This window comes from Achromobacter xylosoxidans (assembly GCF_014490035.1).
GTDB lineage: Bacteria > Pseudomonadota > Gammaproteobacteria > Burkholderiales > Burkholderiaceae_B > Achromobacter > Achromobacter bronchisepticus_A.
The window spans coordinates 1,864,195-2,086,320 of record NZ_CP061008.1 but is presented as its reverse complement, the minus strand read 5'-3'; the positions used below and the strand labels follow the sequence as shown (position 1 = coordinate 2,086,320).

Genomic DNA, 222,126 nt, shown 5'->3' with positions numbered 1-222,126 from the left:
GTGCGAATCCCGCGCCCTGGATCGCCGCTTCCATCCATGCCAGCAAGGCGCCGCCAACGCCCTGCCCTTGCCTTGCGGGATGCACGTGCAAGGCCCAGATGAAGTCGTTCTCCCAATCCGCCATGCCTGCCAGCACGCCGTCGATTTCGCACACCATGAAAAGACTGCCCCTGGCGCTCACATACTGGGCCGTCTTGCCGCTGGCGCGGAACTGCTGGTCCCTTTCCGCCGTCATTTCCGGCATCCATGTGCTTTCGTAGGTGCGCATCAGCAGGTCTTCGAGCATGACTGCGTCCTCAGGCCGGGCCGGCCTGATCATGAATTTCTGTTGTTGGTCCGTCATGCGCGGCAGTGTAGCAATGCCCGCCGCGGCCGCCGGGCAAAGATGCGCGCGCTTATCGTCGCACGCGCTCGTATGCCTGGTTCATGCGATCCCGCGCCCCGGTTTCGTTGGCGTAGGCGCGATCATAGTTGTCCAGGCAATCCTGGGTGGGATTCGGCCACTTGATCGCGGCGATCGCGGCGGTGAGCTCGTCGCGGGCCCGTTGCCAGTCCTTGACGGCGGCATACCATTGCTTGGCAGTGTCCATAGTTGTCTCCCTATGTTCACTCGTCCATCGTAGTCCCGCGGCGGCTTTCCGCGGCAGCTATTACGGCTTACCCGCTATGGAGCCTTCGACGCCCCCTCGATCCTTTGTTTCAGTTTTCCCAAAATGGAATTCTGCTTTGCAACGAAACGGGGTGTCCATCCGAGCCAAAGCGGGAAATCCGGCGCGAAACGGGGCAATAATTGGGCCGCCCGCGGCGCGCGCACGGTCTTTCCATCTGCAGCCCGGGCGCCATTTTCAGGAAGAGAAGAATATGAAGATCCGTCTCGCTCTGGCCGCCTGCTGTGCAGTGATCGGCCTTGCCGGCTGCACCAACCTGCCCAAGCCGCAGAACTATTCCACGTCCCTGGGTGAAAACCAAAGCCGGCTGAAACAGGATCCCGACTGGAGCGCCGGCATGGTCTGGGTTCGCCCCGGCCCGCCCATCGGCAGCCAGTACCCGAAAAAAATCATCCTGGAGCCGGTGCAATACATCCAGGGCGACCGGCCGGACGAGCTGGACCTGAAGGCCGACAGCGCCATGCGCGAGCGTGTGCTGGCCTACCTGAATGAAGCGATACGGCGCGAGTTCGAGCAAGCCGGCTATCAATTGCTGACCCGGCCTGCGCCGCACGCGCTGCGCCTGAGCGCGGCCATCACCGGCACCTTCCGCAACGAGCGCGACCCCAGGATTACCGAGTACATCCCCATCGGTTTCGTGATCGGCCAGACCGTCAAGGCGGCCGGTTACCGCGATCAGTCCGCGCGCCTGCTGCTCGAAGCCGCGCTACGCGACGCCAACACCAACGAACTTCTGATCACCTCGCTGGGCACCGTCACGGGCGGCAATCTGCCCGCTGACCGCAAGCCCACCGTGGACGACGTGCGCAGCGCCATCGACGATTGGGCGCACCACGCGCGCGAACAGTTCGACCGCATCTGGCTTGAGGACAGGCCCGAAGCTGGCTAGACCGCGCATCAGCACAGGAAGGAGTGTCCTATCAGCTATCAGTGTTGATGGGCCCTGATCCATCAGGGCGGAACAGAACGGGCTAAAGCGGGTCGAATCCATCGCATTTTTCACCTGAAAATCACGATGTGATGAATATTGACGTCAACCCTCACTTACCCAGTGCCACGGCTAATGCTACTGTTCCGCCTGTGCAAGGAGTACATGCAATGGATCAGAAAACCAAGCCCTGGGCTTTTCCCAAGCCGCATCCGGAAAATACCCCGCGGGGCGAACGCAACAAACAGGAGTTCGACGCTCCTGCCCAAGACCCGAAACCCGCGCCCAAGCCACGCGCGAAGAAGGAGACGCCGGCCGCCAGCCGGGCTCGCACATGAGCCCGGCCGGGCGCCCCGACCCGCTCCTCGAATAAGCTTATCCCGCCTGCCCATGGCCCTGCGCCCGCATTCGCGATCGACGGCGCTCGTATCGCGGAATCCAGCATGGCCATGATCGCCGATCCGCCGCTGCGAGGCAGCGGCAAGATTACCGGAGTGTTCTTCGACCCAGCAGGGGAAATCGCGGCCGTGGCCTCCGAGTTCCCCCTGCTCGCGCACCCTCGCGCCCGCGCGGCCTATGGCGGCCAAACGCTGCGCTATCGCGTGGCGCTGTACCGCCGCGGCAGCCCCATCCCGTTCGCGGCGTTCGACGAGCTGCGCCATCCTGTCAACCATGTCGCGTTCCATCCCGACCAATCCGTGGTCGCGATCGGCTCCGGCCGTTATGACGGCGGCTATCTGTTCGAAGGCGACCTGCAGGTCTGGGACTGGCGCAACGGACTCTCCCGCCGGTTCTTTCACAACATCCCCGAAGTTGCGCATTGCGCCTTCGACCCCGCGGGCGACGGGATCGAGGCGTGGGTGCGGCCCTGGGACGAGGAATGGGAAGGCCTGCCCGACGATCCGCCCGACGCCGCGTTCAGCACGCTGTATGTCGTGCGCGCGCCCTACGGCGAAGCAACCTGGTCCGATGCCGGACCGCGCGAACTGGAACTGTCGAGCGACGCCATCGCGCCGGCAGCAGATTCCCCCGCGCCTGCGCCTGAATCCCGCCTCGCGCAATGGCTTGGGCTGCCGCAACTGGCGAGCCGCAACGCCATCCACGATCTTGCGTGGCTGGACGCCAAGCGCATCGCGGTGGCGCATGGCGGCTGCCTGCTGGAAATCCACGGCGTCGAAGACGGCTTGATCGCCGCATACACCGGCGCCGGCCATGGCGCCGAGATCATCCGGGCGGCAGGCATCCATGTACACGTCGTGGAGCCCTCGACGCGGCCCGACATGAAGTGGCGCCAGGATTCCCGGCTGTATACGCTGACGGACAAAGGGCTGGACCTCGTCGGCGAGTACGACGGCGAATACACGTTCTCGGCCTCGTCACAAGGCGTAATGCTGGGCCGCAGAAACCGCATCCCCGCTACCAGAGGCGCACGCGACCTGCTGCGCGACCTGGGCTCGGGCGCCGAACTGCGCGTGGACCTGGGCCATTACGACTGCTTCAATCACTACATCCGCATCAGCGGCGCACCGTCGCCGTTCTGTGTGCAGGGCACGCCTGCAAGCTCCCATGAGGCCAAACGCCTGTGCATGGTCATGCCCGACGGCCAGATCAAACCGCTCTGGCCGGTGCTCAAGGCCAATGGCAAGCCCGACAGCCATGCCATGGAGCTTAGCGGCTGCTATGTCGAAGACGCGCAAGGCGCGGGCCTGGTCATCAGCGGGCGGCACTACTCTCCCGCCGTCAGCGCCGCCTGCGCCGGCTTCATCTATCGCAAGCCGCTGGAACGTGACCGCGAACGCTGGCGGCATCCCACCACCGCCTCGGCCAGCGCGGTCGTCTTCATGCCCGGCCCCGGGCTGGTCGCCGCCGCGTTCCTGGACGGCGGGCTGCTATTGCTGGATGCCGCTTCGGGTGAGATCCAATTGCGCGCCCGGATGCGGCTGGAAGGCCTGCCTACGCTGGTCTTCGCCCTCGATGCCCACGAGGAAAAGCTGGCTCTGGGAACGGCCGATGGCCGGATCGCCATCATCACGGTCGGCGAACTGCTGGCGCGCGGCGCGGCGCAGGAATGGGTGGAAATCGGCTAAGCGTAATCCCCTAGGCCGGCGGCGCTAGACTGCCGCTATCCTCGCGGACGTGTATCTCCGCGACTCCCCATGACCCCTCGTCTGGATCTGTATACCCTGCAGGTGTTCCTGGCCGTGCTGGAAGAAGGCAGCATCGCCGCCGCCGCCGCGCGCGAACATATCGCGCCATCGGCGCTATCGAAGCGCCTGTCCGAACTCGAACGCGTGCTGGACGTGGCGCTGTTCCAGCGCCATGCGCGCGGCGTGGAACCGACCAGCGCCGCACGCGCATTGGCGCGGCGCGCACGCGCGCTACTGCATCAAACCCAGGACCTGGCCGCGGAAATCCGCGACTACTCCGCCGGCCTGCGCGGCCGGGTGCGCGTCGCGGCCAACCTGTCTTCGATCGCGCAGTTCCTGCCGATGGAACTGCGCCGCTTCCTGACCCAGCACCCCAACGTGCAGATCGACCTGGAAGAATCCGTCAGCGCCGGCGTCACCCGCGCGGTGATCGACAATGCCGCCGACATCGGCGTCTATACCCAATCCGACGACGAAAACGGACTGGACATATTTCCCTACCACCGCGACGTCATGGCGCTGGTGGCGCCATCGGGGCACCCCTTATCGCGGCGCCGGCGGGTCTCTTTCGCCGATACGCTGGATTACGACCACGTCGGCATGCACCGGGGCAGCGCCGCGAACTATCTGTTCACGCGCGAAGCCGCTTCCATGAACCGTTCCCTGCGGCTGCGCTTCCAGGTCACCTCCTACGACGCGCTGGTGTCCATGGTGCGCGCGGACCTGGGAGTCGGCATCGTGCCCACCGAGGCCCTGTCCGCCTATGTGTGCAACGAGCTCTGCATCATTCCGCTTACCGACGCCTGGGCGCAGCGCCAACTGAAGTTGTGCGTGCGCAGCAATGAATCGCTATCGGGTGCCGCCCGGCTGCTGCTGGATCATCTGATCGCCGAAGCCGCAAAGCAGCAATAGGACGCGCGGGCCGGCCCGGGCGCGACGCCTGGATCCCGAGCCATCGCGTTTCGCGATCCCCCGCCGAAGATTCACGATTTGTCCTGCCTGGGTCCATCGCAGAAGATGGAGGCCGACCACCCATATCCCGGACATCGCCGCGCAAAGCCCTCGCGGGCGCAGGATCCGGATGCCAGGAGACGACCAGCCATGAGCCTTCCAGACCGAGTCGAAATCGTGGAAGTGGGCATGCGCGACGGATTGCAGATCGAATCCGAGTTCGTGCCCACCGACACCAAAATCCAGATCCTGAACGCGCTGATCGACGCAGGCGTGCGGCACTTCGAAGCCACCTCCTTCGTTTCGCCCCGCGCCGTGCCGCAGATGCGCGACGCGCAGGAAGTCCTGCAGGGCGTGCGCAAACGTCCGGGCGTGGTGCTGGGCGCGCTGGCGCCCAACCGCAAGGGCGTCGAACGCGCGCTGCAGTCGCAGGCCGACGAGATCGTCGTGTTCCTGTCCGCCACGGAAAGCCACAACACCAAGAACCTGAACCGCCCTGTCGAACAGTCGCTGCGCGACATCGAGGACATCGCGCAGCTGTTGAAAGAACACCCCATCAAGCGCAAGGGCGCCATTGCCGTCGCTTTCGGCTGCCCCTTCGAAGGCGACGTGGACCTGGGCCGCATCCGGACCATCTTCGACCACTTCGCGCGCCAGGGCTTCGATGCCGTGACCTTGGGCGACACCACCGGCATGGCCACGCCCCGGCTGGTGCGTCACACGGTCGAGACGCTGCGGGCCGATCATCCCGGCATCAAGATCTCGCTGCACTTCCACAACACGCGCGGCATCGGCCTGGTGAATGTGGTGGAAGGTCTGCGCGCCGGCGTGACGTCCTACGAATCCTCGCTGGCAGGGTTGGGCGGCTGCCCGTTCGCGCCGGGCGCCACCGGCAACATCTGCACCGAAGACCTGGTCTACCTGCTGGACGAGATGGGCGTGGACAGCGGCATCGATCTGGGCGCGCTGATCAAGGTGGCCCAACGGCTGGAAGGCATCGTCGGCCGCGGCCTGCCCGGCCAGTTGATGAAGGCGGGGCCGCGCCTGCGCCTGCACGACTACGCCGTGGCCGCCGGCGCGATCGGCTGAGCCAAAACGGGATCTTCGGGATAGCCAGAACGATAACCACGCACCAATACGCCATGCCACTTACCGGAATCCGCATCCTGGACCTGACACGTATCATCTCCGGGCCGTACTGCACATCCATACTGGCCGACATGGGCGCCGAAGTGATCAAGATCGAGGCGCCCGGCGAGGGCGACCCGATCCGCCGCCAAGGCGTGATCCGGGACGGCCTGAGCTGGTATTTCGCCAACTACAACCGCAACAAGCGGTCGGTGACGCTGGACCTGTACAGCGCCGAAGGCAAGGACATCCTGCGCCAGCTGATACCCCACTGCGACGTCGTGATCGAGAACTACCGGCCCGGCATCATGGACAAGATGGGCTTCGGCGACGAGGCGCTGAAAGCGTTGCGGCCGGACATCATCCATTGCAGCATCAACGGCTTCGGCGCGTCCGGCCCCTATCGCGACCGCCCCGCGTTCGACTTCATCGCCCAGGCCATGAGCGGCTTCATGAGCCTGAACGGCGGCGAAGACGATCCGCCCATGCGCGCGGGGCCCCCCATCAGCGACCTGGCCGCAGGCCTGAACGGCGCGCTCGGCGTGGTGGCTGCGCTGCTGCGCCGCGAACGCACCGGCCGCGGCGACTCCATCAGCGTCAGCCTGCTGTCCAGCATGATCGGGCTGCTGAGCTTCCAGGCGTCGAACTACTTCGCCAGCGGCGAGCTGCCTCCCCGCACCGGCAACGACCACGGCATCGTCGCGCCCTATGGGCTGTTCGAGACCGCCGACGGCCAGGTCGCGATCGCGCCGTCCAACGATGCCATGTACGAAAAGCTCCTGGACGCGCTGGAGCTGCCCGAACTGCGCGCGCATCCGGAATTCCAGGCCAACGCCGACCGCATGCTGAACCGCGCATCCATCAAGTCCGCCATCGAAGCCCGCACCCGCCAGAAGGACAGCCACTACTGGATCGAACGCCTGAACCGGTACGGTGTGCCCTGCGGACAGGTGCTGAACCTGCAGGACGTGTTCGACGACCCCCAGGTCGCGGACCAGCAGATGGCCATGGACGTTGCGCATCCCGATGGCCAGCAGGTGCGCATGCTGGGCTTTCCGATCAAGTTCGCCGAGGCGCCCTGCCAGGTCCGCAGCCCCGCGCCCGAGCTGGGCGCGGACACCGAATCGGTCCTGGAGGAACTGGGCCTGTCGCACGACCGGATCCGGGAACTCCGCGCGAAAGGAACCGTCTAGCCAACCAGGGGCCTGAACCCGCCCGCCGCAACCGAACCCGCAGTACGCGTCAGCAGCATCCGCAGCAACCGACGTCTGGCGATCACGACCGGACGCGCCCACCAAGGAATGGAGACCACAATCATGCTACGTGCCCTAATGTTCTCGGCCTGCGCGCTCGCCGCCTGCGCCCCCGCCGCCGCGCAGCAGTACCCGAACCAGCCCATCCGGGTCATCGTGCCGTTCACGCCCGGCGGCGGAACCGACTTCCTGTCGCGCACCGTCGCCGCCAAGCTGTCCGATTCGGTCAAGTGGAACGTCGTCGCCGAGAACCGGCCGGGCGCCGGCGGCACCATAGGCATCACCACCGCCGCGCGCGCCAAGCCCGATGGCTACGAGATCGTCATGGGCCAGGTCGACAACCTGGCCGTGGCGCCTTCGCTCTACACGAAGCTGGCCTATGACCCGGTCAAGGACTTCGAACCCATCGGCATCGTCGGCGAAGCGCCGCTGGTGGTCGTCGCCAACAAGAACGGCCCGTACAAGTCCCTCAAGGACCTGATCGCCGCCGCCAAGAAGGCGCCCGGCACGATCAACTACGGCTCGCCGGGAGCCGGCACCATCACGCACCTGGCCGCCGAACTGCTGCAGCTGCAGGCGGGCATCAAACTCGTGCACGTGCCCTACAAGGGATCGGGTCCGGCCATGGCCGACCTGCTGGGCGGGCAGGTCCCGGTCATCTTCACGTCCATCCCCTCGGCCGCGCCGCAGATCAAGGCCGGCAGCGCCGTGCCGCTGGCCGTGACCTCGCTCAAGCGCAGCCCGGCCATGCCGGACGTGCCCACCATCGCGGAATCCGGCTATCCCGACTTCGACGTGCGCGTCTGGTATGGGCTGCTTGCTCCCGCCAACACGCCCAAGCCCATCATCCAGACGCTGAACACGGAACTGAACAAGATCCTCGCGCTGAAAGACGTCCAGGATGCGCTGGCCGCGCAAGGCGCGACCGCCATGCCGACCACCCCTGCCCAGTTCTCGCAGACCATCGCAGCGGACTACAAGAAGTGGCGGTCGGTCATCCAGTCCGCCAACGTGAAGCTCGAATAGCATCCGATCCAGGCCTTGCGGCTGCCATAAGTACCACTGACCGCCGCTGAATTTCAACGCACGCGCGGCTTTGAGAACAGCCTAGACCAAACGCATGCATCGTCTCATGCGTATGCACGACACTCCCCTCGGAAGCGTCGCGCATACGCTTGGATGATGGACCGCAGCAGCATTGACAGGGAAAGAGCCAGTCGAGACGATGACCTCAGCGCCACAGGTTTCACCATGGCGCAAGTGAAGGAGGCTCATCATGTCAATCTCATGCAGACGACTGGAGGATGTGATTGCGGTCTCGGCAGCAGGAGACCAGTACCGGATCGAGCGACATATCATTCAAGAACCCGCGACGGACGACAGTCCCGATCCGCACATAGTGCTGCAATGCCGCCTGTCCACCGGCGGCGCCGTGATCTGGGAGGGGAAAGACGTGTACAGGCTGAAGTCAGGCGAAATCCTCAGGCCAGTAAATCGGCGGAAGAAGAAGAGTCCATTTGAAGGGTAGCGAAGAAAAGCCCGCGGCTTGCGCCTGCGGGCTTTTGTTTGGGTGGCGGGCACCTGCCCGTCACAACCTCGCACTCAGGCCATGCTGAATACGCACATGGCCATGCTCAAGCCCGCGTGGTAATGACGAAAGCATTCCCAGCGGCCGGCGTACCGTAGTACGTGGCTCGCCACTGCCCCAACGCGGTGCTCTGTTCGCCCCACATCTGTCCGAGCGCTCCGGTGGTGGTCGTAATGTCGGCCTTGACCATTGCGGGTTGCTCCGCGCTGTCGCAGATCTTGTGAATCGTGAAGGACGGACCGGCAGTGAATCCAGAGCCCGCACAATTTATCTTCATGCGGACGGAGTGGCCGTAAGAAACAATTTCGGTAGCGCTTGCCGCGTCGCCCCAACCGGACAGCGACACAGCCACCACGTCGTTAAAGATTCCGGGATTCAGCATGCGAATCGAGTGGTTTCGGCCAACCAGTACTGATCCGTATTCCAGCTTCAGGTCCGTGCCCAACCAGTATGGGCAGCGGCTGTCGCCATCCGGGCCGACGATGTAATTTCCTTCCACCAAGACGCCGCCTACCTTGCCCAGCGTCTGGCCAAACAGAAAAATCGGGATGCGGTCGTATGTGCTGTTCCCACCGGCGTCGCCCGCGTTGTAGACCATGTTGCCGCGCAGAACGGTGTCATACACGCCGCCAGCGCCCACGTCCCAGCCCACGACCAGCGCATGCTTGCCCTGCCCCCTCAGGGTGTTTCCCATGATCTCGTTGCCGACCGTGCTTACAGCGTTGCCGCCCACCGTGCACCCAATCCCGAACGTGGCGCCGCCAACCAGGACGTTGTCCGTGATCCTGCAAAATTGACTCATCACGCCGATCAGATCGCCACACCCGATAGTCGCCAGTTCGTTCGTCAGCGCCGGCGAGCTACCTTCTGGATCTATCGTCAATTGCGTGTCGCTGATTCTCGCCATGATCCGGAATTCCCTGCCTCCGTCGATAACCAGCACTTCGCCTACTCGCACATTCGTGAACTTCGGCCCCGAAATCCACGTTACGGCGGCGCCAGTCAGGTTCACGCGCAGCCTGGCGTCGCGCCCGCCGATGATGGGGGAATAGATCGTATTGTTTGAAATGATGGTGTAGTCCGCGGCTCCGAGCAGTATCGCTCCCGCGCCCGGGCGAACGATCCTGTTCTGAAGAATCAGATGCCTCGCCTCCTGCCCCACGAATCCATACACGCCGATGGCATGCATGAACGTGTCCTCGATGTGATTGCCGACGACGCTCATGCGCGCTGCGCTGCATGTGATGCCGTATCCGCAGCTGCCAACAAGCACATTGTCACGGACCGTTGCGTCATCGGCCCCACGCACATGCACGAGAACCGCGTTGTAGTCTGCAGCATTGTTGCCGCGGTTGCCGTTGACCGTGCATCCGCGCAGCCCAGCGCCATGTGCGAAACCGAAATCGATCAGAATAAGCAGATTCAGGCCGTCCGGCTGCGTAATAACGGTCTTGCCGTCGCCAACCAGTTCCACGCCGGCGCGCATCCGGATAGACGAATTGATGACGTAGGTTCCGCCGGCGCACTGCACCTGACCGAGCCCGCTGTTGAAAGCCGCATCCAATGCGGCTTGAATAGCCGCACCGTCGATGGATTCGGCCAGTGAGGTGATGAAAGGATAGTCGACTTGGGCGGCCGACAACGTGGCGTAACGCTCCGCGAGCGTATGGAGCGTGCCATCCGCGATCGGGCCATGGTCCTGGACTTGAACAGAATGCCCAGCCATGTTGTCCGGTGCACTGGAAGTGCGAGGTTCTGGGAGAACGGCTGCATCATCATCGACATGATGCTTCAACGCGGCCGAATTCTCGGCCGAGCGTTTCAGTTGCTGTAGGGAAAGAGTTCTGATCGTCATGTGATATCTCCGGGAAATTTGCCGCTGCTGGGCTAGGGGGCATTCTCTGTTTGCATATCCGGTCTACATGGCTTTCTCTTGGATGGACAAAAAAAAGCCCGCGGAGTGCGGGCTATCTGTTGCAGCATGACCTGGCGGATCGCAGTCTCACGACGGGCCGAACCGGGACTTCTCCCAGCTCTGCGCCGTCACACGCTGCCGTGCCGCACACTCTCCGTACAACGCGACCAGCGCGATGTAGCTGCGCGCCAGATCGTCCCAGCTATCGCTCGTCACCTCGGGCACTGGCGGGCACGACTGCGCCAGGTTGGCTGGCAGAATTGGCCAGACGGCCGGCCTCGTTGATGTGCCGCAGCCGCTCAGCGTCAATGCGGCAGCCAGCAGGTAGAGGGCTCTGGACTTCGACACGGGTGTACCTCTCGATGATCTTGGGGCTGGCGCCGCGTAACGCAGCAAGCGCGCCTTCCAGGGATTCGGAGATCCCGCCCAGGCGCGTCGTCTGACGCTGGAACTCGGTGAGCTCGGCCAGCGTGTAGTCGGCATTGGCCTGGTCTATTCCGGCGCGATACTGAACGGCGCCATACCAGCGCACACACAGGAAGGCGGCGGCCACCAGGACGGCGCCGATCAGATACGGCGCCAACGCGCGCAGCGATGCGTTCATGCGCGTCCCTTCCAGCCGCGCGGGATCTGGAAGTGCGGGCCGTCCTTGAGCGTCTTCCAGTCGCCGCCCCATTCCACCGGAACACCGAGCTCGGCCGCGCAGGCTTTGACCACCTGCGCCAGGCCGGCGAAGGCCTGCCAGTTGCTCCAGGGAATCACCCCATCAATCAGCGGCGCCAGGTCAACGGCATGGCTCAGCCCGTCCTCCTGCGCCAAGTGGTAGCTGGCCATCGTCTGGCTGGCGCCACGGGCGACGTACTCGCGTTGCCGCTCAAGGGTACGAACGCCTTCCACCACAGTGAAGTCGACCGTCGTGCGTTGAATCGCCAGTTGGACGATCTCGGCCAGGTCGGGATGCACCCCGACCAGGCGGTCCAGGCTGCGTTGGGATAGTTGGAAAGTACTCACGGATGAAGTCTCCGCATGAATGAAACGATGCGCCTCATGCCCCTCTGCCGCGCACTCGGTCGATCACGGCCTGCCACAACGCGCCGATGGGAACGGTCTGCACAACCTCCCATCCTCGGGAGACGATGGCCATGCCGAACATGCCGGTCAGAAAACCGGCGAGGCCTTCTGGAATCTCCAGCAGCAGCGACAGATAGGGAGCCGCGTAGTACGCCACCAACGAGCCGCTGGCAGCCATGCTCAGCCGGGCTGGCCATGATCCTTGCAGATAGCGCATGGAAACCGCTGCGCCCAGAACGCCGGCGAGCTTTGCGGCAAGGGCGTCGAAATCTTGGATGTTCAATTTCGCCCCTCGTCGAAAAAAAAGACCCGCTGCGGCGGGTCTGTGGATTTGCGAGATGTCAGTTCGTCAACCCGCAAAATCAGGTACCAGGCGCAGGTGTTGACCTAGTCGGGCTGCTCCGGCCACTCGACCAGCAACGGATACCCTTCCTTACCCTCAAGGCGGTTCAACACTACGCGATAGGCCTTCCAGGCGTGCAACCGCTCCGCTTCCTCGGCCGTGGCCAGGCCGAGGTCGACCGCGTCCTGCAGAGGCGCGATCTGCTCGGTCGCCAAGCGCAAGAGTGCGCTCCTCTCTCCCTGGTTTCGCGCGGCAATAACAGCGTCGGGCAACGGTGGTTCGTCCACCCAGCATGGCGCGCCCGCCTCGCTTACGCGTCGAGTCTTCCCTGCCGGCGGCAACTCGAGCGCGAACTCCTGGAAGATCATTTGACCCACCGGCGTCAAATCTGATGGCAAAGTACCCGCCGCCTGGAAAAGGCGCTGCTCATCGGACAGGAAAAATGCATTCTGCGAGGCTGAGAAGAAGTAGGTGCGCGCCGGCGCCGTCGATGGGGAGGAAGACAGCGTCGATCCGGTTTCCCCGGAAACGTGGATTTTTTGATTGTTGTTCATGATGCTCCTCAATAGCCAATTGCGAGATAGCGCATTGACGCGGCGTTCGGGTAAGTCCCCGTCTTGTTCCGCAGCTCGGGGTGGAACTTGAATCGATCCAGGCCTCGATACTGGAACATGACAAAGTCGAGGCTTTCCGCACCAAACACGGCGGACTCAGTCCCAAAGACTGCAAACGCAACGTTTGGAAAAGGCGTGGGGAAATTGATGGTTCCGGAAGCGCCGTTGAAAGCCCCAGCCTTGAGAATCAGCCCTCCAGGCAGCTGCTGGTTCAATCCAACGAAGGACAGCACCTGACCGGGAGTGAAAGCATCGACCAATTTCTTCGGCGTCAGCAGCACTGAATCATCACTCATAGCCTGCGCCTGAGCAGTGGTCGCGATACCCGCGCCCGTTGCTACCCACCCGGCTCCACCGATATCCGGGTTGGAAGTGTTGTTATCCAGAAGGCTCAACCAATAGCCATTACCGGACGCTTGCCTAAGCCTGGCGCCCCTTGGGTATCCACCGATGGCAGTAGAGAATGCGGAATCGTACGCATACCCTCCTCCAGATTGCGTCCAACGCACAGCAGCGCTAAGAAAGTTGAAGATTCCATTGAAATCCGCACCGTGAGGCGGAACGCCGCCGGCGGCCAGAGGAGTCATCGTCAACGGAGGAAATCCGTCCGCGAAGGACGCCGCCCCCGGCGTCACGCCGATCTGCGACGCAACTGGAATAGTGTTCTTCGTCCCGCTTTCCGCAAACGGGACGGCCGATTTGATAGGTGCATTGCTAGCTTGCATTGATAAGCCCCGAAGAAGTGAAAAGTACGCCCGAGCCGAACGGCTGCATCAGCGCTTCGTTGAATCCGAACGTAGTAGAAAGATCGACCTGGAGGATGTTCGCCAGAACCGCGGCCGGCTTGGGTATCGCGCCTGATTGAGTCAGGATGGCGATTTCATGCGGCGCCAGCGCGAACTCGAACACGTAGCGGAATTCCATCCTCCCTGTGTCCGACACGTAGCAACGCCCGCGCCCCGCGAAGAGGTTCGACAGCAGCCGGTTCAAACTGGGCGAAGTGCAGTCCGAGATGTTGGCCAGCGCCTTGACCAGGATGAGCGTGCGATACGCGTCGTCGGCGAGCCGATACGTCTGCGTGGCTTGCTCGCCTGTGTAGAACGGCGCCTGGTTGAAGGGCTGCCAGTTCAGCGCCTCGTCAAATCCCAGATAGGCAACGTCTCCCGGCACCGTCAGCATCCGGCCGACGTCGACGATCCTGCCCCAGATGTCCAGCCCGAAACCCTGCGCGGTCTCGACGTTCCAGACAAAGTCATGGAAAGCGTCGAAATCGGCGTCGGGGTTGATGTAGTCGTCCATGTTGTTGATCAACTGGACGAGCGTGGGGCTGTTGGCGTACTGGCTGATGAGGGTCCGGGCCGCCAGCCCCGGCTTAGGCACGACGCTCATATCAATGTCACCGCAATATCGCTGGCCGTGATCGTGGGCCGGCGGTTGATCGGTACGGCCAGGCTGGCGCCCGACGGCGTGTCGGAGCCCAGCAGCAAGGACAGGATGGAGACCACCGGGCTCAGCACCGAAATGGGTGCGTAGAAGCGGCTGGCATAAATGGTCGATCCGATCCGCGCGCGCTGCCCGCCATCTCCGCCGTTGAAGGCGTCCATGATCGCCTGCTTGGTCAAAGCCACAATGTCCGACGGCAGCGCGGGGTTGTCCGCGAGCTGCACCGCGAAGCGCACGGGCAGCGCTGCCGGGGTTTCCCAGGTCACGACATACGACGGGTAGGGATAGGCATATCCCTCCTTGTCCTCCACGGTATAGGAGGTGTTGCCGTTGTAGTCGGAGCCATTGCTCTTCTTGCGCCAGATGGCATCTGCGATGTCCGCCGCCTCGCCGCCCGTCACCGCGACCCAGATGGAGTGCGGACGCAGGACGACGCCGCCGACCGTCTTCGGTACGGAGAGATCGTTCTCCGTCACGTAGGCGTCGATGACGCCCTCCACGTTCGCCACGTTGGCGTAGATCGCCGGGATCGAGCCGCGGGCGTTCAGCGCCACCGACTGCCGCCGGCGCTCCTCGAACTCGGCCCGGCTTTCCACATGGCTGCCCACCGTTGCGGCATCGGCGTTCGATACCGACTCCCAACCGGGAATGGCCTGATATATCTGGTTCAGTGCGCCTGGCGCGCAATCCACCGGCCCATCGACCGAGCAAGCGAATGGCAGGTCGACGCTTCCGCTGGCCGGTATCGTTCCCGCCTGGGTGCACAGATACAGATTGCCATCCACCGCCTGGGCGCGCGCGCCCACGGGTATCGTCACGCCCGCCAGGCCCGTGCAGGTTGCGATGACAGCGGTAGGCGTACCCGGCTTGCGGTCCAGGAAGTAGATCCGCCCGATGGCGTCCTGCATCCGCCCTTGCGCATAGGCCGGGTCGACCTGGTTCACGTAGGTCGCGAACTCGTTGTTCTTGTCGCCGATGATGGCGGTGGTGCTGGAGGCCAGCTGGCCCTGGGGCGTTTCCAGCGCGGGATTCAGCCCGCCACCGAAGGCCGCGTCCATGTCAGACAGGACGCCGGCGAGGATGGCGGATTCGTTGGGCAGCACCAGCCCTTCCGGCGTGAACTGCACGCGCGGCACTTTCGAGTTGTTCGGCATGGTTTCCTCAGAAGCTGACGGTTTGCGTCGTTCCGTCTTGCAGGGTGATTGCGACGTAGCCCGCCAGGGCGCGGTCGGTATAGGAGGTCAGCGTGCAGACCGCGTCGGCCACGTCCGGGACTGTCAGCGCGGCTCGCCGGACGTGCTCCCGCACCAACGCCAGCGGCGGTTGATGGCCCAGGAATTCTTCCCAATACGGAACGCCTGGGGCGGTGTTGTAGAACAGCTCCCCCTTGAACAGCTTGATGGCGCTGGCGACGTCTTGCGCCACGGCGTAGGGCTTGGTCGCCAGCGCGATGTTTCCCGCGGCATCAAGCACCAGGTCCCAAGCCGTCCGGTCTAGCAGCAACGTGTTCAATTGGGCGCTCCTGTGTTTGCCGGCCCGCTTTGCACGCCGGAATGCGTGTGGGTGCTGCCCACGTCCTTGCCGTTGTTGCGCAGCGTACCCAGCGTGTGCATGTCGCCCTGCCAGGTAGACGTGCCGCCGAAGGATCCGCCGCCTTGCTGCACCGTCCCGTTCAGCACGATCCGGGGCGAATTCAATGCGCACTGCGCGCTGGCGTTCAGTTCGATATTGGGTGCGGCCACCGTCACCTTGGAGGGCGACACGACGTTGATGCCGTCCGCCGTGAACTGCACGTACTGCACCGGGGTTCCATTCAACAGACCGCCGAAATACAGCCCGTCCGCCATGTCGTGGGAACGCCAGGAACCGGGGTTGTTCTGCGCCTTCGAGGTCTTCACCAGAGAGATGTCCCGATTCGCGAAAGCCGCCATCCCGATATCCCCGACCTTCGGGTCCAGGATGACGGCGTCCGCTCCGCCCTGAAGGCGAAAGTAGGGAAGACGATGCAGGACCCCATGCGGCACGGCATTGCCGGCGCCATCGAGCTGGTTGACGAGCGGCTGCACATCGACGAAACCCACCGGAGACAGTCCGCCTGCATTCGTCACCGACACCACCTTGACCAGCGTCGCCGTACTGACTCGATTCAGGGCCTGGCTGATCAGGAACTGCAAGGCCCCGAACTCGCTGTCGCCCTGGCCGGCTTGCGCCAGCCCTGCGTATCCGTATTGCTTAGCCATTGAGATTCCTTTTGCATACGGCCACCGACTGCCAGACGCCGCCAGGCACCTCTGCCTCCAGCTTGTGGGACAGACTCACAATGATCCACTCGCCATGCGCGGGTTCGACGGTGCTGATGACCTGCACTCTTTTTCCCAAGCCGAGGTGCGGGTTGTAGAGCGTCGTCAGTTGCAGTCCCTTGCTCGTAAAAGCCGGATATCCGATCAACCCCGTTTCCGGCGCCACGAGAATCGGATCGCCCTTTCGGTATCCGCCCTCCGGCCAGACTGACAAGATGCCGCGGTCTATCGTGAAATTGACCCGGGCGGCCTTCGCGCAACTGCGTAGTTGGTCCATGTCGGTTCCGGAAAAATAGGGGTCGGCCAACACATAGTCCTCCCCGCTTTTTTCGCCCTTGTATCCCATCGATTTGGCGATATCGCACATGATTTCCTGCGCCTTTTTCGCGCCGGGAAACGACCTGGCGGATGCGGGCTTTACCTGCTTGGCCCCAGCCACCTCGGTCTTGACTGTGAATACGCCCCCCGCGGCCGCTTTGCCCTCTGCCCCCATTCCGTAACCACCCCAGGCCTCGACGATGTCTCCTTCGTAGACCACGCAGGGAACACCCGAGTCTCCCGCTGCGTCGATCCGGACAAGATTCTTTCCCCGGCGCTCCGTCATCACGGGTCCTATCGTCGTCAGTTTGTTCATCAGGTCTTGATTCAGTCCGTGGATCTGCAGGGTCATTGGACTGTTTTCGAATACGGTATGGAGAGGAATATCCACCGTCATCCTGTAGCCGCTGAGCGTCACATCCGGCCCCTGCTCATCGCCGAACTCCCCCTTGCCCAGGCTGATGGTCACGTTCAGCCGGCGTTTGATGAAGCTCATGGTTCCAAAGGCTCCAGGTATGCCAGGACGAAACGCGAACCGAGATGCTGATGCTGCGGGTCGACGTGGCCCTGAGTGTCCACAAAAGCCAGATCGCCGACGAAGCCCAGGTAAGCTGACCGCACCAGCCGTACCCGGTCATGGCAAAGCACCGTGGTCACGATGGGCGCATTGTCGAGTTCAAGATCCAGATAAAGCCCGGTCGACTTCTGGTAGACGGCGATCTGGCAGTTCTGCCCGGACAGCACGACGCTGAGCGTTTGCGCCGGCACGGGTCTTAGGGGAATTCTCTTCATTGGATGGGCTCCAGATCCGCCACCTTGTTCTGGTCGCGCCGGGGATAGGCGTCAATCTCGAACGCCTGCACCTGGCCATTGCTCACTTCATACGCGCCGCTGGGGTCCTGCGTGGCCGGCGATAGTTGGACGGCCGTCTGCCGGACTTCCTGCAGCGTCAGATCGACGATCAGGAGGCTGGAGCCGTTCTTGTCTGCGCGGGTGTACGAATACTTCACCAGGTTGGCCGACGGATAGACGATCTCGGGCGTCACCACTGAGTACAGTTCCGTGCTGCCGACAATGCGCTCCAGCACGGACAACATGATGTTGCGCGACGCCGGATCACCGCCATGCGCCAGCTTGATGGTCGCCTCGAATGGCGCATCGACCTTGTTGAAGGACGAGAATCCGCCCTGCTCCGAGGGATAGCTGGATATCTGGCTGCCTTGATTGAAAGCAATGCTGAGGAACGTCTCGAAGACCAGCATCTGCCGCCCATCGACGCCATACAGCCCCCAGCGAGGAGGACCGAAGATCCTATCGGTCAGCGCCGCAAGTTCGAAGCTTGCCGGTTCGAAGACCGAAGGAAGCGTCGCCGCGCGGAAGACCGCGGGGACGCCCGGACCGCTCGGGACATCGGGAAAAGGAATAAACGGCATCAGAACATCCCCGTATTGCCTTGTTGGACGAGATTCTGGGAGCGCCCCACACGTCCCAAATCGCGGGCGACTCCCTCGCCATCCGTCGCTTGCGTCATAACCGTAATGGGGCCGTGGATATGAGTTTCGGACGTATTGCTGGTGGTTGCCGTGCTGCTCGGGATGGCGGCAGCGCTGGCTTGGGCTGCCGCGACCGTCGTAGCCGCAGCCGCGGCGCCTCGTTCCTGATCTTCGAGGAAAAGCGTCCCATAGATTGCCCCGGCAGCGGCGGCAAGCTTGCGCTCTTCGCTTGAGCTGGCCCCTTCGGACTTGTTCAATCCAAAGTGGCGGTACACGGCCACGCTGGCCTGGGCCGGGGTGGTAGCGGCGGCCAGATGTACTCCCGCCCTACGCCTGGTGCTCTCCAACTCGCTGGCGACGAAATCCAGCTGTTGTTCAACCGTGGACTCGCGCAGGTCCATGCCATATATGCGCTTGAACTCGGCCTGGCGTCGCGGATTCCATAGTCCGATGCCGGCGGAAGCGCCATCAGCGCCCACGGCCCTGGGGTCCAGGTTGCTTTGGGCCTGCAGGTTGGCCACCAGCCCCACGGCCGCCTCCCGGGTGTAGCCCTTCTTGGACTCGAAGTACCTGACCGCATCGAGAACCTCTTTACTCCTTAGCGCGGGATTGTCCCTTGCTGCCAGGAATTCGGCCTCGCCTACGTTCGTGTCCCTGCTATTGAACAACAATGCGATGCCTGCCGCGACAGGTCCTGCCGCTCTCAACGCCGCAGGACCCAAGCCTCTCAATGCACCCAGTCCACGCGCCGCACCGGCGCCACCAAGTGTTCCGAGAGCCGTAGCCACAGCCCCCAAGGCAGATGCCAGGCTCAGCAGCGAATTCGCCCAGGACAGAATCTTGAGCGTCCCCAACGCCAGCAGGACGTTTTGCCATCCTCCCACCGCCTGCGCCGCCGAATCGACTGCATCGACGAACTTCACGATGGCCTGCGCCGCTGCGTCGACCCACTCGACGATCTCGTCGCGGTTCTCAAGCAGATAATCGCCCCAGCCCTGGGCTAGCGAGATAAGCCGCTCGAACGCCGGCATGAGCGCCAGCAGCACCTTGACGCTCACCGATTCAAAGGTATCGCGCAGGTCCAGGTAGCGGTCACGCAGCTGCGCGGCCGCTTGCGCATCGTTGCCGGAGATGGCTGCACGTTTCTCCTGGACCTGAAGCATCCGTTCGAGCTCGTCGGGCCCGCGCTTGAACAGATTGAACAGGCCCTCGCTGATGCCCATGTCCTGGGCGGCCAGCGCGGCCTGAGCCCTGTCCTTCTGGTAAAGATCGGCAATGATCCTCGACCTGGCCAGCAGGTAGGTGTTCCCATCCTTGAGGTCGCCGACATTGCCGCCGTTGCGGAAGAACGCGGGTAGCGAGTCCGCGGCGGATCCGCGGTTGAATCTGGCTACCTCGCCCGAGGATTCCCTCAATTGGGCGGAAATGGCTTCCGCGGTTCCGCCAGCCCGCTCGGCCGCCATCTGCCAGGCAGACAGCCGCTCCGTGCTCATGCCCAGGTTCTCGGCCATTTGCCCCAGGCCGGCCGCGCCGGTGATGGTATCCGCCGCGAAACGCTTCGGATCGAAACCCGCAGTGACGAGCAAGGCATCGGTGATGGTGGCCATGCAATTACCTCGGTTCAGCTAGGACGCGCCTGTTGTGTGCGTCCACCGCAATCACCTCAAGCAGGTTGTACAGGTCTTCGGCGCCGTAGACCGTCTGCAGGTCGTGCAGCAGGCCCGGGTGCCGGGAAATCACCAAGCCAATACTCCGGGGAATATTGGCGTAGCGAATCAGGCGCGTGCCGCCGTTGTGGACTTGGAGCCCGAAGTCGATGGGACGGCGGCCGTAAAAAAATCCAGGTGCAAGCCCAGGACTTTCTTGCGCAGCGCGAACAGGGTCGCCACCTCCTCGACATCGCCAGACATGAGCTCGCGCGTCACACTTGGGCTGGGCTGGATCTGCACGCAATCCATCATCTTGTCCAGCAAGGGCTTGGCGCTGTCGAAAGGCAGCTTGGCGAGAGCCTTCATGCCCATGGCGGCCACGCCGGCCAGTCCTGCCTCGGCGATGTTGTCCGGAATTTCCACCCCGGCGTTCATCAACGAAAACAGCGCCCGGCCGGCCCATTCCTCGGCGTCGTAGGCAGAAAGCTCCGTCAGGATGAACACCTTGCCCTTGTCGCGCCCTTCCGCGCCGATGGTCAGGGTTATCTGCTTTCTGGCCATGTCACACCAGCGCCGGAGAGACGTTCTGCCAGGTGATCTGGAACGCCATGGGTTGGAGCATCGCCTTGGCATCCGGCGCCGGCGGAATCTGCGTCAGCACGCCGCGGGTCAGCGTGTACTTGCGGTCGATCGACGGGATGTTGAGGGTGCCGTTTGCATAGAACACTTCCCGGGCCGTTTCGCTGGCCGCCATCCAGATCTCGAAGATGCGCATGGACGGGGAGTCGGGCTGGATCATGATTGTCTGCACGCAGGGGACCGGCACGTAGCCGGCCGACATGCGGCCGTCCACGCCCATGGTTACCTGCGCGGGCTTGGCAGCGTCGAAGGTGAAGGCGCTGTCGGAAGCGTAGCCCTCGATTTTCTGCGGCACCGAAAAAACGCCGCCCACCGTAAGCATCAGAACCGAGTTGGCACTGGTCAAAGTCGCCATGTTGAATCCTTAAAGAATGGCCAGCGAGGCCAGGGTGATCTGCTGGACGGAACCGCCGTCCAGGTACCAGAACGTCATGGGCGGGGTGCCGCGAGCCTCTCGCACCTGCGGCGTCGCGTCCTTGATCTGCAGATACCAGCCGCGGGTCTGGAGCGTGTCGGAGATATCCACGCCGGCCTGGCTGTTGATCTGCGCCTTCTGCTGGCTCGACAGCGTCACGCCGGCGCGGATGGCGCCGAAGTTGACCGCGGCGTTGATCGGGTCCAGGCAGGCAGCGTCGATCAGCGTGTAGCCGTCGATGTTGTAGGGAATGGCGTTCACCTGGGTCAGCAAGCTCATCAGTGCCTGCTGGAACGCCGCGTTCAACCAGATCTGATTGACGTAGGTGTCGACCCATTTCCAGTTGCCGCTGATCTGGCCCGGGTACAGGAAGCGGAAGCGGTCGTTGCTGGTGGCGTAGTCGCCATAGAAGTTGTAGCCGTTGTCGATCAGCGTCTGAGCGGTCGTGGCGTCGGTCACCGAGAACGCCAGGCCCGACTGGCCTTTGAACGCCAGCGTGGCGCGGCCGTTGGTGCGTTCGAAGTCCAGCGACGCCACCGCGCCCAGGACAAAGGCGGCATGCAGGATGTCCTTGTAGACAGGCACGGAACCCGAGTACTCGTTGGCGCTTACGACCGCCGCCCAGTTGGACGTATTGCCCTGCTGCGTGGCGGTGACATCGGTGTCCCAACCGACGTAGGCATAGCGGTCGCCCTGGGCATTGGTCCACGCCGAAAACGCCACCTTGCCGGCCGTATCGGGCTCGAAGGTCGTCATGAACGCCGCCCAGTTCTGGGTCAGGTCGATAATCCGGCCCATGTCCACCGCCGGGACGCCGGCCGCGGCCCCATGCGACACCAGGGCGCCTGCGGCCTGCGTCAGCTTCAAGCCCGATGCGAGGGTGCCGCTGCCATAGGAGACCGTGCTGGCGGCGCCGTCGGTGGCCGAGGTGATCACGAAAGCGGCGCGCTGCGCGTCATAGCCGCAGGTCGCGCCCATGGCGGTGAACGCCGCTTCGATGATCGAGGCGGCGTTCGAGAAGCTCGTTGCCGTCGACAGGTCGATGCTGGAGGACGTCTTGGCCACGCCATCCACGCTGACCGTCAGGATGCCGGACAGCGCCTGCAGCTGGGCCAGCGTCACGGCGGCCATCGAGCCGCCACGCAAATAGGCCGAAACCGCTGCCGCCGGATATTGGGCATACAGCAGATTGCCCGGCTTGCGGGTCGAGTTGTCGAAGCCGTTGAAGTAGACGTCGGCCAGGGCGGCTTCGGTCGAGGTGGGACCGAAGAAGCGCTGGACGTCGCGCGCAGTCGCGAAGCTCTGGACGGTGCCGATGGGGACGGCAGTATCGTGGGTCAGGATCAGGCCGTTCAAATCGAGCGCCGATCCGCCGGCGGCGATCACGCCAGGCACGACCTGGACGATTTCACTGGCGGGAATGGACATAGGATTAAGCTCCCGTAGGGTAGGTGGTGTCGGCCTCGATGAGGCCCACGTGAAGGTGGTCCGCAAACTGCTGCGGCACGCTAATGGAAGGGTTGAACTGCAGGACGGCGTCGAACGACCACCGCTCGAAGGTCTGGCTTTCTCCGCTCTCGAAGGGCAATTGCTTGAGCTCGCCCGCGTATAGCGGTTGAGTTCTTCCCAGCTTTCCCAGGAACTCGCACCCGTACTGGCTGCGCAAGGCAATCGACAACGTGAGCGCCAGGTCCAGGGCCCGCGCCCCGTAGCCATCCACCCGGGCAGACCAGTGCGTGGCCTGGGTCATGATTCGTTTCCCCGCCGCAGGCGACGGATCGGCATAGGTCATGACCGGCACGGAAAGGCCCTGCGCCGCCAGCGGAGTAATGGCGACGCACTCGCGCGGTGGCGCGGGAACCCAGCCAGGCAAACCGCGGACAACGTCGCAGTCGACCAAGGTCTTGAAGAATGCGGCGAGGTCCTCTACCAGCTGGTTTTCAGTGATGCTGATCTGAACGCTCATGGAGTTGGATTCCTGCTGAAGAAGACAGGCGCCGAAACATCGCGCCCAAATGCAAAAGCCCCGGCACGTGGCCGGGGCTGTATTTCGGGGTTGCATTTGTCAGGGGCGCAATGCCCCGGACCAATTGTGATCGATTGCGTGACCGATGGGGCGAGGTCTTGTGACGGAATCGTCACACGCTGTGCAAAGAAGTTCGCCCCCTGCCCCGCCCATAAAAACCGAAGCCATGCGCCGAAAACAAAAAGCCCCGGCACGTGGCCAGGGCTGCATTTGCTTGGGGCGCAATGCCCCGGACAAATTGTGACCGATTGCGTGACCTATGGGGCGGGGTCTTGTGACGGAACCGTCACACGCCATGCATAGGTACGTCCGTGCCCGCCTTGCTGGGGCTCTTGAATCAGCACGCTGCCGGTATCCTGCAGCGCATCCATGGCGCGCTGGATGCCTCTTTGCAGGCGTGTCTTTTCAGGAGCAGACAGACACCGGCCGCGTGACACATGACGGACCAGCTCCATCAAACGGAATGAGCGGCCGGGATAGCAGGCCATCAGATCCATCACCTCGTGCGCGTACTTCACGCCAGCCTCCTTTCCACCAGGCCGCGAAAAAGGCCCAGGTACAACTTGTATTCGGTTTCGGTCAGGGCCACGCCGGTCGTATCGGCAATCCAGACCAGCGCCTTCGCGCGGCGCGCCCTGCCGTCCAGCTGGCCGAACATCACGTTCTTCTGCGGATATTCGGCAATGATGATCATGCGCTCATGCCAAGGCAGCGCGGCGTGCATCGCCTCGACCTCCATGGCGTGGTGATGGTTGATGGGCCGGTAGTCCTCCTCTTCGGAGAGATACACCTCCATGTTTCCCACCGTAGCGCCGGACCAGGTCCATCGGGCCCAGTTCCAGATCAGATCGTCACCCGTCAATTTACTCATCAGCCACCTCGCATTGTTTACCTGTCTTGCCGTTGGAACCGTTCTTCAGACGGCCCTCCGTATCCTGGCTTTCGCCCTTGGCGCGCTTGAGCATGTCGGCGATGCCCTTGCTCGGGTGGTCGCCGCGCGCGATGCGCGCCTCCCACTTTTCGATCCAGCTCCGGGGCGGACATCCACGGTCCCTCAGAACCTTCTGCGCGCCCATTTTCTTGAGCGCCGCCTCGGCCTCGGCGCGCGTGGCCAGCGTCTGGCCGGGCGCGGGCAGCGCTGGGCGAGGCAGCGGGATATCCGCCCACACGCCCTTCGCCAGTTCCTCGTTCAGCGTCTTCTCCCAGCGCGCCTTGATGGCCCCGTAGGTGCAGCCCAGCAGATCCACCGTGCTCACGCCCACCGCAGCCCAGTACACCGCCGGATGCGACCAGGCGCCGCGCTCGCCGCGCCTGCGCGCGGACAGGCCGCGCACGGCCTCGTGATACGCCACTTCAGGGACCATCCACGGGCAACATAGTTTGATGAACTGCGGCAGCGTCGGCGGCCATTCCTGAGTCAGGCAGGCGACCAGGCCGCGGCGCACCTGCACCTCGTCCAGGCCCGCCAGCTTCTGGTTCCATGAATCCTTCAACTCGCGGGCGGTCAGGCCCTGCCATTGCTGCGCGAACTTGGCGCCATACATCAGCAGCATTTCGTTCACCACCAACGCGCCCATGGTGGCGGAAGGGATGTCAGCGGGTTGCATCGATCGTCCCCATGAACCGCTCGCGCGGCCTGCCATCGTCGGCCAGTACTTCTCGCAGCTCCTCGGTCCAGTCGGCCAGGCGTTGCGCCCTGCCTGCCGGTTGTTGGCCAGCTGTAGCGGATGTCCGCGGCGGGAAGAGGCCCTGATACCCGCCCGCGATGCTGTTTGCGATCACGGCGCCTGGCCGATGCCCTGCGGCCAGATAGGCGGCAAGCTGTTGCAGCTGGCGCCTGGCGCCCTCCTGCGTCACCGGCTTTTTACGGGCCTTGCGGTCGGCGATCCAGCTGACCCAGTCCTCGCGGTCCAGCCAATCCGGCAGTTCGATCACGGAAGCATCGAATCCGCTTCCCCGCTTGCGGGAGGCGTGTTCTGTTGGTTCCTGGTTCTTGGTTCCTGGTTCTTGGTTAGCTTCCGATCCGCCTTCTGCCGGGCCATGGCCGGGTTGCTCGTCGAAACCCATGGGAAACCCACTGGGTTGTTCCGGATTGCACCCGCCCTGCCTGGGCCGGCCGCCTCGCCTGCCGTTGGCCTTGGCGGTCTCGGCCTTGACGTGATACGCGGCAATCTCCACGTCCGCCCGCTTGTTGTGCCAATGGCCATCGCGCAGGACGAAGAACTCGGCCAGCACCTGCGCGGCCGCCTCTCTTTCTTCTTCGCTACGGGCGCCCACCCACCGGAATACCTGCTGCAGGTTGTCCACGATGGGCTGCTCTTCGGCGTAGTACCGGCGCAGCAGGCGGCTGTAGATGGCATCTTCGAGCAGGCTCAGATGCGCCGTGGCCTGTGCGTAGTCACCGATGTTGTGGCTGTAGTAGTTCATGCGTGTTTTTGCATCCCCGCCAGTCTTACCTCGCTATCATTCTTAAATCTTAGAATGCTAAGATTCTAAATGCAAGCCAACTAAGATTGTTTTTGTTTAGCATCCTAAGATGACCTTTCAGAAGCGAATCACACAGGCGTTCAACGAGGAAGCGGCCCGCCGGGCGGACGCGGCCGAGCCACGCCTTACCAAGACAGACCTATGGAAGGCCGCCGGCGCCTCTTCCGGCGCCGCGACGCATTGGTTCAATGGGTCCAACGGCATGGACATGGCGACCTGCATCAAGGTCGCCCCGCTGCTGCGCGTGAACGCGCAATGGCTGTATGACGGCACCGCCCCGAAACTGCCTGCGCGCGATGGATCCCTGGCCGCAGCGGTGCTGGCGCCCCCTCCGTGGCCCTTCCCGGGCATCCCGGAAGAACAGGTGCGGGCATTGCCCCCGGATCAGCTGAACAAATTGCAGGGCGCGCTTGCGCTGGCGATCGCGCAATTGAAGCTGGGGATTGACGTATCCCCTGGGACTACCGCGCCGCAAATGCCGACGGTCCTGCGCAGCGACTCGCTGGTGGACACCTATTTGTCCCGGGACGAGTTCCCCATGCGCATCGATGACCTGCCCGCGGCGCCCTGGGAAGGTGGCAAGACCACGCGCCAGACAGAGCGCGAAGGCCGGGTCCGGATCAGCACCCAGACAGGCGTGGTCGCCAACGTAGGCGTGGGCGAACCGCCCGCGGCCAACGACAGGTTCGAGAAGGTCCCGGAACTGGCCGACGTGCGGCTGGCGGCGGGCGACCCCATCGAGAACCACGCCGAAGAGCAGACCGGCATGATCCAGTTCCGCAAGTCATTCCTCAGATCGGTAGGCGCGGACAACGGCCGGGGCCGAGTCGTCTACGCGAAGGGCGACAGCATGGAACCCGTCATCCGTGACGGCGCTGCCTTGCTGGTGGTCCCCAACGAAAGCCTGACGCTGCAGGACATCGCCGCCGGCGGCGTCTATGCCATCAACTACGACGGCAAGATGATCGTCAAGACGGTGGCCAGGGAACGGCTTACCGGACAATGGGTGGCGCGCTCGTTCAATTCCTTGCACGATGACATACCGCTGGAAAACGGGGCATCGGTGCGGGTGTTGGGGCGGGTTGTGTGGGCCGGAGCAAGGTTGCGGGATGATGAGGCGGGGCGGTGGCGGGTTGAGTGATGGGAAACTCGGGTCTCCCCTTGCGGCCGATCGAAAGAGCCACCGTCTTAGGGTCACTTCATTCCAGATGGCTGTTTCTTGGCCGCGTTTCGCTCCGCTCGCGGTGCGTCTGATTTATGAAGCAAGCCTGGCACGACAATGGCCGACAGCGTTAAAGCGGCGGCCAATGAAAAAAACACTCCGGTTTCGCGCAAGAAGGATCATTCATTCCGCCGCATCCGGACGAAAAAAGCCCGTAAAGGCGGGGAACACATTCAGCTTGTAACCCGAGCTAAAGCTCATAAAATCGGCAAGGCAGCACCCCTCGATTGTTCCTATGTACGCCTTTGGAGACAAAATGTTCCGGAGCCTTGCGAAGAAGCTGCTACTTTCCGTTCCCGACATTCGCCGCTTGATGAGGGAGCGGGACACAGCGCAATCTGAGCGTGACATAGCACGAGGCGAGATTGAGGAACTTCGTCTCCGAATGGCATCCGCCGACGATGAGCACCTTGGCCTTACAGAACGATTGGCTCATGTAAAGCCCGAGCATTCGAAGACAGTCTTTTCCCACTGGGGTGAAGACAGTATCGAACAATTCATCTTCCGAGATTTTGGTGCCGGACGATATCTTGACATAGGTTGCTACCACCCCGCTCTGTATTCAAATACCATGGCCCTCTATCAGCGCGGATGGACCGGAGTCAACGTCGACCCGAATCCATTCATGATCGAACAGTGTGGAAAATACAGGCCCAAAGACACAAGTATCAACAAGGCGGTGGGCGCCAAGAAGGGCCGCATGGAGTACTACAACTTCCACGATTGGGCCTCGAGTAATACCGCGAACAAAGACTTCGCCAAGGCTGTCGCCGCTGTCAGCGCGGTAGAGGTTCCCGCACCGACGTTGGTAGAGGTGCTGACCCTGGCGGACATCATCAACGAGTACTTCCATGGGAAGGCGCCAGATTTCCTCAACATTGACGTTGAAGAATTGGATATCGAGGTGCTCGAATCTGGCGATTGGGGCTCCCACAGGCCCTCAGTGGTAGCCGTCGAAGACATCAGCTTTGTTGCGGACCGGCCGGCTGATTCCGCTATCCACCGCTTTATGCGAGAGCGCGATTACATCCTCTTCTCGCGGTGTGTTTTCACCAGTCTTTACATCGAACGAACGTTCAACAACTCTGGCCCTAAGTTCCCCTGCTGATCCGTCCATATTGGATCACCGCCGGGGCTTTCGCGTTCTGGCCCCTGTCTTGCTCCATCGGCACGACCCACGCGTGCCTTGTACAGATGCCGGTTTCCAGGCCAACTGGCTCAAAGAGCATGGTGGCTTTCGTGACATCGGGAAGGGAACGGTTCACGACGCATGACCTTCGGGCCCTGCTAACTGGGCAATGGGCGGCCCGGTCGTTCAATCCCCTGCACGATGACATCCCGCTGGAGAACGGGGCATCGGTGCAAGTACCGGGGCGAGTAGTGTGGGTGGGTGCGCAGTTGCGGGATGATTAGGCGGAGCAGTGGCAGCCAGAGTGTAGTGGTCTAATTTTGGTAGACACCCAGATAGGTTGAACCTTGGAGGTGGGTCATGACCAAGGAGTGCAATGCACGCATTGAGCGGGATTTTCCGTACATATCCATGCCGCAGTCGAGCACCGTAGTGCCGCCGCCGTATCCAGACGCTGCCCACTACCGTCCTATACTGCGCAACCTGTCATGACAGCTTGTCCTGACTGGTCAGCGCACGCGCCACTGCGATCAGAGCGCTCATCCCTGCCATCCATGCAAGTGACGTCTCGAAATCGTTCCTGGCGTTCCCTTCATTGTGCCCCCTAGGGACGAAAAAGCCCGCTCGAGGCGGCCGTCGTCACACTAAAGTACTATTGCACTCTTTCAAAGATAGCCTGGTCGCCGTCTTTGGTACCGGCAAATTAGAAAATCAACCGTCCAAATGAAATACCTTCCGGAGATCGACGGGCTACGCGCCGTCTCTGTAATCGCGGTACTGCTTTACCACCTTGGAGTTACCTGGATTCCCGGGGGTTTTACCGGAGTCGACGTATTTTTCGTAATTTCCGGATTTCTAATTACGACCATTATCCGCGACGACATTCAACGCGGAACCTTCTCGTTCGCCAAGTTCTATGCCCGCCGCATTCGGCGGATCTTCCCCGCGCTCGTTGCCGTGTTACTGGCGACAGCTCTGATGGGCTACTTCGTGCTAGCTCCGGGAGACTATGCGAGCCAAGGTCGCAGTGCCATAGCAGCCGCGGCATCTGTATCCAATGTCTATTTCTATTTCAATACCGGCTATTTTGATAATTCGGCCGAGACGCTGCCACTCTTGCACACGTGGTCCCTCGGTGTCGAAGAGCAGTTCTACATCATTCTTCCGATATTCCTGATCCTTCTTTCTAAAACCCGACTGCAACAGTATCTCGGCCCGATCTTGCTAGCCGTGATGGGTGTGTCATTTGCCGCGAGCGCATGGCGTGTTGGAGTGGATCAGAAATCGGCGTTCTACCTTGTTCACTACCGTGCTTGGGAATTGGGCGCTGGTGCGATCCTGGCCTTTATCCCTTCATGGAGGGCCAAGGCACCGCAATGGCTCGCACAGCTGGCAACGCTGGTTGGACTAGGTCTGGTCGGATATTCAATCTTTTCCCCCCATCCAGTCCAATCCTTCCCAGGTATCGGTGCACTGCCTGCTACGGTTGGCGCTGCCCTGCTTTTGGCCTTCTCCGGCCGGAAGGGACTAGTAAATCGAACTCTTTCGCTTCCACCAATGGTGTTTATCGGGAAGATCTCTTACTCGCTCTACCTTTGGCACTGGCCCCTCATAGCCTATTGGCGCCATTACACTTCGTGGGCACCACTGTCTCAAGGTGAACAGATTTTGATTGGAGCAAGCGCGATCGCCGCCGGCTGGGCCTCGTGGCGATTTGTTGAAACGCCGTTCCGCCATGGAACGGCTACCAACTGGCGCTCGATCTGGGTGGGCATCGGGACCATGGCCGCGGCTACTGCCCCCGCCATCGCCATTGCACTTTCCGCAGGCATGCCAGGACGGCTGCCTCCCGAATACACAGCCCTTCAGAGCAAGGATGCTATGTGGCAGTGGGACTGCCCCGAAAACCTCTCCTTGCATGGAGAGTACCTATGTAGCGCCGGCGCCCCATGGAGCACGGCGAACGTTCAAGCGGTTGTAATCGGTGACAGCCATGCCCAGCACATGATGCCCTTGCTCCACGAAGCCGGAGTTAGATCGAATACAGCCATAGGCATGATCGGATCTTGCCCTCCTATCTTTAATCCAGAACCAGGAGGATTGCAGCATTTCGATCGCGCCTTTGTGAAACGATGCATCGAATCTCGTCAGCAACTATTCGACTTTTTACAAAAAAATCCAGACGTCAGTACGGTTGTTGTCGCAGGGCTGTGGCCGATGCTCGGATACTCTGTGTACAAAACCGACGAAGAGCTTTCTGAAGTAATGGCGGCGAGGAACACTGCTTCGCCCACCGCTCAAGGAAACGCCTTTTCGGCCGGATCCCATCACATTTCTCGCGAACTTCGAGCTCTAGCAGATGAACTTCGAAATGTTCGGCCGGGCGTTCGAATGATCGTGATTTCTGATATCCCCACGTTCCAGCGTGATCCACTGCCGTGTGTACTGACCCGGTCCAGTGCGCTACTCCGGCGCTCGTGCGACGAAAAAACTGAAATGGTGTCGACGGAATCCATGAAAGCGTTTCAGTTCCCCATGGCCGAAGTGCTGCGCAACGCTGCAAAGGAGTCCGGAGCCTTCGACGTGGTGGTACCAACGGACGCACTCTGCAAGTCCAACTACTGCGACGCATACGTGAACGATACGTATATTTATCGTGACGCCGATCACATTCGTAGAAACATGGGCCGTGAAATCAACGCGATCCTGGCTGCACGGATCGGTTTAAGCACAGCACTAGCGGAGAATGCCCGCGAGCTCTCGGCAAGCACCGGATCTAAAGCTGCCACGATCACAGCTGGAGGCAGCTAGCGCTAAGATCGGTACTCCTCGCGGCCCCCGCCCCGGGGTTGCCTGGGAAGAGAGCATACGCCCCTGTCCACGAGGAGCAAGTCGACCAGCCAGGACATCCTGCGGCGAAACCGGGCGCCATTTCGGCAATACAGCAGGAGCTGAACCGCCGAAGCGAAGTTCACCACCCCAATTAAGATGGCCACCAGATGCTGGTGGCCCATGCCGATCATCATTTTGGCAAATTGGCAATCCCCTCATTCCTAGCGATTGCCAGAAGTGGAACGCCACGCAGCCATGGTCAACCGCCGTTTGGGGGTGATCGCACCGAAGGGCTAAGGGGTTTCCCCCGCCAGCCGATGATCTGCTTTAGTGGGCGGATGACGCGCTCGGACGGCAACAAGAAGTCAACCTCAATGCCCGGCGCCTCGCGATTGAAATCGTCGATCACATTGAACGAATGCTTCGTCCATCGGCAAGCTGGTCATGCATGAAGTCCATTGACCATGCCTGGTTCCCGTTGGCCGGCACGGTCAGTGGCTCAGGCGTCTGCCGAATCAGCCGTTCGCTTAGCTTGAACCGCAGGTTCAGTTCGAGTTCGCAATTATCTTGCGCAGCCGAGCTATCTCGGCCTCCAGCTCCTTCATACGCGCCATCAGCGATACGTCTATGCCGCCGTGCGTGGAACGCCACTTGTGTAGGACGTAGCCGAGCTGATACCCAGCTCCCGGCACCGTTCAGGACCGGCAAGACCAGCCTCCACGCGCCTGATGACGTCAATGACCTGGCTGTCCCCAAATCTCGACTTCTTCATTCGGTAGAACCCCTCAACGAGAAAATTCTACTTGTGACTACGTCGCTTGTATGGGGAATTACCGGCACGCTGCCAACTCCAGGACCTGCTCACCCAGGATTCCCAAACCTGCGCCCACGCCGATCACCACGACCTGAGGCGCGTCCGGAAACGGGATGTAGATTAGCGGCGCTACCGTTCCCAAGGCACTCCCCAAAATCGTCCTGCCCAGCGCAACCCGCCACGACAGCCTCTCTTGGCTGGTTGGCGCGCGCCCGACTTCTCAACATCGTTCATTACGTCTCCTATAGACGAAAAAAGGCCCGTTCAAGGCGGGCAATAGGATTCAGGGCGCTATCGGCTAATATTCCGGCTCCTCGTCAATCTGCATTCAACATGCTCAATAGCATTCAGCTTCTTCGCGTCGCCGCCGCCCTTCTTGTATTCGGGGCGCACATGCCGCAGTGGGCTCTGCCGATGCAAGATCCACGTAGTTGCGGCCGCGATGCCGTTATGTGCGGCGCTATTGGGATCGATATCTTTTTCTGCATCAGCGGCTTCCTGATGTACGTCACCACAGCAAACAAGAACCATGGTGCTCGCACTGCAGTGTCATTCTTTGTCCGCAGGATTTTTCGCATCTGGCCGCTCTATATCGTGGCAACCGTGCTCTACATGAGCTACTGGCAAGTGCCAGTGCTCAACTATCTGCGCCCATTACTCTTTCTTCCCATACATCAGGAAGTCGGTTTTCGAGACCCCCCCATCTCGGCGGGATGGACGTTGAACTTCGAAATGTACTTCTATGTTCTAGCAGCCGCCGCTTTGATGTTTCCGTGGAAGGTGAAAGGAGCAGCTGTCCTAGTCGCCGTGTTGGGGATCACTTCTTTTTTCCTGGGAGACAAAACGTACTTCATGGGCTCGATCATCGTCGAGTTCGCATTTGGAGTCGTTCTGGGGGCCGTGTTTCTACATAAACAGACTTGGTTGGCGCTTCAGCAATTTCGAGTTCCTATGCTCATTGGCAGCATCCTCGTTTTTCTCTTAGCGGCTCATGGAACAGACTGGCCGAAGGACCCGGGGCTTGCAGTTCCACGAATGGAAATCCTCGTTTATACATTCGAAGCAACGTTACCAAGATTCATCGCCTGGGGGCTCCCAGCGCTGCTCTTAATGACTTCCGTCATGCTATTCGAAAGCAAGATTCCGAAGAGCGCCGCAAGCCTAGGCGATTACACGTACTCAATTTACCTCCTGTACCTTCCGATCGCGTCGTGGATTGAAATCTATTCGAAAACGCTAAGCTCGCAGACCTACGCTGCGGTGCAAAACCACGGGGGCTTTGCGGCGCTGCTCGTCGTGGCGCTATTCGCGTCATCGTTTATCTCGTATCACATAATTGAACGGCCGTTTCAATGGCTGGGTGGACTGTTGGCGAAAAGCATAGAACGCAGGCCAATAAAAAACGCAGCGACGCCCGCCTGTTGATCGCCATCAAGCCGCCCTCCGTGGGCCAAGCAAAATCCAGCGGGAACCCATCTGCCTGGTCGATCCGATTGACCTCAATGCGGTAGTTCTTTCAGGCAAGCAGTTGCTCCTCGTCGTCGAGCGTGGTCACGCCGACGTCAACCACATACTGCAAGGGAGCAATGCGATTTGACCTGCTCCTCGCGGTTAGTGCGAAATCGATGCAGAGTCCGTTCACAAAGGAACGGCAATGAAGAAGCGATTTACGGAAGAACAGATCATCGGGGTGCTGAAGGAGGCCGAGGCAGGGGCCAAGGTGGCCGAACTGTGCCGCAAGCACGGGATCTCAGAGGCCACTTCCTACAACTGGAAGGCGAAGTTCGGCGCTATGACCGTCTCGGACGCCCAGCGACTGAAGGAGCTGGAGCAAGAGAACAACAAGCTCAAGAAGCTGTTGGCGGAATCGATGCTGGACAAGGCTGCGCTTCAGGACCTTTTGAGCCGAAAGTAGCAAGCCCGCAGGCCAAACGCGAAACGGTCAGAACGTTGATGACCGAGTGCGGCATGGGTATCTCACCCAGGCCTGCAGGCTGGTAGGCATCTCCCGGTCGCTATTCGCTTATGAAAGTAAGCGTACGGGCGATGTGGCATTGACCGAGCGCATGAAGGAGATGGCAGCCCTCAAGCGACGCTACGGCTATCGGCGCATCCATATTCTGCTTCGCCGTGAAGGCTGGCAGACGAATCACAAGCGGGTCTGGCGGCTTCACAGCCAAGCCGGCTTGAGCGTTCGTAAGCGTCGCCGCAAGCGCATCGCTCCCGCAGAACGGGTAGTTCCTCCCGTCTTGACGGCGCCGAATCCGAGCCGGTCGATGGACTTCGTGTCCGACGGTCTGGCCTATGGCCGCAGGTTCCGGTGCTTGAACATCGTCGATGACTACACGCGCGAGTGTCTCGCCATCGAGGTCGATACATCACTGCCGGGATTGGGGGGGGCGCAGATGCTGCAACGGCTTGCGGAACTGCGTGGGCTGCCCAAATCCATCACCGTGCACAACGGCCCGGAGTTTGCCGGCAGGGCCTTGGACGCTTGGACCTATCAGGTCGGCGTGAAGCTGTCGTTCATCAGACCAGGCAAGCCCGTGGAGAATGCATACATCGAGAGCTTCAACGGAAAATTCCGCGATGAATGCCTGAATGAGCATTGGTTCATGTCGCTGCGCCAAGCCAAATCCTTGATCGAAGACTGGCCCCTCGAATACAACACCGAACGCCCGCATGGCGCGCTGCGATACTTAACGCCGGAGCAGTTTGCTCAGGCGCATCGGCAACAACAGTTTTTAACCCTGGACTCTATGTCGGTGCCGTACTAAGTCTGGGGGTAGGTCACAAGACGGTATCTTTTTTCGAGCCTACCAAGCCGCCCTTCCCCAAAAGCCGGCCTCGAGCGCTCCAGCCTAGAAACACCGCTTGCGCAAAAACAGAGAGGAGCACTATTCCGACTTGTGCAGCAAAACCAATGCGCCCCCATTGTCAACGGCGGCTTTCGCCGAAACGTCCGATAGCGTTACGACGAACGCCCCTCCCGCCTTGGAGGTCAACGTGCTGAACACATGCGGCGCTTGATCAATGAAGACCGCAAGGGCGGAAAACGTGAAGTCTTTACCCGTGTCATTCCTTACCTTGATGGTGAACTTCAAGTCCGTGGCGCCGATCGGAGAATTTTTTTGAGCGGCAACAATCTTGGCCTTGATTTTCTGAGGAACGCCGACCGACAGCAGCCCCTCCTCATTGGATCCCAAGTTGATGTGCGAATCCGACGCGAGCTTTCCGTCCCTGTCTTTGTCGAGAAAAATCGGCAATGAGAATCGTGCGAATGAATTGAACCCCTTCCGATAACACTCTGCGTACTTAGCATCGGAAAAAATGCCTGGAACGGCTTGCTGCACGTCCAGCAAGACCTCCGAGGGCTGGCGCGAATCCTCAAGACTTTCGCAGGCTGGAACCTCCACCAGTAGATTGCCTGCGAGTTGCTTGGTCGGCGAGGTAAGCAGGTCGGATAGGCTGACCTCAGTCTCGACCGTTGTCTTGCAGCCGGCGATCAAAGCCGTGGCAAAGGCCAACAAGGCGGCTTTTTTTACTCTCGACATTTTTTCTCCATATGCGATGTCGTCGCCCACTTGTGCGTGCAATTGGGGGCAAGCCTTCTCACTTTAACAATCCCCAACGATCTGTATCCGAATCGCTGCAGGTCAGTTGCCCGCCTCGAGCGGGCTTTTTTTGCGCCGGTAGCCGGTCACACTCAGTCGCCCCTGGGACACCTCGGCGGTAGGCATTAGCGCAAACAGCCAGTGTCGAGTCTGGCCCACTTCTTTCAGGATTCACATACTGATTAACAAGGAGAACGAACATAGCCAATGCCCCACATCGGGGCCGCGCGCGGGCGCGCCCAGTTCCACGTAGGTGGTGCGAAACAGCAACCGGGTACCACCGCCGCGGAGACCAACGCAAGCGAAGCACTGAAAGTGGAGACAGGCCGGATAGACGGCAGAGAAACGCCTGGTACTCGACCAGGCGGTTTCGGCCAGCGCTGCGAGTCAGCGCTTACCGAAGCTGGCGGCCGACTATCTGCATGCGTCCCAAAGGGCCTCGAAATCGGCAGCTGTAATCGATTGAGCTGTGAACTGCCGATCGATATTGATCTCTTCGACCGTCGGCACAGCCATCGTCCCAAGCGCTGTCCTCGGCGTCTCCTGAGAATCGGAAGCAGCATCAACGCTTCCGTCCTCAAAAAATTCCAGCTTCCGACGCTCGAAGCGGTCCGCGTCTAGCTCCGAAACCATCCGAATTGGGTCCTCCTTAGATCCGGATGACCAAACCACACTGATGTACTCCATCCAATGCTCCTCTGAGTTCATATTGCGTCACCTCGCTGGCGGGCTAGCCACTACGCCGGTTCCGGATGCTCTCCTGCGTCAAGGTCCGCTGATAGCCCCGGCTCATGCCCCGCGTTCGGGGTGGTGCCCTTCGTGCTCACAAAGCAATATCACGCGAAGCATCGGGAGGGCACTTTCGACGCCAACGCTCTCCTACGCTGCCCCGATATTGCAGCCGAGGCGAATCGTCTGGCGAAGTTATTGCCTCGGCGATCAGTAGTTGTTGTTCCTTCAGGCCGGCGGGAGCTTCTTCATAATTCAACTCCTTCGCGCTGACACTGGCCCAGACAAACAACGCGTCCTCGGCGATTTCGTATTCCTTTATGAGCTTTCCAGTCGGCCCGAGATAGCGCTTGTTGCCAATCTTTAGGCCCGTCGCGCCCGAGCGATTTGCTAGGCCCGCCAAGGTGTTCATGTCTTTTTCCCAAGCGGCAGCCACTCTCGGCGCGTACTTCAGCTCGATCGCACCGACTATACGTCGTGCATTGCAGACCAGAACATCAGGTAGCACAACGGAATTTCCATCTTCAGACTCCAAGCGCGGCTCCACAAATAGGCGCCACACCTTGTCCTTTTTATGAACCTCGAACTCCCTGAATAGGTAGGTACAAAACAGGGTCTGAAGAGCCGCTTCCGAGTTGATTTCCGCATACACATAGTGCTCAGAGATGCACGCGTTCCAAGCGTTGCGGATCATGCCTGCCAATCTTCTACGTTTCACCATGGGTTTCAGATGACTCATACAAAGCCGCAATGATAGAGGCATCTTCCTCCCACCAGTTTTCCCTCGTCTCATTGCTCAACCAATGGAGCAATGCCATGCTCGATTTCATCGTCCGCTTTTTCGAAGAGCTGCTGGATATCGCCAACTTCGGCAACGACATCAACAAATAGCGACGATCCTCTCCCACCGCCTAGTCGAGAGCGAAGTTTCCCGCGCAACGCTCGTAGTGCTGTCGCATGGCTTCTGCATCGGGGCGCTGCATCTCGCTATCAGGGAGCCGCATCATCTGACCGTGATACTCACCGTAGCTCGGGCGCGCCTGATCAGACACTTCCACCGTCCAACTGACTGGACACACCCGCAGCAATCCCAAATCAAAAAGCGAGTGAATATCGGCGCGGAGCAACACGCCATTCGTCACATGATTGGTGTGCTCACCTCGATACGGCTTGATGTGTGCGCCCTCCAGAATCTCCCTGACTGGGCACCCCGTCACCGCGCAGCGCTCGTTATATGCGGCAAAAAGATCTCGGCGAAACTTGGGCTGGCCCTGCCTACGGGCAATGCTCATCAAGACCTTCGTCCTTCCATCATTGTCATTCGTGGCATCGAATGCCTTGGCGCCTTCCAACTCGGCCTGAACTCGGACTATCTCTGGCGAATCGCTGACCCGGAAGGGACGCATATTCCCTTTAGAATCCGCAGCAAGCTCCCAAATGCCATGGACGGCAGGATCAGGATCATAGAGTTCGTAGACGATATCTTCGACGTCGTCACGCCTGTACAGCGCATCCATTGGATGCCAGCCATCGGTACGTCTTGCCGACCGATTTGCCGCCCATGCACTTCTCCCGAACTCGTTCACCGACAGCATCCGTAGGTCCGGGCCGACGTTTGCCCGGTTGAAGTCAGGTACTCGTTCGACCGTGTATGCCTCGACTTGCTTGGGGCTGGCACGCCCACCCAATTGTCGAACAGCTTCGAGCGTCCATCGCCAGCTTTGCTTGCCGTACTTGTAGTCCCGCTTTTTATCTCGTTGAAGGACGAAGGATCTTGGCCGCGTACCAAAATGCCGGATGTAGTGAAATGGCCCCAGATACCGAAAGCCAGCTCCGCCGTGCTCATGCTTACTCATGCGATGAAAGACGAGTAGTTCAAAGCCACTCGTTTCTTGGCGCATCAGTAGATGGTCTGCTCGCCCCTCCGTCTGCCCTTGCATCAGTAGCACATCACCATCCAGGTGGTCTGTGTATTGCACACGATCAGGGGTCTTCCCTTCGGTGACGAAGAGCCAGACGGATGCCCAGCCTTTCGGCCGGAAAATACCTGTATATATCGTCGAGTCCGAGACACTAAAAATTTCGCTCAGCTGGGTGTGTGTATAAACCGCCCCTTCGTCGAGCCGTTCTGATGTGTACCTCTCCACTAGTGAACTCCGTTAATACAAACAATTGGCCCTAGGCCACCACCGCGCATACCGCGCAGTTCCCTATGCCATCAACTATCCCCGCCGTCTCGTGGGGCCGGCGCTGCACGCCGTGGTGGCGGTGGCCCTGATCCCCATCGGCAACTACTTCACCCACCGCTATGTCGCGGCCGATCCCTGGAAAGCAACATGAACGTACTCACCGCAACCGCGCTTACAGCGCGCCTCCGCAAGCTGCCGTCCATCGCCAACTTGGCCCGCAAGATTGGCGCCTTCATCGCGCCCCGGGGCCCACGCCGGCAAAGGCAACTGGACCAAGAACTCAGATATTCCACCCGAAGCATGGCTTGGCGCCACCGCCTTCGCGTTCGTTTGGCTTGTTGTTCTGCCCTGGTTGGGACGTGGCTTAGGCTTCTAAAAGTGGACGACCACACGTTTTTTTAGTCAGGTAAGTTCTCGGCTAAGCCGATCACGGAATTCCAAACTAAGGCGCTCATACTCGGCTGCCGAAAACTCAGTGACATCATCTGCGCTTTCAATGGCGTGATTCCGTAGATCCCAAAGACGAGTAGCTAGTTCAACATCGATCTCGGTCAACTTCCCAGCTTGCCGTAGCTTGCCAAATAACACCGGGGTTTCCCTCGGCGCGGACGCGCTCGCAGATGTCTGCTCATATAGCTCCCGCAATAGAACATACAGGTTATCCCATGCGTTGGTGACCCGCCTGTTCGGCTTGATCATCGACCTAACATCCGGCGCTTGCGCGGCGACCAGAGAATCCTGCAGAGACTGAGACACGTCGGGTTGCGCTGTTTTTTTCGCTCTACTGGCCAAATCCAAAGCGTCTCCAAGCCCCTCGGCAAATCCAATATCAAAATCTTTGTATTTCGCCGACTTAATTCTCGCCAGCAGCTTTCGCAACTCTCCTCGCAGCGCCCAAAAAATCAGAAGTATTGCCACCGGCCAACCCAATTCGCCGATGGTTTCCAAGAAACTGCGCTGAAGCTCTACATACGCTGTCAATGGATCCATGCCCTGCCTCCCATGTTCATGGGCGAATGTTATCTCAACGATATGAAATCACTTATGTGGTTTAGAGACCTCAAGATTTACCGCCTGTCCGCCGCCTGAACGTTGTTCAGCGATGGCCTGGGAGTCGCACTGGCAGGCGTTCCAGCCCAGCAGCAGGCGAACTGCATCGACCCGTTCCCGCTGAAAACCCTCTATGTCGCCCAGTCGCCCGCGTTCGCCATGACCGGCGGCTGACCGAGGACGAGGCCCCGGCCAACTTCAGTATCGGCCAAGACACCGAACTGCGGACCTCCGGCGAAAGCGGCGCAGCCATCCGCTACGTCAAGCACTCCAACGACGCCGACGACGCCCGCCGACACATACAGTCCGGCAAGCAATGCACCCGCCTCGCCACGACATGGCTGACCGCATTTCCTTCGTGCTAACCAAGAGCCTGGACGTCAGGCGCGGTCTCCCCTGCAGGTGCTGAAGGCAGGCAATGAAGGCGTGGCTGCCAACAACGACGAGAAATTCGATTCGGACATGTTGCTCATGACGGGAGAACTGGCAAAGCTCCTCGCCGAACTGGTGGACGTCCTGGGCGGCGAGAAGAGGCTCTAGCCCGCCCTACACGTCTCTACTCCGTCGCGAGGCCGCCCGGCGGGGCTTCCGGCGCAGCGACTTGATCCGGAGCTAGCACGCGTCCTTCGCCCGTCTCGAGCCCCATCACCGAGACGCCAGCGCCTCCAAGGAAACAGAGCAGGCTCAAAACACATGACGCAAAGGCTAGCACCAGGCAGCAACGGTGGGCACCTTCCTCTTTACGGCCCATAGCTTCTTCGAAGAGCCTGTTCTGGGTGAGATAGGACAAAAGAAACGCCACACCGACGAACACAAGGCCCGCAGCAAAGAAACCGATTGATATCTGCAACTTGCTTGCTGGAATCGACTTTGCCAAGTTCTGAAAGGCCGCGAGCATACCCGCCGCCGCCCCACCGTTCAAAAGTGCCAACAGCTTAAAGCCCTCAACCGAAATCGAAATCATCGATTTGTAGGTCTCTTGAGCATGCCAGTTATTACTCATGAGTCTTCCCGTGAAGTTGGGAGGCATCGTACTGCAACCCTCATCGGGAGTAATGATGACGCCCCCCCCCGAGACGCACGTCAACTAGGCCACTACCCGGCGCGTGGTCAAGATCAAGAACAGCGCCTAGCGCATGCCACCGTCCTCTGTTCTTGCCACCAAAGAACAGATGGCAGAAAAAAAAAGCCGCATTAAGCGGCTATTTTCTAAGAAACTCTTGGGGTGGCTGACACCTTTTTTCTTCGAGCCAGCGCTTGCCGAAGCAGCCGGCGCAGAGCATGAACCACGCAGTTCAGTGGCAAGCGATAATTTAGCCCCAATGTTTTGCAAGGCAGAGAGCTATGTCACCCATGCTCGTGCAGTACTTAGTTGGACTATGTTGTCTGCGGCACGACCCAAATGCCGTAGAGGTCACCATAGGAGACATGATTTTAGACGAAGCCGCAGAACGGGAGCGAGACGTCGATGTAACCGTCAAGATTACAGACGAAAACGGCGAAATATCGGCCTTCAAGGCATCTGAAGTGAAGCACGAAAGAGCGCCCCTTGACGTTGTGGCCGTGGAGCAATTGATCATCAAATTGAATGATATGCCCGATGTAACGCATAAGGCCATTTTTTCCACGTCGGGATATTCGAGCACAGCTTGCAAGAAGGCAGCCTCATACAACGTGGATCTCTATACTCTACAACCCTGGGATGTTCGTATCGAAGATGAGTTTCCAGATTTTCCAGGAGTAGGGAAACCAGGAGAATTTCTAAGCCAATTTTCAAGCAGCCTATTGTGCTGGCCCGACCACAGGATCATCATTCACGCGCCAGACGGGCCGACAACTTTTGCCGTTGACGATCCAGATACCATCTGCACTTTCGATGGTTCGGTGCACCCGACGTATCGGACGTTTGGCGACTACGTACATGCAATCTTGATGAGATCCACCGGAATTCTGCTGGGCGCGGATCCAGCGTGGTCGGTACATCGCACTTTTCCCTACGTGCTCCACACGGAAGGGGATGTGTCCGTCGGCCCAGCATGGCCACACACCCATACGTTGGATGTTCGTGCGGACGCTGTGTACCTGCGACTACGCGGAGGTACACCATTTCTCATTGAAGGGATCACGGTATCGGGTCACCTTCAATGGCAACGTCGAAACGTTGCGCCGGAATTTCACATTCTAAGGCGGGTCGGCGACAACACTATTTTTGCAGGAGCAGCTATCGCTTCCTATACACCGGACGACCGTAGGATGTTTGCGATGGTTTTTCCCGATAGGGGCCGGGAGTTGGGCATCCATCAGTTCGAGATTCCCGAAAAGCAGAAGAACATGATCCGCAAGCTGAAAATCAAGGGCTAGATTCAATATTTGCCACTGGAGTCTGATGCGTTTCAGACACGACACACGACGGCAGCAAAACGGGGAGGCAGCGGCCTTGCCTCATGCCCCGCTTGCGGAGTATCGGCGGGCGCTGTCGCACAACCTCTTTGGAGACTGCCCCCATGCTCGCCTCCCTCATCCGCCTTCTGGAAGAACTGATCGATATTGCCAACTTTGGCTGCAACGTTAGCAAGTAGCAGCAAATCTGCTTGTAAATATGACCGAGGGAGGGAGGCAGACCAACACAGCCTTGCTCAGCTAAAGCCGCTGGGGGCCTCGCGCTTTCGACGAGTTCTTCCTGCAAGGGATTCCTCCAGTTCTGTCACGCGCTTAGAAAGCGCCGCGTTTTCTGCACTGAGAGCCTTCAACGTGTCGAGCACTGCCCGATCTCTGTTTCTCTCCAGCGCTGAGATCTCAAGACTAAGAGGTCTGAAAAAAACTGCCCAGGCACCGCCGGCCAACCAGATGATCGCCATGCACACTAGGTTGGAGATAAGCAAGACGAACTGACTGTCAATAACATAGTCGTTGGTCCATATCTCATGAAAGGTCCAAGCCATGATTGCCGTGACCGTGGCATACACGCTACGGGCGGTCCCTGTTTTCGCCCATTGAAGTAGTCGCTGACGTTGCTCTGGAGTTGCTATTGCTAAGCCGACCAACGCACTGACAACCGTCGCCACCGCGCCAACCGCAGCCACAACAAGGGTGATGAATTCAGATTCGACCTGCATCAGATAGCCTCGACCTCTTTTCGATCAATAGAAGATATCGAAACATTTCATCACACACAACTCGGTAGCGAAGCTCCACGAGGAAGCTGCGTTAGATCCCGTTCTCTCACGCAACGCTCCGTGCGTTGGAACGGCGTTGCAGAACGGATAGGTGCCGTTCAGCCACAGGCGAAAACAGTGACTTTTCTATTGGAAGTGAACTGATCAGGTCTTCCAGCCGGTTTTTCGAAGCCACGCCAGCGCGCCCTAGCGCACAGATCTTCTTACTCGCACTTTCTGGAGCGCACTAAGCCGCTCACGCACCGCCGCCACAACACACGTAAGAACTACGACAGACGCCCGGTCAAAATCGCTTCGGCTACGGAGTGACATCGTTCTAATACCGCTATTTTTGTTCTAATTCTGAGCGCGAAAAAAAACAGCCGCTGTAAGCGGCTGTTTTCTAAACAATTCTTTGGGGTGGCTGATGGGGCTCGAACCCACGACAACCGGAATCACAATCCGGGACTCTACCAACTGAGCTACAGCCACCTCTGATACTGCTTTTCTTCCTTGCCGCGCTGCTTTTGAAAGCTGCTCAACAACGAAGAGGCCGAATTCTAGCACGTTTTTTTAATCCGTGTGAAACCACCCCCGCCGCCCCTCTTGCCAGCGCGGGCCACCTTGCTATCCTTCGCCATTGATCATCTACGGAGGCCGCGCTTACGCCATCGCCATGGACCGCATACACGCAATCTTGATCGATTATTGGCCCCATCTGGTATTTGCCATCAGCATCGTGGCCGGGACGGGCGCGGCGGTGCATGCCGCGATGACCAAACAGGACGTGCGGGCGGCCATAGGCTGGGTGGGGGTGGCGCTGTTTTCGCCGCTGTTCGGCGCGCTGTTCTATTTCGTGGCGGGCATCAACCGGATCCGCAAGACGCGGCTGTCGCAGCAACGCGACGAGGCGATGGTGGTGGATGCGGAGCAGGTCGAGACCGCGCCGGTGGATGTGGCGCCGATCTCGGGCCAGCAGTTCGCGTCGCTGAAGGTGCTGGGCGACCGCGTCAGCCGTTTCCGCCTGCTGGGCGGCAACGCGGTGCGGCCGCTGGCGGGTGGCGACGAGGCCTATCCGGCGATGCTCCAGGCGATCCGCGAAGCGCGCCACGCGGTGGCGATGCAGAGTTATATCTTCGACAACGACGCGATCGGGCGGGAGATGGCGCAGGCGCTGATCGAGGCGCGCGAGCGCGGGGTCGAGGTGCGGGTGCTGATCGACGCCATCGGATCCAAGTATTCGCGCCCGCCCATCGTGCGCATGCTGTCGCGCGGCGGGGTGCCGGTGGCGCGCTTCATGACCAATCCGCTGGGCGTGCTGCGCATGCCCTATGCCAATCTGCGCAGCCACCGCAAGGTGCTGGTGGTGGATGGACGCCTGGGCTTTACCGGCGGCATGAACGTGCGGGCGGCCTTCGTCAGCGCGCTGGCGGGCGACGACACCAACCGCGATACGCACTTCCGCGTGGAAGGACCGATCGTGACGCAGCTGATGTCCGTATTTGCGCACGACTGGAACTTCACGACGCACGAGTCTTTGCCGGCCAGACCCTGGTTCGATCCCGAGGCCTTGCCGCCGACGGGCGACGTGCCGATGCGTTGCGTGCCGTCCGGTCCGGACCGCGCGCTGGGCAGCACGCACAACATGCTGCTGGGCGCGCTGGCGGTGGCGCAGCGCCATGTGCGCATCCAGTCGCCCTACTTCCTGCCCGACCAGACGCTGATCGGCGCACTGGCCACGGCCGCGCGGCGCGGCGTGGTGGTGGACATCGTGATTCCGGGCAAGAACAACCTGCGTCTGGTGGACTACGCCATGACGGCCCAGCTGGACCAGGTGGTGCGCACCGGCTGCCGGGTCTGGCGCTCGCATGGCGCGTTCGACCATTCCAAGCTGATGACGGTGGACGACGCCTGGGCCTATGTGGGCTCGTCCAACCTGGACCCGCGCAGCCTGCGGCTGAACTTCGAGCTGGACACCGAGATCTACGATCCCGGCGTGGCGCGCTGGATCGGCGCGCGGGTCGACGGCCTGATCGCGCAGGGCCAGCGCGAGACGCTGGAGAACCTGCTGCGCGCGCCGTTCGCCAAGCGCCTGCGCAACAAGGTGATCTGGCTGGCTACGCCTTACTTGTAGCCCCCCAAGAAGCTCAACCGTCGGAAGCCGGCGCGGGCGCGGCGCGCACCGCGAAGACCGCGTTGGCCTTGAGCATGACGCGGCCTTCAACCTGCAGCAGGCAGGTGGCGTAGATCAGCCGGCGGCCCTGCTTGTCGATGCGGACATGGGCTTCGAGCCAATCCCCGGGCTTGACCGGGTTCAAATATTCCACCGACATCTGCACCGTGACCACCGAGGCCTGCGCCTGCTCGGCGATGGTGTGGCCCAGCGCGCTGTCGGCCAGCGTGGCCAGCAGGCCGCCATGGGCGATGGCGTGCATGTTGGTGTGCGCCTGCCCCACGCGCAGCGCCAGGACGCAATCGGCGTCGCGCTTGTAGAGCGCGCCGAGCTCCGCCAAGTGCTCCATGAAGGGGCTGCTGGGGCGCCATGGCGCGAAACCGGAAGGAATGGAGTCTGTCATGCTCAAGCCTGGTTTTTTCACGCGGAATACCTCAAGTATCGCAAAGAAGACCGCGGCCGGCACCGCTACCCGCAAACCTGTGATCGCGGCGCGGACGATCCGCAAGTCAGAGTAAGATTTACGCCATAACAAACCCCTACATGGCAGGAGCAGTGGAAGATGGCGAAAGTCGGCATGGTTGGTATCGGCCTCATGGGCCATGGCATTGCAAGCAATCTGGTCAAGCATGGTCATGCGCTGACCGTGCTGGAACATCCGGGCAACCAGCCCCTGGACGCGTTGAAGGCCGCGGGCGCGACCAGCGTGACCGATGGCGCCACGCTGGCGGCCCAGTCTGACGTGATCATCCTCTGCGTTACCGGCAGCCCGCAGGTCGAAGCCGTGCTGCTGTCCGAGGGCGGCGTGCTGGCGGGCCTGCGTCCGGGTACGGTCATCATCGATTGCTCGACGGCGATTCCCTCTTCCACCGTCAAGGTGGCGCAGGCCGTGACGGAATCCGGCGGCCGCTTCCTCGATGCGCCGATGACGCGCACCCCCAAGGAAGCCGCCGAAGGCCGGCTCAACCTGCTGGTGGGCGGCGACGCCGCGCTGTTCGAGGAATGCAAGCCGCTGCTGGCCTGCTTCGCCGAGAACATCACGCACGCCGGCCCCATCGGCGCCGGCCATCGCATGAAGCTGCTGCACAACTACGTGTCGCTGGGCGTGGTCGCGCTGTTGTCGGAAGCCGCGGCCTGCGCGCTGCGCGCGGATATTGACCCGGCGGTGTTTGCCGAAGTGTTGGCCAAGGGCGGCGGCGGCGGCGTGGCGCTGGAACGCATCAAGCCCTACCTGCTGGAGCAGGACCCGTCCTCGCTGCGGTTCTTCATGTCGAATGCGCAGAAGGATTTGTCCTACTACAACACCATGGCCGCGGAAACGGGCGCGGTGCGGGAAATCGGCGCGGCCGTGCAGCACACGTTCGATCAGGCCGTCACGCAAGGCGGCGGCGACCGCTACGTGCCGGAACTGGTGTCCTTGCTGAAGGACCGCTAGGACGGCCTCAGAGGCCATCGCGTCCGGCGTCACGGACGCGATGGCAGACGCTGCGGGCAGCATCGGCCTGCAGTCCGCGGGGCTCAACGCCCCGCCACCGCCACCCCGCGCGGCAAGCCCCGCGCCGGCAGGCGCAGGGAAATCAAGGCGGCCGCCAGCAGCAGCGTCCCCGACGAGCCAAAGGCCACCCAATGCGTGCCGAAGGTTTCGTAGGCCCAGCCGCCCAGCCATGAGCTGATCATGCCGCCGACCTGATGGCCCAGGTAGACCAGCCCGTAGAGCACGCCCACCAGCCGCACGCCGTAGACGTCCGCAAGAATGGCCGACGACAAGGCGATGCTGCCGGCCCACGCGATGCCGCCCAGGGTAGCCGCGGCGTACAGCTCCCAATGCGCCCCCACCATGACCAGCGCGAAGAAACCCAGCCCGCGCACCAGGTAGATCGCGGCCAGGATGGCGCGCCGTTCGACCTGGTCGGACATGCGCCCCAGGACCAGGGTGCTGAAGATGGCGACCAGGCCGATCAGGCCTATGCCCAGCGAACTGGTGGTGGCGTCAAAGCCATGGTCCATCAGCATGGGCACGCCATGCGTGCCCAGAAGGTTCATGCTGAAACCACAGGCGAACAGGCCCAGCGCCACCTGCCAGAACGGCAGCGAGTTCAGCGCCGCGCGCACATTGGGCGCCGGCTGCTTCGCCGCGGTTTTGGCCGGCCCGGCCTTGTCGATGATCTGGTGCGGTAGCAGATCGGTGTGCTCGGGCGCTTCATCGCGCATGACGAAGAGCGCCATCGGCACGGTCAGCAGCGCGAACAGCGCGGCGAAGCCCAGCAGGGTTTCCCGCCAGCCCACGGCGGAGATCGCAAAGGTCAGTGTCGGCGTCATCAGAGCGATGCCGGCCATGGAACCGGTGGACAGGAAGAACAGCGCCATGCCGCGCTGGCGCGTGAACCAGCGGCTGATCACCGGCGTCAACGCCACCGGGCTGGTGAAGCCCAGGCCGATGGACAGCGCCACGCCGAAGGACAGCAGGAACTCGATGGGCCCGCGCGCGTAGACCGTCCAGATGATCGACAACACGACGATGGCGGTGCCGGTAAGCAGCACGAAGCGGGTGCCGCGCGTTCCGACCAGATACCCCGCCAGCGGCATGGCCAGCCCGTAGCAGAGCATGCCGAGCGCGACGATGCTGGAGAGCGTGCTGCGCGTAAAGCCCAGGGTGTCCGCGATGGGCAGGAAGAACGGCCCAACCCCCATGCGCAGGCCGACCGTCAACAGGGTGAGTACCGTAGCGGCGCCTACGATGTTCCAGCCGAAATACCAGCCGCCCGACTCTTGCTTCTCCACTTGCGCTTCTCCTCGATATCTTCTTGTGGCCGCTATGCGCGCCCAGATTCGCCGTCGCCGCCCAAAAGGCGCGGCGGGAGCGAGAAGAACGAGGCGTGTACCGGCTTGTCGTTACCAGCGGCCTGACGACGCCGGACGCGTCATATTACTCCTGGCTATATGCCTGCTCCGCCCGGAATCCCGGAATCTGTTCGGTGAGCGGTCACCGAAGCGCTGTATAGTGCTCGCCATTTCGTAGCGCCCGAAGCAGACCGTGAAGTCCAAGACCTCGATGTTCGCCCTGTCCCGCCAGGAAATCGCGCTGGTGCTGGTCACCATGCTGTGGGGCAGCACCTTCCTCATCATCCACATCGCCATGCAGCACAGCGGACCGCTGTTCTTCGTGGGCGTGCGTTTCACGATCGCCGGCCTGATGGCGCTGCTGATGTTCCGTAAGCACATGGCGGCGATCACCCGCCAGGAGGTAGGCGCCGGCATCGCCATCGGCTGCGCCCTGTTCCTGGGCTATTTCCTGCAGACCTACGGCTTGCAGACCATTACCAGCAGCCAGTCCGCCTTCATCACGGCGATGTACGTACCCATCGTGCCGCTGCTGCAATGGGCCGTGCTGAAGAAGCCGCCGGGCCTGATGAGCTGGGTGGGCGTGGCGCTGGCCTTCGCGGGCCTGATCCTGCTGGCGGGTCCGCAAGCGGGCGCGCTGAATTTCAGCGTGGGCGAAGCGGCGACGCTGGCCGGGGCCGCGGCGATCGCCGCGGAGATCATCCTGATCGGCCACTATGCCAAGAAGGTCGACAGCCGCCGCGTCACCTTCGTGCAGCTCTTGACGGCCGGCCTGGTGTCGTTCGCACTGATGCCGGCGATGGGCGAAGCTGTGCCGGAATTCTCGTGGCTGTGGGCCGGCGCGGCGATCGGCCTGGGACTGGCCAGCGCCATCATCCAGCTGACCATGAACTGGGCGCAAAAATCCGTATCGCCCACCCGGGCCACCGTGATCTATGCGGGCGAGCCCGTGTGGGGCGGCATAGTCGGACGCCTGGCCGGCGACCGGCTGCCGGCGCTGGCGCTGGTGGGCGCCGGCCTGATCGTGGCGGGCGTGCTGGCGAGCGAGGCCAAGTTCACCCGCAGGAAAAAGCCGCAAGCGCAGGGCGCCGATTAGCGGGCCAGGCGCGCGATCAGGCCTGCCTGCGCGGGGTGCAGCCGTTGCAGTTCGGCGGCGTCGGCCAGCTCGAACTCGCTGAACTCGAAGCCCGGCGCCACCGTGCAGCCGGCCAGCGCATAGCTGGCCTGGTCGGCGAGTTCTGCCGCGAACCAACTGCCAGCCGGCACGACCGCCTGGAATGCGGCATCAGGATCCTTCAGCGCGTCGCCCAGCCGCAAGCAGCGGTAGGCGCCATCCGGCGTCAGCACATGGACAAGCAGCGCGTCGCCCGCATGGAAATGCCAGAGTTCGTCGGATCGGATGCGATGCCAGGTCGACCAGGCGCCGTCGCACAACAGGTAGTAAATGGCGGTGCTGGCCGAGCGGCGCGCGCCGTCGCCGCGCGTCACGGCATCGGCGGCGCGATAGGTTTCGCGGTAGTAGCCGCCTTCGGGGTGCGGCAACAGGTCCAGGCGGCGGATGAGGTCGGCAGATGCGGTCATGGCGGGACGGGCGCGTGGAGGATGGCGCCAGTCTAGAGCAAAGCCGCGCGTCCTAGGCCGCCTGTTCCAGAAACGCCTGCAGGGCCGGCACGGTATTCAGCACGTGCTGGCGCATGGCCGCTTCGCAGCGCGCCGGGTCGCGCGTCTGCAGCGCGGCGATCAGTTCCTGGTGCGATTCGCGCACGCGCAGGACGCGGCCGGGCTGGGCTACCCACAGGCGCATGTAGGGTTCGACGACGGAATGCAGCTCCGAGATCTGGCGCAGCAGGCGCGGCTGCTGGCAGAAGCTGCACAGGTACTCGTGGAATTCGCGATGCGCGGTGATCCAGTCCAGATGTTCGCCCGGCCCCTGCTCCAACTGTTCCAGCAGCAGCGACAGGCGGCGGATGTGTTCGGCGCCCATGTGCTGCACCGCGTTGCGCATGGCCAGGCCTTCCAGTACGGAACGCATTTCGAACACTTCCAGCATTTCCTGCTGGTTCAAGCCGCGCACCACCGCGCCGCGGTTGGCGCGGATCTCGACCAACCCCTCGGAAGCCAGCCGGCGCAGCGCGCCGCGTACCGGCATGCGGCTGGTGCCGATTTCGGCCGCGACCACCTCGGGCACCAGGCGCTGGCCGGGCGCATAACGGCCCAGGCGGATTTCGCGCTGCAGGTGCAGGTAGGCCTCGTCTTCGGCGCTAATGGCTGTCTTCTGGAATTGCAGCATTGGAGTCCCGGGGGGCTAGGGCCGATGGATAGGCCCACGAAAGCCGCCATGATAGATAACCGCAAAAATAACACAAATTGGATCCAGTGATCCATGGATGCAAATACTAATAGCCCCGCACCGCCCGCTTGCGTCTAATCCCTGCACGCACTCCATAACGCGATCAAGGGGAATTCATGAAGTTTCGTTTCATCCGGGCGCTGGCAGGCGCCGCCGCCGTGGCCTTTGCCGCCCAAGCGGGCGCCCAGGCAACTGACTGGCCGCAGCATCCGGTGCGCATCGTCGTGCCGTTCCAGGCCGGTTCCGCCACCGATCTGATTTCGCGCCAACTGGGCGCCGCGCTGTCGACGGAACTGGGCCAGCCCTTTGTCGTCGAGGCCCGTCCGGGCGCCGCCGCGGCCATCGGCAGCGCCTCGGTGGCACGCTCGGCCCCCGACGGCTACACGCTGCTGATGGGCGGCCCTGCCGCCATCGTCACCAACCGCTTTCTGCAAAAACGCCTGGCCTACGACCCCGACGCCTTCGCGCTGGTGTCGATGGTGGCGTACACCCCCAACATCCTCCTGGCCAACCCGTCGCAGCCGTTCAAGACCCTGCCGGAAATGGTGGCCTACGCCCGCGCCAACCCGGGCAAGCTGACCTACGCCTCGTTCGGCACCGGCACGACCTCCCACATGGCGGGCGAAATGCTCAAATCCGTGGCCGGCATCGACATCCTGCACGTGCCGTACAAGGGCGCGGGCGAGGCCATCCCCGCCCTGCTCAGCGGTCAGGTCTCGATGTACTTCGACACCATCATGACGGGTCTACCCCAGGCCAAGAGCGGCGCGCTGCTGGCGCTGGGCATGTCCAATGCCAAGCGCTCGGCGCTGGCGCCCGAGATCCCCACGATTGCGGAACAGGGCTACGCCGGCTACGACATCGCGCCGTGGTACGGTCTGGTCGCCCCCGAAGGCACGCCCGCCCCGGTGCTCGACAAGCTCAACCGCGCCGTCAACAAAGTGCTTGCCGATCCGGCGCTGCGCAGTAAGCTCGCGGAAGCCGGCGCAGAGCCCCGCGGCGGCAGCCGCGAGGAATTCGCCGCCTTCATCAAGGCCGAAATCCCGCGCACCAAGCAGCTGATCGATCAGGCCGGCATCACGCCGCAGTAATTTTCACTACGAGTTTCCCGTTTCCATGTCCTTACCCTTCGATTGGTCTTTCCCCTACGCCTCCCGGAAGATGCCGGTCCTGGCCGCCAATGCGGTCGCCACCAGCCAGCCGCTGGCGGCCCAAGCCGGGCTGCGCATGCTGCTGGCCGGCGGCAACGCCGTGGACAGCGCCATCGCCACCGCCATCGCGCTGACGGTGGTGGAACCCGTCATGAACGGCATCGGCGGCGACATGTTCGCGCTGGTCTGGCATGACGGCCAGCTGCACGGCCTGAACTCCAGCGGCTGCTCGCCCGCCGCGTGGACGCCGGAGTACTTCGCCGGCCGCGACGCCATGCCCGGCACCGGCTGGGGCACGGTGACCGTGCCGGGCCAGGTCGCGGGCTGGAAGGCGCTGTCGGAACGGTTCGGCAAGCTGCCCTTCGCGCAGCTGTTCGAACCCGCCATCGCCTATGCCGAGGAAGGGTTCGCGGTATCGCCCACCATCGCCCGCCAATGGGCCACTCAGGCGCCCAAGCTGGCACAGGAGCCGGGCTTTGCCGCCGCCTTCCTGCCAGAGGGCCGTGCACCCCAGGCCGGCGAATGGTGGCGCTTTCCCGCGCAAGGCAAGACGCTGCGCGCCATCGCCGAAAGCGGCGGCGATAGCTTCTACCGTGGCGAGCTCGCCCGCAAGATCGCCGACTTCGCCCGTCAGACCGGCGGCGCGCTCAGCGCCGAGGATCTTGCCGAGCACCGCCCCGAATGGGTCACGCCGATCTCGCAATCGTTCCGCGGCTACGAACTGCACGAGATCCCGCCCAGCGGCCAGGGCATCTCGGCGCTGATGGCGCTGGGCATGCTGGAACAGTTCGACCTGGAAAGCATGGGCCGCGACAGCGCGGACTACTACCACGTCAGCATCGAAGCGATGAAGCTGGCGTTCGCGGACCTGCACCACCACGTCGCCGATCCGCGCCACATGCGCACCAGCGCCGCCGCCCTGCTGGACCGCTCTTACCTGGCCGAGCGCGCGCGCCAGATTTCCATGGACCGCGCCAGCGTGCCGGTCGCGGGCACGCCCGCCACCGGCGGCACCGTTTACCTGACGGCGGCCGACGCCAGCGGCACCATGGTGTCCTTCATCCAGTCCAACTACCACGGCTTCGGTTCCGGCGTGGTGGTGCCCGACACCGGCATCAGCCTGCACAACCGCGGCCTGAACTTCGTGTTGACGCCCGGCCACGCCAATCAGGTCGCGCCGCGCAAGAAGCCGATGCACACCATCATTCCGGCATTCGTCACGCGCGGCGGCCAGCCGCTGATGTCCTTCGGCGTGATGGGCGGATCGATGCAGGCCCAAGGCCATCTGCAGATGGTCACGCGCCTGGCGGCGTTCGGCCAGAACCCGCAGGCCATGAGTGACGCGCCGCGCTTCCGCGTGGAAAAAGGCCCGGTGGTCAACGTGGAATCGCACCTGCCGGCGGACGTGGTCGACGCGCTGCGCGCGCGCGGCCACAATGTCGCGGTGGCGCCTGCCGACAGCCTGGAATTTGGTTCGGCGCAACTGATCTGCCGCCTGCCGCAAGGCGGCTACGTGGCCGCGTCGGATTCGCGCCGCGACGGCCAGGCCGTGGGCTTCTGACCCGCTCCGGCCAGGCGCCACGCCTGGCCGGGTTCGACGCTTCAAGCATCGCCGCCGCTTCGGGCGGCGATGCGCTTTTGGCCGCCAGGAACACGTCGGACGACGCCATGTTCAGGCCCGCTAGGCGCGTTGCGGCAGCATCAACGCATACTGCCCTACGGCGGAACAGACGCAGCCGCTGCTGCAAATCGCACCTGACGCACCAACGCGGCTTCTTCAGCCATGATCCAGCACTGTGCCGAAAACGCCAGCGTGATCGCCGAGGCTTGCACGCCCTAGGCCTTTCGAGAAAATTCTCATTCTTTTGCACCTCCCCACCAACCAAGATTGCGGGATCCACAGCAACGCGCCAGCCTCCTCGGCAAACGCCGGTACAACGCCAAGCCTGCGAAGGCGGCATGTATCGGACGCCTCGGCTGCAAGCACGCGAGATCCCCATGAAGTTCCGCGTTACCCCACTCGTGGCAAGCCTGCTCGCCGCTACGCTGCCCGCCCTCCCCGGAATCAGCCGGGCCGCGGAGCACAGCCAGATCAGGCTGCATGATCCGGACGGCAAGGGCCATATCATTCTGGCGCCCGGCAGTCTCATCCCCCATACCGGCAACGATCCCGCCATCGATGTCTCCGGCGCGGGCAACATCGTCGAAGGCGACCAGGTCACGATCAGCGCCGAGCCGGCCTCACAATCCGCCAGCGTGCGGGCCAGCGCGGGCGGTCGCGTGACGCTCACAAACAGCACGGTCACGGCCAGGAACAACCCACAGGGGCAAGGCTCCCACGCACTGCATGCCCAGGGAACGGGCAGCATCATCGATGCCAGCGACACCAACCTGTCCTTGAACGCCAGCTACTCTCATGGCGCCTACGCGCAGGATGGCGGCAAGATCGTGCTGAGGGTCGGGACCGTTTCGACCGGGGGCGGCAACGCCTCTGCCCTGCATGCCAACGGGCCGGGCAGCACGATCGAGGCAGACAGGCTGACAATCGCCACCAGCGGCGATCTCGCTTCCGGAGCCGTGGCGGAACGAGGCGGCTCCATCACGCTGGTGAACACCCAGATCAAGGCCACGGGGGATACCGCCCACGGTGTGCAAACGCGGGAACGCGACGGGTTTGTTTCGGTGCGCGACACCGACATCAGTGCGGCGAACGGCTCGGGCGCCTATCTCGAAGGAGGAAGACTCGAGATGCACGGCGGCACGCTGACCTCGGCCAAGCAGGCCGTTCGACTGACGTCGACATACCAGGGACAGGCAGCGACCGCCAGCATCCGCAACGCCAGGCTGACTACCACGGGCGACTTTCAATATGCAATCGACCTCAGAGCCCCCGGCACCGCGATAGATCTCGAAGACACGACTGTCTTGGCTACCGGTTCGGAGGGCCGCGGCATACAGCTCGTCGGTAAAAACACGGCCTTTTCCGCCAATCGCTTTGCCATCGCCGCCAGCCACGTCGGCATTGACAGCCGGGCCGGCAAAGTCACGCTAAACCAAGGAACGGTCGCCACCCGGATAGCCCACGGCCATGCCTTGTATGTCTCGCGCGAACTCGGCGACTCCGCCACCCTGGAGGCCAACGCAGTCCGGATCGAAACATCAGGCGCCGGGGCCATAGGCGCGCTGGCCCGACGGGCCGGCGCGCAAATCCATTTGCAAGATTCCTCGGTGATCACCCATGGCGCAGGCGCCCAGGGCTTGGCCGCCATGGAAGGCGGCGGCAGGCTGTCCGCGCGGAACTCCACGATAACCACCACGGGCGCCAGCGCCGACGGACTGCTTCTGCGCAACGGAGGCGATGCCCTGCTGGACAACACGCAGTTCGACATCACGGGACTCGGAGCATCTGGTATGCGGAGCACGGGCTCCGATCCCGGCATGAGCAACAGCGTGATTCTGAAGAACGGCTCACGCATCACCACACGGGACGGCGCCGCCCTGCGCATAGCCGGCGGCAATCATGTGTTGACGCTGGAGAACGCCACGGTCACTGCAAGCGCGGGCGGCCAGGAAAACACGGGAATCCTGCTGCATTCAAGTGCGCTCCCCGTCATCGACCTGGGCGGAGGGAGTCCGACTATGGTGGAAGCCCGACAGATTCGGCTCTCCGCGGCCCGCTCGGTGCTGACGGGCGACATCATGATCAATAGCGGCGCCGCAGACGTCTCCCTGCGAGACGGGTCCGTCCTGACCGGCGCGGTCATCCAGCGCGACAAAGGCCGCGTCAACAGCCTGACGCTGGACAAATCCAGCGCCTGGCATGTGCGCAACGACTCCATGCTGCGCGAACTGAACAACGACGGGACAGTGCTGTTCGCAACGCCAGCGCAGAGCGGAGAATTCAAGACCCTGACGGTCAACAACTACTCGGGCGGCGGAACGTTGGTGCTCAAGACCCGGCTGGGCGACGACGCCTCTCCGACCGACCGTCTCGTGATCGACGGCGGCGCCGCATCGGGCGGCACGGCGCTGCGTATCCTCAACGCGGGCGGCGCGGGCGGCCAGACGCAACGGGGCATACGCGTCGTGGCGACCATCAATGGCGCCGTCACGACCCAGGACGCCTTCCGCCTGGATGCCGGCTCCAGCGGTTATCGCGCCAGCTCGGCCACCCTTGCGCTGAACGGCTATGACTACAGCCTGGTCCGTGGCGGTAACGGCGGCGCAGCCTCCGACTGGTACTTGAAATCGGACGGCGGGCCCCAGCCGCCTGTGATTCCGCCTGTGATTCCGCCTGTGGTCCCACCAGTGATTCCGCCCGTGGTCCCGCCTGATCCTCCTCCCAAGCCGCCGGTCACGCCGCCCGAGGTCGTGTTGCCCCCTCCCCCGCCCGAGGTCGTATTGCCGCCTCCCCCGCCCGACGCCAGGAACGTGTCGCCGGAAAGCGGCGCCTATGCCGGAAATCTGCTCGCCAGCATGCGATTGTTCGCCCACGGCCTGCACGACCGGGCTTCCGACGAAGCCGGCGAACAGCAGGACACGGGGGAGCGCCGGTTGTGGACCCGGATCAGCGGCCGCCACGACAGCGGCCTGCGCATGGCTGAAGGCCGAGTCGACATCGACACCGACGCCGCGGTCCTGCAACTTGGAGCAGACCTGCTGCGCATGCCGGCGGGCCAGGCCGCAGCCATGTACGCTGGGCTGATGGGCGGCTATGGCGACGCGCGCACCCGCTCCACCTCGTCGCTGAGACTGCCTGGCGCTCTCTCATCGATGCAGGTACGGGCCCGCGGCAAGGTTTCCGGCCATGCTGCCGGCGCATACCTCACCTACTACTCAAACGATGCCACACGCCTGGGAGCCTACGCCGACGTCTGGATGCAATATGGACGCTATTCCAACCAGATCAGCAGCGAACTCGGCACGGCACGGTATCGCTCGGACCTGTGGTCGGCCTCCCTGGAGTCGGGTTACGCGCTGATGCCCTTCCCTGCCGGCTCGCCGCTGGGCGGGCTGGTGGTGGAGCCGGCCGCGCAGCTGGTCTATGGCCGTTATCAGGCCCGCGACGCCACGCTGCAAGGCACTCTGATGCAAAACGACAAAGACAAGACCTGGAACAGCCGCGTGGGCGTGCGCCTGTATCCGCGCGCCGCGGCCGGCGCGGCAACAGCGGCGTTGCACCCGTTTCTCGAAGCAAACTGGCGGCGCGATGGCGGCAGAGCATCCGTGCGTATGGGAGACAGCACGCTGAATGCGGCATCCGCGCGCAATGCGTTCGAATTGAAGCTAGGTGCGGAGGGCCGGCTCGGCAATGCCTTGCGGCTGTCCGGGCACATCTTTGGCAAGCTCGGCAGCGGCGATCAGCGCGGCTACGGCGGCACGCTGAGGGCGGACTATCGCTGGTAGCCTCCTGCCCTACCTGCCTCACCCTGCGCCGATCCAGCCTGGGGCTGAGCGGCGGAGCCGGCCATCAACAAGGTGTAGCGCCGGCTCGAATAGACGGGCGCCAGCGCTGCCCCCGTCTGCTCGCGCAGCCGCCGCACGTCCGCTTTCTCCACCGCCAGCAACACTCTGCCGCCGCGCGGCGGCAGCAACGCGGTTACGCCGTCCAGAGACACCCGCCCAGCCGCGCCCCGCGAGTAAAAGCGCGCCGAGAACGGCAGGCTGTCGACGAAATAAAGCGTTTCGCCGGCAGTCATCAGCGCATCGGCCCGGGCAATCAGGGTTTTTTCCGTTTTCAGCCGTTCCGGATTGGCCAGCTGTAAGCCACAGAAGACGATCACCGCAATCGGCCCCAACGCCATGCAGGCCGTCGCAACGCGGGCTGGCGCCGCGGTGCGAGCGCGGCTCAGGCACGCGCCTATCGCCAAGGCCAGCGGCGGCAAGGCCGGCAGCGCGTAGGTCCACAAGATATTGCCCGACAGGGTGAAGAAGAGCGGCGTAGCCGCGCCCCAGGCCAACAGGTAGGTCCAGCGCGGCCGGCGCAGCCATCTCCCTGCCCGCCGCGCCGGCCCGCGCCAGCGGCGCGCAAGCAGCCAGACGCCGAACACGCCCCAGGGCAGCGATGCCACGATGCCGTCCAGCCAGATGGCGCCGTAGCGCCTGCTGTGCGCCGAGCCGTAGAGGTCTCCGCTCCAGCCCGGATCCACGAAGCGCAAGAAATGCTCGCCAACGATGAAGTACTGGATGAAGCCCGGCGTCTTGAGCTCCGCCGCCACGTACCAAGGCAGCACCAGCGCCGCCAACATCACGCTTCCCGCCGCCCATGGCAGGCGCCACAGGCTGGTCCGGACGTTCCGGTGCCACAGCATCCAGGGCACGATGGCACCCGCCACCAGCACTACGGCCAGTGGTCCTTTGGACAACAGGCCGATCGCCAGCCCCAAAAAGAAGCCGTAGCGCCATCGCCCCGCCCCTGCCCCGCGCGACAGGATGAATGACGCCATGCTCAGCGTGACGCCCAGGGCCAGGAACGGATCGGTCAGCACCGCCCCGGCCGCGACCAGGGGCAGGAACATGGAAGCATAGGCCAGCACGGCCCAGCGGGCCGCCTGCACCGAGTACAGGCGGCGGCCCAGCGCATAAAGAATGGCGAGCGTCGCCGCCGTGGCCAGCAGCGATGGGAATCTGATGCTGAATTCGCTCAGCCCCAGCAGCCGGATCGACAGCGCCTCGGCCCAGAATCCCAGCGGGGGCTTGCCCCAGAACGGCACGCCCGGCGCGAACCAGAGCGTGATCCAGTCGCCCGTTTCCGCCATCAGCCTGGCGATCTCCGCATAGCGCGGCTCGGACGTGTCGGCGAATGGCACCAGGACCATCGCCAAGAGGCGCACGCCCAGTATCGCCGCCAGGGCGGCGGCCATGGTCCGGGCGCTCAGTTGCACGCGGCATCCCCCCCATGGCCGCATGCCGCGCTATCCGCGGGTCCGCTGTGCTGCACGTCGCGCACCAGATAGACCGGCCGCTGCTTGCTTTCCATATAGGTCTTGCCCACGTATTCGCCCAACAGGCCGATGGTGATGAGCTGCACGCCGCCCATGAAGGTCATCATCGCCATCAGCGAGGGATAGCCTGCGACGTCATCGCCGAACATCAAGGTCTTGAAGATGATGGCGGCGCCGAACACTGCACCGCCCAAGGCGGCGACCGCGCCAAGCCCCGTCGCCCAGCGCAGGGGCGCGGTGGAAAACGAGGTGATGCCTTCCATGGCCAGGCGGAACAGCGCCAAGTAGCTCCATTTGGTGGTCCCGGCGGCGCGGGGCTCGCGGTCGTAGTCGATGATGCGCGTCGGCATGCCCACCCAGGCGTACAGGCCCTTCATGTAGCGGCAACGTTCGGGCAGCTGCATCAGCGCCGTCACCGCGCGCCGGCTCATCAGCCGGAAGTCGCCGGTATCGGGCGGGATCGCGGCCTTGCTCAGCCGGCTCAACAAGCGGTAATAGGCGTAGGCGGAAAGCCGCTTCAGCACGCTTTCCCCCGCGCGGCTGCGGCGCCGCATGCTGACGACGTCGGCCCCCTCTTTCCAGGCGCGGACCATGGCGGGGATGGCCTCGGGCGGATCCTGCAGATCCGCGTCCAGCAGGATGACGGCGGCCCCGGACGCATGTTCGATCCCCGCCGTCATCGCGGCCTCCTTGCCGAAGTTCCGGCTCAGCCTGACCAGCTTGATGCCGCGTTCCTCGCGCAGCAGCGTCTGCAGGTATTCGGCGCTGCCGTCGCTGCTGCCGTCATCCACGAACACGATCTCGTAGGACAGCCCCAGCGTATTCAATACCCGCCGCAGGCGCTCGTGGCAGGCGGGCAGCACCTCCCTCTCGTTGAGGAACGGAATGATGACGGACAACTGTATCGGGCTGACCGCGCCCAACACAGCGATATCGATATCGGGTCTGGCATTCATCGGATCGCCTCTCTATCAGGCCTGCTCCCGCGCAAGCGACGGCTTCGATAGCTCGAGTTCGTCGGCGTCGTCGTTCCTGTGCGCCAGGCGGTAAAGGGCCGGCAGCACCAGCAGCGTGAGGATGGTGGAAGAAATGATGCCGCCGATCACCACGGTGGCCAGCGGGCGCTGGACCTCGGCGCCCGTGCCGGTGGCGATCGCCATCGGCACGAAGCCCAGCGAGGCCACCAGCGCCGTCATCAGCACCGGACGCAGCCGCGTCAGCGCCCCGATGCGCACGGCCTCGGCCACGGACTTGCCCTCTACGCGTAGGCCGCTGATGAACGACAGCATCACCAGGCCGTTCAGCACCGCCACCCCGCACAGCGCGATGAAGCCCACCGCCGCGGTGATGGACAGGGGGATGCCGCGCATCCACAAGGCGATCACGCCGCCGGTCAGCGCAAAGGGAATGCCGGTGAACACCAGCAGCCCGTCCTTGACGTTGCCGAACATCGCGAACAACAGCGCGAACACCAGCACCAGCGCCGCCGGCACCACGATCTGCAGGCGCTTGGCAGCGGATTGCAGCTGCTCGAAGGTGCCGCCCCAGGAGGTCCAGTAGCCCGCGGGCACCTGCACCTTTTGCCCGATGGCGGCAGTGGCCTCCGACACGAAAGAGCCCAGGTCGCGGCCGCGCACGTTGGCGCTGACCACGATGCGGCGCTTGCCGTCCTCGCGCGAGATCTGGTTGGGGCCCGGCGCCAGGTCGAAGGTGGCGACCTCGCTCAGAGGGATGTAGGCGGCCTGCGCCTGCCCGTCCTGTTTGGGCAGGGCTATGGGCAGCTTCTTCAATGCGGACAGGTTCTCGCGCACTGCCTCGGGCAGGCGCACCACGATGTCGAAGCGCCGGTCGCCCTGGAAGAAGGTTCCCGCCTCGCGGCCGCCCACGGCGATGGCCAGGGTGTCCTGGACATCCGCCATGCTCAGCCCGTAGCGCGCGGCCCGGGCGCGGTCGATGTTGACGGTCAACATCGGCAGCCCAGTGGTCTGCTCGACCTTCACTTCCGAGGCGCCCGGTATCGTCTGCAAGACCTCGGCGATCTCCGCCGCCGTACGGTTCAGCACGTCGTTGTCATCGCCGAACACCTTGACCGCTACGTCGCTGCGCACGCCCGAGATCAGCTCATTGAAGCGTAGCTGGATGGGCTGGGAGAACTCGTAGTTGTTGCCGGGAACCTGGTCGGCTTCCTTCTGGATCGCCGCCAACAGCTCGGCGCGGGTCTTCCTGGGGCTGGGCCACTGGTCCATCGGCTTGAGCATGATGTAGCCATCGGAAATGCTGGGCGGCATGGCATCGGACGCGATCTCGGCTGTGCCGGTGCGGGCGAACACGCGCTCGATCTCCGGGAACTTCTGCTTCAACCGGGTCTCCAGCTGCTTCTGCATCTCGACGGACTGCGTCAGGCTGGTGCCGGGGATCCGCAATGCCTGGATCGCCATGTCGCCTTCGTTCAGGTTGGGAATGAACTCGCTGCCCATGCGCGCCGCCAGCACCCCGCTCAACACTACGAAGACGGTTGCTCCCGCCAGGATCAGCGGCGTACGGCGCAGCGCCACGTCGAGCAGGGGCTCGTAGCGGCGCTTGGCCCAGGCCATCAGGCGATTCTCCTTTTCGGAGACGTTGTTCCCCATGAACAGCGCCACGGCGGCGGGCACGAAGGTCACGGACAGGATCATCGCCCCCAGCAGCGCCAGCACCACGGTCAGCGCCATGGGATGGAACATGCGCCCCTCCACCCCCGTCAGGGCGAAGATCGGCAGGTACACGACCATGATGATCAACTGGCCGAACAGCAACGGCCTGCGGGCCTCGCGCGCGGCCGCGAACACCTCGTGGAAGCGTTCGCTGCGCGTGAGCGGCCTGCCATGGTGCGCCCGCGCGTGGCTCAGGCGCCGCACGCAGTTCTCCACGATGACCACTGCGCCGTCGACGATGATGCCGAAGTCCAGCGCGCCCAGGCTCATCAGATTGGCGCTGACCTTGTAGGTCACCATGCCGGTAAAGGTGAACAGCATGGACAGCGGGATGATCATCGCCGTGATCAACGCCGCGCGGATGTTGCCCAGGAACACGAACAGGATGACGATGACCAGCGCCGCGCCTTCCAGCAGGTTCTTCTTGACGGTGGCGATGGCCTTGTCGATCAGGGTGGTGCGGTCGTAGACCGTCACTGCCTGCACGCCGGCCGGCAACGACTTGTTGATGGCCTCCAGCTTGACGGACACCGCTTGGGACACCGAGCGGCTGTTCTCGCCCAACAGCATGAACACGGTGCCCAGCACCACTTCCTCGCCGTTGCTGGTGGCAGCCCCCGTGCGCAGCTCGCGCCCGATGGACACCTCGGCCACGTCGCGTATCCGGATCGCCTGGCCCTCCACGGATGCCAGCACCACGTCGCGGATGTCGTCCATGGAACGGACCTGCCCCGGCGCCCGGATCAGGTACTGCTCACCCTTGCGTTCGATGTAGCCCGCGCCGATGTTGGCGTTGTTCCTGTCCAGCGCGGCCATGATGTCGGTCAGCGCCAGTCCGTAGGAGGCCAGCTTCTCGGTGCTGGGCGCCACCTGGTATTCCTTGGCGTAGCCGCCGATGGCATTGATCTCCGTGACGCCAGGAATGTTGCGCAGCTGCGGCTTGATGATCCAGTCCTGGATCTCGCGCAGGTCCGTGGGGGTGTAGGGCGAGCCATCCGGCTTCCTCGCGTCGTCCTGCGCCTCCACCGTCCACAGGTAGATCTCGCCCAGGCCCGAGGATATCGGCCCCATCATGGGCGTCACGCCCTCGGGCAGGTTCTCCTTCGCTTCCTGCAGGCGCTGGTTCACCAGTTGGCGGGCGAAATAGATGTCGGTGCCGTCCTTGAAGATGACCGTCACCTGCGACAGGCCGTAGCGCGACACCGAACGCGTCTGCTGCAGCCCCGGCAGGCCGGCCATCACCGTCTCTATCGGATAGGTGACGCGCTGTTCGGTTTCCAGCGGCGAATACCCCGGCGCGCCGGCATTGATCTGGACCTGGACGTTGGTGATGTCCGGCACCGCATCGATGGCGAGCCGGGAATAGTTGTAGACGCCGATGGCGGCCATGCCCAGGGTGACGAACAGCACCAGCCAGCGCTGCTCGATGGCGAAACGGATCAAACGTTCAAACATGTTCCGCTCCGCCTCAGTGTGCGTGCTCGGCGCCGGCCTTGCCCAGCTCCGACTTGAGGACGAAGGTGTTCTCGACCGCATAACGCGTGCCGGGGGCAAGCCCCGACAGCACCTCGACCCGGTCGTTCGAAGCCTTGCCCAGCTTCACCGGCTGCACCACAAAGCCGCCAGGCACCTCCACGAACACGGCAGGCTCGTTGTCGATGGTCTGGACCGCGTCGGATGCCACCGTCACCGCGGCGTCCGACATCCGCGTGACCACGTCGACGGAAACGAAAAGCCCTGGACGCCAGGCCATGTCCGGATTCTCCAACGTGACGCGCGCGGTGGCCGTACGCGTCTGCTGCCCCAGCAGCGAGCCGATGTATGACACCGTGCCCTCGGCCTTGCCGGCGAAGGCGGCGGAGCTCACGCTGGCCGCTTCGCCTACGCGTACATCCTGCAGATCCTTGGGCGCGATCACGAATTCGGCCCAGACGGTGCGCAGGTCCGACAAGGTGAAGATGCTGGCGTTGTCGGGCAAGGCCTCGCCCAGCGCGATGTGCTTCTCCACCACCACGCCGTCAAAGGGCGCGCGGATCTCCAGGCTGCCCAGGTCCTTGGAGCGCGGCTCGGCGCCCACGGTGCGCAGCTTCTGCTCCGCGTTCTGCACGGCGATTTCCGCCTCCTGCAGCGCGGTGCGCGCCGCCTGGTAGTCCTGTTCGGCGGATACCTTTTCCTGCCACAGGCGCAGTTCGCGCCTGTGGGTCTGGGCGGCCAGGTCGCGCCGCTTGGCCGCCGCCAGCCATTCGCTGCGCAGCTCGGACAGCGCGGAGCTGGACAGGACGGCGAGCAGCTCGCCCTTCTTGACCTGCTGGCCCAGGTCCGCCGATACGCTTTGCACCACGCCGGCCATGCGCGGCACCACGTGCGCGGTCCGGTCCGCATTGAACTTGATCTCGCCGGGGAACTGCACCGATGTCGCCAGCGCGGCAGGCGCGGCAACCTCGGACTTGATGCCGGCCACAGCGACCTGCTCGGGCGTGAGCGCGATTTTTTCCTGTTCCTGCGGCGCCTCCGCGCCTTGTTCCGTCTCGACATGACCGTGGTCGGCCTCGCCCGCCGCCTGCGCCGGATACAGGGGCGCCAACAGCAGCGCCGCGCACAGGCCGGCCGCGGTCCACATCTTGGGGGGTTGCTTGTTCTTGTGCTTTGCCATTTCTTATGCTCGTTTCAACGTCCAAGAATGCGGTCGATATCCGCGGAAGCCTGGTACACGGATGCCAGCACCGTCAGGTAGGCAATGTTTCCGTCGGAGAGGGTGCGCTGCGCGTCCAGCACTTCCAGAAAGCCGAACTTCCCCGCCTCGAAGCCTTTACGCGCAGCTTCATAGGCCTGGGTGGCGCCAGGCAGGACCGCGCTGCGGTACTCGCGCGCGGAGCCCGCCGCCAGATCGAAACGGGTCACGGCCTGCAGCAGCTCTCCCATCAGGCCGGACTCCAGCTCGCGGTACTGGTCCTGTGCCTTGTACGCCTGCATGGTGGCGGCGTAGACATTGCCCTGGTTGCGGTCGAAGATCGGCAGCGGAATGGACACGCCGAGCTGGGCCTTGTCGCGGCCCGCTTCGTTGTCGCGGGCCACGCCAGCGCTCAGCGTAATGTCGGGATAGCGCTTGCTCTTCTCGACCTCCAGCTGCGCCTGCCCCAGGTCGACGGCAAGCTTGCCGCCCTCCATCCTGGGCGATGCGGCCAGGCCTGCCCGCAGCTCGTCTATCGACGCCCGTTCCGGCAGTGCGTTCAGATCCGCGCCCACGCTGGCAAAGGCCGGCTCCGGTTCGCCCCAGAGCAGGCCGAGCTTGCGGCGCGCGCCCAGCAGCGCAGCCTCGGCCGCGCGCGCCTCGATGCGCGCATTGGCCAGGGCGACCTGGGCCTTGCTGCCCTCCAGCGGCGGCGCCTTGCCGGCGGCCACGCGCCTCTCCGCCAGCCGCAAGGCGCCGCTGGCGATATCCACGGTGCCGCGCGTCACGCGCACGGACTCCTGCGCCACCGCCACGTCGAAGTAGGCCGCAATGACCGCCGCCCGCAGGCCGGCCCGAGTGTCCGCCACGCCCTGGCGCGCCAGGTCCCTGGACAGCCCCGCCGCCTTGACCCGCGCGGCGCGCTTACCGCCGGTTTCCAGCGGGACGTTCAACATGGCGGTAGTGGTGCGCGTGGCCGATTGCGTGTCGTCCACGCTCACGTCGATGGAAGGGTTGGGCAGCACGCCCGCCTGCTTGAGCAGGCCCTCGCTCGCCGCGGCCTCATTCTTCGCCGCGGAAAATCCGGGATTGCGCTCGAGCGCCGCGGCCAGGGCGCGCTCCAGCGTCAGCACGCCGCCATTCTGGCTCTGCTGCGCCGGCGCAGGCATTCGGGCCGCGGCCGCGTCCTGGGCGGACGCAGAAGCAGACGCGGCAATCATCAGGGCCGCCAGGGTCAGCGGCAGGACGGATACATGCATGGTTCAACCAAGAAAAGGGCGAGCCGGCAATGTATCCAGGCGGGTTCGTCAATCGAGCGACAGAAAAATGACATTTCCGTAAGGTTCGCGGCCTTACGAAAACGTAATCAGGGCGTCGGCGAATTGACGGGCATGGGTCCGTAGAGTGTCACCGTCGCTACACAAACAGCGTGTATGCGCCTGACGCAACACCGCGACCGGCGCCGCGCTCAACCTGGGAGATATCCATGAAGATCAAAACCATTTCCGCTGTCCTCGCCCTGGGTTCCGCCCTGGCCCTTCCCTTTGCCGCCAGCGCATCCAGCACCTGGCACCAGACCAACACCGAGATCGGCTACGCCATCGCGCCGGATCACGCCGCCAGCGGCAAGACGCGCGACGAAGTAAAGACCGAACTGGCCGTGGCCAAGTCCGACCCTAAGCAGTGGTTCCTGACCAATCTGAACGCCGCCAAGCCGGGCTGGGCCAAGCAAGGCACCTCCCGCACCCGCGCCGATGCCATGGCGGAGCTGGAAGCCATGACGCCGGCCGAACGCGCCCGCCTGGACGAGATCTACACCCCGGGCTGAGCGCCGGGCCCGTGGCGCACGCGCTCCGCGTGCCCGCCAGCGCTGCACAGGGCGGCTGGGCCGCCCTGTTTGCGTTTATTCCCGCAGAACGATTCCGCCTAGAATAGACGCAGCATCCGAGGACTTCCGCGCACTCTTTTTATTTCCGCTGACATGAAAGTACTCGTAATCGAAGACGAAAAAAAACTCGCCGAGTACTTGCGGCGAGCGCTGACCGAACACAACTACGTGGTCGATGTGGCCCAGGACGGCGTCACCGGACTGCATCTGGTGCGTGAAAGCCAGTACGACCTAGTCCTGCTGGACGTGATGCTGCCCGCCATGGACGGCTTTTCGGTGCTGGCCGAGATCCGCAAGACCAGCCGCGTCCCGGTCCTGATGCTGACCGCGCGCGATAAGCTCGAAGACCGGGTCAAGGGCCTGCGCGACGGCGCCGACGACTACCTGGCCAAGCCTTTCGCCCTGTCGGAACTGCTGGCTCGCGTGCTGGCGCTGGGCCGACGCAGCGGCCACGGCCAGACCGAGACCATTGCCCAGAACGTGCTGCGCATCGACGGGCTGGAACTGGACCTGCTGCGCCGGCGCGCCAGCCGCGACGGGGTGCGGCTGGACCTGACCGCCAAGGAATTCACCCTGCTGGCCCTGCTGATGCGCAAGCAGGGCGAAGTCCTGTCGCGACTGGAACTGGCCGAACAGGTGTGGGACATCAACTTCAACAGCAACACCAACGTGGTTGAAGTCGCGATCCGCCGCCTGCGCGGAAAGGTCGACGAACCCTTCGACAAGAAACTGCTGCACACCGTGCGCGGCATGGGCTACGTGCTCGAACCGCGGAGCGACTGATGCCCGGGCAGCGCCCCAAATCGCTGCACCGCTGGCTGTCGCGCTGGCTGGCGATCCAGACCTTCATTGCGCTCGGCCTGGTATGCGTGGCGGTCTATTACGCGACCAACCTCAACCTGGCCAGCCGCCAGGAAGCGCTGCTGCAGCAGAAGGTCGAAGTCGTACGGCACCTGGTCGAGGAAAACGCCGCCAGCCAGGACTCCACCCGCCTGCGCCACAAGCTCAGCGACTTCTTCTATGGCCGCCCCGACTTCTCGCTGGTGCTGGAGATCGACGGCGAAAAGGTCTATTACGGCAGCCCCATCGCCGGCGACAACGACTTCACGCATGAGCGACGCATCGCCTTCACGCTGCCCTTCCCCGGCGGGCCCGGCGACGCCATGAACGCCGAGCTGGTGCTGGACATCTCCAGCGATATCCTCCTGCGCAAGGCGCTGGCCTGGACCCTGTTCGCCTGCGCCCTGGCCGGCGCCATCGTCGTGGCGGCGGTCGGAACCCTGCTGGTGCGCAGAGGACTGGCGCCACTGGATGCACTGGGCAAGCAGGCCGCGCAACTGTCTCCAGACCGCATCGGCGAACGGCTGGACGAAAGCGGCCAACCCTGCGAGATCCGGCCCCTGGTGCGCCAGTTCAACGCGGTGCTGCAGCGGCTGGAGCGCGCCTACGTGCAGATGGAGGGATTCAACGCCGACGTAGCCCACGAGATGCGCACGCCGCTGGCAACGCTGATCGGCGAGACCGAGCTGGCGCTGAGCACGCGCCCGTCGCCGCAGGCCTTGCGCGAAACATTGGGTTCCAACCTGGAAGAACTGCAGCGCCTCTCCAGCATCGTCAACGACATGCTGTTCCTGTCGCAGGCCGACCGCGGCGCGCAGGCGCGAGGCAGCTGGCAAGCCAGCCTGGCCGCCATCGTCCAGGAGGTGACGCAGTACCACGAGGCCGAGGCCCTGGACGCGGGGGTCGATATCGCGGTGGTAGGCGATGCGTCGGCGCAGGTCGATCGCACCCTGTTTCAGCGCGCCGTGTCGAACCTGGTCTCGAACGCCGTACGCTATGCCGCTCCGGACAGCGTGATCGAGGTCGAGATCAAGCCCGGCAGCGCTGGCGAAATCCTGATCTCGGTGCGCAACGCGGGCGAACCGATACCGGAAGAACATCTGCCGCGGCTTTTCTACCGCTTCTACCGCAGCGACAGCGCGCGTGAGTTCGATGCCAACCATCATGGGCTGGGATTGGCTATCGTCGCCGCGATCGCGCGCATGCACGGCGGCCGCAGCTACGCCAGGTCGGCCAACCGGACCACCACCATAGGCTTCAGCATCGCGGCGGCCGACATTACAGAAACCTAATCCGCCTGCCCGGATTCTGTCGGCGCCCCTTGCCTAGAATTTCTCCACGCCCCTCGAAGCATGGAGAAAATATGAACCGTCTGACCCTGTTGATCCTCGCCGTTTCCGTCGCCGTCGCGGCCCCGGCCGTCCAGGCCGAGCCGATGACCCGTGAACAGGTCAAGCTCGAGTTGGCGCAGGCAAAGAACGCCGGCCTCGTCACCTATGGCGACCTGGATTACCCGCCGTCCCCGCCCGCCGCCGCGTCCAAGACCCGCGCGCAAGTGCGCGCCGATCTGGCGCTGTGGAAGCGCTCGGGCATGGCAGATCTCTACCGCGGGTCGCAGAAACCCGATGTCTTCAGCCTCAAGTACCGCCAGCGCCACGCCGAATATGTGAGGATGCGCACGGGCGCGGAATACCTGCGGCAGCTGGAGATCGAGAACCGCAGGCAATAGGCCCTGCAAACGCGCGGCACAATGCCGCGCGCCCGGAGGTCACATCGGCTTGAGATCGACCTCTTTGGCGATCTTGCCGAAGGTTTCCAAATCGCTCTTTACGCGCGCCGTGGTTTCAGCCGGCGTCGACACGCGCGGGATCATCGCCAGGTCCAGCAGGCGTTGCTTCATTTCCGGCTTGGCGAACTCGCGCGCCAGGGCCTGCTGGATCTTGTCGACGATCTCGTCCGGCGTGCCCTTGGGCGCGGCCAGACCGAACCAGGCGACCGCGGAGAACCCGGGCAAGCCGGCTTCTGGCGCGGTGGGCACATCGGGCAAGGCCGCCACGCGTTCCGGATTGGTGACGAACAAGGGCCGCACCTTGCCGGCCTTGATGAAGGGCGTTTGTACACCCGTGTTGTCCAGCACGGCATCGATATGGCCGCCCAGCAAATCGTTCATGGCCGGGCTGCTGCCCTTGTAGGGCACGATGTTGACCTGCATGCCGGCGGCACGCGCGAACATGAGCTGGGTCAGGTGCTGCTGGGTGCCCAGGCCGGCATTGCCGAAGGTGATCTTGTTCGGGTTCTTGCGGCCGTAGTCGATGAATTCCTTGAGATTCTTGGCGGGGAATTCATTGTTCGTGACCACCACGAAAGGCAGGTCGACCAGCACAGTGATCTGCTTGAAGTCTTCCAGCGGCTTGTAGCGCAGCTTGTAGACGTAGGGATTGACGGCCATGGTGCCGCTGGCGGTCAGCGCCAGCGTGTAGCCGTCCGGCTCGGCGCGCGAGACGAACTCGGTACCCAGCACGCCGCCCGCGCCCGGCTTGGCCTCGACGATGGCGGGCTTGCCCAGCTCGGTCTGCAGGGCTTGCGCGGCGAAGCGCGCCAGCATGTCGGCCGACCCGCCCGTTGCGTAGGGCAGGACGATCGTGATCGGCTTGCTGGGATAGGCGTCCGCGGCCATCGCGGGCGCGGCGATCCCGGCCGCCAGACAGGCAGCGGCCAGAGTTTTCAGATGCTTGACCATCAATGATTTCCCCTCGTGGTGTATCGACTGCGCTTGCACCGGGGGAAGATTAAGCGGTCCCGCGTTATATGGCTAATCAACAATTAAAATAGATCTCTATCACCAATGTTGATAATCACCTGAGACTGCGATGCTGACCTCGATGGACTTGAACCTGCTACGCATCTTTGATGCGGTCATGACCGAACGCAACGTCACGCGTGCGGCCTCTGCGCTGCACATGACGCAGCCCGCAGTCAGCAATGCCATCAACCGGCTGCGCCTGACTTTGAAGGACCCGCTGTTCGTGAAGATACAGGGCGGCGTGCTGCCCACGCAGCGCGCCGAACTCCTGTGGCCCCCGATCCGCGACGCGCTGGCCCGCATCGCCGACACACTGGAACGCAACGATTTCGATCCGGCGCGCTCCGAGGCCGTGTTCCGCATGGCCATGTCCGACTACGTGGCGGATCAGGTCATCCGGCCGCTGTTCGTGGAGCAGCAGACGGTGGCGCCCAATGTCCGCATCCATCTGCATCCCTACTCGCTGGACAACGCCGGCGTGTTGCTGGAAAAAGGCGAAGTCGACATGGCGGCGGGCGTGTATTCGAACTTCGGCTCGTCCCTGCGCACCCTGCCGCTGGAAACACTGACCTACGTCTGCGCCATGCGCAAAGGGCATCCGCTGCTGGCGCTGCCGCGCTTCACGCTGGACAGCTTCCTGCGCGCGCGGCACCTGATGGTCAGCCTGCTGGGCACGCCGACCCTGATCGACCATGAGCTCGCGCCCCATGGCTACAAGCGCAATGTGGTGCTCACCATCAACCAGTTCGCGCTGGCGCCGCGCTTGCTGGCCGAAACCGACCTGATCTGCGTGGTGCCCCTGAACACCGTGCGCAACAGTCCCTACAGCCATCTACTGGAAGCCGTCGAGGCGCCCTTTCCCTTCGCGCAGCGAACCGTCAACCTGATCTGGCACGAACGCTCGGACAATATTCCGGCACATCGCTGGCTGCGCGAGGAAATCCTGAAGGTTTGCCAGGCGCAGGGGATGGTGTTCGACCAGGCGCAGCCGGCGGAGTCCCATCCGTACTGATAAATCATTCACGCCAGTGATAATCACTGATACCAATCTTTGATTGGACCGAATGATGGTGCATCAATAGCATTCTGGTCATCCCACTCCCGGCGCCTTGTGCGCCAGCATCCTGGAGACCAGCGTGACCCAGACAGCATCCGCCCCGGGCGCCCGCCGTTTTCGCGTCGGCTTCGACGTAGGCGGCACGTTCACCGATTTCACCCTGCTTGCCGAGCATTCCGGTGAACTGCACTATTTCAAAGTGCCCTCCACGCCGCACGATCCGGCCGAGGCCATCCAGACGGGCCTGGCCCATCTGATCCGCGAACACGAGATCGCCGGCTCCGAACTCGCGCACGTGGGCCACGGCACCACGGTGGCCACCAACATGGTCATCGAGCGCAGGGGTTCGCGCTGCGCGCTGGTCACCACGCGCGGCTTTCGCGACGTGCTGGAGATCGGCCGGCAGACACGCCCCCATCTCTACGACTACAACGTCACCAAGCCGCAGCCGCTGGCGCCGCGCGAGTGGCGCTTCGAAGTGACTGAACGCGTCGGCGCGGATGGTTCGGTGCTGCAGGCGCTGGACGAAGACGAGGTGGTGGCAGTGGCGCGCGAGCTGGCCGCAGCCCGCGTCGAATCGGTCGCCATCTGCTTCATGCACAGCTACCGCAACGATGCGCACGAACGCCGCACCCGCGACATCCTGGCCGAGCACCTGCCGGGCGTCTACCTGAGCGTTTCCAGCGAAATTCTGCCGGAGTTCCGCGAGTACGAGCGCATGTCCACCACTGCGCTCAACGCCTATGTCGGCCCGCGCATGGCCGGCTACATGCGCAGCCTGGTCAGTTCGGTACGCGCCATGGGCGTGGCGGCCGAGCCGACCACGGTGCATTCCAACGGCGGCCTGATGTCCGTGGAATCGGTGCTGACGGCGCCGGTGCGCACCTGCGTGTCGGGCCCGGCCGCTGGCGTGATCGGCGCCACCGAACTCGGCCGCGTGGCGGGCCTGCCCAACCTGATCACCTTCGACGTGGGCGGCACCAGCACCGACGTGTCGCTGGTGGCCGAGCTGCGGCCGCTGTTCACCTCCAGCCGCCTGGTGGCCGACTATCCGGTCAAGACCCAGATGGTGGACGTGCACGTCATCGGCGCGGGCGGAGGCAGCATCGCGCGCATCGACGACGCGGGCGCGCTGAAGGTCGGCCCGCAGAGCGCGGGCGCGGTCCCTGGTCCCATCGCCTACAACCGCGGCGGCCAGGTCGTGACCATCACCGACGCCCACGTCGTGCTGGGCCGACTGAACCCGGTCGCGCTGTTGGAAGGCCGCATGGCCGTGCATGCGCGCCAGGCGCGGGAGGCGCTGGAGGCGCAGATCGCCCGCCCGCTGGGGCTGAGCGTGGAGGAAGCCGCCTACGGCATTCTGCGCATCGCCAACTCCAACATGGCGCGTGCGGTGCGCGCGGTCTCCACCGAACGGGGTCACGACATCCGCAAGTTTGCCCTCTGCGCCTTTGGCGGCGCGGGCGGCCTGCATGCCGCCGAACTGGCGCGCGATTGCGGCATCGGCACCCTGCTGATCCCGCAAGAACCCGGCACCATGTGCGCGCGCGGGATCCTGCTGTCCGACATTTCCATGGACTTCGTGCAGACGCTGATGGCGCACGCCACCGCGAACGGCTGGACCGCCGTGCGGCAGGCGCTGGAAGCCCTGGCCGGCAAGGCGCGCGCCTGGCTGTCCAGCGAAGGCGTGGGCGACTCGGAGCAGCGCCTGTCCGCCGTGATCGACGCACGCTACCAGGGCCAGAACTTCGAGATCGCCGTGCCGCTGGACGGCATGCAACTGATGCCGCTGGATGCGTTCGTGGCGGCATTCAGCGCGGCGCACGTGCGCGAGTATGGTTATGACGCCGCCGGCCGTCCGGTGGAGATCGTCAATTGCCGCGTGCGCGCCACCGGCCTGGTGCCGCGCGCGCCCCTGGCCCGCGTGCAAGGCGGCGAAAACGTGGCCGGCGCCTTGAAGGAACGCCGCAACGTGTACTTCGAAGGGGAGGGATGGGTGGACACGCCCATCCTGCGCCGCGCCCTGCTGCCGGTGGGCGAGCCCCTGGACGGGCCGGCCGTGATCGAGGAAATGAGTTCGACCACCGTCGTGCTGCCGGGCCAGCAGGCGCGCGCCGACGAATACGGCAACCTCGTCGTCAACCTCAACAGCTAAGGCGTACGCCATGACCAATCGATCGACTTCCGCCGCCGGCACGGACACCTTCGACCCCATCGAAATGGAGGTCTTCAGCAACCGCCTGCTGTCCATCACCGAGGAAATGGGCAATACGCTGATCCGCTCGTCCTTTTCCACCAACATCAAGGAACGCAAGGACTGCTCCGTGGCGCTATTCGACGCCGCCGGCCGCCTGGTGGCGCAGGCGGCCCACGTGCCGGTGCATCTGGGATCGCTGTCCGGCGGCATAGACGCCGTGCTGCGGCGCTACGGCGCGGCCGGCGTGCGCCCGGGCGATGCGTTCCTGTGCAACGACGCCTATCTGGCGGGCGGTACGCACGCGCCCGACATCACTGTCATCACCCCCATCTTCCACGAGGGCGTGCTGCGCTTCTTCGCGGCCAACATCGGCCACCACACCGACGTCGGCGGCGCCGTTCCCGGCTCGACCTCGCACCACCTGAAGACGGTGTGGGAGGAAGGCATCCGCCTGCCGGCCATGCGCATCGTGCGCGAGGGCGAGCTGGACATGGACCTGCTGGAGATGATCGCGCACAACACGCGCGAACCAGACAACCGGATGCACGATATCCGCGCCCAGATCGCCACCAACGACAAGGGCGCCAGGCTGATGCTGGAACTGGTGCAGCAGTCCGGTCTGGAGATCCTGCTGTCCGCCATCGACAGCATCATGCTGTATACCGAGAGACGCCTGCGCAACCGCATCGCGCAACTGCCGGCTGGCACCTATACCTTCACCGAGCGCATGGACGACGACGGCATGGGCGGCGATCCCGTCACCATCCAGGCCAACGTCGAGGCGCGCGACGGCCAGCTCCATGTCGATTTCACCGGAACCAGCAAGCAGGCGCGCGGCGCCTTCAACCTGCCCGCCAGCGCCCTGAACGCCAGCGTCTACTTCGCGGTGAAGGCCATGCTCGATCCCGAGCTCATGCCCAACAACGGCCTGTTCCAGCCCATCACCATCACCGCCCCCGAGGGCACCATTACCAACCCGCGCTTTCCGGCGGCGGTGGGCGCGCGCGTCACCACCGCGCAGCGCGTGGCCGGCACGGTGATCGGCGCACTGGGCCAGCTGTTGCCGCCAGACCGCGCCATGGCCTCGTGCAACGACGTCATGCCTTCCATGCTGTTCTCCGTGCCCATGCAGGACGGCAAGGGCACCTTCGTCTACCTGGAAACACTGGGCGGCGGCGCGGGTGGACGCGCGCAGGGCGACGGCATGGACGGCATCCAGGTACACGTGACCAATACCTCCAACCTGCCCGCCGAGGCGCTGGAGATCGAGTACCCGCTGCTGGTCGAGGAGTACGCGCTGGTCAACGACAGCGGCGGCGCGGGCCGCCATCGCGGCGGCATGGGCATCGCGCGCCAGATCCGTTCGCTGCATGACCAGCTGGTCTGCACCATCCGCTGCGACGCCGCGTTGTTCGGCGCGGCCGGCCTGAACGGCGGCCTGACGGGAGGCACCTCGCGCGTGATCCAGAACCCCGGCCGCGCCGACGAGCAGCGCCTGCCCAACAAGATCGCCGGCCACGGCTTGGCCAGCGGCCAGTCCGTGCGCCTGGAAACGCCCGGCGGCGGCGGCTACGGCGCGCCCGCTGACCGTAGCGCGGCCGCCATCCGCAACGACGTGCTGGGCGGCAAGGTCAGCCGGACCGCGGCCGAACGCGACTATGGCGCGGAACGCGTGGCGCTGGCGCTGCAAGGAGACGCGGCATGAGCGCGCCGGCCCCTGCCTCCCGCAGCGGCGGCGAACTGCTGGTCGCGCAGCTGCAGGCCTATGGCGTGGAGCGCGTGTTCATGGTGCCGGGCGAGAGCTTCCTGCCTTGCATCGACGCGCTCTATGCCCGGCGCGACGCGATCGAAGCGGTGGTCTGCCGCCAGGAAGGCGGCGCCGCCTACATGGCCGAAGCGCATGGCAAGCTGACCGGCCAGCCGGGCATCTGCTTCGTCTCGCGCGGCCCGGGCGCCACCAATGCGGCGATCGGCGTGCACACGGCAAGGGAAGACTCCACGCCCATGATCCTGTTCATCGGCCAGGTCGGCGGCGACACCGCCGACCGCCAGTGTTTCCAGGAGGTGGACTACCGCGCCATGTACGCGCCGCTGGCGAAATGGGTCGCGCAGATCGAGCGGGCCGACCGCATTCCCGAATACCTGGCGCGCGCCTGGGCGATCGCCACGGGCGGACGCCCAGGACCGGTGGTCCTCTCCCTGCCCGAAGACATGCTGTCCGGCGTCGCCGACGTGGCCCTGGCCGCCGCGCCACAGCCGCCCTGCGCCCGTCCGGCCGACGCCGACATGCTGCGCCTGCGTGAATTGCTGGAAGCGGCAGAGCGGCCCTTGCTGCTGCTGGGCGGCTCGCGCTGGCCGCAAGCCGCGCGCGAGGCCATGCGCGACTTCGCCCTGCGCTTCGACCTGCCAGTAGCCACCGCCTGGCGCCGCCTGGAGCTGTTCGACAACGACCATCCCAATTTCGTCGGCCAGGTCAGCGCCAGCATGCCCGCGCACCAGAAACGCGCCGTCATGGACAGCGACCTCGTCATCGCGCTGGGCACCCGCCTGTGCGAGCCGACAACCATCAACTATGAGTGGCTGGCTTCGCCCACGCCGCGCCAGACGTTGATCCATATCCACCCGGACGCCAACGAGATCGGGCGGCTGTGCACGCCGGCGCTGGGCATGGTCGCCAGTGTGGACGGTTTCGCCCGGGCCGCCGCGGGACTGGAGCCGACGCCGGGCTGGCAGCCGCGCCGCCGCGGCGCTGTAGCGGCCGCCGCGGCGCCTGCGCTGCCGCCCACGCCCGGCCCGCTGGACCTGAACGCGGCGGCGCGCCACGTCGCGGCCACGCTGCCGCGGCATTCCTGCGTCACAGTGGGCGCGGGCAACTACGCGCTCTACGCGCACCGGCACATCGCCTTCAAGGGACCGGGCAGCCAACTTGCACCCGCCGTCGGCGCGATGGGCTACGGCCTGCCTGCGGCCATCGCGGCCAAGCTGCGCGACCGCAACGCAGCCGTGGTCTGCTTCGCCGGCGACGGCTGTTTCCAGATGACCATGCAGGAGCTGGCCACCGCGGCCCAGTATCGGTTGGGCATTGTGGTGCTGGTCTTCAACAACGGCCTGTTCGGTACCATCCGCCTGCATCAGGAACGCGCCTATCCCGGACGCGCCCTGGCGACGGAACTGGTCAACCCCGATTTCGCGCGGCTGGCGCAAAGTTATGGCGGCTACGGCGCCGCGGTCGAGCGCACGGAGGATTTCGCGCCGGCCTATGACGCCGCGCTGGCATATGCCCGGGAGCATCGCATGCCGGCCATCGTGGAGCTGCGCTACGACGCAGACATCATCCTGCCAGACCGCACTCTGTCCCAGCTGCGCCGCGCGGAGACCGCCGCATGAAACCGCTGCTGCGCCGCGTCTCGGTACCTGCCTCGGCGCCGTTGCGCCTGACCTGGAACGGCTTGGCGCTGCAAGCCCATGAGGGCGACACTGTGCTGACGGCGTTGCTGCTTGCCGCGCAGCAATTGCGCGTCACCTTGGGCGAAGGCGCGCCGCGCGCCGGCTTCTGCCTGATGGGCGCCTGCCAGGATTGCTGGGTGCAGACGGCGGACGGAGCACGCCTGCGCGCCTGCTCCACCGCGGTCGCAGACGGCATGGAACTGGTCAGCGCCCAGCCCGGAGAACTCGCATGCAAGTGAACCCTCCCGGCGCCGATGGCGCGCCGCGCATGGTGGTGGTGGGCGCCGGTCCTGCGGGCGTGCGCGCCGCGCAGACGCTGCTGCGCCACGGCGTGCGCCCGGTGATCGTGGACGAAGCCGCCTTGCCTGGCGGCCAGATCTATCGCCAAGGCGCGGCCCCTCGCGGCTCCGCGCGCCAGCGCTATGGCTTCGAATGGAAGCGCGCGCAAGCCATCCACGCGGCGGGCGCGGACCTAGCTGCCCGGGCAGACTACCGCGCCGCCACCGCGGTGTGGAATGCCGCGCCGGGCAGCCTGGACCTGGTCCGCCACGGCGAACTGGAAACCCTGCCCTACTCACGGCTGCTGCTTGCCACCGGCGCCACCGACCGCGTCCTGCCCTTCCCGGGCTGGACCCTGCCCGGCGTCTATACGCTGGGCGGCGCGCAGATCTCGCTGAAGAGCCAGGGCTGTACGTTTGGGCCACGCATCGTGTTCGCCGGCACCGGCCCCCTGCTCTACCTGGTCGCCTACCAATATGCGCGCGCCGGCGCCCAGGTGCAGGCGGTGCTGGACTGCGCGCCGCCAGGCAGCCAGGTCCGCGCCGCGCCGGCACTGCTGAGCCAGCCCGGCATGCTGGCCAAGGGCATGTACTACCTGGGCTGGCTGCGCGCCCGCGGCGTGCCGGTGCACCACGGCGCAAGGCTGGATGCGGCCGAGGGCGCAGGCCGCGTCGAGCGCACGCTCGCGACCCTGGGCGGCAAGCAGCGCGCCATTGCTTGCGACGCGCTGGCAATCGGCCACGGACTGCGCGCGGAAACGCAGCTTGCCGACCTGCTGGACTGCGCCTTTGAATTCGACACGGCCCAGCGCGCCTGGCTGCCGCGCCGCGATCCCGAAGGCCGCAGCTCGGAGGCCGGCGTCTACTTGGCCGGCGACGGCGCAGGCATAGGCGGCGCCATCCTGGCCGAGCTTGCGGGCGAACGCGCCGCGCTGGCCATGCTGGCAGACAGCGGCATCGACGTCAGCGCCGCCAGGGTGCAGTGGCTGGCCCGCCGCCAGGCGCGCTGGGCGCAATTCCGGCGCGGCCTGGATCGGGCCTTTCCCCTGCCCGGCGCGGATGGCGCCTGCGACGACTCCGTCATGGTCTGCCGCTGCGAGGAAGTGCGCGCCGGCACGTTGCGCGCCGCGGCCGCGCAATACGCCATCGACGACCTCAACCGCTTGAAGGCGCTAACGCGCATCGGCATGGGCCTGTGCCAGGGACGCATGTGCCAGGCAGGCGCGGCCGAACTGCTGGCCGACTGCCGTGGACTGGCCCTGGCGGACATAGGCCGGCTACGCGGCCAGGCGCCCGTCAAGCCCCTGAATCTGTCCATGCTCGGCAAGGTGGAACCATGAACCCGCTGCACACGGAAGTCGCCATCATCGGCGCCGGCCTGGTGGGCGCCAGCGCCGCCCTGGCGCTGCGCCGCATGGGCATCGCCACCGCGCTAATCGACAGCGGCGCAAGCGGCGCACGCGCCAGCGGCGTCAACTTCGGCGGCGTGCGCAGGCAGGGACGTTCGATCGAACAGCTGTATCTGGCGCAGCGCGCGCACGGCATCTGGTCCCGCCTGCCGGAACTCATCAGCACCGATGCGGAATACGTGCGCAGCGGCCACCTGAAGCTGGCCCGCTCCGAGGCCGACCTGGACAAGCTTTGTGCCTACCGCGACAAGGTCGGCGACTTCGACCTGGGCCTGGAGATCATCGACGCCGCCGAGCTGCGCCGCCGCTTTCCCGCGCTGGGTCCGGGCATTGCCGGTGGCTCGCTATGTCCGGAAGACGGCCAGGCCAATCCGCGCCTGGTCGCGCCCGCCTTCGCCCATGCCGCCGCGCGCGCCGGCGCCAGCTTGCTCGAACATTGCGCCATCACGCAGGCGGACACCCAGGGTAGCGGCTTCCTGCTGACTGCCGCCGACGGCCGGCGCGTACACGCCGACACCGTCATCAATGCGGCTGGCGCCTGGGGCGCGGCCGTAGCCCGTTGGTTCGGCGACGACCTGCCCCTGCAGGTCAAGTATCCGACCATGCTGGTCACCGAGCCGCTCACACCCCAGATCGGCGTGTCGTTGGGCGTGGAAGGCGGCGGCTTCTACGCCCGCCAGGTCGCGCGCGGCAATGTGGTCATGGGCGGCGGCTACGGCAGCGCGCTGCCGGGAGACCGCAGCCGGCCGGGTCGCGCCGCGCTCGCCGAACTCGGCCGTACGGCTCCATCCGTCTTGCCCGCGCTGGCCTGCGCCAGCGTGATCCGCTGCTGGTCCGGCATCGAAGGCTATTTCAGCGACAAGAACCCGGTCATCGGCTTCAGCCCCAGGGTGCCGCGGCTGCTGCATGCCTTCGGCTTCTCGGGCGGGGGCTTTCAGATCGCGCCCGCGGTGGGCGAAGTCATCGCCGAAATGGCAATGGGGTACGGCAGTTTGATGATGGCGGAGAAGTTCTCGGCCAGCCGCTGGGAGGCAGCGCAGGCGTGATCGCCACCAACGCGCAGGCGGGAGGCGTTGCTGAAGACGCCCGACTGCGGTCCAACACCATACAGGCTGAAACCTGCCTGGGCGTGATCCAGCACAGCGGCTTTGCCGACAACTACGGGCGTCACCGACGCGGTCGACGATGAGATTCCTGCCGGCACGCCGTGCTATGCCTGGGTCTTCAAGACTGGCCAGGCCGACGCCACGCCGGCGACCTACGCCGAACAGACGGGCAAGCCCAAGCCCCTTTGAAGCCGCCGACGGGCGGGAACAGCGATTGCTGCTGGATGCTGGCTTCCCACTCAAATGGCGCCCTGCGCCCCTATCTGGAGGTTTCCATGAAAATCCGCTATCTGACCGCCACGGTCCTCGCCTCGCTGACATGGGCTGCGGCCCCTGCAGCGCAGGCGCAGACGGCGCCCGCCGCGCGCCCCTCGGCCGCGGAAGCGAAATTGGACAGCGCCGACCGCGACTTCCTGGAGAACGCAGCCCAGGCCGGCAATCTCGAAGTCGCCGGCAGCAAGCTCGCCCTGGAGAAAGCCCGCGACCCCGACGTGAAGGCATTTGCCCAGAAAATGATCGATGACCACGGCAAGGCCGCCCAACAGCTGGTCACGCTCGCGCAAGGCAAGGGCTACCAGGCGCCGACCGAGCCATCGCTGGTCCAGCAGGCCAAACTGAAGGCGCTGGGCTTGCGCGACGACAGCTTCGATAAGGCCTATGTGGACGAGATCGGCGTATCCGCGCACCAGGACGCGGTGAAGCTCTTCGAGAAAGCCTCGAACGATGTGAAGGATCCCGACGTCAAGCAATTCGCAATCGAGACCCTGCCGGTGCTACAGCAGCACCTGGAAATGGCGACAAGCATGCAGCAACGCATGGATGCCGCCAAGAAGTAGGAGCCATTCCCCGGGTTTTCGATACCCGCGAAGGAACAGATGCGCATACCTGCGGGCGCATCTGCAACCAGTACGCTTGCTGCGGAACATGCATATGGATCGCGAGGAACTATTGGCACAAATGATCGCCACGCCAGCGGTCGACCGGGACTTCCATGAATGGCCGGAAGTGTTGGCCAACTATGCCGAATGCCTGATCGCGCTGCAGCCCATGCTGCGGCCGGAGGAACTGGAAAGGCTGATACGGGTCGGCGCGGATTTTTACCGCACGCTGGCGCGCGCCGAACAGTATCGGCACACGTCAGTCTGGGACGACCCGCAGCCGTAACGCTCAACCATAGGCGCCGTATGAGCGCCTGTGGTACGCCTGCCTGACGTAGCGCTGGAGTTTCGCCTCAACTGAAGAGACGGCGGCGGCAGGTTCCGCCTGCGGGTCCAGCAAGCGCCGCGCAGCTTCGAGCGTGCGCCGCGCCCTCTGTTCACCTTCACTCAAGATCTCGGCGGGTGCCGCCGTCGTATCGCGGTCGAACTTGTCCATGACGCTGCTCCTGAAGGCGGACGGAATGCCGCCACATCGCCATCAGCAAACCACGTGCCCGCATGCGTGCGGCACGGCAATTGCTGCGTTGCGGCTTTCCTCTGAATCGGCGCCCCACTGTCCTGCAGCGTAAGCAACGCCCAGCATCTTGAGTTCGTGCTGCCGACGCTTCAACTGGTCCTGCGGCTCGACCGGGCAGTCGAGGTCGGCCTCGATCATGCCCTGGCCGCGCCCGCCCGACAGGACGGCGACGAGCAAGGCGGCTAGCTGACGATCATTGAGACCAACGCGCGGTCCAGCAGCGCAGCAAGGCGGGAGAGTCCCGCCTCCACCGGCCCCGCGATGTGCACGCGCAAGCACGGCCGGCCCCGCGAGGCCAACTCCTCCATGTCGCCCAAGGCCTGCGCGCGCTGCATGGCGGCGAAGCCCAGGGCGTGGCCGGGCGCTTGCAGCTCCTCCCCGGCGTCCGCGGTAATGAACAGGAATCGTCCGCCCGCGGGGCCGCCTTTGTGCAACTGGCCTGTGGAATGCAGGTAGCGCGGACCGAACCCGACCATGGTTGCAACCCCGGTCGCCTGGCGCAGCCGGCAGCGCATCGCGGCGAGGCGCGCCTCGTGGACCGGATTCCGTGCGACATAGGCCAGCAGCGACACGTAGTCGCCCTGGTCCACTCCCGCAAAGTACGACGCCAGCAGCTCGATCGCGGTCGCCCCCTGGGCCTCGCCATGGAAGGCCAGCGCGCCTTCGACTAGCCGGGGCATAGGATCGGCTCCCCCGATGCCGGCTTCGTGACGCGCCGCCAGGGCCTGCGTGCGCGCCTTGCTGGCTTCGACGTCCGGCTGATCGAACGGGTTGACGCGCAGCACGGCGGCGGCCACGGCGGTGGCCATTTCCCAACGAAAGAACTCCTGGCCCAGCGACTGGGCTGACGGCAGCTCGCAACGCACCACCGGGAATCCCACAGCCGCCAGCCGCCGCATACGCGTGTCCAGGTCCGCGCCAGGCGTATCGCTGTGCGCAAGGTGGACGAACATGCGGTCGCGGCCATAATCGCACGCATCCCCGGCCAGCTCGTAGGCGACAGGGATGATGCCCCGCCCATTCTTGCCGGTGGATTCGGCCAGCAGTTGCTCGAGCCAACACCCCACGTACTCCAGCCCGGGCGCGGCCAGGATGGTGAGCTTGTTGCGGCCGTCCAATGCGGCCTCGCCCAGCTGCGCTCCCAGAAGCAACCCCGGATTGACGCGCACTTGGGCCTGCGCCGCGCATGCCCGCACCATGGGGCGGGCGCTGCGCAGGAATGCCGCGGGATCGTGCCCCAGCAGCGCCAGCGCGACCAGTCCGAAGGGCGACAGCACGGAGTAGCGCCCGCCCACGGACGGCTCGCCCTCGAAGACGGCGGCATAACCGTCCGCCCGTGCGCGGTCCAGCAACGGAGACCCAGGATCGGTAATGGCGACAAAGCGCTGCCCCGCTTCCTGCGGTCCAAGCCGCCGCGCCACCTGTTCATGGAAGTAGGCAGCGAGCATGCGCGATTCCAGGGTCGATCCGGACTTGCTGCAGACGACAAACAGGCAACGCGTGATATCCACCGCGGACTGCACCGCGCGCACCTGGGCTACGTCGGTCGAGTCCAGCACGTGCAGGCGCAAGCCTCCGCTGGCCACGCCCAGCGTGCGGGCCAGCGCCTCGGCGCCGAGGCTGGCGCCACCCATGCCCAGCAACACCGCATCCGAGAACCCGGCCACGCACAACCTGCGGCAGATTGCCGTCATGCGGCCGAGCGCCCGGGGCGCCATGCCCGGCTGCAGCCAGCCCAGCCAGCGATCCTCATCGGTCCCCGTCCACAGCGTGGCGTCGCATTGCCACAGGCGCGCCATCCAGTTTTCGCTTTCCGCCTGGTCGATACGATGCCGGACCCGCGCTACCAACTCGGCCGGCGCCTGGAAGCTGAATCCGTTGAGCCCCGCCGCCTCGCGGCGCAGGGCAACGGGAGTCCGCCGGCCTGCGTGTTTTCCCGAAAACTTGACCGAGCGTAGCGCCAGGCCGGCATCGTGGCTAAGAGGGGTGTGCATAGGAAAAGCCGGCCGACCGGCATGGAAAGAACGGGATGACTGAAAAAGGGCGGCTCGGGGCCGCCCTTCAAAGCTGCGCGTTACCAGTACGGATCCTGGTTGTAGTACTTGTGCACGCTGAGCGCCCAGCTTTCGTCCGCCATCCTGGGCCAGTCGTCCTTGTCGAACCCCGGCGCGTTCTTCAACACCTCCTTGTCCACGTTCAGGATGAAGCACTTGCGGTCCGTGTCCAGGGTCAATGCCGCCCAGGGAATGGCAAAGAGCTTGTCGCCCATCCCCAGGATGCCGCCGCGCGACAGCACCGCATACGCGACTCGTCCGCGCGGCACGTCGATCATGATGTCCTTGATGGATCCCAGCCCTTCTCCCGCGGCGTTGACGACATCGTTGCCCTCCAGGGTGTCCGCGGCCATGACTTCAGGGCCCGGGCCCGTCGCCGAACTTTTGGGTCCGCCAACAATATTGGTTTGATGCTCCATGCGTTTCTCCTGTGCGGGGCCTATCCCCACGTTGAACTCCGGCAACGGCGGCGTCTCGTGCGCCGATCCGGACTGCCCCATCCAGCAAGCGTCGTGCCCACCGCCCCCTGAACATCTGGCGCGAAGCCAACTGCAGCGCTTGCGCGCAGATATTCCACCGATCGGCATTTTTTTCCGGCTCTTGTGACGCTCTTCCCGGCGGCTCAGCCCGGGCATGGCGCTTGCGGATCGCATCCCGCTATCTCACATAGGAGCGTACTCATGAAATTCCGAGCCTTCACCTACGCACTGGCCTTGTCCGCCGGACTGGCTTCGGCCGGTGCGCTGGCGCAGTCCGCCATGCCCACCTCGCCGTCCAACACGCCGAACGACGGCACCGCCGTGCCCCCCAACCAGCCCGTGCCGCCCGGACAGAAGCCGCCCGCGCCGAATGCGACGCCGAACACGCCGACCACCCCGCCCAACCTGAACAAGGGCGACCACGCCCGGTCCGACATGCACAAGACCGACAAGCAGGGCCGCCACCGCGAGGCCAATGACAACGTGCCCAGCACCAAGGGCGGCGGCGCTACGCCGCCTCCGGGCTATCCGAACTCCGGCGGCTCCAAGTAGCCGCGCAACGACGACGTGAACCGAAACAGCAGAAGGATGTAGTTGTTTAGTTGTGTTAACCACGTCCGGCAGCTTCTTCACATTCCTTAAAAGACCTCGGAAAGATTCATTCGACAGGATCGATACATTGCGCGGCAGCAGTCTGCGGACTCCAAGAAAACTGCCGTGCAAACGAGGTTGCCCATGTCGGAAGTCGTCGTATATGTCAGAAGCCAGCCCCAGCTGGGCGACCAGATCGTCGCCCTGCCGGCGCTCTATCAACTGAAAACCTGGTGGGCCTCGAGGCGGATCCGGGTGGTCGCCCGCGACGACCTCGCCGGCTTCTACCGGGGCGTGCCCTGGGTCGACGAGTTTGTCCGGGCCGCCACGTTCGGCGACTATCTGCGCACGCTCAAGAAGCACACCCCCGTTTGCGTCAGCCTGCACCACAGCAGCGAACGCTTCGGCCTGATCAACCTGCTGCGCCGGCCCGCCTTGCGGTTCGGCTTTCACAACGCGCGAATGAGCGACCTGGCCTGGACGCACTCCCATCGCAAGAGCCTTGCCGAGTACATCGGCTTGGCGAATCTCCGGCTGCTGGCGTCGTACCGGCAGTTCGACGCCGAGGCCGCGGCGCGCCGTTGCTTCCAGACGCTAGCCCACCCGCATCGGCACGAAGGACCAGGGGCCGACGTGGTCCTGATCCCTGGCGGCGGCTCCGGCGCGTTCAAACGCTGGAGCCTGCTGAACTATCTGCGCCTGGCCGAAAGGCTAAAGCTGCTGCTGGGCCAGGACACCCGCTTCCTGTTCGTGCTGGGAGAACAGGAAGTCATCGAACGCGACCAGCTCGAAGCCATGCGGCGTCCTGAGTTTTCCATCGCCTACTGCCGCTCGGTGCCGGAGCTCAGCGCCCTCATGCTGCGTGCGCGCCTGATCGTGGCCAACGATTGCGGCCCGTCGCATATCGCCCAGGGCGCCTGCGTGCCCTACGTGGGCGTCTTCAACGAGTCCAATCCGGAATGGTTCTGGGACCGCCCCTACTCCGCCGCGGTCGTGCCCCGCCATCCCCGCGACGGCATCAATTCCGTCACGCCCGACGACGTGCTGGGCGCCTGCCGCAAAGTCCTGGAGCATCATGCGCATCCTGCATACGCTGGCTGAGCGCAGCCTGGGCGGGCTGGAATTCCGCGTCCTCGAGCAATCGGCATGGCTGCAGCGCCATGGCTACGAAGTGGCGATCGCCGCTCCGGCGGACAGCGAAATCGGGCGCGAGGCGCGGCAGCGCGGCCTGCGCGCGGTGGACATGGACTTCGACGCCGCCTACTCGCCGGCCACGGTCCTGAAGCTGCGGCGCGCGGTCAAGACGCTGCGCATCGACCTGATCGACAGCCACAGTCGCGCGGACGGCAAGACCGCTGCGCTGTGCCGCGACCTGTGCGCCGTCGTCAGGACGCGCCACTTCGCCAAGCCCATGCCCTCCTCTCCACGGCGGCGGCTGGAATGGAAAATCGGCTGCGACCACGTCATCGCGACCAGCCTGCTGGGCAAGCAGGAAATCGTCGCGGCGCGCCTGGCCCCCGCGCAACGGATCAGCGTGGTGGGAGAATGGGCCGCCGACGAATTCTTCCAATCCGCCGACACGCCGCAGTCACGCCTGCGTACCCGGCAGGCCTTGGGCATCCGAGTCCCCGACAACGCCTGGGTCATCGCCACCATAGGCATGCTGCGTCCCGAGAAAGGCCAGGCCGACCTGTTGCGCGTGGTGCAGCGGCTGCGCGGCCTGGGCCTGCCCGCCATCGCGCTGGTGGTCGGCATGCCCACGGCCAGCACCAAGCCCTATGCCTATGCGCTGCACCAATTGACCGTCGACCTGGGCATCTCCGAGCATGTGGTGTTCGCCGGCCATCGCAACAATGTTGCGGAGATGATCCGCGCCGCCGACGTGGTGCTGGTGCCTTCGGCCACCGAAGCCTGGTCGCGCGTCGTGCCCGAGTCGTTTGCCGCGCGCCGCCCGGTGGTCGCCAGCGACGTCGGCGGATTGCCGGAAATCGTCGCGCCGGGCCAGACCGGTTGGCTGGCCGCGCCGGGCGACGTCGCCGGCTACACAGACCGCATCATGCAGATCCGCGGCGATCCCGCGCAAACCGCAGCCGTGATCGACAACGCCCGGACCTACGCCGACGCCAATTTCCGGCTCGCGGGCAAGATGTTCAGCACCTTGGAAGCGTACAAGCGGGCGCTGCGGCCCGCTTGACGCAGGAGCGCCGCGGCGGAAGGGGTATCATGGTGCCCCCGATTTGTTTACCCGATTCAGTACCGTGACCAAGCCCGCCCTATTGCTCGTTCTGGCAATCGCCTTGACGGGTTGCTCCAAGCAGGAAGAAACACCCTGGGAACGGCTTCAAGCCGCCACGCCGCAACTGCAGCTGGCCGCCAACACCCCGGAAGCGGCGGTGAAATCCTGGTGGCAGGTGCGCGACGCGCATGGCCGCTACACCGCCACCGCCTGCAAGGAACTGGTCGAGCTGTACCGCCCGTTCAACGCCGCCGAAGACTCCCTGAGCACCGCGCCGTTGCAAACCTGGCAGAACGCCGACCAGAAATGCAGCGTCGACACCTACGAGCGCAGCGTCGTCAACGTCGACGTCCAATCCGACACGCGCGCCTTCGTAGTCGCCCAGATCCGCAACACCACGCCCTCCACGCCCGGCTTTCCGGTGGACAACGACGAGCGCGACCGCAAGGAACGAGGCGTGCGCATGCAGTACCTGCTGGAACGCGCCGACAAGACCCAGGACTGGAAGATCGCCCAGGTGTACGGCCGCAACCGCTATTGCGAAGTGACCCCGGTCAATGGCTGGTGCCCGCTGTACAACCGCGCGGCGGGGTCGGCGAATAGTTATGTGTTTGAGTTCAGCCAGTAGGTAAGGCGCGGGCAGAAGCGTGTTCTGCCCGCCTCCGGACGCGCATCCTCTTCAGGCCGTCAGGATTGCAGCTGACCGCACCCGCACCGTCTTGCCCAACGTGCGCACGACCGGCGATGCCTGCACCGCCCCGCGAACCAGATCCTGCTGCGCCGCCGTCAGCGCCGCAGCGAAGCGCAAACTCACCTCGAATCCGGTTTCGTCATCCTGACGATCGATGGCCACCTGCACCGTCGCCTCGGGCAACGCAACGCCGGCGCGGTCCGCGGCCATGCCGATGGACATGCAGACACAAGCCGCGAGCGCGCTTTCAAGGAGTTCGTGCGGCCGCATGCCCGTGGTTCCTCCTTTGCCGTCTTTTTGCGTGTCGGAGAGCAGGACATTCCTGCCGTTCGTTACCTCGACGCCATAGGGCTCGCCCAGCCGTTTCGCCTTCACCATGCGGGTCTCCTGTCGAGAATGAAAGAGACGACAGGCTAGGCCTGAATCGGGAACCGGGGAAGGCCAGCGGAGATGCTGGTATGGGATGTGACAGGGTAGACGTCACTGCAACGCAACCGAAAAAATGGGGCTGCACGCGACCTGGCAGCACGGCTACACCGTGCTCACCGACGGGGCGGCCGAAGGCGTAACATCCTCGGGGCTGGCCCTCGGCGATCCGAAGGAGCCGTTTGCGTCGGCTCTTGGCACCGGCTCTGGCTCGTCGCCCTTAAGTTCTGTCTGGAACAATTAGGCAGAATTATTGAATTTTTAGGCAGAATTCCGATTTGAAAAAATGATTCACTCACGGTTCAGGCAAGCTTTCGCCTGCCATGCCCGCCCACCAAGGATTCCTCCATGACCCAACTTCAAATCAATGGCCAGGCCAAGGATATCGACGTCCCCGGCGAAACGCCCCTGCTCTGGACCTTACGGGATGAACTCGGCATGACCGGCACCAAATTCGGGTGCGGCATGGCGTTGTGCGGCGCCTGTACCGTGCACATGGACGGCGCGCCAATCCGGTCCTGTGTCACCCCGCTCTCCGCCGTGGCAGGCCACAGCATCACGACCATCGAAGGGATAGAGGCGGATGCGGTCGGCCGGGCGGTGCAGCAGGCCTGGATAGAACAGAACGTTGCCCAATGCGGTTACTGCCAGGCGGGCCAGATCATGACGGCGGTAAGCCTGCTCAAGGTCTCGGCGCAGCCGACCGACCAAGACATCGAGGACGCCATGAGCGGCAATATCTGCCGTTGCGGCACCTATCCTCGCATCCGCGCAGCCATCCAGCAGGCGGCCAGGCTCCTCGCCCAGGGAGGCAAGCAATGACGCACATCGCTCAACTTTCCCGGCGCGGCTTTCTGCAGGGCGCCCTGGGCGCGCTCACCCTGACGGTCACGGCCAGGGGTTTGATCACGGCAGCCTGGGCCGCCGAGTCCCCCGCCCAGAAGTACGGCGCTGACAGCATGCCCGGCGGCACCGTCGACGACCCGCTGGTTTTCGTCAGCATCGCCGCGGACGGCACCGTCACCATCGTCGCGCACCGCGCCGAAATGGGCACGGGCGTGCGCACCAGCCTGCCCATGGTGGTGGCCGACGAAATGGAAGCGCGCTGGGACCGCGTCAAGGTCATACAGGCGCAGGCCGATGAAGCGCGCTATGGCAACCAGAACGTGGATGGCTCGCGCAGCGTGCGGCACTTCCTGATGCCCATGCGACGCGTCGGTGCGGCCGCCCGCCAGATGCTCGAAGCAGCGGCGGCAGCGCGCTGGTCGGTTCCTGTGGCCGAGGTCAAAGCGGTGCAGCATGAAGTGCTGCACCAGCCCTCCGGGCGCCGGTTGACTTATGGCGAGTTGGCTGCGGACGCGGCCAAACAGCCGGTTCCCGCGGGCGATGCCCTCAAGCTCAAGGATCGGGCCGAGTTCCGCTATATCGGGAAGGAGCACGTGCGCCTGGTGGACCTGGAGGCCATCGGCAAGGGCCAGGCTAGCTACGGCATGGATATGCGCCTGCCCGGCATGGTCTATGCCGTCGTCGCACGTCCTCCTGTCGTCGGCGGCAAGCTGCGCCGTCTCGACAGCGCCAAGGCACTGGCCGTGCCCGGCGTGCTGAAGGTCGTCGAGATTCCACCGATGCAGGGGGCGCCCGCGTTCCAGCCCCTGGGCGGCGTCGCAATCGTCGCGCGCAACACCTGGGCGGCCCGCCAAGGCCGCGACGCGCTGCAAATCGAATGGGACGATGGCCCCAACGGCAGCTACGACTCAAGCGCCTACCGCCAGACGCTGGAATCGGCAGCGCGCAAGCCCGGCAAGACCATGCGCAGCCAGGGCGATGCCGCGCAAGCCTGGGCCAAGGCGCCCGAAGCCGAGCGCGTCGCCGCGGAGTACTACGTTCCCCATCTGGCCCATGCCTCGATGGAACCGCCAACGGCCACCGTCCGGATCAAGGATGGCCGCGCCGAGGTCTGGACGTCGATCCAGAACCCCATCGCCGCGCGCGACGCCGTCGCCGCCCGGCTGAAACTGGAGCCCGCCGACGTCGCGGTGAATGTCTTGCTGCTGGGCGGCGGGTTCGGCCGCAAGTCCAAGCCGGATTTCGTGGACGAGGCAGCCATCGTCGCCCGCGCCATGCCCGAAGGCACGCCAGTCAAGCTGGTGTGGACTCGCGAAGACGACATTCATCATGACTATCTGCATACCGTGTCGGTCGAACGCCTGGAGGCCGTTCTAGACAAGAACGGCCAGGTCCAGTCCTGGCTGCACCGCAGTGCCGCCCCCACCATCGCCTCCCTCTTTTCGGAAGGCGCCAAGGGCCAGCAGCTCTTCGAATCGGCCATGTCGGCCATCAACATGCCGTACCGCATTCCCAACGTCCGGGTGGAAACGGCCGAAGTGGAGGCCCATGCCCGTATTGGCTGGTTCCGCTCGGTAGCCAACATTCCGCACGCCTACGCTGCCCAGTGCTTCATCGCCGAATTGGCCCACCGCGCGGGCAAGGACCCCAAGGATTTTGCGCTCGACCTCATCGGCCCGGCGCGCAGGATCGACCCGAGCACAATGGCCGACACCTGGAACTACTCAGAATCCCCCGAGCTCTATCCCTACGACACGGGCCGCCTGCGCGGCGTGATCGAAGCGGCCTGCAAAGGCGCGGAATGGGGCAGAACACTGCCCCAGGGCCACGGCCTCGGGCTGGCATTCTGCTACAGCTTCATGAGCTACACCGCCACCGTGGTCGAGGTGGCCGTGGATGCAAAGGGCGAGGTACGCGTGGTGGCCGTGGACATGGCGATGGACTGCGGGCCGCAAATCAACCCCGAACGCATCCGCGCGCAGATGGAAGGCGGCGCCATCATGGGCCTGGGACTTGCCCTTGCCAGCGAGATCTCGTTCGAACGCGGCCGCGTGAAGCAGAGCAACTTCCACGACTATGAAGTGCTGCGCCACAATGCCTCGCCACGCGTGATCCGCACGCATCTGGTCAACGACGATCACACCCTGCCTCCTGGCGGCGTGGGCGAGCCCCCGGTGCCGCCCGTGGCGCCCGCGCTGTGCAATGCCATCTTTGCCGCCACCGGCAAGCGGATCCGCAGCCTGCCGGTGCGCAGGGTAGCCTAGGCATGGAGACGGTCGACGTCCGCGTGTTGCGCGAAGCCCGCGCCTGGCTGGCGGACGGGCACAGGCTGCTGCTGGCCACGGTGATCAAGACCTGGGGCTCCTCCCCGCGCCCCGTCGGCTCCATGATGGCGCTGCGCGAAGACGGACGCTGCGTCGGCTCTGTTTCGGGCGGGTGCATCGAAGACGACCTGATTCATCGATACACCCGCGCCTATGGCACAGGCGCCATCGCGCAAGGCGCGCCTGAACTGGTGCGCTACGGGATCGAAGCCGACGAAGCGCGCCGGTTCGGACTGCCTTGCGGCGGCACGCTGGAGCTGCTGCTGGAGTTCCAGCCGGACTACGAAACGCTGGATGCCCTGGTCCGGCGGCTCGAATCCGGCCAGTTGGTCCAGCGCACCGTTGACGTAGCCACCGGAGCGGTGACATTGGCGCCGGCCTCGAGGCCCGCCACAGTGCAATTCGACGGCGCGACGCTTTGTTCCACGCTGGGGCCGCAGTACCGGATGCTGCTCATCGGCGCAGGCGCGTTGGCGGAATACCTGGCCACCATGGCCTTGTTCAACGACTTTGCCGTGACGATCTGCGATCCGCGCGGGGAACAAGTAGGCAGCTGGTCCGTGCCCGGCGTGCACATCACCCGGGAAATGCCCGATGACGCCGTGCTGGCCCTCGTCCCCGACACGCGCACCTGCATCGTCGCCTTGAGCCACGATCCCAAGCTGGACGATCTCGCGCTCCTGGAAGCGCTGCACAGCCCGGCGTTTTACGTGGGCGCCATCGGTTCACGCCGCAATACGGACATCCGCAGGCAACGCTTCATGGAGCATTTCGGCGAAACCGCCGCATCTCTGGAACGGCTGCATGCGCCAGTCGGCATCCATATCGGCAGCAGGACGCCCGCGGAAATCGCGGTGAGCATCATGGCGGAGATACTTGCTGTCAAGAACGAGGTTGTATTGCCTGCCATCGTCGATGGTTCTTGCCGGGGGCTACCTGCAGCACACCGTCCCGTGGCGATGACCCAACCCCTGACGCCATGAGCATCGCGCCCTGGGTAGTAAAAGGGTAAATAAAAAGCTCCGTGCAAGATATAGCTCGGAGCACTCAGGTGTGTATGGCACACAACTGGACAGCAAGGAACTGATCAAATAGCTAGAGCGGTCCGGGTGGAAACTGGGAGGAGGTCAGCACCAGCAGTCCCCATAAGTGCCCCTGTATATCTTGCGGGATCATATAGGTCATCGAGTCAGCACCTATCACTCATAGCCGGCGGACGGCCAGCTTCCGCCTGTCGACAGTTGCAGTAAAGCAAAGGACAAATTCGGACAGGTCGGCTCCGCACACCTACTGCACTGGCGACAGGTTCGCCTCCTTGGCGGCCGCGGCATACATCGGAATCTCCCTGGCCATGGTGTCGGCCAGGACTTGCGGCGCGCTGCCTACGGGATCGATGCCCAGCTCCAGCAAGCGGTCGGCCACGGCGGGCTCTCTCACGGCGGCGGATACGGTGTTCTGCAACTTGTCGATGACGGCCTGCGGCGTACCCGCCGGCGCGTACAGGGACGACCAGAACGACATTGCGAAATCCGGTGCGCCGGACTCCGCGACGGTGGGCACGTCGGGCAACAAGGTAAAACGCTTCGCCCCCGTGACGGCCAGCGCTTTCAACCGGCCGCTGCGGATCTGGGGCAGCACGGCCGCGGTGTCGATCAGCGCAAAGTCGATCTCATTGGCCAACAAGGCCGCAACCACGGCGGAATTCCCTTTGTAGTTGACCACCTCCGCTTCCAGGCCGACGCGCTTGGCGAAGAGTCCGGTGGCGAGCTGGAAGGAGTTGGCGCCCGAGCCTGCGAACAGCGGCTTGCCGCTATTCTTGCCCTGAGCAACCAGATCGGCCACCGAGCGCGCCGAGCTTTCAGCCTTGACGGTCAGGATCATGGGAATGTCCCCGACAAGGGAGATCGGCGCGAAATCGGCGACCGGGTCGTAGTCCAGGTTGTTGTAGATGGCCGGATTGACGGTCATGCCGCTGCTCGGTCCCACCAGCAAGGTGTAGCCGTCGGCCTCGGCCCGCTTGACGGCGCCGATGGCAATGGCGCCGCTGGCGCCCGGCCGGTTCTCCACGATGAAGGGCTGGCCCAGCCGGCGCTGCAACTGCTCGGCCATCAGGCGGGCCAGGATATCGTTGCCGCCGCCAGGCGCGAAGCCCACGATCATGCGCACGGGCCGCGCCGGATACTCTTGCGCCGCGACACTGAAAGCCGACAACGCGAGCACTGCACCTGCCCACAAAGATAGAAACCGTTTCATGCCACGCTCCATACGTTGAACTCAGTGCGCCGTTACTGGGGAATGCACGGATGGCCCATTCTCCCCTGCCTCGCTACATTGGGCACGACCCAACGTGCCAGCCGATGCCGCTGGCAGCGACAGCACGCAACGGACCCCGGAGCCGAAATGGCGCCTGAATGGCACAACTGGAGCACCCACGATCACGGCCAGCACGCCCTGGCGTTCTGGCAGGATGCGGTCTGCGCCGGTGTGCTCGACTCCGAATTCCGCGCCGAACCCGACGCCGGATTCGCAGGCACCATGTCCAGCCAGAACCGCGCGGGAGTCCGGCTCGTGAACTTCGCGAGTTCCCCGCACATGATTCGGCGTTCCCAGCGGCAAGTCAGCCGTCTCAATGGCGATCACATCATGCTCAGCCTGCAATTGCAGGGCAGCGCCTTGATGTCCCAGGGCGACGAGCAGTTGTGCCTGCGGCCCGGAGAATTCGCGCTGCTCGACACCGGATCCGCGTTCGACATCACGTTTCCGGAAACGACCTCGCGCCGGCTGGTCCTGTTGCCGCGCCACGCCTTGAGCGCGCGCGCCCCGGGCATGCGGCGGCTGCGCGCGCCGGCCAGCCTGCCGGCCGACATGCCGTTCGCGCCCGTGCTCACCGAAGCCATGCGCCTGCTGACCGATACGACGGTCAAACTGCAGGACCGCACCGTCGACACGCTGCTGGATGCCGTCATCGAGATCGTCTCGTTGCATTGCGCATCCCTGGCGGACGCCGCGGCGCCCCCGTCCACCGAACTGAGCTTCGTCGGCGTGAAGCGCCACATCGATACGGCGATCGCCAACCCGGACCTGTCGCCCGCGATGGTGGCCGCAGCCTGCCGCATATCTGTCCGCACCCTGCACCGCCTGTTCGCGCGGCATGCCGCCTTGTCGTTCGAAGCCTACGTGGTGCAGGCCCGCCTGACGCTCGCGCATGAGCTGCTGGCGGCTGGCAAGACCCGCACGGTCAGCGAGGCGGCCTTCGCCTGCGGCTTCAATAATCTCTCCCACTTCACGCGGCGCTTCTCCGAGCGATACGGCGAATTGCCCGTAAATCTGCTCAAGCAAGGGCAGACCCGCGGCTGACTGACGCCGTGGGCGGCGTCCGCTGGCGCGCTGGGCACAGCCCCGCGCAGCGCCTGGCGGCAGAATGAGCTTCATCCCGGCCCTGGCCGGCAAGCTTACGTCGCACCATGCCCAAGACCATCACCATTCACCGCCCCGATGCGGTCCGCGCCGCCGCCGAGAGCTGCGTGCATTTCGGCTTCTGCACCGCGGTCTGTCCTACCTACGTGCTCGACGGCGAAGAACTGGATTCACCGCGCGGCCGGATCGCCCTGGCGCGCGAGATGCTGGACAGCGGCGCTGCGCCCAGCCCAACCGCCGTGCGCCACCTGGACCGCTGCCTGTCGTGCCTCTCGTGCGAAACCACCTGCGCGGCCGGCGTCTCGTATCACGCCATCATCGACGGCGCGCGCGAGCATATCGAGAAGAGCAAGGTCCGCCCGCTGACGCAGCGCCTGCTGCGCTCGGCGCTGGCCCGGGTACTGACGACCCCCAGGCTGCTGCGCCCCGCCGCGGCCGCGGGCCGGTTGCTGCGCGGCGCCGCCGGCCGCCTGGGCGGGCCGTTGGGCGCGTTGGCCTCCCTATCCAGCGCCCCCGCACTCGCGGCGTTTGCGCCGCGCGCCGAAGCCGCTCCACAGCCGCCCGCCAACCCCACGCGCCGCGTGGCGCTGCTGGACGGCTGCGCCCAGTCGGTGCTCGGCGCCGAGATCAACGCCTCGGCCAAGCGCCTGCTCATACGCGCCGGCATCGCCGTCGTCGACGTGCCCGGCGTGCAATGCTGTGGCGCGCTCGAACTGCACATGGGACGGCGCGAGGCCGCCACCCGGCACATGGAACAGGCCGTCCGCAGCTGGTCGGCCGCGCTGCAGGCCGGGCATATCGACGCCATCATCAGCACCACCTCGGGCTGCGGTTCCGTTATCAAACGCTATGAGGAACTGCTTTCCGACCGCCCCGAACTGTCGGCGCAGGCGCGCCTCGTGGTCGAGGCCACCCAGGACATCGCGCAGATCGCCGCCGGCCTGCCGTTGACATCCACCGGCTCGGCGTCAGGCCTGGCCGTTTCCTATCACGACTCCTGTTCACTCAAGCATGGCCTGAAGATCGAACGGCCGCCGCGCCGCGCGCTGGGCAAGCTGGACATGGAGGTGCGCGATATCGCGGAATCGCATCTGTGCTGCGGCTCGGCCGGGACCTACAACATCCTCGAGCCGGCCATCTCGGACCGCCTGGGACAACGCAAGGCGGCCCACGCCTCGGCCGGCCGGCCTGACGTGATCGCCGCCGGCAACATGGGATGCCTGGTGCAGATCTCGCGCTTCACGCCCGTGTCAGTGGCGCACACGGTGCAGCTGCTGGACTGGGCCACCGGCGGCCCGCCCCCCCGCGGTCTCGAAAACTACCGGCCCAAGCCGCCGCAGGCGGCGGCCGACGCTCCAACGCCGGCGGCCAAGCCGGTTCCGACAACCGCCGGCAGCGGCGATCTTCTGTGGTGAAAGACGTATGCCTTCCAATGACCCTATCGTAGATTTCGCCCATGCGGCGGCGGCCGAGCTTGGCGCGGACGCCATCGCGCTGGGTGACGACGTCCTCGGACGCTACGGCGAACATACCCTGCCCTGCGCCGATGTGCGCCCCGGCGCGGTCGCCTATCCGGACTCGACCGAGGCGGTGCAGACGCTGGTGCGCCTGGCCAACCGCTTCCGCGTCCAGCTCTATCCCATCAGCAATGGCCAGAACATCGGCCTGGGCACCCGCTCGCCCATCCGCCCTGGCCAGGTGGTGGTGGACCTGGGGCGGCGCATGAACCGCATCCTGGAAGTGAACGAGACGCTGGGCTATTGCGTACTCGAGCCCGGCGTGAGCTTTCGCGCCATGCACGACGAGCTGCAGCGCCGGGACAGCAAGCTGATGATCTCGCCGACCGCAGGCCCGTCGCAGGGCAGCATCCTGGCGAACGCGCTGGACAAGGGCGGCGGCAGCGGCGCCTACGCCGATCATTTCGGCATGAGTTGCGGCATGGAGGTCGTGCTCGGCAATGGCGACGTGATCCGCACCGGCGACGGCAGCCTGGCCGGGTCCTCGCATCCCAACTGGCACGTTTCCAAATACAGCTTCGGCCCTACGCTGGACGGCCTGTTCTCCCAATCCAACTTCGGCATCGTCACCCGCGTAGGCATGTGGCTCATGCCCCGGCCGCCGCATATCGAACCCTTCTTTTTCACCTTCCCCGACGACGAAGATCTGGGGGAGATCGTCGAACGCATCCGTCCGCTGAAGCTCAGCAATTTCGTGCCGACGCTGATCCGCGCCACCAATGACCTGTATCTGCTGTCCTCGGCCGCCACCAACCCGGAATACGCGGCCAGCGGCGGCAAACGCTCGATGTCCGACGAGGGACGCGCCGCGCTGCGCAGGCAGTATGACCTGGGATCCTGGACGGTATCAGGCGCCGTGTACGGCGCCAGCCGTGCCGCCGTGCAACCCCAGATCGACCGCATCGCCCAGCACTTCCTGGCCTCGGGCAAGGGACGCCAGATTCCCATGGAGGAAGCCGAGGACATCGGCCCCCTGCACATCGCCATCAACTCCAACACCGGCGTGCCGACCGACAGCGAATTGAAGATGCTGGGCTGGCGCCCGGGCGGCGGCGCGATCTGGCTGTCGGCGGGCTCCCCCGTCGCCGGCGACATCGTCAACGCCCTGCAAACACAGGCGCGCCGCATTTGCCACGAGCACGGGCTGGAATACCTGCTGTCGAACGTTTGCGGCGCCCGATTCGCCCGCGCCATCCACGCGATCATCTACAACCGGGAAGACGCCGACGAAACCGCGCGCGCCGACGCCTGCTACCGGGCGCTGGCCAGGCTGTTCGCCGATCGCGGCATTTTCGTGGGACGCGCGCCGACCATGTATCACGAGTTCCACCAGGCCCAGCGCATGCCTGAGTTGGTGCGTGCTTGCGCATCGATCAAGGCCGCCTTGGACCCGAATGGCGTGATCGCGCCAGGGAAGTACGGGATCGAATGAGGAGGGGCGTGTCCGGGGCGGCTCCGCTCCGGACGCCCGTGAGCCGCCGGCCGCGCGGGCTTGGGCGGCGGCTATCTGTAAGACGTTGAATTTTCGTGGGATGTTGGCGCAGCAGGAGGGGCTTGAACCCCCGCCCCTGGGGACACAGATCCGGACCAGGAGCACGCACTTCAGACCCTTCCGAGACGACTCATTCAACAATACTCAAAACTTCACAGAACTTTATATTTCTTATTTGAACGATCTATACAGTGAAAGGGTAATTGGGCAGTACCACTTGAAAATCGGAATTGAGGGCGACTTTCACGCCGCTTCTAGGGCATTCGTTCCGACGGACAAACTCTGCTCCTCCTCACCCTCCCTATCTCAACGCATGAACACCAACAGCAAAAAAACCATTAAGGCACAGTTTCACCTGCAACGGCTCTTGCCGGCGGTGCTCAGTCTAATGCTCGCAGGCATGGCCGACTCAGCACTGGCAGATACCAGTGGAACGCAGGGCGGTATTAGTGTTCACTACGGCGTAGGTAAGCAATACAAGCGCTACACACTGAACTATGAAGCAGCGTCGGTCTGGACTACCAAGTTCAGTGGGAACTGGGGGCGCTTGGATTTAACGCCCGAAATCGGCGTTTCCTACTGGACAGCCGATGGCTCTCGCTCGCCCAGTCAAGCCTGGCAATTTAGCGCGATCCCCATGTTCCGCTGGTGGACTACCGAACGCTTCTACATCGAAGCGGGCATTGGGGTCACGGCGCTCACTCGCACTCGGTTTGCAGACAAGAACATCGGATCTGCCTTCCAGTTTGGTGATCATATCGGTGCGGGTTTTCTACTCACGCGCCACGACCGTATTGGTCTGCGCCTTTCACACTTTTCCAATGCCGGCATCAAGCGACCGAACCCTGGTCTGGACACCTTGCAATTGACATATACGTATCAGTTTTGATCACAACGAAGATCCAAAACCGTGACCACGATGCGTATGATTTCGCCGCGCATACGAACCCGGCGACGACGCACAAACACTACGACAGACGGGTGGTGAAGAAGGCCATCGCGCCAGAGTAAAGTTCCAACGCAGGCATTTTTATTCTGATAATTGCCTTATCAACGGCTTTTGGCATTACACAATAGCTTGATTTACTTAGCTATTCTGGCGCGGCAGGAGGGGCTCGAACCCCCGACCTCAGGCTTAGAAGGCCCGTGGAAAATCGACCTAACGCGTTGATTTTTCGTGGGTCTCTAATATTTGCGTTAGAACAGCTCTCTTTTTTTTGCTACGGTTTTATGCGGTTCATAGACCGTCTGTTCTAACGCAAAGGTCCATCAAGGTGCAGCCACCACACCGCGCTCAAGAAGCTGGAACAGATGGAATAGTGCTTCCGGGCCCGAGGCATCCCATTGCCGCCCTAGACAGATTGGGGCCCGGATACCCGGGGCCGCTCATCCTTCGGCCTCCAGAGCATGATGCCTGAAACGACGCGGTGCTGGCCAGGCGACAATGCCAAGCACACCGCCCCGTCGAGTGGCTTTCGAGCCCGAGAGCCCTAGGTGCAGCCACGGCCGTCAATCGCGCGGTAGCTGGCACGTTCATTAAGAATCCTTGTTTCCTCTGAGGAACACTGCAACCCTTGCTTTTAGCAGCGAGGCATCATAGGTAGAGTTGCTGAGAGCACTCTGTAGCACCTTTCTCCGGACTTCAGTCGGCATTTCACGCCAGACGCTCAAGATCGCTGCCCCAAGGCAGGCAATGACTCGCCGCTCGCCTTCGTCAAGCACGCCAGTGTCTAACATTTCAACTGACGTGGGCAATCGGATGCCGCCGTCATTTAGCCAGCGCTCAATGTCCGCGTCATCAGGATCGTGAATCATATTTCCTGCCCCGAAAAATCCCCTTCAGCGATGCGCGCAATCCTCGCCTTGAGTGCAGACCTGTCGAATGCTGCTTGAGCGATTTCGCGATTCAATACCCGCCGACGCGCATTGAGCGGGAGCTCATCCCAGAGGCTCAGTACCGACGCCCCGAGAAAAGCCAGAATTCGACGTTCAGACACCTCGAATTCCTCAATAGCGAACGACTGAGCCAGAGAAGCCAGTTGCGAGCCCCCCTCATCGTCCCATCGCTCTAGCGCTTTAGTACCGGTTGTCTGTGACATGCTGCAGCCTCCCACAGGGTTTCATACAGCCAGTGTAGGGCAGGCACTGCTCGACGCCTTACGCCTGTTTCAATTTAGTCTTAGGCCAGACCTACCACAGAGCGTACTGTGGGGATGTGGTACTCGCCACGACAACCAAAAAGGTAAACATCATGACATTTCCTACCCGCTTCAGCGCCGCAGGTCCCCCCACCCAGCCTGGTCAATCAGACGTGCCTAACAAGCAGCAAGAACAGCAAAGCCAGGAACAAAAAGAAGAGGCAGCTCGTAAGCAAGCACAGAACGACCCGCTGAAACAGCGTACCCCTCAGTAGCGAATCGCACGCTTTCGGCCCCTTCCCGTCACGGAAAGTGCAGCTGCTTGGCCGGTGATGGATGACTGAAAGCTTGTGAGCAGACGCTGACTCATCGCATGATTGCGAGGGCCAGCGTTGTCGTGTATCCGTCCCGACACGATACTTCTGCACCGGTTCAAAGGCCACGACAGAGGCCAATCGGCCCAGAAAACAAAAACTCGGACCCGATCAGCTGATTCACTCTTTCGCGTATACGCCGCGCTGCGATTCATTCAGACCGCTACCCATCATGAAGCCTTTTAGCAAGTCATTTGCGCGCCTCACTACTGCTTGCCGAAAATTCCTCCCTGCAACGACATCGTTCAATCACTACGGCGGCCACCGAGAACATCGGCCCTCTCCCCACGCGGCGACCTTGTCGCCCTGGCGTGTGTACATAATCTATGCTCGCCCTAGGCGTCTGTTTCTCCGGAATGAGCAAGGCAGAATCTTTGACTTCGGCGTTATGAAAGGACCTGAGCCCACGTTAGCCTATCGGCTGTCCATGCGAGGTCTCACTGGCCAGGGGTTTGCTTCGCGCTAGCTGTTGCTCGATGACATTACCAGTCGAATTGAGGCCGGTGAAATTACGAGCGAACAGCTTGACCTTCACGAGTGTGCTGCTGGGTCAGGAGTCGATCTGGATCGCGGCACGCACATAGACGTCGCTATGAAATTGGCTGGATAGGCTCGAGCGCGTACCCCAAGTCGAAGTTGCGGCATAGCGAACGTGCGCTTCGAAAAGATAGCGATGGTGGAGGCAGTGTATCGCTCCCTAACAACCAAGCTGCGCAAAGGGTTGGTGCAGCCCTAGTACGTGTTGACGTCGTACTCTGGTACGGAAACACCATTGCACTCGCATCCCAACTCATTTCATACTTTCCATTCGACCATCTACTTTTGGAGGGTTCAGGAATGTATGACGACATCCGAAAGCAGGGAGGAGCCGCCGCCCGCCAAGGATCGCCCCTTTGGGACTGCCCCTACCTCAAGGCCCAGGCGATGCCCGGGCACACGGGAGAATCACCCAGAGTTTGGCAGGCCAAGGTCGATGCGTGGGAAGCAGGATGGGCGAAGGAAAAGGAAGTGACAAGACCGCCGCCGAGCCCCGTTCAATTTGCAGGCCTACATGCGGTGTAAGTCTCAAGCACGCGCCCATTACGGGGCGCGTACCTGAATCGCCGCGAGGTTCACTCCGCGGAAGAATGACGCGTAAACGTGCGGCGATAGTCTTCAGCACGCGCGAGAGTCCGATAGAACTGGCCGCCCACGCCAACCAGTTCGTGAGTCTCCTCCACGGTCAACCGCGCTTCTATCCGCTCCAACACTGCGGCGTAGGCGTAGAGCACCTCCGTCCAGTCTCCGAATCCCAAATTCTCAGGGCCGGCGGTCACGATCATCTTAGAAACAAACTCGTCCGTATTCACATCGATCCCCAAGAGTTCTTGCTGAGCGCAGCAAGATTCATACCCAGGGTACCACTGGGCATACAATCGAGCTAAGGGTCGGGTGTCACCATCCGCTACGTCTGACATGGGCCAAGACTTGGACTCGCCGCGCAAGCTGCGCAAGGGGATGGCGCCGCGCTAGGGGTTGCTACGGCTGATTTCGCCGAGCCTCGCATCCCGCACCCGCTTAAAGAGCTCAGTGATGCGCGCGTCTAGCGCCCTTCGGCGCCGAGTTTCTAGCTGTAGGCGGCGCAGCTGGATGAAGAGCACAATACAGGCGACGGGAAACGCCATTGCTGAAAGAAGCAAGACCTCAGCGAGTTGAGAGTGCTCATGCTGAATTACAAGGATTCGGATCAGCTCATAGGCATCCGCCCCCACTAAGACCTGATGGCCGACAAGCAAATATGCCACTGTGAGGAATGCGACCTCTCCCCAACCCTCCCATGCTTCTCCGGCTTTAGTCCAATCGCTCGCACGAAACATCGCCTTCTCCCGTATGGTGTAACCAATTGATAGAGGGATTTCGTGACGCTATCACAATATCGGACGGCGGCGTGGGTATTGTTGTCGCGCCTTCGCTCTATGGCTATTTGCGCAGTTTGCTTCGCCGACCTCTCGATCCAGTTACATCACTATTGGCGCAGTGCGTCATATATCCGCTCGCAGGTCAGTCCCGCGATGCGGGCACGGTCCGCAATTCCTGCAACCTCTGCAGCTCGCTCGCTAACCCTGCCGAGCATGTAGGCGAGCAAATCGACGGCATCGGCCCCTGACGGGCTTCCGTCGGCAAGGGTGGGATCTCTGTCTGCTGCGGCGCGAGCCAGCGCGTTTGCGTGGGAGCGCAGCCGGTCGCGCTCAGTGCGAGCGCCAACAGCGTCAGCAGCCGCCTCAGCGGCTTGTTTCTGGGCAAAATCACGAGCTTGCTCCATGGCGGCAGTACGCCGCCGTTCTTCGGTTCTCGCCGCCTCGACAGCGGCAACAGTGGCCTGGGACTGCGCATCCAGCTCAATGGCCTGAACAGCACGCAGCTGGGCCAATTCCCGACCGTGGAATGCGCCCAGCACGAACCAGGCGGCGGCCCCCCCCAGCAGCGCCGCCGCGGCGTAGCCCCGCCCACCGATCAACGCAGTCCCGATAGACATAGTTCACGCTCAGCAAGACGGCGGTTGTACAGGCCGCGCACGAACTTCCCATCAGCATAGGACCAGACGGGCTTGCCATCCGGAGCATGCGCTAAGGCGTCGCATCCCTCGCGCAGCCGATTGGCATTGATCAGCCCGACCGTCCGGCTTGCGCAAGTTCTGGCTGGGCCAAAGTTGTGAGCGTGGCTGCTCAAAGCGTCCCAGATCGGCTGACTTATGGCCACGTCGATGCAATCGGATAGGTCGAGCTGTCCCTTGAGAACCACCATCCGCTCCACCTCGGCGCAGCGCTCCGGCGACCAGTAGTCGCCCACCACTACGGGATAAGGGCTGGTGTGCTTCGTGATGCCTTTGCAGACGGTGGGTAGCCCCTTGGCCAATTTGTCCGCATACACGGTGTTCTGGCCCTCTCCTTCCCAGCGCCCAAGAAACTGCTGCAGGTCTGCCGAAAATAAAGTAAGGACACCAGAAGCGATAAGGGCGGCAGCGCCGCCCGTGACCCGAGCTCCCAATTTCATAGTTCACACCGCTCCTTCAGCGCCGCCATCCGAGCATCGCTTTCTACTTGTTCTCTTCGGTCGCGCCGGCGCTGGTAGTACAAATTAGCCAGCAACCCGATCACCGCGACAAGTACGCCTAGCCATCCAATCCAATTAACTTGCGCTGCCCATCCCACCACGCCGGTTACGGCGCCCACGTCTGTCGTTCGATTTGCGGTGTAGATGGCCGCATCGTCCAGCTTCATTTCCTTGATCCTTTGGGGCATTGCGCCTCCGTATGGACGAAAAAAAGCCCGCACTTGGCGGGCGCAACATGCAAAGCCGCTTCCTCAGTAGATGCGCGACGAATTCAATACAAGCAATGAAGCTCCATCCTCCCCGTACGTGAAGTTTCCCGGCCAGTTCCCCGATGAAATGCCCCCGTCGTTCTTCGTCTGGACGCGATTTCCGATAGTTCGGAAATAAGTGATGGACTGATACGCATCGACCTCGTTGTACATGGATATGTATGTGGACACGCCCAACTGGACCACGAGCGGAACAAATGGGGTCGTGATATCGATCTCTTGCCCCGCGCCCTGGGAGGTGAAAAAGCCGTAGTAATTCCAATACGAAAAATCGGAATGGAACACCTGGCGGCTCGACGCATCGAACACCTCGATCCCACTATTCCCGCCACCGGCCGGCGCGCCAAAGGCGTACCAATAAACCGGCGCACTTCCACCCACCTCCCCGTTGCGCAGTTCGTACCTGATGGTGGCGCCAGACAGCTGCGTTTCATGGACGTAGATCCATTTCTCGCTGCGAAACGCCACCATCACGACCGATGCCGGCACCTGCAGGATGGCCGAGCCCCAGGCCGCCGGCAATGACACGCTTCCACGCGCGATCAGCGCCACATTCCGATAATTCTCATCGATCTGCACCTGCCCAAGATCGCCTTTCACATACAGTCCGCTAGGCATGTCAAATCACCATAACAAAGCAGCGCCAAGTCGCGGCTGGCAATGCCGTGTACGGGCTGGTCGTAAATGTCACAGTCCGCCCACTTTGGGTTATGACTGGCGGGTAGTACCCCCACATCGAACCGGGGCCGTAGATCATCATGGTGAACCCGATTACCTCCCTGAACTCCACCTCTGCCGGGACAGTGAACGACCAAACCTGGTTATAGCCGCCCAGATCCGCATGGATGGCGAGCCTCCCCATCTGGTCCGTGACGCTGCAGATCGTGCGGCTCTGAGCGTCGAAAGTCTCAATTCCGCTCGGCATTACCAGTTCCCAACCCTAACGCGCAGCACCCCATTTGCGTCATAGACGCGCATGAGCCCGGGAGAGATAAGCAGCCGGCCAGCGCCATTGCTTCCGTTCATCTCAAAGTTCCCTGCCTTATCAATGCGCCAGCCCGAAACCCCCGCCACATAGTTGTCTGACTGGATGTAGCTGCCGATCATTGCGTTGGTGATCCAGCCCGTACCGATCAGGGCCTGGCTCATGAAGACCTGTCCACCCTGGATAACGAACGGCGACGTGACGTTGCTTCCGTTGGGATGCAGAACCGCAAAGCGATCCGCCATCACCAGCACCTGTGATTCGACGATGCCGCCTGTGTTCGAAACGCCAACCCCGATACCGGCCATGTAGCTGCGGCCTCCGGCGGTGGTCTGCGCCTTAATGGTCCACATCGCCGACAGATCGCCATTGGTCTTGGCGATGGCCTGGCTTGTCTCTTGAACTCCGGCGAACGCCTGATCTGCCTTTTGTGACGCTGCCCCGGCCGTCGCTTGCACGTCCGTGAGGCGTCGGCCCATCGCTTCATTCTCATTCGTGCGGATGAGCGATTCCTGCTGAATTAGGCCAGTGTTCTCGTTGACCTTTGCGCTGACGGTACTGATGGTTTGAGCCATCGCCTCATTCTGAGCCTGCCGAGTCGTCTCCTCCTGGGCTATCCGAGTTTCCAGCACCGGTATCCGCTCAATCGGCGCGAGGATGTCTCGCGCCAGTTGCGTCTGGGTGATCTTGCCCGTGAGGTAGTCGAGGATTTCGCCGGCGTCCGAACTCGCCTGACCGAGCACACCATTTCCCGCCGGATAGCGCGGCCCTGCCACGCCGTTCCGGTCTCGCAAGATGGCCCAGAAGTACAGCCGCGCGCCGGCCGACAGGCCCATCAGCGTCGTGCTGTCTTGGGGGAACGCGAAGTCTCCCAACTTCTGCGCGGACTCGAATGCAGGCGAGGCGCTGTACCAGATCTCGGTCCGCTCCAGAATGGACGGACCCGCAGGCAAACCCCACTTCAATCGAATAGCGAAGACCAGGGCGGTCGGCACCAGGCTGGTGACGGCCGGAGGCGGAGCCAGAATGCCGTCCAACTGCGTGAGCGTCGACGAGGCCCACATAGAGGCGATATCCAACGCATTCAAGGCACGCACCCGGCATAGGAATGCCCCGGCATAGACGTTCGGCACCTCGACGCTCGTCGAGCCCGTGCGCGGCATATTCACCCATTCCGAGTTATCCCGGCGCCACTGCACCTCATAGGCCACTGCGCTATCAGCGCGCTTCCAAGAGAACACGGCAGTATGGCTGGCGAAGCCCTGACTGATCACGGGATAGGACGTAATGGTCACCTCGGTGGGAGGCGGCTGCACGCCAGGCGGGATAACCGTGATCGGCACCGGTTCCAGCCGCGTGCCGAAGTCCACGTTATCGAACTTCCCTGGCTCGTGCTGTAAGGCAAAAATCTCGGCGACAAGCCCTTCCTTGCGCTTCACACTCAATACTCGAAAGCGTTGTGCAGATAGCGTCTCGGATTCCAGTGTCCACACGCATTCGGGCTCAGGAACCTCCGAATAGGGCGCCGTAACGGTCAGGATAAGGACCGTTCCCGGCAGCCCCACCATATCCGCAGTCAGCTTGATGGAATCGACTGTGAACGTCGTCATGTCCGCAGTCAGCCCCTGGCCTACCGCGGTGCTGATGATTCGCGTCTCGGAGACACCGCTGGGTAAGTTGACCGTCAGGCGATCGCCTGGACGGACACCCAGCGCGGCGTCTACAGTAATTACCTTTCCGGTTGCAGCATGAATCCGCCCTCCGATACGACGCCCAGCCAAGTGCTGGTCCGCCACGCGGATAATGCTGCCCGGGTGAACACGGCAGGAGTCCAGTCCTACCGCGAAGGAAACGGACCGCGTTTCCATCTGGGAGGTCAGCAAAAGCCACTTTCCTACGCGGTTCGCTTGCCCTCGCGATGTGCACCCGAACGCGCTGACTTCGATCTGCCGGAGGCCGTATCGCAACAGACCTCTGCGGTCTTCCACATACTCAACCTTCTGCCGCCCCATGTCGGAAAGGTCGTTCCATGACACCAACGCCACGGTGTAGCGGGTGTTAAGAGCCGATCCGGCGTAATGGAAGCGCCCATCAATGACGTTCGCGGACGTGAACGTATAGATCGGATCGCCGGGCATATCCGCAACGGCAAAGACAGAGCCGCTAGCCCAGTACGCCATGCCGCGAAACACCGACGCCAGATCCTGAAGTACACGATAGGCGTCAGCGGCCGTTTGCAGATAGACGTTGCAGGTGAAACGCGGCTCCTGCCCGCCGAATCCGTCTGGCACCAGCTCATCGCAATAGCGAGCGATCTGGTACAGCCCCCATTTATCCAACCATCCGGCCGGGATACGCTCGCCCAAGCCATACCGGTCGTTGCTGACCAGATCAAAGAAGATCCAGGCTGGGTTATCCGTCCATGCGAGTTTGAACGTGCCGTCCCATGTCCCCGAATAGGCGCGCGACTCCGGGTCATAGTTTGACGGAACGCGAATGATGCGCCCTTTCAAGTCATACGCCCGAACGGGGACATTCTGAAACTGGGATGCATCGACCTTGATCCCGAACACGGCCGACATCGGGTAGCGCAGCTTCGCATCGATCACTTCGGTATAGGCGTCTACGAAGGTCCGATCAGAAACGGTGCTGCTGCCTGCGTTGGCTGTAGTGCGAACCACGCGAACTGACCACCCAGAACGAGCCGAGGGAAGATCAATTCGGTGTGATCGGGCGTAGCGCTGGGTCGTCTTGCCATCAAAGGCCGACGTAAGCGCGGTCTGATACGCTCCCCCGTCTGTACTGACTTCGATTCGATACTCGACGCGATAGCCCGTAATGTCGCCATTGCTCGTGTTCGCTTGGGACAGGCCGTTGACTGCGAGCGTTATTCGAATTGCAGACAGCTGCGTGTCAGCGAACGAACGAACCCATGGCAACGCCGCGGTCAGCTCGACGTTGGCCGCGGTGGTTACCTCGGACGCAGGGAATCCCGGCAATGGGTCCTGCGTCTGCGTGCCGGTGCGGAAGTCGATAGCGACATTCTGAAAATTCAGCGAGCCGTCTTCATTCGCTACTGGCGTACCGTCCAGGTACACATCACGCAACGCTCCGCCCAAACCATGGGTTGGCCCAAAAATCTCCCCTTCCGACACCAAGTCGATAATGCGGGCGTAGGCGGTGCTATGGAGACTGTCGGGCGCCTCCTTCGGAGAGCGGCCGCCGCCGCCACTCTTCCCGCCCCCGTGGCCGACCACGGGCCTACTCCTTTTATGCGAGCCGCCAGAAATAAAAAGGGCGCCCGAAGGCGCCCCGCTGGCTCGATTGAATTGCATCGTCATACCTGGTCCTCCGCGTAAATCCCTGCCGAGATCACCGCGCTACCCACTATCATCTGGCCATACAGCAGCGGCGCAGGGCCGCCCTGTGCCAAAGTGTTGACGGCCCCGTTGAAGTTGTAGGAGGCGCCATTCTCAGGACTATCCCGCGCACTGAGCCCCCGTTGCTGGGGAGAGAACATCTGCACAGCGCCGCCCAGCGCCATCGCCCCGCCCATCTGCATCAGCCAAGGCTGGGATGTGACAGCGCCGACAACCAGCATTACCGCCCCCAACACTGTCTGGAATAGTCCGCCGCGCTTTGCCCCCGTCGGGACCGGGGCGATGCGAATCGGCTCCGCGCCAACGGGATGCCGCATGTCATCCACGCCGATGTTTCGCTTCCCGATGAAGCAGGCGAAGTGCACCCCATGCGACTCGCTATCCGCCAGCTCCTGCTCAAACCCCGGGATCAGTACGGACAGCGCCCGGATCGCCTCGGCAGTGCTCCTTACCGCAAGCCGATGAATCCGCCCAAATCGCGCGCCCAGTCGACCATACAGCCGCACTTCACGCAGTATTTCGTTCATTGGGCGACCTCGTATCGAAGCACCAGGCGCGTGGCCTCGCGCCAATAGCCTCCATAGACCACGCGTTCGGAATCCCGCCCATACAGGTGGTGAAGCATTGCGTTGGGAACCGGGAAGAGGTCGGGCGCTTCCTTCAATGGGCGGCTTCCGATGAACAGGCCGGCGTGATTGACGCGATCCGAACGGATCTGCATCAGTACCACGTCACCGAACTGCACTTCCTCGCCGACTGTCAGAGGTCGGAAGCCCGCTTCTGCGAAATGATCCATGTAGAGGTCGCCTTCCCTACCAGGCTCCCACCAGCCATCCTCTCGATGAAAATCCGGCAGCAAGATGCCCAGCTCGCGCGCGTACCCGTCGCGAATCAGGCTGTAGCAGTCCAGGACACCGTGGGCAAAGGGACGCCCAAGCAGCGGAGCCACATACCCCTCGGGCGCGAACCCGCGCACGTCTCCTGTCACGACAGCGCCGGCGGCATCCTTCTGCACCCCGACAATGAACCACGGTAAGCCGGTCGCCTCGCACGCGACGCGGTCGGCCTCACTGGGGTCGCTCGGTACGTCTGGGTGGGAATGGATGATGGCGATAATCCGCCCGGCGTCCTCTGCCTTGGCGTAGTCCTCTGGATCCATCACGAAATGGTCTGTACCGGTCGCCAGATTTCGGCACGGCCAGTACGATTCGCTCCTGGCTGCCATGACGACCAGGCCGCAGCACTCGCGCGGGTACTCGGCCATCGCGTGAGCCCGGATGGCCGTTAAAGTCTTCTTGCGCATGGTTAGCCTCTGATCCGGTCTGCCGATGGAAAGCCACCGAAATTGATAATTTCGAACTCGCCGAAGCGCTTCTTGCAGTCGCTCAACAGGCCCGAGCAACGGTCAAGGGCGGGATCCGTGACTGGGTTCCCTTCCAGGTCGAACATGCGCGCCCCGGTGTATCCGCAGTACGTGCCGCGGTATCCACCCTTCGTCAGCCAACCGCAGATGCCGGCGATGATCGGGCGGCTGGGAAGCTGCTGACCGTTGAAGTCCAGCGCGCTCGATAGCTCGAACTCCACGACTTCGGGAACATCGCTTGTCTTTTGTTGGACAATCCAGATCTCCGGCGTCAGTTCCTCGTCGGGCGAGGCGGTGGGGTTGCCATCGGGGAAGTTACGCGCATCCAAGTACTTCCCGAGCGTCCGCCGGACAACCACGCGGGCGCCTACCAGGTCGTCAAGCTGGATGCATAGTGCGGAAATGACACCCGGCACGGGGTTGCCCTCTGCGTCCTGCCCAATGTTGCCTATGGACAGCGTGGGCGTGGGCTGCTGCCCCTCACCTACTTGATCGAATCCCTCAGCCTGGATAGCCCAGGGGTCGTATTGATTCCCTTGCCACCAGATCGGGCCTACCTGGGCGTATCCGTGAAAGCGCTGAAGCGTGCCGCCAATGCCGGTGGCGTCCAGCTCGAACAAGTCGACCAACTGGCCGACCTCCAGCTTTTGAACATCCGCATAGATCCCCATTGCACTACTCCGGGGTAGCGGGCGAGCCCGCAGCTTCCAGTTGCGCGATCCTGTTGTTGGCCGTCACCAACGATCTGTTGGTTTCCTCCAGCATCTGGGTCAAGCGCTGCACCGCAGCCACCATGTCGGGCATGATGCGTGACATGTCCACGCCCTGGTATCTGGGCACCTCCGGCGCATCGGGACCGCCAGGCCCCGCCATCATCTCGTCCTTCTTGCCCACCACCGCGTTGGGGACTTTCTCTTGTAGTTCGTGTGCAATGAAGCCTCGCTGGATCTCGGAGCCTTCCGGTGCCTCATTCATGCGGAACAGAATGGGACGCAGCGCGTTGATGGTGGCCAGCGAGTTCTCGGGGTCCAGGTTCCCCAGATCGGTCTTGGCCCGATAGTCCGAGGTCGTGGCGTAGGTCGTCGTCAGCGCCTGCGTCGAATAGATGTAGCCCGCGACGCCGCCAGAGGACGACTGGAACTGGATAGCTGTGGAGTCCGATGCATTGACTGGACGGGTCACAATGCCGTACTCCAGGCCGCCGCCGTTGAAGGAGACGTGGAGCTTCGTTTGCACGTTGGGCTGCACAAACCGACCGAATTGCCAACGACCGTCCTCGACCACACGGCCACATTCCCCAGAGCCGGAGCTGATAATCAAATTGGGGGGAACCGCAGCAGTTCCGTGTCGGCTGAATAGCAGATAACACCCGCCCAAGCTAGCCGACATACCTACAAATTGCGAATTGGCCGAATCGGCGTTTCGTGCAAGAAGGCCCGCCACCGACCCGCCGGCGCCCGGTACAGCCGCCAGATAGGTGTCCCCAGAGTAGGACATGAAGCGGTTCCCTGTGGCCGATGCTTGACCGGGAAACTCCCCCATGATCACTGCGCTCGGCTTCATCAGCAGTACGCCCGTAACCGGAGTCTGGGGCGTGTAGTTCGTGCCGTTCCACTGGTATACGCCAACCCCATCCACGTACACCTCGCCGCAGTCGGCCACAGGCAGGAACGCAGACGAGCTGAGACTTGCGGTGATCCTCCAGCTTTCCCAGGAGCTACCTGCGCCGAACCGCTGGAACACACGGGGCTTCTGGGCGTTACCCAGCAGCGTGCAACGCTGCACGATCGCGCCAGAAGAGATACAGAACACCTCCAGGAAGCCTGCACCGACCGTACCGTTATTCACGGGGGGCCAGTTGGCGCCGCCGGCGCCCGTGATGGTGGAGCCAGACTCCCAGGTGTAGAACGTATTGTCCGCAGTCAACGTGTTGGCGTTAATGCCTGCGGCGGCACTCAGGGCCACCCGGTGCATGGCGTCCTTGAGCCTGGCCTGTTCCAGCCAGGGCCCCCAAACCTTGGAAGCGCCGAACCGAACGCGCTTGTAGGTCACCGGGCTGGTTTCTGGGAAGGCCGTGTAGGTCTGAGTGACCTGCAGATTACTGGCCTGGGATGAGACGACTTCCAGAATCCCGGCCAGCTGCACCGGGTAGTTCAAGGCAGGCGTGGCCTCAGCGCTGACGTTGCAAGCGTAAGCGCCGGGAACATCTACCGAGTTCAGGTCGATACTGACCAGCGTCTTGGCCAAGCTGCGGCGCGCGTAAGCCGACCCGTTCCAGGCGTACCAGCCGTCGCCATCCACATAGACATCACCGTGGTTCGCTGTGGGCAAGTCCACCGTCGAGCTGAGCGGCGCGACTACAAACCAGGGGTCCCATGCTCCATTGATGCGAGCCCGCTGAAGGCAGACCGGCCGGCGGCCAACGCCTGTCAGCAGCTCCAGGCTCTGGATCACAGTCGTCGTGGCCATCACAGCTACGGTCAGCGCTCCAGACCCCGGAACAACCGCCGGCCAGTTAACGCCCCCAGACACCACAGCGCCTGGGCCCCAGGTGTAGAAAGTGTTGGGTGCGGTCAGCGTGTTGGCATCGGTGCCGACAGAGAGCGCGACGCTTTTCATCGCCTCGTCGAGTCGAGCCAACTCCTGCCAGGGGTACCAGGTGTTCGACGTTGTAAACCGCACGCGTTTGTAGGTGCGCGATACGCCACCAGAACCGCCGCGAGTCGTGTAAGTCTGAGTGACCTGCACGTTCCCCGCGCCAGCGCGCTCCACCACCAGCGTGCCCGCCCGCAACTCGGGCCAATTGAGAGCCAGCGTCGCGTCGGCGTCGCTGTTGATGTAGTAGGAGCCGGGGTCGGTGACCGTGTTGGCGTCGGTGCCGGCCACGACAGGCACCGCGGTCAGGACTGGCAGCTGCTCGCGCGGGATCGTTCTGTCGGCGCCCAGCGATGCGGCACCGTTGGCAGCGCCCAGCATCGAGGCATCGAGCATTCTCACCCATTCAGCCCAGTCGCCTCCAGCGCGAGTCCGCCAATAGCTACGGCGCCCCGTGGTCACGTACCGCTGATACACAAACGACGTACCCGCTGCCACGACCTGCAGCAAGCCTGCGGTACCCTCCGGATAGTTCGTACCACCCACGGCCCCCGCGTTCGCGGACTGGTGGAACGTGCCGGTGGTCGTGTAGGCGTTCAGATTCGCGGACGCCGGAATCTCCACAGTCTTGAACGCGTCTTCCAGCGCCGCTTTCAGCGCCGACATATTCCGGTTCGTTTTTTGAAATGAATCCCGGTGCGTATCGCCGGTGCCATCATTGGGCGCTTGCCCAACATTGATGATTTCGAGGTTCACCATGGTCATCAGGGAATGAATTTCTGTTTGAAGGTGACGGCCAACGTGAACCAGCCGCCACCCAGAGGCACAGGGCTGTAACCCCGCTCCATCAGGAAGACCGCCTGCTGCCCCAAGGGCGGCGTCCAAAGGAACCCCGTCCAGGTCCCGTGGCGGTCAAGGAACTTTTTGATTGGCTGGATCTCAGCCTCGGTCCCGAAGAACTCAAGCGGCCAAGACTCAGAGCGGGAATTGATGCCGTCTTCGGCGACCTGCGCGAATCCATCGCCGAATTGCGCGCTCAACCCGCGAAAGGCGACCTCCCCCTTCGGATTCCTCCGGGGGCACCAGGTAAAAATTTCCACGAAGCTCACCTACCGTTCTGACGGTTCCAAGAAGTCCCCCCGGGCCGGTAGGACCGAGCCAGGAGGCGCTCAAACCGCTGGTCAACGAATTCGCCGATTTCCTTGCCGAATTGCTCCAGACCGGCCGGCGCGTTCGTGCGAACGCCCTCCCCTTCTTGCAGGTAGATCTGCACCTGGACTGGGCGATTGCCTGCCCGCAGCTCATCGCCTGCGGCGGCCTGGGAGAAGTTCGGGATCTGTGCGCGGATACCAAGACTCCCGTCCGGCGCGCGTTTGAGCGGCATGATTGCTTCAGGGCCAGCCTCGGCAAAAACACCCGCGCCCTTCGCGAAGGCGAAGACCTGCGGCGTGTCATAGACCCCGTTCGAATAGGCGGACAAGCTGGGCGACGAATAGACGTTGCCCTTTGCGTTCTTGACTGCCCCCCAGCTGCCAGACATGCCCGATGTGTCTCCGGTCGCCACCTGGCCAGCACCGGCATAGTTGGCAGCCACCGAAACCCCACTGAAGAGCATTCCGGATATGCTGGTCACGAATCCGACCAGGGCCTGGCGCGCCGCAATCTTTGCGATATCCGCCAGAACGCTGCGGGTGAAGTCCGAGAATTTCGCCTTCCCGGTGGTCACGAAGCTCGCAACGACGTTCTCCATCCCGGTGAACAGGGATGAAAAGACCTGCTGCGACTGCGCCATCAAATTCGCAGTGCCGTCGAGCCAGTCGTTGACAGCAAGCAGCGCGCCGTTTTTCCAGTCAGACTGGATTGCGACACGCTCCTGCATGTACGCGCGCTCACGCTCGACCTGGGCCAGCATGGCCGCATCGATCTGGGCAATTCCTTGCAGGTACTGTGCGGAATCTAGTGCGCCTGCCCCACCTTCGCGCAGCATCTTGTCGGTGAAGCCGTCGCGGATACGCCGGAATCGGTCCTGGGCCTGATTCACGGAGTCCACCAGGGCGCGATCATTCGCGCCCAGCGTCATGGCGTTGACTTGGCGGTTGGCCTGCAGGTCACGCGTCTCGCGATAGTTCTCGATGTCCAGCTGAGTAGCCCGCAACGCTCCGCGGATCTTCTCCTGGTACTTCTCGATATCGGTGGCCTCTTGCTCCTGGGAGCGAACGATCTGGGCCTCAAGCTCCTTTACGCGGCCAAGATAACGCTCCCGCTCCGAAAGCTGCTTCTTTCCTCCGGCAATCTCCGCCTGCTTGCGAGCCACCTCCAGCTCATCTTGCAGGGCCGCGCGCTGTGCCTCGGCGCGCCGATGGATGAATTGCTCCTCCGACAGCAGACCGCGGGCACGTTCGCCCTCCAGGCGCGTGGTTTCCCGTCGAAGCTCTTCCTCTCGCAAGCGCGCATGCGCCTGCATTGCGGCCAGCTGAGCGGAAATGCCGCTTTGGACTCCTGCGCCAGCGCCCTTGTCCTCAAAACGCTTTCGGGTGGCAGCTTCCCGTGCGCGGATGGCGGTGGCGGATATCCGATCATCGTTCGGGTCGATTGCCCTCAGACTCGCTTCATTTCGTGCATTTTCTTCGAGCGCCTTTTCCAGCCGACGCGACTTGTTTGTCGCCTCATCTAGCGATTCGAGTGCCTTTGCCGCAGTGATGGCGCTGGCATTGGCGGCTGCATTGAGCCCGTGGACCTGTGAAGCCGCCTCTGCCAAGGCTCTCTGATCCTCAGCATCCCGCAGCCGCCCTACGGCAGCCGCCAATTTGGCCTGGCCTGCCGCGTTAATGCCGGCAGGCCCATTTGCCCTGTCTCGGATAAGGTCAAGATTCTTACGGAGTGACGCAATGCGAGCCTCAAGCGGATCTTGCTCCTGCCCGACCTGCTTCATCGCCTCCCACGCGCCGGAGACTTCCTGTTTGACGCCGCGCCAGGCTCGCTCCAGCAAACCCAGCTTCGCGGGAGCCTCATCACCCAGGTAATCATGCAGAGCCTTCGAAGTCGCCTGCATCGCGGCTTCGCGATTGCCGCTTTCCTCCAGCGTGCGGATGTACTCCCATTGCGCCAGGCTCATGAAGTTCATCGAGCGGTTATGTTCTTCCGCCCACTTCGTGACACCTTCCGGCATCCGAGCAAAGTCCTTGGAGATTTCGTCCATGGACTGCTTGGAAACGCGCTCCAGCTCCACCATCGTGGCGCTCAGATCAGCAATCGTGGCCTTCGAGATTTGGCCGGTAGCGACCAATCCCTCAACCGCATCACGCGCATTTCCGATGCCCCCGCCCCCAATCTTGGCGGAAGCGGCCGACATTTCGCGGATACTCGCGGCAGTGACGCCTGCATAGTTCCCTGTCAGGCGGATCGTCCGATTTAGCCGATCTGTCTCCTGGTCCCCCTGATAGGCAGCAATACCCCAGGCCACAGCAGCGCCGGCGAGCAGCGTCCACGGGTTCACCATTCCCAACAGGGTGGATCCCAGCGCACGAGCTGCAGGGACCAGTCCGCCGAACATGTCTTTCAGCTGACCGCCTTGCTGTAGCGCCACAGTCATGGGCTGCTGTCCGCTCTGCAGCGAAACCACAATGTCGGTGATCTGCGCGGGTACCCCACGCATTGCAGCTTCAGTCTGAGCGGCAGATCTGGCGTGCTTATTGAAGGCCACCGCCCCAGAATTCAAGGCGGTTTCTTGTGCCTTTAGGTGGCCTATCATCGGGGCTGCCTGAGCCGCTACGCCGAGTTCCGCCGCACGCAACTCCAGCAGCTGGGACCGGGTCTTGCCGACAGCCTGGGCCTGCCGCTCCAGGCTTTGCAGAAATCTATCGCCAGCTGTCGCGTATGCCTGGGCGCCAGCCGACGCCGCGTTAACAGACAACGACATCTGGCTGGATGCCGCACCGACCCGGTCAGCGGCAGCAGCTGCCCGCGCCAGAGAAGCCTCCGCCGTCGCTGCAAACCGCGCCGACGCAGCACTGCCCGCGCCGAACGCGCGCAACAAGTCCGCCTCGTCGCCGGTCATCCGAACGGCAAGGATCTTATCGGTCATATTGATTTCCGGCGTTGCGCCTATTCGTTGCTTTCAAAGACCTCGAGGGCGGCCCGTTCCATCGCCCGCAGCTCGATGAACATCTCGCGGCGCACCCGACGCTTCACCCGAAGCAGGCGCAGCGTCGATTCGATTTCTGCGGACGGGATTCCCACCCTCACGGGCCGTCCCATTGCCGGCGCCACCCAGGTCCAGCAGTGGCTCAGTGCAATGAATGCCTCAAATGTCGGCAAGTTCTCCGGCCACACTTCAAACGCCTCGTCGTCAGACGCCGATGCTGGCCTGGCCGCATCTAGAACTTCCGCTGGCGCCCCTGCTGCTCGAAGCGCCGCCAGCACCTGGTCGTCAGTATCAAAGCCGCCGGCCTGTGGTGCGCCAGCTCCTGCCCATCGCCTGGCGGCCTCGATCAGTTTTTTTTCTGTGCGCCCTGGTGCGCGGCATAGAAGCCGCTGAACAGCGGAGCGATCAGCTCCGGCCAATCGGTAATCACCGCCTGCAGCGATTCCCGGCTGAAGGGGACGGAGTCCCCCGCCGCATCCCTCACGCCCAGCCAGTTGGCCAGCTTTGCTTGCACGAACTCGAGGTCGCTCGAGTAGGGATACTCGGGAGCCTGGGAGCCATCGGGCCGCAGGAGGGGGGGCAAATTCTGGGTGGCGCGCGCCTTGTTGACCATACCGTCGGTCAGATCGGCCAACTGCTCCGGCGTGTGCCGGTGATACTGAGCGACGAAGCTGATTTCCAGCGGGTCGCCATTCGTGCCGTTGACGACGAGGGAGATAGGGAAGGCAGCGACCGGGCGCTTGGTGACGACGAAGGACATATAGGGCTCCAAAAGCAAAATGCCCGGGAGATCCCGGGCACGTCGTGGTAAGAATGGTGGAAGGACGAGAGCTGCGGCACTACCTGACGATGATCTCCAGCTCGTCGTTGCCGACGGCGCCGGGATTGATGTTCGTGTCCAGGTTCAGCATCGTCACCCCTTCCTGGTCCGAGTACGTCGGATTGGTCATCTGGGCTGTGCTGGCCTTGATTTCGATGATGTGGCCGGCAGTCACCCCATGGGTGATCGACAGTGCTGTGCCGGCGCCGGACAACACCATGGTCGGCCAGTCCAAATCCGCCATCCGCGGCAGTTCCAGAACGAGTTTCCCTGTCGGCTTGCGGTCCGTGATCTCCGCTCCCTCGCAGCCGATGAGCGAGCGCCAGACCAACTGGTTCGCCACGTCGAAGGTCATGGACTGCAAGCAGCCCGAAAAGGCGCCGAGCGACCACGCCGGCGTGTTCGCCTTGTTTACCGCCTTCGGGATCTGGAACGAGCTGAAATCCACGCCTGCGGGCATGGCGCCGTCCGTGATCGGCACATAGGCGCCCATGAATCGATAACGCAGAACCGGGATGCTCTTGGCCGTCAGATCGAAAGCGACCGTCCCCCGGGCATCCACGATCTTGTGGAACAGGCCGTCCAGGAAGTAATGCAGGGTGATCAGTTCAAAATCGGTCGACACCGGCAAATACCGTGCGTCTGTTCCTACCGTGACCGTCTCAGCGAAGCCGCTGGCGCGCAGAAGAGGCCCCCACGCAGGCGCCTTGCCCGCGGTGCCTGCTCCTGCGAGTTCCACTTCGAATTCGAGCTGGGCATACTGCGTGGTCGCGATTTGCCCGGAATTCCCCATGTAGGGCCGCAGGAGTTCGCGTTCCACGAACTCTGCCGACAGAGGCGTCGCCGTCAGGCTTCGGACCAGCACCGCGTCCGTGGCCCCGGCAGGCTGAGCGGCAGTGCCGGCCGTGGTCTGCAGTTTCGCCAACACGACGGAATTGCGAGTTTTCTTTGCCATCATGGGCTCCAAGAATGAAGGCCCAATAAGGGCCAGATTGATAGCGAGACGGCCCTATCGGGCCTGGCAGCCTGAGCAGGGTTCGGTCCGCTCGATCAGAATTCGCTCGCCGGTAGCCGAATCACGGAGATAGCTCCCGCCGCGGCCATGGTGTTCATCGATCTGGGGCCCGGTCACCGCCTGCGCAGGCTGGGCGATATCGGTACTCACCGGATCGTCGGCGACTGATTTCCTTTCTTTGTTCATGCTTTCTCCGATAGTTCAGGCGCTTAGGGAGTGCTCATCGGTTTGGTAGGTGATGCGGTAGCGCTTGTTCACAATCTGCCGCCGCAGGTCGCCATTGACGTACTTGGGCTCATCGGTCCCGAACTCGGCAACCTCGACCACGTTGGGGCCGGCGTATGCCATAACGACGGGGTGGGCCTGCTCGAACACCGCCTCTGCGAAGGCCTGATGGTCATCGCCTGCTGTGTGAACGAGGACATGGATTTCACGTACGCGGGTGGCGCGCGGCGGGTGAATGCTCTCCACCGACTCCCCGCCCAACTGCACGGAGATCACCATCGGATCCTCTCTGGCGATTGCCCGTACAGGCGATGCCTCGACTTCGGCGGGGAATCCGGGCGCCGCCTTGAGGGCGGCACGGAGGTCCACCACGTATTGCATTGCCAGCGTGGTCATGGAAGCTGCTCCAGCATCGCGCGCGACCAGAAGCCGTCGCCTACCGCGGTCGGCTCCTGGCGGACTCGGTACCGGACGCCCCCGATTTCCACCTGACTTTGGTACGCAAGGTCGGGGACGTCGGCGGTGGTGTACTCGATCTCGTAGTCGGTCGAGTGCACCAGGTCCCCTTCGTCGATGACCTGCGGGCGGTCGAACCGAACCTTGAATGGGACGGGAGGCTCCGTATCCAGCAGCAACGCCGGCTCGCGCAGACCCACCGCATCGAAGGCTTCGTCGAACACGGAGTTATCCCATTCCATGGCTTCAGGTGCCCATCTTCAGTTTGATGATGGCCTTGGGCCGCGTCGGCAGATGCAGCGGATTGGACTGGCTTTCGATCTCAAGTCCCTTCCCGAACGGCAACGGCTCGACCCGCGTGTAATACGGCAGGCCATCGGTGTTGACCGTTTCCATATAGTCGGCCGGCGCGAAGCGCGTGATGAAGAAATCGGACACGCCATCGGGAAAGGCGTAAGCCTCCTCGTCGCCGATGAAGGGAGCGCCCCCCAGCTTGCCGCGGTAGCGTTCGTAGGTAATGCCGCCGATCTCGAAGGAGTCGGCCGGTTTGCCCCGCAGTTCGGCTGCTTGCGCGGTATTCAGGTACGTCTCGCGTACGCTCTTGTGGTTGATCAGCGTCTTCCAGAAGTCCTTGCCGCACAGCGCGCGAACGCCGCTGGCTGGGGTGGCGCCCAGGGCATCCTCGACCAGATCCACGACGTCGTCCGATTTCTGGCGAACGAGGGTGGTTGCGCTCGTGAGTTCCATCGGGAATTCCTGCTGGACGATGCCGAAGGAATGGTAAACGTCGAGCAACACCGAAGTGCCGTCGGCATCCAGGATCTGCCCCTTGATGCCGCCCACGCGCTGATATTCGTGCGTTAGATCGAGTTGCTGGCGATGCTTCCTCTGGTACTTGGCAACCCGCGCCTCGGCCGATTCCAGCTCCGATTGGCTCCCGAACGCGCGGATGCCCTGGATTTCGTCGGCCAGCATCGTGGAACGTTGCGGCAAGTGCACGGTGTTGAACGGAATCAGCTTGCGGCCGGTCAGGACGACCGATTGACCGACACCACCACGGGGCTTGGCGGACACCAAACCCAGTGTCTGGCCGTCGTATTCGATTTGCACCACGGTGGAGGAAACGCCCTCTTCCGAGTAAAGGCCGAGCTTGCCGATGCGGCCCGGGATGCTCTCCAGCTCGTTGATGGCGGCGGTCAAGGCGGAAACCGTGAATTTCTCGTCTTGGAAGATATTGATATCGGCCATGTCAGGCTCCAGAAATAGAAACGGCCGCCCGGAGGCGACCGCGAATGTTGGATAGATGGAGTTGTGTTGGTGGGATCAGCGGACGATGATGCCAGCCGACTGCAGGGCAACGCGCGCCGGCGCATCCAAGCCGACAAGCAGCACGCCCGCCAGTTCCGCGTCACGCGCGATGACGACGATCTGCTGATCATCGTCGGACACCGGGGCATTGCCGTACAGCACGGCGTCGGCGGTGATCGGCGCGCCGGGGTCCGCCCCCGGGCCGGCGTAGGCGGCATATTTGCCGTCGTCGCCCAGCGTGAGCAATTGCCCTGCAGCCAGGGCGACGAGGGTGGCAGCCAAGATTGCGTTTTCGCGCGAACGCTGGCCGTTGGCTTCGGAGAGGATGAAATCGGCCGTTCTGGCCTGTTGATGGATGAAAGGCATGGTGCTGACTCCTAGTGGGCAGAGAGGGCTTTTCGTTTGGCGTAGATCGCCTGGGGATTCGGCCCGCTCTGCTTCTGGGCCGATGAATTGGTGGGAGGTCGGTTATTGATAGAGTCGCCCGCATCGGCCACGACATGCTCGAACAGGCGCGCACGCGCCTGGTCTACCGTGAGGCCCGCAGACACGAAAGCGGCAGCCTTCTCAGGCAGCTTTGCTGCCAAGCAGATGCCGGCGATCTCTTTGGCTTGCGTGATCCGTTGATCCGCCAGTTCAAGACTATCCAGCGCACCGCTGAGCAGCACACCTTCCGCCAGATCCGCAATCCCCTCTTGCCGGCAGGACGCATAGACACGGGCGGCCAGCGCAGATGCCGTCGGCGCATCCGCCGGAGCAGCCGGGGACGGCTCGGGCTCGGGCTCGGGCTCGGGCCCGGGCTTCGGATTCGGCGCGGGCTCGGGGTCGCTCTCTTCCAGGGACTTGAGCATAGCTTTCACGTCGTCAGGCAGATTCTTGTGCTTTTGCAGCACGGCAGCCGCACTATCCGACATCTGCAGACGCACGGGCTCCTCGATCAGGTCGCAAAATCCCAACGCCTGCGCCTCGAGCGCAGACATCCACGTGGTCGCGTCCATCATTTCGATGATCTTGTCACTGTCCAGTCCACTCTTACGGGAGTAGGCTGCCACCACGCCGTCTCGGATCCGATCCATCATTTCTGCAGTGGTGCGCAGATCCTCGGCCGTACCACCAGTGATGATCCAAGCGTTGTGGATCATCATCTGCGTATTCTCGGGCATGATCGTTGGCTTGCCGGCCATCGCGATCAATGAGGCCGCGGAGGCGGCGACGCCGTCCACTCGCGTGGTTACCCGACCGGCGTACCGATGAAGCGCGTTGTAGATTGCAAACGCGTCGAAAACGTCGCCCCCTGGGCTGTTCAGCGACACCAAGATGTCGGCACCACCTGCCGCTGCTGCGTCCAGTTCTGCGACGAACGCTTCAGCCGTAGTTCCCCAGAACCCAATTTCGCCATAAATGCGAATCTCGACCACGGGCTTATCCGCCTGCGCATTGACGCTGATCGAATACCAAGCCTTCTTTGCCATATTGGCTCCATTCATTGATTGAGAGGGTCGGGGCTGCCGCCCCCTTCTGATCCCGTCGCCTTACCGGCGCTGGTCGTATGCCGAGGATCGCTATCGAACACAAAGCCCTCGGCGTCGGCCGTTTCGTTGTCGGCGCGAATCTCCGCCGCAATGTGGTCTGGATCGTCGCCCTTCCTGAGGATGATTGACGACCGGCTGGAAAAGCCGCTTCGCACCGACTCCTTGTCGGCCTGCGCGTCCTGCACGGGGTTGAAGTACGGCCATCCCTGGGGCACCCACAGCACGCGCAACCATTCACGGCGGCGGCGGTGGAAATCCGGCATGGGGAAGGTGCCGGAAAGCGCCAGGGCGTCGATCCAGGCATTCCAGACGGGGCGGCAGAGCTGATGGATCACGCAGTGCCATTGGTATTGCTCGATGAGCCGGTGAAACTCGTTGACCACCACCCGCAGCGTTCGATCGCTGATACCGCGCAGGTCGCCTGTTGCGATTTCATAAGGCACGCCGACAGAGGCAAACGCCCCCATCAACTGCTGCCGCATAAATCCCTCGTAGTTGTTGCCGGCATCTGGCGGACTGGAGAATGTCACCTCTTCACCTGGTGCCAGCTCCTGCATCGTGCCCGGCTCCATGGAGACGAGCGGCGTGCCGTCGTCATCGAACTCATAACCGTCCGCCTCGCCCGTAAGAGGGTTATTCGGATCGGCATCGGGATCCGGTTTGGTGATGAAGCCCGCGAAGAGGTTTGCCACCTCCTGCCGGTACATGACAGCGTCGTCCAAGTTGTCGATGGACTTCAAGCGGAGCAGGACGGTAGCCAGAGCAGTCACCCCCCGTACCTGCCCGGGCCGCAACATTGGATAGGCGTGGATGACCTGCTCGGCTGGCACCCTGACCGTATCCTGCCCAGCCGCGTTTCGGCCGAATTCGCCAGGATGATGACGCCACATGTGATAGGCAGTGCGCCGCCCGATAGCATCGAACTCCACGCCATTCACGATCTCGCCGCCGTTCGGCAGGGTAAGCGACCGCTCGACCGGCAGCTGGTCCCCCTCCATCTGCTGCAATTGCAGAGGTACGGACAATCCGTCCTGAGGTCGCCGAGCGCGCAAACGGAACAAGGTCTCACCATCCTGGAAGATGCTGCGCACAGCCAGGGCCTGCATTCCGTAGAAGTCCAGCCTGCCGTCGGCATCGGCCTCCTGCACCCAGTCGGCCCACAGTTCCTTCAGCGCCCGTCGGACGTTGGGGTCCGGGTGCTTGGGGTACGGCTGGATCCCCGTGCCGACCACGTTGGATACCCAGCGTGTGGTCGCAGTCAATGCCCATGGATCATTGCGCACGGCGTCGCGCGCGCGGCGACGCTGCAGACCCAGGTTCTGCGTCGCCGCGGCGTTCGGCCCCGACCCCGAGGGATTCCAATTTCGGGCCCTGCTGCCCGTGGCGCTTCCGCTTTCGTAGCTGCTGCTCATCTGCGCGCTAAGGCGACGAGGCACAAGCAGACTGGAACCACGATGTTTCAGATAGCTCATCGGATCCCCTTGCCGGCGTTGCGCAGCCTGAACTGCCGCGAGCGCCCCTTTCCTTTGCTGAGTTCCCGCTCCACATGGGCGCGGGCGCGCATCAATTCGTCCGTGCTGCGGAAACGCACGCGCTTGCCGTCGTACTGGACCTCCAATTGGCTGTTCGCTATCGCGCGATCCAGCCGTTCCAGGTCCGCCTGGGTGTATGCCATGACCTTGCCTTATTGGTTTCTGTTCTGCGGCCTACCTGCGCCCCCGGAGGTAGCTGGAAGCCGCCACTCGCCGGCGCGCCGGCTTGACGGCCGGCCCGGCACGCGCCGCTGGCGCCACTGGCGCGGCCTTCGCCGGGGCGGCCGGCCGCGTGGTTGACGGCGGCGGCGCCTCAGCCTCCTCGTCCCGCGGTGGCGGCAACGCATCAAGCTTTTCCGCCATGGCATCCCACCAAGCGTCCGACTTGCGAGAAAGGCCAAGATGCTCCGCCACCCATAGCGCATACACCGCGCAGTCCAGTGCTTCGACGCGCTTGCGCAGCGCCGTCCACAGCGTACGAACTCCGGTCGCCGTCTTGCGCGACACCCGCGCTTCGCCTGAGAACTGCCGGAACCATTCGTCCGACAAGTCCTCCGAAAGGTGGACATAGCCCGGGCCCGGCGTCTCGATAGCCAGGCGACTGTGCAGCAGATCCTTGGCCAGGTTCGTGCCGACGTGCCACAGGATCACGCCCTTCTTGATCCGCTTCCCTCGCCAGTCGATATCCACCTGGCCGGCGCCATCCTTGATGGCCTTCTCACCGAAGGGGCGACCGCGGACGGCAAAGACCCGGCGCGCCTTGTTGCGGCGCGCGAAATCGTAGACCGCATTCGAATGGTGGCCGCCGCTGTCAATGGCCGTGGCGTAGATACTCATCTGCTGGCCGCCTTCATGCTGGAAGCGCCGCTCGAACAGGTAAGCCGCCACGTTGGACCAGACCTCGTCCTCCGCCGGGTTCCCGTGGAATATCTGGTGATCGACGGTCCACATTTCTCCGCCGCGACCGAATCCCCAGACGCCAACCTCCACCCGATTGCCCTGGGTGTCGCAACCTGCGAGCAACAACGAACAGCCCATAGGAACGAGGTTCTCGGCCAAGCCTGGAAGGCGATAGGCCTCGATCTCGGCGCGCCGCTTCAGCTCGTCCGCCTCGATCTTCTCGACCTCGCCCTCCCAGGCCTGGCCCAGGGTGGTGTTCCAGAAGGTCTTCAGCGGCTCGTCATCGCCCAGCTTTGCCTTGGCGTAGGCCTCCAGGAACTCACGGACCAGCTTGGCCCAGCTAACCATTGGGCTGTACGCAGTCCACACGTGGAAAGCGACGCGCCGATGAGCCGGTATTACCTCGCCAGCCGCGCTACGGAAAACGCCGTCGCGGTCGATGGTGGTGCCGTCCGAACCGCACCAGAATCCAGATTCCGATGCCTCCAGGTACTCGCTCTGGGTGATAAGGCAACCACAGTGCGGGCATAAGTGCTTCACCGATTCTGGATCGCCGTCGATCCACTTGAACCCGTGCGGTTCGTCCTTACCTCCCCAAGTCAGCGCATGATGCCCGTCGCAGTGAGGGCACGTGATGTGATAGTCATATCGCGCATCGGCGCCGGCTGCGCGCTTATCCATCAGGCAGGTCTCTTTCAGCTTGGGCGTGGACCCAACCACCATCTTCGGGAACGTGGCGCCCTCCAGACGCTTGGCCGCCAGCTGGCCGGGGTCGCCCTCACCGTCAATGTTCGAATCGAACGAACTGAACTCGTCCAAGAATGCGACACCGATAGACAGCCGTCGGTAGTTGTCGCCCGAACGACCGCCGCGAAGGTGCAGCACGCTGCCACGGAATTTCTTAACCAGGAGCGTGTTGTCCTTGTGACGCGCCAGGCGAGTCGGAAAGATCGGATGCATCGCCGTCACGTCGCGCAGCATCGGTTCCAGTTCGGTCTTGACGAACTCGTCACGGGCGCTGTCCGTGGGCTGCCAAAGCGCCTGATTGCGCCGCTTATGCTCCGCGAAGTACCCAATGGCCGCCAGCAGGATCTTCGTGTAACCGACGCGGGCCGACTTGATTACGTCAACCTCGTGCACATCGTCGCTACCAACGCAGGCAAGGATGGCACGCTGAAACGGCCAAGCCTCCCAACGCTGTTCGACATACGACGATTCGGCCGAAAGATAAAAGTTGCGCTCGGCCCACTCCCGCAACGTCATTGGCTCGGGAGTGGCGAAGGTTGCAAGCCCACGTCGCAGCGCGCGCGCGACCGCGGCGCGATTGGACTCTATGAGCATTACTCACCCTCGTTCTCTTCGTCAGCCTCCAGATCCTCCAGCGACAGGGATGCAATTGCGTTGCGAGCCCTTGCAAGCTCGCGGCGCACAATCGTCAGATCCGCATCAGTCAGATTCGGCAGCCGGCGCTTCAGTGCCGTGGGAATAGCATCCATAGCCGCGCTTACCTTCGTGCCCGCCCGAGTCAAGACCTCCTCCAGCACGCTGACGGGCGCAAGCTCGCCGCGGGCAACCGAGTTCTCCATCTCGATTCTGTCGGCCTGTGCCGCATATAGTCGCGCCTTTTCCTCCGCAGGATCGAGCGTTCTTGTTTCCTCGCCGGCCTGGCGCCCTGCCGCTATGTCTCGAATGTGCCCACAGTAGGACAGCAGCCAGTTTCCCAGCGTATCGCCCGCGACCATGACGCCACGCATGAGCAAGCCGCTGACGGCAGGCTGCGTGATCCCGACCAGTTGCCCGAACCGGGCCTGGGTCGTCTTCTTGTCAAGGTCGATCATCTTGCGGTGGACAGGGCCAGATCTAAGGCGGTGGAAAATTCGGCGTCGTAGCGTTCGCTATAGACCGCCTCTGCCGTTTCGTAGAAGGGGAATCGCTGCGTATAGGTCGGCTGGGCCAGCGCAAGCAGGACCGGCTTTACGTCCGCTCCGTGCGTTCCGGTCTTCCGCCATACACCAGCAGGCAGATGCTGCTCACGATTTCCGGACATGGACCCCTTGCCGCGGGAAACGAAGTACTGCACGCCGTTGATGCGCCTGTAGCCTTCAGGCGACCGCCCCACCTTTGCAGTGCGTGCGCGGCTGCGCGGCGTGGAGTTCGCCCTGTAGCCTTGCTCGCCGAACGCCTGCAGATACGACAACAGGCGCACGACTTGGCCGCGCGACATGTTGCCGTAGGCATCCATTTCCGCCGCTGCGGCCGGCACCGTAAACGCCCCCGTCGGAAGCCCTACTCTGGCAAGTGCGCGCTCGGACCGCTTCAGCCTGCGCCCACCGCCTAGAACCTGGGGCGGCAGATACTTGTCGGCGGAAATTCCCTTGCCGGCGGCGTCGCGGTAATCGACCGTGGCCACCAGATTGTCTTTGGTGGCCCGGACAAGTCGCAACGCCCGCATCGTGTACGGGGTCGGGCGATCAAAGACCTCTGCGGTGACCTGCGCCAGCGCATCGAGGACGTGTTGCCCGACCCGATTCAAGGCCAAGGCTGTCGCATATGGCAGCTGCCTCTGAACCTGGCCGTAGAAATCCACGCCCTCACGAATCGTAGAGTGGTGGCGCAGCTTCATGACGGTCTCAGATTTGTGCCCCTCACCGCCGAATCCGCGCGATGGATAGGTGGGCGAAATTATTATTACCCCCCCTTAGCGCGCCCGTGACTAGCGAGCGTTCGGGGTTCGAATTACCCTTACCGGACTGATTTCCGCAGGGGCCCCCGGGGTTTCCCTAGAACCTTAGTCATCCGTCTTCGATCTGGCAACGGGCCTCGTTGAGCCCATCAACACAGCGTCTAAGTGGCTCGGATGGCCCACGCTCACCCAAATATCTGCTTGTTCACTTTCCGATAAGAGTGTTATCTCTATGACCGATCCTGTACTGCCTATGTTCTATTGAAGCATCCCATAGCTTGTTCCAACTAGATGAGGCGTTCAATGACCACAAGACGCGAGTTCCTAGGCTCGGGTGCACTCGTAGCACTCGCTGGCGCAACAATAGTGTCCGGCCCGGCTAGCGCACAGACAAGCGCTGATCGACCTGGATTCTTCAGCGCCAAGGACATTGCTGAGGCAGGGTTCATCTACGGCTTGCCTATCGTGATGAACTATGCGGTGATGTACGAGTACGCCGTAGATCGCAATTCGGGGCAGTTCAAGGCCCCGTTCAATCACATCAAGAACGAACCGAACGTCTTCACCTATAAAGATACGGCAATCGTCACACCAAACAGTGACACCCCATATTCCTTTGTTTGGATGGATCTGCGAGCGGAGCCCGTGGTGCTCTCCGTTCCGGAGGTCGAACCCGAGCGCTATTACTCGGTCATGCTCTGCGACGGCAATACTTACAACTATGGCTACATCGGCACGCGTGCCACAGGAAGCGAGGCTGGCGACTACATGGTGGTCGGCCCTGCCTGGAAGGGCGATACCCCACCGGGCATCAAGCGGGTGTTCCGTTCGAGCACACAATTCTCCCTTGCGGGCTATCGCACTCAGCTTTTCGGGCCGGATGATCTCGATAACGTTAAGAAGGTACAGGCCGGCTACAAAGTGCAGATGCTCTCGGCCTACCTGAAACAAACTCCGCCGCCAGCCGCACCATCCATCGACTTCCCCAAGATCGACAAGGAACTTGTGAAGACGAACTTCTTCGAGTTTCTCGACTTTGCGTTGCAGTTCGCACCGCCGGAATCCAACGAGATGGGAATCCGCTCTCAGCTCGCACGCATTGGCATTGGCCCTGGCAAGGCCTTGAACTTTAAGGATCTTCCTCTGGAGCAAAAGCTGGAACTTGGTCTCGGCATGAAAGAGGGCCAGCGAAAGGTCGACGAGGCGGTCGCCAACGTTGGTAAGACGATAAACGGCTGGCGGGTTAGTGGTCTTCCAGGCGATAGCGCTCACTACGATGGCGACTGGTTAAAGCGAGCCGTCGCTGCTCAGGCCGGCATTTATGGCAATGATCCGGCAGAGGCTACCTATCCTTTCACACGCGTTGACAAAGATGGGCAAACGTTAGACGGCAGCAAGCATAGTTACACGCTAACCTTCCCGGCGGGGCAGTTGCCACCTGTGAATTCGTTCTGGTCGCTCACGATGTATGACGGAAAGTCCCAACTTCTTATCGAAAATCCGATCCACCGCTATCTAATTAATTCACCCATGTTACCCACCATGGCCACGAATGCAGACGGGTCCCGAACGCTCTACATACAAAACAAGTCCCCGGGCGCAGACAAAGAAGCTAACTGGCTGCCCGCTCCGAACGGGCCAATTTACTTGGTAATGCGGCTCTACTGGCCAAAGACGACGCCACCTTCGATCCTGCCAGTAGGGGAAGGGACATGGTCCCCCCCCGGAATAGAACGTGTCTCCTAGTCACAGACCGCGTGAATCCTCGCTGTGTGGCGTGTAAGGCCGACGGCACACCATGCGCATGCCTGCTGAAACGCAAGAGCTCTGACCGGAGTCTATATATCGGGGCTTTTTGGTGTGGGGGTACCCTGAAGTGTAGCGGGCTACGGGGAACGAACCCACGTAAGAGGCTTGGAAGGTCCCTGCCTGAGCACTCTGCCAAGCCCACAGAATTGAAACAAACTTCGACCATAGCGCGCATGGCTGCTGGATGTGAGCTGAAGTTGTATTGACCAACCAACGGCACAGTGAATCAATGGTTGCAGGAAGGTATGCCTCAACGGAGAGGACTATGCAACCACACTACACAAAACGAACAATTGAAGTTATCGCTGTGGCATTGGACGGTACTAAATACGTCATCCAACGACGCTGCAAGGTTCTGGCGGGAGATGACGGCGAATATGCATACTTCTACAGCAGCCTCGCCGACGGACGTGTGGTTTCATGGCTCGGCGCAAACCGCTATCGGTTGCCCGACGGCACGGCCGTCCAGGCAATATCGTCTCGCTTAATCGTCGCCGGCAGTAGTTGAAGGGAAAGCGGAGTGAATCGCCCTTTTACTGCGTTGCTTGAAATACCGCTGCCTACCATGGGGAAGTCCGCAGAAATGTGAAAACCGCCTTTCGCAAGGCGGTTTCGAGTCGAGCATGGCGTAAGGCATAGGCCCGCTCTCAGCTTTCACATGTCAGCCTGATCGTGAGAGTCTGCTCGACAGTCTCTCATCGACTGTCGGGCATTGCGTTCGCTGATCGGCCGCGGGGCATTCATCCGAAGCAGACGCCCCAGCAGATACCGCACTCATCTCAAGCGTCGCCCACTGCGATGAACATGTTTCGCTCTATGGCGTCTGCCATCTCACGCAGCCGACTTGCCCGCTCGTACTTTGTCATTTTCTGAGCCAGCATCGTGCCACCTTCCTACACATCTGAAAAAGCCCATCAGCTTCATGCGCAGGAAATCTAGCGGACGTCTATCAGAAAGGTCGAACATGAGCGTCGACCAAATGACGCCCATGATTTATTGCCGCATCCACCGCGATTACAGGGCTTGAAACAAACCCTCCAGAGGCAAAGAGTGGCACCTCCTGTGGCTCGTTCAACTCATGCTGGTCCGAAACGGCACCCAATGCCACAGTTGCGACAAAAGCGGGCCGCTGACTGCCTCCAACCGATATGCGAGAGACACTAGCCGTTAGTCGATAACCTTTATAGACCACGTTGTTGGGGAACATTAGTCCTCCCTGTCTATTCATCAGTCCAGGACCGTTGTTCACAATGCACGAATTTGCGTTGCATGCGGGCCTTTAGCCCCTTGCGCGGTGACGTAGCTCACGCGTTGATTCTCGACCAATACTTTGTGGCCATCGCCACTGACGATTTCAGAGAAATGAGCAAATAGGTCCTTGCCGCCATCCTCTGGCATGATGAACCCAAAGCCCTTGGCGTCGTTGAACCACTTAACTATTCCGGTTTCCATTTTTCAACTCCTTGCATAGCGGGCGAAGCCCGAAAAGGGAGCTAATCAAGGAAAGGACTGCGAACAATGAGGCACCCTGAAGGGTACAAAACCGGACGGAAATCGCGATGCTCGAAAAGCCGCTAACCCACTATGGGCGCATAACTTTCGAAAGTCAACCTACGTTTCTAATTAGCATCAAACCGCAATTTAGACCTTGGCCGCAGGGTGTCGGGCAGAGTGCAACACGCTCGCTAAGTCTTGTGTAACGACTTCCCTTTATTGCGATGGGCCAGTCGCAGGTCGCGTATGCTGAACACATGGAGTTTGAACGTGCGTCACCTCGCCGTATCGCCATGTGGGAGTACAAACATGCAACAAGTCCAATGCCAGCACGATCCATCCTTGCAACTTGAAAGGCAGAGGACGGCGTTCACGTCCGCACGATCATCGGCGATAACGTGAACGCTATCAGAAGGTCCATTGCTAGACTCGCGCACACCTTTGTTAAGCTTTTCCCTCCTGCATCACCCCAAAATGCGGGGAGAGAATCGAGCATAAGAACAAAACCTTCACATCCCGTCATTTCGTCGCCATGGCGTATCTACCGCATCTACGCCCGCCCAGGCCATTTGCTAATTCGAAACGAGCAAGGTCAAGTACTCGATCTGGGGGTCATGAAGGGCCAAGTACCCAACCTCACCTATCGACTTTTCATCGGTGGATTGAGCGGCAGAAACTTCGCGAATCGCACCCAATTGCTCGATGATGTAGCTCGCCGCTTCCAAGCTGGCGAAGTTGGCAAGGAACTGCTTTCTCTCCCTCAGTGGGAAAAAACACCCGGAGCAGATCTAGATCGGGGCACGCATGTGGACGTGTCCATGAGGGTTAAGCGTTGAAGCACTAGCGAGTTAACGCCCAGCGAGGATTGCCAAAAGGACACATGAAAAAACCCGCCTGCTTTCGCCTGGCGGGTTTTCGGGTGCATTACATGCGGGCGCACCTGTGGACGGAGAAATTGTCGCGGTTCCTGTCGCACTAATCAACTACTTCATGTCGCACTTTTCCACCGATACACAGCAGCGTTGCGAACACCGGGGCGGCTGGGCCGGCGCAACACTTGCCCGTGATCGATAAGTGCGGTGACCGCGCGCAGTACGCCTTGCCGCGCCGCCGTGCGCTCCTTGATTGTCAGTTCCCGCGCCCCCGTCGCGGCTCTCACGAGATCCGCCATCTTGAATTCTCGACCGGGATACGGGGCCATCAACCCGATGATTTCCTTAGCAAACTTCACGTTTCACCTTGTCTTTGAAAAGCCCCAGATACAGCCTGTATTCGGTGGCCGAAATTGCCTTGCCCGTCACCTGGGCAATCCAGCGCAGGGCTGCCGCGCGCCGCTGGTGCGCCTCCAGCCCTGCGAACCGTTCATGACGCTGCGGATACTCGGCGATGATGATCATGCGTTCAAGGAGAGGTAGCGCCTGATGCAGACGCTCAACCGCCATCGCATGGTCCACCTCGATCGGGTGGTAATCCTCAGTCGCCGGCTCGTACCACACCATGTTTCCAACTGATGCACCGGACCAGCACCAGCGCGCCCAGTTCCACAAAACGGCGTTAGCGTCGAATCGGTCAGCCATTGCGCCCCCGAGCCTTAGCCCAGCTCCTTAAGGAGCGTGGCAATCTGCTTGACCTTGGCCAACTCTTTCGCATCCGCTGCCGCGCGCTCCTCGATCATGATTGCGGCCTGGTCGATCTCTTCGGCCAACGTCCCCAGCCCAGCCATAACCGTCCGAACCTTTTCGGCGATGATCGCCAGCACGTCCATGGGCGCCGCTTGCTTTGTGCCCCCGAGTACATCAACGGGTTCCTTGCCGTGGAAGGTGTTGCTCATCATCTGCTGCCCCTGATTCGTCATCGTCAATTTTTCCTTCACCTCAATGCGCCGGAACGACCCCGGCACAACCTCTTTGATCAACCCCGCCTCCCTCAGCCTCCTCAAGCATCCGCGCATGGTGTGGATATCCGGGGATGCGCCCGTGGTGTCCTTCATGGCCTGAGCAATCCGCAACGCGGTAAAGGCGGTGGTGCGCTCGGCCGGCAAGACCGCATAGATCTTCTGAGCCAACGCCGTCTGTCCTGCCAGCAAGGCCGCATTTCGTCCCGGGGTCATCAAATCACCCCCGGGGAATAAGTCACTTTCGGATTCAGGTATTCCAGCAGGACGGATCGCGCTTGATCAAAGCTGCGGCACACCTCGACGCGATATCCCGCGCCCTTGAGGTATGCAATCCAGTCTTTCTGGCTTGTGCTGACCCGGCCGTCGCTGGTCTTCATTTCGATCCACAGCCCCGGGCATCCGAAGCGCGGCACCGGCAAACAAAGATCTGGCACCCCGGGCTTCACGCCCTGCCCCTTCAGCTTTGCCGCTACAGCCGCGTGCCGCTGACCGCCGTTGGGAACATGGAAGAGGCGCGATAGCTCCGGGTACACACCGGCCTGAAGGTTGGCCCAACGTATAACCTGGGCTTGAATGGTGTCTTCGCTGGGTCTAGCGAGAACCGCCACGCGACTGGTCGTGCAATGCGTGCGAGTAGCAGCAGTGTTGGGCCATCGCTTCATGCCTGCGCCCCCTGGTCCGTGCCCATGCGCAGCGCATTGCGCGCCATGGCGACAATCCCTGGCGAGTAGCGCTTGCCATTGGGGTTTTCGGTTTCAGCGATCACCCGCTTCCACCCGCGCAACGGATCACGGCCCGACTGGTTCAGGATCGCACCCACTCCCGTTGCCTCCAGCGCCTTGGCGGCCTCTGCCGGCGTCGCATGAGTCGCCCCAGGCGGAGGCAATGCGACAGCGGGCACGGGGATGGCTGCCCATTCGCCCCGGCCCAGTTCATCCGACAGTGCCCGCTCCCAACGTGACTGCATCACCGAGTAGCCGCAGTTCAGCAGGTCATGGGAGCCGACGCGCACCGCAGCCCAGTACACGGCGGGATGGCTCCATTGCCCCACCTCGCCGCGGCGGCGCGCCGTCATCCCCGCAACAGCGTCATGGAATGCGTTCTCCGGGATCAGGCCTGGCCGGCACGCGCGGATGAACTCGCCTACGGCGGGCGGCCAGTCGGGGAACATGCGGCGGCAGGTCCGCAGCCCCTCGGCCACTTCCTGAGGCGTCACGCGGTCCTCGTCCAGCGCTTCGGCCCAGGCCTCTTTCCAGTTCTCGATACTCTGCATGTCCGGGAAGTCCTTCAGCCAGCGCCCCCCGTACGTGCCCGACAGCCGGTTCCACAGATGGTCAATCGGCGTGATGCCATCCAGCTTTTCACGGGGCACGAGCCAGCCGTTTCCCTCAGACGTTGATCGTGCGACCGTCGTCATAGTCGTTGCCTCCTGAGGCTCGATTGCGATTCACGTATTCCGTGGGGTTGAACTTGCCGCCCCGGCCGGATGGTTGCCCACCTGGGGCGAACAGCCCTTGCCAGCTTTTGCCGATGGCATGGGCAATGACCGCTTCCGGCGTGTGGCCCTGGTGCCGGAACCCGGCCAGGTCTTTCACCTGCTGCTTGGCAGCCTCTTCGGTCAATGGCTTCCGAATCTGCACGCGGTGACGCACCCAGCGCCCCCACAGTTCCGCATCCAGCCAATCCGGCAATTCCACGCACATCGGATCGAACCCCGGCGAGCGCTTGCGCGCGCCTGTGACGGTTCTTGATGGTTCTGACGGTTCTATGACGGTTATATGCGGGTGCAACCCGTTGCACCCTTTCATGTCGCCGTTTGCACCCTTTGCGTCGTCAGTTGCACCCTTTGTGTCGTGGTTTGCACCCTTTTCCGCCGGTTCAGGTGGTGCAAAATCTGCACCGTTTTCCTGCTCCGGGTCCGTCGGTTTGAGGGATGCAAAATCTGCACCCTTTATCCAAGCCTCAGAAATCCGGTACTCACGGCGCTGATTGCGGCCGCCGTTGCCAGCATTCACCAGGATCAACCAGCCGGCCTTTTCCATGCCGCGCAGTTGGTACTGAACGGCGCGCACCGACTGGCGGGTCTTCTCGGCCAGGGATGCGATGGACGGATAGATGCCCGTACCTTGATCGCTCGAATGGTCCGCGAGCGCCAGCGCGAGAATCATCTCCCCACCGCCGTTCGGATACCGCTCGAACACCATCCCCATGACTTTCACGCTCATGGCGACTCTCCATACAAACGTTGGTACCCGCGCTCGGCGTCCTCGGGCCATTTGCCCAAGGCGATGATGCGCAAGCGCGTAAGACGCAGCGCAGGAACGAAGTAGCTCAGCTTCATTTCCCACGGCGCGGTTGATTGATCGAGGAAGTAATGGCATCCGCCGCAGCCAAAGGCGATCGCCCAGTCATGGGCCTTGATCCCCTTTCCTTTCCCGTCGCGTATCTGGTTGGAATGGCATGCCACTGTCGTGTCTGTACCGCCCTGGCAGTACTTGGGCACGCGCAGCAAGCATTCCTCGCCCTTGGCAAGGTCCAGCAGCGCCGGGTTGCGATAGACGGTCTTGGGCGGCTTCTTGCCCTTCTTGCGCGCCTTCATGGAAGCGCGGGGCGGCGGCAGCGCCTTTGCGCGCATCATCGGGGCCTTGGCCTTCAGCGGCGCGCCACGCTTCATCGGCGTCTTCTGGCGAAGCGGCGTCTTGCGTTGCAGCGTCATGCAGCCCCCGCTTGCTTTCGAACACGCCACCATGCCGGCAGATGCCACGCATTCACGCGTTGCTTGACCAGCCCATCTCGAACGGCATCGAACAGGAAGGCATTGACTGCGCAGCTGGCGGCCATGGCGCGTGATGTGCTGAACCAGGGATCTACCGGCAACAACGCGGGCTCAACGATGGCTCGCAGCGCCCCCACATCCACACGGCGCGGCGTTTCGATAATGGCCTGGCGGACAGCTTCCACCGTCGCCAGCGGCACGCAGTAGCCCCTGAACATGTGCAGGCAGTCAGCCATAGATGCCGCTCCATGCCACGAACGGCTTGCGGATGGCCGTATGAAACAGCCCTGCTGCCGTAGCGTTGTGGTCCAACTCCGCGCGACTGATGACCCCGCACATGTCGCGCACGTACTGCGCTGCATGCTGGCTCGGGGACACGCCCACAGGGGCGGCACCGATGCGGGAAACAACCCACCGCTGGAACTTCGCGCTGCTGCACATCATTGCAGCCGTGCGCGACAGCGCCGCCCCCTTACGCTCCGCGGACGGGACACGCGCCCGCACGGGTACACCCGATGTTCCGCGCTGCATCATTCTTCGGCCATCCCGCTCAGACGGTTCGCAACACTCGCCACAGCCTCCATGACCACGCGTCCAGCCGCGGTGACGCGTGCAACCTCCTGCTGGTCCACGCCGCCGTCGGCCAGGGCGTCGTACACCTCATGGCCAAACTTGCCATGGGCGACCATCAGGCCGGCGACCTGTTCCAGCACGGAGATGTCGCTTTCACCGCAGGATTCTGGGGCCTTCACCAGCAGATACCCGTTGCTGTGCGCGAATGCGGCCAAGATCCGAGGATCGCCCGTCATGCGGACGATGCGATCCGCCTCGGTAAGGGTCAGGTGGTGCGTGGTGTTGTTGGGGTTGACCTTGTTGCGCAGGACGGCCGCTGAGATGCCAACCAGCGGCCCCAGGGACTCACTCCCACCCTTGTATTCATGCACCGTCAGATCGGCCGCAGTAGTGATGTTCATCTCATGAATTCCTGAACGTATTAATTGCTGCGCAGCGGCCTTACGCTTCGCAGCATGGAAACAAGAATCTCGCCCCGCCCATCAATCGCCACTGGCTGGACGTCGCCCCACGCTCTTTTGGGACCTGTTGGTTCAGGTGTCAGCGATATCTGCACCGGCACGCTACTCACCGGGCCTCGCGCGAGAATCGGGCGGAGGCACCGGCAACGGCGAGTGCTCTGTGTTCGGGATCTTCTCGGTTCCACGCAACGTAGAATCAGTGGTTCCTACGCCACCGTTTCCTACCCTGGGGGAACCTTCTTGGACTTTTCTCTCATCACTAGCGCAGTCGCTGCCATCAATGGCGCCATCGACCTCGGCAAGGGGGCTATGTCCGTCAGAGACGAGGCCAAAGCGATGGACATAGTCCGGGCCATGAACGAAAAGCTGCTCGATGCCCAACAGCGTCTTTTCGAACTCAGCGCTGCCATCAACGCGCTGCAACATGAGAACTTCCATGCCACACAAGAACTCCGAGAAGTTAGAGAAGCCCTCGCAGAGCGCGGCCGCTACTCGCTTGTCGAGATCAGTAACGGCCAGCTGACTTATCGGATAAATCCCTCCCCAACACTTTGCGGGGCCAGCGACCCAAGCTCCCCGGAGCCTGATCACTACATCTGTCAGAAGTGCTTTGACGGCCCAGGTAAGAACAAGGTTGTCCTGCAACGCCGGTTCCGCACCGGAGGCCGGAATTCGTACTGGCACTGCGCCGGCTGCAATATGGGATGGGCCTTCGACAAATGATTGAGCGCGTCTGCTAGCGTCGTGGCTACGCATAGGAGGGCTCCCGAAGCGGAGTGAGCAGCTCCCGACTGCTATGACTTACGCCCTCAATCCACACACCCTCTGAAAAGGAATTGCCATGGCGACCCTCAATCGCGAGACTCAGCTGATTTGCCTTCAACGCCTGGCCGCGGAGTATCCGAACGAGGTAAATGTAGATTCCTGGGAAAACGAGTTCCCTGACTGCGCCGTGAACCTTGCGTACCTGCATGAACACGGCTTGATCAACGCAACCATCGTGCGCCCCATGTCCGGGCCTGCTCAGGTCGTTGCTGCCTGCATCACCGCGCAAGGGATGGATTTCCTTGCCGACGATGGAGGCCTCGGCGCGATCCTCGGTGTAGTGACTGTGCGGCTCCATGACGACACCATCAAGGCGATGATTGAATCTACGATCCTGCAATCGGACCTCCCGCAGCCAGAAAAGAAGAGATGGCTCGATCAGCTTCGATCGCTGCCCGCCGAGACCACAAAACACCTCGTACTGAAGCTCGTTGATAAAGGCCTGGAGTCGGGACCAACTGCACTTCCTGCAGTCGGAACCCTGCTGGGGATGACCTCATGAACAGCGCGAATCCCGCTTCTGGGCCAAGTTCGACCCAGAATCCGTCAACGCCGGTCGATACCTCCATGACGCACTGGCCGTTGTGAAAAACCAAGGAGGTGGGAAGCAGCTCAAGCGTCTGCACCGACCTATGCATGGGAGGGCTCCTGATGGAGGCGAAAGCCAAAGCGCAGATCGCTGCGTCTTAATGTCATGCTGCCCTCACCTTTTCGACAAGCTCAGGCCAAACCTTGGCCCAGTGCTTGCACAAGAGACGCTTCGGAATACCGGAAGCCGTCTCAAGAGCGGTCGCGTATTCGGCGGGCACATTTCCGGATTTTTCCCACTGTTGGACGGTCTGGTAGTTGTTCGCGCCGGTCTTCCTTGCCGTTGCCACCGGTCCGCCGGCATTGGCGATGGCTTGAGCTATGTGAGAGTTCATATCCATCCAACCACTCTATACAAGAAAAACTAGCATTGCAAGAAATTCCTGCAATGACACAAGCCTTTCTTGTGGGTAACCTCGCGCGCATGCCAACGATCCACAAACGAATCAAAGACCTGAGAGAGAAGCTTGGGCTGTCCATGGAACAGCTGGCCGAGCGCGTGCCCGTTTCCTGGCAGACGGTTCAACAGTGGGAGAACGGCAAGACTGCTCCCAAGCGTGCCAGGCTGGAAGCTGTCGCCAAGGCTCTGCATACGACTCCGGAATATTTGGCGGTGGGTCCCGTCTCAGATCCAGACACCGACGAGTTCGTCGCCGTCCGTCGCCTAGACGTTCGCTTATCCGCCGGTCATGGCGAGATCGTTTTGTCGGAAGATGAGAAGAGCCGCCTTTCATTTCGCGCGGACTTTCTGCGCACTGCTGGAGCCACACCAGAACAGACCGTATCTGTGTCGATAACGGGCTCCAGCATGGAACCTTTGATTCCAGATGGAGCCACCGTCCTGGTGAACCGCGCGGCGACCTCCATCGTCAATGGCAAAATCTATGCCTTTCGCCAGCACGACGAGGTTAGAGTGAAGCGCCTGCACAAAGGCAACGGCGGATTTATTGCCAGGTCGGAGAATGTCCTGGGCAACCCCGATCTACACCTGGATTTCGAAGACCCTGAGATCGAAATCATCGGCAGAGTCTTCTGGGTCGGATTTAGGCTGTAACCGCCTTTTGTCTAGGCCGGCACCAGGCCGCAGGATGATGAGGCGAGGCGGTGGGTGAGGTGGTTCCCATAAACCAATAGAACGCTATGGCCAATTCCACGCAAATTAATTGCAAGCCGCCGATTTTTGAATTGATGTCAGAGCCTACTGCTGTTGCAGGCGAGCATCTGAACATGGTATGGCGGGCCCTTGCATGCCCGCACGGGACCAGCGAGCCTGGCTCAGCCATGATCATAAAGGGGCTTTGCACACCGATATCCCTTGCTACCGAACTCGCGTGTGCGCTTGCAGGCATCTATCTGAAATTACCGATCCCTGCACCGTGCCTAGTTTTATGTGACCCAGATCTCGTAATCCAATTACCAGAAGATCTCCGCCAGCGATCAATGAAGGCATCGGACGGCAACCTAATCTACTTTGGTAGCAGGCTGGTTTTCGAATATCCGATTCGCCCGACTGGTACAGCCGATCCACGGATAATCGAGCGGATATGGAACAAACTTTGTTCAAATGACGTCGCGCCCGCTGGTGCCGCGTGGGACGAGCTTGTTGCCAATCCCGACCGTCATCATGAAAACATGACGTTCGATGGCGAACAATGGTGGCTATATGATCATGACAAGGCATTGGCCCCGCTCGCGGAGCTTTTCGCGCGCTTGGCGGAAATCGACAACCGCCAAACGATCGCAACACATAGAGCCACCCGCAACCAAATTGCGTCGGAAATGGAGAGGCGACGATGCGACATGACGCGCATCGGCCAACGATCGAAGGTGATGTCGAGAGGCTCCAAGGCGTTCGATCTGCTGGTATCGCAAGTTGAGCAATGGATCTATGATGACACTCGAGTGCAAGGCGTGCTGACGTTGACCGCCGACGTCCTGCGATCCATCGGGTTTCGCTTGCCTGCCATCGAGCTGCTTGTTGAGCAGCGCATCAACACAAGGGAAATGCCGCCCCTCTTATGGAGCGATCAGGATGCATAACACGCCACCCGTCATCAAGGCGCGCTACGCACCCGTGTACTGGGAGCCTATGCCGTCGATAAGCGAACGATTCGTGTCGATCATTGTTGTTCAGCCCATCTCTGTCGAGTCCAAGGCCCCACCTACTGCCAGAGTCGTACTTTCATTGGACCGACTTAAGGCAATGTTTGGAAAATCTGCAAAGCACGTTTACGGAATCATGAATGAAACTGCGGATTTTCTGGCCCATCTACTGGAGATGGGAACGCCAATTGAGCGACTTCAGATCCCGTTTACCGGCTTTGCGCTGGGAGATGTGCGCATAGCCCGCGGCAGAACTATTGAGCAGATGCTCGATGGGGCCGTGAGGTCTATTTCGTCACTGAGTGCCGCGGACGCACTCTATCAGCCCACTTCATTGTCGATCCGACGGCAGACCCAAGCCACAGCCAGTTTTATTCAGCGTGTGCGGAGGGAGTTTTCAGTAAATGACCAAACGCGTCGCGAGCGTTTTCGACGTACGCTCCACACCCAGGAAAGTGGAGTGGTTGTCACGCTCGATTATTCATTTAAATCATGGGTCGTTCAGGTAACGAGCCTCCCCCATCTGGCGCGGCAAGAGACACACCTAAGGCGAGAGGCAGAGAGCAAGCTTTTCGAGCTCCAGGCGGTTCGCGGCGAGCTAGAGGGTAATGCTCGTCCGATCCTTATGGTCAACTCCAGCGCGCTGCAACACCCGGCCAACGACGAAACGCACGATCTGGCACATGCCGCCTTCGACCATCTCCAAAAATGTGCCTCTCTCGCCGGGGCGCAAATGATCTCAGCTCGCACGGCAATGGAAGGAGCACGCGCGCTTGAAACAATGCATTGACTGCGCTTGTTAAACGCATTCGAATAGCCACCTACGGGTGGCTTTTTGTTGTCCGGCACCCTCCTATGCCTCTTCCTCCTCGCACTGGATGATCCATCCAGATGATGAGCCGCTACACGCTCGTGAGGTAGTGGTTCCTTGACTGCGCTGAAGTTCCAGCGTCGCCTCTGACAATCCTGAACAGTCACGGCTGATATCACCGGTGCGCTTCAAGCGGGCACTTTTTGTCCGAACCGAGCTACTACAACGATAAATACTGGTTTTTCTTGCATGCTAGTTTTTCTTGTGGCACATTACATTCATGCGGCGACCGATAGTCGCTAGAACACCGACAGTACCGCTCTTTAACAACCGAGGCCGCCCGCCCCCATCGGGGAAGGGCGAAACAGGACGACCAGGCGCCAGCGCGCCCCCAGCCCCTGTGTGCCTGGCCCACCACGGCCAGGCAACGCCCAGCCGGGCGTGGCGACGATAACCCCGGCCTCTTTCCGATTCCGCTGAAAAGCGGGTTTCGGCCAGCGCCGCGTGCGGCGCTTACCGAAGCAACAATCCTCGTGCGCCGACTACCAGAGAAAGTAATTGGGACTGACCAGAAGGCGTGATCTAACTTTGACCCGGTCGCACAAGGAGGTGTCGGCGTGAAATGCCAGTTGAGGTCTCGCCCCCCCTGCGAGCTTGGCGTATGCGCCAAGTGTGCGCTCAGGAAACTGAATGCCGCGCTGCGTGATTTCGTTGTACTTATGGAGCGTCAGATCGCCACTGCCTAGAATACTCTCTTCCCCGGTGCTCACATCATCATCGGCTGGGATCGAATGCAGTTTCCCTTGAGCGGTGATAAATCCGTAGTCCGAGACCGTGATGGAGTGATCACTCTTGTTAATGAAATGCACCATGGTTTCCGGCCCATGATCGGGCATGACAGAACCACATCTCACCAAGAACCTATCCTTCTTTCTGCGGGTAAGCAAAATGAGGTTTAAAACCCCTGTAAGCGCCCCGATTACAGCGCCGATGGTAACCACGTACTGATTGAACACTTCAAACGTCATCCTAGATCCCCCAACACCTGTCGGCGTTTGTATATCGTCTCACCGCTTGGAGTATCAACGGGCCTTCGTATAGGTCGAATTGGCTCCTCTCACGAGACCACGACCATTTCCAGGAACATCAAGTTCGTTGAGGACATTCCTGAGACTTGCCAACCGCTCTTGCGCCTCGGAGACTCTTGCATCGGCAGAGTCCAATGTCCTTTTTTTGAAGTTTTGAATGGAGCCCTCACGCTGGCGTATGGCTCGCAAAGAGTATGTAAGAAGTCTTTGGAATATGACTACGTCATAGACCATTTTGGCGGGCACCCGAGTCGGCAGCACCGCAAGCATTGCAGCTTCTGCCCGATCCAGTCTGTCAGTTTCGGCCGAAAACGCTTCGCCGCCGCCTTTATGTGCAGCAATCGACCTGGACGCATCTTTGATTGCGTACAGTGCATCCTCGGCCAACGCGACCACCAATCTTGAGGCTTCCAGGTCTTCACGCCGTTTCTCGTCTTGAAGCAACCGAGTTTGCTGCGTTCCTTGAAACAGGGCACCCGCAAAACCTCCAAGGATTGCGACGATTGCTCCAAGCGCCTGGAACCAGGCCGCCGCCTCCGTACTAGTCCATTTGTTTCCGATTAACGCGCCGACAATCATCGCGGCGATCACCAGGGCGACATAAATCAGCCCGTTCGTACCTCTCGCGAGAAGTCGCGTCACCCCAGACTCAACCATTTCTCTCCTCCTAGATATCGATTCTCGGGCGAATCGTATCGCAATCGATCAAATTAGTTCATCAGACGGGACGCCCATAGCAGCTTCTGTTCATGCCCCGCGTGCGGGGTATCGGCAGGCGCTGTTGCCTGACTTTGAACGGACCCGGCCAACTCAGCAAGTTGCGGCTGACCGCCCACGGGTAAATGGGTGGCAACGGTAGGGCAACGCCGATAGCCCATCGCAGCAATCGGTAGCGGGTCGCTGTGTCACCAGCCCCCGCAGCGCGCAGAAGCTTGCGCGAAGTGTCGTGGTGGTACGCGGCGCTAGACACCCCGGAAAGACGGGGACCATCATCGGGTCGGTAGCTCAGTGGACAGAGCGCCCGGCGTCCCGGAGGTTCGGCAATGCCAACGGGTCGCGCCCCAGACGCATCCGAAGGCAGGCATGCCTCGCTGGTTCGAATCCAGCCCGACCCGATGATGGTGAAGCGCCTTCGGGCGCTCGCTCTTAGGAGCGCGGCGACGGCCGGCCCATCCCCCTTCCCGCCATTCAGGCCGGCGCATCCCCCTCGGCAGTTCGCCGACCGGGGGGGCCAACTTTGTACGAAAGGCGCGCCCCTGGCGACGAGGTGCGCCGGCCTGAGTGGCCTTTTCCCTCCACCTCCCCCCCCCCGAGGACATCCATCATGTTCGCAATGCTCACGCACTCGCTGCGCCAGTTCGGCGCGGCCCTGTTCAACGTCCTGCACGTGATCGCCAAGGCGAATCACTGGTAACGCGCGCAGCAGCCAGATTTTCAACCCGTGGCGCCCGGTCGGCGCCGATCATCCCAGAGGAATCTATGTCCGAAATTACCGTCGGCCAAACCTACACCCTGAAACCCTCGACCCCGCGCGGGAAGCCCCTCGGCGCCAACGTCACAGCGATCAAGCGTCGCGGCCTCGGCCATACCGTCGAGTACCGGAGCGGCGGCAAGACGATGCAGTGTTCGATGGGAAAGTTCAAAGACCGCCTGGCCAGCTAAATAGCCTCCCCCTGCGCCTGAGGCGGTCGGGGGAATTCGGAGAGCGGGCCTACCCCGGCCTCGCTCCAGTAAAGAAGGAAGGGCGAAACAGGACAACTAGGCGTAAGCCCCCCCGGAACCTGTGTGCCTGGGCTTCTTAAGCGTGGACACGCCCAGCCGGGCTGGCAACGATCATCCCCACCATTCACCTGCGCCGCGACAGGACGCAGACAGATAAGTTTCGCGCTACTTTGGTCCCTATTTTTGAGAAGGAACGGTGTCAGCGAAACACCGTTGCAAGACAGCATTCGCCGTTTAATAATTGATCACCCCAGCATCGCGAATCGGAGCAATGATGAGCACCGTTGAGCCCCCGGAACAAGGGAATACTGTTCACCTTAGCAGCTTGGTCCTACTGGATGAACCGTACCGCTACAAGCTTCTGGTAGAGGCCGTTCTCGACTATGCGATTTTTCTGCTCGACGCCAATGGCTTCGTCGCAAGCTGGAATGCTGGCGCCCAGCGCTTCAAAGGCTACGAAGCAGCCGAAATCATCGGACAACACTTCTCCCGCTTCTACACAGATGAAGAACGGGCTGCAGGCGTGCCAGAGCAGGCTTTGGCGATCGCATCGAACGAAGGTAGATTTGAGGCCGAAGGTTGGCGAGTGCGCAAGGATGGCTCGCGATTCTGGGCCAGCGTAGTAATAGACCCCATACGGGATAGCTCGGGCCACCTCATCGGTTTCGCCAAGGTCACACGGGATATCACAGAAAAGCAACGAAGCCAGCAGGAGCTACAGGCTACGCAGCTGGCCCTGCATCGAGCTCAACGCCTGGAAGCGCTTGGGCGCGTGACTGGTGGGTTAGCTCACGATTTCAACAATTTCATTTCAGTCATCGGTGGCGCTACGGAATTGCTGCGCAATACCGAACTCGCTCCCGAAAAGCGCCTCAAGTACCTCAATGCAATTGCGGATACGGTGCAGCGCGCAACTCATCTAACGCAACAGATGCTCGCATATGCGCGCCGTCAGCCTCTTGAGCCGTCCAACGTGGACGTGGGCTTATGTGTCGAAGGAATGAAACCGATTTTCCAAGCCACACTGGGGTCTGCGGTTCGGGTGCAATACCAGCTACCTAGCGAACCATGCCTAATATGCGCCGACGTCAGCCAGCTAGAAAACGCACTGCTAAATTTGGTGGTCAACGCTGGAGACGCAATGCCTTTCGGCGGCAATGTAAAAATTACCGTCAATTGTGCCGACTCGCGCCCGGATGGGGATGGCCCCATGGTCACAGGCCAATTTGTAGTTGTGAGCGTTGCAGACGACGGCGAAGGTATTCCCCAGGAGGTTCTGCATCACATCTTCGAACCTTTCTTTACCACCAAACCGGAAGGGAAAGGAACGGGGTTAGGGCTGAGCCAAGTTTTCGGATACGTTTCGCAAACGGGAGGACATGTCAATGTGGTTAGCTCTTCCGAAGGGGGAACGACGTTCACCCTCTACTTTCCGAAGGTCTGCCCCCCTCAGTAGCTGCAACACAGCACTGTTTCCAGCAAACGAATCAGATCATCCGCGGCCCAAGGCTTCTGGATGAACTTCGTCCCCGGTGGAAGCGCATCGGTGGCCGGGTAACGACGCCCAGACGTCAAAAGCACAGCAATTGTTGGGGATTGACCGCGTATTAGCTCCGCCATCTCCAGACCATCCATAGAGCCAGGCATCTCGATATCCGTGACGACCGCGCGAATGTCGGCGCGCGCGCCAAGGCAGACCAGCGCATCATCAGCATTACTTGCCTCGACGACGACATAACCTTCTCCCGCCAAGATCTCCGCGAGAATCCACCGGGCGGTAGAGTCGTCATCCACGACGAGTACAACCTTCTGCTTTGCGCAAGGTTTGGCGTCTGTCATGTGTCGTAATCCGGTTTGCAGCGGGCGAAGATTCCAGCTGCAGTCGCCCCGCTCGCACGCGTGGCGGGATTTCTTGTTTGTTGGCACCGCCGAAGGGCGAACTGGCGCTCTTCTTGGCCTGTTACGCCGTCGCTCGATAGCAGCAAGTCTCATGCCTGTCTATGGCATCCACGGTATCGGCAGGCGCTGTTGCCTAATCAAGAGTTTCTTGAAGCCCTGCTCGACATCCTCGCGCCCATTCTCAACGTGCAGGACCGCAACGGCGACCTGAAAGACCTACCCAACCTGCCCCGATCATCGGAGCGGCCTCGGAGAGCAGGCCGGCGCAGCAACGTCACCGGCGCAAAAGTTACTTTCCAACGTGAAGCGATGATCGGGCCTCCGGCCTGCTCTCCGAATCCCACCACCGCACACACCGCGCAGATCCACATGCAAATGAGCAGATGTAGAGGATCAACTGCCGACCAGAAGCGGACTACGATTGCATTGCTCTGTTAGGTCAAATACGACTCGGGCGACTCGCCTCAAAGCTGATGATCCGAGCGCCGTTGCGGGGATGGCGTCCATGCTGGTAGTCACCCGACACCACCACATCTACAAATCCAGTTTCCCGCAATGCGAGAGCCAACTCCTCGACACCCCACCAGCGCAAATGGAATAGGTCAAGTTCTGCCGACAGCAACGCTCCATCCCGCCAGTGTTCGTAGCGCAGATGATCAAGGGTTGTTTGTTTGATGTAATCAATCTCGGCCCGATGACTGGTCAGCGTCAGCAAATCGCTGCCATCCACCGCCCAACTGCGCACGGAGCTCGCCTCTCCAATGAGGCTCTTGATGGGATCAATATCTACGATCAGCCTGCCACCGGGCAGTAGATGATCCCAAAACCGCTTGAGCACGGCCATTGCCGAAGCGGTCTCTGTAATCAACTGCAGCGACCCCGCCGGCATGACAATGCACGCGAAGCGTCGATCGTAGCTAAATTGTTCGAATGTCTGACAGGTCAGCGCTGGAGCAAGACCTCTACTTAGGCACTCCTGCCTACAGTAGTCGAGCATGTCTTGCGACGCGTCGAAACCTTCCATCGCTAGCCCCATCTCAAGCATCGGTATGAAGATCCGGCCATTGCCGACCGCAGGTTCCAAGATCGGGCCATCACACCCGGTCAAGCGCTGCCGATAATATTCCAGGTCGCCGAATGAGTGGCCAATGGGCTTATCTAGGTGGTAGATCCAGGAAGCGAGTTTTCCGTACCTATTTGGCATTTCTTCTCCATGTCAAGATAAGTAGGCTACCTTACGTGACTTGGCCATGAATACAAACTTGGCGGCAGAAGACAACGTCTTACATGGAAGCGAGAACGGTGGGTCAAGCTTCGCTGAACCACCATCGAATCTCCAGACGGATGTCGATGAGAATGAAAAAAAGCGACCTCCACCAAGAAGTGCTGGAGCAGAAAGCCCCTTCAACCTTTCAGCAAGCCGCTTCGATTCAAAAGCGGGCAACGGGGCATCGGCCCAATGCAACCTGTTGCCCACAAAACCAAAGGGCTGGATCCACTGTTTCAATGGATCCAGCCCCTGTACCGCAAGCAGCTTGCCTTAGGGCAAGCTGCCGATTAAATCGCTTTGATCATCGTCGCCGTGGGGCCTTTTTGCCCTTGACCGGCCACGAAGGAGACACGCTGGTTCTCTTCCAGAGATTTGTGGCCATCACCCTGAATTTCAGAGAAATGGGCGAAGAGGTCTTTGCCACCCAGCTCCGGCATGATAAAGCCGAAGCCCTTGTCGTTGTTAAACCACTTCACGATACCAGTTTCAATCTTCAATGTAAGTCCTAGATTTGCAGGGAAAATGTTCCCGCGGCCACTATCAATGATTAGCCGCAACAAAGATATAGCTGTTACGAATTAACACACTCCCTGAATCCAATTCTTCGTGGCTTCAGAGAGCGGCCGGCGCTGCGACGTCACCGGCGCTGAAAGTGACTTTCAGGAATTCACCGGGCTACCGGCCCGCTCCCCGAAGCCCACCCACCACCGCGCACACCGCGCAAATCTCCATGCCCTCAACTATCCCCGCCATCTGGTGGGGCTTGGCGCTGCTCGCCCTGGTGGCGGTAGTCCTGGTCCCCATCGGCAACTACTTCACTCGCCGCTATGTCGCGGCCGATCCCTGGAGCCCTAATGATCCGCCGAATTCTGCGCGTCTATGGCGAACTGCTCATGAACATCACCTTCTGCGTTATCGCCATCGCCGTAGCCCTGCTTGGCTATGGCGAGCGACAACAAGCCGACGAATCCACCATCACAGCCCAGGACTGCGGCAATACCGCTTACGCCGCCAAGGGATAAACCGGAGACCCCTCTCATGTGGTTCAAGAACCTGAAGATTTACCGCCTATCCGCCGCCTGGTTGCCGTTCGGCGATGACCTTGAATACGCTCTGGCTCGCCAGGCATTCCATCCGGGCAACAATTTGGAAATGCAGTCCATCGGTTGGGTTCCGCCCCGCGAGAACGGAGGACTCGCCCACGTTGTCGGCGGTCAGATCCTGCTGACCCTGCGCGCGGAAACGAAGCTGCTCCCCGGAACCGTCATCAACCAGGCGGCCAAGTTCCGCGCCCAGGAAATCGAAGAGCAGCAAGGCTACAAGGTCGGCCGCAAGCTGATGAAGGAAATCAAGGAGCGCGTGATGGATGAACTCCTGCCCCGCGCCTTCAGCGTCTACCGCGATACCCGTGTGTGGATTGATCCGCTCAACCGCTGGCTGGTGATCGACGCCGCGGCGTCTGCCAGGGCGGACGAGGTGATCGGCATTCTGGCGAAGTGCATCGACCCGTTCCCGCTGGAAAACCTCTATGTCGCCCAGTCGCCCGCCTCCGCCATGACCGGCTGGCTCGCCGAGGACGAGGCCCCGGCCAACTTCAGCATCGACCAGGACACCGAGCTACGCTCATCCGGCGAAAGCGGCGCAGCTATCCGCTACATCAAGCATTCCATCGACGCCGACGACGTGCGCCGCCACATCCAGTCCGGCAAGCAATGTGCCCGTCTCGCCATGACCTGGGCTGACCGCATTTCCTTCGTCCTCACCGAAGGACTGGACATCAAGCGCGTGTCTCCCCTGGACGTGCTGAAGGAACGCAACGAAGGTATAGCCGCGAACGACGACGAGAAATTCGATTCGGACATGCTGCTCATGACAGGCGAACTCGCCAAGCTACTCGCCGAGCTTGTTGATGTCCTGGGCGGCGAAAAACGCCTTTAAATCGCCGGCAACGAGCGCGCCCATTCGGACGCCTCGTAATCGGAATACCACCAGCGCTCTATGTGCAGCCGGCAAAAGTCCCTAACGGCATCGCGGACGGTCATATCTTCGGGGATGGTAGCGGCGGCAATCAGCGCCAGCGCCATAGTCCGATCGAGCGCTGAGAAGGCCTGCTGCCCCGCGATATCACGGGTCTCAAACTGGCTATGCAAAGCAACCTGATTGCTCAGGATAGCCGTTTGAACGCACCACAAGAATTGCTCTGCCTTCGTCATTTCTCATCCCTTCCCGCCGCTGAAGTTCTGCATCTTAACTCCCCGGAGTGTCAGCATGACCCATCCCCCCGCATCGTTCAAGACGATGATTCTGGACAAGACGATCAAGCGCGCCGACGCGATGAAGATCCAGTACCACCGGATTCACGTGGCCCCCGACTTCAACCCCCGCGACTTGGACGACTTCTACGAAACCGACATTCAGGAACTGCTTGCCCACATCCTGGCCGGCGGTACGCTGCCGCCGCTGGAGGTCATCGCGATGGCCGACGGGTCGGGCGTTGAGCTTGTCGACGGGCATCGGCGCTTCGATGCCATGGGGCGTGCCATCGCCCAGGGATTCCCCATCGATTGGGTTTCCATCGTGGCCTTCCAGGGCAACAAGATTGATCGCCTGGCACGCGTATACACCAGCAACAAGAATTCTCCCCTGCGCCCCCTGGAAGCAGCGCGCGGCTTCAAGCGCTTCCGCGGCGCCGGCCTGGACAGCGCGGAGATTGCCGCCCTCGTCCATTGCAGCCGTACCCATGTCGAAAACTACCTTGTCCTGGCCGACGCCGAACGCGAGGTGCAAGAACTGGTCCGCAGCTGCAAGGTGTCCGCCGAGGTCGCTATCGACGCCGTGCGCAGGCTGGGCGCCAAGGCCGGCGACTTCCTCACCCGCAAGGTGGACCAAGCCAAGGCCGCCGGCAAGTCCAAGGTGACCGCCAGCACCATCCACGGCCGCGCCCTCCCCCGCAAAGTCGTCTCCCCGCTCATCAGCGGTGTGGACTCCTTCATCAAGGGGCTGGACGCGAACCAGCGCGCAATCCTCATCGACATCCAGGAGGGCCGCGTAGCCGCAGACACCATCACGGTCAAGACGCAAGATCTGCTGGACCTGTTCGAAGCCCACGGAGCCGTCGAAACCGTCCGCGCCAAACGCGCCGAGAAAGCCGCCAAGGAGGCACAGCAAGCCGCCCCCGATACACAGGCACCTATAGACCTTCAACAAGAGGAAGCCACTGCATGAGCGCCCTTACCGAAAACGAATTCCTGCGCGACGTGGCCGATCACGTCATGGAGGTCATGCGGGATGAAGGCGTGTACCGCCACATCCGGTTCCGCGAGCCCGGCACGATGTGCATGCACTTCGATCTGATCACCTGGCCGGGATACCTCTGCTACACGGGCGACATGGGCACCTATGTGTTTACGCGCTTGGTCGACATGTTCGAGTTCTTCCGCACAGATCGCGAATACACACAGCGGTGCGGGCGCCGACTGGCAGTCAATCTGTCGTACTGGTCCGAGAAGCTTGAGGCCGTCAACGGCAGTCGGCGCGGCGGGGCTGCCGAAGAGTTCGACCCGGCAAAGTTCCGCAAGGTCATAGAAGAGTATCGGCTGAACTGGATCCGCGGCGATGCACGCAGGCTGTTGACCAAGGACGAACGGCGCGAACTCTGGGAGGCAGTTGACTGCCACGTGCTGAACCGTATCAATGACGGCGAGCACTACGCCTGCACCGCCGCAAACGACTTCAATTGGACCCCGTCCCGCTATACCCCCGGCCCTGGCCGTACCTGGTTCTTTGACGATCTTTGGGAACACAACTTCAACGACTACACGCGCCGGTTCCGCTGGTGCTGCTTCGCCCTTGCCTGGGGCATTGAAACCTACGACCGCAGCAAGGAGGAAGTCACAGCATGAGCGCCCCCGAGATATCCATCCCGTTGAAGTCGTGGACGCCGCCATCAATGGCTGGTTCAGCACCCTGCCGGACAGCCGGGATCAGCAGGAGCATTTCCGTATCCGCATGCGCGCCGCCCTCGCGGCGGCGGGCTATACCGCCGCTCCTGCTGCTGGCGATGCGCAGGATGCGCGGCGGTATCGCGGCTGGCGCGACGCGATGATGGCCGAGGACACCGAGCTCCGGCAGGCCGTCGCCGCTGCCCTTCCCTGCGACGTAGGAGACACGCGACCGCCGACCGGCGCGGAATGGGATGCCGCCATCGACGCCGCCATTGCCGCCCAGCGCGGTAAAAGGGGGTGAACGATGGTGCCCGACCATATTTTCGACAGGCCCGCCTAGTGCGGGCTTCGCTTTGGAGATTCAGATGAACGAGTATCTATCGGCGTCTGACCTGGCCGAACTGGTCGGGTGCAGGCCGAATCAACGAGCAATGATGGCGCGCTGGCTCGACCGACATGGATGGCGCTATGCCATCGACAAGAATGGTGTCCCGCGGGTTCTGCGGTCCTATCGAGATAAGAAACTTGGAGTATCAGATGGCCCGCAAAAAGCCAGCCTCACCGGCGCGCCAAACCGAGAAGCGTTCGCCCGCATGGGAAAAAACCGCAGTACCCCGGCTGTACAAGCGCGTCGGTAAGCAGCGCATTAGCTGGATCTACAAACACATGGATGGCCGGTCCCAAACGTTGGCGTCATGTGATGTCGGGGACCGAGAAGCACGCTTTGCTGCTGAACGAAAGGCGAGCCGAACCGCCATTGAGATTCAGGAAGGCGCAGTGGTTGCGGGCTCGGTCGCCGACATGATCGAGCGATTCGAACTTCAGGTAGATCCGGAATACTACGCAGACCAATCAAAGGACGGCCGCAAGATCCGAAAAGCGATGTACGAAAACCTCGTCAAGTTCTTCGGGAAGATGGGGCCGGCACAGTTGACCACCCAACACGGCTATCAATACCTGGAGGACCGTGCCGCAGGCGGCGCCCCCATCAAAGCCAATAAGGAAATAAGCCAGTTCTCCGTCATCTGCCACTACGGGGTGCGGTGGGGCCTGCTCGCAGCCAACCCGTTCATCAATATGATGAAGAACAGGGGAACGGCGGAAGCCAAGGCCGTGCCGCGCAGGCTGATCCTTCGGTTCTACCTGTGGGGCCTAAAGCAACGGCAGAACTTCCGCACGATGGGATGCGCTGCCATGTTCACCTATCTCACGGGCTTTCGCTCGTCCGAAGCACGGCCATTCTTGAAGTCTGGAATTCAGAAGGATGCCGTACGCGTCATTGCGACGAAGCGCCGGAAGGGCGAAGTCATCACCGAAAAAGAGCGGACTTGGTCCACGCGGTTGCGCTGTGTCGTGGCCCGTTCTCTCGACCGTCAGGACCAAGACAGCCCGTACCTGTTCGCGCCAACGAAACGAAGCGGTTCCTATACACGATGGGGATGGGCTTCAACCTGGAAAGATGCCATGCTGGCTTGGATTCAGACCTACGATCCGGCGGTTAGCGAGAAGAGCCTCACTGCGCACGCGATGTACTTCAATCTCCAGGACATTCGACCCACCGCAATCACTTCGAAGCTGCAAAAACGCGAGGCAGATGCATACGATTTTGCCGCACACGCAAACCCTGCGACCACTCACCGGCACTACGACCGACGACGCGTAAAACGCGCTTCCGCGACTGAGTAAAATTCTAACGCTGGCTATTTAGTTCTAATGCTTGCCATGTTAGCGAATCGAAACCGCTAATAAGCGATTGATCTTTCGGGAGATTTTGGCGCGGCAGGAGGGGCTCGAACCCCCGACCTCAGGCTTAGAAGGCCCGTGCTCTATCCAGCTGAGCTACTGCCGCGCGGTGTGGTGATGGCCCGGAAAGGATCCGGGCGCCGCATTTTACCTTGTTGCGGGCGGCTTGGGCGGCCGGCCCGCAACACAGGCCTATAAACCCTACTCTTCGCCTATGTCCGCATGGGTCGACACCCACAGCACCAGGGCGTCGTCCGGACTCAGGCTGATCACGCGATGGCCCATGCGGCTGTCTATGTAGAAGCTTTCCCCAGCCTTCAGGCGGGCGGGCTCGTAGAACTCGGTGTAGAGCTCGACCTCGCCTTCCAGCACATAGACGAATTCCTCGCCGCGGTGGCGGCTCCAGTCGTGGAATTCGTCGAAGGAGCGGGCCTTGACGCGGGTGTGGAAGGGCATCATGCGCTTATGCGACAGCGCGGTGCACAGCAGGCGGTGGTCGTAGTACGGGGTTTCGTACTGGCGCCCTTCTCCCTGGCGGCTGAGGCTGCGGCGGCCGGTGCCCATGTGGGCGTCGGACGCGGTGAAGAGCTCGGCCACGTCCAGCTCCAGGCCCGCCGCGATCTTGATCAGGTTGTCATAGGTGGGAGACAGCAGGCTGTTTTCGATCTTGGACAACGTGGACGCGGACACGCCGGTGGCCGCGGCCGCCTGCTTCAAGGTCCACGCCCGCGCCTGGCGCAAGGCTCGCAGCCGCTGTGCCAACACGCTTTGTTTGTTGCCTTCCATCTATGCACCCTGTCATGCCCGCGACCGCCGCTCCCGCCACCAGTCGCGCGCCTGGTAAGACCAATAAGTAAGTTGCACCGCTGCCGTGCCGAGACCGCCGCCGTTCCAGGCCAGCCCGAACGGCGCGTACAGCTTGTAGCGCTGGGTGTCGCCCGCGATCCCTTCGGCGACGACCCGGCCGCCGATCGACGCGGTGTTCATGCCGTGTCCGCCGAACGCCGTGCAGTACCAGACATCCGGCGAGAGCTGACCGATCTGCGGCATCAGATGCCGCGCGTAGGCCATGCGTCCCGACCACGCCGTTTCCACGCGCAGTCCCTGCAATTGGGGATAGACGGAGAAGAGTTCGCGGCGCAGCGACTCCGCCAGATCGGGCGGGTCGTCGACACGGGTGGTGATTCTACTGCCCCAGCCGATGCGCCCGCCATCGAGCACGCGGTAATAGTTGCCGGCGCGCCGGTCGTCGCCGATGGCGGCGGTGGTGCGTATGGCTTCCTGCACCCGGTCGCCCAGCGGCTCGGTCAGCATGATGTAGGTGGCGATGGGCAGCATCGCGCGGCGCAGCGCAGGCACCACGTCCTCGGTGTAGCCGCCGGTGGCCAGTACCACGGTGCGGGCGTCGATCTGGCCGCGCTCCGTTTTCAGGCGCTTGACCGCGCCGTCCAGCGACGCCTGCACAACAGGCGAGTCTTCGTGGATGCGCACACCCAGGCGCGCGCATTCGCGGGCCAGCGCGCGGGCGTAGTTCAGCGGGTGGAAGTGGAAGGACGTGGGGTCCTCCACGCCCTGGAAGTAAACGTCGGACAGCAAGCGTTCGCGGACCTGGCCGCGGCTCAGCAGACGCACGTCGCGGCCGAAATCACGTTGCTGGCTGTCGCACCACTGCCGGAGGGCGTCGGTCGCCTCGTAGCGCACCACGCGCAGCCGGCCGTCGACCTTGCGGGCTTCGGTGATGTCCAGGTCGCGGATGTTGTTGCGGATGATCTCCACGCCTTCCATCGACAGGCGGTAGAGCTTGCGGTAGTGGTCTTCGTCGACGTGCTTTCTGATGGCGTCGGCCCCGGCGGAGTATGCCGGCGAGACGGAGCCGCCGTTGCGACCGGACGCGCCCCAGGCGATGCGCCGCCCCTCCAGCAAGATGACGTCGCGGCCGCGGCGGGCCAGCTCCAACGCGGCGGACAAGCCGGCCATTCCGGCCCCGACCACGCAGACGTCGGTGCTGGCCGCGCCTGACAGCGGCGCATAACGGGTGTCGCCGTCGGCCAGCGTGCGCTTGTAGTAGGTGTCGATGTACTCGGAAGCCATGGTGGTCGGCATCAGTTCAGGCCCGCGCCTTGCAAGCCGCCGGTCAAGCGCTTTTCCAGCCAGTTGGCCAGTCGCAGCAGCGGGTAGCAATAGATGAAGTAGATGGCGGCGATCATGCCGTAGATGAACAGCGACTTGGCCGGAAAGGTGATGATGAACACCTCGCCCTGCCGCGTCAGCTCGGTGATGCCCACCACGGACAGGATGGCCGTGCTTTTGATCAGCATGACGTAGACGCCGCTCATGGGCTGCACGATCAGGCGCATGGCCTGCGGCAGGATGACCAGGCGCAGGATCTGGAACGGCCGCAGACCCAGCGTCATCGCGCCTTCGGTCTGGCCGCGCGGCACGGCCTGGATCGCGCCCATGACGATCTCGGCGACATAGCAGGACGTGTAGACCGACAGCGACACGAAGGCGGCGGTGCCGGAATCCCAATGCAGCATCTCGATGCCCGAGCTGGGCAGCACGAAATAGAAGATGTAGAGCTGCACCAGGAACGGCGTGCCGCGCAGGATGTGGATGTACAAGCCCAGCAGCTGGTGCACGCCGCGGATGCGGTAGCTGCGGATCACGCCGATCACGAAGCCCAGCAGGGACCCCGCGATGATGGCCACGAAGGAGATCTTCAAGGTCTCCCAGAAGCCCTTCAGCAGGAACGGCAGCACCACGCCGGCAGTGGAAATATAGGAATCCAACATGCTTACCTCGCGTTCCAGGCGGGACCCGCCAGCCAGATGCTCACGCCGCGCGACAGCAGCAGCATGCAGGCATAGATCAGCAGATAGCCGGCCGCGATGGTCAGGAAGCTTTCGTTGGGCACGATGCGGTCGCTGTTCATCTGCACGCCGGCCGCGACCAGTTCGAATACCGTGATCAGCGACAGCAGCGAGGTGTCCTTGATCAGCACGGCGGTCTGGCCCAAGAGCGGCGGCAAGGTATTGGCGAAGGCTTGCGGCAGCACCACGTAGCGCAGCCGCTGGCGGTAGTTCATGCCGCAGGCCTTGGCGCCTTCGATCTGGCCGCGCGGCACGGATTCGATCCCCACGCGGATGATTTCGCTCATGTAGGCCGCATGGTGCAGCGTCATGGCGAGGATGCCCAGCAGCATCTCGCTCCAGCCCTTGGCGCCCGGCACCAGCATGGGCACCGCGTAGTAGACCAGGTAGATCTGCACCAGCAAGGGTGTGGAACGGATGAATTGCACATAGGCCGCCACCGGCCGCCAGACGGCGGCGCGGGGCGACATATGGGCAAGCGCCAACGGGATGCCGGCCAGCACCGACAGCACCAGGCTTGCGCCCGCCGCGATCAGGGTGTTGGCCAGGCCGGTGGCGAACTGGCCGGTGTACTGGCTGACGATGCGCCAGTTATAGAAGTCGAGCAGCCAGTCCATGGGCTCAGTGGTCTTTCTTCCAGTCTGTGGAGTACCAGTACTTCACCTGTTCTGGCAGCGTGTTGTCGGCCGTCTTCAGCGTCTGCCAGTTGTCCAGCCAGAACTTCAGGCGGAAGGCGTTGGGACCGACGGCGAAGGCCAGCGGTTCGCGCACCATGATGCCGTCCAGCACGCGCAGGTTGCCGAAGTCGACCAGGAACTGGTTGGCCGTGGACAGCGACATGATGCCGGCGTCCAGGCGGCCGCTGGACAGGGCCTGCCCGACCGGCGCGCTGCCGCCGGAGAATTCCTTCATGGTGGCCTTGGGCAGCATCTTCTTGCCCACTTCCGCATAGGTGCTGGCGCCCAGCACGCCCACGGTCACGCCGTCCTTGTTGAGTTCCTCGTACGACTTGTAGGGTGAATCCTTGGGCACCACGGCCACGGTGTCGGCATAGAACATGGGGGTGGAGAACAGCACCTGCGCGGCGCGCTGCGGGGTCGGCGTCATGTCGGCGGCGACCATGTCGGCCTTGCCGGACAAGAGCGCCGGGATCAGGCCCTTCCACTCGTAATCCTGCAGCACCAGCTTCACGCCCAGGTCGTCGGCCATGCGCTTGGCCACTTCCACGGCCAGGCCGGTGCGCTTGCCGCTCTTGTCCATGAAGCTCATCAGCGGCCCCGAGGTCTGCACCGCGACGCGCAGCTCGCCGCGCTTGAGGATGTCGGCCAGTTCGTCGGCCTGCGCGGGCAAGGCGACGGTGGCGGCCGCCAGGGCGATGCCGGCCACGCCCAGCCATTGTTTGATTTTCAGCATTTCCTACCCCTTGTGGTGAATGGACTCACGTCATTCCGGGCAAAGCACAGTGCGCCGGCAGCGCCCGGATCAGCCGGACCGGCCCTGGTTACCGCCGGGCGCCGCGCATGCGGACGACCCCGTTGCTTCCTTGCTGCTAGGAACTACAGAATCTTTTCCAGGAAGGCGCGGGTGCGCGCTTCCCTGGGGTGGCCGAACACCTCGTCCGGCGTGCCCATTTCCACGATGCGGCCGGCGTCCATGAAGAGTGCGCGGTCGCCCACATCGCGCGCAAAGCCCATCTCATGGGTCACCACCGCCATGGTCATGCCGTCGCGCGCCAATGCGCGCATCAGTTCGAGTATGCCGCCCACGGTTTCGGGGTCGAGCGCCGACGTGGCCTCGTCGAACAGCATCAGTTTGGGGTCCATGGCCAGTGCGCGCGCGATCGCCACCCGCTGCTGCTGGCCGCCGGAGAGCTGGCTGGGATAGCGCGCGCCGTATTCGCCCATGCCGACGCGGCCCAGCAGTTCGCGGGCATAGCGTTCCGCGTCGGCGCGGGAGCGCCCGCGCACCACCCGCTGGGGTAGCGCGACATTGTCCAGCGCAGTACGGTGTTGGAACAGGTTGAAGTGCTGGAACACCATGCCGACTTCGGTGCGCCAGCGGTTGACGTCGGTGGCCGGGTCGGTGAGCGACACGCCGTCCACGCGGATGGCGCCGCTGTCGATGCTCTCCAGGCCGTTGAGCGTGCGCAGCAAGGTGCTCTTGCCGGATCCGGACGGACCGACCACCACCATGACCTCGCCGCGGCCGAGCTCGCAGTCGATGCCGTCCAACGCCAGATGCGGGGCCTGCCCGTCGCGTTGATAGGTCTTGGTGACTGCCTGGACTACCAGCAGAGGTTCCGCCACGGATCCACCTTCGTATGAGTGCTGCCTTGGTTAAAAAGGTTTCGCAATTCACGCTGGAGTTTCGTATAGTAAATTTTTTTCCAGAATCGCCACTTAGGCATAACCCTTAAGCGAAGACAGGTTCTTCGCAGGCAACCCAAGGAACCGGCATGGACACTCCCCAAGACATCCTGCGCGCGCTCGGGCTGAACCCGGAATCGCTTACGGGCGGCACGCTGCGCGCGCGCAGCCCGATAGACGGCGCCGAACTGGCTCAGGTGCATGAGCACACGGTGGCCCAGGCCCATTCCGCCATCACCCGCGCGCGCCAGGCCAGCCTGGCGTGGCGCGACGTGCCGGCGCCGCGCCGTGGCGAGTTGCTGCGCCTGTTCGGCGAAACGCTGCGCCAGCACAAGCGCGAACTGGGCCGCCTGGTCAGCCTGGAAGCCGGCAAGATCGTCGCCGAAGGCGAAGGCGAAGTGCAGGAAATGATCGACATCTGCGACTTCGCCGTGGGCCTGTCGCGCCAGCTCTACGGTTTGACCATCGCTTCCGAGCGTCCCGGCCACCGCATGATGGAAACCTGGCACCCGCTGGGCGTGGTCGGCGTGATCAGCGCGTTCAACTTCCCGGTGGCCGTGTGGTCCTGGAACGCCGCGCTGGCGCTGGTCTGCGGCAATGCCGTGGTCTGGAAGCCGTCGGAAAAAACCCCGCTGACCGCGCTGGCCTGCCAGGCGCTCTTCGCCCAGGCCGCGCAGCGCTTCGGCGACGCGCCCGCCGGCCTGTCCGAAGTGCTGATCGGCGGCCGCGACATCGGCGAGGCGCTGGTGGATTCGCACGCCGTGGCCCTGGTGTCGGCCACCGGCTCGACCCGCATGGGCCGCCAGGTCGGCCCGCGCGTGGCGCAGCGCTTCGGCCGCGTGCTGCTGGAGCTGGGCGGCAACAACGCCATCATCGTCGGCCCCACGGCCGACCTGGACATGGCCGCGCGCGGCATCGTGTTCGGCGCCATCGGCACGGCCGGCCAGCGCTGCACCACCACGCGCCGCCTGATCGTGCACGAGAGCGTGGCCGACGACCTGGTGCAGCGCCTGCACAAGGCCTATGCCAGCGCCACCATCGGCAATCCGCTGGACAGCGCCACGCTGGTCGGTCCGCTGATCGACCGCGTGTCCTATGACGCCATGCAGGCGGCGCTGACGGCGGCGCGCGAACAAGGCGGCAAGGTCACGGGCGGTGAACGCGTGCTGGCCGAGCAGTATCCCGATGCCTGGTACGTGCGCCCCGCCATCGCTGAAATGCCGGGCCAGACCGACGTGGTCTGCCACGAGACCTTCGCGCCCATCCTCTACGTGATGCGCTACGCCGACTTCAATCAGGCGCTGGCCTTGCAGAATGGCGTGCCGCAAGGCCTGTCGTCGGCCATCTTCACCAATGACCTGCGCGAAGCCGAGACCTTCCTGTCGGCGGCGGGCTCGGACTGCGGCATCGCCAACGTCAACATCGGCACCTCCGGCGCCGAGATCGGCGGCGCCTTCGGCGGTGAAAAGGAAACCGGCGGCGGCCGCGAATCGGGCTCGGACGCCTGGCGCAACTACATGCGCCGCGCCACCAACACGATCAACTATTCGCGCCAGCTGCCGTTGGCCCAGGGCATCAAGTTCGGCGAATAAGCCCGCACGCCACGCTGTCCACGCAAGCCCCCGCCCTGCGCGGGGGCTTACGCTTTCTACATACGATTAGCCTGCCTTACAAACTGTAGCGGGGGTCGATGCTACATTTCCTGGTCACAAAACTACGTTATGACCCGATGACCATCAGCCGTCCTGCACGATCCGCCCTCCCCCTGCGCACCCTGGTCGCCGCCCTGGCCATGGGCTTGGCGGGCGCAGCCACCGCGGGTGTGTCGTACAGGCTGGATCGCCCCTCGGCCGCCCCCGGCGAAACCGTCACCATCGAGGCGGTGTACTTCAACGAAGGCACTTCCCGCTCCACCTGGGAAGCGCCGCCGGAACTGGTGCTGCAGTGGCGCGGCCAGGACGGCCAGATCGTGCGCAGCCTGGCCAAGCTGCGCGGCGGCCCGGCCAGCTTCAGCGTGCCGGTCAACAATTTCGCGCGCATGGCGTGGACCGCCGTGGTACCCGCCACGGCCCAGGGCCTGCAGGCCGTGTCCATCGAAGGCCAGCCCGCGATGATGGCGCTGGACGCCACCGGCCGCGACAGCGGCACCCTGGCCAGCACGCCCGCGCGCGGCCCGGTGGTGGACGCCAGCAGCGGTGAACCCGTGCCCGCCGCGGCAGTGGCCGCGGTCGGCGCATCGCCCGAAGGCGGTCCCTCGCCCGACGCGTCCGCCGTGCCGACCGTGCAACAGCAGACCGCGTTCGACCGCTTCCGCAGCTCCATCTCGGAGTACAAGCCGGTGTACTTCGACGTCGGCACCCGCGGACAGACCACCGCGCGCTTTCAGATCAGCGCCAAGTATCGCCTCTTCAGCCCCGCGGGCGACCGCCCCGCGACCTGGGACGAGAATTTCTACCTGGCGTACACGCAAACCTCGCTGTGGGACCTGGAAGGCGATTCCATGCCCTTCATCGACACCACCTTCAATCCCAGCGCGTTCTGGCTGTCCGACAATATCTGGCAGTCCGCCAGCCAGAACTGGCGCTTCGGCATGAACACCGGCGTCGAGCACAACTCCAACGGCAAGGACGGCGCGGATTCGCGCTCGGTCAACGACGGCTATATCGAGCCGCGCTTCCATTACCGCTTCGACGGCGGCAGCACGCTCACCTTTGCGCCGCGGGTCAAGGCCTACTTCGGCGTCGCCAGCGAAAACAGCGACTACGCCGACTACGCCGGACACGTCGACTGGCAATTGCGCTGGGCCCAGGACAACGGCGCGGTGGTGTCCGCCATGTACCGCCAGGGCGATCAGAAGCGCCGCACCACCCAGCTGGATTTCGCCTGGCCGCTGCAGCGCACCTGGCTGAACATGAACGGCTACCTGCATCTGCAGTACTTCAACGGCTACGGCGAAACCCTGCTGGGCTACAACCAGCGCAACGAATCGCAGTTCCGCGTCGGCCTGTCGCTGGTGCCTTGAACGAGGCGCGCCGCCAGGCGCGCGCGTAGGCGCCCTAGCCTTCCACCGCCAGCTCTTCCCAGCCCAGTTCACGGGTGCGCTCCAGCGCCACCGTAACCTGGGCGGCGGCAGAACGCACCGCCTCGACCAACGCCTGCCCATTCAGCAGCCGCGCCGTGACACCGGCCATGAACACGTCGCCGGTGCCGTGCACCGAGGGCGGTATCGCAATCTCCGGATGCGTCACGACGGTGGCCTGATCCCGCGTCACCACCGCCAGCTGCAAGGTGCCGGCCGCGGCGGCCATGGGCGCCGCGCTGGTCACGACGATCCAGTCCGGACCGCGCGCGATCAGTTCACGCGCCGCCGCCACCACCTCGTCGATCGACGACAAGGCGCGCCCCACCAGCAGTTCCAGTTCGAAATGGTTCGGCGTCATGCCGTCAGCCAGCGGCACCAGCAAGTCCCGGTATTGCTCGACCAGCCCCTCGTTCACGTACAGCCCGTCGTTGCGGTCGCCCATGACGGGGTCGATGTGCACCTTCAGATCGGGCCGCGATGCGCGCAGCGCAGGCAGCCAAGCGGCCAGCAGCCCGGCCTGCCCGGGTTGGCCCAGGTAACCGCAGACCACCGCGCGCGCCGTCCGGGTGACGCCGCGCTCGTCCAGGCCCTGCAGCAGCCCTTCAAACCAGTCCAGCGGCACCGCGCCGCCATGCAAGGTCGGATAGTGCGGCGTGTTGCTCAGGATCACGGTAGGCACCGCGATCGCGTGCAGGCCCGCCTTGCGGAAGACAGGCATGGCGGCGTTGTTGCCGACGCAGCCGTACACGACCTGGGATTGGACGGAAACGATATCCACCTGCGCGGTAACGGCGGGGATTGCGCTCATGGGGCTGCTCCTGGGCTGCCGCGGTCTACGCGGCGCTACATGCGGGTGATGAAATAGATCTTCTTGACGAACTGGTCCACTTCCCAGCGGCCGGTATAGCCTTCGGGCATGACGAAGGCTTCGCCCACGGTCAGTTCATGCACGGTGCCGTCCGGATCGACCAGGCGCGCCGAACCTTCCACGATGTAGCCGAACTCGATGTAGCCCGTGGTGTTGGACTGGAACACGCCCGCGCTGCTTTCCCAGACGCCGGCCTCTGCCTTGCCGCCATTGCCCTCGAACGCGGTCACGGTGCGGAAAGCCGCGTCGCCCGAGATCGGGCGGCGGGGCTTTCCAGGCACCGGATTCTTCATGGGGCCTGCATCGATGCGGACGAGCCGCGATTGATCGTTCTTCATGGAAGTTCCTGTATGCGGATAAGGTAATGAGTCCGGCGGCCCGCTCAGTGGGCGGCCACCACCAGCACTTCGGCCATGGCCCGGCTGACGGTGCGCATGCGGTGCGGCAGTTCGGAGTCGAAATAGACGGAATCCCCGGTCTCCAGGCGGAAGTGGCGTTCGCCCACATGGACCTCGATGGCGCCCTTGAGCACCAGCAGGAATTCCTCGCCGGGGTGCGGAAACACCGCGGTCGCATCGGGAAAGTCGCGGGGCGGATGCACCACGAAAGGCTCCATCGCCTTGACCTTGCGGCGGCCGGCCAGCGACTCGTAGTGATACTCGCTGCCCAGCCCCCGGCGCTGCAAGGCCTCGCGGTCCGCCACCCGCACCACGCTGACCACTTCTTCCTGCGCGGCATCGTCCGTGCCCACCAGTTCCGATACGCCCAGGCCATAGGCTTCCGCCAGCCGCAGCACGGTGGAAATGGAGGGTTCGCTCAGGCCCCGCTCCAGCTTGGAGAGGTAGCTCTTGGTCAATCCGGTGCGCTGCGCCAGCTGTTCCAGGGACAGGGTTTGCTGGCGGCGCAGGGCGCGCAGGCGGTGCGGCAGGTCTATCATGGGCGGGGTTGCGGAAATACAGTCGCGGAATACGACCGGTAAGCATGCCCTAATCCGGCCCCGCCGTCGAGCCGGCCCCGCCCGCGGCCGCCATCAGGCCAACACGTCGGGATGCGCCCGCAGCGCACGCCGCGCATAGTAAGAGAAGCCGACCTGCGACCGCTTGGGCGTCAGGATCCAGTCATGCGCCTCGCGGCCCAGCGCCGGCGGAATGGGCTGGATCTTGCCGGCGGCCATGGCCAGCAGCTGCATGCGGGCGGCGCGCTCGAACTGCAGCGCCAGCACGCAGGCCTCTTCCACCGAACCCGCCGCGATCAGCATGCCGTGGTGCGACAGCAGGATGGCGCGCTTGGAACCCAGCGCGGCCGAGATGATCTCGCCTTCCTCGTTGCCCACCGGCACGCCGGGCCAATCCTTCAGGAAGGCCACGTCGTCGTACAGCGGGCAGTTGTCCATGTGCGAGATTTCCAGCGGCACCTCCAGCATCGACAGCGAGGCCGCGTGCAGCGGATGCGTGTGGATGATGCAGTTCACGTCCGGACGCGCGCGGTAGACCCAGGAATGGAAGCGATTGGCCGGATTGGGCATGCCGCCCCCTTCCTGCACCCGCAGGTCCTCGTCCACCAGCAGCAGGTTGCTGGCGCTGATCTCGTCAAAGCCCAGCCCCAGGCGTTGCGTGTAGTACCGGTTCGGCTCCGGCGCGCGCGCCGTGATCTGCCCGGCCAGGCCGGAATCATGCCCGCCGTCGAACAGAATGCGGCAGGTCAGCGCCAGGCGTTCGCGCAGGCTCCATTCGGGCGTCTCGAACTGGCGCTGCATTTCGGCTTTCGCCCGCGCGATCAGTTCGTCCTTGCCCAGATGCATCGTATCGGCCATCGTCGTCACTCCTAAGATAGTGTCTCTGTCATGCCGCTTCGATCAGCGGCGTAAAACCCGGCAAGGCGCGCATGCGCGCCACCCAGGCGTCGATATGGGCGAAGCCGGACAGGTCGTAGCCGCCCTCGGCCGCCATGCTCGTGTAGGGAAACAGCGCGATGTCGGCAATGGTCGGCGCGCTTCCCACCAGATAGTCGCGACCCGCCAGATGCGCATCCATCAGCGCGGCAGCCTTCATGCCGATCTCGCGCCATGCCCGCATCGCCGGGTCATCCACCTGCGCGGTGTTGCGCAGATGGATCAGCAGGCGCGGCTGCGCAAAGGCGTGCATGTGCTGGGTCTGCTCGAAGCTGAGCCAGCTGCTGACCTGCGACTGCTCCAGGCGGCCGCCAGGCAGCCAGGACGTGCCCAGCCCCAGATACCAGAGGATGGCCTGCGACTCGGCCAGCCACTCGCCCTCCGGCGTCAGCAAGGCCGGCACCTGGCGCCACGGATTGATGCGCGCGAACGCGTTCGTCTCCAGGTCGCCCTGCACGATGTCGAAGGTGCGGCGCTTGATCGGCAGGCCCATGTAGCCGCAGGCCAGCCGGATCTTCCAGGCGTTGCCCGAACGCAGGGTATCGGCCAGTTCCAGCGGCTTGCCCGCCAAGGGATGCGGTATCTGGTTCATCGTCAGTCCATCTTGATGTTGGCGCGTTTCACGATCTCGGTCCACTTGGCTTTCTCGCCGGCGATGAAGCGCTGATACTCGTCCGGCTTGCCCGTATACAACTGCGTACCCTGCGACGCCAGCCGGTCCTTCAGTTCCGGCGACGCCAGGGTCTTCTGCAGCGCCGCGTTCAGCTTTTCCATCACGTCGGGCGGCGTGCCGGCGGGCGCGAAGAACGCGTTCCACGAGCTGATCTGCAGGGCCGCGTCGCCCACCTCGCTGCTGGCAGGCACGTCGGGCGCGGAAGGCAGGCGCTTGTCTGCGGCCACCGCGAGCGCGCGCAGCTTGCCGGACGCCGCATGCGGCATGATCACCGGGCTGGCGTCCATCACCACGTCGACCTGCTCGCCGATGGCGGCGTTCACGGCTTCGCTGCCGCTCTTGAACGGCACATGCACGATGTCCACGCCCGCCGTCAGCTTCAACAGTTCCAGGCCCAGGTGCGGCGAACTGGCATTGCCCGCCGAACCGAAGTTCAGCTTGGCCGGGTTGGCCTTGGCATAGGCCACGAACTCGCCAAAGGTCTTGGCCGGCACGCCCGCACGCACGGCCAGCAGATACGGCGATCCCGAAACCATGCCCACCGGCGCGAACTTGTCGGCGTCATAGCTGAGCTTGCTGTAGATCAGCGGGTTGACCACCTGCGTGCCTACCGTGCCCATGAAGATCGTATAGCCATCGGCCGGCGCGGTGGCGGCCACCTGCGCGGCGATCACCCCGCCCGCGCCCGGCCGGTTCTCGATCACGATGCTCTGTCCCAAGGCGTCGCCCATGCCCTTGCCGACCTGACGCGCCACGATGTCCGTGATACCGCCCGCGCCGAACGGCACCACCAGCCGGATCGGCCGGTCTGGATAGGCCGCCGCCTGGGCGCTACCGGCCGCCATTGCCGCTACCAATGCCAGCGCGCCGGCAATTCCCGAAATCTTCATGTCATCCCCCTACGGGCGCCGCCTATCGGCACCATCATGACACAAAGTGTCCTATAGGAGATTGATTTTCCGCAAGGAAAACCAGATTAGGTAAAACCCTTAGCAGCAGCGTCTACGACGGCGGCGCCGAACCGGCCGCGCTATGCAGTTCTGGGGGGGCCCATATTGGTTTCTGACCATCCGCTTCGGGCTGGTCGCCTTGATCCGCCTGCTGCTCACCATGGCAGGTGGCTTCCTGCGCTGGCGTTCGTATTGATGCAAGCGCCCGGCGCCGTGGCCTGCCGAGGTGCTGGCCAGCATGGGGCCGGTACTTTCAACCACCGAACTGGCCCAGCTTAAAGTAGCGATGGCTCATCCGAGAAGATTGTGATGGAGCCGCCGCTTCAGTTGGTAAAGGCACGGGCGTCAGCTTAGATCTGGTAAAAACTGAGCCGGGTATTGGAATAAGAATGCCTCTGATGCTCCGGCAACAAGATTACAAGACCAGAGACGTGCATTAGCTCGGTTAAGCTGATTTGAGGTGTCACGAGGGAGATGTGTTGTGCTGTACGCAAGACATCATCGACATACAACTTGAGAAGATAGGATCATGCCCCAGCCGCATTCAACACGCCCACCCGCTTACGCACGGAAGATGCGGTATGCACCTGCGATGAAGCTTCTCTTTACGTTGGGCCTTGCAACTCTATGGGCTGGCGCCCAAGCCGCAAGTTTTGATTGCAACAAGGCCGTGAGCGCTACGGAAAGGTTGATCTGCAGCGATGCCGAGACATCCGCGCTGGATGGAAAATTGCAAGGGGCCTATGAAACAGCACTAGCCGCAACCGATGCCTATGGCAAGAAAGAGTTGGCTAAAGAACAGCGCAACTGGATTAAATACGCTCGTGACATTTGTCAAGACAGCGCCTGCCTGCAGCAAGCATACACAACCCGCATCGCCATGCTGGCGCGCAATGAGAAACGTATTGCCAATGGCGAGGTGTACTCGGACTGCAAGCTGCCGGGCAACCAAACCGTTAGTGGCGAATGCGTTAATGTTGTGTCGATTCGTGATCCCAACTCCCGTGTTGAATCGTTCAACCAATCGTTGGCGCATCAGAAGCAAAACGGCCGAATCATCGGTTGTAGCCGGCTGATTGATCTACCGGTTGGCGTCGCTGGGAGTAATCACAGTTTTGGCGGCTCCTGCGTATTGCAGGAAGGTACGCAGCGCAAGAACGTGAGGATCTGCAACGACGATATGTTCGGGCATTTCCAAGTAGAGCCGTCCACGCCACAGGATGCCTCAGACAAGCGCTTGGTCGACTTTACTTACGCACAATGCTATGGCGGTTGATGGTAAGCGCCCGGGCCTGTCCGTGATTTTGTGTGCGAGGCGGGATTTGGTGCCGAACACATGTTCCACCGTGCGCCGCCGCACCTTCATCGCTTCTGGCATTCGGTCTGGACGGCGCTGCGCCGCCTCAAGCCCGGCCTCATGTTCCCATCTACCGATGCGCCGATACGCGCCAGGTGTGCATGTATATCGGTACGCGTCATAGTTCCGCAGGTTTGAGCCGCCTGTGCGATCACCTTTTCCAGGTATCTTCGGGCACGAAATCTGAACTTGAAGAGGTCCGCAATATTGTGCGCGCGGGCGCACAGGTCGGCGTAACGCTCATCTTGGTTAAGCCTGAGTCACTACGCCTTGCGGTGGAAGAGGAATTGCTGCAGGCGAATTCCAGATACATCTGCCAGCTCTCTTGGAATAAAAGAGGTGTAGTCGCACGGCGCAAGCGGTTGGCATTTCCGAAGGCATGAACAAGCGTCGCGAGATGCGGCCTTGCTCCTGCCCATCGGCGCGCCCCCGGCCGGACACGACCTGCCGGCCACGATGCTCATCACGCCCGAGGTGGCTCGAGGCTATCGCGGTTGCCGGCGACGAGCGCGTTCACGGGCTGGCGACGCTGCGCCGTGCCTGGTGGCCGAGTGCTATGACGCTTGGTGGCGATAGGTCCCGCTGCGCCTGGGTGGCACCTCCGACCTGGCAGGCGCGGACGCTGGAACCGCAGCGAGGGATCACCCGCAGCACTTGACAAACCCATACTAGTTTCGTTGAATGAAATATATTCCATTCAACGAAACAACAATGACTTCCTCCGCTGAGCACACCCTGGTGACCCACCTGGCCGATCTGCAACGGCGCCAGATCTCCCCGACCACGCGCGCGCGGCTGGCGCAGGCGCTGCTGGACTGGTTCACGGCGGGCTGGTCCGCCGCGGGCACGCCGGCCGCGGCCGGCTATCGGCGCGTGGCGCTGGACTGCCAGCCGGGCGCGGGACCGGCGCCCGTCTTCGGCGGCCCGGTGGTCAACGCCAATGGCGCGGCCTTCGCCAATGCCGCCATCGCCCATATCCGCGAAATCGACGACGCCCACCGTGCCGCCATGCTGCACCCGGGCGTGGTGTCGGTCACGCCAGCGCTGGCGCTCGCGGCGGATGGCGGCATGACGCAGCGGCAGGTCGCGGATGCCATCATCGCCGGCTACGAAGTTTCATTGCGCCTGGGCGAGGCCCTGGGCACACGCCACGCGGCGGGGTTTCATGCCACCGCGACGGCGGGCGCGGTGGGCGCGGCCGCCGCTGCCGGGGTGGCCCTGGGGCTGGCGCCGGCGCCCCTGCACCACGCGCTCGGCATCGGCGCCACCCAGGCGGCGGGGCTGTGGCAACTAGTGGACGACAACGCGCACGAAGCCAAGTCGCTGCATCCGGCCTTCGCGGTGCGCAACGGCCTGGCCGCGGCCTATGCCGCGCGCGCCGGCCTGCCGGGCGCGCAACGCTTCGCCACCGGCGCGCGCGGGCTGTACGCGCTGCTGGCGGGCGACGGTCCGCTGGACGCGCTGGCGGGCGGCCTCGACGCCAGCGAGCGGTTGAACACCGCCACCATCAAGGCCTGGCCCTGCTGCGCCCAGCTCTTCACGCCGCTGGATGCCACCCGCGAGCTGTTGGACGCGCACGCGCCGACGCCCGACGAAATCGAATCGGTCGACATCGAGATATTCACGCACGCGCTGAAGATCGCCGGCGTCGACTGGCCCGCCACGCCCGCGCAGACCTGCTTCTCGCTGCGCTACGTGGTGGCGCGGCTGCTGCTCACTGGCGGGCTGGGCATCGAAGACATGGAGTCCACGGATCTGCAGGCGCCCGACCTGGTGGCGCTGGCGCGCCGCATCACGGTGCGCACCAGCGACGCCTTCCAACGCGAATTTCCGCGCCTGCGGCCATGCCGGGTGACCCTGATACTGAAGGATGGGCGCCGACTGAGCGCGTTGCGCCAGTTGCGGCGCGGCGATCCCGAAGACCCTTACGACTGGCCCGCGCTGCAGGCGCGCATGCGCGCCTTTGCGCCGACCATGGATGACGCCGCCGCCCGCGCCATCGTGGCCTGGTGCGAACGCTTCACGGACGAGGGCAATGACGCGCGGGCGTGCCTGCCGGAGCCCGCGCTGTTCGGCTGCGCGGCGCCGCGCTAGGCGACGCCGCGAGGCGCCCGCCCGGGCGCCTCATTCGGATGCGGGCGGCGTCCAGGACGCGGGCGGCGCGGTGCGAAAGCCCTGCTGCGCCAGTTCGTGGCGCGCGATCTCGACCGCCTTGCGCTGCGCCGCCTCGTTGTGGCGCGACGCCAGCCCCAGCACCACCAGCGCGCCGACGAAGGTATCGTCGGCATCGAACACCGGCACGGCCACCGACGCCATTTCCGCGACCCGCTCGGAGCGGGTCATGGCATAGCCCTTTTCATGGATGTCGCGCGCCAGCGGCGTGGCGCCGCCGGTGAAGGCGCGCAGCACGTGCGCCGACGAACCGCCGTCCTTCAGGCTGATGCGCGTGCCGACCTCGACGTGGTGGCGCACTTCCTTGGTGGTGTTCTCGCGGTACAGGCAGATGCGGTCGTCGCCACTGCGCACGTACACGGCCACGGTCTCGCCGGTCTGCGCGACGATGTTGCGCAGCGCCGGCTGCAGGCGCGAGCCCAGGTCGAAGGTATCGCGATACAGCATGCCCATGTGCAGCAACGCCGGTCCCAGCGCGTAGGTGCTGCTGTCGTAGCGATAGATCATGCGCGCCTTGATGAACACGCCCAACAGGCGCAGCAGCGTGGCCTTGTCCAGGCCGGTGCGGTCGGCTAGGTCACGCAGCGAAAGGCGCAGATGGTCTTCGCCAAAGCACTCCAGCACGGAGATGCCGCGTTCGAGCACGCCGACGGGCGGCTTAGGGGAATTCTCGCTTGACACGGTTTCGGATGCTTCCTATAGTTTTGTTCAATAAAACGTATTTTAATCAATGAAACGAAAGACGGCTACCGGACCAGGGAACCGCCGTCCGGGTTTCAACCCAGGAGACAAGCGTCGCGCGACCCGCGAGCCTTACGCCCGCCGCCGCGCACCGTAGCATTATGCCGAATCAGATCGATGCACTCGCCGCCGCGCTGGGCGCCATCGTCGGGCCGTCCCACGTCCTGACCCATGCGGCCGACACGGCCCGCTACACGGCGGACTGGCGCCGCAATTTTCCCGGCGCCGCGCGCGCCGTGGCGCGCCCGGCCGATACGGCCGAAGTCTCGCGGGTGGTGGCGCTGTGCGCGGCGCAGGGCGTGGCGGTGGTGCCGCAAGGCGGCAACACCGGCCTGGTGGGCGGCTCGACCCCCGACGCCTCCGGCCGCGAAGTGGTGCTGAGCCTGGACCGCATGACGGCGGTGCGCCGGGTCGACGCGCTGGACAACAGCATCACGCTGGAAGCCGGCTGCACGGTGCTGGCCGCCCAGCAGGCGGCCGCCGAGGCTGGCCGGCTGTTCGCGTTGTCGCTGGCATCGGAAGGCAGCGCCACCATCGGCGGCGTGGTCTCCACCAACGCCGGCGGCGAACAGGTGCTGCGCTATGGCAATACCCGCGAACTGACGTTGGGGTTGGAAGTGGTGCTGGCCGACGGCAGCGTGCTGCCGCAACTGGGCACGCTGCGCAAGGACAACACCGGCTACGACCTCAAGCAGCTCTTCATCGGCGGCGAGGGCACGCTGGGCGTGGTCACCGCGGCGGCCTTCCGGCTCTACGCCCTGCCCCGCAAGGTGGTGACGGCCTGGGCCGCGGTGCCGACGCCGCAGGCGGCGGTGGACCTGTTGGCGCGCCTGACCGACGCGGTCGGCGAGCGCGTCACGGCCTTCGAACTGATCGGTCGCCAGACGCTGGAACAGGTGCTGGCGCACCCGCTGGACGGCATGCGCGATCCGCTGGCGCAGCCCTCGCCCTGGACCGTGCTGTTCGATGTGTCCGAGACGTCGGCCTTGATGGACCCGGAACCGGCCGTCGAGGGCGTGCTCGAGGCCGCGATGGAACACGGCGGCGTGACCGATGCGGTGATCGCCGCCTCCGGCCGTCAGGCGCATGAACTGTGGGCGCTGCGTGAGCACGTGCCGGAGGCGCAGCGGCTGGACGGCCCCTCCATCAAGCACGACATCTCGGTCGCGGTGTCGCGCATTCCCGAATTCATCGCCACCGCCGGCGCCCGCCTGCAGGCCCTGATGCCGGGCATCCGCATCGTCTGCTTCGGCCACGTCGGCGACGGCAACCTGCACTACAACCAGAGCAAGCCGCTGGCGATGGACGACGCCGCCTTCCGGGCCCAAGAGGACGCGGTGCACGACATCGTGCACGACGTCGCCGCGCGGCTGGACGGCTCGATCTCGGCCGAGCACGGCATCGGCCGCCTCAAGCAACACGCCTTCCTGCAATACAAACCCGCCGTCTCGGTGGACGTCATGCAACGCATCAAGCACGCGCTCGACCCGCGCGGCACGTTCAATCCGGGCCGGCTGCTGCCCCGCCCGGCCCATCACTCCTAAGCCTCCAGGACCCGCACCATGCCCGTTTCCGTCTTCGACATGCAATCGCTCCAGCACCTGTGGAGCACCGATGAACTGCGCGCCATCTTCTCGGAAGAGAACCGCGTCCAGCAATGGCTGGATTTCGAGGCCGCGCTGGCCGAGGCCCAGGCCGAGCTGGGCATCATCCCGGCCGCCGCCGCCGCGCGGATCCGCGCCCAGGCGACGGTGGCCAATATCGACATCGCCGCGATGTCGGCCGAGATCCGCCGCATCAAGCACTCGCTGGTGCCGGCGCTCAAGCAATTGCAGGCGGGCTGCGGCCCCGACCATGGTGAGTGGCTGCATTACGGCGCCACCACCCAGGACGTGGTCGACACCGGCGTGGCGCTGCAGCTCAAGCAGGCCCATGCCGTCTTCATGCGCGACCTCGCCGCCATCGGCCGCGAGCTGGCGCGCCTGGCGCAAAGCCATCGCGACACGCCCATGGCAGGCCGCACCCATGGCGTGCAGGCGCTGCCCATCACCTTCGGGCACAAGTGCGCGGTGTGGCTGGACGAACTGTCGCGCCATCACGAGCGCCTGAAGGAATGCGAGGCGCGAGTGCTAGTGGGCATGGTGGTCGGCGCGGTCGGCAGCCAGGCCTCGCTGGGCGAACAGGCCGCCGAGGTCGAGCGCCGCACGCTGGCCAAGCTGGGGTTGGAGACCGCGCCGATCAGCTGGGCGCCGGCGCGCGACCGCTTCACCGAATACGCGCTGGTGCTGGCCATGATCGGCGCGACGCTGTCGAAGATCGGCAATGAACTGTTCAACCTGCAACGCAACGAATTCGCCGAAGTCGAGGAAGCCTTCTCGGAAGGCAAGCTGGGCTCGTCGACCATGCCCCACAAGCGCAACCCGACCTCGGCCGAGAACCTCGCCGGCCTGTGCCGGCCGCTGCGCGCCAATGCGACGCTGATGCTCGAAGGCATGGTGCAGGAAGGCGAGCGCGACGGCATTGCCTGGAAGATCGAATGGAAGGCGCTCCCCGAATGCTGCCTGATCGCCGGCGCCATGCTGTTCCAGGCCAAGAACCTGCTGGCCGGACTGCGCGTGGACGCCGACGCCATGGCGCTGAACCTGGACCGCATGCGCGGCTACCTGCTGTCCGAACACGTGATGCTGGACCTGTCCGAGCGCGTCGGCAAACAGACCGCGCACGAATGGATCTACGAAGCCTCGATGCACGGCATCACGCACAAGCTCGATTTCGCCCAGGCGCTGCGCCAGCACAAGGATCTGGCCAACCTGCTGGGCGAGGAAGAAATCCTGCGCCTGACCGATCCCGCGGGTTACCTGGGACAGTGTGCCGCCTCGGTGGACAGGGTGGTGCAGCGACATCAAGCCGGCTGGCTGCAAGCCTGACGGTTCCCCTTGATAAAAAATACACAGGAGACAAACACCATGGGCATTTCCTTCGCAAGCGGCGCCATGCGCCGGCTGGGCCGGCGCGCCGCCCTCGTCGCGGCGCTGGGGCTGGCGGCACTGGCCTGCGGCCAGGCGCAGGCGGCATTTCCCGAGCGTCCCATCACCCTGGTGGTCGGCTTTCCGCCGGGCGGCGGCGGCGACCTCTATGGCCGCCTGATCGCCACCGCCATGGGCAAGACCCTGGGGCAGACCGTGATCGTCGAAAACCGGCCGGGCGCGGGCGGCAACATCGCCGCCGGCCTGGTTGCCAAGGCCGCGCCCGATGGCTACACCATCCTGCTGGCCATGAGCGGCAACCTGGCGGTCTCGCCGGCGCTCAAGCCGCAGAGCCTGCCGTACAAGGTGCCGGACGACTTTGCCCTGATCGGCCTGATCCTGGAGGCGCCGCACGGCCTGTTCGTGGCCACGCCGTCGCATTTCAAGACGGCGCGCGAAGTGATCGACGCCGCCAAGCAGAAGGAACTGACCTTTGCCTCCACCGGCACCGGCGGCGCCGCCCACATCGGCATGGAGACCATCAAGGAACTGGGCCACCTGAAGCTCCTGCACGTGCCGTACAAGGGCTCCGGCCCCGCCATCACCGACATGCTGGGCGGGCAGATCGACATGTTCTTCGCCACCGCATCGCCGCTGGTGCCGCAGGTGCAGCAGGGCCAGTTGCGCGTGCTGGCCCTGACCGGCCGCCAGCGCAGCCCGATCCTGCCCGACGTGCCGACCTTCAAGGAGCTCGGCATCGACATGACCATGACGCAGTGGTACGGCCTGGCGGCGCCGGCCGGTACGCCGCCCGCGGTGCTCAAGGTGCTGTCCGAGCACCTGTCGCGCGCGCTGGCGGACCCCACGGTGCAGAACACGATCCGCAAGGACGCCGCGATGGAGCGCGACCTGCCGATGGACCAGTTCAAGCAGTACATCCTCGACGACATCGCCAACTACCGCAAAGCCGCCACCCCCGACCTGCTCAAGCAGATCGGCCAATGACCCAATCCGACCGAACCGATTTTCAGGAGACCCCACCATGTTGCAGAACTGGACCGACACCCTCGCCAACAACCGCAAGGCCGGCGAGGCCCTGGGCAAGCACAACCCGCAGCTGCTGACCGCGTTCCGCGCTCTGAACCAGGCGCAGGGCGCCACCGGCACGCTGGACGCCAAGACGCGCGAGCTGATCGCGCTGGCGGTGGCCGTCACCACGCGCTGCGACGGCTGCATCGCCGCGCACGCCGACGCCGCCCGCAAGGCCGGCGTGACGGAACTGGAGCTGAGCGAGGCCTTGAGCACCGCCATCGCCCTGAACGCGGGCGCCGCCTATGTGTATTCGTTGCGTGCGATGGACGCGCTGACGGCGGGTCAGGGTTGAGCGGGAGCCACGCATGTACACCACCCTGATCAGCGCGGACGAACTGGCCCGCGCCCTGCAAGACCCGCAACACCGCGACATCGTGGTGCTGGACTGCGGCTTCGAGCTGACGGATCCGCAGGCGGGCCGCCGCCACTACGATGCCGGCCACCTGCCGGGCGCGTTCCACGTGCATCTGGAAGACACCCTCAGCGGCCCCAAGACCGGCCGCAACGGCCGCCACCCGCTGCCCGACCGCGCCGCGCTGGCGCGGGCCCTGGCGGCGCTGGGCGTGAACGCGGACACCCAGGTGGTCGCCTACGACAATGCCGGCGGCATGTACGCGGCGCGCCTGTGGTGGCTGCTGCGCTGGATCGGCCACGAGGCCGTGGCGGTGCTCGATGGCGGCGCAGGCGCCTGGAAGGCCGCGGGCCAGCCGTTCACGACCGATGCGCCGGCGCCGCGCCCGGCGGGAGCCCTGGTCGTCGGCGAGGGCCGCCAAGCCACGCTGGACTACCTCCAGCTGCGCCAGGCGCTGGCCGCCGACGCGCGCCGGGTGCTGGACGCGCGCGCCCCCGACCGCTACCGGGGCGAGAACGAGACCCTGGACGCGGTGGGCGGACACATCCCCGGCGCCCGCAACCGGTTCTTTCGCGACAACCTCGGCGCCGACGGGCGCTTCCTGCCCCCCGCCGCGCTACGCCAGGCCTTCCTGGCGCAGCTCGATGGCCTGGCGCCGGACGCTGTGGTGTGCCAATGCGGTTCCGGCGTCACCGCGTGCCACAATCTATTGGCCATGGAAATCGCGGGCCTGTCCGGCGCGGCCCTCTACCCCGGCTCGTGGAGCGAATGGAGCGCGCAACCCGACGCGCCCGTCGCCACGGGCGCCAACCCCTGATCCGCCCATGATCGACGCCTCTTCCCACCCTCCCCGTCCCGACAGCGGCCGCCTGTCCCATAGCGCGCACTGGGGCGTGTTCTCGGCCGCCTGGAAAGACGGCGCGCTCGACGTCCGGCCGCATCCGGGCGATCCCGACCCCAACCCGCTGATCCAGAACTTCACCAACGCGCTCGACCATCCGGCGCGCGTCACCACGCCGATGGTGCGGCGCGGCTGGCTGGAACGCGGGCCGGGTCCGGACGCGCGCCGGGGAAGCGACGATTACGTGCCGCTCGGCTGGGACGACGCGCTGGACCTGCTGGCCGCCGAACTGCGCCGGGTGCGCGACCAGCACGGCCCGCAAGCGGTGTTCGGCGGTTCGTATGGCTGGTCCAGCGCCGGCCGCTTCCATCACGCGCAGAGCCAGGTGCACCGCTTTCTGAACACGGCGCTGGGCGGCTACGTGCGCTCGGTCAACAGCTACAGCGCGGGCGCCTCGGCCGTGATCCTGCCGCACATCCTGGGCAGCATGGACGACGTGGCTCGCCGCAACGTCACCTGGGAACAGATCGTGGCGCACACCGACGTGGTGCTGGCCTTCGGCGGCATGGCGCTGAAGAACTCGCGCGTGGCCAGCGGCGGCATCAGCCGGCACATCGAGCGCGACTCGATGCGCCAGGCCGCGCGACGCGGCTGCCGCTTCCTGAACATCAGTCCGCTGGCCTCCGACCTGCCGGCGGACGCGGCGGCGCAGTGGGTGCGCGCCGTACCCGGCACCGACGTGGCGCTGATGCTGGCGCTGGTGCATGAGCTGGTGGCCAATGGCTGGCATGACCAGCCATTCCTGCGCGACTTCTGCGAAGGCTGGGATGGCTTCGAGGACTACCTGATGGGCCGCGCGGACGGCCAGGCCAAGGATCCGGCCTGGGCCGCGCCGATCTGCGGCGTGCCGGCCGCGGACATCGCGCGGATCGCGCGGTTGCTGCCGGGCAAGCGCGTGCTGGTGACCGTGGCGCATTCGCTGCAACGCGCCGAACATGGCGAACAGCCGGTCTGGATGGGCGCGGTGCTGGCCGCGGCGCTGGGGCAGCTGGGATTGCCGGGCGGCGGCTACGCCTACGCGCTCGGCACGCTGGCGCACTACGGCAAGCGCAGCAACGCGGTGCCGGTGGCGTCGTTGCCGCAGGGCGTGAACGGCGTCAAGGCGTTCATCCCCGTGGCGCGCATCGCCGACATGCTGCTGCAACCTGGCAAGCCGTTCGACTACAACGGCAAGCGCATGGACTACCCGCACATCCGCCTGGCCTATTGGGCGGGCGGCAACCCGTTCCACCATCACCAGGACCTCAAGCGCCTGTCGCGCGCCTTCGCCACGCTCGACACCTTCGTGGTCCACGAGATCGGCTGGACCGCCACCGCGCGTCACGCCGACATCGTGCTGCCCTGCACGATGACGCTGGAACGCGAGGACATCGGCGGCGCGCCCACCGATCCGCTGCTGGTGGCCATGCACCGCATCGCCGCCCCCAACGGCCTGGCGCGCGACGACTACGACATCTTCGCCGACCTGGCCGAACGGCTGGGCACGCGCGAGGCCTTCACCGAAGGCCGCAGCAGCGGCGAATGGCTGCGCCACCTGTATGAAAGAACCCGCGCGGCCCTCGAGGAAAAAGGCCTGGAGGCGCCGGACTTCGACCAGTTCTGGACGCGCGGCGAGTTGACCCTGCCGCAGCAGGACGACGACGGCGGCATCCTGCGCGCGTTCCGCGACGATCCCGCCGGCAAGCCGCTGCCCACGCCCAGCGGCAAAGTCCAGATCAGCTCGCCGACCGTGGCCGGCTTCGGCTACCCCGATTGCCCCGGCCATCCTGCCTGGCTGACGCCACAGGACGCGCCGACGCCGGCGCATCCGCTGTTCCTGGTCGCCAACCAGCCCGCCACCCGCCTGCACAGCCAGCTGGATTTCGGCGCTCACAGCGCGTCGCAAAAGCGTCAGGGGCGAGAAGTGTGCACGCTGCATCCCCGCGACGCCGCGGCCCGCGGCATCGGCGAAGGCGACATCGTGCGGCTGTTCAACGACCGCGGCGCCTGCCTGGCCAGCGCCACGCTCAGCGACCGCATCATGCCCGGCGTGGCGCAACTGCCCACCGGCGCCTGGTACGACCCGGTGCGGGACGAGCGCGGCGAGGTGACGCTATGCGGCCACGGCAATCCCAACATCCTGACGCGCGACGCCGGCACCTCGTCGCTGGCGCAAGGTTGCAGCGGCCAATTGACGACGGTGCAGATCGAGCTCCATGACGGGCCGTTGCCGCCGATCCGGGCCTTCGAGCCCCCTCCCACGGCAGCGTCCGCGCGCTGATGCCGCGCCCCCCCGGGCTGGCGGGCGGCACCACGCCTTCCACTTCGACGCCATGCGCGAACTATGCGAAGTCATCTGCTCGGCCGGGCTATATCCCCATGTCCAGGGCGCCCAGCGCGGCACCTTCCCAAGGCCGGCGCCCCTCCCCCGAGGATGCCCGATAGCGGCTTTGGGTAGCCACCTGGGGTCAAGCCGGCACACCCCGGCTCGCCAGCGCTTGGCGGGGGTCGGCGGAATCTAGTTCTTCACGTAGTACGCCGCGGGCTTGAACAAACAGCGATCGATAGACTGCTTCGCGCGAAACACACATGATCTTTCCGTCAGGAGAATGACGCTTCAGCCATCCTGAAATTTGTTCTGGTGACCAGTCAGCCTCCAACAGGCGTATCACGGTACTGCGCAGCTGCGGTTCACGGGACAGCAGGTAAGGCTTCGGTCGCAGACCACGCTTGAGGAACTGCTTTTCAGCATCGTACGCTCGGTACTTCCCTGGTCCACCATTGCGGCCGACCTCTCTCGAGATCGTCGATGCTGAGCGGCCTAACTGGCGACCAATAGCTCTACGGGGTGAGTGCTGATGACTGTTATCAGCCTGAAGCGGCCGCTTGGTTGAATTCTATTGATGACCGATCATGGCCGAGAACGGCCATAGTCTAGGGCTAGCAAGTCGCCGGCCGACATGCCGCATGGATCGGACGGCGCCGTCAAAAAGGCGAACGTTATTCCTGCCACTCAAACCCTGAGCTGCGGAAACGGGGTTCTCCCTTTTCGTTGAAGTTCACGTATCGGCGTGGAGATTTGACAACACCGAGAGCCTTAGCCTGCGACAAGAGGTCGCACCCAAGACCTGTTTGCAGCTTGCGCAAGCCAGAATCGCAGTACAAATCGAACAGTTCAACGATTTGCATGAGGCCTGGCGGTAGAATCCGGCCGTGCATCGGGAACATGGCGCCCGCCGCGCTGAGCTTGCCGGGACGCGGAGAGTCCGTGTTCCCCAACCCCACAGCGCAAGGTGAAATCCGGCAGCCCGATCTCACACTCGTCGGAATCGGGCTGATGCGCTTCGTGGCCCTCGCGGCTATCGCTCGTTTGTCTTTGCCCGGCCCACGAGTAGTAAATGAAGCTGCTGAAGCAGCGTTTTGAGGAAATGATGAATTTTTGGGTCCCTGTAATCTTCGGTACGTTCAAGCTCCTCGTGTTGGGAACAGGCATGTTTCTCGCCATCAAGTCCCATTACGATGGAGAAAAAAAGGAGAAGAAGGAAAAGGAGAAGGAGATGAACGCAACGTAACAGGGACCTCGTTGCTATTGGGGACATCCTGATCGCGGCGCTCGATGCAGCGGGATCGCGATGTCAGATGTTCTCGTCCAGATCGTCGAGCTGCACCGCTCGTGAAGGACCGCTATACGGAACGCGGTCCGGCGAAGCGAAGGATTGCGGGGCCGCAGGGAGCAGTCAGCGCCTATAGACCATGTAGGCAATGCCGAGCATTCCCATTACCGTGCCGCCGACTATGAGCGCGACGCTTTCCGTCAGCTCGGAGCCGTGCACATACAACAGCAGGCACGTCACCGCGATGAGCGCGATCGATGAAACCAACAAGAACAAGCGCCACTGGGTTCGTATCGCTCGCCATGCTTCACTCAGCGAAAATCCGCGGCTACGCATGGACCGTGACGCCAAACAAAAGCCTGATTCCGATTCCGCCAAACATTCCGCCCTGCAAAAATCCACTCCATATATTCCACTGATTTCGCCTGCTCCAAAGGCGACGGCCTACCGCTGCCCCCTCAATGCGGAACGCCAGAGGCGTGCAGGCGATTCAGGCGAGCAACGACGGAAAGAGGCTGGCGAGGATTACTCTCGTCAGGAAATGAGACGAACGGCGCCGCATGTCATCGCCTTGCCCACCCAATCCCCGTCGGACATGGGCAGGGCTACGGTTTCATGATCAGGCGCACCCCTCTTTCCGCCCCGCTCTCGAGGCGGCGATGCGCCTCTGCAACTTCGGACAGTTGCAGTATTTCCAGGTTGCGCGGTTTCAGCGTGCCTTCTGTCAGCAGTTGATTGACATGGTTGGCCGCCATTTGCAGGTCTGCGCTACTGGCGTTGCTGATCGCAAATCCGACCAGGCGCGCATCACGGGTGTACAGCGCCCCGACCGGGAGTTCCGGACGAGCCTTCAACCCGGCCATCAGGACCACTCGTCCACCATGGGCGATCAGGCCAACCGCCTTGTGGAGGTCATGGCGGCCCGATGTGTCGAGATGGACATGGATGCCCTCAGGCGCCGCGGCACGGATTTCGTCCACGAGATGCTCATCGCTATAGTCGAGCACCACGTCCGCGCCCAGCCTGCGGCAATAGGCCTGATCGGCCGCCGCCGCAGAGGTGATGACTCGCGCGCCGGCACGCGCGGCGGTGACGATCGCTGCGCTTCCCACATGGCCAGCGCCGCCCGCGATGTAGACGGTCTCGCCTGCCTGGGCCTGCCCATGCTTGATGATCGCCAAATAGGCTGAGGCCGCGGGGTGGAACGACCCGACGGCAACTTCAGGCTTCACGTCGTCCGGCAGAGGGTAGAGACGGTCGGCCGCCACTACCGCATACTCGGATGTACAGCCTTGCCGGCCGGCATGCCCCAGGCTGTTGGACCAGACGGCGTCGCCAATCTTGAAGGTACTTGCGCTGGAGCCCACCGCCGCGACGGTTCCCACCAGATCCCTGCCGACCACGAACGGGAACGGCAGCGGCGTCATGTATTGGCCAGATCTCACGAATGTGTCGATCGGGTTTACCGCCGCGTACTTCACTTGTACGAGTACGTCCGTGGGACCAGGTTCTGGCACACGGATCGGCTCAATGCGAATTTGCTCCGCAGGGCCACGTTGATCGATCCATGCGGCGCGCATTGTGCTACGAATAGAAGACATGCTTGCGATCATGGACCATTCGCCGGAGGGAAGAAAGGTGCAAGAACTGGCGAAATCAATGGGACATGCTCGCCAGCCGCAGATCAATCATCCAGATCCTGCAGCGCGGCCTTCAGCCGCCGCACCGATGCCAACGCCTCTTCGGGCGTGGCGAAATTGGCAAACCCCATCAACAGGCCACTGTCTTTTCCCTTGCGCATCCGCCAGTTGCTCAATGCGTGAACAGGAAACCCCTGAGCATGCGCGGCGGCGGCCAGCGCCTTGTCGTCTTGCGGGTGTTTGAGACGAGCGAGAACGTGCATGCCGCCCACTTGCGGCTGTACCTGCACGCGGTCGCCGTATGTCTGGACCAGCGCATCGACCAAATAACCGTGCCTTTTGCCGTATAAGGTGCGCATCTTGCGCAGATGCCGGGCAAAATGGCCTTGCTCGATGAAGTCCGCGACCATGGCTTGACGCAAGATGGAGCCCGAACCCGACAGGTTGTATGCCATGTCCTGAAACTTGCCGACCTGGGAGGCCGGCACGACAAGATACGCGAGGCGCAAGCCTGGAAACAGGACCTTGCTGAACGTGCCGCTGTAGAGTACCCGCTCGTCGCGATCGAGGCATTTCAATGCTGGCAACGGCCGGCCGTGGTAGCGGAATTCGCTGTCGTAGTCGTCTTCAATGATCCACGCCCGGTTGCGCCTGGCCCAATCCAACAGTTCCAGCCGCCGCGGCAGCGACAGCGCTACGCTGGTCGGACTTTGATGGGTGGGCGTGACCACCGCGAAACGCGCCAGCGGCGCTCGCCGCTCGCCTGCGCCGACATCCAGACCTTCTTCGTCGACCGGAACCGGTGTCAGACGCATGCCGGCGCACTCCAGGCACCAACGAGCGTTGATGTAACCCGGATCCTCAAACCAGCCCTGGTCCCCTGCGCGCAACAACGTGCGGCACACCAGTTCCAGCGCCCCGCGGTACCCCGTAGTCACGAATACCTGCTGAGGCGAACAGGTGATGCCGCGCGAGATACCCAGATAAGTGGCAATGGCATCCCGCAAAGGCATGTACCCAGCCGGATCGGGGGCGGTCATCGCCGCCGTCTCCAAGGTACGCACGTTGCGCCCCGCCAACCGCGCCCACACCTTGCGCGGAAAAGCATCCAATGCGGGAAGACCTAGTTGAAATGGCAAGGCCACGCCGAGCGACGCGTGCGGCGAACGCAAGGACTCGCGCTCAGGGTTTGCCACGACTTTCGCCTTGCCCGGATCCCGCAAATTCCTCAGCCTGGGAGACACGATAGTGCCTGCCGCACCGCGCGCAACGAAGTAGCCTTCGCTGGTCAACATTCCATATGCAGATTCGACAGTGCCTCGCGCCAGGTTCAATTCACTGGCCAGGCTGCGCACCGACGGGACACGATCTCCCGGCTTGAGCTTGCCGCTGGCGATCGCCTCGCGATAACGCCGATACAGCTGTAAATAAACCGAGTCGCCTTTCCCTCGGCTGGGCGTCAGGTATTGAGCCACCATAGCCATGTCCCACTAATTTAAAAAACTCTTGCACCTTCTTGCTAGGGCATGGGTGTCCTACATTCGGATGGACCGACAAAGGAAAGCACGTGTCCCTCTTCGATTCATCCTTCTCGAAAACGACCATGATTTTTCAGGCCGCTTTCGCCGTCACGCGCGAATTGCGTCCGCATCCGACAGATGCCGCAGCAATCGCGGCTCCAGTATATCGCCTAGCCAAGTAGGGCTTGCATGCCCAAGGGTATGCACTTAGGCCAGCCGCCATGGCCCGCACGCCTGCGTGCGCGCCGGCAAAACACGCCAGTTCACCCACAGAAGCCGGCCTTTGCGGCATCCCCATCACGCATGCGCGAATGACGCAGGGGCTTCATCAAATGATTCAGGAAGCACAGGAATGGAATGCATCTCCCAAGCAGTTGTGAAAATCTCGGAAGCGAAGGTCAATCGCCATATGGGAGAATGGCGCCGGCAGCACAGGATGGGACTGGACCGCGGCAGACGCCTGGTCATCGGCGGACTGGTCGTCAGTGAATTTCGCTACCTCCTGGCGGATTACAGCGATGGCGAGCTGTCGAGCTTTGAAGATTTCCAGGCGATCGCCGACGCGGCCGATGCTCTGACGGCAGGGTGTGAAGCCGATTTCTTGAATCCGCGCGAGTATCAGAATCTCAACATCGGGCTGTCTACCGCGCAAGCCAATCTGAAGGATCTGATGATGATCATCCGGACGATCGCGCAATACGTGCAAGAGTGTCATGAGCAAGGGTGCGAGGAGCGGATTGCGCTGGGACCGCAGTTCAACGGAAAGTAGTTGGCTTCCTTATGAAAGGCCGCCGGCAGCCATGCTGCCGGCGGCGATCCATGTTCACCGGTTCGGGGCGCCGCCGTTGAGTTGCTGCTGCATCATCTGTTCCATCATCCGCTGCTGCATACCCATGTACTGGTCCCTCATGTACTGGCGCTCCCTGATCTGTTCGGGACTCTGATTCGAGTAATTCCCCCGCATGGCGCCCCATCCCATCATTGGACCTCCCTGATGGTGGCGCCCGCCGCCATCCGCCGCGCAACACCCCATCGCGCCGCCGTTCCACATCTGACCCATCATGCCCATGGTCTGCTGCATCAACGCCTGATGCTCTCGAAGCAGCTTCTGACGCTCGGCCGGGTCGCTGGTCTTTTGGATCTGGTTCATTTGCTGCTGCATCTTCTCCAGATTTTCCCTGGCTTCGGCCGCCTTCTTGTCAAATTGTTCGATGTTCTCGGTGGGTTGCGCAGCCTGCGGCGCAGCAGCGGGTTGCTCCTTGGGGGCCGCGGCGCCCGCCAAGGCGGGAAGCAATGAGGCAAACAATGCGTATAAGGCCAGCTCGCGCATCTTCATGATCGGTCTCCATGTGGTTGGTATCCCCAACGGCTTCGGCGCTGAAAGGATGATCAGAGCCAGCGTATATCGGTCTGTATGATGAACATTGACAATCGTCAACATACTGGCCGAACCTGTCGGCGACACGCCGTGGCATGTGCGTCGCCGATCTTCTCGAGCAAGCATTGCTTGTCGTTTCCATGGTCTGTCTGCCTTGGGCCCGAACGGGCATCAGCCGCGATGCGGCGCAGAAGCCGCGGTCCATGCGGAAAGCGGGTGGCTACGCTCCGCTTCCCGCAGCAGACGTATGACCTCGTCATCCTCGGTCTGCTCGAAGTCCTCGTACCATTGCCCCACGCCATAGAACGGAACCGGCGTGCCGATGCAGATCATTTCATCCGCCTCGTCCGCAAGCTGCTGCCGGGTCTCGGCAGCGGCGACCGGCACCGCGACCACGATTCTTGCCGGTCCCGCCTTGCGTATGGACCGCAGGGCCACGCGCATGGTCGAGCCGGTCGCAAGGCCGTCATCGACCAGTATGGCGATCTTGCCCTGCAACTGCGGCGGCGGCCTCCCCGCGCGATACAAGGCTTCACGGCGCTCGATTTCCTTGCGCTCGCGCAGAACGATAGGCTCTATCGCGCCCGGCGAGATGCCGTAAGCCTCGATAGCCTCGGATTGAAACAGAGTCTGATCGCCGCTTATCGCGCCGATCGCATACTCGGGATACCCGGGCATTCCGATCTTGCGCACCATCACGACATCAAGCGGCGCGTCCAGCGCCGCGGCGACCTGGAACCCCACCGGCACGCCGCCCCGTGGCAACGCCAGCACGATCACGTCTGGACGGCCTGCGTACCGCATCAGCAGGCGCGCCAGCAACACCCCGGCCTCCCGCCGGTTCTTGAAGGAAATATTCATCAGAGCACCTACGCCGCAGACTGCTGCATTCCGGGCCGGCATGCCGTTATCCCGCGGCGTCCGTACCCGGGCCGGGAACGAAGAGCATTCAAGAAGGCTGGATGGCGACCTTCAACACGTTATCGCGCTGGTTTGCGAAGAGATCGTAGGCGTCCGCAATCTGGTCGAGGGTATAGCGGTGCGTGACCATTTTTGCGAGGTCCAGGCGGCCTGATTCCAGAACGCTCATGAGGCGGCGCATACGCTCCTTTCCGCCGGGGCAGAGCGCGGTGTTGATCCTGTGGTCGCCCAGTCCAGCCGCGAACGCGGACACCGGAATCTTCAGGTCGCTGGAATAAACGCCCAGGCTGGACAGCGTTCCTCCCGGCTTCAATACGCGCAAGGCGGATTCAAAGGTGCTCTGCTGTCCCAACGCTTCAATGGCGGAATCCACCCCTTTTCCGCCCGTCAGCCGCAAGATTTCCTCCACGACGTCGCAGTCATGGAAGTTCAGGACGATGTCCGCGCCCCACGAGCGCGATATTTCCAGGCGCTGCGCATTGCCGTCCACGCCGATGACAGTGGTCGCCCCCAGCAGCCGGGCGCCTGCGGCCGCGCAAAGTCCTATCGGGCCTTGCGCGAACACGGCCACCGTGTCGCCTATGCGGATGTTGGCGTTCTCGGCGCCTTTGAATCCGGTGGACATGATGTCCGGGCACATCAGCACCTGCTCGTCGCTCAAGCTGTCCGGCACCGGCGCCAGGTTGGCCTGCGCGTCGGGAACCAGCAGGTACTCGGCCTGGGCGCCATCGATCATGTTGCCGAACCGCCATCCCGCGGTGGCGCGGTATCCGTGGCATCCGCACATGCCGCTGGCCACCAGATAGCTGCCGTCCTGGGAAGGGGCGCCGTCCTGGGCGGCGTATGAATTGAAGTTCGGACAGATTGCGCCGGCGATCACGCGCTGGCCCTCGGCGTAGCCCGTCACGGCGCTTCCCAGTTTCTCGATGACGCCTACCGGTTCGTGGCCGATGGTCAGGCCAGGCTTTACGGGATACTCGCCCTTGACGATATGGATATCGGTGCCGCAAATGGTCGTGGTCGTGATCTTCAGCAGCGCGTCGTTCGGGCCGACGTCCGGAATGCGCTTTTCCCGTATTTCGATGTGATCCTTCCCGGCAAACACGACTGCTTTCATCATGGAGGTCATGGCTTATCTCCTGCTCTGAAACGGGGATGGTTCAATTTTCGGCGCGCGCGAGGGTACGCCCCTGTCGCCATCGGACCGCGAGACGTGCTTTCAGCTTAAAAGACGGAACCGGGGGAAACTTGACCGAGGTCAATTTTTCCGCGCATGGGGCATGTATCTTGACGCTGTGCCACTGGCCATGGCCCCAGCAGGGCGGCACTCATATCCCCGCCCCGTCATTGGCGGCCTGCAGCACTCACGGCAACGCGATCCTGGCCTTCCCATCATCGCCTCTGCCAGGAAGCCCCACTCGTTCCAAGGAGAACCCGTGATCACGCCACCCCGCTCCCGAAACGCCATCGCCGTCATCGCCGTTGCCGCGGACGGAACCACCTACAGAATCGAACGACGCAGTCAGCTGCGGCCGCAGGAAGCGCCTGCGAACACGTTCTTTTACTGCTGCCTGCCCGACGGGCAATTGGTCGACCAGATCGGATCCGGAACCTACCAGCTTCCCGACGGAACGATCGTCAGAACGCGCCGGCGCCGCGATCTCCAGGAGAACGGAATCTAGCCCGGCGCCGCTCGCTTCCTGGCCGCTGCCGGGGAGCGCATATGCGTTCCCCGCAAGCCTCAGTGGGAGAACAGGACCGGAACCGTCATGGCGGCGAGCAGCGAACGCGTGGCGCCACCCATCACCCATTGGCGCATGCGGCTGTGTCCATACGCGCCCATGACGATCAGATCCGCGTTGAAATCGGCGGCTGTGCTCAGGATGACGTCACCCACGTCTATCTCGTTCGTGCTGCGGGATTGGTGTTCCGGCAAAGGAAAGCCATGGCAGGCGCAGTACGCCGCCAGGTCTTCGAACGGCACTTGCGCGCCCCCGCTGGCATCCAGGTCGTCCGTCGTCAGAACGGCCAGGGCGTTCGCATTGCGCAGAAGCGGAGCCGCGTCGGCGATCGCACGAGCGGCCTCCCGGCTACGGTTCCAGCAATACAGCACCCGGGCGCCCGCCCCATTGAACTTGCCGGCCGAGGGCAACACGATGACGGGCCGCCCCGCGGACATCAAGACCTGCTCCACGAAGTAATTGCCGACAGCCGCGTCCACGTCGTTTCGATTCTCCTGACTGATGACCAGGACATCGGAACAGCGGGCATGGGTGACGACACATTCCGCAGGCGCGTCCTCGCCCTGCCGCCATGAAGCCGCCACGCCGCTCTCGCGTGCGGCCTGACTGAACGTCAGCTCGACAGCCGTGCGCCCTTTCTCGTTTATCTGCTTGGCCATGTCCATGGAACGGACCCACAGGCCTGCCTCATCGTAGAAATAGCCGGGCGAGATGTAGCTGGCAAATATCCCGGTCAGATGAGCGTCATTGGCGCGGGCGAGTTGCAGGGAGAATTCGACCCGGCGAGAACAATCGAATCCATGGTCTAGATGAACGGCAATTCGGCGATACATGATTACCTCTACGGAAAGCGAAAGGACTTGCCGGGCGAAATGCGCTTCATTCGATCTGCAGCGTCTTGTTCCGGCTTCCAGCCGCCTTGGGCAGGGTCAGGATCAGCACGCCGTTCTCGCAGACCGCCTTGGCCGCCGCCTGGTCTATCGGGCTGGCCAGCGATACCGAGCGTTGGATCCGCCCCCAGAAGCGCTCCTGGCGGACGACGTTCCCCGCCTCTTTCGTTTCGCTGCTCTTTTCCTTGTTGGCCGAGATCATCACGGTGTTTCCATCGATCTCCACCGAAATGTCCTTCTTGTCTATCCCGGGAACCTCCGCCTTCAGGACATACTTGTCGCCCGCCTCGGTGACGTCGATATCCATCCGTGGAGTCTGTTCATCCAGGTTCTGTCGAATCGGCCGCAGGAACGCCTGGAATACGTCCGACAACGGTTCACTCATGAATGGGCTGTATTGCGTCAATCGCGACATGGTTATCTCCTTTCCATGATGATGAGAGGCGGGCTCAGGTACACCCGCCTTTCCATGTTGCTCCAGCGTGCGGCGCCCAAGTTGACCTTTGTCATCCAGAAAACGGGGACAAGAGTTCCGCCCATGCGCAAGCCTCGCCGGCTGCGTTGAAGCAATCGGGCGACAACTTGACCGGCGTCAATTTCAACTGCGGGATGCGCGCGATGATGGCAATAAATGCGGGGCCATGCGGCCCGGGCATCAACTTCTATCGGAGGCGCCGTGAAAAACGTACTTATTCCCGTGGATGGATCGGGCAACTCCCTGCGCGCCGTGCGCTATATGGTCGACCATGTGCGCGAACACGGCCCTTGCTCCATACACCTGCTGAACGTGCAAATGCCCATTGTTTCGGGAGCGGTATTGGCCTTTTTTGAGCCGGAGGCGATCCAGGAGTACTACGACGACGAATCGAAGATGGCCCTGGCGGAGTCGGAGGTCCTGCTGGACCGGTCAGGAATCCTCTATCAAAGGGCGACACGGATCGGCAACGTCGCCGAGTCCATCAAGGCCTATGCCACCGAGCAGGGATGCGACCATATCGTCATGGGTTCGCGCGGACTGGGCGCGGCCGGCAGCCTGTTGCTGGGTTCGACCACCTTGAAGGTGCTGCACACGGTTCACATCCCGGTGGTGCTGGTCAATTAGGCCAATGAGCCATGGCCCCGCCGGATCATCAGCGCACGCTGATCTCGATCAGCCTGGACCTGATCAAGGATCCAATGTTCGCCCTGCTGCTTGCGGGGGGAGGGCTTTATGCGATTCTGGGAGCCTGGCATGAAGCCGCCTTGTTGCTCCTCTTCGTGCTGGTCATTTTCGCGCTGACGGTCGGGCAGTCCCTGCGTACGGCGCACGCATTGGAAGCGTTGGGACGCCTGGCGGCGCCTCGCGCCCTTGCGCTGCGCAACGGCAAGCGGTACTGGGTCGCATCGGCGGAACTTGCACGCGGCGACTCTGTGCTGCTGGCGGAAGGGAACCGCGTCCCGGCGGATGGTCAGCTCATCGACGGCGAAGGCCTGCTGGTCGACGAGTCCGCACTCACCGGAGAGTTCCAGCCGGTATTCAAGCGCATACAGGCCACGCCCGGAAGCGGCGCCGAAATGCTCTGCGGGGCGTTGGTGCTGTCGGGAACGGGCGTCATGCGCGTGGATGCCGTCGGGGACGACACCAGATTGGGAGCGTTGGGTCAGGCCATGCGGCAGCTGACGCCTGAACGCGCGCCCCTGGAATCGCAGACCCGCCATTTCATCCTGCGGTTCATGTGGGTGGGCTTCATCCTTTCCCTGGCCACGTGGGCCTTGTATGTCCACATGCGGGGAGGATGGTTCGAAGGGTTGTTGGCAGGCATCGCGCTGGCGATGAGCCTGCTCCCGCAGGATTTCCCGGTCATCGTGACGATCTTCTCCGCGATGGAAGCCAAGCGCATAGCGGGCGACGGCGTACTCGTCCGGAAGCTGAGCGTGGTCGAAACCCTGGGCAAGACGACTGTGTTGTGCGCCGACAAGACGGGCACCATGACAACGACCACGATGGCCGTGCGCCAGCTGCATGTCGGATCCACGAGCCTGGACACATCCGATCTCGTGGGCGCAACCGGCGCCAACCCAGCACCCGAGGTCTGGAATCTGGCTGAAACGCTGGCGTTGGCGAGCGTGCCCGATTCCGGGGACGCGATGGAGGACGCCTTCCGCAGCTTCGCTGCGGAACTTGCCGTCCGTCCGCCCGCGCCAAGCTCCCTCAAGCTGACAAAAGCCTATCCGTTCTCTTCCGCGCGACTGGCGGTCGTCCACGCCTGGACGGCCGCGCCGGAGAACTTCATCCGGATCGCGTGCAAAGGCGCGCCGGAAGCGGTGTTCAAGCTTTGCCGGCTGACGCCGGACCGCCAGGCGGAACTGGAGGCCGAGGTCCGGCGCATGGCCGGGGAAGGCCTGCGGGTCCTGGCGGCAGCCAGCGCACGCTGGCCGGCTTCGCCGCTACCCGATAATCCGGAAGATATACCTCTGCAGTTTGCCGGTCTGGTCGGGCTGGAAAACCCGCTGAAGGAAGGCGTGAGCCGTTCGGTCGCCGCTTGCGATGACGCGGGCGTGCGCGTGCTCATGCTGACGGGCGACCACCCGGCGACCGCCAGGGCCATCGCCCGCCAGGCAGGCATACCGGCCGATCTCGTGGCCGAAGGCGATGTCCTGGAGCGGGAAAGCGACGAACGCCTGTCCGAACTGGTCAAGCGCGTAAGCGTTTACGCGCGTGTGAAGCCTGAGCAAAAGCTGCGCCTGGTCCAGCTCCTGAAACAGCAGGGGGCCATCGTCGCAATGACCGGCGACGGCGTCAACGACGCGCCCGCCCTACGCGCGGCGCATGTCGGCATCGCCATGGGCGGGCGCGGCACCGATGTCGCGCGGGAGGCCGCAGACCTGATCCTTACCCGCGATGATTTCTCCGACATCTTGAACGCGATCCGGCAAAGCCGGCGATTGTTCGACAACCTGTCCAAGGCGATCGTCTATATCGTCGCGGCGCATGTCCCGATAGCGGGACTGGTGATTCTGCCCCTGCTGTTCGGCTGGCCGGAACTGCTGCGCCCAGCCCACGTGGCATTCCTGGAGATAGTGATCGGTCCCCTGTGCGGGTTGGCGTTCGAATCGGTCGCGGGAGAGCCGGACCTCATGCGCCGCCCTCCTCTGCCCGTGGCGAAGCCGCTCTTTTCATTGAGGACGTTCCTGCTCGGCTTTGCCCAAGGACTGGCGCTGCTGGCAGCGGTGGGGCTGCTCTATGGCGGGCTGCAACAAATGCAATCGCCTGCGGATAGCGCCCGAGCCACCGCCTTCTGCGCCCTGGTGCTGGGCAATCTGGCCTTGATGATCAACAACCGCGCGCCCCACCGGCACCATACTGGCATGTGGGACGGAGCGACCCGACTGGCGATAGCGTCAACGCTGGCCCTGCTTGTGTTGACTTTGGAATGGCCAGCCCTGCGCCGTCTGTTCGAATTCGGCCCGTTGGACGTCAGAGGCTGGGCCGCCGCCTGGCTCGTGGCGGCAACGGTGTGGCTGGTCGCCCGGGGACTACGCCCGCTGGGCCAGCCGCTAAGGACGCAAAAATGGCTGCACTGCAAGACTGCACGATGATTCCCGGCGCATCCGGACTTGCCGCCCGCGCGGTACGCACCGCCGCGGCCACGCTCCTGTGCGCGGCCGCGGCATCCCAGGTGTCGGCCCAGCCCACGCCCGAGGACGTGGCCCGCGCCTTTCGCCTGGAAGTCATGCCCGCGCTCCAGGTGTCCGCCAGCGACCAGGCGCGCTATGGCGGCCTGGCGCTGCAGGCCCTGGCCGATGCCGGCGTCGGTCTGCTTGGCTCGCAGTATGTCCTGCTGGTCGACAGGAACGCCAGGGTCCAGGCCGTGCTGCTCTATTGGCTGCCCGCCGCCGGTCCGCCCGTCTATGTGGGCGCCTCCTCCGTCTCGACCGGAAAAGTCGGCCAGTTCGACCATTTCGAGACGCCCACCGGCGTGTTCGCGCACTCCTTGGCGAACCCCGACTTCCGCGCCCTGGGCACGAAGAACGCGAACGGGATACTGGGCTACGGCGCGAAAGGCATGCGGATCTACGATTTCGGCTGGCAGCAGGCAAACCGGGGATGGGGCAATAGCGGCGCCAGCACGATGCGCCTGCAAATGCACGCGACGGACCCGGTCCTGCTCGAACCCAAGCTGGGAACGCCGCAGTCCAAAGGCTGCATCCGCATACCGGCCACCCTCAACCGCCTGCTGGACAGCTATGGCCTGCTGGACGCCGACTATGAGCTTGCGGCGGACCTGATCTCTCGTCCCTGGGTACTGCTGCGCGACAGAACCCCGGTCCCTGGCGCCGGGCGCTACCTGATCATCGTGGACACCAAACGCGAGGACCGGCCGGACTGGTCCGCCCCTGGGCGCGCTGTCGCAAAGTGACTTGACTCCGGTCAAGATCCGCCGCTTCCAAAGGCCGATACTTTGCGCATCCCCTCTTCCGGAGACAGTCATGTATCAACGCATATTGGTACCCATCGATGGCAGCGCCACCTCGGACCTGGGTCTGAACGAAGCGATACGCCTGGCCCAGCTCACTCATGGCAGCCTGCGCCTGATTCATGTAATCGATGAGCTGTCGTTCGCCCTGGCTGTGGACTCCTATGGCTACTATGCCGGCGAGTTGCTGGATCTGCTCCGGAAAAGCGGCGCCGAGATCCTTGAAAAAGGCATGGCTGCGGTCCGGGAGCAAGGCATCATCGTGGAAGGCGTGCTCTATGAAAACCTGGACAAGACCGTGCAGCAGCGCGTGATCGCGGAGGCGGAAAGCTGGAAGGCCGATCTGATCGTCATCGGCACGCACGGCCGCCGGGGCGTGCGCCGCATGGTTCTGGGCAGCAGCGCGGAAGGAATCCTGCGGGGAGCCCCCGTGCCCGTCCTGCTGGTGCGAGCCCCCGCCGGCACCGCGTGACCGCGCGGAGGTCCGATGGATGAACGGCCTGACGTCTATCCCTGGTGGAACGAGGACGAGCAGGCGCTCTACGCGCGCCTGGGCTGCACCAGCCTAGGCCTCGACTCCCAGGAGGCATCCCGCCGGCAGGCATTGGCGCCGCCCAAGCCGCGGCTTGCCCGCCTGCGGGAGGGCGCCGTATTTCTTCTGCGCCGATTCGCAAGCCCGCTGGTTCTCATCCTCCTGATCGCCGGCGCCGTCTCGGCGTCCCTGGGAGAACTCGGCAACGCCCTGATAATCGCGGGCATCGTGCTGGTGAGCGTCACGCTCGACGCCTACCAGGAAAGGCGCAGCGCCCAGGCCGAGTTGAAGCTCCAGCAATCCGTCGCGCAAAAGGCCACCGTGCTGCGGGACGGCCGCAGCATTCGCATTCCCGCCACGGCGGTGGTTCCGGGCGATCTGCTCGCGCTCGAGGCCGGGGACATCATCGCAGCGGATGCCTGGCTGGTTTCCAGCCGCCATCTGCAGGTCAATCAGGCCTTGCTGACCGGCGAGTCCTTCCCCGTGGAGAAAAGCGCCGCCGCCACCGATATCGGGACGGATCAGGCTATCGATGCGCCGCGCGCTGTCCTGGCCGGCACGGCCATCCACAGCGGCAGCGCGACAGCCATCGCGGTGCTCACCGGCGCGCAAAGCGAACTGGGCAGGATCGGCGCCGACATCTCCAGGCGCGCAAAGCCGACGACGTTCGACCTGGACATACAGCGCTTCGGCTACCTGATCCTGCGCCTGACGGTGTTCCTGGTCCTGTTCGTCCTGCTGATCAACGCTCTGTTCCATCGGCCATGGCTGGAGTCCTTTCTTTTCGCCATCGCCCTGGCCGTGGGATTGACGCCGGAACTGCTGCCCATGGTGGTGTCGGTGACCCTGGCCAGAGGGGCGATCAGACTGGCTCGCAAGCACGTCATCGTCAAGCAGCTTCCGGTCATCCAGAACCTGGGCACCATGGATGTGTTCTGCACGGACAAGACCGGGACGCTCACCGAAGCGCGGATACGCCTGGACCGGACCGTGGATGTGGAGGGCAGGCCCAGCGCAAGCGCGGCTGCCCTGTTGCAGGTGAACAGCCGTTACCTGGCGGGCGCCAAGAACGCCCTGGACGAGGCGGTGCTGTCCGCCAGCGGCGCGCCCCTGGACGCTTGGACCCTGCTGGCCCAGCTGCCGTTCGACTTTGACCGGCGCTGGGCGGGAACGCTGGTGCAAGGGCCGCCCGGCGTCCGTCTGATCGTCAAGGGCGCTCCGCAGGACGTGCTGCGCCTTTGCTCGGCCTATGCGCCCGGCGGCGACGCCGCGCCCGCGCCCTTGACCGAGGCCGTCCGGCAAACGGCCGGACAGACCCTGCACGACATGGAAAGCAATGGATTCCGCGTGCTCGCGATCGCGTCAAAAGCGATGCCGGCCGCCGGGACCTCGGTGGACAACGACGATGCCTCGGACATGGTGCTGCACGGCTACGCCGCGTTCGCGGATCCGCCGAAACGCGGCGCCGCGTCCGCGCTGAAGGCGCTGCGCGCGCGCGGCGTGCAGGTCAAGGTCATTTCGGGCGACAGCGAACTCGTGACCCGCCATGTCTGCGCGCAACTGCAGCTGCCCGTCGAGGGCGTCCTGACCGGGACGGAACTTGCCGCCATGGACACGGCGACCCTGCGCGGCCTGGTAGAGAAGACCACGCTCTTCTGCCGCATGACGCCGGCGCAGAAGGAGCGCGTGGTGCTGGCCTGCAAGCAGCTCGGCCACACGGTCGGCTACATGGGCGATGGAATCAATGACGCCCCGGCCCTGCACGCCGCGGACGTCGGGATATCCGTGGAGTCGGCGACGGACGTGGCGCGGGAAGCGGCCCGCGTCATCCTGCTCAGGCGCAGCCTGGGAGTGGTGCATGACGGCGTCATGGAGGGCCGCCGCACCTACATGAACGTGTTCAAGTACATCATGATGGGTACCAGCTCAAACTTCGGAAATATGTTCAGCATGGCCGGCGCGGCGCTGTTCCTGCCCTTTCTTCCCATGCTTCCGGTGCAGATCCTGCTGAACAATATGCTGTACGACCTGTCGGAATTGCCCATTCCCCTGGACAACGTGGACGCGGAGGACATCTCCTCCCCGCGCCGCCTGGATATCGGCCTGATCCGCCAGTTCATGTTCGTCATCGGGCCGGTAAGTTCCGCTTTCGACTTCATCACCTTCTATCTGCTGCTGCATGTGCTCAAGGCCACGGAAGCCGAGTTCCAGACCTGCTGGTTCGTGGAATCGCTTTGCACGCAGGTGCTGGTCATCTTTGTCATCCGGACCCGGCACAACCCGCTGCGCAGCCGGCCGCAGGGCGCGCTGGCGGCAGCCTGCTTCCTGGTCGTGGCCGCGGCGCTGTGGCTGCCACTGGGGCCGCTGGCCGGCTTCTTTTCCTTCGTATCCCCTCCGCCGCTCTTCTACCTCATGCTCGCCCCCCTGGTCGTCTGCTACCTGGCCGCCGTCCATGAGATCAAGCGCCGGTTCTTTCTTGCGCGGTTCGCGCGCCGGGAATAGCGCCGCGACGCAGCGCATGCTTGATCAATGTCAAGGAGCGCCGGCTCGGCAGGCTCAATATGGAAACGTCGGACTCGACCTACGAGTTGCGCCTTTGACGTCCTGGAGAGCAACATGCGCGCGCGGAATCTTATGACCCCAGACCCCTATTGCGTCACGGCGAGAACGCCGGTTTCCCAGATCATGCGCGCGATGCTGGACAAGAACATCAGCGCGGTGATGGTGCTGGGCGACGATGGAAAATTGATCGGGCTGGTCAGCGAAGGCGACCTGGTCAGGCGCCAGGACAGCACGCATCAGAAAAAGGTGGACCACTGGCTGGCCCTGCTCGCCGAAGGCGAGGCCTTGAACCTGGAGTTCCTGCACAGCCTGCAACTGGGCGAGCAGACGGCCGCCTCTGTCATGAGCAGCCCGGTCATCACGGTGGAAGAAGACACGGAACTGGCCCAGATCGCCGACCTGATCCTCAAGCGCGGCATCAAACGCGTCCCGGTTACCCGCAGCGGCAAGCTGGTCGGCGTGGTCAGCCGCAGGGACATCCTGCGCGCGCTGCTGGACCAGGAAGGCTGAGCACCCGAAGGGAGGCATCATGGAGCGCATCGGAATCTTCTTTTATTCGCGCACCGGCACCGCCCGCGCGACGGCCGAGCGCCTGGCCTCCCTGAGCGGTTGGCCGGCCTATGAGATCCGCGATGCCGTCCCCAGATTCGGCCTGAGCGGCGACTGGCGCTGCATCGTCGACAGCCTGCTCAAACGCTGCCCGGACGTGCGCTATGAAGGCCCGGCCCTGGATAGCTTCGACCACGTCATCCTCATTGCGCCGGTCTGGCTGCGGTCGCTGGCGGCGCCCATGCGGGCCTTCCTGAAAATGCAGGGACGCTTGATCAAGGCCTACTCCGTCATCTGCGTCATGTCCGGATTCGGCGGCTTTCGCGCCGTGGATGACATCGCCACTCTGGTCGGGTCCAAGCCGCGCTCGATCCTGCTCCTGAAACAATACGACGTGCTGGCCGAAGAGTGCGACGCGTCCCTTTGCCGCTTCCGGGAGCAAATCCGGGCGGCGGCGCCGGCGGCATGGGACGACCCGGTATTGCCCGCCGTCGATTGATCGCTCCCCTTTTACAAGGGCTAGTGCGTTCGTATTACCTCGCTCTCACCAGTAGCGCGGCGCGGGAATGTGTGCTGCAATAATTTTCTATCCGCCTCAGGGCTGGCTCCTCGCACGTTCCCGCAATGAAGCACACGTTCAGCGCGCCGCCACTGCTCGACATCATCCAATCCGCCACCGAGCCGATTATCACGATAGACGAGCGCCAGCGCATCGTGATGTTCAACCCGGCCGCCGAGCGCGTCTTCCTTTGCCTTGCGGACGACACCATAGGGGCGAACCTCGACACCCTGATTCCCGTGCGGTTTCGCACCGCCCATGCCCGGCACGTCGACCGATTCAAGCTCACTGGAATTTCCGAACGCCAGATGGGTCTGGGCGGACCGTTATGGGGCCTGCGGTCCAACGGCGAAGAATTCCCCATGGAAGCCTCCATTTCCCAAACCAGGACGGAGGCAGGCGTATTTCTCTCCATCTTCCTACGGGACATCACCGAGCGGCAGCGCGTCGATCAGGCGCTGCGCGCGTCCCGCGACGAACTGACTCGTCTTTCGAACGCCTTGCTGCATGTGCGCGAGCAGGAGAAAAAGCACATTGCCCGGGAGTTGCACGACGATCTGGGGCAGACCCTGACCGCGCTGACCATGGAACTGTCCCAGCTGGAAGCCGGCTTCGCACCCGACGACAACGACATGCGCGCCCGCGTGCGCGCCATGCGGCGCCTGATCAAGAAAACCTTCGCTTCGTTGCGGCGCATCGCTTCCGACCTGCGCCCGGTCATGCTGGACGATCTGGGGCTTGCCGCCGCGGTCGAATGGCTGGTGGCGAATTTCGTTTCCCGATACGGTATCGACGTGGAAGCGCAAATCGACATCGGGCCGGCCGAGCCCGGCAAGCCTGTAGCCACCACGCTGTTTCGCGTGGTCCAGGAGGCGCTGACCAATATCGCCAAGCATGCCCAGGCCACCAAGGTGCAACTGCGGCTGCGCTGCACGGAATCGACGTGCGAGCTGACCGTCCAGGACAACGGCGTGGGCGCCGCCCCGGAAAGCCTGGCCAAGAAACTGCCCTTGTCGCTGGGCCTGCAAGGCATACGCGAACGGGTCCGGCTGCTCAACGGCGAGGTCACGATACACACGCGGAAAAAAGGGGGCTTCCGCCTGCATGCGCAGATGCCCGCGCAACCCCCGGAATCCAGGTGGGAGGCCGCGTGATCACCGTCATTCTGGCCGATGACCACACGCTGCTGCGCGCGGGACTAAGACGCCTGCTGGAACATGCCGGCGACATCTCGGTGGAAGGCGAGGCCGGCAACGGATCAGAAGCCTTGAAGCTGATGGCCCAGCGCCCGTGGGACCTGCTGGTGCTGGACATGTCCATGCCCGGCCGTGACGGCGTGGACCTGATCCGCCAGATCCGGCATGAGTACCCGAAAATCCCGATACTGGTGCTGACCATGCATGGGGAACAGCAGTACGCCGTGCGCGCGATCAAGGCGGGAGCAGCAGGATATCTGACCAAGGACAGCGCCGCCGAGGAGCTGGTGGAAGCGGTGCGCAAGGTCGCGGGCGGAGGCCGGTACCTGAGCCAGTCCCTGGCCGAGAGCATCGCTTTCGAACGGCACGGCGATACAGGCGCCCTGCCCCACCTGTTGCTGTCCGACCGTGAACTGTCGGTATTCCGGCATCTGGCCTCGGGCCTGAACAACTCGGACATCGCCCGGCTGCTGTTCCTGAGCGTCAAGACCATCAGCACCTATAAATGCCGCATCCTGGTCAAGATGCAGCTGCGCAACCAGGCCGACCTGGTGCGCTATGCAATCCGGCACCGGTTGATCGACGACAAGGACAGCCCGGACGCCTGAACCCCCGCTGGGGCGCGGCAGTCAACCCAGGTAGGAATATTCCTACAGCCGTAGGTAAACACCACGCCAATCTGGCGGGATGCGCCGATAGCGCGAAGCGCCACGGCCACGCATACTGGGTCCGTACATCCGCGGGGCATGCGCCCGCCTGCCCCACGCGGATTTCCGGCAGTCCGACTCAGTGAGGCGCCATCATGGATACCCTCTCGCCGTTTTCCGCAACCCGATTGCCATTACGCGCCGAGGTGATGGGCGATTGCGAAGTCTGCCCTCTCGCCCGTATCTGCCACGCCGGCACAGACGCAGGCCTGGCGCCTGCGGCCACGCCCCACGCCCGCCGGCTGGTCCATCAGGGCGAGGCCATCTATCGCGCAGGCGACCCTTTGCAGAATCTGTACCGGCTGCGCTCCGGGTCGGTGAAAATCCGGGCCACCAATCCGTCCGGCCTGGAACAGATCACCGCCTTTCCCGTCGCTGGCGCCGTGCTGGGACTGGACGCGATCGAGACCGGTACGCACACCAGCGATGCGATCGCCCTGGAGGATTCCCTCGTCTGCATCCTGCCCTTCTGCGAACTGATGGGAAACTGCCGGCAGGACTTCATCGCCGCCCAGCAGTTCAACCGGCTGATCTCCCATGACATCAATGAAGGCCGCGAGCTGCTCATGGCCCTGGGGTGCATGACCACCGAGGAACGCGTCGCGCACTTCCTGATAGGCATATCCGAGAGAATGGTGGCAAACGGGTACTCGCCCCGCGAGTTCATTCTGAAGATGACACGCCAGGACATCGCCAATCATCTGGGCATGAAGGTGGAAACGGTGTGCCGGGTCTTCGCGCGCATGCAGGATGCAGCCCTGGTCAGCGTGCGCAGAAGGCAACTGGAAATCCGCAACATCGAAGCGCTCCGCAAGATCAGTTGCGGATGAGCGCAGGCGGACGCGCCGCAACCCCGTAAAGTTGGCCGCGAATTGAGTTTCGTCAAGCCGGTCCGGGCAGGAGATCCTATTCTGAACAGGTCGCGCCCGGCGGACGCCGTTGCGGCGCTCCCTCTACCCTCGCGGAGGAACTCGTCATGCAACCGGATTACGAGCCCTATGTGGCACTGTACAAGTATGGCCTGAATACTGCGCTGGCCATGGCCGAGAACTATTTCGACAGCGCCCGGCAGCTACGCGCCCTGCAGCTGAAGACCGACAAGGAAATGCTCGCCTTCGCGCAGCAGGCGCACGCCGAAATGGAATCCATGTCCACGGTAGCCGCAATTTGCTCCTATCAGCAGAAGCTGGCCGCCGATCTGCTGGGGCGTGAACTGGACTACCTGCGCGAGATCGAGAAGATCGCCCGCGCGGCATCCGCCTCTGCGTCCGCCACCTTGAGGGACAGCAAGAATCCGTGGCAGGAGCGGGTCTCGGAGGTCGCGTTCGACGTCGGCCAGTTTCTCGCCAACGGCAACGCGATGAGTTCCGCCGGCGGCAAGAATGCGTAGCGTCAGGAATTGGCAAACTGAAGAAGGTCCGTTCCAGGCGCTGAACCATTGGAAAGAAGCGCTGATCGCGCAGGCTACGGGCGGAGGCTCGCCGGCCGCGTTCGCGCTCGCGCTCGCCGATTGGTGGATGCACCTTTGCACCGCGCCCGGCAAGCAGCTCGAACTGGGGTTGAAATGCGGCACTGAAGCCGCGGCGCTGTGCCGGCACGCCGCCCTGCCCTGGACCGGCGTGAACCGAAGCGCTTCCACGCCCGCGGCCGACAGCGCGCAAGCGCCGCCGGCCTGGCAGCGCGAACCCTTCAGCCTGTGGTTGCACGCATTCCAATCGGCGCGGCTATGGTGGATGGACGCCACCAGGGATGTACCCGGCGTCGCCGCCCACCACGCGGATCTGGTGTCGTTTTGCGCGGCCCAGTGGTGCGATATGTTCTCGCCAGCCAATTTCGCGTGGTCCAATCCCGTCGTGCTGGAACGATCCCTGGCCGAAGGCGGCCGCAACCTGATTGCCGGCCAGATGAACTTTCTTGCCGATCTGCAGCGCAGGCTGAGCCACGCCCCCGAGGAAGGGACGGAGCGCTTTCAGGTAGGCAAGGACGTGGCGGTCACGCCCGGCGCGGTCGTCTTCAGGAATCATCTCATCGAATTGATCCAGTACGAGCCGTCGACCGCCACGGCGCACCCCGAGCCGATACTCATCACCCCTGCGTGGATCATGAAGTACTACGTGCTGGACCTGTCGCCGGGAAACTCCCTGATCCGGCATCTGGTCGCGCAGGGTTACACGGTGTTCTGCATCTCCTGGCGCAATGTGGATTCACGGGACCGGAACCTGTCCCTGGACGATTACCTCCACATGGGCTTCATGGCTGCGCTGGACGCCGTTTGCCGCATCGTGCCAGGCCGCCGCGTGCACGCCGTGGGCTACTGCCTGGGCGGTACCCTGCTGTGCATCGCCGCCGCCGCGATGGCGGGAAAAAAGGACGACCGCCTGGCCACGCTCACGCTTCTGGCGGCGCAAACCGACTTCACCGAACCGGGCGGACTGGGACTGTACATCGATGCCAGCGAGGTGTACTTGCTGGAAAGCCTGATGTGGGCGCAGGGCTACCTTTCAGCCGGCCAGATGTCCGCCGCGTTCCAGGCGCTGCGGCCCGTCAGCGATACGGCCGCGCGCGCCGTGCGCAGGTATCTGCTGGGCGAGCATACGGCGCCCAATGACCTGATGGCATGGAACGCGGACTCCACCCGCATGCCTTACCGCATGCATGCCGAGTATCTGCGCAAGCTCTTCCTGAACAACGAGCTGGCGGAGGGCCGCTACCAGGTCGACGGCCGCATCATCGCCCTGCGCAACATCCGCGTGCCCATCTACGCCCTGGGCACCGAAAACGACCGGATCGCGCCGTGGCAGTCCATCTACAAGATCCACTACCAGACCGACGCCGACATCCGCTTCGTTCTCGCCAGCGGCGGACATAACGCAGGCGTCGTCAGCGAGCCCGGGCATCCCGGGCGCTGGCACCGCGTAAGGGAAGGCGAAATGGACAGGCTGCGCGTCGGTCCGGGCGAATGGGCGGCCGCCAGCACCCTGCGCCCCGGATCTTGGTGGCCCGATTGGCATGCCTGGCTCGATGCCCACTCCGGTCCCGCGCAGCCGGGCCTGCGGCCCCTGGGCGAGCCCGGGGCCATCGGCGCCTCCTTGACGCCTGCCCCGGGGCGCTTCGTGCTTCAGAATTGACCAGCAGGGTTGCCGCGGCGGCGCACGATCAAGATCTTCAGGGCGCGGCGTCGCAAGCCCCGTTCTCCTGCGCGCACATGAAGACAGGCACCTTGATGAAAAGAATGCCTTTCAGCGCGAGCCCCCGCACCAGCCCGACGTCCGACAGGATAAAACCCGCAATCGGCTCGATGACCAGATTGCGTCCCGCCATGGCGGTCTCGTCCAGGACCTGGATGGTTCCGCTCGCGCCCTCCACCCATCCGGGGGCAGCCTGGAACGCCCGCAACGCCTCGTAGTTGGAGAAAAACAGGATCAGCGCCTTTCCGTCCAGCCCAAGCACCGAACCCGGGGGGCTGGCCATGGCGTTGTAATAGCTGCGCCCTCCCACCGCGTCGATCAGCACGCCCCGGCCATAGGCCATGCCCAGGATGCCGCCATCCGCATGCAGCGCAGGCACGACCAGCACGCCAAAGGAACGCGCGACCAGCGCCTGCGCTTTGCGCGATTGAAGATAGAGACGCGATAGCGCCGCCTCCGCCTCCTGGTCCACCCGCTTGAGTACGGCGGGAGACACCGACGAGAGCGAATCCGCCGGCTGTCCAAAGGCGATTTCAACAGGCACGATGGCCAGGAGGAGTTGAAGCCATATGGCAAGGACGCGGGTCTTCATGAGTCCTCCAGGGTTGCGGCGCATTCCGGCTCGCGGCTGCGCGGTTCATCACGACGCCCGCCGGCGTTTCAGCGTGCGCCCTTGTGGTCCTTCTGGCCGGTATTCTTGTGCCGCCCCAACAACTCGGCCGTTTCGGCCTTCTGCCGCTGTTGCTCGGCGTTTTCCTTGGCATCCGAACGCGCCTTTTCCTGTTTGGCGGGCGGGGTTTTGGCAGGCTGTTGCATGTTGGTCTCCTGGACATCGGGGCGCGCCGACTGGGCGGCACATTGATAAAGGCGTAGATGAAAACTGCGGACATCGCCGCTAGGCATCCCCCGCCGGCAGGCCGCGGGCATGTATCCCATCTTGAGCCTTCCACCGGCGTTCTTGTTGACCAAAATCACAAACTCGATGCCGACGCGGCGGCGACCGGCCGGACCGCGCAGGGTACGGAGCGGGGCGGATCGGCACGCCGCTGAACAGGCGGCAGCTCGCCCAGCGTGACGGGCGTCGAGGCCTTTCAAGGAATCAAGACTGCCGTTGCTTGGATACGACCCATGCGGACATCGTCCAACGCCGCGTTCGCCTCTTCAAGAGGATATATGCGCACGTCGCACTGCACGTCGGAGGCGATGGCAACATCCATGAACTCCCGCCCATCGGCACGGGTCAGGTTGGCCACGGATACAAGCTGGCGCTCCTCCCATAGCAGTCGGTACGGAAAGGACGGAATATCCGACATATGAATGCCGCCGCACACTACGCAACCTCCCTTGCGTACCGCTTTCAGCGCCGCAGGGACGAGATCCCCCACTGGCGCGAAGATGATGGCGGCATCCAGTTGCTCCGGCGGGTCACTCATGCTGTCTCCCGCCCATACGGCGCCGAGCGCGCTGGCCTGCTGTTGGGCAGGAAAATCCCCTGCCCGCGTAAAGGCGTAGACGTGCCGGCGCTGCCAGGCGCAGACTTTCGCCACTATCTGGCCCGCGGACCCGAATCCATAGATGCCAAGCCTCTGCGCTGGCCCCGCTGCCCGCAACGCTCGCCAGCCGATCAGCCCCGCGCACATCCAAGGTGCCATTGAGGCCGCACTCCGGTCCCGAGGCACCGGAAATATGTATCGTGCGTCTGCGATCAGGTGCGAGGCAAAGCCGCCAGCCCGCGTATAGCCGGTGAATTCCGCGAAATCGCAAAGGTTTTCTCGCCCCGACAGGCAATAGCCGCATTGGCCGCAAGTCTTCCCCAGCCACGCCGCGCCTACGCGCCGCCCCACCACGCCCGGGTCGACGCCTGCGCCTGCCTGCTCTATGACGCCTATCACCTCGTGCCCGGGCGTGACCGGATAGCGCAGGCCCGGCAGCTCGCCATCCACCACGTGCAGATCGGTGCGGCAGACGGCGCACGCCTCGACCCTCAGCCTCACCTCGCCGCCGCCCGGCTCGGGCGTGGCGCCGTGCTCCAGGGTCAGAGGCTCGCCCGCAGCCCGTTGCACCATGCTTTTCATGGCGGGCGCCCTGGTCGGCCGCGGCGTCGGCCTAGCCGACCGCCAGCTTGTCCTGCACTTCGACCACACCGGGCACCGCCCAGGCCGCCCGCTCCGCGCCGCCACGTTCGACCCAGCTATTGACCCGGCCGCTCAGTACGACCTTATGGTCATGCACGCTGACTTCCACGCGGTTGGCCTCGACCAGCGCACTGTTCAGCAGCGCTTCCTCGATCTTCCGCTTGACGTCGCCCGCGTGCACGGAGGGCGTCACTTCGATCAGGTTCGATATGCCAGTCACGCCTGAAAGCTTGTGGACCGCGTGCGCCGCCGCTTCGCGTTGATAGAACCACTCGACGGAGCCATTCAACGTCACCCAGCCCTTGTGCACGGACACCTGGACCTTGCCATCGGGAATCGTCGAATCCCAGGCAATGATGCTGAGCGCCCGCGAGGCGATCTGGTCGTCCGCAAGCTGCTTGTCCGCAGCCATCCGCACCTCGATCTCCTGAGCGATTCCGCGGACTCCCTTGACGCGTTGAACCGTTTCCTCGGCGGCCAGTTTCTGCGCGAAAGTGCTGACATGCCCCGTCAACGTCACTACGCCGTTCTCCGCCACCACGCCTATGTGCAGATTATTGACGCTGGGCTCGAATTCCAGCGCCCTCTGCACCCTGTCCCGCAGTTCCGCATCGATCATGATGCTCTCCTGAATGCTCGCGGTTGAACCAAGTCCAGCCCAATTCGGAATCGCCGAGCCCGGTTGCGGCCATATGATGATTCCCCATTCTTGGCCTGGGCCTCCCGGACATATTGATCCATGCCCGCGGGCTCTCGTTGATTTTTGTCATGCAAATATGGGGGCAAAACCGCGGCGGCTGCCCGTCCCGGGTCAAGACGCCTCGCCTCGCGCCATTCTTGACAACGGTCAATATTCCGGACGCGCACCCTCCGATACTGAGTATCCGTTCCCCCACTACGCGGAGCTCCAGCATGTATCAGAAAATTCTTGTGCCCATAGACGGCAGTCCGACGTCCGAGCTGGGCCTGAAGGAAGCCATACGAATCGCGCGCGCCACGGGCGCCAGCCTACGCTTGATTCATGTCATCGATGAACTCTCGTTCGCCTTTACCGCCGACGCGTACAGCTATCGCGCGGGCGAGCTGTTGGACCTGGTCCGAAAGAACGGCGCAAAGGTGCTCGAAGCGGCGCTGGAGAAAGCCAAGGCAGCGGAGGTGGAAGCAGACACGGTGCTATATGAAAACCTCGACAGGACCGTTAAGCAAAGGGTGCTGGACGAAGCCTTGGCGTGGAAGGCGGACTTGATCGTCATCGGCACGCATGGACGCCGGGGACCGAGCCGCCTGGTGCTGGGAAGCAGCGCCGAGGGCATCATGCGCGGCGCCGCCGTACCTGTGCTGCTGGTGCGCGCCCCCGAAGGCGGCGCGTAGGTCCCAGGGGCTCCTGTGCGCTTGCCGCAGGAAATCTGTGCGCGAGTGATGGCCGACCGTTATGCCGGGCCGAACGAGGTCTCGGCGCGGCAGATCTACCGGCGGGTGGCTCGCGCATTGTCCAAGGCCGAGCCTGCGGAGCAACGCGCCGCCATCGCGCAAGTCTTTCTGCGGAACATGACGCTGGGCGCGATCGGCGCCGGCCGCATCATGGCCAACGCCGGCCGGGACATCCACGCGACCATGGTCAACTGTTTTGTGCAACCGGTCGGCGTCGGCGCACCCGGCCTGTCCTTCGAGGCGGGTCTGGATGAGGCCTGCAAGACACTCGCCATGGGCGGCGGAGTCGGCTATGACTTTTCGGCGTTGCCGCCAGCATCGGCCGATCCAAAGGCCCGGGACTCCATGCCCGGCGTCTGCGCCGCGATCGACAGGTACGACGCGGCCTGCGCTGGCCTGACGTTTCAAGGCAGCAGGCGGGGCGCGCAAATGGCGGTGCTGGCCTGCAATCACCCCGATATTCTCGAATTCGTGCGCGCCAAGCATGGCCGCACACGATGGTCGACATTCAATATTTCAGTCGCGGTGACCGATGCGTTCATGACCGCCGTCCAGCAAGACGAGGCATGGTCCTTGCTGCACCCTGCGCTACCCGATGCGCGCAGCATTTCCTTGGGTGCAGCCAAGCTGGCCTGCGGGCTATGGCGGTATGGCCAGGTACCCGCCCGCACGCTCTGGCGCGCCATCGCCGGTCAGGCCGTGCACAGTTCGGAGCCCGGCATCCTGTACATCGACACCATCAACCGCGCCAACAATCTGCGTGCAGTCGAAACCCTACGGGCCACCAACCCCTGTGGTGAACAGCCTCTGCCGGACTATGGCGGCTGCGTGCTGGGTCCGATCAATCTCACCCGCCTGGTCAGGCATCCGTTCGGCCTGGGCGGGCAGCCGACGGTCGACCTGAAACGATTGGGTCAGATGGTTCGGACACAGGTACGCATGCTGGACAATGTGATTGATTTGACCGAATGGCCGCTTCCCGCTCAGGCGGCGCAAGCGCATTCCAAGCGTCGGATTGGGATAGGAGTGACCGGCCTGGCGGATATGCTCGCCATGATGAAACTGCGTTACGACAGCGAACCCGGACGATCGGCAGCGAGAGCCGTCGCACGCTGTATTCGTGACCATGCCTACGCGGCATCTGCCGCGCTGGCCGCGCAGCGAGGACCATTCCCCCTGTATCGCCCCAACGATTACCTGGCCGCGGACGCGATCGGCAGCGCACTCCCTGTGGCGGTCCGGCAAGCGATTGCCGCGCATGGCTTGCGCAACAGCCACCTGGTTTCATTCGCACCTGCCGGCAGCGTCAGCCTTGCCTTCGCGGATGGCTGCTCCAGCGGCATCGAACCCGCCTTCGACTGGGCATATCGGCGGCGCCTTCAATTGCGAGACGACAACACAGCGGAAATGGTCGTGGAGAACCATGCATGGCGGCTTTGGAAACACTCCCAGCCTCCCGGCTCGCCGATTCCCGAGTACTTCCGAAAAAGCGCGGATATCGCGCCGGCAGACCACCTGTTCATGTTGGCGGGCATGCAACCATTCGTAGATGCCGCCATCTCAAAGACCGTCCCAGTACCCGGCAATTATCGTACGGAGGACGCGCAAGAATTGTTCATGCTGGCTTGGAGAATGGGGTTGAAAGGCCTGACAGTGTTCCGGCCAGATGCGCATTTGGCCGAGGTAATGACCTCCTCGGTCAACGTATCAGCATCTGAATGTCCAACGCGTAGTCCCGATACCTGCGGCTAGCGCAGTCACATGGCTCCGTAGGCCACGGTCTCGGTCAAGCTCGAACCGTGCGCTGGCGGTATTGATCGGCGCATGCAACAGGAGGGCGCGCGCGCCCTCCCCCGCGCAACCCGCCCTTTTCGCTACGCTCCCGCCAGGGAGGATGGAATGATCTTGCGCTCCATCAGCACCCCCAGCCAGTGCTTCACGCATGCCTCGGTGTCATAGGTCTGCGTGAAGCCCGCCTGTTTGATCTTGACCGTACTGACAAATGCGGGCGCGGGCGGGGTCTTCAGGCCATAGCCGAAACGGGCGTCGGCCGAGTAATGGGATTCGCCAAGGATCTGCGCCATGCTCAGGGGCCGCAAGCCATGCTGCTTGACGATCTCGTCCCACAGGGTTGCCCGGCTGGGCAGGTATTCGGCCAGGCGGACAGGCTGGTCCGGGCCGGCTTCGACGCCCAGGAACTCCGCCAGGGACGGCCACAGGTCGTGCCAGCTGAACACTTCGCCGTTGGTAAGGTTGTAGTGCTCGTTCCAGGACGTCGGATGCTCCGCCGCCCAGACGCCCGCATCGCCGATCAGACGCGCATCCACGGCTTCACGCGGATAGGAAATGTGGCCGGGATAGCAGAACGGCTTTCCTTCGGCGCGGCACACCGCCGCGTAGACGCCGATGACCGGCACGGTATTCATCGCCACGCCCACATTGGGGCCCAGCACGATGGTGGGCCGGAAGATCGTCCAGCCAAAGCCGCTCTGTGCGGCCTTTTCCCGGATGTAGTCTTCCTGGAACCAGTATGAGTTCGGATGATCGTCGCGAGGCTGGCGTTCACGCGCCGGCGTGCGGATGGGATGCAGGTGCACGCCATAGGCCTTGGTGCCCTGCAGCACGCTGACATGCCGCAGCGTGCCGCTGGCGGCCAGCGGCTCGATGACGTTCCTGATCATGCTCAGGTTGGTGGCCATCTGCTCCGGGTCCCGCCAGCCGGCGATGAGGCCAGGCTTCTCATAGACGGCCGCATAGAACACGTGCGTGGCTTCTGGCATGTCCCCAAAGGCGCGACGGCACGCCTGCGCGTCCTGCAGATCGACCGGCAGATGGGTGTACGGCCGTTGGCTGATGATCTCCGGACGCCGGCGGGAAACCGCGACGACGTCCCAGCCCGCGTTCAGGAATGAATCGACGGCAGCGGAGCCGACCAGCCCGCTGGCGCCAGTAACGATAACGGTGCGTGACATGATTCCGTCAATCCATGACCAGGTTGATCTGCTTGAACAATTCCTTGAAACGGACGTACTCGTCCGCCATGCGCTTGCCGAAGTCCGCCCGGCTGTCCGCTGAAGGAACGATACCCAGGCCGGCGAATTTCTCCTGCGTTTCCGGGTTGTTCACGGCCTTGACGATCTCATCGTGGAGACGGTCCAGGATCGCTTGCGGCGTGCCGGCGGGCGCGACGATGCCGTACCAGGCGACGCTTTCCGCGCCTGGCAGTCCGGCTTCGGCGACAGTGGGGACGTCCGGCAGCAAGGGCGAACGCTTGGCATCGGCCACGGCCAGGGCGCGCAACTGGCCGGACTTCACGAACGACAGGATGGGCGGCACGCCGCTGATGACCATCTGGGTGCGCCCGCCCAGGGTGTCGGTGATCGCATCGCTGTTGCCCTTGTATGGCACGTGCAGGATTTCGGTCTTGGACAGGTGCTGGAACAGCTCGCCGGCGATATGACCGCTGGTCCCGACGCCAGCCGAGGCGTAGTTGACCTTGTTCGGATTGGCCTTGATGTAGGCAATCAGCTCCTGCAGGTTCGTCACCGGAATCGACGGGTTGACCAGGATGACGTTCGGTCCCGTGGCCACCAGGGCTACCGGCGCCAGATCCTTGAGCGGGTCATAGGGCATTTTGCTGCGGGCATTGGGATTGACCGTGATCGGCCCCGCGGAAGCGAAGCCGATGGTGTAGCCGTCCTTGCCGGACTTGGCGACGATGTCGGTGGCCAGGTCGCCGCCGGCGCCCGGCTTGTTCTCGACGATCACCGGCTGGCCCAGCTGCTCGGCCAGGGGTTTGGCCACCAGGCGCGCGATGATGTCGATGGAACTGCCGGGGCCGAAGGTGGCGATCAGGCGTATGGGGCGCGCGGGGTAGGCATCGGCGGCCTGCGCGCCCGTGACGGCGGCCAGGCTCAGGGCCAGGCCGGCGATCAATCGGAAAGGAATCATGATGTTGTCTCCCATGGATGGTGGTCTTTTATGTGGATCGAATTCGTGGCGCGCGGCTCAGTCTCTGTGCGAGTACATCCGCTTGCCGGGATGCGGCAGCCGGGCGCGCAGAATGACGCCCTGCTCCGCTTCGGTGATGAACAGGGAACGCCCGTCCTCGCCGCCGAAAGCAACGTTGGTGGTGCGCAGGCCCGCGCAGGAACGGATGCGGTAAAGGGGTTCGCCCAGCGGGCTGAACAGCCACACGGTGCCCGCCTGTGCGTGGACGATGGCCAGGTTGCCGGCCTCATCCAGGGCCATGCCGTCCGGCCCGGCCGTGCTGCCCGATAGCTGGATGAAACGGCTGGCTTTCTTCATCTGGCCGTCCGGTTCCAGCCGCAGCGCGTAGATGGCGTTGTCGTGCGTGATGGCCACGTAGAGCACGTTCTCGGCCTTGTTCATGACCAGACCGTTGGGGCCCGCCAGACCATCCATGATGAGGTCCACCGTCTTGCCGTCGGCGCGCAGGCGGAACACGCGGCCGGTGGGGTTTTCCAAGGCGCTTTCACCTTGATCGGTGAAGTACAGGTCGCCGTTGGAGGCGAAGAACAGATCGTTCAGGCCCTTCAAGCCTTCCCGCCGCACATGCTGCAGGTAGGGCCGGATGCTGCGGGTCTCGGGATCCAGAAGCATCAGGCCATGCAGATGGTCAGCGACGAAGATGCGGCCGTCGCGATGGATCTTCAGACCATTGGGTTCGCCTTCGTAGGTGACGACGACCTCGAAATTGCCCGCCGGATCCACGCGCAGGATGCGCCCATGCGCCAGATCGACGCACCAGAGATTGCCCGAGCGATCGAAAGAAGGCCCCTCCAGAAAAGAGTGCATCTTCACGTGGCGCGCGGCGAGCCAGGTCGAGGCCTGATCGGTCAGGTGCAGGGATTCGGGCAGCCGGGCGTAGACCTCGGTGCCCATGGGTTCAGCGGGAGGGTACATTGCGGTTCCTTTCAGGATTGCGGTGGGCAGGCCGGAAGTTCGATCCCCAGCATCAACGAACTAAGCGACTTGCCATGGGGATCCAGGCGCAGCGAGCGCGTGACGCCGCCCGACAGTACGTTCGGAATGACGAAGTTCAGCGCCCTCAGGCTTTCGACCTCATAGCGCCTCACCTTCCCTGCTCCCAAATGGGCAAAGGCCTGCTCTACGCGTTCGGCAGTGAGCGCCTGGCGCAGCAGGCGCCAGGCGTCCTCGTCGTAGGCAATGACGGCGATGCTCGAGGTATTGCCCTTGTCGCCGGCGCGCGCATGCGCCAGGTCATGAACCAGAATGCCCATGCTCAAGCTCCCACCGTAATGACTTCGGGCGTGACCCAGTCGCGCGGAATCAACAGGGCATCCACGGCTATGACTTCCTTGGCGCCCAGGTTGACGGGACCGCCCGCGCCATAAGGCCCTTGCATGTTCAGCTGCCGCACGTGGTCCCCCAACAGGTGGGCGCTCTTTTTGTCTGGACAGCGCGCCGACACGCGCAACCGGACTTCGTAGGGGTGGCCGGCGACGGCCTCCGGATGATCGCCATGCAGGCTGCTGATGCCGATCAGGTCTACCTGGATCTCGCTGGCCGCGCCGCCGTCAAGCCGGAACCGCTCTTTCACCGTGTCGGCCGCCAACCGCGCCCGCGCAATCGCGTTCACGCCCGCATAGGCCACCTCGCCGGTGCCTATCCACCCATCGAAGTAGCCGACCACGACCTTGTAGCGATCGGTCCGCGGCGCGGCGCGTATGCCGCGCACGGCCACCCGGTCCGCGTGCTGCTCCTCAAAATGCAGGCCTTCCAGGCTCAGTACGCAGTCTGGCGTCACGTAGGCCGCGGGATCATGGATTTCGTACAGCGCCTGCTCGGTGCAGGTCATGCGGTCGAGGCGGCCGCCCGAGCCAGCCGGCTTGCCTATGTACAACTCGCCGTCACCGTAAAGATCGGCATAGGGATAAGCCAGTTCGGCCAGGCGGGGAACGTCTTTCTTGCCTGGGTCGGCGAAGTAGCCGCCGGTGATCTGCGCCGAGCACTCCAGCAGATGGCCCATGATGGTGCCCGCCGCCAGCTTGGGCAGGTCCTGGTAGCTCCAGCCGTGATGATGCAAGGCCACGCCCAGAAACAGCGAGGGATCTGCGACCCGGCCCGTCAACACCACGTGCGCGCCGGTGGCGAGCGCATCGCGGACCACGTCGGCGCCCAGGTAGGCATTCGCCGACGCCAGTTGCGGCAGGATCGCCTCCAGCGGCAGATCGCGATCCAGCAGGCGCAGTTCGGGATGCAGGCGCACGCGGTCGGCCACGTCGTCGCCGACTACGGCGGCACACTTGAGATCCTGCCATCCCAAGGCCTGACCGATGTCCAGCGCGGCCTGCGCGGCGCCGGCCGGGTTGGCCGCGCCCATATTGGACACCAGCCGTACGCCTTTCTCCCGGCACGCCGGCAGGAAGGCGCGCATGCGCTCCTCCAGCATCGGGTTGTAGCCGTGAGCGCCGTCATGCTTGCGCGACAGCGTTTCGCGCGCGATGGTCCGTTCGGCCAGGCATTCGCACACCAGGTAGTCGATATCGCAGTCTTCCAGCAGCGGCATGGCCGGACCGATGCGGTCGTCCGCCATGCCGGCCCCTACGCCGATGCGCAGCCGCTTGCGCGGTTCATTCATGTCTGTCTCCATCCGTATTGCTACTTTGCGGCTTAGTATGCTGCGGCCAGTCTGATCTGAAAATTGATATATTTATATCTTCGTAATAACTCAAACGCATCACGCCGGCCATGACCCTGACCATTTCCGAACTGGAGGCGGTGCTGTTGGTGGCGGAAACGCTCAACTTCCGCATGGCCGCCGAACGCGTGCCTATTTCCCAGCCGGCGCTCAGCCGGCGCGTGCAGGCGGCGGAACAGAAGCTCGGCGCCAAGCTGTTCGACCGCGACAAGCATGGCGTGGCGCTGACCTCCGCCGGTGCGGAACTGGTACCGATTGCGATGCGGATGCTGTCGGAGTTCCGCGATTCGCTTAGCGATCTGTCCGAATTCATCGCGGGCCGCCGGGGCAGCATCAACATCTGGGCGCTCCCCTCCGTCGCCTCCGCCCTGCTGCCCGCGGCGACGCGCGCCTTCCAGAAGTCGCACCCTCAGGTGCGCCTGAACATCCACGCGGTTTCCGCGCGCCAGATCACGCAAGCCGTATCGGAAGGCAATGCCGACATCGGCATCTCCATCGAGGTTCCCGACCAGCCGGCCAGCGTGCAATTCACGCAACTACTGAAAGAGAACTTCGTGCTGATCTGCCCGATAGACGACCCGCTGGCGCAACGCAAGCGCGTGGATTGGAGCGTTTTCGCCGACAGGCCTTATGTGGCGAGCGGCCCCGCCAGCAGCATCCGCCAAGTCACCGACCAGATTCTGGCCGCCTCCGGCCGGCTGCCGGAAATGAACTACGTGTCCGACAATATTTCTGTCGTGGGCGCAATGGTGGCGGCCGGCGTGGGCATAGCGGCGGTGCCGCAGCTGGCCCTGCGCCTGATGGACACCTCGCGGCTGTGCAGCGTGGCGCTGCACTCGCCCACCGCGTCGCGCAACATCGGCATATTGCTCAAGAACCAACGGTCCCTGTCGGCGGCGGCGCTGCGCTTCCTGGACACTTTGCGGCGGACGGATCCGAGCTAGGAGCGCGGCGCCAGCTGGGTCTGCACACCCGTTCCGACCGGATTCAAACGATCCGCGATCTCGCGCTGCACACGCCACAGATGGACACGCATGCTCTGCTCGGCCGCATCCGGCGATCGACTCGCAATGGCTTCCGCGATTGCGCGGTGTTCCTGGTCACGCATCTGTATGCGCTCCCGCGTGGTTTGCGTCGTGGCGGGAATATGCAGGCGCTGGTCCGCGCCGACGTGGCGCAAGAACGCATAAAGGCTTGCCGCCAGTTGGTTCCCGGAGCTGTCCGCCAGCAATTTGTGGAACGCGATATCCCCGGTCGAGCGCGCAACCCCTGACGGCGTTGTGGCGGCTTCCAGGATTTTGGCGATCTGTACCGGCGAGGCCCGGATTGCGGCCAATCGCGCGATCGCCGGCTCCAGCACCATGCGCAGTTCGATCACTTCAAGCGCATTCGTCTCCTGGACCACGACATCGCCTTTGAGGATGGGCGGATCGTTGCGACGAATGGCCGGCCGCGGCAGTTCGGACGCCTCGCGCATCTTGTCCAGGGCAAGGCGCAAACGATGACGATTGACGTCCAGTTGCCCGGCGAGAACCCGCTCGGAAGGCAGTTCCTCCCCCTTGCCCAACAGCGCTCGAATCTGCGTGATCAACCTGCGTATGTCATTGGAAACCTCGGGTTGGCGGGTGCGTGCCATTGTTCCCTCGCGTCATGTTTTCGCAACCATCTTAGATTCGAAAACGGTTGAATCGCAATAAAAATAAACAACCGGTTGATAATTTTGATAAATCGAATTTTTCCGCATAACCAATTGTTTTATATCGTCTTTTTATAAATAAAAAGCACGACAAGCGGAGACCTTAGGGGTTTTCCATATCGAACCACAAATACCGTTTACACAACCATTGGTTGTTATTAGATTTGTTCCGCCATGTGGTTAATCAATAACTTTCAAGGGGAACATGTATGCACGGAACCCATCCCGCCAGCAGCACTCGCGAAGCGGATTTGTCGGCCATGTATGAGCAGATCGAGCGGAGATCCATGTTTCCGTTCTGGGCGCGCGAGAACGAGGCGCACGATGACATCAAACAGCTCGTCAGCGGCCCCAAGGCCGTGCCCTTCCGCTGGTCGTACAAAGAGGACATCCAGCCCCTGCTAGCCGAATCGGCGCGGCTGATCTCGACCGAAAACACCGACCGGCGCTCGCTGATCCTGGTCAATCCGGGCCTGGCCCCGCGCCGCGCAACGGTATCGACCCTCTACACCGCGTACCGTCAGAACGATCCCAACGAGATCATGCCTCCGCACTCGCACACCGCGAGCGCCATCCGCTTTGGGCTGACGGGCCAGCAGAACTTTACTGGCGTAGAGGGTGAAGACATCACTTTCCTGCCGGGCGACATGGTGCTCACGCCGCGCGACACCTGGCACAACCATGGCAATCTCGGCAACGAGTCCGCCATCAACCTATCGGTGCTTGACTACCCGCTGGTCGAAAACCTCAACGCGCTGAGCTTCAAGCACGACTACCAGGAAAACGGCGCAGTCGTGCGCAAGCAGAGCGCCCGCTTCCAGACCGAGTATTCGCGCACGGTCTATGGCGTGGGAGGCCTGACGCCCCGCTTTATCGACCATCGGCGCGGCGGCGGCGACTCATCGCCCATGTTCGTATATCGCTACGACGCCATGCGCGAGCTGCTCTACCGCTTCCGGGACTGGGACGAATCGCCGCACGAAGGCTTGCTCATTGAATACACGCATCCGTTGCGGGGCGGCCCGGTGTACCGGACGATGACCTTCTTCATGCAAATGGTCCGCCCCGGAGAGCAGACCCTGCCGCTGAAGCAGACGGCCAATCTCCTGGTGGCTCCGTTTTCCGGACAAGGCGCGATGACGATCGGCGACGAGAGCTTCCCGCTCGAGCCCTTCGATACCGTGGCCGTGCCCAGCGACACCTGGGTCCAGTACCGCAACGACCACACCGAACCATTGATCCTCTTCATCGCCAGCGACGAGCCGGCGCTGCGCGCAATGGGGCTTTTCCATCAGTGGGGCCGCACCGCGCAGGGCGACCTCATTGAGTTGGTCTGAGGAGGCCCGTCTTGGCTAAAGCTTGGAATACCTCGTTGGTGGCCCATGTGGACTGCGAGGGCGGCGGGCAGGTCTGGGTGGAAGGGAACACGATGTTCGTGTCCCATATGCGGCCACCCTATGGCACCTCCATCTATGACGTGGCGGATCCGCGGCGGCCCCGGCTGCTGGCCTCGCTCGAGGTGCCGATGGGATGGCATTCGCACAAGGTCCGGGCCAAGGACGGCCTGATGATCGTCAACTATGAAAAGTTCCGCGCCGGCGCGGACGATTTTGGCGGCGGACTGGGCATCTACGACGTCAGCCGTCCGGACCGCCCCCGCCTCATCAAGCACTGGAAGACGGGAACGGAGGGCGGAGGCGTGCATCGCTACGACTTCGATGGCCGCTATGCGTACATTTCGCCCACGGCTCCCGGCTTCGTCGGCAATATCGTGAAGATACTGGACCTGCAGGAACCATCGCGTCCCGAAGAAGTGGGAAGCTGGTGGATCCCTGGCCAGAACATGCAGGCCGGCGAGGACTATCCGTGGGACAACTATGTTCCGCCCCGCTGCCACCACCCGCTGCGCATGGGGAACCGGCTGTACGTGTCCTATTGGCACCACGGCATGTTCATCCTGGATATCGAGGACTTGTCGCGCCCCAAGCTGGTATCGCAATTCAACACCGGCCCGGCGCATCCTCATCCGACGCACACGGCCCTGCCGATTCCCATGCTGTTGAAAGGCCGGCAGATCCTGGTCGTCGCCGATGAAGACGTCGCCAAGCTGCGCCCGTCTCCACCAGCCTTCACCTGGCTGTTCGACATCACCGACGAACGCCAGCCCATTCCGGTCTCGACGTTCCAGGTCGATGGCGTCGATCCGGACGGCACACCCAAAGAACCCATGTCGGGCTGTCACCAGCCCGCCGAACGCTTCACGGGCAGCGTCCTGCCCTTTGCGTGGTTCGCGCGCGGCTTGCGGCTGGTCGACATCAGCGATCCCTTCAGGCCCAGGGAGGTCGGCTATTACGAGCCTGACACGCCCGCCGGGTTCGAGCGGGTCTCGTCGAACGACGTTACGACCGACTCGCGCGGCCTGCTCTATCTGCTGGACAGGCAGCGCGGGCTGGACATCATCGAAAGCTCCGTCTACGGAAACTGACATGACATATCTACAGCAAGCCTTCGGCAAGAAGAATCCCAACCTCCCCTTCCATCCAGCCGTGCGTGCGGGTGACTTCGTCTTCGTGTCCGGCCAGGTCGCCAAGGATGAGAACGGAGTCATGCAGGAAGGGACCATCGAACAGCTGACTCGCAGCACGATCGAAGCAATGCGCCGCGCCTTGCAGAGCGCCGGCTGCGACCTGGCGGACGTCGTCAAGGTCACGACCTACCTGGAGGATGCGCGCGACTTCGGCCGCTACAACGGCGTCTTCAAGGAGTACTTCCCAGACGGCATGCTGGCGCGCACCACGGTGGAAGCGCGCGCCGTCATCGACACCAAGATAGAGATCGAATGCATGGCCTACAAGCCGCTTTGACCGCAATCGGACAACAAACACACTCAAGGGAGTTGCATCATGTTGGAAGTTCTCGGCCGCGCCACGTCCGGCAATGTTCAGAAAGTACTGTTCCTGCTCGAGGAGCTGAAGGTTCCCTACGTGCGCAAAGACTACGGCAAGACATTCGAAGGCACGACGCTCACTGGGGAATACAAGGCCATCAACCCCACGCAGAAAGTGCCAACGCTGCGCGACGGTGACCTCCACATCTGGGAATCGCACACGATCCTGCGCTACATCGCCAACACGCACGAGGGCGAAACCCTGTACCCCGCCGACCCGGCAGCCCGCAGCCAGGTCGAGCGCTGGATGGACTGGACTTTGGCATCGCTGAACGTCGCGTACCTGGCGGGTTTCAAGGAAGCCAAGCTGCCTCCCGAAGAGCTGACCGAGGCCGCGGCGAAACTGTTGAGCGCGGAACTAACCCTGCTCGATGGTCACCTGGCGGGCAAGACCTGGGTGGCGGGCGACGCGATCTCCTTGGCCGATATCTGCCTGGCCCCGCTGGTCCGGCGCTGCCTGAAGTTCCCGCACGCCAAACCCGAATTGCCCAACCTGAAGGCATGGATGAAACGGGTCGAGGACAGGCCGGCCTTTGCCACGGCCGTCGCGGCCGGTTGAGGTCGGCCATGGAGACCGGCATGCACAAACCGCCAGACGGCTCTCAGATCCGCGCGCGCGGACTGACTGTCGACTTCGACACCCGCGCCGGACGTGTGCGGGTGCTCAACGACATTGACGTCGACATCGCGAAGGGATCCTTCACTTCCATCATCGGCCCATCCGGCTGCGGCAAGAGCACCCTGTTGAAGGTCTTTGCCGGATTGGTGCCGCCCACCGGCGGCGACGTCCGCGTGGCCGGCGTCGCGCCCACGGAAGCGGTGCGCCAGCGCCGCGTGGGCATGGTCTTCCAGGAAGCCGCGCTCATGCCCTGGCGCACGGCGCTGGAGAACGTCTGCTCGCTGATGCACCTGGTGCATGCCCGACCCAGGCAGGAAATTCTCCAGCGCGGGCGCGAAATGCTGCGACTCGTCGGGCTGGAGTATGCGGCCGACCGCTATCCCAAGCAGCTGTCCGGCGGCATGCGCCAGCGGGTTTCCATCGCGCGGGCCTTGGCCCTGGATCCCGAGGTACTGATGATGGACGAGCCGTTCGGCGCACTGGACGCCATCACCCGCGAAACCATGAGCGACTTCCTGCTGGAAATCTGGCAGCGCACCGGCAAGACCATCGTCTTCGTCACCCATTCCATCGACGAAGCCGTTTACCTCTCGGATCGGGTCTATGTCATGGCCACCAATCCCGCTCGCATCGTCGACTGTCTGCCGGTCGCGCTGCCGGGCCCGCGCAGCGAGGCCACGTTCGCCAAGCCCGAATTCCATGAGAAGTCCTATCAGCTTCGCCAGCTGCTCAAAACGGGCCACGCCCAGGGGAGCGCATCATGACGGCGGGTAGCACCATGAAAGCCAAAACACAGCCGCAAGTCCCAGCCGTTCCCCGGTTGCCGGGAAAGATCCGCCAAGCGCTCGGCGCGGCCATGCCCAGCATCGTGCTCGTGCTGATCGTCCTGGCGGCCTGGGAGGCCTGTGTCCGCATCCTGCAGGTGCCCGCGTTCGTCGTGCCCGCGCCGACGGACATCGCGGCCGTCCTGGTGGAACGGCAGGCGGAGCTCTTCCAGGCCTCGCTCGTCACGGGCGCGGAGATCCTGTACGGCTTCCTGTACTCGTGCCTGGTGGGCATCGCGATTGCGCTGCTGGTCGACCGCTACGCCTGGTTTGGCCGCGCAAGCTACCCGCTGATCGTGCTGTTCCAGAACGTGCCGAAGATCGCCCTGGCGCCGCTGCTGATTCTCTGGTTCGGGTACGACCTGCTTCCGAAGATCGCCCTGATCGTGATCATGGCCTTCTTCCCGGTCACGCTCAACATGCTGGTCGGCCTGCGGTCGGCCGATGCCAACCTGGTCGCGCTGCTCAGGTCCATCGGCGCGACGCCGAACCAGATACTGCGCCAGGTGAAGATCCCAGCTTCGCTTCCCGCCCTGATGGCGGGAATGAAGGTGGCCATCACGCTGAGCGTCATTGGAGCGATCGTGGGCGAATTCGTGGGCGCTTCGGCCGGGCTGGGCTACATGATCCAGTTCGCATCCAGCCAGATGGAAACAGCGTTGGTATTTGCCGCCCTGGTCCAGATTTCGGTGCTCGGCGTCTTTTTCTACTACGTCATCGAATTGATCGAGCACAGATTTCTGGGTTGGGCCACTCACTAAGTCGAATCAACAAGGGGAAAAACATGAGATCGAGTTGGAGATTCAGCGCGCTCTTCGGAGTGCTGGCACTGTTCAGCGGCGCCGTCCACGCCAAGGACGCAGTCACCGTGCAACTGGACTGGGTCGTGCGCGGCAATCACGCGCCCTTCTTCGTCGCCAAGGAGAAAGGCTACTTCGCGGACCAAGGCATCGATGTGACGGCGATCCGCAAGGGAACGGGCTCCACCGACGCTTTGCGGCTGGTGGCCAACGGGAACGCCGACTTCGGCTTTTCCGATCTGCCGACCCTGATGGTGGGACGATCGCAAGGAGTGGCCAATTCGGCGCTGCTGGCGGTAAACCAGAAAACGCCGCTGGCGATCATTTCGCTGAAGAAGAACTTCGATCTGCAGAACGCCAGGCAGCTGAAGGACGCCAACATTGGCGTGCATCCCAGCGGTTCGACCTACATCTTCCTGAAGGCCGCACTGGCCAAGAACGGCCTGGCGCTGGCGGACATCAAGCAGTCGACCGTATCGCCGCCTTACGAAAACCTGTTGCTGCTGAACCGGGTAAACGTGGTGCCGGGCTACATCGACGCCGAGGTTCCCGAGCTCGAGCACAAGGCGGGAGGGCCGGGTTCCCTGTCCATCCTGCACGGCGAGGACCTGGGCATCCAGAGCTATGGCTCGGGCGTATTCACGTCGGACAAGAACATTGCTCAGCGCCCGGATCTCGTCCAGAGGTTCGTGACGGCCTATGCCAAGGCCTTCGCCGACGTGATCCAGAACCCGGAAGCGGCCGCCGACACGCTGATCAAGAACAACCCCGAGTACAAGGGCAAGAAGGAAATGCTGGTGGCGCAGTTGCGCGCAGATCTGGACTTCACGTTCTTCAGCGAGCACACCCGGACGCATGGCATCGGCTGGATCGATCCAGCCCTGTGGCGCTCATCCGCGACGCTCTTCAAGGAACAAGGTGCGCTGTCGCCTTCCTTCGACGAAACCCAGGGCTTCGACACGCGCTTCCTCGAAAAAGCGCAAGCTCTGAAGCAGTGAGGCGAGATCATGGCAGGAAAAACTCATAAGACCGCCTCGGGCGATGTCCAGCTGCCCGCCAACAACGGCGTCTACTATGACGGCGGCTGGCACGCTCCCGTCAACGAACGCTGGACCGACATCACGGCGCCAGGAACCGGCGAACGGCTGATGGCCGTGGCCGATGCGGGCGCCGAAGACGTGGCGCGAGCGGCCCGGGCGGCGCGCGCCGGAGCCCGCGCATGGCGCCGCACGGCCCCGCTGGCCCGGGCCGCCACCTTGCGCAAAATGGCTCAGCGCTTGCGGGACAACGCAAGGGAGCTGGCGCTCCTGGACGCGCTGGACTGCGGCAATCCGGTATCGGAGATGGGGTCCGACGTCATGGTCGCCGCGGCGCTGCTGGATTTCTTCGCTGGCCTCGTGACGGAACTCAAGGGCGACACCATCCCGATGGGACACGACGCGCTGGATTACACCGAGCGGGAGCCCGTCGGCGTCGTGGCGCGCATCGTTGCGTACAACCATCCGCTGCTGTTCGCCATGGGCAAGCTGGCCGCCCCGCTGGCGGCGGGAAATGCCGTGATCATCAAACCGCCGGTGCAGGCGCCTCTGTCTGCCCTGCGTTGCGCGGAGCTGATAGGCGACCTCTTGCCTCCAGGCGTATTTTCGCTGATCCCCGGCGGCGCCGACGCCGGGGCCACACTGGCCGCCAGTCCGGACGTCGACATGATCGGCCTGGTGGGCAGCATTCCCACCGGGCGCAGGGTGATGCAAGCCGCGGCGACGCGGCTCAAACCCGTGGCGCTGGAACTGGGTGGCAAGAACCCGTTTATCGCCTGCCCGGATGTCGACCCCGCGCTGGCGGCGCGCGCGATCGTCGACGGCATGAACTTTACGTGGTGCGGACAGTCCTGCGGGTCCACCAGCCGGGCCTTCGTGCACCGGTCCATCTATGAGGAAGTCTGCGCCAAGGTGGCGCTGGCTTGCGCCGCGTTCGTGCCGGGAGACCCGACCGATCCCGCCACGACCATGGGCGCGATGATCAGCCGCGAGCACCGCGACCGCGTCAAGCAGGCGATCGACGCTGCCGTGGCGCAAGGCGCCCGCCTGATCGCGGGCGGAGGCATCCCCCGGAACGGCGTCCCCGCAGGCGGCTTCTATCTGGAACCGACCGTCTTTGCGGACGTGGCCGTCGCCTCGCCATTGGCCACCGAGGAATTCTTCGGCCCCGTACTGGCGCTCATTCCGTGGGATGACGAGCAAGAGATGCTTTCGGCAGTGCACAGCCTGGACGTTGGTCTGACCGCCGCAATCTGGACGGCGGACCTGGCGCGCGCCCACCGGCTCGCCCGTGAAATCGATGCGGGATTCGTCTGGATCAATGAAGTCGGCAAGCACTTTCTTGGCGCGCCGTATGGCGGGGTCAAGCAATCAGGCATCGGCCGCGATGAGTGCATCGGCGAGATGATCTCGTTTACCCGGGAAAAGAATGTCCACATCAACTTCAGGCCAGTGAGCCCGACATGAAGGCGGAATACGACTACATCATCGTCGGCGCAGGCTCCGCTGGCTGCGTGCTGGCCAATCGTTTGAGCAAGGACCCGGCAGTCTCGGTGCTGGTCATCGAAGCGGGCCCCTGGGACCGAGACCCGCTCATCCACATTCCCCTGGGATGGGGCAAGATCCTGCAGCAACGTTTGCATGACTGGGGCTACGACGCCGAGCCTGCCCCGCATGCCGATGGCCGCGCCATCGAATGCGCGCGCGGCAAGGTTGTAGGCGGAAGTTCATCGACCAATGCGATGGCGTTCGTGCGCGGCCATCCCAAGGATTACGCACGCTGGGCGCGGCATTACGATCTGCCCGAGTGGAGTTTCGAGGAAGTCCTGCCCTATTTCCGCCGCCTGGAGGACTGGGAGGACGGACAGACCGGTGACCGCGGCGCTGACGGCCCCCTGCGGGTGCAGCGCTGCCGCTACCAGGATCCGTTGCTCGACGCCTTCTCCACGGCCGCCCGCCAGGCCGGGCACCCCTGGCTCGACGATTACAACGCCTCGCCGGCAGGCGGCTTCTCGCGCCTGCAGATGTCGATCCGGCGCGGACGCCGATGCAGTGCCGCCACGGCCTATTTGCGCCCCGCATTGCGCCGCCCCAACCTGACCGTGGTCACGCTGGCGCATGTCCTTGGCGTGGACTTCGACGGCAGCCGCGCGGTCGGCTTGCGCTTTGCCAGACAGGGCCGCACCACGGCCGTCAGGGCTCGCCATGAGGTGATTCTTGCCGCAGGGGCCATCAACACGCCCGCGATCCTGATGCACTCGGGGATCGGCCCCGCTCAGACATTGCGCGGTGCCGGTATAGGCGTCAGGCTGGAGCGCGCCGGAGTGGGTGAAAACCTGCAGGACCATATCTCCGTCATCGTCACCGCGCGCCGCCGAGAGCCGGGCCCGTTCGTGCACGGCATGCGCCTGGACCGCATCGGCGTCTCCATGGCGCGCGCCTATCTCGGCGGCGAGGGCTTTGCCGGCGACGTTCCAGGCGGCATAGTGGGATTTGTGCAGCCAGACGGCGCGGATACGCCGGACCTGCAATTTCTCCTGACAGCGGCGCCTTTCAACGCTCATCCCTGGCTCAATCCGGTGCGCAAGCCTTTCACCGACGGGTTTGCCGTCCGAACGGTGCTGCTGCACCCCCATAGCCGCGGCAAGATCACCGTCGCCAGCGCGGACCCGTTGGCACCGCCCCGGATCAACCAGAACTTTCTGGCGAACGACGCAGACCGGATCAGGGTACGCGAGTCGGTGCGTATCGCGCGGACCTTGCTGGACCAGCCTGCGCTTGGTGATTACGTCGCCACCGAGCTTGCGCCGGGCGGCGGCGTAATCGATGACGCAGCGATCGACGCATTCGTCCGAAAGACTGCCATCACGGTTCACCATCCCGGCGGCACTTGCAGGATGGGAGGCGAAAACGACCCAATGGCAGTCGTCGACAGCCGTATGCGCTGCATCGGCATTCCAGGCCTGCGCATCGTCGATGCCTCGGTCATGCCGGACCTGACCTCGGGCAACATCAACGCGCCCGTGCTCATGCTGGCGGAGCGCGCCTCGGACTGGATACTGGAGGAGGCGCGTTGATGCGACTTTCATTGCAGCGTCATCGCTGCGTCAGCCTGCTGCCGCTGGCACACACCGCCCACCAGCGGCTGGACGATTTCTTTTCCGTCGAGTACTGCAACCCTGCCGACGAGCTCCCCCCCGACACGGCCGCGCTGATCGTCGGCGGGGCAAGCCTGGCATCCCTGCAAGTGGGGCTGCCGGCTCGGATTCAGTCCGTGACCGTGGTGGGCAGCGATGCAGTGCCGCCGCAATTCGTGGAACAGATGAAAGCCAAGCGCGTGCTGGTGACCTGGCCGCGGGTCGCCGGCGCCGAAGACGAGCGAGAAGCGATGGAGATATGTCACGACGTGATGGCGGCATTCGGATTCGGCCGCATGGGGTCGCGGCCGCGCAACGTGGTCAACGATGTCTTGCTTTGCGATTGCTGTTGACTGAGTATCCGCGTGACGGCCCTGGCGTCGGCAGAAGGGGAGTCTGCCGGCCGCCATCATCCCCCTAGAAAGACATCCTGAAACCCGCGGTCGCGGTGACGATATGGCTGCCGGAAAAATCCGTGTCCGCGTCGACCTGACCGTAGATCGCATAGCGCTCGCCCCAGCCGTAATTCACGCCCGCCCCCACGCTGCCCCAGGTTCGAGCCATGCGACTGGCGATCTGCGTGTCAGCCACGCGTACACGCGTTCCGTCCAGGAATTCATGTTTCACATTGACGACGCCATAGACGCTCGATTCCCGCTTCACGCCGGCCGTTTGCCAATTGCTTTTGTAGTCCAGCGCGATACCCAAACGGCCCAGCAGGCTGTCGCCCTTGTCGCTGGCGACGCGCGCGCCGAATTTGTCGTTGAAGCTGTCGAAGCGGGTCGATACGTATGTCAGCTGCGCCTGCGGGATCAGGGCCAACCCCTCGGTCAACCCGAATGCCTTGCCCGCTTCGATACCCAGCCCATAGCTCTGGGCCTTCTGGCCGCCCTTCAACTTGCCGGCCAACCGTGAGTTCAGGTCGCTGTCGAACCAGGTCGCCTGGGCCTGGGCATCGATATAGACGCCATTCTTGCCGTACCAGGTCAAAGTCGGCGTCAGGCCATAGGCAGTGGTGTCGATGGTGCCGTCGCCATACACCGACGACAGACGCGTGTCGGCCTTGCCATAGTGAAAGGCCAGGCCGCCCACCAGACGGGAGCCCTCTTCCTGGCCCGCCAGGATGCGGTCAACGCCGAATTGCGCCTTCCAGCTATCGACTTTCTGGCTCACGCCCGTGGTGGACGACGCAGGGTCGAGCCGGGCCGTCGAGCCCTCCACGCGGCTCCATACGCCGTTGCGGCCGGCGTCCGCCGGATCATAGAGGCGATTGCCGACTCGCTGGCGCAGGGTAGGCAGCTGGCTCAGGTGCAGCAGCGTATTGGCATAGGCTTCATAGACAGGCACGCCGGGTTGATAGAGCAAGGGCGGTTCGGCGCCCGGCGTACCGCCGCCGGGCGAGGGTGTGCCGGGATCGGTCGGAGTCGTGCCTGGATCGGTTGGAGTCGTGCCTGGGTCGGTTGGAGTGGTGCCGGGATTGGTCAAGGAGGATCGCAAGTACCAGCCGCCATCGGCCGAGTCCTGTTGCAGCACATAGCCATAGGCGCCAGCCACCAAGGCCGGACGCCCCCCGATGACGTAGTCGCCATTGGCCAAATCGAATCTTCCCGCCGACAGGCCATGGACCTGCACGACCTGTATGCCCCGTTGGGTCTGCGCGCCGGCGCCTCCCATGTTCTTCACCGTGACCGGTGTCGTGCCAGCGCTGTCGCCCGTGATCACCAGCTTGTCCGTCGGCGAGTCATCGGCGCCAAGCTGCGTGCGGATCTCCAGGCTGCCGCCCTGCGCCGCATAGTTGCCGGCGATCGTGAGGGTGCCGAAGCCGCTGCGCGGCCCCGGTGCGATGGCGCCCTGGTTGACCGTCGCGCCGACGCGTCCCGTGCCGCTCAGCCGTGCCGCCGCAAGCACATTCACCGGCCCGCCGAGGATGCCATCCACCTGCAGCGTTCCTGCCTGGATATCGGTGGTTCCCGTGAACGCCGCGCTGTTGCCTGACAAGGTCAGCGTGCCCGCGCCCTGTTTGTTCAAGCGCGACGTTCCCGAGAACGCGGTGGACACGCCCACGTCGTGGCCGTTCGTGTCGAACCAGGCGCCGCCGCTGCCCACGGCCTGCGTGACGAAGCCATTCAGGAAATTGTTCTCGTCACGATTGGCCCGCAGGATGCCGCCGTCCAGGTTGAAGGTGCCGTTGCCCGCGCCCTTGATGACCGAGCCGGTCTCCAGCACGCCGCGGCCGCTGGCATCGCCGGTCAGGTTCAGCGTGCCGGTGGAAGTGCCGGCAGGGGCAAGCCACGTGTCGCGGACGGCGACCGCAACCCCGCCCTTGGTTATGGTCAGCGTGCCCGTGCCTTCCGAACCGATTTCGATGCGGTCGCTCGCGGTGAGCGTCGAGATATCGGCCGTCGCGCTCGATACGGTCACCGTGCCGACGCTGCCCACGCTCTTCCCGATGTAAACCGCTGCCGCGGCGCCAGGCCCGGTCGATCCGACCGTGCTCACGCTGGCGCCATCCAGGACGTGCAATTCGCCGGTTCCTTCAAAACCCACGTATATGTTGTTCAGCGGATCCCAGACCGCCTTCGGGCCTGATACCGTGACGCTCCCCTCGGCGCCGGCGACCCAGCCGATGATCGCCTGGCCGCTGTGCACGACGCCGTTGTCGATCCGCAGCGTGCCCTTGCCGCCCGTGCCGATCTCGAACGCGCCGACGGTGTTGAGATTCCAGGTCGACCCCACCCCGGAAACAAGAACGTTCCCGACGCTGCCATTGTCGACGCCGATTCTGGCCGAATCGCTATTCGCCACGCCGCCGTCCAGGATGCTTAGCGTGCCGCTGCTGCCCGACTCGCCCCCGATCAGCGCCGGGCCGGCGCTGGTCCAGGTGGACGCCGTGCCAGTGCCGTCACGGCCCTTCACCGTCACGGCGCCTGGAGCGCCATTGAAACTTCCAATGTAGGCCCAGTCGTTGTTTACCGAACCGCCCGCATCGATGACCAACTCCCCGGCAAGGGTATCTCCGACCGTCAGATCGCCCCCCACCGTCCAATGCGGCGTCTGGACGGAACCCGGCAGGACCTGGCCAGTGACGGAAACCGATTGGGCATTGGCGGGATTGGCGACGTTTGCCGCGTAGAAAACGAGGGCAGCCGATTTCAGCCATCCTGGGCGTAGGCAACTCCTGGCGACCATGAAGAATCCTTTTTTTGAGTAGACGCGACCTACTTTCGGTACGGCATGCTACCTGGATTTCTTAATAGGTTATTTCACCTATCCATGGGGTTCCGGCGGTCGTTCGCGAACGTCCATCTTCAGTCGATCCGCAAAGTGATGGCTCTCAGCTTGCCGGCCGCGGTGCGGACTGGCTCCGGCATCGGCGCTTGAGTCAGTCCGGCATTGCGGACACACACGGGGCAGAACCCGTAGCTTCGCGACTCGGACCGATGAAAATAGTTGCTGTAGGACGCTTCCATCGGCGCATGGCCGGGTATGCCGCAAGTAAAGCGAATGCGCGCCTTCGTGGTCGAGAATTCGCCACGCCCTCCAAAGCCTTCGGTGACGAGTGTTGCGGTTGGCGGCTTCATGGCGGCCGGCTTCAGGTGTGGCGGAGTGATCGCCAATACCGTCGCGCGCAGGATTTCCATCCGCGAAACCGTATCTGCCAAGGTTTTCCCGCGATGGTTGGTTGTACCAGCCTCCAGTTTGCAAGACAGGCAGAGGTGCCGATCGCCCAGTTTTTTCGCGTACCTGAGGAGATTGCGAAAAGAGATAGAGAAGGGCGAGTGGGGCGTTCCATCAGGAC

231 protein-coding genes, 3 tRNA genes and 6 pseudogenes (2 of these 240 cut by a window edge) are annotated in these 222,126 nt (G+C 63.5%); 109 read left to right on the top strand and 131 right to left on the bottom strand.

Annotation, left to right across the window (positions count from 1 at the left end; translation table 11 throughout):
- Both IAG39_RS09720 and IAG39_RS09715 read right to left on the bottom strand, forming a co-directional pair.
- Positions 1-343: the 5' portion of a GNAT family N-acetyltransferase gene (locus tag IAG39_RS09720; RefSeq protein ID WP_118933179.1), read on the bottom strand. It extends 146 nt beyond the left edge of the window; the window shows 343 of its 489 coding nt (coding positions 1-343); the start codon lies at positions 341-343; the stop codon falls past the left edge of the window.
- Between the two features lie 52 nt (positions 344-395).
- Positions 396-590 carry a hypothetical protein gene (locus IAG39_RS09715; protein WP_054453278.1) on the bottom strand — a complete coding sequence of 65 codons (195 nt, stop codon included), beginning with the start codon at positions 588-590 and terminating at the stop codon, positions 396-398.
- A gap of 271 nt (positions 591-861) precedes the next feature.
- Between IAG39_RS09715 and IAG39_RS09710 the strand changes: the two genes are divergently transcribed.
- From IAG39_RS09710 to IAG39_RS09680, 7 genes are all read left to right on the top strand, one after another.
- Positions 862-1,557 (top strand): DUF3313 domain-containing protein, encoded by a 696-nt coding sequence (locus IAG39_RS09710; protein ID WP_059371924.1) that lies wholly within the window; start codon positions 862-864, stop codon positions 1,555-1,557.
- 209 nt (positions 1,558-1,766) lie between these two features.
- Positions 1,767-1,934 (top strand): hypothetical protein, encoded by a 168-nt coding sequence (locus IAG39_RS09705; RefSeq protein WP_165867876.1) that lies wholly within the window; start codon positions 1,767-1,769, stop codon positions 1,932-1,934.
- A gap of 105 nt (positions 1,935-2,039) precedes the next feature.
- Positions 2,040-3,683: a hypothetical protein gene (locus tag IAG39_RS09700; RefSeq protein WP_118933180.1), complete on the top strand. Its 1,644-nt coding sequence runs from the start codon at positions 2,040-2,042 to the stop codon at positions 3,681-3,683.
- Between the two features lie 69 nt (positions 3,684-3,752).
- A complete protein-coding gene (locus IAG39_RS09695; RefSeq protein ID WP_118933181.1) occupies positions 3,753-4,655 on the top strand; it encodes a LysR family transcriptional regulator in 903 nt (300 codons plus the stop codon).
- Positions 4,656-4,844: 189 nt separating this feature from the next.
- On the top strand, positions 4,845-5,783 hold the full coding sequence (locus IAG39_RS09690; RefSeq protein WP_118933182.1) for a hydroxymethylglutaryl-CoA lyase: 939 nt from the start codon (positions 4,845-4,847) through the stop codon (positions 5,781-5,783).
- 53 nt (positions 5,784-5,836) lie between these two features.
- Positions 5,837-7,015: a CaiB/BaiF CoA transferase family protein gene (locus tag IAG39_RS09685; RefSeq protein WP_118933183.1), complete on the top strand. Its 1,179-nt coding sequence runs from the start codon at positions 5,837-5,839 to the stop codon at positions 7,013-7,015.
- A gap of 123 nt (positions 7,016-7,138) precedes the next feature.
- Positions 7,139-8,101, top strand: a complete 963-nt coding sequence (locus IAG39_RS09680; protein ID WP_118933184.1) for a Bug family tripartite tricarboxylate transporter substrate binding protein — start codon at positions 7,139-7,141, stop codon at positions 8,099-8,101.
- A gap of 608 nt (positions 8,102-8,709) precedes the next feature.
- Here IAG39_RS09680 and IAG39_RS09675 read toward each other — a convergent pair.
- The 23 genes from IAG39_RS09675 to IAG39_RS09565 all read right to left on the bottom strand — a co-directional run bounded on the left by IAG39_RS09675 (position 8,710) and on the right by IAG39_RS09565 (position 25,316).
- Positions 8,710-10,518 carry a right-handed parallel beta-helix repeat-containing protein gene (locus IAG39_RS09675; RefSeq protein ID WP_118933186.1) on the bottom strand — a complete coding sequence of 603 codons (1,809 nt, stop codon included), beginning with the start codon at positions 10,516-10,518 and terminating at the stop codon, positions 8,710-8,712.
- A gap of 262 nt (positions 10,519-10,780) precedes the next feature.
- A complete protein-coding gene (locus tag IAG39_RS09670) occupies positions 10,781-11,182 on the bottom strand; it encodes a hypothetical protein (RefSeq protein ID WP_059371908.1) in 402 nt (133 codons plus the stop codon).
- The gene (locus tag IAG39_RS09665) at positions 11,179-11,589 is read right to left on the bottom strand and encodes a M15 family metallopeptidase (RefSeq protein ID WP_118933187.1); all 411 of its coding nucleotides are present in this window, start codon (positions 11,587-11,589) and stop codon (positions 11,179-11,181) included. Before IAG39_RS09665 ends, IAG39_RS09670 begins: the two co-directional genes overlap by 4 nt.
- A gap of 34 nt (positions 11,590-11,623) precedes the next feature.
- Positions 11,624-11,932 carry a hypothetical protein gene (locus IAG39_RS09660; RefSeq protein ID WP_059371904.1) on the bottom strand — a complete coding sequence of 103 codons (309 nt, stop codon included), beginning with the start codon at positions 11,930-11,932 and terminating at the stop codon, positions 11,624-11,626.
- Between the two features lie 104 nt (positions 11,933-12,036).
- On the bottom strand, positions 12,037-12,546 hold the full coding sequence (locus tag IAG39_RS09655) for a tail fiber assembly protein (protein WP_118933188.1): 510 nt from the start codon (positions 12,544-12,546) through the stop codon (positions 12,037-12,039).
- An 8-nt stretch (positions 12,547-12,554) separates the two neighbouring features.
- Positions 12,555-13,331, bottom strand: a complete 777-nt coding sequence (locus tag IAG39_RS09650) for a hypothetical protein (protein WP_124260373.1) — start codon at positions 13,329-13,331, stop codon at positions 12,555-12,557.
- Positions 13,321-13,995, bottom strand: a complete 675-nt coding sequence (locus IAG39_RS09645) for a DUF2612 domain-containing protein (protein ID WP_118933190.1) — start codon at positions 13,993-13,995, stop codon at positions 13,321-13,323. Before IAG39_RS09645 ends, IAG39_RS09650 begins: the two co-directional genes overlap by 11 nt.
- The gene (locus IAG39_RS09640; protein WP_118933191.1) at positions 13,992-15,203 is read right to left on the bottom strand and encodes a baseplate J/gp47 family protein; all 1,212 of its coding nucleotides are present in this window, start codon (positions 15,201-15,203) and stop codon (positions 13,992-13,994) included. The genes IAG39_RS09645 and IAG39_RS09640 overlap by 4 nt, the downstream gene beginning before the upstream one ends.
- Before the next feature lie 7 nt (positions 15,204-15,210).
- Entirely contained in the window at positions 15,211-15,561 is a 351-nt protein-coding gene (locus IAG39_RS09635) for a hypothetical protein (RefSeq protein ID WP_118933192.1), read from the bottom strand.
- On the bottom strand, positions 15,558-16,289 hold the full coding sequence (locus tag IAG39_RS09630; RefSeq protein WP_059371893.1) for a hypothetical protein: 732 nt from the start codon (positions 16,287-16,289) through the stop codon (positions 15,558-15,560). Before IAG39_RS09630 ends, IAG39_RS09635 begins: the two co-directional genes overlap by 4 nt.
- A complete protein-coding gene (locus IAG39_RS09625) occupies positions 16,282-17,163 on the bottom strand; it encodes a baseplate hub protein (RefSeq protein ID WP_118933193.1) in 882 nt (293 codons plus the stop codon). Before IAG39_RS09625 ends, IAG39_RS09630 begins: the two co-directional genes overlap by 8 nt.
- Complete coding sequence (locus tag IAG39_RS09620; protein WP_118933194.1) at positions 17,160-17,459, bottom strand: phage baseplate plug protein; 300 nt, start codon at positions 17,457-17,459, stop codon at positions 17,160-17,162. Before IAG39_RS09620 ends, IAG39_RS09625 begins: the two co-directional genes overlap by 4 nt.
- Complete coding sequence (locus tag IAG39_RS09615; RefSeq protein ID WP_118933195.1) at positions 17,456-18,100, bottom strand: phage baseplate protein; 645 nt, start codon at positions 18,098-18,100, stop codon at positions 17,456-17,458. Before IAG39_RS09615 ends, IAG39_RS09620 begins: the two co-directional genes overlap by 4 nt.
- A complete protein-coding gene (locus tag IAG39_RS09610; protein WP_118933196.1) occupies positions 18,100-19,767 on the bottom strand; it encodes a phage tail tip lysozyme in 1,668 nt (555 codons plus the stop codon). The genes IAG39_RS09615 and IAG39_RS09610 overlap by 1 nt, the downstream gene beginning before the upstream one ends.
- A 4-nt stretch (positions 19,768-19,771) precedes the next feature.
- Positions 19,772-19,900 (bottom strand): hypothetical protein, encoded by a 129-nt coding sequence (locus tag IAG39_RS09605; protein WP_013395256.1) that lies wholly within the window; start codon positions 19,898-19,900, stop codon positions 19,772-19,774.
- Between the two features lie 35 nt (positions 19,901-19,935).
- Positions 19,936-20,370 carry a hypothetical protein gene (locus IAG39_RS09600; RefSeq protein ID WP_118933197.1) on the bottom strand — a complete coding sequence of 145 codons (435 nt, stop codon included), beginning with the start codon at positions 20,368-20,370 and terminating at the stop codon, positions 19,936-19,938.
- Between the two features lies 1 nt (position 20,371).
- A complete protein-coding gene (locus IAG39_RS09595; protein ID WP_059371886.1) occupies positions 20,372-20,803 on the bottom strand; it encodes a phage tail fiber protein in 432 nt (143 codons plus the stop codon).
- Between the two features lie 9 nt (positions 20,804-20,812).
- Entirely contained in the window at positions 20,813-22,291 is a 1,479-nt protein-coding gene (locus tag IAG39_RS09590; RefSeq protein ID WP_118933198.1) for a DUF3383 domain-containing protein, read from the bottom strand.
- Positions 22,292-22,295: 4 nt separating this feature from the next.
- A complete protein-coding gene (locus IAG39_RS09585; RefSeq protein ID WP_118933199.1) occupies positions 22,296-22,829 on the bottom strand; it encodes an LIC_12616 family protein in 534 nt (177 codons plus the stop codon).
- 317 nt (positions 22,830-23,146) lie between these two features.
- Positions 23,147-23,407: a hypothetical protein gene (locus tag IAG39_RS09580; protein WP_059371883.1), complete on the bottom strand. Its 261-nt coding sequence runs from the start codon at positions 23,405-23,407 to the stop codon at positions 23,147-23,149.
- Positions 23,404-23,760: a hypothetical protein gene (locus IAG39_RS09575; RefSeq protein ID WP_118933200.1), complete on the bottom strand. Its 357-nt coding sequence runs from the start codon at positions 23,758-23,760 to the stop codon at positions 23,404-23,406. The genes IAG39_RS09580 and IAG39_RS09575 overlap by 4 nt, the downstream gene beginning before the upstream one ends.
- Complete coding sequence (locus IAG39_RS09570; RefSeq protein ID WP_059371881.1) at positions 23,753-24,496, bottom strand: hypothetical protein; 744 nt, start codon at positions 24,494-24,496, stop codon at positions 23,753-23,755. The genes IAG39_RS09575 and IAG39_RS09570 overlap by 8 nt, the downstream gene beginning before the upstream one ends.
- Complete coding sequence (locus IAG39_RS09565; protein WP_118933201.1) at positions 24,483-25,316, bottom strand: YdaU family protein; 834 nt, start codon at positions 25,314-25,316, stop codon at positions 24,483-24,485. Before IAG39_RS09565 ends, IAG39_RS09570 begins: the two co-directional genes overlap by 14 nt.
- A gap of 109 nt (positions 25,317-25,425) precedes the next feature.
- On the opposite strand from IAG39_RS09565, the gene IAG39_RS09560 reads away from it, so the two are divergent.
- The 4 genes from IAG39_RS09560 (at position 25,426) to IAG39_RS09545 (ending at position 30,538) form a co-directional block, all read left to right on the top strand.
- Positions 25,426-26,517 carry a helix-turn-helix transcriptional regulator gene (locus IAG39_RS09560; RefSeq protein WP_118933202.1) on the top strand — a complete coding sequence of 364 codons (1,092 nt, stop codon included), beginning with the start codon at positions 25,426-25,428 and terminating at the stop codon, positions 26,515-26,517.
- Positions 26,518-26,655: 138 nt separating this feature from the next.
- A complete protein-coding gene (locus IAG39_RS09555) occupies positions 26,656-26,940 on the top strand; it encodes a hypothetical protein (RefSeq protein ID WP_165867877.1) in 285 nt (94 codons plus the stop codon).
- A 43-nt stretch (positions 26,941-26,983) separates the two neighbouring features.
- Positions 26,984-27,706 carry an FkbM family methyltransferase gene (locus IAG39_RS09550; RefSeq protein ID WP_165867878.1) on the top strand — a complete coding sequence of 241 codons (723 nt, stop codon included), beginning with the start codon at positions 26,984-26,986 and terminating at the stop codon, positions 27,704-27,706.
- A gap of 744 nt (positions 27,707-28,450) precedes the next feature.
- The gene (locus IAG39_RS09545) at positions 28,451-30,538 is read left to right on the top strand and encodes an acyltransferase family protein (protein ID WP_118933204.1); all 2,088 of its coding nucleotides are present in this window, start codon (positions 28,451-28,453) and stop codon (positions 30,536-30,538) included.
- Positions 30,539-30,857: 319 nt separating this feature from the next.
- On the opposite strand, the pseudogene IAG39_RS31555 reads toward IAG39_RS09545, so the two are convergent.
- A pseudogene (locus tag IAG39_RS31555) lies at positions 30,858-31,331 on the bottom strand (transposase); the annotation flags it as partial.
- 58 nt (positions 31,332-31,389) lie between these two features.
- Positions 31,390-31,578, bottom strand: a pseudogene (locus tag IAG39_RS09535) (holin); the annotation flags it as partial.
- A 128-nt stretch (positions 31,579-31,706) separates the two neighbouring features.
- Here IAG39_RS09535 and IAG39_RS09530 point away from each other — a divergent pair.
- On the top strand, positions 31,707-32,798 hold the full coding sequence (locus tag IAG39_RS09530; protein WP_118933207.1) for an acyltransferase family protein: 1,092 nt from the start codon (positions 31,707-31,709) through the stop codon (positions 32,796-32,798).
- A gap of 229 nt (positions 32,799-33,027) precedes the next feature.
- Positions 33,028-34,150: pseudogene (locus IAG39_RS09525) on the top strand (IS3 family transposase).
- A 120-nt stretch (positions 34,151-34,270) separates the two neighbouring features.
- On the opposite strand, the gene IAG39_RS09520 reads toward IAG39_RS09525, so the two are convergent.
- The 3 genes from IAG39_RS09520 to IAG39_RS09510 form a co-directional block, all read right to left on the bottom strand.
- Complete coding sequence (locus tag IAG39_RS09520) at positions 34,271-34,957, bottom strand: hypothetical protein (protein ID WP_240633326.1); 687 nt, start codon at positions 34,955-34,957, stop codon at positions 34,271-34,273.
- A gap of 444 nt (positions 34,958-35,401) precedes the next feature.
- Positions 35,402-35,674: a DUF6881 domain-containing protein gene (locus tag IAG39_RS09515; protein ID WP_118933208.1), complete on the bottom strand. Its 273-nt coding sequence runs from the start codon at positions 35,672-35,674 to the stop codon at positions 35,402-35,404.
- A 136-nt stretch (positions 35,675-35,810) separates the two neighbouring features.
- Positions 35,811-36,410: a hypothetical protein gene (locus IAG39_RS09510; RefSeq protein ID WP_118933209.1), complete on the bottom strand. Its 600-nt coding sequence runs from the start codon at positions 36,408-36,410 to the stop codon at positions 35,811-35,813.
- Between the two features lie 56 nt (positions 36,411-36,466).
- Between IAG39_RS09510 and IAG39_RS09505 the strand changes: the two genes are divergently transcribed.
- Positions 36,467-36,607, top strand: a complete 141-nt coding sequence (locus IAG39_RS09505; RefSeq protein ID WP_165867879.1) for a hypothetical protein — start codon at positions 36,467-36,469, stop codon at positions 36,605-36,607.
- 20 nt (positions 36,608-36,627) lie between these two features.
- On the opposite strand, the gene IAG39_RS09500 is transcribed toward IAG39_RS09505, so the two are convergent.
- Entirely contained in the window at positions 36,628-37,863 is a 1,236-nt protein-coding gene (locus IAG39_RS09500) for an HNH endonuclease (RefSeq protein WP_118933210.1), read from the bottom strand.
- Between the two features lie 25 nt (positions 37,864-37,888).
- On the opposite strand from IAG39_RS09500, the gene IAG39_RS09495 reads away from it, so the two are divergent.
- Positions 37,889-38,056 (top strand): hypothetical protein, encoded by a 168-nt coding sequence (locus tag IAG39_RS09495; RefSeq protein WP_165867880.1) that lies wholly within the window; start codon positions 37,889-37,891, stop codon positions 38,054-38,056.
- Between the two features lie 251 nt (positions 38,057-38,307).
- On the opposite strand, the gene IAG39_RS09490 is transcribed toward IAG39_RS09495, so the two are convergent.
- On the bottom strand, positions 38,308-38,895 hold the full coding sequence (locus IAG39_RS09490; RefSeq protein ID WP_118933212.1) for a hypothetical protein: 588 nt from the start codon (positions 38,893-38,895) through the stop codon (positions 38,308-38,310).
- Between the two features lie 156 nt (positions 38,896-39,051).
- On the opposite strand from IAG39_RS09490, the pseudogene IAG39_RS09485 reads away from it, so the two are divergent.
- Positions 39,052-39,495 (top strand): annotated as a pseudogene (locus IAG39_RS09485) (recombination-associated protein RdgC); the annotation flags it as partial.
- A 16-nt stretch (positions 39,496-39,511) separates the two neighbouring features.
- Here the strand turns inward: IAG39_RS09485 and IAG39_RS09480 are convergent.
- Complete coding sequence (locus IAG39_RS09480) at positions 39,512-39,958, bottom strand: hypothetical protein (protein WP_124260374.1); 447 nt, start codon at positions 39,956-39,958, stop codon at positions 39,512-39,514.
- A 425-nt stretch (positions 39,959-40,383) separates the two neighbouring features.
- Here IAG39_RS09480 and IAG39_RS09475 point away from each other — a divergent pair, with 425 nt between their 5' ends.
- The gene (locus tag IAG39_RS09475) at positions 40,384-41,316 is read left to right on the top strand and encodes a hypothetical protein (RefSeq protein ID WP_124260375.1); all 933 of its coding nucleotides are present in this window, start codon (positions 40,384-40,386) and stop codon (positions 41,314-41,316) included.
- A gap of 275 nt (positions 41,317-41,591) precedes the next feature.
- Here IAG39_RS09475 and IAG39_RS09470 read toward each other — a convergent pair whose 3' ends face one another.
- The gene (locus tag IAG39_RS09470; RefSeq protein ID WP_118933214.1) at positions 41,592-42,071 is read right to left on the bottom strand and encodes a hypothetical protein; all 480 of its coding nucleotides are present in this window, start codon (positions 42,069-42,071) and stop codon (positions 41,592-41,594) included.
- A 455-nt stretch (positions 42,072-42,526) separates the two neighbouring features.
- A tRNA-His gene (locus tag IAG39_RS09465) sits at positions 42,527-42,602 on the bottom strand.
- A 184-nt stretch (positions 42,603-42,786) separates the two neighbouring features.
- On the opposite strand from IAG39_RS09465, the gene cls reads away from it, so the two are divergent.
- Positions 42,787-44,244: a cardiolipin synthase gene (gene cls / locus IAG39_RS09460; RefSeq protein ID WP_059372791.1), complete on the top strand. Its 1,458-nt coding sequence runs from the start codon at positions 42,787-42,789 to the stop codon at positions 44,242-44,244.
- A 13-nt stretch (positions 44,245-44,257) separates the two neighbouring features.
- On the opposite strand, the gene IAG39_RS09455 is transcribed toward cls, so the two are convergent.
- Complete coding sequence (locus IAG39_RS09455) at positions 44,258-44,686, bottom strand: PaaI family thioesterase (RefSeq protein ID WP_059371872.1); 429 nt, start codon at positions 44,684-44,686, stop codon at positions 44,258-44,260.
- A 159-nt stretch (positions 44,687-44,845) separates the two neighbouring features.
- Between IAG39_RS09455 and IAG39_RS09450 the strand changes: the two genes are divergently transcribed.
- Positions 44,846-45,718, top strand: coding sequence for an NAD(P)-dependent oxidoreductase (locus IAG39_RS09450; protein WP_059371871.1), 873 nt, complete (start codon positions 44,846-44,848; stop codon positions 45,716-45,718).
- Positions 45,719-45,801: 83 nt separating this feature from the next.
- Here IAG39_RS09450 and IAG39_RS09445 read toward each other — a convergent pair whose 3' ends face one another.
- Positions 45,802-47,064 carry an MFS transporter gene (locus IAG39_RS09445; RefSeq protein WP_059371870.1) on the bottom strand — a complete coding sequence of 421 codons (1,263 nt, stop codon included), beginning with the start codon at positions 47,062-47,064 and terminating at the stop codon, positions 45,802-45,804.
- A 271-nt stretch (positions 47,065-47,335) separates the two neighbouring features.
- Here IAG39_RS09445 and IAG39_RS09440 point away from each other — a divergent pair, with 271 nt between their 5' ends.
- Entirely contained in the window at positions 47,336-48,220 is an 885-nt protein-coding gene (locus IAG39_RS09440) for a DMT family transporter (RefSeq protein ID WP_118933215.1), read from the top strand.
- Here the strand turns inward: IAG39_RS09440 and IAG39_RS09435 are convergent.
- A complete protein-coding gene (locus IAG39_RS09435; RefSeq protein ID WP_118933216.1) occupies positions 48,217-48,705 on the bottom strand; it encodes a cupin domain-containing protein in 489 nt (162 codons plus the stop codon). The genes IAG39_RS09440 and IAG39_RS09435 overlap by 4 nt on opposite strands.
- 52 nt (positions 48,706-48,757) lie before the next feature.
- Entirely contained in the window at positions 48,758-49,414 is a 657-nt protein-coding gene (locus tag IAG39_RS09430) for a GntR family transcriptional regulator (protein ID WP_059371867.1), read from the bottom strand.
- A gap of 176 nt (positions 49,415-49,590) precedes the next feature.
- Between IAG39_RS09430 and IAG39_RS09425 the strand changes: the two genes are divergently transcribed.
- From IAG39_RS09425 to IAG39_RS09415, 3 genes are all read left to right on the top strand, one after another.
- The gene (locus tag IAG39_RS09425; protein ID WP_059371866.1) at positions 49,591-50,565 is read left to right on the top strand and encodes a Bug family tripartite tricarboxylate transporter substrate binding protein; all 975 of its coding nucleotides are present in this window, start codon (positions 49,591-49,593) and stop codon (positions 50,563-50,565) included.
- 25 nt (positions 50,566-50,590) lie between these two features.
- The gene (gene ggt, locus IAG39_RS09420; RefSeq protein ID WP_118933217.1) at positions 50,591-52,186 is read left to right on the top strand and encodes a gamma-glutamyltransferase; all 1,596 of its coding nucleotides are present in this window, start codon (positions 50,591-50,593) and stop codon (positions 52,184-52,186) included.
- A gap of 437 nt (positions 52,187-52,623) precedes the next feature.
- On the top strand, positions 52,624-56,031 hold the full coding sequence (locus IAG39_RS09415; protein WP_165867881.1) for an autotransporter outer membrane beta-barrel domain-containing protein: 3,408 nt from the start codon (positions 52,624-52,626) through the stop codon (positions 56,029-56,031).
- On the opposite strand, the gene IAG39_RS09410 is transcribed toward IAG39_RS09415, so the two are convergent.
- Genes IAG39_RS09410 through IAG39_RS09390 form a run of 5 tightly spaced genes read right to left on the bottom strand, consistent with a single transcriptional unit; the run spans position 56,019 to position 64,192 of the window.
- A complete protein-coding gene (locus tag IAG39_RS09410; RefSeq protein WP_118933219.1) occupies positions 56,019-57,509 on the bottom strand; it encodes an ArnT family glycosyltransferase in 1,491 nt (496 codons plus the stop codon). The genes IAG39_RS09415 and IAG39_RS09410 overlap by 13 nt on opposite strands.
- Positions 57,500-58,525, bottom strand: a complete 1,026-nt coding sequence (locus IAG39_RS09405) for a glycosyltransferase family 2 protein (RefSeq protein ID WP_118933220.1) — start codon at positions 58,523-58,525, stop codon at positions 57,500-57,502. The genes IAG39_RS09410 and IAG39_RS09405 overlap by 10 nt, the downstream gene beginning before the upstream one ends.
- A gap of 15 nt (positions 58,526-58,540) precedes the next feature.
- Entirely contained in the window at positions 58,541-61,717 is a 3,177-nt protein-coding gene (locus tag IAG39_RS09400) for a CusA/CzcA family heavy metal efflux RND transporter (protein WP_118933221.1), read from the bottom strand.
- A 13-nt stretch (positions 61,718-61,730) separates the two neighbouring features.
- A complete protein-coding gene (locus IAG39_RS09395; protein ID WP_118933222.1) occupies positions 61,731-62,915 on the bottom strand; it encodes an efflux RND transporter periplasmic adaptor subunit in 1,185 nt (394 codons plus the stop codon).
- 14 nt (positions 62,916-62,929) lie between these two features.
- Positions 62,930-64,192: a TolC family protein gene (locus IAG39_RS09390; protein WP_118933223.1), complete on the bottom strand. Its 1,263-nt coding sequence runs from the start codon at positions 64,190-64,192 to the stop codon at positions 62,930-62,932.
- A 227-nt stretch (positions 64,193-64,419) separates the two neighbouring features.
- Here IAG39_RS09390 and IAG39_RS09385 point away from each other — a divergent pair, with 227 nt between their 5' ends.
- The 4 genes from IAG39_RS09385 to IAG39_RS09370 all read left to right on the top strand — a co-directional run bounded on the left by IAG39_RS09385 (position 64,420) and on the right by IAG39_RS09370 (position 67,390).
- Positions 64,420-64,761 (top strand): DUF4148 domain-containing protein, encoded by a 342-nt coding sequence (locus IAG39_RS09385; RefSeq protein ID WP_118933224.1) that lies wholly within the window; start codon positions 64,420-64,422, stop codon positions 64,759-64,761.
- A 153-nt stretch (positions 64,762-64,914) separates the two neighbouring features.
- Positions 64,915-65,604 (top strand): heavy metal response regulator transcription factor, encoded by a 690-nt coding sequence (locus IAG39_RS09380; protein ID WP_054453490.1) that lies wholly within the window; start codon positions 64,915-64,917, stop codon positions 65,602-65,604.
- The gene (locus IAG39_RS09375) at positions 65,604-66,953 is read left to right on the top strand and encodes a heavy metal sensor histidine kinase (protein ID WP_059371857.1); all 1,350 of its coding nucleotides are present in this window, start codon (positions 65,604-65,606) and stop codon (positions 66,951-66,953) included. The genes IAG39_RS09380 and IAG39_RS09375 overlap by 1 nt, the downstream gene beginning before the upstream one ends.
- Positions 66,954-67,024: 71 nt before the next feature.
- Entirely contained in the window at positions 67,025-67,390 is a 366-nt protein-coding gene (locus IAG39_RS09370) for a DUF4148 domain-containing protein (RefSeq protein WP_118933225.1), read from the top strand.
- Between the two features lie 39 nt (positions 67,391-67,429).
- On the opposite strand, the gene IAG39_RS09365 is transcribed toward IAG39_RS09370, so the two are convergent.
- Positions 67,430-68,401, bottom strand: a complete 972-nt coding sequence (locus tag IAG39_RS09365) for a Bug family tripartite tricarboxylate transporter substrate binding protein (protein WP_054453494.1) — start codon at positions 68,399-68,401, stop codon at positions 67,430-67,432.
- 130 nt (positions 68,402-68,531) lie between these two features.
- Between IAG39_RS09365 and IAG39_RS09360 the strand changes: the two genes are divergently transcribed.
- The 10 genes from IAG39_RS09360 (at position 68,532) to IAG39_RS09315 (ending at position 79,122) form a co-directional block, all read left to right on the top strand.
- Positions 68,532-69,476, top strand: coding sequence for a LysR family transcriptional regulator (locus tag IAG39_RS09360; protein WP_059371854.1), 945 nt, complete (start codon positions 68,532-68,534; stop codon positions 69,474-69,476).
- Between the two features lie 124 nt (positions 69,477-69,600).
- Positions 69,601-71,676 carry a hydantoinase/oxoprolinase family protein gene (locus IAG39_RS09355; RefSeq protein ID WP_165867882.1) on the top strand — a complete coding sequence of 692 codons (2,076 nt, stop codon included), beginning with the start codon at positions 69,601-69,603 and terminating at the stop codon, positions 71,674-71,676.
- Between the two features lie 10 nt (positions 71,677-71,686).
- A complete protein-coding gene (locus IAG39_RS09350; RefSeq protein ID WP_118933227.1) occupies positions 71,687-73,423 on the top strand; it encodes a hydantoinase B/oxoprolinase family protein in 1,737 nt (578 codons plus the stop codon).
- Positions 73,420-75,105, top strand: a complete 1,686-nt coding sequence (locus IAG39_RS09345; protein ID WP_059371852.1) for a thiamine pyrophosphate-dependent enzyme — start codon at positions 73,420-73,422, stop codon at positions 75,103-75,105. Before IAG39_RS09350 ends, IAG39_RS09345 begins: the two co-directional genes overlap by 4 nt.
- Positions 75,102-75,404, top strand: a complete 303-nt coding sequence (locus tag IAG39_RS09340; RefSeq protein ID WP_118934903.1) for a (2Fe-2S)-binding protein — start codon at positions 75,102-75,104, stop codon at positions 75,402-75,404. Before IAG39_RS09345 ends, IAG39_RS09340 begins: the two co-directional genes overlap by 4 nt.
- Positions 75,395-76,783: an NAD(P)/FAD-dependent oxidoreductase gene (locus IAG39_RS09335; RefSeq protein ID WP_118934901.1), complete on the top strand. Its 1,389-nt coding sequence runs from the start codon at positions 75,395-75,397 to the stop codon at positions 76,781-76,783. The genes IAG39_RS09340 and IAG39_RS09335 overlap by 10 nt, the downstream gene beginning before the upstream one ends.
- Positions 76,780-77,898 (top strand): NAD(P)/FAD-dependent oxidoreductase, encoded by a 1,119-nt coding sequence (locus IAG39_RS09330; RefSeq protein WP_059371849.1) that lies wholly within the window; start codon positions 76,780-76,782, stop codon positions 77,896-77,898. The genes IAG39_RS09335 and IAG39_RS09330 overlap by 4 nt, the downstream gene beginning before the upstream one ends.
- A 102-nt stretch (positions 77,899-78,000) precedes the next feature.
- Entirely contained in the window at positions 78,001-78,147 is a 147-nt protein-coding gene (locus tag IAG39_RS31550; protein WP_223283510.1) for a hypothetical protein, read from the top strand.
- Positions 78,148-78,233: 86 nt separating this feature from the next.
- Positions 78,234-78,794, top strand: coding sequence for a DUF4142 domain-containing protein (locus IAG39_RS09320; protein WP_118934899.1), 561 nt, complete (start codon positions 78,234-78,236; stop codon positions 78,792-78,794).
- 94 nt (positions 78,795-78,888) lie between these two features.
- Positions 78,889-79,122 (top strand): hypothetical protein, encoded by a 234-nt coding sequence (locus IAG39_RS09315; protein ID WP_059371848.1) that lies wholly within the window; start codon positions 78,889-78,891, stop codon positions 79,120-79,122.
- A 3-nt stretch (positions 79,123-79,125) separates the two neighbouring features.
- On the opposite strand, the gene IAG39_RS09310 is transcribed toward IAG39_RS09315, so the two are convergent.
- The 4 genes from IAG39_RS09310 to IAG39_RS09295 all read right to left on the bottom strand — a co-directional run bounded on the left by IAG39_RS09310 (position 79,126) and on the right by IAG39_RS09295 (position 81,886).
- Positions 79,126-79,332 (bottom strand): hypothetical protein, encoded by a 207-nt coding sequence (locus IAG39_RS09310; RefSeq protein ID WP_118934897.1) that lies wholly within the window; start codon positions 79,330-79,332, stop codon positions 79,126-79,128.
- 42 nt (positions 79,333-79,374) lie between these two features.
- Complete coding sequence (locus IAG39_RS09305) at positions 79,375-79,590, bottom strand: hypothetical protein (RefSeq protein ID WP_124260414.1); 216 nt, start codon at positions 79,588-79,590, stop codon at positions 79,375-79,377.
- 5 nt (positions 79,591-79,595) lie between these two features.
- Entirely contained in the window at positions 79,596-81,407 is a 1,812-nt protein-coding gene (locus tag IAG39_RS09300; protein WP_118934895.1) for a hypothetical protein, read from the bottom strand.
- 80 nt (positions 81,408-81,487) lie between these two features.
- Positions 81,488-81,886 (bottom strand): PRC-barrel domain-containing protein, encoded by a 399-nt coding sequence (locus tag IAG39_RS09295; RefSeq protein WP_059371844.1) that lies wholly within the window; start codon positions 81,884-81,886, stop codon positions 81,488-81,490.
- A gap of 261 nt (positions 81,887-82,147) precedes the next feature.
- On the opposite strand from IAG39_RS09295, the gene IAG39_RS09290 reads away from it, so the two are divergent.
- The 4 genes from IAG39_RS09290 to IAG39_RS09275 all read left to right on the top strand — a co-directional run bounded on the left by IAG39_RS09290 (position 82,148) and on the right by IAG39_RS09275 (position 85,401).
- On the top strand, positions 82,148-82,498 hold the full coding sequence (locus IAG39_RS09290; RefSeq protein ID WP_118934893.1) for a hypothetical protein: 351 nt from the start codon (positions 82,148-82,150) through the stop codon (positions 82,496-82,498).
- Positions 82,499-82,681: 183 nt separating this feature from the next.
- Positions 82,682-83,638, top strand: coding sequence for a glycosyltransferase family 9 protein (locus IAG39_RS09285; protein ID WP_118934890.1), 957 nt, complete (start codon positions 82,682-82,684; stop codon positions 83,636-83,638).
- Positions 83,613-84,731: a glycosyltransferase family 4 protein gene (locus tag IAG39_RS09280; RefSeq protein ID WP_118934888.1), complete on the top strand. Its 1,119-nt coding sequence runs from the start codon at positions 83,613-83,615 to the stop codon at positions 84,729-84,731. The genes IAG39_RS09285 and IAG39_RS09280 overlap by 26 nt, the downstream gene beginning before the upstream one ends.
- A 64-nt stretch (positions 84,732-84,795) precedes the next feature.
- The gene (locus tag IAG39_RS09275; protein WP_118934887.1) at positions 84,796-85,401 is read left to right on the top strand and encodes a hypothetical protein; all 606 of its coding nucleotides are present in this window, start codon (positions 84,796-84,798) and stop codon (positions 85,399-85,401) included.
- A 51-nt stretch (positions 85,402-85,452) separates the two neighbouring features.
- Here IAG39_RS09275 and IAG39_RS09270 read toward each other — a convergent pair whose 3' ends face one another.
- Positions 85,453-85,842, bottom strand: a complete 390-nt coding sequence (locus IAG39_RS09270) for an OsmC family protein (RefSeq protein ID WP_118934885.1) — start codon at positions 85,840-85,842, stop codon at positions 85,453-85,455.
- Positions 85,843-86,238: 396 nt separating this feature from the next.
- On the opposite strand from IAG39_RS09270, the gene IAG39_RS09265 reads away from it, so the two are divergent.
- Genes IAG39_RS09265 through IAG39_RS09255 form a run of 3 tightly spaced genes read left to right on the top strand, consistent with a single transcriptional unit; the run spans position 86,239 to position 90,043 of the window.
- Positions 86,239-86,712 (top strand): (2Fe-2S)-binding protein, encoded by a 474-nt coding sequence (locus IAG39_RS09265; protein ID WP_054453532.1) that lies wholly within the window; start codon positions 86,239-86,241, stop codon positions 86,710-86,712.
- Positions 86,709-89,000, top strand: coding sequence for a xanthine dehydrogenase family protein molybdopterin-binding subunit (locus IAG39_RS09260; RefSeq protein WP_118934883.1), 2,292 nt, complete (start codon positions 86,709-86,711; stop codon positions 88,998-89,000). The genes IAG39_RS09265 and IAG39_RS09260 overlap by 4 nt, the downstream gene beginning before the upstream one ends.
- A 2-nt stretch (positions 89,001-89,002) precedes the next feature.
- A complete protein-coding gene (locus IAG39_RS09255) occupies positions 89,003-90,043 on the top strand; it encodes an XdhC family protein (RefSeq protein ID WP_118934881.1) in 1,041 nt (346 codons plus the stop codon).
- A gap of 304 nt (positions 90,044-90,347) precedes the next feature.
- On the opposite strand, the gene IAG39_RS09250 is transcribed toward IAG39_RS09255, so the two are convergent.
- Positions 90,348-91,313: a Bug family tripartite tricarboxylate transporter substrate binding protein gene (locus IAG39_RS09250; RefSeq protein WP_059371836.1), complete on the bottom strand. Its 966-nt coding sequence runs from the start codon at positions 91,311-91,313 to the stop codon at positions 90,348-90,350.
- Positions 91,314-91,460: 147 nt separating this feature from the next.
- Here IAG39_RS09250 and IAG39_RS09245 point away from each other — a divergent pair, with 147 nt between their 5' ends.
- The 4 genes from IAG39_RS09245 (at position 91,461) to IAG39_RS09230 (ending at position 96,375) form a co-directional block, all read left to right on the top strand.
- Positions 91,461-92,417, top strand: coding sequence for a helix-turn-helix domain-containing protein (locus IAG39_RS09245; RefSeq protein WP_118934879.1), 957 nt, complete (start codon positions 91,461-91,463; stop codon positions 92,415-92,417).
- Between the two features lie 107 nt (positions 92,418-92,524).
- A complete protein-coding gene (glcF, locus tag IAG39_RS09240; RefSeq protein ID WP_187774092.1) occupies positions 92,525-93,892 on the top strand; it encodes a glycolate oxidase subunit GlcF in 1,368 nt (455 codons plus the stop codon).
- A gap of 7 nt (positions 93,893-93,899) precedes the next feature.
- Positions 93,900-95,426 (top strand): FAD-binding oxidoreductase, encoded by a 1,527-nt coding sequence (locus IAG39_RS09235; RefSeq protein WP_118935248.1) that lies wholly within the window; start codon positions 93,900-93,902, stop codon positions 95,424-95,426.
- 448 nt (positions 95,427-95,874) lie between these two features.
- Positions 95,875-96,375 carry an acyloxyacyl hydrolase gene (locus IAG39_RS09230; RefSeq protein WP_373429139.1) on the top strand — a complete coding sequence of 167 codons (501 nt, stop codon included), beginning with the start codon at positions 95,875-95,877 and terminating at the stop codon, positions 96,373-96,375.
- Positions 96,376-97,022: 647 nt separating this feature from the next.
- Here the strand turns inward: IAG39_RS09230 and IAG39_RS09225 are convergent.
- Complete coding sequence (locus IAG39_RS09225) at positions 97,023-97,301, bottom strand: hypothetical protein (protein ID WP_054453545.1); 279 nt, start codon at positions 97,299-97,301, stop codon at positions 97,023-97,025.
- Positions 97,298-97,585: a hypothetical protein gene (locus IAG39_RS09220; protein WP_054453547.1), complete on the bottom strand. Its 288-nt coding sequence runs from the start codon at positions 97,583-97,585 to the stop codon at positions 97,298-97,300. The genes IAG39_RS09225 and IAG39_RS09220 overlap by 4 nt, the downstream gene beginning before the upstream one ends.
- Positions 97,586-97,737: 152 nt before the next feature.
- Between IAG39_RS09220 and IAG39_RS09215 the strand changes: the two genes are divergently transcribed.
- From IAG39_RS09215 to IAG39_RS31720, 3 genes and pseudogenes are all read left to right on the top strand, one after another.
- Positions 97,738-97,899: a hypothetical protein gene (locus IAG39_RS09215; RefSeq protein ID WP_165867963.1), complete on the top strand. Its 162-nt coding sequence runs from the start codon at positions 97,738-97,740 to the stop codon at positions 97,897-97,899.
- Between the two features lie 271 nt (positions 97,900-98,170).
- Positions 98,171-98,608: pseudogene (locus IAG39_RS31545) on the top strand (hypothetical protein).
- A 227-nt stretch (positions 98,609-98,835) separates the two neighbouring features.
- The gene (locus tag IAG39_RS31720; RefSeq protein WP_082400914.1) at positions 98,836-99,060 is read left to right on the top strand and encodes a CrpP-related protein; all 225 of its coding nucleotides are present in this window, start codon (positions 98,836-98,838) and stop codon (positions 99,058-99,060) included.
- 50 nt (positions 99,061-99,110) lie between these two features.
- Here IAG39_RS31720 and IAG39_RS09210 read toward each other — a convergent pair whose 3' ends face one another.
- The 26 genes from IAG39_RS09210 to IAG39_RS09085 all read right to left on the bottom strand — a co-directional run bounded on the left by IAG39_RS09210 (position 99,111) and on the right by IAG39_RS09085 (position 124,238).
- Positions 99,111-99,347, bottom strand: a complete 237-nt coding sequence (locus tag IAG39_RS09210; protein WP_054453741.1) for a hypothetical protein — start codon at positions 99,345-99,347, stop codon at positions 99,111-99,113.
- 656 nt (positions 99,348-100,003) lie between these two features.
- Positions 100,004-100,513, bottom strand: a complete 510-nt coding sequence (locus IAG39_RS09205) for a DUF2514 domain-containing protein (protein ID WP_082400916.1) — start codon at positions 100,511-100,513, stop codon at positions 100,004-100,006.
- On the bottom strand, positions 100,492-101,031 hold the full coding sequence (locus IAG39_RS09200) for a lysozyme (protein ID WP_054453551.1): 540 nt from the start codon (positions 101,029-101,031) through the stop codon (positions 100,492-100,494). Before IAG39_RS09200 ends, IAG39_RS09205 begins: the two co-directional genes overlap by 22 nt.
- On the bottom strand, positions 101,028-101,258 hold the full coding sequence (locus tag IAG39_RS09195; RefSeq protein ID WP_223283493.1) for a holin: 231 nt from the start codon (positions 101,256-101,258) through the stop codon (positions 101,028-101,030). The genes IAG39_RS09200 and IAG39_RS09195 overlap by 4 nt, the downstream gene beginning before the upstream one ends.
- A gap of 84 nt (positions 101,259-101,342) precedes the next feature.
- Positions 101,343-101,978: a hypothetical protein gene (locus IAG39_RS09190; protein WP_118934629.1), complete on the bottom strand. Its 636-nt coding sequence runs from the start codon at positions 101,976-101,978 to the stop codon at positions 101,343-101,345.
- 306 nt (positions 101,979-102,284) lie between these two features.
- Positions 102,285-105,686, bottom strand: coding sequence for a host specificity protein J (locus IAG39_RS09185; protein WP_374701623.1), 3,402 nt, complete (start codon positions 105,684-105,686; stop codon positions 102,285-102,287).
- Positions 105,683-106,252: a tail assembly protein gene (locus IAG39_RS09180; protein ID WP_054453557.1), complete on the bottom strand. Its 570-nt coding sequence runs from the start codon at positions 106,250-106,252 to the stop codon at positions 105,683-105,685. Before IAG39_RS09180 ends, IAG39_RS09185 begins: the two co-directional genes overlap by 4 nt.
- Positions 106,249-107,028: a C40 family peptidase gene (locus tag IAG39_RS09175; protein WP_054453559.1), complete on the bottom strand. Its 780-nt coding sequence runs from the start codon at positions 107,026-107,028 to the stop codon at positions 106,249-106,251. Before IAG39_RS09175 ends, IAG39_RS09180 begins: the two co-directional genes overlap by 4 nt.
- A gap of 2 nt (positions 107,029-107,030) precedes the next feature.
- Positions 107,031-107,759, bottom strand: coding sequence for a phage minor tail protein L (locus tag IAG39_RS09170; protein ID WP_054453561.1), 729 nt, complete (start codon positions 107,757-107,759; stop codon positions 107,031-107,033).
- Between the two features lie 4 nt (positions 107,760-107,763).
- On the bottom strand, positions 107,764-110,448 hold the full coding sequence (locus IAG39_RS09165) for a pyocin knob domain-containing S74 family peptidase (protein WP_054453563.1): 2,685 nt from the start codon (positions 110,446-110,448) through the stop codon (positions 107,764-107,766).
- The gene (locus IAG39_RS09160; RefSeq protein ID WP_165867964.1) at positions 110,448-110,783 is read right to left on the bottom strand and encodes a phage tail protein; all 336 of its coding nucleotides are present in this window, start codon (positions 110,781-110,783) and stop codon (positions 110,448-110,450) included. The genes IAG39_RS09165 and IAG39_RS09160 overlap by 1 nt, the downstream gene beginning before the upstream one ends.
- Before the next feature lie 5 nt (positions 110,784-110,788).
- Entirely contained in the window at positions 110,789-113,767 is a 2,979-nt protein-coding gene (locus IAG39_RS09155) for a phage tail tape measure protein (RefSeq protein ID WP_054453566.1), read from the bottom strand.
- A 20-nt stretch (positions 113,768-113,787) separates the two neighbouring features.
- Positions 113,788-114,105: a DUF1799 domain-containing protein gene (locus IAG39_RS09150; protein ID WP_258956177.1), complete on the bottom strand. Its 318-nt coding sequence runs from the start codon at positions 114,103-114,105 to the stop codon at positions 113,788-113,790.
- A 68-nt stretch (positions 114,106-114,173) separates the two neighbouring features.
- Positions 114,174-114,587 (bottom strand): hypothetical protein, encoded by a 414-nt coding sequence (locus tag IAG39_RS09145; protein ID WP_054453568.1) that lies wholly within the window; start codon positions 114,585-114,587, stop codon positions 114,174-114,176.
- A gap of 79 nt (positions 114,588-114,666) precedes the next feature.
- Positions 114,667-115,605 (bottom strand): phage tail tube protein, encoded by a 939-nt coding sequence (locus tag IAG39_RS09140; protein ID WP_223283491.1) that lies wholly within the window; start codon positions 115,603-115,605, stop codon positions 114,667-114,669.
- 51 nt (positions 115,606-115,656) lie between these two features.
- On the bottom strand, positions 115,657-115,848 hold the full coding sequence (locus IAG39_RS09135; protein WP_124260410.1) for a hypothetical protein: 192 nt from the start codon (positions 115,846-115,848) through the stop codon (positions 115,657-115,659).
- A gap of 15 nt (positions 115,849-115,863) precedes the next feature.
- The gene (locus tag IAG39_RS09130) at positions 115,864-116,283 is read right to left on the bottom strand and encodes a hypothetical protein (protein WP_054453576.1); all 420 of its coding nucleotides are present in this window, start codon (positions 116,281-116,283) and stop codon (positions 115,864-115,866) included.
- Positions 116,280-116,567 carry a hypothetical protein gene (locus IAG39_RS09125; RefSeq protein WP_124260411.1) on the bottom strand — a complete coding sequence of 96 codons (288 nt, stop codon included), beginning with the start codon at positions 116,565-116,567 and terminating at the stop codon, positions 116,280-116,282. Before IAG39_RS09125 ends, IAG39_RS09130 begins: the two co-directional genes overlap by 4 nt.
- Before the next feature lie 22 nt (positions 116,568-116,589).
- Positions 116,590-117,591: a major capsid protein gene (locus IAG39_RS09120; protein ID WP_054453580.1), complete on the bottom strand. Its 1,002-nt coding sequence runs from the start codon at positions 117,589-117,591 to the stop codon at positions 116,590-116,592.
- 75 nt (positions 117,592-117,666) lie between these two features.
- Complete coding sequence (locus IAG39_RS09115) at positions 117,667-118,017, bottom strand: head decoration protein (protein WP_054453587.1); 351 nt, start codon at positions 118,015-118,017, stop codon at positions 117,667-117,669.
- An 11-nt stretch (positions 118,018-118,028) separates the two neighbouring features.
- A complete protein-coding gene (locus IAG39_RS09110) occupies positions 118,029-119,123 on the bottom strand; it encodes a head maturation protease, ClpP-related (RefSeq protein ID WP_165867966.1) in 1,095 nt (364 codons plus the stop codon).
- An 11-nt stretch (positions 119,124-119,134) separates the two neighbouring features.
- The gene (locus IAG39_RS09105) at positions 119,135-120,655 is read right to left on the bottom strand and encodes a phage portal protein (RefSeq protein ID WP_118934633.1); all 1,521 of its coding nucleotides are present in this window, start codon (positions 120,653-120,655) and stop codon (positions 119,135-119,137) included.
- Positions 120,652-120,858, bottom strand: coding sequence for a phage head-tail joining protein (locus IAG39_RS09100; protein WP_043544039.1), 207 nt, complete (start codon positions 120,856-120,858; stop codon positions 120,652-120,654). The genes IAG39_RS09105 and IAG39_RS09100 overlap by 4 nt, the downstream gene beginning before the upstream one ends.
- Before the next feature lie 31 nt (positions 120,859-120,889).
- Positions 120,890-122,956 carry a phage terminase large subunit family protein gene (locus IAG39_RS09095; RefSeq protein WP_054453592.1) on the bottom strand — a complete coding sequence of 689 codons (2,067 nt, stop codon included), beginning with the start codon at positions 122,954-122,956 and terminating at the stop codon, positions 120,890-120,892.
- Complete coding sequence (locus tag IAG39_RS09090) at positions 122,956-123,453, bottom strand: terminase small subunit (RefSeq protein WP_054453595.1); 498 nt, start codon at positions 123,451-123,453, stop codon at positions 122,956-122,958. Before IAG39_RS09090 ends, IAG39_RS09095 begins: the two co-directional genes overlap by 1 nt.
- Entirely contained in the window at positions 123,450-124,238 is a 789-nt protein-coding gene (locus tag IAG39_RS09085) for a hypothetical protein (RefSeq protein ID WP_054453606.1), read from the bottom strand. The genes IAG39_RS09090 and IAG39_RS09085 overlap by 4 nt, the downstream gene beginning before the upstream one ends.
- 363 nt (positions 124,239-124,601) lie before the next feature.
- Here IAG39_RS09085 and IAG39_RS09080 point away from each other — a divergent pair, with 363 nt between their 5' ends.
- Together IAG39_RS09080 and IAG39_RS09075 are read left to right on the top strand one after the other, a co-directional pair.
- The gene (locus tag IAG39_RS09080; RefSeq protein ID WP_118934027.1) at positions 124,602-126,044 is read left to right on the top strand and encodes a DUF1254 domain-containing protein; all 1,443 of its coding nucleotides are present in this window, start codon (positions 124,602-124,604) and stop codon (positions 126,042-126,044) included.
- A gap of 328 nt (positions 126,045-126,372) precedes the next feature.
- Entirely contained in the window at positions 126,373-126,615 is a 243-nt protein-coding gene (locus IAG39_RS09075) for a hypothetical protein (RefSeq protein ID WP_124260398.1), read from the top strand.
- 441 nt (positions 126,616-127,056) lie between these two features.
- Here the strand turns inward: IAG39_RS09075 and IAG39_RS31750 are convergent, their stop codons facing one another.
- Positions 127,057-127,314, bottom strand: coding sequence for a hypothetical protein (locus tag IAG39_RS31750; RefSeq protein WP_082400922.1), 258 nt, complete (start codon positions 127,312-127,314; stop codon positions 127,057-127,059).
- A 38-nt stretch (positions 127,315-127,352) separates the two neighbouring features.
- Positions 127,353-127,559 carry a cold-shock protein gene (locus tag IAG39_RS09070; protein ID WP_054453614.1) on the bottom strand — a complete coding sequence of 69 codons (207 nt, stop codon included), beginning with the start codon at positions 127,557-127,559 and terminating at the stop codon, positions 127,353-127,355.
- 440 nt (positions 127,560-127,999) lie between these two features.
- Here IAG39_RS09070 and IAG39_RS31535 point away from each other — a divergent pair, with 440 nt between their 5' ends.
- On the top strand, positions 128,000-128,437 hold the full coding sequence (locus IAG39_RS31535) for a hypothetical protein (RefSeq protein WP_082400924.1): 438 nt from the start codon (positions 128,000-128,002) through the stop codon (positions 128,435-128,437).
- A gap of 381 nt (positions 128,438-128,818) precedes the next feature.
- Here the strand turns inward: IAG39_RS31535 and IAG39_RS09065 are convergent, their stop codons facing one another.
- The 8 genes from IAG39_RS09065 to IAG39_RS09030 all read right to left on the bottom strand — a co-directional run bounded on the left by IAG39_RS09065 (position 128,819) and on the right by IAG39_RS09030 (position 133,248).
- Positions 128,819-129,178, bottom strand: a complete 360-nt coding sequence (locus tag IAG39_RS09065) for a hypothetical protein (protein ID WP_054453617.1) — start codon at positions 129,176-129,178, stop codon at positions 128,819-128,821.
- Positions 129,179-129,192: 14 nt separating this feature from the next.
- A complete protein-coding gene (locus tag IAG39_RS09060; RefSeq protein WP_156337365.1) occupies positions 129,193-129,666 on the bottom strand; it encodes a hypothetical protein in 474 nt (157 codons plus the stop codon).
- A 44-nt stretch (positions 129,667-129,710) separates the two neighbouring features.
- Positions 129,711-130,160 (bottom strand): VRR-NUC domain-containing protein, encoded by a 450-nt coding sequence (locus tag IAG39_RS09055; protein ID WP_118934026.1) that lies wholly within the window; start codon positions 130,158-130,160, stop codon positions 129,711-129,713.
- A complete protein-coding gene (locus IAG39_RS09050) occupies positions 130,157-130,915 on the bottom strand; it encodes a replication protein P (protein ID WP_124260397.1) in 759 nt (252 codons plus the stop codon). The genes IAG39_RS09055 and IAG39_RS09050 overlap by 4 nt, the downstream gene beginning before the upstream one ends.
- A complete protein-coding gene (locus tag IAG39_RS09045; RefSeq protein WP_118934024.1) occupies positions 130,887-131,723 on the bottom strand; it encodes a helix-turn-helix domain-containing protein in 837 nt (278 codons plus the stop codon). Before IAG39_RS09045 ends, IAG39_RS09050 begins: the two co-directional genes overlap by 29 nt.
- The gene (locus IAG39_RS09040) at positions 131,720-132,214 is read right to left on the bottom strand and encodes a nuclease domain-containing protein (protein WP_118934023.1); all 495 of its coding nucleotides are present in this window, start codon (positions 132,212-132,214) and stop codon (positions 131,720-131,722) included. Before IAG39_RS09040 ends, IAG39_RS09045 begins: the two co-directional genes overlap by 4 nt.
- A complete protein-coding gene (locus tag IAG39_RS09035; protein WP_118934022.1) occupies positions 132,211-132,510 on the bottom strand; it encodes a hypothetical protein in 300 nt (99 codons plus the stop codon). Before IAG39_RS09035 ends, IAG39_RS09040 begins: the two co-directional genes overlap by 4 nt.
- Positions 132,511-132,804: 294 nt before the next feature.
- On the bottom strand, positions 132,805-133,248 hold the full coding sequence (locus tag IAG39_RS09030) for a phage regulatory CII family protein (RefSeq protein WP_118934020.1): 444 nt from the start codon (positions 133,246-133,248) through the stop codon (positions 132,805-132,807).
- A 300-nt stretch (positions 133,249-133,548) separates the two neighbouring features.
- Between IAG39_RS09030 and IAG39_RS09025 the strand changes: the two genes are divergently transcribed.
- Both IAG39_RS09025 and IAG39_RS09020 read left to right on the top strand, forming a co-directional pair.
- Positions 133,549-134,031, top strand: coding sequence for a hypothetical protein (locus IAG39_RS09025; protein ID WP_118934019.1), 483 nt, complete (start codon positions 133,549-133,551; stop codon positions 134,029-134,031).
- 118 nt (positions 134,032-134,149) lie between these two features.
- A complete protein-coding gene (locus IAG39_RS09020) occupies positions 134,150-134,635 on the top strand; it encodes a hypothetical protein (RefSeq protein ID WP_118934018.1) in 486 nt (161 codons plus the stop codon).
- Between the two features lie 190 nt (positions 134,636-134,825).
- Here the strand turns inward: IAG39_RS09020 and IAG39_RS09015 are convergent, their stop codons facing one another.
- Positions 134,826-135,062, bottom strand: coding sequence for a carph-isopro domain-containing protein (locus tag IAG39_RS09015; protein WP_124260396.1), 237 nt, complete (start codon positions 135,060-135,062; stop codon positions 134,826-134,828).
- 47 nt (positions 135,063-135,109) lie between these two features.
- On the opposite strand from IAG39_RS09015, the gene IAG39_RS09010 reads away from it, so the two are divergent.
- The 3 genes from IAG39_RS09010 to IAG39_RS09000 all read left to right on the top strand — a co-directional run bounded on the left by IAG39_RS09010 (position 135,110) and on the right by IAG39_RS09000 (position 137,614).
- Complete coding sequence (locus IAG39_RS09010; protein WP_118934017.1) at positions 135,110-135,775, top strand: XRE family transcriptional regulator; 666 nt, start codon at positions 135,110-135,112, stop codon at positions 135,773-135,775.
- Between the two features lie 86 nt (positions 135,776-135,861).
- Positions 135,862-136,761 carry a hypothetical protein gene (locus tag IAG39_RS09005; protein ID WP_124260395.1) on the top strand — a complete coding sequence of 300 codons (900 nt, stop codon included), beginning with the start codon at positions 135,862-135,864 and terminating at the stop codon, positions 136,759-136,761.
- A complete protein-coding gene (locus IAG39_RS09000) occupies positions 136,754-137,614 on the top strand; it encodes a hypothetical protein (RefSeq protein WP_124260394.1) in 861 nt (286 codons plus the stop codon). Before IAG39_RS09005 ends, IAG39_RS09000 begins: the two co-directional genes overlap by 8 nt.
- Before the next feature lie 563 nt (positions 137,615-138,177).
- On the opposite strand, the gene IAG39_RS08995 is transcribed toward IAG39_RS09000, so the two are convergent.
- Positions 138,178-138,663, bottom strand: coding sequence for a hypothetical protein (locus tag IAG39_RS08995; RefSeq protein WP_118934014.1), 486 nt, complete (start codon positions 138,661-138,663; stop codon positions 138,178-138,180).
- 54 nt (positions 138,664-138,717) lie between these two features.
- Positions 138,718-139,380 (bottom strand): hypothetical protein, encoded by a 663-nt coding sequence (locus tag IAG39_RS08990; RefSeq protein WP_118934013.1) that lies wholly within the window; start codon positions 139,378-139,380, stop codon positions 138,718-138,720.
- A 337-nt stretch (positions 139,381-139,717) separates the two neighbouring features.
- Here IAG39_RS08990 and IAG39_RS08985 point away from each other — a divergent pair.
- The 3 genes from IAG39_RS08985 to IAG39_RS08975 all read left to right on the top strand — a co-directional run bounded on the left by IAG39_RS08985 (position 139,718) and on the right by IAG39_RS08975 (position 141,901).
- Positions 139,718-139,838: transfer RNA gene (locus IAG39_RS08985), tRNA-OTHER, on the top strand.
- A gap of 364 nt (positions 139,839-140,202) precedes the next feature.
- Positions 140,203-140,385, top strand: a complete 183-nt coding sequence (locus IAG39_RS08980) for a hypothetical protein (protein WP_118934012.1) — start codon at positions 140,203-140,205, stop codon at positions 140,383-140,385.
- A gap of 334 nt (positions 140,386-140,719) precedes the next feature.
- Positions 140,720-141,901: a two-component system sensor histidine kinase NtrB gene (locus IAG39_RS08975; RefSeq protein ID WP_118934029.1), complete on the top strand. Its 1,182-nt coding sequence runs from the start codon at positions 140,720-140,722 to the stop codon at positions 141,899-141,901.
- On the opposite strand, the gene IAG39_RS08970 is transcribed toward IAG39_RS08975, so the two are convergent.
- The 3 genes from IAG39_RS08970 to IAG39_RS08960 form a co-directional block, all read right to left on the bottom strand.
- Complete coding sequence (locus IAG39_RS08970; protein ID WP_118934011.1) at positions 141,895-142,284, bottom strand: response regulator; 390 nt, start codon at positions 142,282-142,284, stop codon at positions 141,895-141,897. The two genes, IAG39_RS08975 and IAG39_RS08970, sit on opposite strands and share 7 nt — an antisense overlap.
- Positions 142,285-142,783: 499 nt before the next feature.
- The gene (locus IAG39_RS08965; protein WP_118934010.1) at positions 142,784-143,548 is read right to left on the bottom strand and encodes a class I SAM-dependent methyltransferase; all 765 of its coding nucleotides are present in this window, start codon (positions 143,546-143,548) and stop codon (positions 142,784-142,786) included.
- 353 nt (positions 143,549-143,901) lie between these two features.
- Entirely contained in the window at positions 143,902-144,111 is a 210-nt protein-coding gene (locus IAG39_RS08960; protein ID WP_054451283.1) for a cold-shock protein, read from the bottom strand.
- Positions 144,112-144,468: 357 nt separating this feature from the next.
- Between IAG39_RS08960 and IAG39_RS08955 the strand changes: the two genes are divergently transcribed.
- Together IAG39_RS08955 and IAG39_RS08950 are read left to right on the top strand one after the other, a co-directional pair.
- The gene (locus IAG39_RS08955) at positions 144,469-144,636 is read left to right on the top strand and encodes a hypothetical protein (protein ID WP_165867935.1); all 168 of its coding nucleotides are present in this window, start codon (positions 144,469-144,471) and stop codon (positions 144,634-144,636) included.
- Between the two features lie 16 nt (positions 144,637-144,652).
- On the top strand, positions 144,653-145,552 hold the full coding sequence (locus IAG39_RS08950) for a recombination-associated protein RdgC (protein WP_118934009.1): 900 nt from the start codon (positions 144,653-144,655) through the stop codon (positions 145,550-145,552).
- On the opposite strand, the gene IAG39_RS08945 is transcribed toward IAG39_RS08950, so the two are convergent.
- Positions 145,549-145,827, bottom strand: coding sequence for a hypothetical protein (locus tag IAG39_RS08945; protein ID WP_118934008.1), 279 nt, complete (start codon positions 145,825-145,827; stop codon positions 145,549-145,551). The two genes, IAG39_RS08950 and IAG39_RS08945, sit on opposite strands and share 4 nt — an antisense overlap.
- A 55-nt stretch (positions 145,828-145,882) precedes the next feature.
- Here IAG39_RS08945 and IAG39_RS08940 point away from each other — a divergent pair, with 55 nt between their 5' ends.
- From IAG39_RS08940 to IAG39_RS08920, 5 genes are read left to right on the top strand one after another with little or no spacing between them, the layout of a single operon-like run.
- On the top strand, positions 145,883-146,839 hold the full coding sequence (locus IAG39_RS08940) for a ParB/RepB/Spo0J family partition protein (RefSeq protein WP_118934007.1): 957 nt from the start codon (positions 145,883-145,885) through the stop codon (positions 146,837-146,839).
- Complete coding sequence (locus tag IAG39_RS08935) at positions 146,836-147,516, top strand: hypothetical protein (protein ID WP_118934006.1); 681 nt, start codon at positions 146,836-146,838, stop codon at positions 147,514-147,516. Before IAG39_RS08940 ends, IAG39_RS08935 begins: the two co-directional genes overlap by 4 nt.
- A 31-nt stretch (positions 147,517-147,547) precedes the next feature.
- Positions 147,548-147,859: a hypothetical protein gene (locus IAG39_RS08930; protein WP_118934005.1), complete on the top strand. Its 312-nt coding sequence runs from the start codon at positions 147,548-147,550 to the stop codon at positions 147,857-147,859.
- Complete coding sequence (locus IAG39_RS31745) at positions 147,810-148,196, top strand: DUF4224 domain-containing protein (protein WP_118934004.1); 387 nt, start codon at positions 147,810-147,812, stop codon at positions 148,194-148,196. The genes IAG39_RS08930 and IAG39_RS31745 overlap by 50 nt, the downstream gene beginning before the upstream one ends.
- Positions 148,096-149,244 carry a hypothetical protein gene (locus IAG39_RS08920; RefSeq protein ID WP_165867933.1) on the top strand — a complete coding sequence of 383 codons (1,149 nt, stop codon included), beginning with the start codon at positions 148,096-148,098 and terminating at the stop codon, positions 149,242-149,244. Before IAG39_RS31745 ends, IAG39_RS08920 begins: the two co-directional genes overlap by 101 nt.
- 86 nt (positions 149,245-149,330) lie before the next feature.
- Here the strand turns inward: IAG39_RS08920 and IAG39_RS08915 are convergent.
- From IAG39_RS08915 to IAG39_RS08885, 7 genes are all read right to left on the bottom strand, one after another.
- A tRNA-Arg gene (locus tag IAG39_RS08915) sits at positions 149,331-149,407 on the bottom strand.
- A 95-nt stretch (positions 149,408-149,502) separates the two neighbouring features.
- Positions 149,503-150,087 carry a helix-turn-helix domain-containing protein gene (locus tag IAG39_RS08910; RefSeq protein ID WP_042794587.1) on the bottom strand — a complete coding sequence of 195 codons (585 nt, stop codon included), beginning with the start codon at positions 150,085-150,087 and terminating at the stop codon, positions 149,503-149,505.
- 12 nt (positions 150,088-150,099) lie between these two features.
- The gene (locus IAG39_RS08905) at positions 150,100-151,392 is read right to left on the bottom strand and encodes an NAD(P)/FAD-dependent oxidoreductase (protein ID WP_118934028.1); all 1,293 of its coding nucleotides are present in this window, start codon (positions 151,390-151,392) and stop codon (positions 150,100-150,102) included.
- Between the two features lie 11 nt (positions 151,393-151,403).
- Positions 151,404-152,093 (bottom strand): amino acid ABC transporter permease, encoded by a 690-nt coding sequence (locus IAG39_RS08900; RefSeq protein ID WP_059371832.1) that lies wholly within the window; start codon positions 152,091-152,093, stop codon positions 151,404-151,406.
- Positions 152,094-152,095: 2 nt separating this feature from the next.
- A complete protein-coding gene (locus IAG39_RS08895) occupies positions 152,096-152,788 on the bottom strand; it encodes an amino acid ABC transporter permease (protein WP_059371831.1) in 693 nt (230 codons plus the stop codon).
- 4 nt (positions 152,789-152,792) lie between these two features.
- Positions 152,793-153,584, bottom strand: a complete 792-nt coding sequence (locus IAG39_RS08890) for an ABC transporter substrate-binding protein (RefSeq protein ID WP_059371830.1) — start codon at positions 153,582-153,584, stop codon at positions 152,793-152,795.
- 143 nt (positions 153,585-153,727) lie between these two features.
- Positions 153,728-154,477, bottom strand: coding sequence for an amino acid ABC transporter ATP-binding protein (locus IAG39_RS08885; RefSeq protein ID WP_059371829.1), 750 nt, complete (start codon positions 154,475-154,477; stop codon positions 153,728-153,730).
- A 149-nt stretch (positions 154,478-154,626) separates the two neighbouring features.
- Here IAG39_RS08885 and IAG39_RS08880 point away from each other — a divergent pair, with 149 nt between their 5' ends.
- Positions 154,627-156,129, top strand: coding sequence for an aldehyde dehydrogenase family protein (locus tag IAG39_RS08880; RefSeq protein ID WP_118934003.1), 1,503 nt, complete (start codon positions 154,627-154,629; stop codon positions 156,127-156,129).
- A gap of 137 nt (positions 156,130-156,266) precedes the next feature.
- Positions 156,267-157,559 carry a phospholipase A gene (locus IAG39_RS08875; protein ID WP_118934002.1) on the top strand — a complete coding sequence of 431 codons (1,293 nt, stop codon included), beginning with the start codon at positions 156,267-156,269 and terminating at the stop codon, positions 157,557-157,559.
- 34 nt (positions 157,560-157,593) lie between these two features.
- Here the strand turns inward: IAG39_RS08875 and pdxK are convergent, their stop codons facing one another.
- The 6 genes from pdxK to IAG39_RS08845 form a co-directional block, all read right to left on the bottom strand.
- Positions 157,594-158,427 (bottom strand): pyridoxine/pyridoxal/pyridoxamine kinase, encoded by an 834-nt coding sequence (gene pdxK, locus IAG39_RS08870; protein ID WP_059371826.1) that lies wholly within the window; start codon positions 158,425-158,427, stop codon positions 157,594-157,596.
- Positions 158,428-158,462: 35 nt separating this feature from the next.
- Positions 158,463-158,825: a cupin domain-containing protein gene (locus IAG39_RS08865; protein ID WP_059371825.1), complete on the bottom strand. Its 363-nt coding sequence runs from the start codon at positions 158,823-158,825 to the stop codon at positions 158,463-158,465.
- A gap of 44 nt (positions 158,826-158,869) precedes the next feature.
- Positions 158,870-159,424, bottom strand: coding sequence for a helix-turn-helix domain-containing protein (locus IAG39_RS08860; RefSeq protein WP_118934001.1), 555 nt, complete (start codon positions 159,422-159,424; stop codon positions 158,870-158,872).
- 93 nt (positions 159,425-159,517) lie between these two features.
- Positions 159,518-160,300, bottom strand: coding sequence for an aldolase (locus IAG39_RS08855; protein WP_059371823.1), 783 nt, complete (start codon positions 160,298-160,300; stop codon positions 159,518-159,520).
- Between the two features lie 28 nt (positions 160,301-160,328).
- Complete coding sequence (locus IAG39_RS08850; protein WP_118934000.1) at positions 160,329-160,970, bottom strand: glutathione S-transferase family protein; 642 nt, start codon at positions 160,968-160,970, stop codon at positions 160,329-160,331.
- Between the two features lie 2 nt (positions 160,971-160,972).
- Complete coding sequence (locus tag IAG39_RS08845; protein WP_118933999.1) at positions 160,973-161,941, bottom strand: Bug family tripartite tricarboxylate transporter substrate binding protein; 969 nt, start codon at positions 161,939-161,941, stop codon at positions 160,973-160,975.
- Between the two features lie 589 nt (positions 161,942-162,530).
- Here IAG39_RS08845 and IAG39_RS08840 point away from each other — a divergent pair.
- A complete protein-coding gene (locus tag IAG39_RS08840) occupies positions 162,531-163,277 on the top strand; it encodes a lysozyme inhibitor LprI family protein (protein WP_223283472.1) in 747 nt (248 codons plus the stop codon).
- Positions 163,278-163,325: 48 nt separating this feature from the next.
- Here the strand turns inward: IAG39_RS08840 and IAG39_RS31530 are convergent.
- Positions 163,326-163,460: pseudogene (locus IAG39_RS31530) on the bottom strand (IS5/IS1182 family transposase); the annotation flags it as partial.
- Here IAG39_RS31530 and IAG39_RS08835 point away from each other — a divergent pair.
- Positions 163,460-163,741, top strand: coding sequence for a hypothetical protein (locus IAG39_RS08835; RefSeq protein WP_165867931.1), 282 nt, complete (start codon positions 163,460-163,462; stop codon positions 163,739-163,741). The pseudogene IAG39_RS31530 and the gene IAG39_RS08835 overlap by 1 nt on opposite strands.
- A 328-nt stretch (positions 163,742-164,069) precedes the next feature.
- Entirely contained in the window at positions 164,070-165,452 is a 1,383-nt protein-coding gene (locus IAG39_RS08830) for an MmgE/PrpD family protein (protein ID WP_187774091.1), read from the top strand.
- 30 nt (positions 165,453-165,482) lie between these two features.
- Here IAG39_RS08830 and IAG39_RS08825 read toward each other — a convergent pair whose 3' ends face one another.
- Entirely contained in the window at positions 165,483-166,211 is a 729-nt protein-coding gene (locus tag IAG39_RS08825) for an IclR family transcriptional regulator (protein WP_240633390.1), read from the bottom strand.
- A gap of 161 nt (positions 166,212-166,372) precedes the next feature.
- Here IAG39_RS08825 and IAG39_RS08820 point away from each other — a divergent pair, with 161 nt between their 5' ends.
- From IAG39_RS08820 to IAG39_RS08795, 6 genes are read left to right on the top strand one after another with little or no spacing between them, the layout of a single operon-like run.
- Positions 166,373-167,815, top strand: a complete 1,443-nt coding sequence (locus IAG39_RS08820; protein WP_118933827.1) for an FAD-binding oxidoreductase — start codon at positions 166,373-166,375, stop codon at positions 167,813-167,815.
- An 18-nt stretch (positions 167,816-167,833) separates the two neighbouring features.
- The gene (purB, locus tag IAG39_RS08815) at positions 167,834-169,198 is read left to right on the top strand and encodes an adenylosuccinate lyase (RefSeq protein ID WP_118933826.1); all 1,365 of its coding nucleotides are present in this window, start codon (positions 167,834-167,836) and stop codon (positions 169,196-169,198) included.
- A 39-nt stretch (positions 169,199-169,237) separates the two neighbouring features.
- Positions 169,238-170,242 (top strand): Bug family tripartite tricarboxylate transporter substrate binding protein, encoded by a 1,005-nt coding sequence (locus tag IAG39_RS08810; protein ID WP_118933825.1) that lies wholly within the window; start codon positions 169,238-169,240, stop codon positions 170,240-170,242.
- A gap of 37 nt (positions 170,243-170,279) precedes the next feature.
- Complete coding sequence (locus IAG39_RS08805) at positions 170,280-170,621, top strand: carboxymuconolactone decarboxylase family protein (RefSeq protein ID WP_006391254.1); 342 nt, start codon at positions 170,280-170,282, stop codon at positions 170,619-170,621.
- A gap of 13 nt (positions 170,622-170,634) precedes the next feature.
- Positions 170,635-171,498, top strand: a complete 864-nt coding sequence (locus IAG39_RS08800) for a sulfurtransferase (protein ID WP_118933824.1) — start codon at positions 170,635-170,637, stop codon at positions 171,496-171,498.
- A gap of 7 nt (positions 171,499-171,505) precedes the next feature.
- Positions 171,506-173,842, top strand: coding sequence for a molybdopterin guanine dinucleotide-containing S/N-oxide reductase (locus tag IAG39_RS08795; protein ID WP_118933823.1), 2,337 nt, complete (start codon positions 171,506-171,508; stop codon positions 173,840-173,842).
- Between the two features lie 187 nt (positions 173,843-174,029).
- Here IAG39_RS08795 and IAG39_RS31740 read toward each other — a convergent pair whose 3' ends face one another.
- On the bottom strand, positions 174,030-174,398 hold the full coding sequence (locus tag IAG39_RS31740; protein WP_205736610.1) for a helix-turn-helix domain-containing protein: 369 nt from the start codon (positions 174,396-174,398) through the stop codon (positions 174,030-174,032).
- Between the two features lie 561 nt (positions 174,399-174,959).
- On the opposite strand from IAG39_RS31740, the gene IAG39_RS08785 reads away from it, so the two are divergent.
- Both IAG39_RS08785 and IAG39_RS08780 read left to right on the top strand, forming a co-directional pair.
- Positions 174,960-175,133, top strand: coding sequence for a hypothetical protein (locus IAG39_RS08785; protein WP_165867916.1), 174 nt, complete (start codon positions 174,960-174,962; stop codon positions 175,131-175,133).
- A 286-nt stretch (positions 175,134-175,419) separates the two neighbouring features.
- A complete protein-coding gene (locus IAG39_RS08780) occupies positions 175,420-175,794 on the top strand; it encodes a hypothetical protein (RefSeq protein WP_124260387.1) in 375 nt (124 codons plus the stop codon).
- Here IAG39_RS08780 and IAG39_RS08775 read toward each other — a convergent pair.
- Both IAG39_RS08775 and IAG39_RS08770 read right to left on the bottom strand, forming a co-directional pair.
- Positions 175,781-176,788: an NADPH:quinone reductase gene (locus IAG39_RS08775; RefSeq protein ID WP_205736609.1), complete on the bottom strand. Its 1,008-nt coding sequence runs from the start codon at positions 176,786-176,788 to the stop codon at positions 175,781-175,783. The two genes, IAG39_RS08780 and IAG39_RS08775, sit on opposite strands and share 14 nt — an antisense overlap.
- Positions 176,789-176,859: 71 nt before the next feature.
- Complete coding sequence (locus tag IAG39_RS08770; protein ID WP_118933830.1) at positions 176,860-178,293, bottom strand: PLP-dependent aminotransferase family protein; 1,434 nt, start codon at positions 178,291-178,293, stop codon at positions 176,860-176,862.
- A gap of 394 nt (positions 178,294-178,687) precedes the next feature.
- On the opposite strand from IAG39_RS08770, the gene IAG39_RS08765 reads away from it, so the two are divergent.
- Positions 178,688-179,104, top strand: a complete 417-nt coding sequence (locus tag IAG39_RS08765) for a hypothetical protein (protein ID WP_118933821.1) — start codon at positions 178,688-178,690, stop codon at positions 179,102-179,104.
- A 54-nt stretch (positions 179,105-179,158) separates the two neighbouring features.
- Here IAG39_RS08765 and IAG39_RS08760 read toward each other — a convergent pair whose 3' ends face one another.
- The 3 genes from IAG39_RS08760 to IAG39_RS08750 all read right to left on the bottom strand — a co-directional run bounded on the left by IAG39_RS08760 (position 179,159) and on the right by IAG39_RS08750 (position 181,763).
- Positions 179,159-179,671, bottom strand: coding sequence for a hypothetical protein (locus tag IAG39_RS08760; RefSeq protein WP_118933820.1), 513 nt, complete (start codon positions 179,669-179,671; stop codon positions 179,159-179,161).
- Positions 179,672-179,884: 213 nt separating this feature from the next.
- On the bottom strand, positions 179,885-180,574 hold the full coding sequence (locus IAG39_RS08755) for a phosphoribosyltransferase (RefSeq protein WP_118933819.1): 690 nt from the start codon (positions 180,572-180,574) through the stop codon (positions 179,885-179,887).
- 88 nt (positions 180,575-180,662) lie between these two features.
- Positions 180,663-181,763, bottom strand: coding sequence for an NAD(P)-dependent alcohol dehydrogenase (locus IAG39_RS08750; RefSeq protein ID WP_118933818.1), 1,101 nt, complete (start codon positions 181,761-181,763; stop codon positions 180,663-180,665).
- Positions 181,764-182,070: 307 nt separating this feature from the next.
- Here IAG39_RS08750 and IAG39_RS08745 point away from each other — a divergent pair, with 307 nt between their 5' ends.
- Positions 182,071-182,316 (top strand): hypothetical protein, encoded by a 246-nt coding sequence (locus IAG39_RS08745; RefSeq protein ID WP_118933817.1) that lies wholly within the window; start codon positions 182,071-182,073, stop codon positions 182,314-182,316.
- Between the two features lie 59 nt (positions 182,317-182,375).
- On the opposite strand, the gene IAG39_RS08740 is transcribed toward IAG39_RS08745, so the two are convergent.
- Both IAG39_RS08740 and IAG39_RS08735 read right to left on the bottom strand, forming a co-directional pair.
- On the bottom strand, positions 182,376-183,209 hold the full coding sequence (locus tag IAG39_RS08740) for a universal stress protein (RefSeq protein ID WP_118933816.1): 834 nt from the start codon (positions 183,207-183,209) through the stop codon (positions 182,376-182,378).
- A gap of 46 nt (positions 183,210-183,255) precedes the next feature.
- Positions 183,256-183,681 (bottom strand): Hsp20/alpha crystallin family protein, encoded by a 426-nt coding sequence (locus tag IAG39_RS08735; RefSeq protein ID WP_059371804.1) that lies wholly within the window; start codon positions 183,679-183,681, stop codon positions 183,256-183,258.
- Between the two features lie 261 nt (positions 183,682-183,942).
- Here IAG39_RS08735 and IAG39_RS08730 point away from each other — a divergent pair, with 261 nt between their 5' ends.
- The 12 genes from IAG39_RS08730 to IAG39_RS08675 all read left to right on the top strand — a co-directional run bounded on the left by IAG39_RS08730 (position 183,943) and on the right by IAG39_RS08675 (position 196,956).
- Positions 183,943-184,368 carry a universal stress protein gene (locus IAG39_RS08730; RefSeq protein WP_165867915.1) on the top strand — a complete coding sequence of 142 codons (426 nt, stop codon included), beginning with the start codon at positions 183,943-183,945 and terminating at the stop codon, positions 184,366-184,368.
- Positions 184,369-184,379: 11 nt separating this feature from the next.
- Positions 184,380-186,845 (top strand): cation-translocating P-type ATPase, encoded by a 2,466-nt coding sequence (locus tag IAG39_RS08725; protein WP_118933814.1) that lies wholly within the window; start codon positions 184,380-184,382, stop codon positions 186,843-186,845.
- Positions 186,818-187,666, top strand: a complete 849-nt coding sequence (locus IAG39_RS08720; protein WP_223283458.1) for a L,D-transpeptidase — start codon at positions 186,818-186,820, stop codon at positions 187,664-187,666. Before IAG39_RS08725 ends, IAG39_RS08720 begins: the two co-directional genes overlap by 28 nt.
- A 70-nt stretch (positions 187,667-187,736) precedes the next feature.
- Positions 187,737-188,195 carry a universal stress protein gene (locus IAG39_RS08715; RefSeq protein ID WP_059371800.1) on the top strand — a complete coding sequence of 153 codons (459 nt, stop codon included), beginning with the start codon at positions 187,737-187,739 and terminating at the stop codon, positions 188,193-188,195.
- A gap of 15 nt (positions 188,196-188,210) precedes the next feature.
- Entirely contained in the window at positions 188,211-190,757 is a 2,547-nt protein-coding gene (gene mgtA, locus IAG39_RS08710) for a magnesium-translocating P-type ATPase (protein WP_118933813.1), read from the top strand.
- A 132-nt stretch (positions 190,758-190,889) separates the two neighbouring features.
- Entirely contained in the window at positions 190,890-191,327 is a 438-nt protein-coding gene (locus tag IAG39_RS08705) for a CBS domain-containing protein (RefSeq protein WP_240633388.1), read from the top strand.
- A 19-nt stretch (positions 191,328-191,346) separates the two neighbouring features.
- Entirely contained in the window at positions 191,347-191,865 is a 519-nt protein-coding gene (locus tag IAG39_RS08700; RefSeq protein WP_059371798.1) for a flavodoxin family protein, read from the top strand.
- Between the two features lie 125 nt (positions 191,866-191,990).
- Positions 191,991-193,079, top strand: a complete 1,089-nt coding sequence (locus IAG39_RS08695; RefSeq protein ID WP_118933812.1) for a PAS domain-containing sensor histidine kinase — start codon at positions 191,991-191,993, stop codon at positions 193,077-193,079.
- The gene (locus tag IAG39_RS08690; protein ID WP_059371796.1) at positions 193,076-193,729 is read left to right on the top strand and encodes a response regulator transcription factor; all 654 of its coding nucleotides are present in this window, start codon (positions 193,076-193,078) and stop codon (positions 193,727-193,729) included. The genes IAG39_RS08695 and IAG39_RS08690 overlap by 4 nt, the downstream gene beginning before the upstream one ends.
- A gap of 194 nt (positions 193,730-193,923) precedes the next feature.
- Complete coding sequence (locus IAG39_RS08685) at positions 193,924-194,658, top strand: helix-turn-helix domain-containing protein (protein ID WP_223283457.1); 735 nt, start codon at positions 193,924-193,926, stop codon at positions 194,656-194,658.
- A gap of 146 nt (positions 194,659-194,804) precedes the next feature.
- On the top strand, positions 194,805-195,218 hold the full coding sequence (locus IAG39_RS08680; RefSeq protein ID WP_059371795.1) for a hypothetical protein: 414 nt from the start codon (positions 194,805-194,807) through the stop codon (positions 195,216-195,218).
- On the top strand, positions 195,211-196,956 hold the full coding sequence (locus IAG39_RS08675; protein ID WP_118933810.1) for a PHA/PHB synthase family protein: 1,746 nt from the start codon (positions 195,211-195,213) through the stop codon (positions 196,954-196,956). Before IAG39_RS08680 ends, IAG39_RS08675 begins: the two co-directional genes overlap by 8 nt.
- A 37-nt stretch (positions 196,957-196,993) precedes the next feature.
- On the opposite strand, the gene IAG39_RS08670 is transcribed toward IAG39_RS08675, so the two are convergent.
- The 4 genes from IAG39_RS08670 to IAG39_RS08655 all read right to left on the bottom strand — a co-directional run bounded on the left by IAG39_RS08670 (position 196,994) and on the right by IAG39_RS08655 (position 199,770).
- On the bottom strand, positions 196,994-197,608 hold the full coding sequence (locus IAG39_RS08670; protein WP_118933809.1) for a hypothetical protein: 615 nt from the start codon (positions 197,606-197,608) through the stop codon (positions 196,994-196,996).
- A 68-nt stretch (positions 197,609-197,676) separates the two neighbouring features.
- The gene (locus IAG39_RS08665) at positions 197,677-197,991 is read right to left on the bottom strand and encodes a hypothetical protein (protein ID WP_124260386.1); all 315 of its coding nucleotides are present in this window, start codon (positions 197,989-197,991) and stop codon (positions 197,677-197,679) included.
- A gap of 116 nt (positions 197,992-198,107) precedes the next feature.
- On the bottom strand, positions 198,108-199,091 hold the full coding sequence (locus IAG39_RS08660; RefSeq protein WP_118933808.1) for a zinc-dependent alcohol dehydrogenase family protein: 984 nt from the start codon (positions 199,089-199,091) through the stop codon (positions 198,108-198,110).
- Positions 199,092-199,122: 31 nt separating this feature from the next.
- The gene (locus tag IAG39_RS08655) at positions 199,123-199,770 is read right to left on the bottom strand and encodes a BON domain-containing protein (RefSeq protein ID WP_118933807.1); all 648 of its coding nucleotides are present in this window, start codon (positions 199,768-199,770) and stop codon (positions 199,123-199,125) included.
- A gap of 293 nt (positions 199,771-200,063) precedes the next feature.
- Between IAG39_RS08655 and IAG39_RS08650 the strand changes: the two genes are divergently transcribed.
- Both IAG39_RS08650 and IAG39_RS08645 read left to right on the top strand, forming a co-directional pair.
- Positions 200,064-200,522, top strand: coding sequence for a universal stress protein (locus tag IAG39_RS08650; RefSeq protein WP_118933806.1), 459 nt, complete (start codon positions 200,064-200,066; stop codon positions 200,520-200,522).
- 48 nt (positions 200,523-200,570) lie between these two features.
- On the top strand, positions 200,571-202,334 hold the full coding sequence (locus tag IAG39_RS08645) for an adenosylcobalamin-dependent ribonucleoside-diphosphate reductase (RefSeq protein ID WP_118933805.1): 1,764 nt from the start codon (positions 200,571-200,573) through the stop codon (positions 202,332-202,334).
- A gap of 122 nt (positions 202,335-202,456) precedes the next feature.
- Here IAG39_RS08645 and IAG39_RS08640 read toward each other — a convergent pair whose 3' ends face one another.
- Genes IAG39_RS08640 through IAG39_RS08620 form a run of 5 tightly spaced genes read right to left on the bottom strand, consistent with a single transcriptional unit; the run spans position 202,457 to position 207,207 of the window.
- Positions 202,457-203,554 (bottom strand): SDR family oxidoreductase, encoded by a 1,098-nt coding sequence (locus tag IAG39_RS08640; RefSeq protein WP_118933804.1) that lies wholly within the window; start codon positions 203,552-203,554, stop codon positions 202,457-202,459.
- Between the two features lie 7 nt (positions 203,555-203,561).
- The gene (locus IAG39_RS08635; RefSeq protein ID WP_118933829.1) at positions 203,562-204,533 is read right to left on the bottom strand and encodes a Bug family tripartite tricarboxylate transporter substrate binding protein; all 972 of its coding nucleotides are present in this window, start codon (positions 204,531-204,533) and stop codon (positions 203,562-203,564) included.
- A gap of 57 nt (positions 204,534-204,590) precedes the next feature.
- The gene (locus IAG39_RS08630; protein ID WP_118933803.1) at positions 204,591-205,508 is read right to left on the bottom strand and encodes an SMP-30/gluconolactonase/LRE family protein; all 918 of its coding nucleotides are present in this window, start codon (positions 205,506-205,508) and stop codon (positions 204,591-204,593) included.
- Between the two features lie 11 nt (positions 205,509-205,519).
- Positions 205,520-205,846 (bottom strand): hypothetical protein, encoded by a 327-nt coding sequence (locus tag IAG39_RS08625; RefSeq protein ID WP_059371786.1) that lies wholly within the window; start codon positions 205,844-205,846, stop codon positions 205,520-205,522.
- Positions 205,847-205,848: 2 nt separating this feature from the next.
- Positions 205,849-207,207: an acyclic terpene utilization AtuA family protein gene (locus IAG39_RS08620; protein WP_118933802.1), complete on the bottom strand. Its 1,359-nt coding sequence runs from the start codon at positions 207,205-207,207 to the stop codon at positions 205,849-205,851.
- 110 nt (positions 207,208-207,317) lie between these two features.
- Here IAG39_RS08620 and IAG39_RS08615 point away from each other — a divergent pair, with 110 nt between their 5' ends.
- Entirely contained in the window at positions 207,318-208,211 is an 894-nt protein-coding gene (locus IAG39_RS08615) for a LysR family transcriptional regulator (RefSeq protein ID WP_059371784.1), read from the top strand.
- Here IAG39_RS08615 and IAG39_RS08610 read toward each other — a convergent pair.
- Positions 208,208-208,903 carry a FadR/GntR family transcriptional regulator gene (locus IAG39_RS08610; protein ID WP_059371783.1) on the bottom strand — a complete coding sequence of 232 codons (696 nt, stop codon included), beginning with the start codon at positions 208,901-208,903 and terminating at the stop codon, positions 208,208-208,210. The genes IAG39_RS08615 and IAG39_RS08610 overlap by 4 nt on opposite strands.
- 269 nt (positions 208,904-209,172) lie before the next feature.
- On the opposite strand from IAG39_RS08610, the gene IAG39_RS08605 reads away from it, so the two are divergent.
- The 10 genes from IAG39_RS08605 (at position 209,173) to IAG39_RS08560 (ending at position 218,680) form a co-directional block, all read left to right on the top strand.
- Complete coding sequence (locus tag IAG39_RS08605) at positions 209,173-210,300, top strand: cupin domain-containing protein (protein ID WP_118933801.1); 1,128 nt, start codon at positions 209,173-209,175, stop codon at positions 210,298-210,300.
- 11 nt (positions 210,301-210,311) lie between these two features.
- Positions 210,312-211,448, top strand: a complete 1,137-nt coding sequence (locus IAG39_RS08600; protein ID WP_059371781.1) for an LVIVD repeat-containing protein — start codon at positions 210,312-210,314, stop codon at positions 211,446-211,448.
- A 1-nt stretch (position 211,449) separates the two neighbouring features.
- Positions 211,450-211,827, top strand: a complete 378-nt coding sequence (locus IAG39_RS08595) for a RidA family protein (RefSeq protein WP_059371780.1) — start codon at positions 211,450-211,452, stop codon at positions 211,825-211,827.
- A 39-nt stretch (positions 211,828-211,866) separates the two neighbouring features.
- The gene (locus tag IAG39_RS08590) at positions 211,867-212,469 is read left to right on the top strand and encodes a glutathione S-transferase family protein (protein ID WP_059371779.1); all 603 of its coding nucleotides are present in this window, start codon (positions 211,867-211,869) and stop codon (positions 212,467-212,469) included.
- A 20-nt stretch (positions 212,470-212,489) separates the two neighbouring features.
- Entirely contained in the window at positions 212,490-213,293 is an 804-nt protein-coding gene (locus IAG39_RS08585) for an ABC transporter ATP-binding protein (RefSeq protein WP_223283455.1), read from the top strand.
- A 92-nt stretch (positions 213,294-213,385) separates the two neighbouring features.
- Positions 213,386-214,114: an ABC transporter permease gene (locus tag IAG39_RS08580; protein WP_223283454.1), complete on the top strand. Its 729-nt coding sequence runs from the start codon at positions 213,386-213,388 to the stop codon at positions 214,112-214,114.
- Between the two features lie 23 nt (positions 214,115-214,137).
- Positions 214,138-215,151 (top strand): ABC transporter substrate-binding protein, encoded by a 1,014-nt coding sequence (locus tag IAG39_RS08575; protein WP_118933798.1) that lies wholly within the window; start codon positions 214,138-214,140, stop codon positions 215,149-215,151.
- Between the two features lie 9 nt (positions 215,152-215,160).
- On the top strand, positions 215,161-216,657 hold the full coding sequence (locus tag IAG39_RS08570) for an aldehyde dehydrogenase family protein (protein ID WP_187774090.1): 1,497 nt from the start codon (positions 215,161-215,163) through the stop codon (positions 216,655-216,657).
- Positions 216,654-218,267: a GMC family oxidoreductase gene (locus IAG39_RS08565; RefSeq protein WP_118934991.1), complete on the top strand. Its 1,614-nt coding sequence runs from the start codon at positions 216,654-216,656 to the stop codon at positions 218,265-218,267. Before IAG39_RS08570 ends, IAG39_RS08565 begins: the two co-directional genes overlap by 4 nt.
- Positions 218,267-218,680 (top strand): hypothetical protein, encoded by a 414-nt coding sequence (locus tag IAG39_RS08560; RefSeq protein ID WP_124260416.1) that lies wholly within the window; start codon positions 218,267-218,269, stop codon positions 218,678-218,680. The genes IAG39_RS08565 and IAG39_RS08560 overlap by 1 nt, the downstream gene beginning before the upstream one ends.
- Before the next feature lie 64 nt (positions 218,681-218,744).
- Here the strand turns inward: IAG39_RS08560 and IAG39_RS08555 are convergent, their stop codons facing one another.
- Complete coding sequence (locus IAG39_RS08555) at positions 218,745-221,516, bottom strand: autotransporter outer membrane beta-barrel domain-containing protein (protein ID WP_118934989.1); 2,772 nt, start codon at positions 221,514-221,516, stop codon at positions 218,745-218,747.
- Positions 221,517-221,635: 119 nt separating this feature from the next.
- Positions 221,636-222,126: the end of a hypothetical protein gene (locus IAG39_RS08550; protein WP_124260415.1), read on the bottom strand. Its footprint extends 1,993 nt past the window's final position; 491 of the gene's 2,484 nt are visible here — the last part of the coding sequence; the start codon falls outside the window, past its right edge; its stop codon occupies positions 221,636-221,638.

What these genes read in the sequence shown, in the direction of transcription:
- IAG39_RS09715 (WP_054453278.1), bottom strand. Translation starts at nt 590, where the DNA reads ATGGACACTGCCAAGCAATGGTATGCCGCCGTCAAGGACTGGCAACGG.
- IAG39_RS09710 (WP_059371924.1), top strand. Translation starts at nt 862, where the DNA reads ATGAAGATCCGTCTCGCTCTGGCCGCCTGCTGTGCAGTGATCGGCCTT.
- IAG39_RS09705 (WP_165867876.1), top strand. Translation starts at nt 1,767, where the DNA reads ATGGATCAGAAAACCAAGCCCTGGGCTTTTCCCAAGCCGCATCCGGAA.
- IAG39_RS09700 (WP_118933180.1), top strand. Translation starts at nt 2,040, where the DNA reads ATGGCCATGATCGCCGATCCGCCGCTGCGAGGCAGCGGCAAGATTACC.
- IAG39_RS09695 (WP_118933181.1), top strand. Translation starts at nt 3,753, where the DNA reads ATGACCCCTCGTCTGGATCTGTATACCCTGCAGGTGTTCCTGGCCGTG.
- IAG39_RS09690 (WP_118933182.1), top strand. Translation starts at nt 4,845, where the DNA reads ATGAGCCTTCCAGACCGAGTCGAAATCGTGGAAGTGGGCATGCGCGAC.
- IAG39_RS09685 (WP_118933183.1), top strand. Translation starts at nt 5,837, where the DNA reads ATGCCACTTACCGGAATCCGCATCCTGGACCTGACACGTATCATCTCC.
- IAG39_RS09680 (WP_118933184.1), top strand. Translation starts at nt 7,139, where the DNA reads ATGCTACGTGCCCTAATGTTCTCGGCCTGCGCGCTCGCCGCCTGCGCC.
- IAG39_RS09675 (WP_118933186.1), bottom strand. Translation starts at nt 10,518, where the DNA reads ATGACGATCAGAACTCTTTCCCTACAGCAACTGAAACGCTCGGCCGAG.
- IAG39_RS09670 (WP_059371908.1), bottom strand. Translation starts at nt 11,182, where the DNA reads ATGAACGCATCGCTGCGCGCGTTGGCGCCGTATCTGATCGGCGCCGTC.
- IAG39_RS09655 (WP_118933188.1), bottom strand. Translation starts at nt 12,546, where the DNA reads ATGAACAACAATCAAAAAATCCACGTTTCCGGGGAAACCGGATCGACG.
- IAG39_RS09650 (WP_124260373.1), bottom strand. Translation starts at nt 13,331, where the DNA reads ATGCAAGCTAGCAATGCACCTATCAAATCGGCCGTCCCGTTTGCGGAA.
- IAG39_RS09645 (WP_118933190.1), bottom strand. Translation starts at nt 13,995, where the DNA reads ATGAGCGTCGTGCCTAAGCCGGGGCTGGCGGCCCGGACCCTCATCAGC.
- IAG39_RS09640 (WP_118933191.1), bottom strand. Translation starts at nt 15,203, where the DNA reads ATGCCGAACAACTCGAAAGTGCCGCGCGTGCAGTTCACGCCGGAAGGG.
- IAG39_RS09630 (WP_059371893.1), bottom strand. Translation starts at nt 16,289, where the DNA reads ATGGCTAAGCAATACGGATACGCAGGGCTGGCGCAAGCCGGCCAGGGC.
- IAG39_RS09625 (WP_118933193.1), bottom strand. Translation starts at nt 17,163, where the DNA reads ATGAGCTTCATCAAACGCCGGCTGAACGTGACCATCAGCCTGGGCAAG.
- IAG39_RS09620 (WP_118933194.1), bottom strand. Translation starts at nt 17,459, where the DNA reads ATGAAGAGAATTCCCCTAAGACCCGTGCCGGCGCAAACGCTCAGCGTC.
- IAG39_RS09615 (WP_118933195.1), bottom strand. Translation starts at nt 18,100, where the DNA reads ATGCCGTTTATTCCTTTTCCCGATGTCCCGAGCGGTCCGGGCGTCCCC.
- IAG39_RS09610 (WP_118933196.1), bottom strand. Translation starts at nt 19,767, where the DNA reads ATGGCCACCATCACCGATGCCTTGCTCGTCACTGCGGGTTTCGATCCG.
- IAG39_RS09600 (WP_118933197.1), bottom strand. Translation starts at nt 20,370, where the DNA reads ATGGCCAGAAAGCAGATAACCCTGACCATCGGCGCGGAAGGGCGCGAC.
- IAG39_RS09595 (WP_059371886.1), bottom strand. Translation starts at nt 20,803, where the DNA reads ATGGCGACTTTGACCAGTGCCAACTCGGTTCTGATGCTTACGGTGGGC.
- IAG39_RS09590 (WP_118933198.1), bottom strand. Translation starts at nt 22,291, where the DNA reads ATGTCCATTCCCGCCAGTGAAATCGTCCAGGTCGTGCCTGGCGTGATC.
- IAG39_RS09585 (WP_118933199.1), bottom strand. Translation starts at nt 22,829, where the DNA reads ATGAGCGTTCAGATCAGCATCACTGAAAACCAGCTGGTAGAGGACCTC.
- IAG39_RS09575 (WP_118933200.1), bottom strand. Translation starts at nt 23,760, where the DNA reads ATGAGTAAATTGACGGGTGACGATCTGATCTGGAACTGGGCCCGATGG.
- IAG39_RS09570 (WP_059371881.1), bottom strand. Translation starts at nt 24,496, where the DNA reads ATGCAACCCGCTGACATCCCTTCCGCCACCATGGGCGCGTTGGTGGTG.
- IAG39_RS09565 (WP_118933201.1), bottom strand. Translation starts at nt 25,316, where the DNA reads ATGAACTACTACAGCCACAACATCGGTGACTACGCACAGGCCACGGCG.
- IAG39_RS09560 (WP_118933202.1), top strand. Translation starts at nt 25,426, where the DNA reads ATGACCTTTCAGAAGCGAATCACACAGGCGTTCAACGAGGAAGCGGCC.
- IAG39_RS09555 (WP_165867877.1), top strand. Translation starts at nt 26,656, where the DNA reads ATGGCCGACAGCGTTAAAGCGGCGGCCAATGAAAAAAACACTCCGGTT.
- IAG39_RS09550 (WP_165867878.1), top strand. Translation starts at nt 26,984, where the DNA reads ATGGCATCCGCCGACGATGAGCACCTTGGCCTTACAGAACGATTGGCT.
- IAG39_RS09545 (WP_118933204.1), top strand. Translation starts at nt 28,451, where the DNA reads ATGAAATACCTTCCGGAGATCGACGGGCTACGCGCCGTCTCTGTAATC.
- IAG39_RS09530 (WP_118933207.1), top strand. Translation starts at nt 31,707, where the DNA reads ATGCTCAATAGCATTCAGCTTCTTCGCGTCGCCGCCGCCCTTCTTGTA.
- IAG39_RS09515 (WP_118933208.1), bottom strand. Translation starts at nt 35,674, where the DNA reads ATGGAGTACATCAGTGTGGTTTGGTCATCCGGATCTAAGGAGGACCCA.
- IAG39_RS09510 (WP_118933209.1), bottom strand. Translation starts at nt 36,410, where the DNA reads ATGATCCGCAACGCTTGGAACGCGTGCATCTCTGAGCACTATGTGTAT.
- IAG39_RS09505 (WP_165867879.1), top strand. Translation starts at nt 36,467, where the DNA reads ATGATAGAGGCATCTTCCTCCCACCAGTTTTCCCTCGTCTCATTGCTC.
- IAG39_RS09490 (WP_118933212.1), bottom strand. Translation starts at nt 38,895, where the DNA reads ATGGATCCATTGACAGCGTATGTAGAGCTTCAGCGCAGTTTCTTGGAA.
- IAG39_RS09480 (WP_124260374.1), bottom strand. Translation starts at nt 39,958, where the DNA reads ATGAGTAATAACTGGCATGCTCAAGAGACCTACAAATCGATGATTTCG.
- IAG39_RS09475 (WP_124260375.1), top strand. Translation starts at nt 40,384, where the DNA reads ATGATTTTAGACGAAGCCGCAGAACGGGAGCGAGACGTCGATGTAACC.
- IAG39_RS09470 (WP_118933214.1), bottom strand. Translation starts at nt 42,071, where the DNA reads ATGCAGGTCGAATCTGAATTCATCACCCTTGTTGTGGCTGCGGTTGGC.
- cls (WP_059372791.1), top strand. Translation starts at nt 42,787, where the DNA reads ATGGACCGCATACACGCAATCTTGATCGATTATTGGCCCCATCTGGTA.
- IAG39_RS09455 (WP_059371872.1), bottom strand. Translation starts at nt 44,686, where the DNA reads ATGACAGACTCCATTCCTTCCGGTTTCGCGCCATGGCGCCCCAGCAGC.
- IAG39_RS09450 (WP_059371871.1), top strand. Translation starts at nt 44,846, where the DNA reads ATGGCGAAAGTCGGCATGGTTGGTATCGGCCTCATGGGCCATGGCATT.
- IAG39_RS09440 (WP_118933215.1), top strand. Translation starts at nt 47,336, where the DNA reads ATGTTCGCCCTGTCCCGCCAGGAAATCGCGCTGGTGCTGGTCACCATG.
- IAG39_RS09435 (WP_118933216.1), bottom strand. Translation starts at nt 48,705, where the DNA reads ATGACCGCATCTGCCGACCTCATCCGCCGCCTGGACCTGTTGCCGCAC.
- IAG39_RS09430 (WP_059371867.1), bottom strand. Translation starts at nt 49,414, where the DNA reads ATGCTGCAATTCCAGAAGACAGCCATTAGCGCCGAAGACGAGGCCTAC.
- IAG39_RS09425 (WP_059371866.1), top strand. Translation starts at nt 49,591, where the DNA reads ATGAAGTTTCGTTTCATCCGGGCGCTGGCAGGCGCCGCCGCCGTGGCC.
- ggt (WP_118933217.1), top strand. Translation starts at nt 50,591, where the DNA reads ATGTCCTTACCCTTCGATTGGTCTTTCCCCTACGCCTCCCGGAAGATG.
- IAG39_RS09415 (WP_165867881.1), top strand. Translation starts at nt 52,624, where the DNA reads ATGAAGTTCCGCGTTACCCCACTCGTGGCAAGCCTGCTCGCCGCTACG.
- IAG39_RS09405 (WP_118933220.1), bottom strand. Translation starts at nt 58,525, where the DNA reads ATGAATGCCAGACCCGATATCGATATCGCTGTGTTGGGCGCGGTCAGC.
- IAG39_RS09400 (WP_118933221.1), bottom strand. Translation starts at nt 61,717, where the DNA reads ATGTTTGAACGTTTGATCCGTTTCGCCATCGAGCAGCGCTGGCTGGTG.
- IAG39_RS09395 (WP_118933222.1), bottom strand. Translation starts at nt 62,915, where the DNA reads ATGGCAAAGCACAAGAACAAGCAACCCCCCAAGATGTGGACCGCGGCC.
- IAG39_RS09390 (WP_118933223.1), bottom strand. Translation starts at nt 64,192, where the DNA reads ATGCATGTATCCGTCCTGCCGCTGACCCTGGCGGCCCTGATGATTGCC.
- IAG39_RS09385 (WP_118933224.1), top strand. Translation starts at nt 64,420, where the DNA reads ATGAAGATCAAAACCATTTCCGCTGTCCTCGCCCTGGGTTCCGCCCTG.
- IAG39_RS09380 (WP_054453490.1), top strand. Translation starts at nt 64,915, where the DNA reads ATGAAAGTACTCGTAATCGAAGACGAAAAAAAACTCGCCGAGTACTTG.
- IAG39_RS09375 (WP_059371857.1), top strand. Translation starts at nt 65,604, where the DNA reads ATGCCCGGGCAGCGCCCCAAATCGCTGCACCGCTGGCTGTCGCGCTGG.
- IAG39_RS09370 (WP_118933225.1), top strand. Translation starts at nt 67,025, where the DNA reads ATGAACCGTCTGACCCTGTTGATCCTCGCCGTTTCCGTCGCCGTCGCG.
- IAG39_RS09365 (WP_054453494.1), bottom strand. Translation starts at nt 68,401, where the DNA reads ATGGTCAAGCATCTGAAAACTCTGGCCGCTGCCTGTCTGGCGGCCGGG.
- IAG39_RS09360 (WP_059371854.1), top strand. Translation starts at nt 68,532, where the DNA reads ATGCTGACCTCGATGGACTTGAACCTGCTACGCATCTTTGATGCGGTC.
- IAG39_RS09350 (WP_118933227.1), top strand. Translation starts at nt 71,687, where the DNA reads ATGACCAATCGATCGACTTCCGCCGCCGGCACGGACACCTTCGACCCC.
- IAG39_RS09345 (WP_059371852.1), top strand. Translation starts at nt 73,420, where the DNA reads ATGAGCGCGCCGGCCCCTGCCTCCCGCAGCGGCGGCGAACTGCTGGTC.
- IAG39_RS09340 (WP_118934903.1), top strand. Translation starts at nt 75,102, where the DNA reads ATGAAACCGCTGCTGCGCCGCGTCTCGGTACCTGCCTCGGCGCCGTTG.
- IAG39_RS09335 (WP_118934901.1), top strand. Translation starts at nt 75,395, where the DNA reads ATGCAAGTGAACCCTCCCGGCGCCGATGGCGCGCCGCGCATGGTGGTG.
- IAG39_RS09330 (WP_059371849.1), top strand. Translation starts at nt 76,780, where the DNA reads ATGAACCCGCTGCACACGGAAGTCGCCATCATCGGCGCCGGCCTGGTG.
- IAG39_RS09320 (WP_118934899.1), top strand. Translation starts at nt 78,234, where the DNA reads ATGAAAATCCGCTATCTGACCGCCACGGTCCTCGCCTCGCTGACATGG.
- IAG39_RS09315 (WP_059371848.1), top strand. Translation starts at nt 78,889, where the DNA reads ATGGATCGCGAGGAACTATTGGCACAAATGATCGCCACGCCAGCGGTC.
- IAG39_RS09310 (WP_118934897.1), bottom strand. Translation starts at nt 79,332, where the DNA reads ATGGACAAGTTCGACCGCGATACGACGGCGGCACCCGCCGAGATCTTG.
- IAG39_RS09300 (WP_118934895.1), bottom strand. Translation starts at nt 81,407, where the DNA reads ATGCACACCCCTCTTAGCCACGATGCCGGCCTGGCGCTACGCTCGGTC.
- IAG39_RS09295 (WP_059371844.1), bottom strand. Translation starts at nt 81,886, where the DNA reads ATGGAGCATCAAACCAATATTGTTGGCGGACCCAAAAGTTCGGCGACG.
- IAG39_RS09290 (WP_118934893.1), top strand. Translation starts at nt 82,148, where the DNA reads ATGAAATTCCGAGCCTTCACCTACGCACTGGCCTTGTCCGCCGGACTG.
- IAG39_RS09285 (WP_118934890.1), top strand. Translation starts at nt 82,682, where the DNA reads ATGTCGGAAGTCGTCGTATATGTCAGAAGCCAGCCCCAGCTGGGCGAC.
- IAG39_RS09280 (WP_118934888.1), top strand. Translation starts at nt 83,613, where the DNA reads ATGCGCATCCTGCATACGCTGGCTGAGCGCAGCCTGGGCGGGCTGGAA.
- IAG39_RS09270 (WP_118934885.1), bottom strand. Translation starts at nt 85,842, where the DNA reads ATGGTGAAGGCGAAACGGCTGGGCGAGCCCTATGGCGTCGAGGTAACG.
- IAG39_RS09265 (WP_054453532.1), top strand. Translation starts at nt 86,239, where the DNA reads ATGACCCAACTTCAAATCAATGGCCAGGCCAAGGATATCGACGTCCCC.
- IAG39_RS09260 (WP_118934883.1), top strand. Translation starts at nt 86,709, where the DNA reads ATGACGCACATCGCTCAACTTTCCCGGCGCGGCTTTCTGCAGGGCGCC.
- IAG39_RS09255 (WP_118934881.1), top strand. Translation starts at nt 89,003, where the DNA reads ATGGAGACGGTCGACGTCCGCGTGTTGCGCGAAGCCCGCGCCTGGCTG.
- IAG39_RS09250 (WP_059371836.1), bottom strand. Translation starts at nt 91,313, where the DNA reads ATGAAACGGTTTCTATCTTTGTGGGCAGGTGCAGTGCTCGCGTTGTCG.
- IAG39_RS09245 (WP_118934879.1), top strand. Translation starts at nt 91,461, where the DNA reads ATGGCGCCTGAATGGCACAACTGGAGCACCCACGATCACGGCCAGCAC.
- glcF (WP_187774092.1), top strand. Translation starts at nt 92,525, where the DNA reads ATGCCCAAGACCATCACCATTCACCGCCCCGATGCGGTCCGCGCCGCC.
- IAG39_RS09235 (WP_118935248.1), top strand. Translation starts at nt 93,900, where the DNA reads ATGCCTTCCAATGACCCTATCGTAGATTTCGCCCATGCGGCGGCGGCC.
- IAG39_RS09230 (WP_373429139.1), top strand. Translation starts at nt 95,875, where the DNA reads ATGCTCGCAGGCATGGCCGACTCAGCACTGGCAGATACCAGTGGAACG.
- IAG39_RS09225 (WP_054453545.1), bottom strand. Translation starts at nt 97,301, where the DNA reads ATGATTCACGATCCTGATGACGCGGACATTGAGCGCTGGCTAAATGAC.
- IAG39_RS09220 (WP_054453547.1), bottom strand. Translation starts at nt 97,585, where the DNA reads ATGTCACAGACAACCGGTACTAAAGCGCTAGAGCGATGGGACGATGAG.
- IAG39_RS09215 (WP_165867963.1), top strand. Translation starts at nt 97,738, where the DNA reads ATGACATTTCCTACCCGCTTCAGCGCCGCAGGTCCCCCCACCCAGCCT.
- IAG39_RS31720 (WP_082400914.1), top strand. Translation starts at nt 98,836, where the DNA reads ATGTATGACGACATCCGAAAGCAGGGAGGAGCCGCCGCCCGCCAAGGA.
- IAG39_RS09205 (WP_082400916.1), bottom strand. Translation starts at nt 100,513, where the DNA reads ATGTCTATCGGGACTGCGTTGATCGGTGGGCGGGGCTACGCCGCGGCG.
- IAG39_RS09200 (WP_054453551.1), bottom strand. Translation starts at nt 101,031, where the DNA reads ATGAAATTGGGAGCTCGGGTCACGGGCGGCGCTGCCGCCCTTATCGCT.
- IAG39_RS09195 (WP_223283493.1), bottom strand. Translation starts at nt 101,258, where the DNA reads ATGAAGCTGGACGATGCGGCCATCTACACCGCAAATCGAACGACAGAC.
- IAG39_RS09190 (WP_118934629.1), bottom strand. Translation starts at nt 101,978, where the DNA reads ATGCCTAGCGGACTGTATGTGAAAGGCGATCTTGGGCAGGTGCAGATC.
- IAG39_RS09185 (WP_374701623.1), bottom strand. Translation starts at nt 105,686, where the DNA reads ATGACGATGCAATTCAATCGAGCCAGCGGGGCGCCTTCGGGCGCCCTT.
- IAG39_RS09180 (WP_054453557.1), bottom strand. Translation starts at nt 106,252, where the DNA reads ATGAACGAAATACTGCGTGAAGTGCGGCTGTATGGTCGACTGGGCGCG.
- IAG39_RS09175 (WP_054453559.1), bottom strand. Translation starts at nt 107,028, where the DNA reads ATGCGCAAGAAGACTTTAACGGCCATCCGGGCTCACGCGATGGCCGAG.
- IAG39_RS09170 (WP_054453561.1), bottom strand. Translation starts at nt 107,759, where the DNA reads ATGGGGATCTATGCGGATGTTCAAAAGCTGGAGGTCGGCCAGTTGGTC.
- IAG39_RS09165 (WP_054453563.1), bottom strand. Translation starts at nt 110,448, where the DNA reads ATGACCATGGTGAACCTCGAAATCATCAATGTTGGGCAAGCGCCCAAT.
- IAG39_RS09155 (WP_054453566.1), bottom strand. Translation starts at nt 113,767, where the DNA reads ATGACCGATAAGATCCTTGCCGTTCGGATGACCGGCGACGAGGCGGAC.
- IAG39_RS09145 (WP_054453568.1), bottom strand. Translation starts at nt 114,587, where the DNA reads ATGTCCTTCGTCGTCACCAAGCGCCCGGTCGCTGCCTTCCCTATCTCC.
- IAG39_RS09140 (WP_223283491.1), bottom strand. Translation starts at nt 115,605, where the DNA reads ATGATGGCAAAGAAAACTCGCAATTCCGTCGTGTTGGCGAAACTGCAG.
- IAG39_RS09135 (WP_124260410.1), bottom strand. Translation starts at nt 115,848, where the DNA reads ATGAACAAAGAAAGGAAATCAGTCGCCGACGATCCGGTGAGTACCGAT.
- IAG39_RS09130 (WP_054453576.1), bottom strand. Translation starts at nt 116,283, where the DNA reads ATGACCACGCTGGCAATGCAATACGTGGTGGACCTCCGTGCCGCCCTC.
- IAG39_RS09120 (WP_054453580.1), bottom strand. Translation starts at nt 117,591, where the DNA reads ATGGCCGATATCAATATCTTCCAAGACGAGAAATTCACGGTTTCCGCC.
- IAG39_RS09115 (WP_054453587.1), bottom strand. Translation starts at nt 118,017, where the DNA reads ATGCCTTTCATCCATCAACAGGCCAGAACGGCCGATTTCATCCTCTCC.
- IAG39_RS09110 (WP_165867966.1), bottom strand. Translation starts at nt 119,123, where the DNA reads ATGGCAAAGAAGGCTTGGTATTCGATCAGCGTCAATGCGCAGGCGGAT.
- IAG39_RS09105 (WP_118934633.1), bottom strand. Translation starts at nt 120,655, where the DNA reads ATGAGCTATCTGAAACATCGTGGTTCCAGTCTGCTTGTGCCTCGTCGC.
- IAG39_RS09100 (WP_043544039.1), bottom strand. Translation starts at nt 120,858, where the DNA reads ATGGCATACACCCAGGCGGACCTGGAACGGCTGGATCGCGCGATAGCG.
- IAG39_RS09095 (WP_054453592.1), bottom strand. Translation starts at nt 122,956, where the DNA reads ATGCTCATAGAGTCCAATCGCGCCGCGGTCGCGCGCGCGCTGCGACGT.
- IAG39_RS09090 (WP_054453595.1), bottom strand. Translation starts at nt 123,453, where the DNA reads ATGATCGACCTTGACAAGAAGACGACCCAGGCCCGGTTCGGGCAACTG.
- IAG39_RS09085 (WP_054453606.1), bottom strand. Translation starts at nt 124,238, where the DNA reads ATGAAGCTGCGCCACCACTCTACGATTCGTGAGGGCGTGGATTTCTAC.
- IAG39_RS09080 (WP_118934027.1), top strand. Translation starts at nt 124,602, where the DNA reads ATGACCACAAGACGCGAGTTCCTAGGCTCGGGTGCACTCGTAGCACTC.
- IAG39_RS09075 (WP_124260398.1), top strand. Translation starts at nt 126,373, where the DNA reads ATGCAACCACACTACACAAAACGAACAATTGAAGTTATCGCTGTGGCA.
- IAG39_RS31750 (WP_082400922.1), bottom strand. Translation starts at nt 127,314, where the DNA reads ATGTTCCCCAACAACGTGGTCTATAAAGGTTATCGACTAACGGCTAGT.
- IAG39_RS09070 (WP_054453614.1), bottom strand. Translation starts at nt 127,559, where the DNA reads ATGGAAACCGGAATAGTTAAGTGGTTCAACGACGCCAAGGGCTTTGGG.
- IAG39_RS09065 (WP_054453617.1), bottom strand. Translation starts at nt 129,178, where the DNA reads ATGGCTGACCGATTCGACGCTAACGCCGTTTTGTGGAACTGGGCGCGC.
- IAG39_RS09055 (WP_118934026.1), bottom strand. Translation starts at nt 130,160, where the DNA reads ATGAAGCGATGGCCCAACACTGCTGCTACTCGCACGCATTGCACGACC.
- IAG39_RS09050 (WP_124260397.1), bottom strand. Translation starts at nt 130,915, where the DNA reads ATGACGACGGTCGCACGATCAACGTCTGAGGGAAACGGCTGGCTCGTG.
- IAG39_RS09045 (WP_118934024.1), bottom strand. Translation starts at nt 131,723, where the DNA reads ATGAGCGTGAAAGTCATGGGGATGGTGTTCGAGCGGTATCCGAACGGC.
- IAG39_RS09040 (WP_118934023.1), bottom strand. Translation starts at nt 132,214, where the DNA reads ATGACGCTGCAACGCAAGACGCCGCTTCGCCAGAAGACGCCGATGAAG.
- IAG39_RS09035 (WP_118934022.1), bottom strand. Translation starts at nt 132,510, where the DNA reads ATGGCTGACTGCCTGCACATGTTCAGGGGCTACTGCGTGCCGCTGGCG.
- IAG39_RS09030 (WP_118934020.1), bottom strand. Translation starts at nt 133,248, where the DNA reads ATGAACATCACTACTGCGGCCGATCTGACGGTGCATGAATACAAGGGT.
- IAG39_RS09020 (WP_118934018.1), top strand. Translation starts at nt 134,150, where the DNA reads ATGGCGACCCTCAATCGCGAGACTCAGCTGATTTGCCTTCAACGCCTG.
- IAG39_RS09015 (WP_124260396.1), bottom strand. Translation starts at nt 135,062, where the DNA reads ATGGATATGAACTCTCACATAGCTCAAGCCATCGCCAATGCCGGCGGA.
- IAG39_RS09010 (WP_118934017.1), top strand. Translation starts at nt 135,110, where the DNA reads ATGACACAAGCCTTTCTTGTGGGTAACCTCGCGCGCATGCCAACGATC.
- IAG39_RS09005 (WP_124260395.1), top strand. Translation starts at nt 135,862, where the DNA reads ATGGCCAATTCCACGCAAATTAATTGCAAGCCGCCGATTTTTGAATTG.
- IAG39_RS09000 (WP_124260394.1), top strand. Translation starts at nt 136,754, where the DNA reads ATGCATAACACGCCACCCGTCATCAAGGCGCGCTACGCACCCGTGTAC.
- IAG39_RS08995 (WP_118934014.1), bottom strand. Translation starts at nt 138,663, where the DNA reads ATGACGTTTGAAGTGTTCAATCAGTACGTGGTTACCATCGGCGCTGTA.
- IAG39_RS08990 (WP_118934013.1), bottom strand. Translation starts at nt 139,380, where the DNA reads ATGGTTGAGTCTGGGGTGACGCGACTTCTCGCGAGAGGTACGAACGGG.
- IAG39_RS08980 (WP_118934012.1), top strand. Translation starts at nt 140,203, where the DNA reads ATGTCCGAAATTACCGTCGGCCAAACCTACACCCTGAAACCCTCGACC.
- IAG39_RS08975 (WP_118934029.1), top strand. Translation starts at nt 140,720, where the DNA reads ATGAGCACCGTTGAGCCCCCGGAACAAGGGAATACTGTTCACCTTAGC.
- IAG39_RS08970 (WP_118934011.1), bottom strand. Translation starts at nt 142,284, where the DNA reads ATGACAGACGCCAAACCTTGCGCAAAGCAGAAGGTTGTACTCGTCGTG.
- IAG39_RS08965 (WP_118934010.1), bottom strand. Translation starts at nt 143,548, where the DNA reads ATGCCAAATAGGTACGGAAAACTCGCTTCCTGGATCTACCACCTAGAT.
- IAG39_RS08955 (WP_165867935.1), top strand. Translation starts at nt 144,469, where the DNA reads ATGATCCGCCGAATTCTGCGCGTCTATGGCGAACTGCTCATGAACATC.
- IAG39_RS08950 (WP_118934009.1), top strand. Translation starts at nt 144,653, where the DNA reads ATGTGGTTCAAGAACCTGAAGATTTACCGCCTATCCGCCGCCTGGTTG.
- IAG39_RS08945 (WP_118934008.1), bottom strand. Translation starts at nt 145,827, where the DNA reads ATGACGAAGGCAGAGCAATTCTTGTGGTGCGTTCAAACGGCTATCCTG.
- IAG39_RS08940 (WP_118934007.1), top strand. Translation starts at nt 145,883, where the DNA reads ATGACCCATCCCCCCGCATCGTTCAAGACGATGATTCTGGACAAGACG.
- IAG39_RS08935 (WP_118934006.1), top strand. Translation starts at nt 146,836, where the DNA reads ATGAGCGCCCTTACCGAAAACGAATTCCTGCGCGACGTGGCCGATCAC.
- IAG39_RS31745 (WP_118934004.1), top strand. Translation starts at nt 147,810, where the DNA reads ATGCCGCCATCGACGCCGCCATTGCCGCCCAGCGCGGTAAAAGGGGGT.
- IAG39_RS08920 (WP_165867933.1), top strand. Translation starts at nt 148,096, where the DNA reads ATGGCCCGCAAAAAGCCAGCCTCACCGGCGCGCCAAACCGAGAAGCGT.
- IAG39_RS08910 (WP_042794587.1), bottom strand. Translation starts at nt 150,087, where the DNA reads ATGGAAGGCAACAAACAAAGCGTGTTGGCACAGCGGCTGCGAGCCTTG.
- IAG39_RS08905 (WP_118934028.1), bottom strand. Translation starts at nt 151,392, where the DNA reads ATGGCTTCCGAGTACATCGACACCTACTACAAGCGCACGCTGGCCGAC.
- IAG39_RS08900 (WP_059371832.1), bottom strand. Translation starts at nt 152,093, where the DNA reads ATGTTGGATTCCTATATTTCCACTGCCGGCGTGGTGCTGCCGTTCCTG.
- IAG39_RS08895 (WP_059371831.1), bottom strand. Translation starts at nt 152,788, where the DNA reads ATGGACTGGCTGCTCGACTTCTATAACTGGCGCATCGTCAGCCAGTAC.
- IAG39_RS08890 (WP_059371830.1), bottom strand. Translation starts at nt 153,584, where the DNA reads ATGCTGAAAATCAAACAATGGCTGGGCGTGGCCGGCATCGCCCTGGCG.
- IAG39_RS08880 (WP_118934003.1), top strand. Translation starts at nt 154,627, where the DNA reads ATGGACACTCCCCAAGACATCCTGCGCGCGCTCGGGCTGAACCCGGAA.
- IAG39_RS08875 (WP_118934002.1), top strand. Translation starts at nt 156,267, where the DNA reads ATGACCATCAGCCGTCCTGCACGATCCGCCCTCCCCCTGCGCACCCTG.
- pdxK (WP_059371826.1), bottom strand. Translation starts at nt 158,427, where the DNA reads ATGAGCGCAATCCCCGCCGTTACCGCGCAGGTGGATATCGTTTCCGTC.
- IAG39_RS08865 (WP_059371825.1), bottom strand. Translation starts at nt 158,825, where the DNA reads ATGAAGAACGATCAATCGCGGCTCGTCCGCATCGATGCAGGCCCCATG.
- IAG39_RS08860 (WP_118934001.1), bottom strand. Translation starts at nt 159,424, where the DNA reads ATGATAGACCTGCCGCACCGCCTGCGCGCCCTGCGCCGCCAGCAAACC.
- IAG39_RS08855 (WP_059371823.1), bottom strand. Translation starts at nt 160,300, where the DNA reads ATGGCCGATACGATGCATCTGGGCAAGGACGAACTGATCGCGCGGGCG.
- IAG39_RS08850 (WP_118934000.1), bottom strand. Translation starts at nt 160,970, where the DNA reads ATGAACCAGATACCGCATCCCTTGGCGGGCAAGCCGCTGGAACTGGCC.
- IAG39_RS08845 (WP_118933999.1), bottom strand. Translation starts at nt 161,941, where the DNA reads ATGAAGATTTCGGGAATTGCCGGCGCGCTGGCATTGGTAGCGGCAATG.
- IAG39_RS08840 (WP_223283472.1), top strand. Translation starts at nt 162,531, where the DNA reads ATGCCCCAGCCGCATTCAACACGCCCACCCGCTTACGCACGGAAGATG.
- IAG39_RS08835 (WP_165867931.1), top strand. Translation starts at nt 163,460, where the DNA reads ATGTATATCGGTACGCGTCATAGTTCCGCAGGTTTGAGCCGCCTGTGC.
- IAG39_RS08830 (WP_187774091.1), top strand. Translation starts at nt 164,070, where the DNA reads ATGACTTCCTCCGCTGAGCACACCCTGGTGACCCACCTGGCCGATCTG.
- IAG39_RS08820 (WP_118933827.1), top strand. Translation starts at nt 166,373, where the DNA reads ATGCCGAATCAGATCGATGCACTCGCCGCCGCGCTGGGCGCCATCGTC.
- purB (WP_118933826.1), top strand. Translation starts at nt 167,834, where the DNA reads ATGCCCGTTTCCGTCTTCGACATGCAATCGCTCCAGCACCTGTGGAGC.
- IAG39_RS08810 (WP_118933825.1), top strand. Translation starts at nt 169,238, where the DNA reads ATGGGCATTTCCTTCGCAAGCGGCGCCATGCGCCGGCTGGGCCGGCGC.
- IAG39_RS08805 (WP_006391254.1), top strand. Translation starts at nt 170,280, where the DNA reads ATGTTGCAGAACTGGACCGACACCCTCGCCAACAACCGCAAGGCCGGC.
- IAG39_RS08800 (WP_118933824.1), top strand. Translation starts at nt 170,635, where the DNA reads ATGTACACCACCCTGATCAGCGCGGACGAACTGGCCCGCGCCCTGCAA.
- IAG39_RS08795 (WP_118933823.1), top strand. Translation starts at nt 171,506, where the DNA reads ATGATCGACGCCTCTTCCCACCCTCCCCGTCCCGACAGCGGCCGCCTG.
- IAG39_RS08785 (WP_165867916.1), top strand. Translation starts at nt 174,960, where the DNA reads ATGAAGCTGCTGAAGCAGCGTTTTGAGGAAATGATGAATTTTTGGGTC.
- IAG39_RS08780 (WP_124260387.1), top strand. Translation starts at nt 175,420, where the DNA reads ATGAGCGCGATCGATGAAACCAACAAGAACAAGCGCCACTGGGTTCGT.
- IAG39_RS08775 (WP_205736609.1), bottom strand. Translation starts at nt 176,788, where the DNA reads ATGATCGCAAGCATGTCTTCTATTCGTAGCACAATGCGCGCCGCATGG.
- IAG39_RS08770 (WP_118933830.1), bottom strand. Translation starts at nt 178,293, where the DNA reads ATGGTGGCTCAATACCTGACGCCCAGCCGAGGGAAAGGCGACTCGGTT.
- IAG39_RS08765 (WP_118933821.1), top strand. Translation starts at nt 178,688, where the DNA reads ATGGAATGCATCTCCCAAGCAGTTGTGAAAATCTCGGAAGCGAAGGTC.
- IAG39_RS08760 (WP_118933820.1), bottom strand. Translation starts at nt 179,671, where the DNA reads ATGAAGATGCGCGAGCTGGCCTTATACGCATTGTTTGCCTCATTGCTT.
- IAG39_RS08755 (WP_118933819.1), bottom strand. Translation starts at nt 180,574, where the DNA reads ATGAATATTTCCTTCAAGAACCGGCGGGAGGCCGGGGTGTTGCTGGCG.
- IAG39_RS08750 (WP_118933818.1), bottom strand. Translation starts at nt 181,763, where the DNA reads ATGACCTCCATGATGAAAGCAGTCGTGTTTGCCGGGAAGGATCACATC.
- IAG39_RS08740 (WP_118933816.1), bottom strand. Translation starts at nt 183,209, where the DNA reads ATGTATCGCCGAATTGCCGTTCATCTAGACCATGGATTCGATTGTTCT.
- IAG39_RS08735 (WP_059371804.1), bottom strand. Translation starts at nt 183,681, where the DNA reads ATGTCGCGATTGACGCAATACAGCCCATTCATGAGTGAACCGTTGTCG.
- IAG39_RS08725 (WP_118933814.1), top strand. Translation starts at nt 184,380, where the DNA reads ATGGCCCCGCCGGATCATCAGCGCACGCTGATCTCGATCAGCCTGGAC.
- IAG39_RS08720 (WP_223283458.1), top strand. Translation starts at nt 186,818, where the DNA reads ATGGCTGCACTGCAAGACTGCACGATGATTCCCGGCGCATCCGGACTT.
- IAG39_RS08715 (WP_059371800.1), top strand. Translation starts at nt 187,737, where the DNA reads ATGTATCAACGCATATTGGTACCCATCGATGGCAGCGCCACCTCGGAC.
- mgtA (WP_118933813.1), top strand. Translation starts at nt 188,211, where the DNA reads ATGGATGAACGGCCTGACGTCTATCCCTGGTGGAACGAGGACGAGCAG.
- IAG39_RS08705 (WP_240633388.1), top strand. Translation starts at nt 190,890, where the DNA reads ATGACCCCAGACCCCTATTGCGTCACGGCGAGAACGCCGGTTTCCCAG.
- IAG39_RS08700 (WP_059371798.1), top strand. Translation starts at nt 191,347, where the DNA reads ATGGAGCGCATCGGAATCTTCTTTTATTCGCGCACCGGCACCGCCCGC.
- IAG39_RS08695 (WP_118933812.1), top strand. Translation starts at nt 191,991, where the DNA reads ATGAAGCACACGTTCAGCGCGCCGCCACTGCTCGACATCATCCAATCC.
- IAG39_RS08685 (WP_223283457.1), top strand. Translation starts at nt 193,924, where the DNA reads ATGGATACCCTCTCGCCGTTTTCCGCAACCCGATTGCCATTACGCGCC.
- IAG39_RS08680 (WP_059371795.1), top strand. Translation starts at nt 194,805, where the DNA reads ATGCAACCGGATTACGAGCCCTATGTGGCACTGTACAAGTATGGCCTG.
- IAG39_RS08675 (WP_118933810.1), top strand. Translation starts at nt 195,211, where the DNA reads ATGCGTAGCGTCAGGAATTGGCAAACTGAAGAAGGTCCGTTCCAGGCG.
- IAG39_RS08670 (WP_118933809.1), bottom strand. Translation starts at nt 197,608, where the DNA reads ATGAAGACCCGCGTCCTTGCCATATGGCTTCAACTCCTCCTGGCCATC.
- IAG39_RS08660 (WP_118933808.1), bottom strand. Translation starts at nt 199,091, where the DNA reads ATGAAAAGCATGGTGCAACGGGCTGCGGGCGAGCCTCTGACCCTGGAG.
- IAG39_RS08655 (WP_118933807.1), bottom strand. Translation starts at nt 199,770, where the DNA reads ATGATCGATGCGGAACTGCGGGACAGGGTGCAGAGGGCGCTGGAATTC.
- IAG39_RS08650 (WP_118933806.1), top strand. Translation starts at nt 200,064, where the DNA reads ATGTATCAGAAAATTCTTGTGCCCATAGACGGCAGTCCGACGTCCGAG.
- IAG39_RS08645 (WP_118933805.1), top strand. Translation starts at nt 200,571, where the DNA reads ATGGCCGACCGTTATGCCGGGCCGAACGAGGTCTCGGCGCGGCAGATC.
- IAG39_RS08640 (WP_118933804.1), bottom strand. Translation starts at nt 203,554, where the DNA reads ATGTCACGCACCGTTATCGTTACTGGCGCCAGCGGGCTGGTCGGCTCC.
- IAG39_RS08635 (WP_118933829.1), bottom strand. Translation starts at nt 204,533, where the DNA reads ATGATTCCTTTCCGATTGATCGCCGGCCTGGCCCTGAGCCTGGCCGCC.
- IAG39_RS08630 (WP_118933803.1), bottom strand. Translation starts at nt 205,508, where the DNA reads ATGTACCCTCCCGCTGAACCCATGGGCACCGAGGTCTACGCCCGGCTG.
- IAG39_RS08625 (WP_059371786.1), bottom strand. Translation starts at nt 205,846, where the DNA reads ATGGGCATTCTGGTTCATGACCTGGCGCATGCGCGCGCCGGCGACAAG.
- IAG39_RS08620 (WP_118933802.1), bottom strand. Translation starts at nt 207,207, where the DNA reads ATGAATGAACCGCGCAAGCGGCTGCGCATCGGCGTAGGGGCCGGCATG.
- IAG39_RS08615 (WP_059371784.1), top strand. Translation starts at nt 207,318, where the DNA reads ATGACCCTGACCATTTCCGAACTGGAGGCGGTGCTGTTGGTGGCGGAA.
- IAG39_RS08610 (WP_059371783.1), bottom strand. Translation starts at nt 208,903, where the DNA reads ATGGCACGCACCCGCCAACCCGAGGTTTCCAATGACATACGCAGGTTG.
- IAG39_RS08605 (WP_118933801.1), top strand. Translation starts at nt 209,173, where the DNA reads ATGCACGGAACCCATCCCGCCAGCAGCACTCGCGAAGCGGATTTGTCG.
- IAG39_RS08595 (WP_059371780.1), top strand. Translation starts at nt 211,450, where the DNA reads ATGACATATCTACAGCAAGCCTTCGGCAAGAAGAATCCCAACCTCCCC.
- IAG39_RS08590 (WP_059371779.1), top strand. Translation starts at nt 211,867, where the DNA reads ATGTTGGAAGTTCTCGGCCGCGCCACGTCCGGCAATGTTCAGAAAGTA.
- IAG39_RS08585 (WP_223283455.1), top strand. Translation starts at nt 212,490, where the DNA reads ATGCACAAACCGCCAGACGGCTCTCAGATCCGCGCGCGCGGACTGACT.
- IAG39_RS08580 (WP_223283454.1), top strand. Translation starts at nt 213,386, where the DNA reads ATGCCCAGCATCGTGCTCGTGCTGATCGTCCTGGCGGCCTGGGAGGCC.
- IAG39_RS08575 (WP_118933798.1), top strand. Translation starts at nt 214,138, where the DNA reads ATGAGATCGAGTTGGAGATTCAGCGCGCTCTTCGGAGTGCTGGCACTG.
- IAG39_RS08570 (WP_187774090.1), top strand. Translation starts at nt 215,161, where the DNA reads ATGGCAGGAAAAACTCATAAGACCGCCTCGGGCGATGTCCAGCTGCCC.
- IAG39_RS08565 (WP_118934991.1), top strand. Translation starts at nt 216,654, where the DNA reads ATGAAGGCGGAATACGACTACATCATCGTCGGCGCAGGCTCCGCTGGC.
- IAG39_RS08560 (WP_124260416.1), top strand. Translation starts at nt 218,267, where the DNA reads ATGCGACTTTCATTGCAGCGTCATCGCTGCGTCAGCCTGCTGCCGCTG.
- IAG39_RS08555 (WP_118934989.1), bottom strand. Translation starts at nt 221,516, where the DNA reads ATGGTCGCCAGGAGTTGCCTACGCCCAGGATGGCTGAAATCGGCTGCC.